Annotated in this window: 208 protein-coding genes, 1 tRNA gene and 5 pseudogenes; 108 read left to right on the forward strand and 106 right to left on the reverse strand. The window is 67.6% G+C overall.

Features of this window, described 5'->3' with window-relative positions:
- Positions 1–290: 290 nt before the first annotated feature.
- From ABDZ89_RS11520 to ABDZ89_RS11555, 8 genes and pseudogenes are all read right to left on the reverse strand, one after another.
- Positions 291–1,196, reverse strand: coding sequence for a class I SAM-dependent methyltransferase (locus ABDZ89_RS11520; RefSeq protein WP_343779184.1), 906 nt, complete (start codon positions 1,194–1,196; stop codon positions 291–293).
- Positions 1,197–1,634: 438 nt separating this feature from the next.
- Complete coding sequence (locus ABDZ89_RS11525) at positions 1,635–3,761, reverse strand: bi-domain-containing oxidoreductase (protein ID WP_343779187.1); 2,127 nt, start codon at positions 3,759–3,761, stop codon at positions 1,635–1,637.
- Positions 3,762–3,845: 84 nt separating this feature from the next.
- Positions 3,846–5,612 (reverse strand): heparinase II/III domain-containing protein, encoded by a 1,767-nt coding sequence (locus tag ABDZ89_RS11530; protein WP_343779189.1) that lies wholly within the window; start codon positions 5,610–5,612, stop codon positions 3,846–3,848.
- Between the two features lie 7 nt (positions 5,613–5,619).
- Positions 5,620–6,882 (reverse strand): nucleotide sugar dehydrogenase, encoded by a 1,263-nt coding sequence (locus tag ABDZ89_RS11535; protein WP_343779190.1) that lies wholly within the window; start codon positions 6,880–6,882, stop codon positions 5,620–5,622.
- Positions 6,879–7,961 carry a non-hydrolyzing UDP-N-acetylglucosamine 2-epimerase gene (gene wecB, locus ABDZ89_RS11540; RefSeq protein WP_343779193.1) on the reverse strand — a complete coding sequence of 361 codons (1,083 nt, stop codon included), beginning with the start codon at positions 7,959–7,961 and terminating at the stop codon, positions 6,879–6,881. The genes ABDZ89_RS11535 and wecB overlap by 4 nt, the downstream gene beginning before the upstream one ends.
- Before the next feature lie 56 nt (positions 7,962–8,017).
- A complete protein-coding gene (locus ABDZ89_RS11545) occupies positions 8,018–9,241 on the reverse strand; it encodes a glycosyltransferase family 4 protein (protein WP_343779196.1) in 1,224 nt (407 codons plus the stop codon).
- Positions 9,242–9,276: 35 nt separating this feature from the next.
- Positions 9,277–9,429: pseudogene (locus tag ABDZ89_RS11550) on the reverse strand (glycosyltransferase family 1 protein); the annotation flags it as partial.
- Between the two features lie 151 nt (positions 9,430–9,580).
- Positions 9,581–9,901, reverse strand: coding sequence for a MarR family transcriptional regulator (locus ABDZ89_RS11555; protein WP_343779198.1), 321 nt, complete (start codon positions 9,899–9,901; stop codon positions 9,581–9,583).
- A 402-nt stretch (positions 9,902–10,303) separates the two neighbouring features.
- Here ABDZ89_RS11555 and ABDZ89_RS11560 point away from each other — a divergent pair, with 402 nt between their 5' ends.
- The 6 genes from ABDZ89_RS11560 (at position 10,304) to ABDZ89_RS11580 (ending at position 15,301) form a co-directional block, all read left to right on the forward strand.
- Positions 10,304–10,621 (forward strand): PadR family transcriptional regulator, encoded by a 318-nt coding sequence (locus ABDZ89_RS11560; protein WP_343779201.1) that lies wholly within the window; start codon positions 10,304–10,306, stop codon positions 10,619–10,621.
- Positions 10,618–11,097 (forward strand): DUF8112 family protein, encoded by a 480-nt coding sequence (locus ABDZ89_RS17175; protein ID WP_464388575.1) that lies wholly within the window; start codon positions 10,618–10,620, stop codon positions 11,095–11,097. The genes ABDZ89_RS11560 and ABDZ89_RS17175 overlap by 4 nt, the downstream gene beginning before the upstream one ends.
- A gap of 44 nt (positions 11,098–11,141) precedes the next feature.
- Positions 11,142–13,997, forward strand: coding sequence for a plasmid replication protein RepH (locus ABDZ89_RS11565; RefSeq protein WP_343779204.1), 2,856 nt, complete (start codon positions 11,142–11,144; stop codon positions 13,995–13,997).
- On the forward strand, positions 13,997–14,254 hold the full coding sequence (locus tag ABDZ89_RS11570) for a hypothetical protein (RefSeq protein WP_343779205.1): 258 nt from the start codon (positions 13,997–13,999) through the stop codon (positions 14,252–14,254). Before ABDZ89_RS11565 ends, ABDZ89_RS11570 begins: the two co-directional genes overlap by 1 nt.
- Positions 14,247–14,897: a restriction endonuclease gene (locus tag ABDZ89_RS11575; RefSeq protein WP_343779208.1), complete on the forward strand. Its 651-nt coding sequence runs from the start codon at positions 14,247–14,249 to the stop codon at positions 14,895–14,897. Before ABDZ89_RS11570 ends, ABDZ89_RS11575 begins: the two co-directional genes overlap by 8 nt.
- A gap of 71 nt (positions 14,898–14,968) precedes the next feature.
- On the forward strand, positions 14,969–15,301 hold the full coding sequence (locus tag ABDZ89_RS11580) for a ribbon-helix-helix domain-containing protein (RefSeq protein ID WP_343779211.1): 333 nt from the start codon (positions 14,969–14,971) through the stop codon (positions 15,299–15,301).
- A 493-nt stretch (positions 15,302–15,794) separates the two neighbouring features.
- Here the strand turns inward: ABDZ89_RS11580 and ABDZ89_RS11585 are convergent, their stop codons facing one another.
- Positions 15,795–16,085: a nucleotidyltransferase family protein gene (locus tag ABDZ89_RS11585; RefSeq protein WP_343779213.1), complete on the reverse strand. Its 291-nt coding sequence runs from the start codon at positions 16,083–16,085 to the stop codon at positions 15,795–15,797.
- A 37-nt stretch (positions 16,086–16,122) separates the two neighbouring features.
- Positions 16,123–17,373, reverse strand: a complete 1,251-nt coding sequence (locus ABDZ89_RS11590) for an RNA-guided endonuclease InsQ/TnpB family protein (RefSeq protein WP_343779215.1) — start codon at positions 17,371–17,373, stop codon at positions 16,123–16,125.
- A gap of 304 nt (positions 17,374–17,677) precedes the next feature.
- Here ABDZ89_RS11590 and ABDZ89_RS11595 point away from each other — a divergent pair, with 304 nt between their 5' ends.
- The 5 genes and pseudogenes from ABDZ89_RS11595 (at position 17,678) to ABDZ89_RS17185 (ending at position 20,715) form a co-directional block, all read left to right on the forward strand.
- Positions 17,678–18,013, forward strand: a complete 336-nt coding sequence (locus ABDZ89_RS11595) for an RNA methyltransferase (RefSeq protein WP_343779217.1) — start codon at positions 17,678–17,680, stop codon at positions 18,011–18,013.
- Positions 18,014–18,084: 71 nt separating this feature from the next.
- Positions 18,085–18,762, forward strand: coding sequence for a nucleotidyltransferase domain-containing protein (locus tag ABDZ89_RS11600; RefSeq protein WP_343779219.1), 678 nt, complete (start codon positions 18,085–18,087; stop codon positions 18,760–18,762).
- A gap of 103 nt (positions 18,763–18,865) precedes the next feature.
- Positions 18,866–19,057 (forward strand): annotated as a pseudogene (locus ABDZ89_RS17180) (DUF8154 family protein); the annotation flags it as partial.
- A gap of 118 nt (positions 19,058–19,175) precedes the next feature.
- The gene (locus ABDZ89_RS11605; protein ID WP_343779220.1) at positions 19,176–20,432 is read left to right on the forward strand and encodes an RNA-guided endonuclease InsQ/TnpB family protein; all 1,257 of its coding nucleotides are present in this window, start codon (positions 19,176–19,178) and stop codon (positions 20,430–20,432) included.
- 16 nt (positions 20,433–20,448) lie between these two features.
- On the forward strand, positions 20,449–20,715 hold the full coding sequence (locus ABDZ89_RS17185; RefSeq protein WP_486293910.1) for a DUF8154 family protein: 267 nt from the start codon (positions 20,449–20,451) through the stop codon (positions 20,713–20,715).
- Between the two features lie 698 nt (positions 20,716–21,413).
- On the opposite strand, the gene ABDZ89_RS11610 is transcribed toward ABDZ89_RS17185, so the two are convergent.
- The gene (locus tag ABDZ89_RS11610) at positions 21,414–21,956 is read right to left on the reverse strand and encodes a winged helix-turn-helix domain-containing protein (RefSeq protein WP_343779221.1); all 543 of its coding nucleotides are present in this window, start codon (positions 21,954–21,956) and stop codon (positions 21,414–21,416) included.
- 629 nt (positions 21,957–22,585) lie between these two features.
- On the opposite strand from ABDZ89_RS11610, the gene ABDZ89_RS11615 reads away from it, so the two are divergent.
- The 4 genes from ABDZ89_RS11615 to ABDZ89_RS11630 are packed head-to-tail and all read left to right on the forward strand — an operon-like array spanning position 22,586 to position 24,092.
- Entirely contained in the window at positions 22,586–22,924 is a 339-nt protein-coding gene (locus ABDZ89_RS11615) for a toxin-antitoxin system TumE family protein (protein ID WP_343779842.1), read from the forward strand.
- A 23-nt stretch (positions 22,925–22,947) separates the two neighbouring features.
- A complete protein-coding gene (locus tag ABDZ89_RS11620; RefSeq protein WP_241686152.1) occupies positions 22,948–23,397 on the forward strand; it encodes an HVO_A0114 family putative DNA-binding protein in 450 nt (149 codons plus the stop codon).
- Entirely contained in the window at positions 23,372–23,662 is a 291-nt protein-coding gene (locus tag ABDZ89_RS11625) for a toxin-antitoxin system TumE family protein (protein WP_128904886.1), read from the forward strand. Before ABDZ89_RS11620 ends, ABDZ89_RS11625 begins: the two co-directional genes overlap by 26 nt.
- Positions 23,643–24,092, forward strand: coding sequence for an HVO_A0114 family putative DNA-binding protein (locus ABDZ89_RS11630; RefSeq protein WP_343779224.1), 450 nt, complete (start codon positions 23,643–23,645; stop codon positions 24,090–24,092). Before ABDZ89_RS11625 ends, ABDZ89_RS11630 begins: the two co-directional genes overlap by 20 nt.
- Positions 24,093–24,196: 104 nt before the next feature.
- Here the strand turns inward: ABDZ89_RS11630 and ABDZ89_RS11635 are convergent, their stop codons facing one another.
- From ABDZ89_RS11635 to ABDZ89_RS11665, 8 genes and pseudogenes are all read right to left on the reverse strand, one after another.
- Complete coding sequence (locus tag ABDZ89_RS11635; RefSeq protein ID WP_343779226.1) at positions 24,197–24,757, reverse strand: hypothetical protein; 561 nt, start codon at positions 24,755–24,757, stop codon at positions 24,197–24,199.
- A gap of 2 nt (positions 24,758–24,759) precedes the next feature.
- Complete coding sequence (locus ABDZ89_RS11640; RefSeq protein WP_343779228.1) at positions 24,760–25,152, reverse strand: hypothetical protein; 393 nt, start codon at positions 25,150–25,152, stop codon at positions 24,760–24,762.
- A gap of 273 nt (positions 25,153–25,425) precedes the next feature.
- Positions 25,426–26,670: an RNA-guided endonuclease InsQ/TnpB family protein gene (locus ABDZ89_RS11645; RefSeq protein ID WP_343779230.1), complete on the reverse strand. Its 1,245-nt coding sequence runs from the start codon at positions 26,668–26,670 to the stop codon at positions 25,426–25,428.
- 130 nt (positions 26,671–26,800) lie between these two features.
- A pseudogene (locus ABDZ89_RS11650) lies at positions 26,801–27,160 on the reverse strand (HVO_A0114 family putative DNA-binding protein); the annotation flags it as partial.
- Positions 27,161–27,193: 33 nt separating this feature from the next.
- Positions 27,194–27,298, reverse strand: a pseudogene (locus ABDZ89_RS17145) (toxin-antitoxin system TumE family protein); the annotation flags it as partial.
- Positions 27,297–27,704, reverse strand: a complete 408-nt coding sequence (locus ABDZ89_RS11655; RefSeq protein ID WP_343779232.1) for a hypothetical protein — start codon at positions 27,702–27,704, stop codon at positions 27,297–27,299. The gene ABDZ89_RS11655 and the pseudogene ABDZ89_RS17145, both read right to left, overlap by 2 nt.
- A gap of 1 nt (position 27,705) precedes the next feature.
- On the reverse strand, positions 27,706–27,966 hold the full coding sequence (locus tag ABDZ89_RS11660; protein ID WP_343779234.1) for an AbrB/MazE/SpoVT family DNA-binding domain-containing protein: 261 nt from the start codon (positions 27,964–27,966) through the stop codon (positions 27,706–27,708).
- Positions 27,967–28,073: 107 nt separating this feature from the next.
- Complete coding sequence (locus ABDZ89_RS11665; protein WP_343779236.1) at positions 28,074–28,862, reverse strand: Fic family protein; 789 nt, start codon at positions 28,860–28,862, stop codon at positions 28,074–28,076.
- A gap of 232 nt (positions 28,863–29,094) precedes the next feature.
- Between ABDZ89_RS11665 and ABDZ89_RS11670 the strand changes: the two genes are divergently transcribed.
- The gene (locus tag ABDZ89_RS11670; RefSeq protein ID WP_343779238.1) at positions 29,095–31,356 is read left to right on the forward strand and encodes a hypothetical protein; all 2,262 of its coding nucleotides are present in this window, start codon (positions 29,095–29,097) and stop codon (positions 31,354–31,356) included.
- 22 nt (positions 31,357–31,378) lie between these two features.
- Positions 31,379–33,370, forward strand: coding sequence for a hypothetical protein (locus tag ABDZ89_RS11675; protein ID WP_343779240.1), 1,992 nt, complete (start codon positions 31,379–31,381; stop codon positions 33,368–33,370).
- Positions 33,371–35,053: 1,683 nt separating this feature from the next.
- Here ABDZ89_RS11675 and ABDZ89_RS11680 read toward each other — a convergent pair.
- From ABDZ89_RS11680 to ABDZ89_RS11690, 3 genes are read right to left on the reverse strand one after another with little or no spacing between them, the layout of a single operon-like run.
- A complete protein-coding gene (locus tag ABDZ89_RS11680) occupies positions 35,054–36,127 on the reverse strand; it encodes a hypothetical protein (RefSeq protein ID WP_343779242.1) in 1,074 nt (357 codons plus the stop codon).
- A gap of 27 nt (positions 36,128–36,154) precedes the next feature.
- Entirely contained in the window at positions 36,155–36,424 is a 270-nt protein-coding gene (locus ABDZ89_RS11685; RefSeq protein WP_343779244.1) for a hypothetical protein, read from the reverse strand.
- A 15-nt stretch (positions 36,425–36,439) separates the two neighbouring features.
- On the reverse strand, positions 36,440–36,691 hold the full coding sequence (locus ABDZ89_RS11690; protein WP_343779245.1) for a hypothetical protein: 252 nt from the start codon (positions 36,689–36,691) through the stop codon (positions 36,440–36,442).
- A 273-nt stretch (positions 36,692–36,964) separates the two neighbouring features.
- On the opposite strand from ABDZ89_RS11690, the gene aglF reads away from it, so the two are divergent.
- Entirely contained in the window at positions 36,965–37,720 is a 756-nt protein-coding gene (gene aglF, locus ABDZ89_RS11695) for a UTP--glucose-1-phosphate uridylyltransferase AglF (RefSeq protein WP_343779247.1), read from the forward strand.
- A 77-nt stretch (positions 37,721–37,797) separates the two neighbouring features.
- Positions 37,798–38,190: pseudogene (locus ABDZ89_RS11700) on the forward strand (UDP binding domain-containing protein); the annotation flags it as partial.
- 134 nt (positions 38,191–38,324) lie between these two features.
- Here the strand turns inward: ABDZ89_RS11700 and ABDZ89_RS11705 are convergent.
- The gene (locus ABDZ89_RS11705) at positions 38,325–39,470 is read right to left on the reverse strand and encodes a PspA/IM30 family protein (RefSeq protein WP_343779249.1); all 1,146 of its coding nucleotides are present in this window, start codon (positions 39,468–39,470) and stop codon (positions 38,325–38,327) included.
- A 254-nt stretch (positions 39,471–39,724) separates the two neighbouring features.
- Positions 39,725–40,168, reverse strand: a complete 444-nt coding sequence (locus tag ABDZ89_RS11710; protein ID WP_343779251.1) for a VanZ family protein — start codon at positions 40,166–40,168, stop codon at positions 39,725–39,727.
- A gap of 128 nt (positions 40,169–40,296) precedes the next feature.
- On the opposite strand from ABDZ89_RS11710, the gene ABDZ89_RS11715 reads away from it, so the two are divergent.
- The 5 genes from ABDZ89_RS11715 to ABDZ89_RS11735 all read left to right on the forward strand — a co-directional run bounded on the left by ABDZ89_RS11715 (position 40,297) and on the right by ABDZ89_RS11735 (position 43,921).
- Positions 40,297–41,403 carry a DUF4330 domain-containing protein gene (locus ABDZ89_RS11715; protein ID WP_343779253.1) on the forward strand — a complete coding sequence of 369 codons (1,107 nt, stop codon included), beginning with the start codon at positions 40,297–40,299 and terminating at the stop codon, positions 41,401–41,403.
- A gap of 61 nt (positions 41,404–41,464) precedes the next feature.
- Positions 41,465–42,085 (forward strand): hypothetical protein, encoded by a 621-nt coding sequence (locus ABDZ89_RS11720; protein WP_343779255.1) that lies wholly within the window; start codon positions 41,465–41,467, stop codon positions 42,083–42,085.
- Between the two features lie 60 nt (positions 42,086–42,145).
- Entirely contained in the window at positions 42,146–42,982 is an 837-nt protein-coding gene (locus ABDZ89_RS11725; protein ID WP_371152690.1) for an undecaprenyl-diphosphate phosphatase, read from the forward strand.
- A 214-nt stretch (positions 42,983–43,196) separates the two neighbouring features.
- A complete protein-coding gene (locus ABDZ89_RS11730) occupies positions 43,197–43,445 on the forward strand; it encodes a UPF0175 family protein (RefSeq protein ID WP_343779259.1) in 249 nt (82 codons plus the stop codon).
- Positions 43,442–43,921, forward strand: a complete 480-nt coding sequence (locus tag ABDZ89_RS11735; protein WP_343779261.1) for a PIN domain-containing protein — start codon at positions 43,442–43,444, stop codon at positions 43,919–43,921. The genes ABDZ89_RS11730 and ABDZ89_RS11735 overlap by 4 nt, the downstream gene beginning before the upstream one ends.
- 98 nt (positions 43,922–44,019) lie before the next feature.
- On the opposite strand, the gene ABDZ89_RS11740 is transcribed toward ABDZ89_RS11735, so the two are convergent.
- The gene (locus ABDZ89_RS11740) at positions 44,020–44,760 is read right to left on the reverse strand and encodes a hypothetical protein (RefSeq protein ID WP_343779263.1); all 741 of its coding nucleotides are present in this window, start codon (positions 44,758–44,760) and stop codon (positions 44,020–44,022) included.
- Positions 44,753–46,339 carry a methyl-accepting chemotaxis protein gene (locus tag ABDZ89_RS11745; RefSeq protein ID WP_343779265.1) on the reverse strand — a complete coding sequence of 529 codons (1,587 nt, stop codon included), beginning with the start codon at positions 46,337–46,339 and terminating at the stop codon, positions 44,753–44,755. The genes ABDZ89_RS11740 and ABDZ89_RS11745 overlap by 8 nt, the downstream gene beginning before the upstream one ends.
- Before the next feature lie 204 nt (positions 46,340–46,543).
- Between ABDZ89_RS11745 and ABDZ89_RS11750 the strand changes: the two genes are divergently transcribed.
- Positions 46,544–46,993, forward strand: coding sequence for an acyl-CoA thioesterase (locus ABDZ89_RS11750; protein ID WP_343779267.1), 450 nt, complete (start codon positions 46,544–46,546; stop codon positions 46,991–46,993).
- Positions 46,994–47,338: 345 nt separating this feature from the next.
- Here the strand turns inward: ABDZ89_RS11750 and ABDZ89_RS11755 are convergent, their stop codons facing one another.
- From ABDZ89_RS11755 to ABDZ89_RS11775, 5 genes are all read right to left on the reverse strand, one after another.
- Entirely contained in the window at positions 47,339–47,686 is a 348-nt protein-coding gene (locus tag ABDZ89_RS11755; RefSeq protein WP_343779269.1) for a DUF7268 family protein, read from the reverse strand.
- On the reverse strand, positions 47,679–48,596 hold the full coding sequence (locus ABDZ89_RS11760) for an ABC transporter permease (RefSeq protein ID WP_343779271.1): 918 nt from the start codon (positions 48,594–48,596) through the stop codon (positions 47,679–47,681). Before ABDZ89_RS11760 ends, ABDZ89_RS11755 begins: the two co-directional genes overlap by 8 nt.
- Entirely contained in the window at positions 48,593–49,606 is a 1,014-nt protein-coding gene (locus tag ABDZ89_RS11765) for an ABC transporter permease (RefSeq protein ID WP_343779273.1), read from the reverse strand. The genes ABDZ89_RS11760 and ABDZ89_RS11765 overlap by 4 nt, the downstream gene beginning before the upstream one ends.
- Before the next feature lie 50 nt (positions 49,607–49,656).
- Entirely contained in the window at positions 49,657–51,369 is a 1,713-nt protein-coding gene (locus tag ABDZ89_RS11770; protein WP_343779275.1) for an ABC transporter substrate-binding protein, read from the reverse strand.
- Between the two features lie 102 nt (positions 51,370–51,471).
- Positions 51,472–54,192: a dipeptide ABC transporter ATP-binding protein gene (locus ABDZ89_RS11775; RefSeq protein WP_343779277.1), complete on the reverse strand. Its 2,721-nt coding sequence runs from the start codon at positions 54,190–54,192 to the stop codon at positions 51,472–51,474.
- Between the two features lie 80 nt (positions 54,193–54,272).
- Here ABDZ89_RS11775 and ABDZ89_RS11780 point away from each other — a divergent pair, with 80 nt between their 5' ends.
- Complete coding sequence (locus tag ABDZ89_RS11780; RefSeq protein WP_371152697.1) at positions 54,273–54,758, forward strand: DUF7529 family protein; 486 nt, start codon at positions 54,273–54,275, stop codon at positions 54,756–54,758.
- Positions 54,759–54,992: 234 nt separating this feature from the next.
- Here the strand turns inward: ABDZ89_RS11780 and ABDZ89_RS11785 are convergent, their stop codons facing one another.
- Both ABDZ89_RS11785 and ABDZ89_RS11790 read right to left on the reverse strand, forming a co-directional pair.
- A complete protein-coding gene (locus ABDZ89_RS11785; protein ID WP_371152699.1) occupies positions 54,993–55,838 on the reverse strand; it encodes an ABC transporter permease in 846 nt (281 codons plus the stop codon).
- Positions 55,835–56,902, reverse strand: a complete 1,068-nt coding sequence (locus ABDZ89_RS11790) for an ABC transporter ATP-binding protein (RefSeq protein ID WP_343779278.1) — start codon at positions 56,900–56,902, stop codon at positions 55,835–55,837. Before ABDZ89_RS11790 ends, ABDZ89_RS11785 begins: the two co-directional genes overlap by 4 nt.
- Positions 56,903–56,957: 55 nt before the next feature.
- Here ABDZ89_RS11790 and ABDZ89_RS11795 point away from each other — a divergent pair, with 55 nt between their 5' ends.
- On the forward strand, positions 56,958–57,416 hold the full coding sequence (locus ABDZ89_RS11795; RefSeq protein ID WP_343779279.1) for a hypothetical protein: 459 nt from the start codon (positions 56,958–56,960) through the stop codon (positions 57,414–57,416).
- 27 nt (positions 57,417–57,443) lie between these two features.
- Here the strand turns inward: ABDZ89_RS11795 and ABDZ89_RS11800 are convergent, their stop codons facing one another.
- From ABDZ89_RS11800 to ABDZ89_RS11830, 7 genes are all read right to left on the reverse strand, one after another.
- On the reverse strand, positions 57,444–57,803 hold the full coding sequence (locus ABDZ89_RS11800; RefSeq protein ID WP_343779282.1) for a type II toxin-antitoxin system PemK/MazF family toxin: 360 nt from the start codon (positions 57,801–57,803) through the stop codon (positions 57,444–57,446).
- 3 nt (positions 57,804–57,806) lie between these two features.
- Positions 57,807–58,073, reverse strand: a complete 267-nt coding sequence (locus ABDZ89_RS11805; RefSeq protein ID WP_343779284.1) for an AbrB/MazE/SpoVT family DNA-binding domain-containing protein — start codon at positions 58,071–58,073, stop codon at positions 57,807–57,809.
- 105 nt (positions 58,074–58,178) lie between these two features.
- Positions 58,179–59,123: an ABC transporter substrate-binding protein gene (locus ABDZ89_RS11810; RefSeq protein WP_343779286.1), complete on the reverse strand. Its 945-nt coding sequence runs from the start codon at positions 59,121–59,123 to the stop codon at positions 58,179–58,181.
- 24 nt (positions 59,124–59,147) lie between these two features.
- Positions 59,148–59,429 carry a DUF8101 family protein gene (locus tag ABDZ89_RS11815; RefSeq protein ID WP_343779288.1) on the reverse strand — a complete coding sequence of 94 codons (282 nt, stop codon included), beginning with the start codon at positions 59,427–59,429 and terminating at the stop codon, positions 59,148–59,150.
- A complete protein-coding gene (locus ABDZ89_RS11820; RefSeq protein WP_343779290.1) occupies positions 59,426–60,073 on the reverse strand; it encodes a class I SAM-dependent methyltransferase in 648 nt (215 codons plus the stop codon). The genes ABDZ89_RS11815 and ABDZ89_RS11820 overlap by 4 nt, the downstream gene beginning before the upstream one ends.
- Before the next feature lie 89 nt (positions 60,074–60,162).
- Positions 60,163–61,983, reverse strand: coding sequence for an L-lactate permease (locus ABDZ89_RS11825; RefSeq protein ID WP_371152705.1), 1,821 nt, complete (start codon positions 61,981–61,983; stop codon positions 60,163–60,165).
- Between the two features lie 226 nt (positions 61,984–62,209).
- On the reverse strand, positions 62,210–65,323 hold the full coding sequence (locus ABDZ89_RS11830; protein ID WP_343779294.1) for an FAD-binding and (Fe-S)-binding domain-containing protein: 3,114 nt from the start codon (positions 65,321–65,323) through the stop codon (positions 62,210–62,212).
- Positions 65,324–65,438: 115 nt separating this feature from the next.
- Here ABDZ89_RS11830 and ABDZ89_RS11835 point away from each other — a divergent pair, with 115 nt between their 5' ends.
- Positions 65,439–65,807, forward strand: coding sequence for a VOC family protein (locus ABDZ89_RS11835; RefSeq protein ID WP_343779297.1), 369 nt, complete (start codon positions 65,439–65,441; stop codon positions 65,805–65,807).
- A gap of 60 nt (positions 65,808–65,867) precedes the next feature.
- Here the strand turns inward: ABDZ89_RS11835 and ABDZ89_RS11840 are convergent, their stop codons facing one another.
- The 7 genes from ABDZ89_RS11840 to ABDZ89_RS11870 all read right to left on the reverse strand — a co-directional run bounded on the left by ABDZ89_RS11840 (position 65,868) and on the right by ABDZ89_RS11870 (position 72,145).
- The gene (locus tag ABDZ89_RS11840) at positions 65,868–66,779 is read right to left on the reverse strand and encodes an HpcH/HpaI aldolase/citrate lyase family protein (RefSeq protein WP_343779299.1); all 912 of its coding nucleotides are present in this window, start codon (positions 66,777–66,779) and stop codon (positions 65,868–65,870) included.
- A gap of 146 nt (positions 66,780–66,925) precedes the next feature.
- Complete coding sequence (locus ABDZ89_RS11845) at positions 66,926–67,204, reverse strand: hypothetical protein (protein ID WP_343779301.1); 279 nt, start codon at positions 67,202–67,204, stop codon at positions 66,926–66,928.
- A 239-nt stretch (positions 67,205–67,443) separates the two neighbouring features.
- Positions 67,444–68,487, reverse strand: a complete 1,044-nt coding sequence (locus ABDZ89_RS11850; RefSeq protein ID WP_343779302.1) for a DUF8127 domain-containing protein — start codon at positions 68,485–68,487, stop codon at positions 67,444–67,446.
- A 118-nt stretch (positions 68,488–68,605) separates the two neighbouring features.
- Positions 68,606–68,797, reverse strand: a complete 192-nt coding sequence (locus ABDZ89_RS11855) for a hypothetical protein (RefSeq protein ID WP_343779303.1) — start codon at positions 68,795–68,797, stop codon at positions 68,606–68,608.
- 59 nt (positions 68,798–68,856) lie between these two features.
- The gene (locus tag ABDZ89_RS11860; protein WP_343779305.1) at positions 68,857–69,909 is read right to left on the reverse strand and encodes a zinc-dependent alcohol dehydrogenase family protein; all 1,053 of its coding nucleotides are present in this window, start codon (positions 69,907–69,909) and stop codon (positions 68,857–68,859) included.
- Between the two features lie 51 nt (positions 69,910–69,960).
- A complete protein-coding gene (locus ABDZ89_RS11865; protein WP_343779848.1) occupies positions 69,961–70,965 on the reverse strand; it encodes an alcohol dehydrogenase in 1,005 nt (334 codons plus the stop codon).
- Positions 70,966–71,059: 94 nt separating this feature from the next.
- Positions 71,060–72,145, reverse strand: a complete 1,086-nt coding sequence (locus ABDZ89_RS11870) for a TSUP family transporter (protein ID WP_343779307.1) — start codon at positions 72,143–72,145, stop codon at positions 71,060–71,062.
- 250 nt (positions 72,146–72,395) lie between these two features.
- Between ABDZ89_RS11870 and ABDZ89_RS11875 the strand changes: the two genes are divergently transcribed.
- The 4 genes from ABDZ89_RS11875 to ABDZ89_RS11890 all read left to right on the forward strand — a co-directional run bounded on the left by ABDZ89_RS11875 (position 72,396) and on the right by ABDZ89_RS11890 (position 78,423).
- Entirely contained in the window at positions 72,396–74,867 is a 2,472-nt protein-coding gene (locus tag ABDZ89_RS11875; RefSeq protein ID WP_343779309.1) for a type II/IV secretion system ATPase subunit, read from the forward strand.
- Positions 74,864–76,921, forward strand: coding sequence for a type II secretion system F family protein (locus tag ABDZ89_RS11880; protein WP_343779310.1), 2,058 nt, complete (start codon positions 74,864–74,866; stop codon positions 76,919–76,921). Before ABDZ89_RS11875 ends, ABDZ89_RS11880 begins: the two co-directional genes overlap by 4 nt.
- Before the next feature lie 94 nt (positions 76,922–77,015).
- Complete coding sequence (locus ABDZ89_RS11885) at positions 77,016–77,672, forward strand: hypothetical protein (protein ID WP_343779313.1); 657 nt, start codon at positions 77,016–77,018, stop codon at positions 77,670–77,672.
- A 79-nt stretch (positions 77,673–77,751) separates the two neighbouring features.
- Complete coding sequence (locus ABDZ89_RS11890) at positions 77,752–78,423, forward strand: CRISPR-associated protein Cas4 (RefSeq protein WP_343779315.1); 672 nt, start codon at positions 77,752–77,754, stop codon at positions 78,421–78,423.
- 30 nt (positions 78,424–78,453) lie between these two features.
- Here the strand turns inward: ABDZ89_RS11890 and ABDZ89_RS11895 are convergent, their stop codons facing one another.
- Positions 78,454–78,942 carry a cupin domain-containing protein gene (locus ABDZ89_RS11895; protein ID WP_343779317.1) on the reverse strand — a complete coding sequence of 163 codons (489 nt, stop codon included), beginning with the start codon at positions 78,940–78,942 and terminating at the stop codon, positions 78,454–78,456.
- Positions 78,943–79,263: 321 nt separating this feature from the next.
- Between ABDZ89_RS11895 and ABDZ89_RS11900 the strand changes: the two genes are divergently transcribed.
- A complete protein-coding gene (locus ABDZ89_RS11900) occupies positions 79,264–80,829 on the forward strand; it encodes an alpha-isopropylmalate synthase regulatory domain-containing protein (protein ID WP_343779319.1) in 1,566 nt (521 codons plus the stop codon).
- A 51-nt stretch (positions 80,830–80,880) separates the two neighbouring features.
- A complete protein-coding gene (locus ABDZ89_RS11905) occupies positions 80,881–81,192 on the forward strand; it encodes a DUF8081 domain-containing protein (protein WP_343779321.1) in 312 nt (103 codons plus the stop codon).
- Positions 81,193–81,201: 9 nt separating this feature from the next.
- Here the strand turns inward: ABDZ89_RS11905 and ABDZ89_RS11910 are convergent, their stop codons facing one another.
- The 3 genes from ABDZ89_RS11910 to ABDZ89_RS11920 all read right to left on the reverse strand — a co-directional run bounded on the left by ABDZ89_RS11910 (position 81,202) and on the right by ABDZ89_RS11920 (position 84,203).
- Positions 81,202–81,576: a group I truncated hemoglobin gene (locus ABDZ89_RS11910; RefSeq protein ID WP_343779322.1), complete on the reverse strand. Its 375-nt coding sequence runs from the start codon at positions 81,574–81,576 to the stop codon at positions 81,202–81,204.
- 69 nt (positions 81,577–81,645) lie between these two features.
- Positions 81,646–83,061 (reverse strand): MATE family efflux transporter, encoded by a 1,416-nt coding sequence (locus ABDZ89_RS11915; RefSeq protein WP_343779323.1) that lies wholly within the window; start codon positions 83,059–83,061, stop codon positions 81,646–81,648.
- 29 nt (positions 83,062–83,090) lie between these two features.
- Positions 83,091–84,203, reverse strand: a complete 1,113-nt coding sequence (locus ABDZ89_RS11920; RefSeq protein ID WP_343779324.1) for an ATP-binding protein — start codon at positions 84,201–84,203, stop codon at positions 83,091–83,093.
- Between the two features lie 162 nt (positions 84,204–84,365).
- Here ABDZ89_RS11920 and ABDZ89_RS11925 point away from each other — a divergent pair, with 162 nt between their 5' ends.
- Together ABDZ89_RS11925 and ilvA are read left to right on the forward strand one after the other, a co-directional pair.
- Positions 84,366–84,773: a gamma-glutamylcyclotransferase family protein gene (locus ABDZ89_RS11925; RefSeq protein ID WP_343779326.1), complete on the forward strand. Its 408-nt coding sequence runs from the start codon at positions 84,366–84,368 to the stop codon at positions 84,771–84,773.
- 204 nt (positions 84,774–84,977) lie between these two features.
- The gene (ilvA, locus tag ABDZ89_RS11930) at positions 84,978–86,189 is read left to right on the forward strand and encodes a threonine ammonia-lyase (protein ID WP_343779327.1); all 1,212 of its coding nucleotides are present in this window, start codon (positions 84,978–84,980) and stop codon (positions 86,187–86,189) included.
- A gap of 451 nt (positions 86,190–86,640) precedes the next feature.
- Here ilvA and ABDZ89_RS11935 read toward each other — a convergent pair whose 3' ends face one another.
- The 3 genes from ABDZ89_RS11935 to folP all read right to left on the reverse strand — a co-directional run bounded on the left by ABDZ89_RS11935 (position 86,641) and on the right by folP (position 92,006).
- Complete coding sequence (locus ABDZ89_RS11935) at positions 86,641–87,711, reverse strand: NAD(P)/FAD-dependent oxidoreductase (RefSeq protein WP_343779329.1); 1,071 nt, start codon at positions 87,709–87,711, stop codon at positions 86,641–86,643.
- Positions 87,712–87,844: 133 nt separating this feature from the next.
- The gene (locus ABDZ89_RS11940; RefSeq protein ID WP_343779331.1) at positions 87,845–89,338 is read right to left on the reverse strand and encodes a DHH family phosphoesterase; all 1,494 of its coding nucleotides are present in this window, start codon (positions 89,336–89,338) and stop codon (positions 87,845–87,847) included.
- A 73-nt stretch (positions 89,339–89,411) separates the two neighbouring features.
- Positions 89,412–92,006 (reverse strand): dihydropteroate synthase, encoded by a 2,595-nt coding sequence (gene folP, locus ABDZ89_RS11945; protein ID WP_343779332.1) that lies wholly within the window; start codon positions 92,004–92,006, stop codon positions 89,412–89,414.
- Positions 92,007–92,504: 498 nt separating this feature from the next.
- On the opposite strand from folP, the gene ABDZ89_RS11950 reads away from it, so the two are divergent.
- The 4 genes from ABDZ89_RS11950 to ABDZ89_RS11965 all read left to right on the forward strand — a co-directional run bounded on the left by ABDZ89_RS11950 (position 92,505) and on the right by ABDZ89_RS11965 (position 95,708).
- Positions 92,505–93,584 (forward strand): ABC transporter ATP-binding protein, encoded by a 1,080-nt coding sequence (locus ABDZ89_RS11950; RefSeq protein ID WP_343779335.1) that lies wholly within the window; start codon positions 92,505–92,507, stop codon positions 93,582–93,584.
- Positions 93,581–94,336, forward strand: a complete 756-nt coding sequence (locus ABDZ89_RS11955) for an ABC transporter permease (RefSeq protein WP_343779336.1) — start codon at positions 93,581–93,583, stop codon at positions 94,334–94,336. Before ABDZ89_RS11950 ends, ABDZ89_RS11955 begins: the two co-directional genes overlap by 4 nt.
- A gap of 120 nt (positions 94,337–94,456) precedes the next feature.
- Positions 94,457–94,600: a DUF7560 family zinc ribbon protein gene (locus tag ABDZ89_RS11960; RefSeq protein ID WP_343779337.1), complete on the forward strand. Its 144-nt coding sequence runs from the start codon at positions 94,457–94,459 to the stop codon at positions 94,598–94,600.
- 94 nt (positions 94,601–94,694) lie between these two features.
- A complete protein-coding gene (locus ABDZ89_RS11965; RefSeq protein WP_343779339.1) occupies positions 94,695–95,708 on the forward strand; it encodes an aldo/keto reductase in 1,014 nt (337 codons plus the stop codon).
- A gap of 22 nt (positions 95,709–95,730) precedes the next feature.
- Here the strand turns inward: ABDZ89_RS11965 and hisH are convergent, their stop codons facing one another.
- Positions 95,731–96,384: an imidazole glycerol phosphate synthase subunit HisH gene (gene hisH, locus ABDZ89_RS11970; protein WP_343779341.1), complete on the reverse strand. Its 654-nt coding sequence runs from the start codon at positions 96,382–96,384 to the stop codon at positions 95,731–95,733.
- Positions 96,385–96,513: 129 nt separating this feature from the next.
- On the opposite strand from hisH, the gene phnD reads away from it, so the two are divergent.
- The 3 genes from phnD to ABDZ89_RS11985 all read left to right on the forward strand — a co-directional run bounded on the left by phnD (position 96,514) and on the right by ABDZ89_RS11985 (position 99,474).
- Complete coding sequence (gene phnD, locus ABDZ89_RS11975; RefSeq protein ID WP_343779342.1) at positions 96,514–97,584, forward strand: phosphate/phosphite/phosphonate ABC transporter substrate-binding protein; 1,071 nt, start codon at positions 96,514–96,516, stop codon at positions 97,582–97,584.
- Positions 97,585–97,654: 70 nt separating this feature from the next.
- Positions 97,655–98,461 (forward strand): phosphonate ABC transporter ATP-binding protein, encoded by an 807-nt coding sequence (phnC, locus tag ABDZ89_RS11980; RefSeq protein ID WP_343779344.1) that lies wholly within the window; start codon positions 97,655–97,657, stop codon positions 98,459–98,461.
- Entirely contained in the window at positions 98,458–99,474 is a 1,017-nt protein-coding gene (locus ABDZ89_RS11985) for a PhnE/PtxC family ABC transporter permease (protein WP_343779346.1), read from the forward strand. The genes phnC and ABDZ89_RS11985 overlap by 4 nt, the downstream gene beginning before the upstream one ends.
- A 6-nt stretch (positions 99,475–99,480) precedes the next feature.
- On the opposite strand, the gene ABDZ89_RS11990 is transcribed toward ABDZ89_RS11985, so the two are convergent.
- Genes ABDZ89_RS11990 through ABDZ89_RS12000 form a run of 3 tightly spaced genes read right to left on the reverse strand, consistent with a single transcriptional unit; the run spans position 99,481 to position 100,915 of the window.
- The gene (locus ABDZ89_RS11990; protein ID WP_343779349.1) at positions 99,481–100,107 is read right to left on the reverse strand and encodes a uracil-DNA glycosylase; all 627 of its coding nucleotides are present in this window, start codon (positions 100,105–100,107) and stop codon (positions 99,481–99,483) included.
- A gap of 49 nt (positions 100,108–100,156) precedes the next feature.
- On the reverse strand, positions 100,157–100,732 hold the full coding sequence (locus ABDZ89_RS11995) for an endonuclease dU (RefSeq protein ID WP_343779351.1): 576 nt from the start codon (positions 100,730–100,732) through the stop codon (positions 100,157–100,159).
- Positions 100,733–100,915 (reverse strand): DUF5786 family protein, encoded by a 183-nt coding sequence (locus ABDZ89_RS12000; RefSeq protein WP_006629442.1) that lies wholly within the window; start codon positions 100,913–100,915, stop codon positions 100,733–100,735.
- Between the two features lie 117 nt (positions 100,916–101,032).
- On the opposite strand from ABDZ89_RS12000, the gene ABDZ89_RS12005 reads away from it, so the two are divergent.
- Positions 101,033–101,674 (forward strand): MBL fold metallo-hydrolase, encoded by a 642-nt coding sequence (locus tag ABDZ89_RS12005; protein WP_343779353.1) that lies wholly within the window; start codon positions 101,033–101,035, stop codon positions 101,672–101,674.
- 86 nt (positions 101,675–101,760) lie between these two features.
- Here ABDZ89_RS12005 and ABDZ89_RS12010 read toward each other — a convergent pair whose 3' ends face one another.
- Together ABDZ89_RS12010 and ABDZ89_RS12015 are read right to left on the reverse strand one after the other, a co-directional pair.
- The gene (locus tag ABDZ89_RS12010; RefSeq protein ID WP_017342016.1) at positions 101,761–101,910 is read right to left on the reverse strand and encodes a 50S ribosomal protein L40e; all 150 of its coding nucleotides are present in this window, start codon (positions 101,908–101,910) and stop codon (positions 101,761–101,763) included.
- Positions 101,911–102,036: 126 nt separating this feature from the next.
- A complete protein-coding gene (locus ABDZ89_RS12015) occupies positions 102,037–102,306 on the reverse strand; it encodes a thioredoxin family protein (RefSeq protein WP_004598787.1) in 270 nt (89 codons plus the stop codon).
- Positions 102,307–102,486: 180 nt separating this feature from the next.
- On the opposite strand from ABDZ89_RS12015, the gene ABDZ89_RS12020 reads away from it, so the two are divergent.
- The 3 genes from ABDZ89_RS12020 to hisE all read left to right on the forward strand — a co-directional run bounded on the left by ABDZ89_RS12020 (position 102,487) and on the right by hisE (position 103,638).
- Positions 102,487–102,648 (forward strand): preprotein translocase subunit Sec61beta, encoded by a 162-nt coding sequence (locus tag ABDZ89_RS12020; RefSeq protein ID WP_004598786.1) that lies wholly within the window; start codon positions 102,487–102,489, stop codon positions 102,646–102,648.
- Positions 102,649–102,724: 76 nt separating this feature from the next.
- Positions 102,725–103,318, forward strand: coding sequence for a pyridoxal 5'-phosphate synthase glutaminase subunit PdxT (pdxT, locus tag ABDZ89_RS12025; RefSeq protein ID WP_343779357.1), 594 nt, complete (start codon positions 102,725–102,727; stop codon positions 103,316–103,318).
- Positions 103,315–103,638: a phosphoribosyl-ATP diphosphatase gene (hisE, locus tag ABDZ89_RS12030; RefSeq protein ID WP_343779358.1), complete on the forward strand. Its 324-nt coding sequence runs from the start codon at positions 103,315–103,317 to the stop codon at positions 103,636–103,638. The genes pdxT and hisE overlap by 4 nt, the downstream gene beginning before the upstream one ends.
- A 28-nt stretch (positions 103,639–103,666) precedes the next feature.
- On the opposite strand, the gene ABDZ89_RS12035 is transcribed toward hisE, so the two are convergent.
- Entirely contained in the window at positions 103,667–104,056 is a 390-nt protein-coding gene (locus ABDZ89_RS12035) for a hypothetical protein (protein WP_343779359.1), read from the reverse strand.
- A gap of 146 nt (positions 104,057–104,202) precedes the next feature.
- On the opposite strand from ABDZ89_RS12035, the gene ABDZ89_RS12040 reads away from it, so the two are divergent.
- The 9 genes from ABDZ89_RS12040 to ABDZ89_RS12080 all read left to right on the forward strand — a co-directional run bounded on the left by ABDZ89_RS12040 (position 104,203) and on the right by ABDZ89_RS12080 (position 122,812).
- Complete coding sequence (locus ABDZ89_RS12040; protein WP_343779362.1) at positions 104,203–106,959, forward strand: PGF-CTERM sorting domain-containing protein; 2,757 nt, start codon at positions 104,203–104,205, stop codon at positions 106,957–106,959.
- A 250-nt stretch (positions 106,960–107,209) separates the two neighbouring features.
- Complete coding sequence (locus tag ABDZ89_RS12045; protein ID WP_343779364.1) at positions 107,210–108,031, forward strand: glycerophosphodiester phosphodiesterase; 822 nt, start codon at positions 107,210–107,212, stop codon at positions 108,029–108,031.
- A 69-nt stretch (positions 108,032–108,100) separates the two neighbouring features.
- A complete protein-coding gene (locus ABDZ89_RS12050; RefSeq protein ID WP_343779366.1) occupies positions 108,101–110,350 on the forward strand; it encodes a hypothetical protein in 2,250 nt (749 codons plus the stop codon).
- A 90-nt stretch (positions 110,351–110,440) separates the two neighbouring features.
- Entirely contained in the window at positions 110,441–113,125 is a 2,685-nt protein-coding gene (gene leuS, locus ABDZ89_RS12055; protein WP_343779369.1) for a leucine--tRNA ligase, read from the forward strand.
- 93 nt (positions 113,126–113,218) lie between these two features.
- Complete coding sequence (gene kynU / locus ABDZ89_RS12060) at positions 113,219–114,628, forward strand: kynureninase (RefSeq protein ID WP_343779371.1); 1,410 nt, start codon at positions 113,219–113,221, stop codon at positions 114,626–114,628.
- Between the two features lie 109 nt (positions 114,629–114,737).
- A complete protein-coding gene (locus ABDZ89_RS12065) occupies positions 114,738–117,758 on the forward strand; it encodes a PAS domain-containing protein (RefSeq protein ID WP_371152732.1) in 3,021 nt (1,006 codons plus the stop codon).
- Positions 117,759–117,879: 121 nt separating this feature from the next.
- Positions 117,880–120,801 (forward strand): DEAD/DEAH box helicase, encoded by a 2,922-nt coding sequence (locus ABDZ89_RS12070; protein WP_343779374.1) that lies wholly within the window; start codon positions 117,880–117,882, stop codon positions 120,799–120,801.
- A 93-nt stretch (positions 120,802–120,894) separates the two neighbouring features.
- On the forward strand, positions 120,895–122,400 hold the full coding sequence (locus tag ABDZ89_RS12075) for a stage II sporulation protein M (RefSeq protein WP_343779377.1): 1,506 nt from the start codon (positions 120,895–120,897) through the stop codon (positions 122,398–122,400).
- Between the two features lie 58 nt (positions 122,401–122,458).
- Positions 122,459–122,812: a hypothetical protein gene (locus ABDZ89_RS12080; RefSeq protein ID WP_343779379.1), complete on the forward strand. Its 354-nt coding sequence runs from the start codon at positions 122,459–122,461 to the stop codon at positions 122,810–122,812.
- Between the two features lie 53 nt (positions 122,813–122,865).
- Here the strand turns inward: ABDZ89_RS12080 and ABDZ89_RS12085 are convergent, their stop codons facing one another.
- The 5 genes from ABDZ89_RS12085 to ABDZ89_RS12105 all read right to left on the reverse strand — a co-directional run bounded on the left by ABDZ89_RS12085 (position 122,866) and on the right by ABDZ89_RS12105 (position 128,240).
- Positions 122,866–123,954, reverse strand: coding sequence for a PAS domain-containing sensor histidine kinase (locus ABDZ89_RS12085; protein ID WP_343779382.1), 1,089 nt, complete (start codon positions 123,952–123,954; stop codon positions 122,866–122,868).
- Positions 123,955–124,010: 56 nt separating this feature from the next.
- The gene (locus ABDZ89_RS12090; protein ID WP_343779384.1) at positions 124,011–124,400 is read right to left on the reverse strand and encodes a DUF6276 family protein; all 390 of its coding nucleotides are present in this window, start codon (positions 124,398–124,400) and stop codon (positions 124,011–124,013) included.
- Positions 124,401–124,518: 118 nt separating this feature from the next.
- Positions 124,519–125,220: a V-type ATP synthase subunit D gene (locus ABDZ89_RS12095; protein ID WP_343779386.1), complete on the reverse strand. Its 702-nt coding sequence runs from the start codon at positions 125,218–125,220 to the stop codon at positions 124,519–124,521.
- A 327-nt stretch (positions 125,221–125,547) separates the two neighbouring features.
- Complete coding sequence (locus ABDZ89_RS12100) at positions 125,548–126,267, reverse strand: DUF7345 domain-containing protein (protein WP_343779387.1); 720 nt, start codon at positions 126,265–126,267, stop codon at positions 125,548–125,550.
- Positions 126,264–128,240 (reverse strand): DUF7096 domain-containing protein, encoded by a 1,977-nt coding sequence (locus tag ABDZ89_RS12105; protein WP_343779388.1) that lies wholly within the window; start codon positions 128,238–128,240, stop codon positions 126,264–126,266. Before ABDZ89_RS12105 ends, ABDZ89_RS12100 begins: the two co-directional genes overlap by 4 nt.
- A 180-nt stretch (positions 128,241–128,420) precedes the next feature.
- On the opposite strand from ABDZ89_RS12105, the gene ABDZ89_RS12110 reads away from it, so the two are divergent.
- On the forward strand, positions 128,421–129,596 hold the full coding sequence (locus ABDZ89_RS12110) for a helix-turn-helix transcriptional regulator (RefSeq protein ID WP_343779390.1): 1,176 nt from the start codon (positions 128,421–128,423) through the stop codon (positions 129,594–129,596).
- A 51-nt stretch (positions 129,597–129,647) separates the two neighbouring features.
- Here ABDZ89_RS12110 and ABDZ89_RS12115 read toward each other — a convergent pair whose 3' ends face one another.
- The 8 genes from ABDZ89_RS12115 to ahaH all read right to left on the reverse strand — a co-directional run bounded on the left by ABDZ89_RS12115 (position 129,648) and on the right by ahaH (position 137,839).
- Positions 129,648–131,069, reverse strand: a complete 1,422-nt coding sequence (locus tag ABDZ89_RS12115; RefSeq protein WP_343779392.1) for a V-type ATP synthase subunit B — start codon at positions 131,067–131,069, stop codon at positions 129,648–129,650.
- Positions 131,070–131,071: 2 nt separating this feature from the next.
- On the reverse strand, positions 131,072–132,847 hold the full coding sequence (locus ABDZ89_RS12120; RefSeq protein WP_343779394.1) for an ATP synthase subunit A: 1,776 nt from the start codon (positions 132,845–132,847) through the stop codon (positions 131,072–131,074).
- A gap of 1 nt (position 132,848) precedes the next feature.
- Positions 132,849–133,178, reverse strand: coding sequence for a V-type ATP synthase subunit F (locus ABDZ89_RS12125; RefSeq protein WP_343779395.1), 330 nt, complete (start codon positions 133,176–133,178; stop codon positions 132,849–132,851).
- Positions 133,175–134,221: a V-type ATP synthase subunit C gene (locus ABDZ89_RS12130; RefSeq protein ID WP_343779397.1), complete on the reverse strand. Its 1,047-nt coding sequence runs from the start codon at positions 134,219–134,221 to the stop codon at positions 133,175–133,177. Before ABDZ89_RS12130 ends, ABDZ89_RS12125 begins: the two co-directional genes overlap by 4 nt.
- The gene (locus tag ABDZ89_RS12135; RefSeq protein WP_343779399.1) at positions 134,218–134,796 is read right to left on the reverse strand and encodes a V-type ATP synthase subunit E; all 579 of its coding nucleotides are present in this window, start codon (positions 134,794–134,796) and stop codon (positions 134,218–134,220) included. The genes ABDZ89_RS12130 and ABDZ89_RS12135 overlap by 4 nt, the downstream gene beginning before the upstream one ends.
- A gap of 22 nt (positions 134,797–134,818) precedes the next feature.
- Complete coding sequence (locus tag ABDZ89_RS12140) at positions 134,819–135,073, reverse strand: hypothetical protein (RefSeq protein ID WP_343779401.1); 255 nt, start codon at positions 135,071–135,073, stop codon at positions 134,819–134,821.
- Positions 135,074–135,264: 191 nt separating this feature from the next.
- Positions 135,265–137,478 (reverse strand): V-type ATP synthase subunit I, encoded by a 2,214-nt coding sequence (locus tag ABDZ89_RS12145; protein ID WP_343779852.1) that lies wholly within the window; start codon positions 137,476–137,478, stop codon positions 135,265–135,267.
- A gap of 4 nt (positions 137,479–137,482) precedes the next feature.
- Positions 137,483–137,839, reverse strand: coding sequence for an ATP synthase archaeal subunit H (ahaH, locus tag ABDZ89_RS12150; RefSeq protein WP_343779403.1), 357 nt, complete (start codon positions 137,837–137,839; stop codon positions 137,483–137,485).
- 166 nt (positions 137,840–138,005) lie between these two features.
- On the opposite strand from ahaH, the gene minD reads away from it, so the two are divergent.
- Positions 138,006–139,670 carry a cell division ATPase MinD gene (gene minD / locus ABDZ89_RS12155; RefSeq protein ID WP_343779405.1) on the forward strand — a complete coding sequence of 555 codons (1,665 nt, stop codon included), beginning with the start codon at positions 138,006–138,008 and terminating at the stop codon, positions 139,668–139,670.
- Between the two features lie 5 nt (positions 139,671–139,675).
- Here minD and ABDZ89_RS12160 read toward each other — a convergent pair whose 3' ends face one another.
- The gene (locus ABDZ89_RS12160; RefSeq protein WP_343779407.1) at positions 139,676–140,647 is read right to left on the reverse strand and encodes a transcriptional regulator; all 972 of its coding nucleotides are present in this window, start codon (positions 140,645–140,647) and stop codon (positions 139,676–139,678) included.
- A gap of 198 nt (positions 140,648–140,845) precedes the next feature.
- On the opposite strand from ABDZ89_RS12160, the gene ABDZ89_RS12165 reads away from it, so the two are divergent.
- Both ABDZ89_RS12165 and ABDZ89_RS12170 read left to right on the forward strand, forming a co-directional pair.
- Positions 140,846–142,246 carry a TiaS agmantine-binding domain-containing protein gene (locus tag ABDZ89_RS12165; RefSeq protein WP_343779410.1) on the forward strand — a complete coding sequence of 467 codons (1,401 nt, stop codon included), beginning with the start codon at positions 140,846–140,848 and terminating at the stop codon, positions 142,244–142,246.
- A 70-nt stretch (positions 142,247–142,316) separates the two neighbouring features.
- Complete coding sequence (locus ABDZ89_RS12170) at positions 142,317–142,670, forward strand: VOC family protein (protein ID WP_343779413.1); 354 nt, start codon at positions 142,317–142,319, stop codon at positions 142,668–142,670.
- An 82-nt stretch (positions 142,671–142,752) separates the two neighbouring features.
- On the opposite strand, the gene ABDZ89_RS12175 is transcribed toward ABDZ89_RS12170, so the two are convergent.
- Positions 142,753–142,983, reverse strand: coding sequence for a DUF7543 family protein (locus tag ABDZ89_RS12175; protein WP_343779415.1), 231 nt, complete (start codon positions 142,981–142,983; stop codon positions 142,753–142,755).
- 76 nt (positions 142,984–143,059) lie between these two features.
- On the reverse strand, positions 143,060–143,236 hold the full coding sequence (locus ABDZ89_RS12180; protein WP_343779418.1) for a hypothetical protein: 177 nt from the start codon (positions 143,234–143,236) through the stop codon (positions 143,060–143,062).
- A gap of 93 nt (positions 143,237–143,329) precedes the next feature.
- On the opposite strand from ABDZ89_RS12180, the gene ABDZ89_RS12185 reads away from it, so the two are divergent.
- From ABDZ89_RS12185 to ABDZ89_RS12195, 3 genes are all read left to right on the forward strand, one after another.
- The gene (locus ABDZ89_RS12185; protein ID WP_343779420.1) at positions 143,330–144,490 is read left to right on the forward strand and encodes an aminopeptidase P family protein; all 1,161 of its coding nucleotides are present in this window, start codon (positions 143,330–143,332) and stop codon (positions 144,488–144,490) included.
- A 243-nt stretch (positions 144,491–144,733) separates the two neighbouring features.
- Positions 144,734–145,024, forward strand: a complete 291-nt coding sequence (locus tag ABDZ89_RS12190; RefSeq protein ID WP_343779422.1) for a DUF5789 family protein — start codon at positions 144,734–144,736, stop codon at positions 145,022–145,024.
- Positions 145,025–145,111: 87 nt separating this feature from the next.
- Positions 145,112–145,564: a DUF302 domain-containing protein gene (locus tag ABDZ89_RS12195; protein WP_343779425.1), complete on the forward strand. Its 453-nt coding sequence runs from the start codon at positions 145,112–145,114 to the stop codon at positions 145,562–145,564.
- A gap of 96 nt (positions 145,565–145,660) precedes the next feature.
- Here ABDZ89_RS12195 and ABDZ89_RS12200 read toward each other — a convergent pair whose 3' ends face one another.
- Positions 145,661–146,896 (reverse strand): cation:proton antiporter, encoded by a 1,236-nt coding sequence (locus ABDZ89_RS12200; RefSeq protein WP_343779428.1) that lies wholly within the window; start codon positions 146,894–146,896, stop codon positions 145,661–145,663.
- Between the two features lie 85 nt (positions 146,897–146,981).
- Positions 146,982–147,464: a cation:proton antiporter regulatory subunit gene (locus tag ABDZ89_RS12205; RefSeq protein ID WP_343779430.1), complete on the reverse strand. Its 483-nt coding sequence runs from the start codon at positions 147,462–147,464 to the stop codon at positions 146,982–146,984.
- Between the two features lie 258 nt (positions 147,465–147,722).
- On the opposite strand from ABDZ89_RS12205, the gene ABDZ89_RS12210 reads away from it, so the two are divergent.
- The 4 genes from ABDZ89_RS12210 (at position 147,723) to ABDZ89_RS12225 (ending at position 150,801) form a co-directional block, all read left to right on the forward strand.
- Positions 147,723–148,109 carry a DUF7562 family protein gene (locus ABDZ89_RS12210; RefSeq protein ID WP_425544615.1) on the forward strand — a complete coding sequence of 129 codons (387 nt, stop codon included), beginning with the start codon at positions 147,723–147,725 and terminating at the stop codon, positions 148,107–148,109.
- Positions 148,110–148,146: 37 nt separating this feature from the next.
- Complete coding sequence (locus ABDZ89_RS12215) at positions 148,147–148,980, forward strand: hypothetical protein (protein WP_343779434.1); 834 nt, start codon at positions 148,147–148,149, stop codon at positions 148,978–148,980.
- Between the two features lie 67 nt (positions 148,981–149,047).
- Positions 149,048–150,349: an RNB domain-containing ribonuclease gene (locus ABDZ89_RS12220; RefSeq protein ID WP_343779436.1), complete on the forward strand. Its 1,302-nt coding sequence runs from the start codon at positions 149,048–149,050 to the stop codon at positions 150,347–150,349.
- Positions 150,350–150,387: 38 nt separating this feature from the next.
- Positions 150,388–150,801, forward strand: a complete 414-nt coding sequence (locus ABDZ89_RS12225; RefSeq protein WP_343779439.1) for a hypothetical protein — start codon at positions 150,388–150,390, stop codon at positions 150,799–150,801.
- Between the two features lie 138 nt (positions 150,802–150,939).
- Here ABDZ89_RS12225 and ABDZ89_RS12230 read toward each other — a convergent pair whose 3' ends face one another.
- Together ABDZ89_RS12230 and ABDZ89_RS12235 are read right to left on the reverse strand one after the other, a co-directional pair.
- A complete protein-coding gene (locus ABDZ89_RS12230; RefSeq protein WP_343779441.1) occupies positions 150,940–151,068 on the reverse strand; it encodes a hypothetical protein in 129 nt (42 codons plus the stop codon).
- A gap of 413 nt (positions 151,069–151,481) precedes the next feature.
- A tRNA-Ala gene (locus tag ABDZ89_RS12235) sits at positions 151,482–151,553 on the reverse strand.
- A gap of 259 nt (positions 151,554–151,812) precedes the next feature.
- On the opposite strand from ABDZ89_RS12235, the gene ABDZ89_RS12240 reads away from it, so the two are divergent.
- From ABDZ89_RS12240 to ABDZ89_RS12250, 3 genes are all read left to right on the forward strand, one after another.
- The gene (locus ABDZ89_RS12240; RefSeq protein ID WP_343779443.1) at positions 151,813–152,571 is read left to right on the forward strand and encodes a DUF120 domain-containing protein; all 759 of its coding nucleotides are present in this window, start codon (positions 151,813–151,815) and stop codon (positions 152,569–152,571) included.
- Positions 152,571–153,296: a 3,4-dihydroxy-2-butanone-4-phosphate synthase gene (ribB, locus tag ABDZ89_RS12245; RefSeq protein ID WP_343779445.1), complete on the forward strand. Its 726-nt coding sequence runs from the start codon at positions 152,571–152,573 to the stop codon at positions 153,294–153,296. The genes ABDZ89_RS12240 and ribB overlap by 1 nt, the downstream gene beginning before the upstream one ends.
- Before the next feature lie 354 nt (positions 153,297–153,650).
- Complete coding sequence (locus ABDZ89_RS12250; RefSeq protein ID WP_343779447.1) at positions 153,651–154,580, forward strand: branched-chain amino acid transaminase; 930 nt, start codon at positions 153,651–153,653, stop codon at positions 154,578–154,580.
- Between the two features lie 19 nt (positions 154,581–154,599).
- Here ABDZ89_RS12250 and ABDZ89_RS12255 read toward each other — a convergent pair whose 3' ends face one another.
- Both ABDZ89_RS12255 and ABDZ89_RS12260 read right to left on the reverse strand, forming a co-directional pair.
- Positions 154,600–155,313 (reverse strand): DUF502 domain-containing protein, encoded by a 714-nt coding sequence (locus ABDZ89_RS12255; protein WP_343779449.1) that lies wholly within the window; start codon positions 155,311–155,313, stop codon positions 154,600–154,602.
- A 92-nt stretch (positions 155,314–155,405) separates the two neighbouring features.
- A complete protein-coding gene (locus ABDZ89_RS12260; protein WP_343779451.1) occupies positions 155,406–156,245 on the reverse strand; it encodes a proline dehydrogenase family protein in 840 nt (279 codons plus the stop codon).
- Positions 156,246–156,384: 139 nt separating this feature from the next.
- Between ABDZ89_RS12260 and ABDZ89_RS12265 the strand changes: the two genes are divergently transcribed.
- The 6 genes from ABDZ89_RS12265 to ABDZ89_RS12290 all read left to right on the forward strand — a co-directional run bounded on the left by ABDZ89_RS12265 (position 156,385) and on the right by ABDZ89_RS12290 (position 162,000).
- Positions 156,385–156,927, forward strand: coding sequence for a CDP-2,3-bis-(O-geranylgeranyl)-sn-glycerol synthase (locus ABDZ89_RS12265; RefSeq protein WP_343779453.1), 543 nt, complete (start codon positions 156,385–156,387; stop codon positions 156,925–156,927).
- 204 nt (positions 156,928–157,131) lie between these two features.
- Complete coding sequence (locus ABDZ89_RS12270; protein ID WP_343779455.1) at positions 157,132–157,314, forward strand: HVO_0416 family zinc finger protein; 183 nt, start codon at positions 157,132–157,134, stop codon at positions 157,312–157,314.
- 87 nt (positions 157,315–157,401) lie between these two features.
- Positions 157,402–157,560, forward strand: a complete 159-nt coding sequence (locus tag ABDZ89_RS12275; RefSeq protein ID WP_343779457.1) for a DUF7563 family protein — start codon at positions 157,402–157,404, stop codon at positions 157,558–157,560.
- A 106-nt stretch (positions 157,561–157,666) separates the two neighbouring features.
- A complete protein-coding gene (locus ABDZ89_RS12280; RefSeq protein WP_343779459.1) occupies positions 157,667–159,511 on the forward strand; it encodes a UvrD-helicase domain-containing protein in 1,845 nt (614 codons plus the stop codon).
- Positions 159,508–160,887, forward strand: coding sequence for a M24 family metallopeptidase (locus ABDZ89_RS12285; RefSeq protein WP_343779462.1), 1,380 nt, complete (start codon positions 159,508–159,510; stop codon positions 160,885–160,887). Before ABDZ89_RS12280 ends, ABDZ89_RS12285 begins: the two co-directional genes overlap by 4 nt.
- Before the next feature lie 72 nt (positions 160,888–160,959).
- The gene (locus ABDZ89_RS12290; RefSeq protein WP_343779465.1) at positions 160,960–162,000 is read left to right on the forward strand and encodes a BGTF surface domain-containing protein; all 1,041 of its coding nucleotides are present in this window, start codon (positions 160,960–160,962) and stop codon (positions 161,998–162,000) included.
- Positions 162,001–162,015: 15 nt separating this feature from the next.
- Here the strand turns inward: ABDZ89_RS12290 and ABDZ89_RS12295 are convergent, their stop codons facing one another.
- The gene (locus ABDZ89_RS12295; RefSeq protein WP_343779468.1) at positions 162,016–162,285 is read right to left on the reverse strand and encodes a DUF7533 family protein; all 270 of its coding nucleotides are present in this window, start codon (positions 162,283–162,285) and stop codon (positions 162,016–162,018) included.
- Positions 162,286–162,404: 119 nt separating this feature from the next.
- Between ABDZ89_RS12295 and ABDZ89_RS12300 the strand changes: the two genes are divergently transcribed.
- Together ABDZ89_RS12300 and ABDZ89_RS12305 are read left to right on the forward strand one after the other, a co-directional pair.
- Positions 162,405–163,010 (forward strand): riboflavin synthase, encoded by a 606-nt coding sequence (locus tag ABDZ89_RS12300; RefSeq protein WP_343779471.1) that lies wholly within the window; start codon positions 162,405–162,407, stop codon positions 163,008–163,010.
- A gap of 144 nt (positions 163,011–163,154) precedes the next feature.
- Positions 163,155–163,346, forward strand: coding sequence for a multidrug transporter (locus ABDZ89_RS12305; RefSeq protein ID WP_343779474.1), 192 nt, complete (start codon positions 163,155–163,157; stop codon positions 163,344–163,346).
- Between the two features lie 44 nt (positions 163,347–163,390).
- Here the strand turns inward: ABDZ89_RS12305 and ABDZ89_RS12310 are convergent, their stop codons facing one another.
- Together ABDZ89_RS12310 and ABDZ89_RS12315 are read right to left on the reverse strand one after the other, a co-directional pair.
- Positions 163,391–164,089: a phosphoglycerol geranylgeranyltransferase gene (locus tag ABDZ89_RS12310; RefSeq protein ID WP_343779477.1), complete on the reverse strand. Its 699-nt coding sequence runs from the start codon at positions 164,087–164,089 to the stop codon at positions 163,391–163,393.
- Between the two features lie 114 nt (positions 164,090–164,203).
- Entirely contained in the window at positions 164,204–165,283 is a 1,080-nt protein-coding gene (locus tag ABDZ89_RS12315; RefSeq protein ID WP_343779480.1) for a tubulin/FtsZ family protein, read from the reverse strand.
- Positions 165,284–165,357: 74 nt separating this feature from the next.
- On the opposite strand from ABDZ89_RS12315, the gene ABDZ89_RS12320 reads away from it, so the two are divergent.
- The 12 genes from ABDZ89_RS12320 (at position 165,358) to ABDZ89_RS12375 (ending at position 178,289) form a co-directional block, all read left to right on the forward strand.
- Positions 165,358–166,059, forward strand: coding sequence for a DUF7310 family coiled-coil domain-containing protein (locus tag ABDZ89_RS12320; RefSeq protein ID WP_343779483.1), 702 nt, complete (start codon positions 165,358–165,360; stop codon positions 166,057–166,059).
- Positions 166,060–166,114: 55 nt separating this feature from the next.
- Positions 166,115–166,579: a DUF7311 family protein gene (locus tag ABDZ89_RS12325; RefSeq protein WP_343779486.1), complete on the forward strand. Its 465-nt coding sequence runs from the start codon at positions 166,115–166,117 to the stop codon at positions 166,577–166,579.
- Between the two features lie 104 nt (positions 166,580–166,683).
- On the forward strand, positions 166,684–168,660 hold the full coding sequence (locus ABDZ89_RS12330) for an ATPase, T2SS/T4P/T4SS family (protein WP_343779489.1): 1,977 nt from the start codon (positions 166,684–166,686) through the stop codon (positions 168,658–168,660).
- The gene (locus ABDZ89_RS12335; RefSeq protein WP_343779492.1) at positions 168,657–170,453 is read left to right on the forward strand and encodes a type II secretion system protein; all 1,797 of its coding nucleotides are present in this window, start codon (positions 168,657–168,659) and stop codon (positions 170,451–170,453) included. The genes ABDZ89_RS12330 and ABDZ89_RS12335 overlap by 4 nt, the downstream gene beginning before the upstream one ends.
- A 91-nt stretch (positions 170,454–170,544) precedes the next feature.
- On the forward strand, positions 170,545–171,045 hold the full coding sequence (locus ABDZ89_RS12340; protein WP_343779494.1) for a DUF7283 family protein: 501 nt from the start codon (positions 170,545–170,547) through the stop codon (positions 171,043–171,045).
- A gap of 6 nt (positions 171,046–171,051) precedes the next feature.
- Positions 171,052–171,516 carry a DUF7285 family protein gene (locus ABDZ89_RS12345; RefSeq protein WP_343779497.1) on the forward strand — a complete coding sequence of 155 codons (465 nt, stop codon included), beginning with the start codon at positions 171,052–171,054 and terminating at the stop codon, positions 171,514–171,516.
- Positions 171,513–172,124 (forward strand): DUF7284 family protein, encoded by a 612-nt coding sequence (locus ABDZ89_RS12350; RefSeq protein ID WP_371152757.1) that lies wholly within the window; start codon positions 171,513–171,515, stop codon positions 172,122–172,124. The genes ABDZ89_RS12345 and ABDZ89_RS12350 overlap by 4 nt, the downstream gene beginning before the upstream one ends.
- Complete coding sequence (locus tag ABDZ89_RS12355; protein WP_343779502.1) at positions 172,118–175,333, forward strand: DUF7286 family protein; 3,216 nt, start codon at positions 172,118–172,120, stop codon at positions 175,331–175,333. The genes ABDZ89_RS12350 and ABDZ89_RS12355 overlap by 7 nt, the downstream gene beginning before the upstream one ends.
- Positions 175,334–175,406: 73 nt before the next feature.
- On the forward strand, positions 175,407–175,859 hold the full coding sequence (locus tag ABDZ89_RS12360; RefSeq protein ID WP_343779505.1) for a DUF5791 family protein: 453 nt from the start codon (positions 175,407–175,409) through the stop codon (positions 175,857–175,859).
- Positions 175,856–176,758, forward strand: a complete 903-nt coding sequence (locus tag ABDZ89_RS12365; RefSeq protein ID WP_343779508.1) for an NAD-dependent epimerase/dehydratase family protein — start codon at positions 175,856–175,858, stop codon at positions 176,756–176,758. Before ABDZ89_RS12360 ends, ABDZ89_RS12365 begins: the two co-directional genes overlap by 4 nt.
- 123 nt (positions 176,759–176,881) lie before the next feature.
- The gene (locus tag ABDZ89_RS12370) at positions 176,882–178,057 is read left to right on the forward strand and encodes a DHH family phosphoesterase (protein WP_343779511.1); all 1,176 of its coding nucleotides are present in this window, start codon (positions 176,882–176,884) and stop codon (positions 178,055–178,057) included.
- Positions 178,058–178,157: 100 nt separating this feature from the next.
- Positions 178,158–178,289, forward strand: a complete 132-nt coding sequence (locus ABDZ89_RS12375; RefSeq protein WP_343779514.1) for a hypothetical protein — start codon at positions 178,158–178,160, stop codon at positions 178,287–178,289.
- A gap of 136 nt (positions 178,290–178,425) precedes the next feature.
- Here ABDZ89_RS12375 and pan1 read toward each other — a convergent pair whose 3' ends face one another.
- Positions 178,426–179,643: a proteasome-activating nucleotidase Pan1 gene (gene pan1, locus ABDZ89_RS12380; protein ID WP_343779517.1), complete on the reverse strand. Its 1,218-nt coding sequence runs from the start codon at positions 179,641–179,643 to the stop codon at positions 178,426–178,428.
- A 195-nt stretch (positions 179,644–179,838) separates the two neighbouring features.
- On the opposite strand from pan1, the gene ABDZ89_RS12385 reads away from it, so the two are divergent.
- The 4 genes from ABDZ89_RS12385 to rad50 all read left to right on the forward strand — a co-directional run bounded on the left by ABDZ89_RS12385 (position 179,839) and on the right by rad50 (position 184,652).
- Positions 179,839–180,102: a helix-turn-helix domain-containing protein gene (locus ABDZ89_RS12385; protein WP_343779520.1), complete on the forward strand. Its 264-nt coding sequence runs from the start codon at positions 179,839–179,841 to the stop codon at positions 180,100–180,102.
- Between the two features lie 67 nt (positions 180,103–180,169).
- The gene (locus tag ABDZ89_RS12390; protein ID WP_343779523.1) at positions 180,170–180,556 is read left to right on the forward strand and encodes a DUF7966 family protein; all 387 of its coding nucleotides are present in this window, start codon (positions 180,170–180,172) and stop codon (positions 180,554–180,556) included.
- Positions 180,553–181,962 carry a DNA double-strand break repair protein Mre11 gene (gene mre11, locus ABDZ89_RS12395; protein ID WP_343779526.1) on the forward strand — a complete coding sequence of 470 codons (1,410 nt, stop codon included), beginning with the start codon at positions 180,553–180,555 and terminating at the stop codon, positions 181,960–181,962. The genes ABDZ89_RS12390 and mre11 overlap by 4 nt, the downstream gene beginning before the upstream one ends.
- A complete protein-coding gene (rad50, locus tag ABDZ89_RS12400) occupies positions 181,959–184,652 on the forward strand; it encodes a DNA double-strand break repair ATPase Rad50 (RefSeq protein WP_343779528.1) in 2,694 nt (897 codons plus the stop codon). Before mre11 ends, rad50 begins: the two co-directional genes overlap by 4 nt.
- 26 nt (positions 184,653–184,678) lie before the next feature.
- On the opposite strand, the gene ABDZ89_RS12405 is transcribed toward rad50, so the two are convergent.
- From ABDZ89_RS12405 to ABDZ89_RS12415, 3 genes are all read right to left on the reverse strand, one after another.
- Entirely contained in the window at positions 184,679–185,125 is a 447-nt protein-coding gene (locus ABDZ89_RS12405) for a DUF7346 family protein (protein WP_343779530.1), read from the reverse strand.
- Between the two features lie 26 nt (positions 185,126–185,151).
- Positions 185,152–185,658 (reverse strand): DUF7322 domain-containing protein, encoded by a 507-nt coding sequence (locus ABDZ89_RS12410; RefSeq protein ID WP_343779533.1) that lies wholly within the window; start codon positions 185,656–185,658, stop codon positions 185,152–185,154.
- A 122-nt stretch (positions 185,659–185,780) separates the two neighbouring features.
- Positions 185,781–185,954: a DUF7331 family protein gene (locus ABDZ89_RS12415; RefSeq protein ID WP_343779536.1), complete on the reverse strand. Its 174-nt coding sequence runs from the start codon at positions 185,952–185,954 to the stop codon at positions 185,781–185,783.
- Positions 185,955–186,056: 102 nt separating this feature from the next.
- On the opposite strand from ABDZ89_RS12415, the gene ABDZ89_RS12420 reads away from it, so the two are divergent.
- From ABDZ89_RS12420 to ABDZ89_RS12445, 6 genes are all read left to right on the forward strand, one after another.
- Positions 186,057–188,888 (forward strand): DNA-directed DNA polymerase, encoded by a 2,832-nt coding sequence (locus tag ABDZ89_RS12420; RefSeq protein WP_343779538.1) that lies wholly within the window; start codon positions 186,057–186,059, stop codon positions 188,886–188,888.
- A 145-nt stretch (positions 188,889–189,033) separates the two neighbouring features.
- The gene (locus tag ABDZ89_RS12425) at positions 189,034–189,957 is read left to right on the forward strand and encodes an ABC transporter ATP-binding protein (RefSeq protein WP_343779541.1); all 924 of its coding nucleotides are present in this window, start codon (positions 189,034–189,036) and stop codon (positions 189,955–189,957) included.
- A 52-nt stretch (positions 189,958–190,009) separates the two neighbouring features.
- Positions 190,010–191,440: a Fe-S cluster assembly protein SufB gene (gene sufB / locus ABDZ89_RS12430; RefSeq protein WP_343779542.1), complete on the forward strand. Its 1,431-nt coding sequence runs from the start codon at positions 190,010–190,012 to the stop codon at positions 191,438–191,440.
- 1 nt (position 191,441) lies between these two features.
- The gene (gene sufD / locus ABDZ89_RS12435; protein ID WP_343779544.1) at positions 191,442–192,674 is read left to right on the forward strand and encodes a Fe-S cluster assembly protein SufD; all 1,233 of its coding nucleotides are present in this window, start codon (positions 191,442–191,444) and stop codon (positions 192,672–192,674) included.
- A 174-nt stretch (positions 192,675–192,848) separates the two neighbouring features.
- Positions 192,849–193,334 carry a ferritin-like domain-containing protein gene (locus tag ABDZ89_RS12440; protein ID WP_343779546.1) on the forward strand — a complete coding sequence of 162 codons (486 nt, stop codon included), beginning with the start codon at positions 192,849–192,851 and terminating at the stop codon, positions 193,332–193,334.
- A gap of 43 nt (positions 193,335–193,377) precedes the next feature.
- Positions 193,378–193,821: a metal-dependent transcriptional regulator gene (locus ABDZ89_RS12445; RefSeq protein ID WP_343779548.1), complete on the forward strand. Its 444-nt coding sequence runs from the start codon at positions 193,378–193,380 to the stop codon at positions 193,819–193,821.
- Positions 193,822–193,883: 62 nt separating this feature from the next.
- On the opposite strand, the gene prf1 is transcribed toward ABDZ89_RS12445, so the two are convergent.
- The 5 genes from prf1 to ABDZ89_RS12470 all read right to left on the reverse strand — a co-directional run bounded on the left by prf1 (position 193,884) and on the right by ABDZ89_RS12470 (position 200,832).
- Entirely contained in the window at positions 193,884–195,134 is a 1,251-nt protein-coding gene (gene prf1 / locus ABDZ89_RS12450; RefSeq protein ID WP_343779550.1) for a peptide chain release factor aRF-1, read from the reverse strand.
- A 427-nt stretch (positions 195,135–195,561) separates the two neighbouring features.
- Complete coding sequence (gene argS / locus ABDZ89_RS12455; protein ID WP_343779552.1) at positions 195,562–197,343, reverse strand: arginine--tRNA ligase; 1,782 nt, start codon at positions 197,341–197,343, stop codon at positions 195,562–195,564.
- 55 nt (positions 197,344–197,398) lie between these two features.
- Complete coding sequence (locus ABDZ89_RS12460) at positions 197,399–198,139, reverse strand: deoxyribodipyrimidine photo-lyase (protein WP_343779555.1); 741 nt, start codon at positions 198,137–198,139, stop codon at positions 197,399–197,401.
- A 56-nt stretch (positions 198,140–198,195) separates the two neighbouring features.
- A complete protein-coding gene (locus tag ABDZ89_RS12465) occupies positions 198,196–199,131 on the reverse strand; it encodes an NAD-dependent epimerase/dehydratase family protein (RefSeq protein ID WP_343779557.1) in 936 nt (311 codons plus the stop codon).
- Positions 199,132–199,221: 90 nt separating this feature from the next.
- Complete coding sequence (locus ABDZ89_RS12470; protein WP_343779560.1) at positions 199,222–200,832, reverse strand: ABC transporter permease; 1,611 nt, start codon at positions 200,830–200,832, stop codon at positions 199,222–199,224.
- A gap of 113 nt (positions 200,833–200,945) precedes the next feature.
- Between ABDZ89_RS12470 and ABDZ89_RS12475 the strand changes: the two genes are divergently transcribed.
- The 3 genes from ABDZ89_RS12475 (at position 200,946) to ABDZ89_RS12485 (ending at position 204,000) form a co-directional block, all read left to right on the forward strand.
- A complete protein-coding gene (locus ABDZ89_RS12475) occupies positions 200,946–201,515 on the forward strand; it encodes a gluconate 2-dehydrogenase subunit 3 family protein (protein WP_343779562.1) in 570 nt (189 codons plus the stop codon).
- Positions 201,512–203,155 (forward strand): GMC family oxidoreductase, encoded by a 1,644-nt coding sequence (locus ABDZ89_RS12480; RefSeq protein WP_343779563.1) that lies wholly within the window; start codon positions 201,512–201,514, stop codon positions 203,153–203,155. Before ABDZ89_RS12475 ends, ABDZ89_RS12480 begins: the two co-directional genes overlap by 4 nt.
- Positions 203,156–203,346: 191 nt before the next feature.
- On the forward strand, positions 203,347–204,000 hold the full coding sequence (locus ABDZ89_RS12485) for a dolichyl-phosphate hexose transferase (RefSeq protein WP_371152828.1): 654 nt from the start codon (positions 203,347–203,349) through the stop codon (positions 203,998–204,000).
- 423 nt (positions 204,001–204,423) lie between these two features.
- Here the strand turns inward: ABDZ89_RS12485 and ABDZ89_RS12490 are convergent, their stop codons facing one another.
- Genes ABDZ89_RS12490 through ABDZ89_RS12505 form a run of 4 tightly spaced genes read right to left on the reverse strand, consistent with a single transcriptional unit; the run spans position 204,424 to position 210,306 of the window.
- On the reverse strand, positions 204,424–206,745 hold the full coding sequence (locus ABDZ89_RS12490; protein ID WP_343779568.1) for a DUF7846 domain-containing protein: 2,322 nt from the start codon (positions 206,743–206,745) through the stop codon (positions 204,424–204,426).
- A 49-nt stretch (positions 206,746–206,794) separates the two neighbouring features.
- On the reverse strand, positions 206,795–207,943 hold the full coding sequence (locus tag ABDZ89_RS12495) for an extracellular solute-binding protein (protein ID WP_343779571.1): 1,149 nt from the start codon (positions 207,941–207,943) through the stop codon (positions 206,795–206,797).
- A gap of 39 nt (positions 207,944–207,982) precedes the next feature.
- On the reverse strand, positions 207,983–209,164 hold the full coding sequence (locus ABDZ89_RS12500; RefSeq protein ID WP_343779574.1) for an alpha-1 4-glucan-protein synthase: 1,182 nt from the start codon (positions 209,162–209,164) through the stop codon (positions 207,983–207,985).
- Positions 209,165–209,196: 32 nt separating this feature from the next.
- Positions 209,197–210,306 carry a lysylphosphatidylglycerol synthase transmembrane domain-containing protein gene (locus ABDZ89_RS12505; protein WP_343779577.1) on the reverse strand — a complete coding sequence of 370 codons (1,110 nt, stop codon included), beginning with the start codon at positions 210,304–210,306 and terminating at the stop codon, positions 209,197–209,199.
- Between the two features lie 119 nt (positions 210,307–210,425).
- Here ABDZ89_RS12505 and ABDZ89_RS12510 point away from each other — a divergent pair, with 119 nt between their 5' ends.
- Both ABDZ89_RS12510 and ABDZ89_RS12515 read left to right on the forward strand, forming a co-directional pair.
- Positions 210,426–210,728, forward strand: coding sequence for a DUF7967 family protein (locus ABDZ89_RS12510; RefSeq protein WP_343779579.1), 303 nt, complete (start codon positions 210,426–210,428; stop codon positions 210,726–210,728).
- A gap of 83 nt (positions 210,729–210,811) precedes the next feature.
- Positions 210,812–211,372 carry a rhomboid family intramembrane serine protease gene (locus tag ABDZ89_RS12515; RefSeq protein ID WP_343779582.1) on the forward strand — a complete coding sequence of 187 codons (561 nt, stop codon included), beginning with the start codon at positions 210,812–210,814 and terminating at the stop codon, positions 211,370–211,372.
- A gap of 70 nt (positions 211,373–211,442) precedes the next feature.
- Here the strand turns inward: ABDZ89_RS12515 and rpsJ are convergent, their stop codons facing one another.
- From rpsJ to ABDZ89_RS12535, 4 genes are all read right to left on the reverse strand, one after another.
- The gene (gene rpsJ, locus ABDZ89_RS12520; RefSeq protein WP_004048854.1) at positions 211,443–211,751 is read right to left on the reverse strand and encodes a 30S ribosomal protein S10; all 309 of its coding nucleotides are present in this window, start codon (positions 211,749–211,751) and stop codon (positions 211,443–211,445) included.
- Positions 211,752–211,754: 3 nt separating this feature from the next.
- Positions 211,755–213,020 (reverse strand): translation elongation factor EF-1 subunit alpha, encoded by a 1,266-nt coding sequence (tuf, locus tag ABDZ89_RS12525; protein ID WP_343779585.1) that lies wholly within the window; start codon positions 213,018–213,020, stop codon positions 211,755–211,757.
- 207 nt (positions 213,021–213,227) lie between these two features.
- Positions 213,228–214,220, reverse strand: a complete 993-nt coding sequence (locus ABDZ89_RS12530) for a homoserine dehydrogenase (RefSeq protein WP_343779587.1) — start codon at positions 214,218–214,220, stop codon at positions 213,228–213,230.
- Entirely contained in the window at positions 214,217–214,825 is a 609-nt protein-coding gene (locus tag ABDZ89_RS12535; protein ID WP_343779588.1) for an amino acid-binding protein, read from the reverse strand. The genes ABDZ89_RS12530 and ABDZ89_RS12535 overlap by 4 nt, the downstream gene beginning before the upstream one ends.
- 389 nt (positions 214,826–215,214) lie before the next feature.
- Between ABDZ89_RS12535 and ABDZ89_RS12540 the strand changes: the two genes are divergently transcribed.
- A complete protein-coding gene (locus ABDZ89_RS12540; protein ID WP_343779590.1) occupies positions 215,215–215,706 on the forward strand; it encodes a DUF3592 domain-containing protein in 492 nt (163 codons plus the stop codon).
- 128 nt (positions 215,707–215,834) lie between these two features.
- Here the strand turns inward: ABDZ89_RS12540 and ABDZ89_RS12545 are convergent, their stop codons facing one another.
- Positions 215,835–218,024, reverse strand: coding sequence for an elongation factor EF-2 (locus ABDZ89_RS12545; RefSeq protein WP_343779593.1), 2,190 nt, complete (start codon positions 218,022–218,024; stop codon positions 215,835–215,837).
- Between the two features lie 203 nt (positions 218,025–218,227).
- Here ABDZ89_RS12545 and ABDZ89_RS12550 point away from each other — a divergent pair, with 203 nt between their 5' ends.
- Positions 218,228–218,872, forward strand: coding sequence for a bifunctional 4-hydroxy-2-oxoglutarate aldolase/2-dehydro-3-deoxy-phosphogluconate aldolase (locus ABDZ89_RS12550; protein WP_343779595.1), 645 nt, complete (start codon positions 218,228–218,230; stop codon positions 218,870–218,872).
- 181 nt (positions 218,873–219,053) lie between these two features.
- Positions 219,054–219,203, forward strand: coding sequence for a hypothetical protein (locus tag ABDZ89_RS12555; protein WP_343779598.1), 150 nt, complete (start codon positions 219,054–219,056; stop codon positions 219,201–219,203).
- A 38-nt stretch (positions 219,204–219,241) separates the two neighbouring features.
- On the opposite strand, the gene polC is transcribed toward ABDZ89_RS12555, so the two are convergent.
- The gene (polC, locus tag ABDZ89_RS12560; protein ID WP_343779601.1) at positions 219,242–224,902 is read right to left on the reverse strand and encodes a DNA polymerase II large subunit; all 5,661 of its coding nucleotides are present in this window, start codon (positions 224,900–224,902) and stop codon (positions 219,242–219,244) included.
- Positions 224,903–224,933: 31 nt separating this feature from the next.
- The gene (locus tag ABDZ89_RS12565; RefSeq protein WP_343779604.1) at positions 224,934–225,353 is read right to left on the reverse strand and encodes a PPC domain-containing DNA-binding protein; all 420 of its coding nucleotides are present in this window, start codon (positions 225,351–225,353) and stop codon (positions 224,934–224,936) included.
- Positions 225,354–225,582: the final 229 nt, after the last annotated feature.

Below are 225,582 nucleotides of genomic sequence, written 5' to 3' on the forward strand. Positions count from 1 at the left end.
TGCCAGTATTACTACATCTGTCACTCGTGTGTTGCCGACTCCTGTGAGTGACAGGACTGAGGCCACCAGGAGGAGAAGAACTAGCATTTCTGGCTTATCAAGTATGGGCCAGTCCAATTTCTTCATTCTGTTTCAGCCCAACCCCTAAAGCTATATGAAGCTATCTTCTCTTATATCGGTAGTGTTCAGATGAGCTGATTACATACGGATTAGTGGCTACCAGACTACTAATTACCAAAGTTTGGAGAGCACGATCTAAATTCAGTTATTGGTAAACTGAGAGGATTCCATCAGGAATCCTCATTCTTATGTGCAGAAAAAATCGCATCTTTGATTTCGTCGTCATTCACATTATCAAGATTATAATTAGCCATATGAGGATAGTATCGAGAAAACTGTTCGATCGATGCTTCTGTTGATTTCCATGTCACGGGTTTTTTTCCAGTGAGAATTTGTTTATCACGAAACGTCGGTCGAATTCGAGTTACAACCTGATATAGGGTGAGTAACATTTTTATGAGATAGCTATCAGTTTGCTCTTGAGCCTTTTTCGGAGTTAATGTTTTTAATTCAATATTAATATTAGTCAGCCCAGTATACTCGGCTATTTGTTCAAGTTCAGAAGGAGTATATTCTTTAATGTGACTCCGAAACTTTCCAATATTCCAATAAATAAATCCAGCACCAACCCCAGTTGAGCGGCCAAACAAAGTTCGAATTCGATTCGTCAAGCGAACTGAATTCGGGGTTGTAACCAAAATTGTACCACCAGTTGCTAGAGAATTAACACAATCATTTAGAAACACTCGTGGTGAGTCAACGTGCTCCAAGACTTCAATCGCAGTGACGAGGTCGTAGTCATCACTCGGTAAACCCTCTCCAGCAGAGGCAACAATTAAATCTATTCCCATCTTATCAGCGAATTCACGTATCCGGGTTTGATTATTACCGATAAGATGCCACTGGTCATTCAAGTCATCAACGGCCGTAACATCATACCCTAACTGGGACAATACAGCTTCAATATCGCACGGTCCACACCCTACAGATAAAATAGAATCGCCAATTGATGTGTGTGAATCAATTTGTTTGATTATAGTGTGAATCCATTCTCGTTTTCCGGCGACATACTGTCTTCCAAATGGAAACTCTTCGATTACGGTGTCCAAGGCCGATTCAATATCACTTCTATCCATAAGTGTGTCGTACTCAGTCTTTGCGTGTTATTTCTTCGGAATTTCAAGAGGGATGTATCTAGTACATATCAAACTCAGTGTCTCACTAATTCTATTAGTTAGAACGTCTGCTCCCTGGTGTACACAAAATCCAACAAGCTAACAGTAAATGATACGTTCCCTGCGAACATAAGCCCCTCCCACCTGTAGACAGATTTTGAGTCGGGGCAGCCTAAACGAGGACCCAACACAATTCCTTGCCGAGAGATCGTCGAACTACCTTCTAAGCAGTGGTCTGTACAGACCTTCCAGGTCCTACAACCGAGACGAAGACGACAGACAGACTCTATCATTCTGAAGCATAGCATAGAACTACCTACGGCTATACCACACACTAGTACGAATTATATGTCAACTGTGATTAAATAATGACTTAAAGTGAGTATAGATCTAAACAATTTACAATACGTCATCAATTCTTATGCGTTCGTTGGCCGAGAGCGAATCTCGGATCGCAAACGTCGAGAGCGAGGTCTCGACGATATCTCGCATCGAAATTGGTGCCGACGTACCGTTCTGAATCGTCTCGACAAACTCTCGAAATTCGGTTTCGAACCCTTTCGATTTCCTCATTCCGAGCCGTCCAGTCTTGAAATCATTTATCCGGTACACACGATCGCCATAGAATACTTCAAGTGATTCTTTGCTTTGGGAATCATCGCCCAACGTCGTATACGTTATCGTTCCCGTTGAATTGTCCTCAAACTGGATGACTGCCTGAATATTTTGTTGTGTCGGAGACTTCTCTGGGATTTTCGGTCCGATCGTGTACACTTCTTGTGGAGAAGATTCTGAAAAGAATTGAAGCAGATCTACAAAGTGACAGACCTCGCCGACGATTCGTCCCCCACCCTCTTCTGGGTCGATCGTCCAGTGATCTGAGGGAACCGTCCCGGCGTTGATCCGGTACTGTGCCATAAAGGGAGAGTTTCGCCCGGATAATTCATTCTTGATCGTCCTCGCTGGTTCAGAGAACCGACGGTTGTATCCGATCATTAACCTACTGTCGGATGCTTGCTCGGCGTCGACAACAGCCTGTAACTCCTCTCGATCGAGCGCAAGTGGCTTTTCAACGTGTACATCCTTCCCGGCTTCAAGAGCCTTCACAGCGATCTCTGCGTGGAGATTGTGTCGCGTTGCCACAACTACAAGGTCAAGCGCCTCATCCTCCAGTATCTCCTCGTAGTCCGTGGTGACATACTCGGCATCATACTTTTCTCCAACCGTTTTGCTACTTACCCCTGTCGCCGAAGCGATAGCCGTGATAGCCAACTCATCGATCCCCGAGATCGTCGGTAACAGTGTGCTAGTCGCGAAGTTTCCGGCCCCGACCATTCCGACGGAGAGTTGGCCATTAACGGATCGTTTCGAACCGGATTCGAGTTCGATCCGCCGCGTTCGATCTGTCTCGTTGGAATCGTATTCTAACACAATTCCGGTGTAATCTCCACCCTCAAGGATCAGGTCGTACGCTTCGAGCGCGTCATCGAACGGGAACATATGCGAGATCAGATCGTCGAGATTGAGTTCTCCTGTGTCGAGTAATCTGAGGAACTCACCCATATTCCGATTTTCTGTCCAGCGGACGTACCCGATGGGGTACTCGTTTCCTTTTTCCTCGTACGCCCGATCGTACCGGCCAGGACCGTACGATCTAGAAAGACGGAAGTCGAGTTCTTTCTCGTAGTACTGTTCCCGGGGAATATCCATACCGACATCGCCGACAACGGACACGCGCCCCTGCTCGCGTGTGATGTTCCCAGCCATTTCGACCGGCTGATCAGAATCCGTAGCGGCGGTGATAATCACACCATCGACTCCCGGCCCGCCACTGAATGATTCAGCTATGTGCTCAATGTTATCATCTCCGATTACGGCTCCCACTGAGATCTCTGTTGCGTCCCCAACCTTGGACGGGTCAATATCGATCCCTAATACTGGATAACCGTACGCGGACAGGAGCTTCGTCGTAAGTCGACCAACCAAACCGAGACCGATCACTGCGATTCGTTCCCCAGGTGTTGGATCGAGTCGTCGGATCCCCTGTAATGCGATCGAACCAACCGTCGTGAAAGCGGCATCGCGCGAGTCTACCGAGTCAGGAATCGGGACGCAAAGGTTCTCTGGAACGTGGTTTACCTCGGCATGTGTCGCATACTCAGCACCCCCACAAGCGACACGATCCCCGACTGAGATGTTGGTGACGTCCTCACCTACCTCGAGCACTTCTCCAGAACAGCTGTATCCCAGAGGAAGGGGCTTATCGAGGCGAGACTTTACCGAACGATACGTGGCTTGGATCCCATCATTTCTTGTCTTTTCGATGACCTGTTTCACGAGGTCTGGTCGTTCCTTGGCTTTCCCCAATAGGCTCTTTTTTGCTAGATCGATCAGCGCTTGTTCGGTTCCAGCACTAACGAGAGAATGGCGTGTATCGACGAGAACTCCGTTCGAAGAAGTGCGTGGTTCCGGAACGTCGACGAGTTCCAGTTCCCCACTATCGAAGTTTTGTTGAAGCTGCCGCATTATGGACTCACTTTCGTCTTCTCTGGTTTTTGTGTTATCATTCTGGTATCGATTAGAGGTCTCAATGAGTACTTTTCGCGATCGTCAGTTGAGTTCACGAAGGATCACTCCAAGCATTCCCGAATCTTCTCGATGGAGGGTAACCACAGCCCTGGATTGTTCTTTACCGTATTCTGGATGATATGGCGCCGTTCCAAGGGTCATTTTGTTACCCTCAAGCGCTTCTAACTCTGCGGTTGGTATTCCTTCATTATCTTCGATCGTCACGTATTGGTCGGTGCTGTTGAGGGTAGCGCTATATTCGGGATGAACATGAAAACGGCTCAGAGCAGATTCGTTCTTACACTCCACCTGATCCGTGATTTGCCATCCATCGGAGACTCGTTCGACCGTTCTTTCGTGTGTATATGTTGGATGTCCGATCCCGTTCACATCGTAAGCCATTCGAAGAGGGGAACCTTCGCTAAATTCGACTTCTGGATCAAGCGTTCCCCACATCCAAAACGAGGAGGCCAAACGAACCGGTTCAAGAGTACCGACTTGGACAGTGTTGTGGCTCTGAATGCTTCGATCACGCTGGCGAGTTGTCCCGGCAGAGTATTCGAATACACCGGTGTCAGTCAATATCCGTTTTCCGCCGATCCACAAACAGACCTGCCCCGGATGTACGTGTGCGTGTGCTGGAAGATGAGGGACCGTTATTTCGTGTGCTGTGATGAGAAGCTGGCTATCGTCGGTTCCAAGCCAGAAAAATCCCGACTCAGGCAGTGATCTATAAGGATCCGGCTCGGAATGTAGATTCGTCTCAATACCGATAGATTGCGCGTATTCGAGACAGGATGTTAGTGGTAGTGCTTCTCCAAAGACAGAGTCATTTAGAAGTGGAATCTGATCGTCCGGTGGCCGGAGACGTTCGATAAAGTGAACTCCATCAGTTGCGGTCTCTCGAAGGGATTTGGACCCCTCGCTGATGGATTCTAACAGATCAACTGCTGTGAGGAAGCGCTGACAGACGATCAGGTGATACATCGGGCTTCGTTCGATATGACCTCCATCTTCGAAGAATTGTTCCTCACCCGCCTGTTCGAAGATCTGCTGTCCCTGGCGTAACCACGCCGGTTCGTTAGCATAGATCCCTGCTACGACGAGTGCAACCGCGTTCTCAATAAGGTGATTACCGCCCACACCGTGTTCAACATTGTCGGAGAGGAACACTGCGTTCTTGTAGACAAATCGTCGGATATTCCTTCGAAACGTCTCATCGAGCTGCGACGCAAATAGAGAATCGTACCGTGCCCAATTCAGGATCCGAAGACAGACCGAATGTGGCATCCAGTATCGTCTCAAGTACTGGCTATCGGTTGCAATCGGATGATCTTCTATCCAGTCATCGAGCCAAGAACGATGGATCGCGATTTCCTTGTCCGAAATCTCTGAAGGCTCGTGAGCCGTGAGCCAGATAGGTTTAAGATGTTCGAATCCCCAGCACTTCAGTTTCCAGTGAAGCGACTGTTCTATCACTCTCGGCACATCCACAGAGATGGACTCTCCATCTTCAAAGGATACAGTTTCGTTTAGGAAGCTGAGGTTTCCGTTGAGGACGGCTGTTACGTCTCGCTCGTATATCTCTCGTTTGTTGAGAGTGCTCTTTTGAAGACGAATCGTGTTATCGCGTATCGGCTTAATACGCGGAGTGAATTCCTCTGGGACCTGCCGCTCGTATCGTCTATCAATATCGATCGGTAGTCGTGGTAAGACCGATGACTTGAGTGTGCGAGTCGCGATTCCGAAAAGCTGTCTCGGTTGTTTATTGAGTGCGGTTCCAGCAAGGGTCAAATAATCCGTCATCATTCACCAACTACACTTGATACATATTGATCCCAGCTGTTTCCCAGCGATCTTCATCCAACATAGCCCGCGTGTCGATGATCACGTTACCTCGCATACGATCGACGAAGGTTTTCGGGGAGAGTGCGCCGTATTCAGGGTGGTCCGTCACCAGTACAGCAGCATCAACATCGTTGAGGCTCTCCTCAAGCGACGAGAGCTCATAGTCGATGTCATCGCTTTCCACATACGGGTCCGTCAATCGAAGTTCGTCGACACCTCTCTCCAACAACTCCTCAGCGATCACAAGCGACGGAGTTTCTCGAACGTCGGACACTCCACCCTTGTAGGCGACGCCAAGTAGCGCTACCCTCGATCCCTCTAAGTCACTAAGCGCCGCCGAGAGCAACTTTATCACGAACTCCGGCATCCCGTCATTGACTCGGCGAGCCGTCTCGATCAGCATTGGGATATCGTTTCCGTGGTTCAAGAACAGCGGATCGATCGGGATACAGTGGCCACCGACGCCCGGACCCGGACGAAGTATCTCTACCCGCGGATGTTCGTTTGCCATTGCGATAGCCTCCCGTGAGTCGATCTCAAACTCGTGAGCCAGCTTCGCGATCTCGTTTGCGAACGCAATGTTCGTGTCCCGGTACGCATTCTGGATCAGTTTCACGAACTCCGCCGTTGTGGCATCCGCTGTCCTAACGTCGCCGGAGACGAACGAGTCGTACAGCGCGACGATCCGGTCGGTCGGACCTCCTGCCACCGTGCCGATGATCCGGTCGTTCTCCCGCAGCTCCGTGAGAGTGTTTCCGGGAAGCACTGTCTCCGGACTGTATCCGAGAGTGATGTCCTCGCTCGCGGAGAGTCCCGATTCCTCCAACACCTCCCGCAATCGACCCGCGGTCGTCCCGGGAGGAACCGTCGACGAAAGGATTACCGTATCGCCCTCACGAAGCTGCTCGGCGACCGTCTTGCCTGCCGCCTCGACGTAGGAGAGGTCCGTCCGGTCGAGGTCTTTATCGTACGGCGTTGGGACACAAATGATATGAAACTCTGCCTCCTGCGGTTGAGAGACGATAGTTAAGCCGTCTTCGAGTGCTCGCCTCACGAACCGATCTAAATCCGGCTCTTCGAGGTCGAAGGACCCCTCCGTAAGGTCGGACCGGTGTGCTGGGTCGACATCAAATCCGTACACTTCGTAGCCGGAGTTCGCGAGGACTGCGGCCATCGGGAGGCCGACGTATCCGAGCCCGTGAACACAGATGCGTGGTTCTGTCTCAGTCATTCGTATCCCAAGGTATCGAGGATCTGGTCAGCCGCCGTGCCGTCCCCAAACGGATTCTCCCAGTTTCGGTCTCTCGTGAGCATCTTGCGAACGCCCTCGCTAACATCATCGGGAGCCACGCCCACGACCAGATTCGCTCCGACATCGACTGTCTCGGGACGCTCCGTATTGTCGCGCAGCGTTACACAGGGAGTCCGAAGGATACAACTCTCCTCTTGAACGCCCCCTGAGTCGGTAAACACGATCGTCGCCTCATCTTCTAACACGAGGAAATCGAGGAAGTCCTGCGGCTCCACTAACTGTATGGTATCCGGGACATTGATCCCGAACTCAGAGATTCGCTTTTCTGCCCGCGGATGGATCGGATACACGACCGAGAGATCGTGTTCATCTGTTGCCTTCGCCACGCTGTCGAGCAATCTCTCAAATCGCTCTCTGTCGTCGACGTTCTCCGCCCGGTGAGCCGTCAGTAGCGCAAATCGCTCATCGAGATTCATATCCGACAGGACGCTACTACGTTCGTGAGCTATCTCGACGTTCTGGTGAACCGCGTCGACGACCGTGTTTCCGGTGACGGTGATCCATTCGTCAGAGAGTCCCTCCTGCCGCAACTGATCCCCTGAGGTATTGGTCGGCGCAAACAGGTAATCGGCAGCGTGATCTGATACTCGCCGATTGATCTCTTCTGGCATATCCCGATCGAAGCTCCGGAGCCCTGCCTCCACATGCCCGACCTCGATATCGGCCATCTTCGTCGCCGCAATGGTTCCTGCAAGGACCGAGTTAGTGTCGCCTTGGACGATTACGACCTCAGGACGTTCAGATTCCAGAACGGATTCGATCTCGGCGATCATCTTTCCGGTCTGTTCCCCGTGGCTACTCGATCCAACTGCGAGATTGTAATCTGGCGTCGGAAGATCGAGTTGCTCGAAGAACACCGAGTCAAGATCTTCCGAGTAATGCTGACCTGTATGAACGATTGAGAACGGCACGTCTCGTCGCTGGCAAGCGCGGATGACTGGAGAGAGCTTGATTATCTCCGGTCGTGTTCCCAAGACGAAACTGAGCGTAGAGGACATCGTGTGGGTTTGTTGTATTGAAGAATCCGAAGGTCGGAGTTAAAAGCTCGTATTCGTTATTCGTTGGAATGATCGTCGCGTTCAGTGATCGTCGCGAGATACTCCTCGCTGATCGAGTCCCAGTCGAAGTGAGCGTTGACGTACTTCTGCCCCGATACCGCGAAGGCTTGCCGCTCCTCTGAGTTATCACGGAGCCGTCTAGTTGCCGAAACCAGTTCGTCGCGTTGACTAGGTTCAATAGGGATTCCGGCGCCAGCATCTGTTAGAATCCGTTTCGCTTCACCTCGAACGCCGAGAATCACCGGAAGACCAGCCGCCATCGACTCAAGGAGTTTTGAGGGGATCACGGTCTCGAATATCTCGCGGGGCTTCAGATGGACAAGGGCAACATCCGACTCGCGAAGGATGTACGGAACCTCCTCTTTCGGCCGCCGACCGGTGAACGTCACGTTGTCCAGATCGGCTGCTTGAGTCTCCAATGCTTCACGTTCTGCTCCGTCACCGACGATCACGAACTGAACGTCGTCGAGTTCTGGAGCTGCCTCCAACACGACCGACAGACCATGTGCTCGCCCGATCGTCCCGACGTACGAGATCGTTAACTCGTCACTGAGGTCGTTCAAGACTGGCGAGTTATCTCCTTCAACATCGTAAAACGCCAGATCAATTCCGTTCGGATGGAACGCAATCTTCGATCGATCGACACCACAGTCCACGATAGGCTCAATGAACGCCTTCGAGACGACGATGAGATGGTCTGAGCGTCGATAGAGGAATGTTACAGTCGCTTCAAGCAGCCAGATCACGAGCCTGTTGTCAAAGTCACTAACCGCCAAGATGGATTCGGGCCATAGGTCACGAACCTCGAACACGAACGTCGCCCGCTTGACCCGAGCGATGACCCAAGCGGAGACTCCGGTGAGCGGTTGCGGCGACGTCGCAACCACGACCGACGGAGAAACGTACAGTAGCCCGACAACTATTGAGATGAGCATAAACCAAACGAACTTCAGACTACGGCGGGCAAGATTCCCACTTGGCGACGTAATCGTTTTCGTATAGAAGACATCCACGTCATCCCGTTTCTCGTGTCGCAACCATTGATTATCGTACCCATCGTAGACCTCACCCTCCGGATAGTCCGGCGCAGAGGTCAACACGGTCACAGAAGCGTCGTCTGACCACCGCTTGGACAGCTCATCCCATCTCGTCTGGGAGGCTCCCGTCTCAGGCGGGAAGTACTGCGTTACGACAAGGATCGACTCAGATTCGCCCGTCATTTTCTCACATCACCGCTGTTTCGATCCTGTATCGACTTGATCTGCGGCAGCGACTCGTCTTCCCGCGTCGTGAGCACGGTCACGTCGTGGCCCATCACGGCCTGGTCTCGTGACATCGCGTGGACGTGGGAATCCCCGCCCCCCTTCGTGTCGGGATAGATCAACGGCGCGACACGGAGAATTCGCATTACCGGCTCGTACCCGACGCCCGCGTACAAACGTACCGGTTCGGGTTAGTCACACATCTTGTTTAACCAACAGACGCTCTCAGATTGCCCGATGTTGGGTAAATAATAGCTGTGATGATGAGAAACACACGCCGATTCAGAAAATCACCGTTCAGTTGTCAGTAACAGCATCTTCAGTCGAATCATTGTTGGTGTTTTCACTTACTTCCTCCTCAATATACTGCCAATCTTCGGTGTCCAAACGCCCCTCGAGGTATAACTCGCCGTCTTCAGTAATCACATACACACCATTTCCAAGGTGATCAACTAATCCCTTTTCGGCTAATTTCTTACATCTCCGATCCACCTGTTGGCGTGAATATCGGATCGGGCCTTCTCGCTTCATTTTGGTGGGAGAACCGGATTTATGTTCAGATAGATACTCAAGGATACGGTCATCTGCCGCAGTCATCCAACTACCCGCATATCTCATAGGGCACTCTGTTGTTCCAAGGTCTATATTACGGTCGGATCGCACCCTCAATATCTTGTAGCTATTCAGTTAGTCACCGTAATATTAATAAGACAAGCGCGTATGTGTCTAGTCACGGAACCCGAGTGACGAACCCTCGGCTCGCGAGAAATGTAGAAACCCCGGCCGCGGTGTTGGAGCACCCGACCGGGACGGGTTCTGTGCCCGAACACAGAACCATGCTAATGCTGGCAACTATGGGGCTTAAGCCCTGCGAGACGACTGACGAATCGAACAGTAACAACTCCGGCTGTAGTTTGTGTCCCAACCCAGCCGACGGCTACGACACTACCTTCGACGGCCAACTCTGTAGCACGTGCGCTACGACACGCAGCGTCGACGAGGACACCGTGGAGGGGCACAATGTCTAGTCCCATCGAGACCGACGCCCCCTCACTTGCCGATCTCTCAGCCACCCACCGCGATCTGCTCTGGGTACTCTCTCAGACTGGCCCCAGCGAGGGCGGCCGACTCCACCACGCGCTCAACGACTACTACACCGACGGTATCGACCAAGCCCAAGTCTGTGATACACTCAAGGAGCTCATCGAACGCGACCTCGTTACCAAACAAACCCACGACACGCCCGAGTATCGACTCACCGAGTCGGCCCGCCGCGCTCTCTCCGCGCGGCAAGCGTGGCAAGCTGGCACTCACAACGCTGAGGGAGGACAGGAATGACGCGACCTTCCAGCGACCCACAAGCCGCAGATCTCGCCCAACTCACACGCATCTCGCTCGACACCAACCACCCGATCTGCCAAGTCTGCGGCCAACCCCTCCACGAAGGCGACGACATCACTACCTACGCCTACCGCGCGGCCGGCGAACCCGCGTACGCGATCGGCTACATCATGTGTGGAGCAGATACTCACGAACACCCGACCGTCTTCACCCGCGGTGTTCGCGAGTACGTCCTCACGGGCCACATCGGGACGTGTTCAGACACCCGAACGCAATCCACAACGTTCGTCCTCCTTGATCCGACTGTAGTCGTCACGAGTCCCACGACGACTACAAATCTACACGTCCACCCGGACGCCCCAACACCACGGAGCCCAACCCACCCGACACCACAGGAGCCCACGCCGCTTCTTACTGCGGTTCGCGAATACGCCCGCTCTGATGGTGGCTCCCCACCGGAGGGGACAGAATGATCCCGGCTGTCGTGACCCACCAACTCACCCACCGGTGATCGCTCGTGGGACCACGCCAGCCTGCGGCCCGCGAGCGAGGGATCCGACTCATCAGCCACGAGACCGCCCTCTCCACAGAAGGGATCGTCTGTACTGCGGTCTCACCGCGAGTAACTGAGTGGATTCCAGACCTCCTCGCCGAACTCAAGCCGCACACCGAACGGGCTATCCGCAATTGTACCGCTACAGATCCGTGGCGCGCTAGCACACAGCTCCTCGCAGAAACCCTGCCTGAGTGGCAGACCATAGACAAAAAATGGACCGACGATGTCGCTGAAGCCGTCGCGTACACCCGCGCTATCACGACCCTTGCGCTGACCTATACAGACACCGACGTCGACGCACTCAGTACGTACCACCAACAGCGACACGTCAACCTAACCGATACGGTCACCACCATCGGCACGGGGCGCGGCCCAGTCAACGGAGACCTCGGCGCACTCGCGAACGGCCCGGTCGCGCTCCATCGAGAACTCGAGGACCAACCCGAAGTCCTCACACTCCTGTTGGACGGCGACGCGTGGACCTCGCTCACGGATCGGCGGACGGGCGTCCGCGCACTCGCGGCGATCACCGTCCTCGCCGACGGGTTCGATGTGCGGATCGTCGCGTCCCCGGCGGTCCACCGACACCTCTCAAAGCGGTATCCCAACTGGACCGAGTGTCACCTTGATCTTACTGCCAGCCGGGATCGGTCCCCCCACAACCATTCCACGCACACCGTCGACGCCGCGTGGGAGGCCATTCGTGACCTCGACACCGAGCCAGGAAAGCGACGCTTGCTCGGACACCTCAACGCCGACGATGCCCGACGCTACCGCGATCTCAGTACCGATCCCACGATCGATATCGCCGACGGCACCGTCAGCCGCTACGTCCTCGATCTTGAAACGCGCGAGTTAGTCACGATTGGTCGTCGTGGCCAACACAACACGGTCCAACTCACCGATCTGGGCCAGTTCGCCGTCCAACGGTGTCTCGACGACGATTATAATCTCGTCCACCCGGACCAGCGCCGACTCGATGAGCGTCTTACTGGGGCCCCTCAAGAATCCACAAGTACAGTGTCGCCCCGCCGGGCAGGCAGGGAAACACCCACCCTCGACGAGCGAGTGGCGACAACTGGGAACCCAGACGCAGACGACGACTACGTCCAGTGGCTCACGGACCCTACAAACAGCCCAGACCAGCTCCACGAGCGATTCAGCACCGTCGCCCATGACGACGCCATCACACTCGTCGACGACCAGCCAGACTCGTTCGAAGACGGCCGAGTCGCCTACCTCAGTCACACCAACGACGAAACCCTCGTCGTGCTCCAGTGGGGCGGCCCCCTCGCCACGTTGGGACGTCTCGCGGGCGCCTTACTCAGCAAGAAAGCACTCTCCAACATCCTCACCCCCGAACGACTTGGCCAGGAGTTCGAAGCGATCGATGACGGCACCCAGGCGTATCCCGTCGACCGTATCCTCCGTCGTGGCCACCAAGTCGGCTGGTACAGCGACGCCGAAACCACCTACGGAGCGTGGCGCGAGCGAACCACAACGGTTCGAGACCGCCTCCTCGCGCAGGTTGCCGAACTCACAACCAGCGACGACACGGCGGCCCGCAGTGAACTATTCGAAGATCTCCACGGGCTGATCGCCTCAGCCACCCAGCTGTATCACGCAGCCGGTATCGATCTCACGACCACCCTTAGAGTGCCCGATACCGACGCACTCGTACGCAACACTACCCACCTCCAGGACCTCTGTGAGTTCCTCGCCAAAACAGCTCCCAAACAGTCCGTCTACGGGATTCACTCGGGCTACCGCATGCTGTTCGAAGACCGGCCCGCAAAGCTGTGCCGGCGACTTCCCGCCGAAACGGACCACGACGCGAGGATGGATCTCACGATGTCGTGGGTGGTTGCCGGCCCGACGATCACGGAACTCCACGACGAGATCACCGATACCCTCTCGAGGGAACTCACGACGGTCCGGGAAGCGATCGCCGACGGCACTGAACGCGCACCGACACTCGAAATTCCGGTCGTCGACGGGACGACTTACCCCGCCATCCGGCAGGTGATCGACGAGATCGCGATGACCCACGACGCCCAGTGGACACCCCGCGAGCGCCAGCGGCTCGTGCGGTTCTGTCTACGCTCGTTCGGCCCGGCGGACACCAAACAGGCGTGTCCGTACGACGTCGTGGTGAGCCTCCTACGGGCGCTGAACGAGTCTCGAACGCCGACGCTGGCCGCGGTCGAGCGCGCAGCGGCTACGCTCCCACCGGAGCGTTTCCGCCCCGATCTCACACCGACAGCGACGAAGCTGTACGCCACCCTGCTGCGAGCCGACGGTCCACTCGGCCGCTCGGAGCTAATCGAGCAAGCAGACATCTCCGCGAGCAGTTATGACCGACGGCTCAGCGATGTCCGCGATCTCGATCGCGTCACGCCCGTCCAGCAGGGAGGCCACCGCCGGTGGACCACGACGACGCCGACGCCACACCCGAAGACACCGCCAGTGACGGCGTGGCTCCCGGCGACCAGCGATCAGCCCGTGCCGCCGCTGGTGACGCATCGACAGTCAACCACACCCACCGGGCCGAACAGTCCTCCCCCAGACCGCACCGGGAGAGACGATCGCGGTGGGTGGGACAGACAGCCACCGATCTCGATCCCCACCCCCAGCGGCGACGCCGATTACACCATACGTCCAATGACGACCACCAGCACAAGCCGACAGCCGAACAGCCACGCTCACCAGATCACAGACACCCGAGACCACCCACACGACACCATGACTCCGACACCACACCCCACGACAGCAGTCGCGACCCCACAAACACGGCTCTCGAACGGGGGTGAGCAGTAATGAGCGACCAAACACTCGACCTAGAGACCGTCATCAGACGCGATCGCCCGACAGCGACGGACGGAAGTATTCAGGTCAGCACCGACAGCACCGACGTCACTGAGGGGTCGCGTGTCCTCCTCGGCTTCGGCGATGACCGCGAGGTCACCTTCGCCGTCCTCACGCCGACAGAAGCCCAAACGATCGCGACAGCCCTCGAACAGGCAGCCCAGCAGGCAGCCGCCGCAGACACGCTCGAGGACCCGACCGATGAGTGACGACAGTACCGATTTCACGGCCGAAATTGACACCGTGGGCACCCCCGACGGCGAGGATCCGGACCACGATCCAACCAACGGTCGCTGGCTCGAGACTCGGGTCGCCGAGACACTCGAGCAGTGGGGATACAGGACAGCCCGCAACGAGTACTGCTTCGGGCTCGAAACCGACGTGATCGCCCGCCGAGACGATCTCCGTGGTGACCCTGATGATTTTCTCGTCGTCGAGTGTAAAGACTGGCACCAAGTGCCGGTCCAGCGGGACGCCGTCGAAGCAGTCGCGCTGCGGGCCGCGCTCATGCGGGCAATGCCCGTCCTCGCTGTCGCGCGCCGCGTAACTGAGAGCGCGTGGCGGTTAGCCCAACTACTCGACGTTCGGATTATGACCGAACAGGATCTCGACAAAGGCCAACTCCCGCCGCTGACCGAACGCCGGCCTCCGAGTGGAACGCTCCACGTACGGCGGGAACCGTTCATCCACGACTTGCGTGACCGGCTCCCGCTTCTAGTCCACCGTCGAAGCGGTCTCGATATCGAAGCCCCTGTCTTCCACATCGCGGATCACGGTCCGTGTTACGTGCCGGACCGAACGGGCAACGACGAGTACGTCAAGGCCGCCGACAGCGACTACGACTTCGGGTAAGAGCGGACGCTGGGGAGGTCACACCCCATCGGTGCCATAGACTTATTTAATTGTAATACCATCGTACTACTATGAAGTACGCAAGTGTCAGTGTCAAATTCCCGGTTGAGCTGGACACTGAGATTGAGCGGTTCCTTGATGAGACGGGTATTTACACCAATAAAAGCGAGTTCATCAAGGAAGCCTGCCGGTCGCATCTTCGCGAACTTAATGACGACGCAGCAATCACCGCGCTTCGGCTAGAGCAACTACTCGCACAGGCTGAGCAGAGCCACCAATCAGATACCGAGATCGACGCCGATCTCACAGCACTCGGCGAGAAAGTCGATGCAGACGACGTTGAACGGGCCGTCGAAGAGGCCCGTGAGGAAACGGCCACACAAGTGTACGGATCTGATTCGTGAAGATCCTTGACACGAATCTGTGGGTATTCGGGACACTACGAACCAACGAACGGGCAACCGAATTGCTCACAGCAATCGATCGCGGTGAGACAACATCGGCGATCAGCGCGTACATGCTCCAAGAGGCGTTAGCCGCATTTGATCGCACCAAGGGCCTCTCTGCGACAGAACAAGACACCGTCAAAACCAATTTTGTGACACGACTCACCCGGATGACGGGCCTCATCGAAGCGCCATCAAGTCGTGATGCGAGTGATGCGCTCCTTCGAGAACAACGGTCGGCGCCCACAGTACGAACACTGGCTCGCGTCTGTGGGGTCCAGCCGAAAGACGTTCCAATCCTTGTGTTAGCGTTTGAGCATCGTGACCGCCAACCAACTATTTTGACGAACGACGAGTCCTTCGCAGAATTTGAGCCGGCAGCACACTCGCTTCCCGAGATCACGATCACGCACGTTTCCTAACGGTCGGATCACATAGTCCAAAACCGCGGTCATACGGTGACGAGATCGTCGCGGACACGAGTCTCAATCCGTGGCTTCAACGAGTTTTTCGTCACGAGGTCGGCTTCAATACCAAGCTTCTCCGTCAGTTCGTTTTCCAATCGAACGAGATCGAACAACGTTACTGGCTTGTCGAACGCGACGAGTACGTCGAGATCACTATCGGATTCTTGTTCACCACGCGCATACGATCCGAAGATACCCAACTCGCTGATCGGATACTCCTGCTCAAGTTTCGGCTTGAGCTGCGCGAGTCGAGTTGAGATGTCTTCGGTTGCCATAGGGTGTCTACGACTGCGCTGGGTGAACTACCCCACCCTACTCAGCGGCTGACGCCGCTTCGTTGAGGGTGGGGCTTCCTGTTTCGATGACGCGCTTTGCAGACACCTGAGTGGTGTCCGTAGCGAGTGCAGTCTCCACAGGCGTAGATTCGGGCCATCCCAGCCCTAGTTCAGAAAAACCGCGTTGCAGTACGTTCATCGCCGCGTTCGCATCACGGTCACACTCGAACCCACAACTCGGACAGGAGTGTTCACGTACCCAGATGGGTTTCGCTGTCTCCACACCGCACGAGGCGCACTCTTTGGTCGTTCCTGCCGCGTCAATCTGTACGACGTGAGTGCCGTACAACTCTGCTTTATATTCGAGTAGGGTGATGAACTGTCGCCACGCCGCATCTTGCTTGTTGCGAGCGTTGTGCGACTGCTCTAACATCCCCTTCACGTCCAAGTCTTCCACGAATACTGCGTCGTACTCACGGACGAGCCACGTCGTGATTTTGTGCTGGTAGTCCAGTACTTTCCGCCGAATGTGGCGCTTGACCTTCGCCACTTCCCGGCGTTGCTTCTCGTAGTTGTTTGACCCGTGTACTTTCCGTGAGAGTTTGCGTTGTTCACGGCACAGACGCTCGTATTCGTCTTCAAGATCGATCCAGTCCACGGTCGTGCCGTCCGACGTGTGGATGTAGTTCAGAATGCCGAGGTCAATCCCGATACTGTTGCTCGTATCGAGCGTCTCCACGTCGGGTTTCTCAGGCAGATCTGCCGTGTCAGTTTCGAGGCCGAAGGAGACGAACCACTCGCTGGTCGTTTCCTGTTTCACCGTGACTTCTTTGATGATTGCCTCGTCGGGGATCTCGCGATGGTGGCGGATCTCGATATCTCCGATTTTGGAGAGCCAGAGTGTCGCGGTGCGGCCACTCGTGTTTTTGAGCTCGAAGCCGGACTGCGAGTACGTCATGCTCTGGTAGTCTCTGGGTGATTTCCACGTGAGTTTCCCGACCGTGTTCCCATTTTGCTTCTGTTCGGAGAGTCCGGTGAGGTTCTGATAGAACCGCGTGACGGTTCGTTGGAGAGCCTTCGAATTGACGTCCGAGAAGATGGGAAACTCGTCTTTCCAGTCGGGAAGTCGAGAGTGGTGCTTGTACGCAGAGCCGATGTCGTCGGCGTCCACGTTCTCGTACTCGTAGAGGGTATAGTTGTACGCTTGGCGATGAACATCGATGTGGTAGTCAAGCCGCTCCGCTACCTCTTGTGTTGGGTAGGCGTGGTAGCGGTGACTGTACTCCATCGCTGTCTCTTGATTAGAGATATGTCGATTTAATGGTTTGTACTGGTGTGCGGCGATTCATCCCCTCCCTACTCGCTCGCGGTACTCGCTCGTGGAGGAAGGAGCATTCTCGCCTCAATTTTGGTAATTATGTTTTGGCAACAAGTGACTCTTTAAACTCGAAGCCGACGTGATCGCCCGCCGGGAATAGCTCCATGGCGAACCAACCGACCTTCTCATCGCCGAGTGGAAAGACTGGCACCAAGTCCCGGTCCAGCGGGACGCCGTCGAAGCAGTCGCGCTGCGGGCCGCGCTCATGCGGGCAATGCCCGTACTCGCTGTCGCGCGCCGTGTCAGTGCGAGTGCGTGGCAGTTAGCACAGTTGCTCGACGTGCGGATCGTCACCGAACAGGATCTCGACAAAGGCCAACTCCCGCCGCTGACCGAACGCCGGCCGCCGAGTGGAACGCTCCACGTACGGCGGGAACCGTTCATCCACGACTTGCGTGACCGATTACCACTACTAGTCCACCGTCGAAGCATCCTCGATATCGAAGCCCCTGTCTTCCACATAGCGGATCACGGTCCGTGTTACGTGCCGGACCGAAAGGGCAACGACGAGTACGTTAAGGCCGCCGACAGCGACTACGAGTTCGGGTAAGAACGGGGGGGAGAGCTGGGTAGCAAGACAAGACACCAAGACTTTTCCATAATTGAACCGTCTAACAAATCATGAATTCTGAAACAGTTCAATCAGAGGGGACATATGTTCGGCTCCCTGTTCCCCTTGGAGACCCCGACGCATTCCGATACGGAGCAACGGCTGATATCGTACACCTCCTTGTTGATAATCCAGATCGAGAGTTCACAAACCGTGAACTTCACCGAGTAACAGACCGAGGACTGAGTGGTGTGAATGCTGCTGTTGATGTTCTTGAGTCACTTGGAATAATCCGTGTCGACCGATCTGGCCGAGCAAATGGAGTTCAAATCGATCCGGCAATGCTCGTCAAAGCAGACGATCCGATAACAACGATCCCACAAGCAGAGTATCACGCACCAGTCAGAACAATTGCTACGGAACTCAACGAACAGCTTAGTCAAGATATCGGTATCGTTCTGTTTGGGAGCGTGGCGCGAGGCACCGCTGATCGGACAAGTGACATTGACTTGTTCGTTGTTGTCGATGAAAATCGAAGACAGGCCCAGCGTGAGGCTCACCGCATTGAACGTGAGATTGCCAACACGTCGATTGATGGCGATCGGTATGAGGCACACATCATTGTCGAACCCAGCACGTCAGCAGGGAGCCACGATCGAATCGGAGAGATACTCACTGAAGGACTGACGCTTCGCGGCTCACCAGCACTCCGTACAGTGAAACAGGAAGTGTTCCACAATGGGTCTTAACGAGGTCGTCAACACGCTTGAACGCGTTGAACGGCTCGTGGAAGACGGTGAAACAGGGCCGGCACAGGATTCGCTTTCTTGACAACGAGGTAGTGACGATGCTGACATCCAGCTTGGGAAGGCATGTGCGATGCTAGGGACGTGTCGGCAGCTTCGAGAGGGAACGAACAACTACGTTAGTATCGTCGAACTCTCATTCAACGCGATAGAGCGGTCATTTCAGTTCTACCTCGTCGATATGACGGCCGCAGAATCGACGGATTATAGAGAGCAAGGAGAATACCCGCGCCTTTAGGCGCAGGATGAATCCGACATTTTGACCGACAATCCACCGGCGACATTCCAGTCGGATATTCCACGCGGTCGTTAGTCTTAATCAGGACTCTTTCATAATGTATTATGAAGTCAGTTCGATGCTGGAGACAACCCGCACCTACGTCGCCCGAATCACGAACCACTCACAGGTTCGTGACGACCTTGACCAGTGCGGGTTCTCTGCATCCAAACTGTGGAACGTCGGCCGCTACTACATCCAACAACGGTGGGAAGATGACGGTGAGATACCCGACGAAGCCGAGCTGAAGTCGGAGTTGAAAGACCACGAACGCTACAGTGACCTGCATTCTCAGTCAAGTCAGCGAGTTCTCGAAGAACTTGCTGAGGCGTTCACGGGCTGGTACAACTCTGACGACAGCAACAACCCACCGGGCTACCGGAAACGTGGCGACGACCATCCACGCTCGACCGCCACATGGAAGAAACGAGCCATCAAGCACGACGACAAACACGACCAACTTCGGCTCTCAAAAGGTTTCAACCTGAAAGAGAGTCGGTCTGACTTCATCCTCGCCGAGTACGAAACCCGCCCTGACGTAGAAGTTGAGAACATCCAGCAGGTGCGTGCCGTCTACAACGGCGACCGCTGGGAACTCCACCTCGTCTGTAAGAAAGAGATCCCCGTCGAGGACGTCCCCGGTGACAAGACAGCGGGTATCGACCTCGGAATCAGCAACTATCTCGCCATCGACTACGAAGACGGCGCGGGTGAGTTGTATCCGGGGAACACGCTGAAAGAGGACAAACACTACTTCACTCGTGAGGAGTACCAGACTGAAGGTGAGAATGGCCCGTCAAAGCGAGCGCGGAAGGCTCGGAAGAAACTCTCTCGACGCAAAGACCACTTCCTCCACACCCTCAGCAAACACATCGTTCAGCGGTGTGTCGAAGAGGGCGTGGAGAAGATAGCGGTTGGCGATCTTAGTGACATCCGCGAGGATGAGGACGGTGACTCGCGGAGCTGGGGTGCGTCGGGGAACAAGAAGTTACACGGCTGGGAGTTCGACCGATTCGCCCGCCTCCTTGAATACAAGGCCGAGGAACACGGTATCCTCGTTGATCGTGTAGACGAGGAGAACACCTCGAAGATGTGTTCGTATTGCGGGCAGATTCGAGATAGCAACCGTGTGGAGCGTGGTCTATACGTCTGTGAGTCGTGCGAGACGACAATGAACGCGGACGTGAATGGTGCGGTGAACATCCGGCGAAAGATAACTCAGAGTCCCCCGACGGGGGATATGAGTAACGGCTGGTTGGCACAGCCCGGAGTCTTCCTGTTCGACCGCGAGAGCGGACGGTTCACACCGAGAGAGCAGGGAGACTGCAAACCCTAATATCCCAACGCTCGGGATTCCTCCGCCTTCAGGCGGAGGAAAATGTCAACAAAATCATGCGGAAGTGTTCGATGACATCGCCGCACAAAATATCTTCTCTGATGAGGGAATTGCGAGTCGGATCGACGCGTTCCGCTCCGAGCACCGCTCACGATTCTACTACGATATTGATCGACCTGGCCGAGACTTCGCAATGGCGATGTATGAGTTAGCAGAGAATATCCACCAATATCTCGTAGAGTTCGCTGACGCACACTCTCGGTGTAGCTGCGAGACGTACTGATTTGAGGTGCCGGTGTTCTTTGCTAGTGGCCAAGGGCCGTGTTACGTGCCAGATCGAGCGGGGAACGACGAGTACGTCAACGCTCGCGACACCGACTACGAGTTCGGCTAGGAACGGGTGCTGGAGGGATCACGAACCATCCCGCATAGTGAGGCGAGTAGCGAGGGCGTCCAACATCTCCCACAGAAGTCCAGACACCGAACCTGCGTCGAATGAGGCTGGTTCGTACGTGTATGGCTCATTCACGTCTTCTCGTTCCTGAAAGTGAAGCAGGCCGTCGATGTGGGGATTCGGTTCACAGTGGAAGCCACAATCGAAGCCGGATGATTCGCTGTAATGAAGTGTATAGTATGCCTGAATCGGCGTTCGCATCCACGTGTCACTCGTGCGATCAGCGTCCTCTGGCCCGGGTGACGGGTCTGGAAGCCACGTGAGTCGGAGGGAGGCAGTCGATCCCGAACGACCGAACCAAGACGGATCAAGCGCAGCCTGTAGTTCTCGGTATTCACTCGGTGGCTCACCTGTAACCGACAGCACGGCGGGATGTCGCGCCAACTCGCCACGCAACTCGCGAAGGATACGATGTCGGTCCCGTCCTGACGTGGTTCCGCCATCGAAACGGACACCGTCTACCTGGGACTGAGAATCAGCAGATTGGTGACGTGGAGACTGGATGTCCGGCGCATCCGACTCATCGGTCATACGGTGAGCGACGACTGGTCAGCGGACCACGTATCGTAGTTTGTGATCGCATCTTGGACGAGAGAGAGGTGATACCGGGCGAGTTCCCAGTCGCTTGCGACCTGCGTGAGTTCATGTGCGTGCTCGGCAGAGACAGTCTCTGCAGCCGCTCGTTCCCGGAGTATATCCGGCGTGTCAGCATCGTATTCTGTTTTCCAAACCGCGATATCGTCTTTTAATGCTGCGGCCTGCTCCGAGAGTTCTTGTTTCGTCGTCCCTTCAAGTAATTCACGAATATCGCGGAGTCGAGTGTACAGTGGATCCGGATAGTAGTGCCGGGCCCCACTATCGTCGCTTTCCGCCACGACACCGAGGTCAACGAGTCGGCGGAGGTGATCCCGTGCCGTATTCGGGGACACGGCTGCTTGCTCTGCGATCCACGGTGCGGATCGGGGCTCCGAGAGCGTCATCGTCACCGACTTGACTCGATCAAACGCCGATGCGTGTTCTTTCCAGGTCTCCATCCAATCAGCGTTATCAGGAGGTTCTGAAGGTGACATACGTGGTTGTACCGCCTCGACAGTAATAATTCTACTCCCACGCAAATTATTGCGCTATATTTGTGACCGCAAGAGTACTGATGGTGTGGGTCGAGCACAATAGTGACAAGCCAACCGATTTCCCGTCGTCAAGTGTAAGGACTGGCACCAAGTCCCGGTTCAGCGGGACGCCGTCGAAGCAGTCGCGCTGCGGGCCGCGCTCACGCGAGCAATGCCCGTACTCGCTGTCGCGCGCCGTGTCAGTGCGAGTGCGTGGCAGTTGGCACAGCTCCTCGACGTGCGGATTATAACTGAACAGGATCTCTACAAAGGCCAACTCTCACCGCTGACTGAACGCCGGCCGCCGAGTGGAACGCTCCACGTACGGCGGGAACCGTTCATCCACGACTTGCGTGACCGATTACCACTACTAGTCCACCGTCGAAGCGGTCTCGATATCGAAGCCCCTGTCTTCCACATAGCGGATCACGGTCCGTGTTACGTGCCGGACCGAACGGGTAACGACGCGTACGTTAAGGCCGCCGACAGCGACTACGAGTTCGGGTAGGCGCTGAACATCGCCGCGACGATTACTATTGTTCTTCTAACCAATAGTATAATACTATTGGCCTGAGTACCAATAGATGAGGATGGCCTCACTGACCGGCGACGACCTTGATGGCGTGAGCGAGGGGCGAAAGTACCCCGACGGGACTGTCGTCCGTGTGTTCTGTATGCGGACGGACCGTGACGCATACCCGTCTGGATGGGCCTACAAGCTTCACTACGGCGCAACAGAGCCGAACCCGCCCCACACGCTTGACGATGGGACGATTCGTCGGTACGACAACTCGCATGAGGACACGAAAGGGCACGAACGACACGTCGCACCGGGCCCCGACCCAGATAGTATCACGTTCCCCGGGATGGTTGAACTCTGGGAACGGTTCTGGAGCGAGATCCCAAAATCCGCCTTCGAGGTCAAGTGAGGCCATCATACCACAGTGATACCATGACCGATACCACGCCGCCGCTACACCCGATGGAGCGCGAACAGCTTCGGACCGAATCAACCCTCGTCGTGACCGTGAAGTCGTCCAGTGAGTTCCACGACGACATCACTGACGGGATCAAGACGCTCGAACAGACAGACACAGTAGATTCCACGCCGACGCTCTCGTTCACCAGCTATGATGATCTGATGGAAACGTTGACGCCGCGAGCCCTCGAGCTAATTGAAGCTATCCGTCGGGAGGAGCCAGCCAGCATCAACGAGACCGCACGGGTCGTTGACCGGGACGTGAAGAACGTTCACGAGGAACTCAGTCGGCTCGCCCAGCTGGGCATCATCTTCTTCGAGGAAGATGGACAGCGTAAGCGCCCGATCGTCTGGTTCGACGAACTCGTCATTACTCTCCCATTCGATCCAGAAACTGGTGACACGGCCACTGCCGCGCCGTGAACTACCCCACTCTACTCTCTTGTCATCACGAGACGTCCCTACAAGCGAAGAGTTCCCGGAGGGGCTGAAGTACAGCTTTCAGTACCTTGGTCCGGCCGACGAAGAGATCCTCCGGTACGACAACGCGAACGACGGCCACGACGTTGGGCGACACCACCGCCATACCCGCGACGAGGTCGAAGGTATCGAGTTCGAGGGCCTTCGGTCACACATCCAGAAATTCCTCGAGGAGGTCGAAACCATCCATGAGCAAGAATTCGCCTAACCACGCCCACGAGCCGCCAGAGGACGTCGACTACCCTTCGACGCTTCACATCACGTCGAAGCCGTTCGAAGAACACAAGGAGAGCGTCCTCGACCGTGCGGACCGCTGGGAGCACGGTGAAGAGGTGCCACACGTCGTCAACTTTCAGGACGCCACCCGCCTCCAGCGACTCCTCACCCCTCGACGCCTGGAGCTGGTACGGAGCCTGATGGACGCGCCAGCGGAGAGCATGCGTGACCTCGCCGAGCGGCTCGACCGGGACGTTCGCCAGGTCCACGACGATCTCCAGATTCTGAACGAGTATCGAATCGTCCACTTCCGTGAAGAAGACGGTGCGAAGAAACCGTTCGTTCCCTACAACACAGTCAGCATCGAGGTCGAGTTGGGCCTATCGGGGGGCGAGGAGCCAGAGTCGGCCGCTTCAGTCTGACGGATTGCGGTGTCGAGCGCGTCGATGTCCCTTGTCGGACGCAGCGCGCTAGAATCCATCTCCCACCGGGCACCACTCGCTCGCGCCCTAGTGCGGGGAGGAAATCAACCGTGGAGATACTTTTGGCGCAATTGCGCCACATATTGTGTATCCCAGCCTTTGGTTTCAACGTAGTAGCTGAGCACAGCGTCGACGTATTCTATGGGCAGAATCTTGTGAGTTGCGAGGATACAGAGCAGATGTGGTGTCGTGAATAGTGTGTTCCGGTCGTCAAGAGCGAGATTAATGAAAAGGTAGTTGGTAGTGTTGAATTCGTCCGTGATGAAGAGCTCTGCCTCCAACTCGTTGGCCAGCCAGACACCTTCGGCCTCTCCTTGATCAAGCCCATAGTCGATCGGCTCGTCGGCTCGGTTGTCGACATCGTGTGTTGTTATATGATGGGCAGCTTGGAGGGTGAGATCCGCGGCGGCAGCTAGGAGGTCATCATCCCCCGTGGCATCGGTGACCTCGCCGAGAACACTCGCTGGTACGTGGACGTCGTACCCGGTGAGGAGTGTTTTGAGTGGGTCCCCGCCAGAGGGAGCCTTCGGCCGCCCGTCAACGACCGGCGTAGCGAGATTCAACAGCACATTCGTATCAACGACGGCAACGGCGTGCTCCGACATTATCAGGCACGCGACTCGTCATCAGAATCAGCTGAATTTGAGTCCGTCCATTCGGAAATCTCGCCGTCGTAGAAGGTATCGTCACTCGGGAGCCCATCCTCGAGTGTGGGTATAGCGGGCGTCCGATCGATCGACTCTCGGAGGAGTTTCAATCGCATTGCCTCCTCACGGCCCAGAATTGCTTCGACGGTGTCGTAATCGACCCGGCCGTCGTAGTAGGCGTCGCTCAGCCGTCGCTGGAACTCCTCGTCGTTTACAAGCTCTTCGAGTTCGTCCTCAAGTGCGTCGATGATGAGACGGGTACGAGAGATATCGAGGATTTCAATCGCGCTATCGGCGCGCTCGACGAGGGACTTGGGGGCGTTAAAATCGACGCGTGTTTTTTCCTCAGCCATCACACTATGTGTAGAATCTACACACACATAGTTTCTTTGCCGTTCAAGCGAGTGGATCATAATGGCTGAGTCAGTCGAGACACCCATCGGTACCGTAACGACGCTTCTTGGCCGACCGATCATCGCGACGTGCTGTCGCTCGTCCTCGACAAGATCGAAGGGCGGATCGCGACCCCCTGGAACGACTAGGGAGGCTCCCGCTACGCACTCATGGAGGCGCTATCGGCGTCGCCGAAGTCGATAAGCGGGTAGTCAATGTAAGCTAACCCACGGCTAAAGCCGTGGGCTTTCAGCGTGGACTCCCGCTCTGGCCGACATTTCGGCAGGAGGGTCATACTCTCCATTCGCGTTCAGCGTCCCGCTGTTCAAGCGCACGCCTACGGGTGCGCCTCCACCGGAGCCAGTTTGGTTCCGGCGGAGATACCGCAAGCCGATGTTCTTGGCGGCGTTGTAGTCGGCGTGGTTCTCGTACCCGCATTTCAGGCACTCGAACTCCTCGCCGTTACGGTTGTCGGGGTGCGTGAACCCACACGTCGAACACCGCCGTGACGTGTTCTCCGGGTCAATCTGCTCCACGTCGATGCCGTACTCGGCTGCTTTGTACTCGACGTACTCGAACAGGCGGTTGAATGCCCACTTGTGGCCCCACGACGCACCAGTGCGCTCACGGATGTCGGTCAAGTCCTCGAACGCTATCACCGAACAGCCGTACTCGCGGGCTTCAGCTACCAACTCGTTCGAGATGCGGTGGAGCGTGATTTTGAACCGACGTTCCTCTTTCCGACCGACCGATTGGATGTTCTCATGCGCCCACCGCGTGCCGTGTTCCTGTAAGTCACCATGCCGTTGCTCGTATTCGCGCCGCCAGTGGTCGAACTCGTCACCCGTCCAGAACGTGCCAGTCGAGGCAACTGCAAGACTGTTCACGCCGAGGTCAACCCCGAGAACCGTTCCGTTCTCGGTGGCTGTCTGCTCCGACGTGTCAGACTCCACTTCCTTCTTGCAGTGGATATGAAGCATCCAGTTGCCGTCCCGGTAGTGCAACTCCGCCCCTGTCGTCTCGTACTCATCTGAGAAGAGGTATTCCGCGTGGGGCGTGTCTTGTTCGTCGTCAGGAAGCACGTAGTCGGCTTCAATCCGTCCGTCTGTGGTGGCGAGACTGACGTACTCGTCGTGGAAGGTGGCGGTGCGGTGGTCGTAGACGACGTGTGGACTGGTGAAGTGCGGCATCGACCCCTTCTTCCCCTGTTTCCACTTCTCGACCACGCTCTTGCAGGCGTCAGCGGCCTTGTTCCGGGCGGCTTGGACGTGGTTGCTGTGTAACGCCGTCTCGTCGCGCACGTCTTCGTAGGTGTCGTCGTGGAGCGTGGTTTTGCTCGTGGTGACGTATTCGCCTTCGAAGGCGTGGCGAGTCACGTAGTTAGCGGCCCACAAGAACTCGTCGACGGTGTCTTCGAGGAGTGCGGCGTCGTCACTATCCACGGCGAGTTTCACCGGAACAGTGCGCCGCTTCTCCATACATCATATGTATTGCCGATAATTCAAAACTATTGGGGAGTCGGCCCCTGTCGTAGTCGGTGGATTGTTGCACGGAGCGTGCGCGCTTCCTCCCACCCCTGAAGGGGTGGGTTTCCGCGCTGTTTCCGCTATGAACCTCAATCCGATCGAACGGGACGACGGGTTGGATCGCGCCGCTGGGGCCGCCTTCGTCGAGAGTGAGGATACCCAGGACGTCGAGCTGCTTCAAATCCGAGTGGACATCCGAGACGTCGCGATCAACGAGGCGAGCTGCCTCGCGCATGCTCTCGGGGGTTTCTTTTGCGATCGCCCGGATGAGTTCGAGACGAAGTGGGGTGAAGCTGTCGACGAAGTCGTCGTAGGTTCCGAACTGGAGCGTCGCGTTTCCATCCTCGCTGTCAAGCTCATCTGCGTCAGCATCTTGGACAAACTGGAGCGTGTCTTGCCGGAGCTGTTCTCGGTCGCCGACGGTGATGTGGAGCGTGGTCATGGTCAGGGTATCGGTGAGTCGGGTGGTGGTGGGTCAGTGTGGTCGAGGCGGGTCGCCGCCGACAGCCTCCCAGTACTCGTCCGCGCTCGCCCAAAACTCAACAAGCCGGTCTTCCATTCCCGGAAACTCGATGTCATCAGTCCCAGATCGTCTTGTAACCGGCGTCACCGATAACACCGTCAGTCGTGAGGATCGCATCAGTCTCCTGTGCCCGGTGACTAGCGACGATCAGGCCGTCGTGGATGCTGAACTCACCAAGCAGTTGGGCGTATTCTGCCAGCTCCGCATCACCGACGGGCGCGACCGAGATCGGCCCGTTTCCAACCAGCGCCTGACGGGCGTCCTCTGGCGTCCCCGTGAGGGAGACCCCCCGAACGTCCTTGTCGCGGGAGACCGAGTACAGCACTTCAGCGATCGCCGTACTCGGTGTCTCGATGACCGTTTCCCCAGCTTCAGCTTCGGCGAACACCTGGTCAGCCTCTCGCGGGAGCGCGTCGACGAGATAGACCAGCAGCGAGACAGCGTCAGCAGTGTATGCTGCCATCTCAGGCTTCCTCGTAGTTCCGATCGCGGCGATCTCGGACGCGCTGTCCCAACTCCTCGGCGATCTCCTCACGCTTCGCATCCGAGGTGTCGTCAGGAACGAGCATCCCGCGTCCGCCGGTACGAGTACGTTTTTTCACCACGATCCCCTCATCGGTGTCCATCCAGACGACCTCGTCACCGGGCTTTAGGTCGTACTTCTCGCGGAGTTCGTGGGGGATCGTCGCCTGGCCCTTCTCTGTGACACGAGTAGACTTACTCATACGTAGTAATACTTTCCGTAATACCTTAGTCTTGCGGAGGGTGATCGATTCACAGGTGGACGAGCCGGATGCCCCGACCCTTGAGGTTGGGGAGGAAGCCAACGACTTCAGTCGTGGGTCACTGCCCCAGAAGTAGGGGCTTGCGAGGAGAGCGTGACATCGTCCTCCGAGACAGCATTCACCAAGCCGACAAAGTGGGCCCATGCCCACCCGAACAGAGACACCACGCCTGCGCGGAGGCTGGAGTCGCTCACAGCAGCAAGCTGGGGGTCGACAGACAGTCCGCTAACGACGAGGCTCACTCCAAGCAACCCGAACACGACCCCACCGATTCCGAAAAGAGAAGCAGCAGTCTGCTGTGCGGACGTGAGATTCGCGTAAGCCGCCGTAAACAACGTCAGGACCCGCTGATAATTTTTGACTGGATCATCCGGTTCGGCGTGATCAGTCTCGTGGATCGCTGTCGGACCATCGAGTTCCGACTGTTGTAAATCGGCACCAGAATCTTCGACAGCGACATCAGTCGTCGTCGCGGTGACCCAAGAGTCGGCGATACTGTACCAGTACGGTCGTCCAGTCGTATCGGCATCAAGATAGCCGTACTCAGCGAGTGTATCCAAGTCCCTACGCAGCGTGTCTTCTGTCACAGCAAACGCCTCGCAGTCGGCCAACTCCTGAACACAGACTGTTCGTGCCTGCTGGTCGGTCAGCTCCCGACGACAGTCGTCTCCCGGCGAATAAATGATCTCAACAATCTCTTTCGCCCGGGATTTCACCCGAGAAACCGGTTGCTGATCAGATCCAATCCGGTCGTCACGACTGATAGCAGCTTGTATCGCTTCGACAGAGGAGGGACAGTCCTCTCGCTCGCGTCCCGTCTCTGAGACGGCACCCATCGCGAGTGTGTTCCCACTGATGGTAATAAGATACCCTCGGTGAAGATATCAATTCTGAGAACTAGCTGCCTAATTCAATATACATCTTTCGGAGATTCGACTTTCGAATTCGAGAAATCGATTTTCATAATCCCCCCGTCAGTGCCCAGCGCAGGATGTACGAACCACCAACCTGTCGTGGACACACCACGGCACGACGAACCAACTCACCGTCACAGTGGAGGTGGCCCGTATGAGCCAGCAAACACTCTCGACGGGTACCGTTGAACAGTTATTCAATCGGCATGAAACGCGCCCGGAACTGTGGATCGGCGAACTCCAAAGCGGGCGCGTGAGACAGAATACGGTTCACGTGACACCGCCGGTCGATCCCGAGTACAGAGACAAGCTCGTACACGAGACGGGTGATGAAATCGCGGAGGCAATCACAGAACTCATCGAAAAGATAGACGCGCCGATTGAAGTACTAACGTACCCGCGGCCGGTATCGCGTACAGATGTGGATACTGCGGCGGTGCTGTGTCATGCGTTCCATATCAGTCCGCATTTCGTCGATGGCCGCGCGATCCAAGCTGACATCACTGACTTCAACGAGCGGGTGCTGCAAAACGTCCTCGACGTCGCCCACGAGAAAATCGCCGATAGCTTCCCCGACGTGTACAATGTCGAGGTGGGCGATCTCGATCTTGACCCGATCGCGACCGGTGGACCGACCGCCACGTGCCGGCTTGTCAACGAGGACGCCGAAGAACTCGCTGGCGTTGGCAAAGTCAATGCGGAGATGATGGAGCAGACCTACGACGCACTCACGCACGCGCGTGAGCCGTTCGTTCACCAGCTCATCGCTGAACCCGATGACGGGAAAAACTACATCACGTCTCGGCTCGCAGCACTATCGTCCGACCACACATACCAAGGGGATCGTGGACTCGCCCGACTCGTCAAAGAGGGGGCATCCGAGGACTTCGGTCGGCTGTTTAAATCGATCGGCCTCACGTCGAATTACAACATCGACATCGAAGACTACCTTCATATCAAATACGACCAGCAGGTCAATGGACAGACCGCCCACACGGTCACTATCAGAGATGCGATGCGAAAACGGTACGATACGAAATTCCAACACCGGCGCAAAATCGAGAAGTTAAAAGAAGTTGTACTGGGCCATCCTGATTTCCGACGACTGCTCAACGGCTCAACAGGCTGGAAACAAGCGGCAGAAGATCACGGGTACTACGGCCGATTCTGGATCCCGCCGGCGGCAATTAGCTACTTCACGAAACGGTACGCGCACTACTACGACATCGATCCGTGGACGTATTCGCCGGTCCGAGAAGCGCCGGAGTTCACGCCGCGTTCGGTACGCGATATCGACATCCAAACAGACTGGGAGACGCCGGGACCGACCGTCGACGCTGAACAGCGACATCAGACCGACGGAACTGACGCCCACCTAAAACTCGGCGACAGGTTCATCACATTCGCGCGTGCTCGCGGCGACGAGATCAGTCGTGTCGAACAAGATGGGGATTCGCTGCCGGATCAGGAGCTCACCCCAGACGAGGGCTACATCAATACCCTCGAAAAGCAGGTCGACAGCGACGTGGTTAACGTTGAACCGGAGTACAAAAACGAGTCCAAGCCGGCGAACATTCTCACGAACGTCGAACGCGCGATCGCTGCGGACCGGCACGTCGTCCTCGTCTGTAAAAGCGAATCGGCCGCTGACCGCGTCTACGATATCGTCTATGCGACGTATAACGAGCAAACTGAACACGGCGTCCAAACGTATCAGGGAGGCGCACTCCCCGAAATCGACGGGCAAATGCTCGTCACAGCCGAATCGGAGTCAACGTGGTGTCTCACACCCGATGGGATGCTCGTCTACGTCATCGACGGCGAGATCGTCACCCGGTGTCCGGCTGACGCGGATCTCACCGAGGTCGACCACGGCTGTGCGACGGCGCAGAAAGAAGACGGTAAATACATCGTCACCACCCGTGACGGTGAGACGCTGACCTACGAGAGCAGAACTGCGTTCAAACGAGAGTGGAGCCGGGTCACAACGCCTCACGTCCCGATCGACATCAGCTATCTCCAGTACGTGACGATCATGTACGAGACGGGTGCGGAAAGCGAAGACAGCGATGACTTCGTGGAATATAATGCCACACCCGAGTGGGAACGCGCCGGGGGCAAGATGGACCGGTACAAGGAGTTCGGAAGCGAGGTCAAAGACACGTTCCTCACCGAGACTCCTGACACCGAGCTCACCACCGATAAGTGTCACTCGACAATGATGGGAGTCTACCAGTGGTGTACTAGCAAAGACGCCCCAGACACGGCCAGATTCGGTGGAGGATTACCCGACATCGACCGGGACGACACGTCCGGAGGAAAGAAAATGCTCGTTGGCTATAAGTGGGTGTTCCCCCGCGGGCTCGTCTCGCCGCATCTCGCTGGTGTCGACGCCGACGCTGACCTCTCGCTGTAACCGCTGGCACCGATTTTTAAGCATGTCGTTAGAACGAACCTTCCTGCGACTTCGCTGGCCGGGTGTTGATATTGCCGATGAGCGACGCACGACACCACTGCGTGATGACCTCGCCCGGGCGGTGTACACCGCGACCCGCCAACCGGATGATCTCGTCGAGGTGACCATCCACACCGGCGCACAATCACAAGAGCTGCTGCTGGCGGCAGGGGACCGAACACTCGAAGCGAACTATCCGGTCATCCGGGCCGCCCAAGATGAGCTCCCACAAGAGATTGGGTTTGAGATCGTTGATACAACCAAACTGGGAGTCGCTCCCGCACTAACGGCGTGTCTCCTCGGCCCGGACACGACAGACACAGAAACGACTCGCTCCACCCGCAACCCGGAGCTATCCCCGCCACGAACGGCGCTCCAGGGGTATCTTGAGACGCTCATCGACACCGAGCTCGCACACGTGATTCGGATTCTCGTCCGGAACGCGGGCTCCAAACGAGAAGTAACACTCCGGGCAGCAGTATACGACCCCGACCGCCAGTGGGTGAGCGGCAGCGACTACGCCGCCACGCTCGATGACGGCACCATCGATCCGGCGACGTATTTCACCGACGACGCGATCACGTCGTCATGGCGCCTGCCGATTGACGGAACGTGGAGTATATCGGCAGACGCGCCCGTGCTCGGCGAGACCCATGAGACGCCGCGGCTGTATGTCGACACCGACAAACTCCGTGGACTCGGGCGTGACGAGACCCGCCGGCCGGACAGCCGCCGCCGACTCGCCCGCAGTTCCGAGGCGTTCGATGTCTTGCGGGACCGAACGCCAAGCCCGTCCCGACAGCGCGCATACAGCTCCCTCAACGTCGATCCATGGCTGACAGTCGATGCCGAGACGCTGCCAGCGTTTCTCGCGCACGTACCCGCCTACTACGACCGGGATCGATGGCCACGACGCGCTGGCTGGGAGCCGTTCACCTACAGTATTGAATCCGTGCTCCGCGAGGCACCGGGGACGGTCCCCGGAGCAACGGCGGATCGAACGACACCGACACCCGACCCACTCGATTCGCTCGATATCGACGCCACCGACGACCACACTAAAACCGCAGTCACGTGGTTACACACACGGGGAAAGCTTCAAGATCCGCGCTGGTTCCCTGCTGCCACGGTCGAACTTGTCCGCCCGGGCCTCGCACGGCCAGTCAGTATCGTCACCGACGAGACACTCGCTGCCGGGGATCTCATTGCGCTTGTCAGTGCCGCCGCCTGTAAGGAGACGACCGCGTACATCGTTACCGACACCGACAAGACGGCCGCCCGCGTCGCCAGACTGTTGGCCCAGCCGGTTCGTGAGACAAGGCCGGAGCGAGCGCGGCTGTATACGACCGCAGAGCCGCTCAAAGCCGATGGAACAATGGCAATGTTCCCTCGGTCAGCTGGCCCGCCGACGTGGTGGCTCCGGCCTGACGGCGCGCTCGAGTTGTACAGCGGTAAAGAGCGGCTCAGAGAGTGGACCCAGCCGTGGACAGCCGAGACGCTCGTCGCCTCGCTCCCGACCAGTCGCCGTGGTGACGATACGTACGTCGTCCGTGATGCCGACGGCGACCATCGCACGGAGTTTCAAACAGCAGACGACCTCGCAGCCTCGTGGGCGCCACTTCCAGCGCCCGTTGCGCCGGCGTTTCTCGCAACCGGGCTGTATCATGGAACGATCTTGACGCCAACGACCCGTGGATTCAAAGAGTATCGTCACCACCCAACGTGGGTGACAGAACATAATCCCCGGTATCGGTCGCCGTCATTTACCGAGGCAGTCGTCGACCGATTTCTCGACGAGTACACCGTCACAACGGACGCTGATCCGCTTGGGATCGACCAGGTGTTTCCGCGGCTCTGTACCTGGGTGCGAACAATTGATCCCTACGGGCTCGAGTTCGATCTTGATCGCGAGCACGTCGACTACCACATCAACGATCGTCGCCAGTGGCGGTATCCGCCCTCCGGGTCAGAGTAACCATCACCCCCACCGGCGAGTGTATGACTGACGGGGGCGCCGCCCCCAAAATGTCTGTTTCCTGTTACAAGATCAGAACTGAAACACAGAGCCAGCAGGGCCCGTGTGCGACCAGCAGCAACCCCGAACGAGCGGCCCCACCCTAGACCGGTTCCGTCGGGGTCTTGAGGGGCAGTGAACAATACATAATAACCCCCCACAGAGCCGCCAGTAGTCGGACCGCACCACCAGCAGCAGCACTCTGTTCGGCAGTACTTGCTACCGCACCAGCAGCACCACAAATCGCACGCAGGCGGCGACACAGCAGCAGCAGATTCCGACTAATATAGTAGATGTGGTTCCCAAATACAGCGGTCAGAACGCACTGCGTATGACTACCAACTCAGGGAGGGACCCAAGAATCAGTAACCGACTGGCGGCCGCTGTGGAAAGAGAGCTATCGATGGTGAGACGCGGCCGCATACTGGGCTCCAACCGGGATGGTAGAGTGGATGCTCAATAGGCCGCATCCCAACCAGATATACCTATTTTCTGATATAATCTTGGGATGGAAGAGTAAGCAGTGTGGCCGCTCGGACGCCGTCGCGAGACAACGGTGGTAGCGTCGATACTGGGATCGAGTCCCGACCGACAGCCGGGGGGCCAGGATAACTAGTAGGGTCGTGTCGCACCGCACTCGTCAGAGACCGATAGTTGCGGCACCATCGGTCCCCGTCGTGTCGATCCAGTTCGCATCATGGATGGAGACTGGTGAGGATCTTCGCAGAACAGGTGCGTCTGCGTGGGACCCTCAGTCCAGATGAGCGCATGACAACTTCGGCCCCGGACTACCGAGTCTCAGGACAAGCCAGTCGGCTTGACCCGCAGTCGGGGACGGATTTCGAGTTCGTAGTGAACAGTAGTGTCCGTTCAGTGTGCGTGACTCCGGTTACGGGTTTGTGAGTCTGACTGTATTCAGTATCCCGTCAACAGGTGTCGTCGTCGAGTCATGGTGATGGGGGTGGACTGCTGGTGGCCGTCGGCAGTCCGGATCCAATCTGAAACGAGGGGTGTTCAGTGCGCTTCAGCCGCCGGTGGCTGTGTCCCTTCGTCCCGGGCGGGCAATTCGTTTCGATTCGGACGTTCGTTGGGTCCCTCCTGTCTTTCTCACAGCCCCCGGCGCACTTACTATGCTGACGACAACTACTATCTCAGTCGGTAACTGGTGCTGCTGTAACCACCCCGTCCGGGGATTTAGCAGGAAACTGCCGCTGGTGACTCGAGGTAGAGCGATGTGCTGCTGCCGATGCTGCGGTAGGTAGCTGTCGCCAACAGAGGTGGGATTCCCCCTGGAACATCGCTCCTTGTATTCAGATAGTCGATCAGAATGTTCGAACCGAGGACTACGATTACCATTCGAACGTCCTCTGTGAATTTTGGACCATCCCTACGGACGGCCGTGAGTTTGGACCCCGTTACAACCCATCGGGGCCTGTAGGTTTTCATCTTCGAATGTGCCGCAGCACTATCGGACGATCTCAACAGAAAGATCCTAGTCTCGGTAACGGTTCAGAACAGCGTGTCGCCGACCTCAATGGACAAAACCCCCTAGGAGAGACAAATATATCCGGCGTGTCTAACACAAGAAGTTGGACATCTACAGGCCGTTCAAGGTGAATTCCTCAGGGCTTAGTCCGTAGCAGCTCACGAGAGATGTTGCCAAATCGTTATCGGGTCGGCGTCGTTTAGCTCGGCGTTTGTCTCCATCTTTCGAAGTTCTGTGACGCACCGCTTGGCGACAAGCGGATAGACGTCCGCAGGCGCGAACTCGAACTCAAGCCGCATGATCTCTTGCCAGTGTTCGGCCCAGATATCTTCGACGACGCGGGGATACAGATCTTCCACAAGGTGAACTCCGAACTCGTGACACTCTTCGATAACCAGCGAGCGAACCGTCTTACGGATCCGGGCAGACGTACAGTACATCGCGACAAGCTGTTCAGCACCCGTCTCTGCGTCATCCGGGTCTTGACCGAACTGTTCGCGATTCAACTCCTCGAACGCGTCGCGGACCACTTTCACGCGGCGGGCTTGGCTGTCGCTACGGACGACGACGCCTTCCGCACGGACATCACTGGCGAGCGATGACTGTGGAACGGTGTAGGTCTCTGGATCAAACTCGGTCGGCTTGGCGATGATCGTTGCGGGAACGAACGCGCGATCAGGCGACACGTTCTCGAATCGGATCCGGTCGAAGACGCCCCAAGCCGCCTCAGTCGAGAGAAATCCCCCGAAAGTCTCTGCGTACGGACTGCCCGGTGGCGTCATCGAGTCAATAGCCGCATACGGAAGGACATCAAAGCCGACGAGAGCGGGAAGGTCGCGTTCGGTGTATCCGTAGTCTAGCGTCGAGTACACGAAATTCTCTGCGTACACGATGAGCGGGCCACTATGTTCATTGTGGGCTCGACGGAGGGCGTCCACGTCGATTCCGTCGCGGAGACACCGGACGGCGCGGTGGAGCGCCCCGTCAATGTCCTCGAGATCGTCACGATGAGATCCCATGATGGAACGCCGTGTTCCGAAGACGAGACTTCCATCTCCGTCAGCGGCGTTTATCACAGGATCTGGATAAGACGACGCGTGGCGCTCGTCATAGAGTGTGAATCGGAACGAGCCCCCGTCAAACTTCTCAAGGACCACCAAATCCTCAGCATCGAAGAACGACTCGGGGACGACGGGGTGATCGTATCGTGGGATCTTTGGATAGACTTTCATCGGTTAGTAGCAGAATGGTGTGAAGGGTCAGGTATCACCGTTCGGTGGCCACTCAACGCCCTCCCACGTTCGAACGGCGTCGCCGACGACCGTCCGAAACTCATCGACCGGCGTGGTACGGACACTGGAGGGCATCGGACCATAGTCGTCCCACTCCGCAGTGTAGCGGACGACTCGCGATCGAAGACGACCGTCCCCCGAGTCCGGATCGTACGTTTCGAAGACGTGGTGGACACCGACCACGAGTACTTCTCCGAGTTCGTCGTGCTGGTAAATTGTGTTTTCAGTGAGGTTCATACGCGTTCAACGTGCTCATTCGAGCTCCGCATCCGGCCGGTCGATACCGTCTTCCAAGTCGGTGAGATCGCGTTCGAGTCGATCGATGTGCGTTTCAAGGTCTTCGACGCTCATCAGAGCGAGACGAAGGAACGCGTCGTCCCGCTCCGGCATCAACGGAAGCTGACTCGTCGATGCTGGCAGGTCATCCGACTGTCGTGCGCGTTTGCGGACAAGTTCTTCACGAGCGCTGCGCAGTTCTCGACGGATGAGTTCATCGTTGTCCATGGGTTGGCACACACCGGAGTACAGCCCACTACGGCCCCGGAAGGGCGGTCGCACGGACCGTCTCACCGAGTGTGTGGCTTTCTGACCACCGTTCGGAGATTCATGATAGCGTGTGCCGAGACCTATAATAAATACTTTCTGTAGAGTACATAAGTTCCAGTACAGCATCAACTCCATCGGCGCCAGTCACCCACTACAAGTCGTGTGGACAGTACGATCAGCCGACTCGGAAAGGCAGAATCCTTATGATTGCCTGACCAGAATTCTCGAATCATGCAAGCAGTCGTACTCGCGGCCGGCAAGGGCACGCGCCTCCGCCCGCTCACCGACGACAAGCCGAAGGGGATGGTCGAGGTCGACGGCAAACCCCTTATCACCCACTGCTTTGACCAACTCATCGAGCTCGGCGCGGACGAACTCATCGTCGTCGTCGGGTACATGAAAGAGCAGATCATCGACCACTACGGCGACGCCTACGAGGGCGTCCCGATCACCTACACCCACCAGCGCGAGCAGAACGGGCTCGCGCACGCGCTCCTCACGGTCGAGGAACACGTCGACGACGACTTTATGCTCATCCTCGGCGACAACGTCTTCCAGGCGAACCTCAAGGACGTCGTCCGGCGCCAGCGCGAGGAGCGCGCGGACGCGGCCTTCCTCGTCGAGGAGGTCCCCTGGGAAGAGGCCTCCCGCTACGGCGTCTGTGACACCAACCAGTACGGCGAGATCACCGACGTCGTCGAGAAGCCCGAGGACCCGCCGAGCAACCTCGTGATGACCGGCTTCTACACCTTCTCGCCAGCGATCTTCCATGCCTGTCACCTCGTTCAGCCGTCGAACCGCGACGAGTACGAGATCAGCGACGCGATCGATCTGCTCATCCAGTCCGGCCGCACCATCGACGCCATCGGCCTCGACGGGTGGCGCATCGACGTCGGTTACCCCGAGGACCGCGACGAAGCAGAGCGTCGACTCCAGGGGGACGACGCCGACGAGGATACCGGGACAGTCGTCGAGTCTGACGCCTAGGACGACGACAACGGGCGCTACCGTGGCGGCGTTTGCGGGGTCGTTCTGCCGTCCGCGGGAAAATCTCACGCACAGAGCCGGAGCAGCTGCTCACGCTTATACACGACCACGTCGACGTGCGCGGCGAGCGCGTCGCCGTCCTCGGACTCTCGTTTAACCCGGGCACCGACGACATCCGGAACTCTCGGGTGATTCCCGTCGTCGACGGGCTTCAGGCACGCGGCGCGACCGTGGTCGCGTACGATCCGGTGGCCACGGAGAACATGCGCGCGCACTTCCCGGACGTCGAGTACGCCGACTCGGCGGCGGCCGCGCTCGACGGTGCGAGCGCGTGCGTCGTCTGTACCGACTGGGACGAGTTCGCCGCGCTCGACGCCGAGTTCGACGCGATGGCGAATCCGGTCATCGTCGACGGGCGCCGCGTCATCGAGCGGCGCGACGGCCTCACCTACGAGGGACTCACCTGGTAGCGGTCACCCGGATCGACGATGCTACGAACCGCGACGACACGGCCGCCGCGGTCTCCGAGATACGTCGTCTTGGCGGCGAAGAGTGGCGATCCCCGAGAGGTCGCGGCGCTCCGATCAGTACCACCCAATAGCGGTCAGACCGTCTCGTCGTACCCGGACGTAGCTTGATCGAGACGGTGTTCGACATCGCTTCGGGCCGCGAATGAAATCGGCTCTGTCCGCTGCCAAGAGAGGGCCAAAAGAACCGGGACGTCGGCCCGATCGATCGCCGCCGACTCGGAGAGGTCCCCAACAGTCGGCGTTGGCTCGGAGCCAGCAGTGTCGACGGCCGTGGGACCTGCCGCTCGGCCTTGGAGATCGGCGACGGTGGCGATTTCGTCGTCGAAAAGGGCCTCGATGCTGGCGGTCGACAACCGCGAGAATTCCGCAAGCGGTCCGGAGACGGCGAGGGTGTCAGCGTCAGGCGAGATGCGGATCGGCTTCGCGAAGACAGAGAGATCGCCGTCGATCAGCTCAAGTGCGTCCTCAAACCCATCACGAGCCTGCCGGTACCGGATCTTGGCGACGGTCTGTTCCCCGTTTGCGTGTGCTCGCACGGCCGTTTGGAAGCTGTTCTCGGCGGCTGTGAGACGGGTTTTAACCGTTTCGCGGCGTTCTTGTAGCTCCGAGAGCTGTTGTCGAGCAGCCTGAATATCAGTTAGTGCCTCTTCGATTGCGTCGCGGCGGTCATCACCGGTCGAGAGTCGCTCGAGGACCGTTCGGTACCCAGTGATCGCGGTCTCATACTGGTCGCTCGCCTCGTCAAGCGATCCCTCGCTGCGGGCACTCGCGGCAGCTTCGACGACGTCCTCACAGTTCTGGATGGCGTGGTCGATATCAGTCGGGTGGGTTGGGTCAGTGAGTTCTGGGTCCGGAACCCCGGCAACTGCTGTCTGGACGGTATCGGTGAACTCTCCGTCCGGATCGTGTAGTTCGTACGTGAACGAGTCGTCGACAGTTTCGAGTGAAATCTCCCGACGGCGCTCACCCGGGAGATCGACGCGATCGACTTCAATCGACGTAACGGTCGTCAGCGGCACGGACACCAGGGTGGCATCGATCAGCTTAGACACGACGACAAAGAGGTTGTCAGAGGTGACAGCCAGCCACACGGTTTGCGTCAGTCCACCGGTCGTTGTTTTGACGGCGGCGCGGAACGTCTCGGCCTCGCTAAGCGCATCGACGACATACCCTCGGATGGCGTCCGGAAGCTCGTTTTGCTGTGTACAGTACTCAGTCATATAGATGACATGCTCGTTGGTGGTAAACTTGGATTTACCGGCGAGATACCACCAAACACACACGAAGACTACTGTTCGCGAGATGCGATATCGGCGAGTATCCCGAGCGGACCCGCGACGCAACGTTCTCCCACGGTTGACGCCGTGGGCCCTCTTTTTGATCAGGTGTAGCGGACACTAGTGTTAGAAGTCCAATAGTCGAGGCGAGGGACAGGGCACTGTCGAAGAATCCTCTACTGTCTGTACTGTCGATATCAAAGTGGCATCTCGACGTCTTCCACCTGCCGCACTCGGTAGAACCGGACCCACCGCGTCAGCACGCGCCAACACACGGCGGCGACGGCGGCCCCGACCGCGTTCACGAGCAGGTCGCCGAAGTCGGCGGTCCGCGCGTCCAGCGTCGACTGGAGCAGTTCGATGCTGCCACCGTACCCGACCGCAATGAGGAACACGACGGCCAACACAGTCCGGTCGCGCCACGCCGAGTCTTGAAGCGCGTACGCGAGCGTCACCGCGAGCCCGGCGTACGCCAGCCCGTGGAGCCACGTGCTGTACGGGAGGACGCCGAGCGGCCCGGTCTGAATCACTCCACTGCCTGGTGGCGTGAACACCGAGAAGTAGAGAATCGTCGCCGCGACCGCGAGAACCCCTGCCAGTCGGAGCGAGCGCGGAACGAGTGGCAGCCGCAAGCGACTCATTGTGTCCGCACTCCCACAGGATCGACAAAAGCCTGCGGGTTCGGACCACGATCCCGAGCCGCCAAACGGGTACGCTTTTTACCCGCGCGCCGGTCGTCGCTGATAATGCTGCGCTCGGAGGGACCTCCATGGAGTTGATCGACGACGAGGGGCGGCTGTTCGGCCGCGTCAACGTCATCGACGCGCTGGTCGTGTTGCTGATCGCTGCCGTCGTCGTCGCAGGCGCCGCGTTCGTCTTCGCAGACGATCCGGAGCCGGCGCCGGCGCCGGAAACGGACACCGCCTACGCGACGCTCGACGTCGGCACCGTCTCGCCGTACATCGTCGACGCGATCGAGGAAGGCGACACCCACAGCCCCGACGGTTCATCTGATCTCCGCATCACGGACGTTCACCTCACGCCACAGGGCGATCAGACGCGCGTCGTCCTCCGCGTGGCGCTCGAAGGCGAGCTCAACGACCAAGACAGCCTCATCTACGGGGGCGCCCCGCCGCGGCTCGGCCGGACGCTCGACATCACCACCGACCGCTACCAGATCGGTGGCCAGATTCGTGCCGTAGGCGACAGCGACGCGCTGACCACCGAACAACAGCGCGTGCTGCTCTCGAGTCAGGTCGACGCGGGCACCGCCACAGATGTAACCCCCGGCGACGAGATTCGGCTCAGCGACCGCACGGTCGCTCGCATTAACAACGTCACCACCTACACGACCGACCGACCCACCCAACGCCAACTCCTCGTCGAGGCGACGCTCACCGGGCACCGCCAGCAGGACCGGCTCCGGTTCGGCGGCACACCGGTTAGACGCGGTCAGACGGTAACGCTACCCACGAGCGACTACACGCTCGACGCGCAAATCGAGCAGGTCGGCGGCGACATCAGCCTCGGTGCGACCACGACCCGTACGGTCACCCTCCGGATGGAGGAGGTCCGCGAGGACTTCGCGGACGCCATCGAGCCGGGGATGGTCGAACGCGCCGGCGACACCACGGTCGCCCGGGTCACCGGCGTCGAGACGGAACCCTCGCTCATCATCGCGACCGGTGATGACGGCAGCGTCAACGTCGTCGACCACCCGGTGGACCGCGAGGTGACGATCACCGCGGACCTCCAACTGCGAGAGACACCGGCCGGGCTCGCGTTCAAGGGCGACCAGATTCGCCAAGGGTCGACAGTCACCCTGGATCTGGGCACGGCCACCGTGGAGGCGACGGTCGTCTCTGTGGGCCGGTGACCGGATCGCCGGCCTGCCCCAGTCACAACACACATGAGCGCTCACCCGGAAATCTATGTAGATGAGTGACGAGACGGAGGCGGGCACGCCAACCGGAAGCGTTGTGCGGCGGGCAGCCCGCGAGTCGCGTCTCGGCCGCCTGTGGAGGCGGACGGCGGGAGTTGTGCGCAGTTCTTTCCTGTACCGGTGGCTCACCGCGGAGCCGGATCCGGAGGTGATCGTGATCGACCTCCGGGAGACGTGGACGGTCGGTCCGTTCATCCGACTGCTGGATGCGGTCTTGGATCGCCTCATTCCCGCACTCGAGGACTCGCGGATCGCCACGGCGGCCCGCGCAGGTGCTTCGTACACACTTGCGGCGCCAGCAGTCGTGGCTGGCCTCGCCGTCCTCGCAGTCGGGCTCCTCCTCGCGCTCGGGAGCGTCGCGGCCGGAACCCTCGGCACGACACGGCTCGGCCTCGCGGTCGGGCTCGTTATCGCAGGCGTGATCGCAACCCGTGAACGCCGGAGTTGGGCGGAGCTCCGCGAAACCCGACCGGTCGAACTCCTGGTTGCCGCACTGGAGCCCCCAGAGCCGCCAGCGGAGTCGGAGCCAGAAGGAGAGCAAACTGAAGACACGCACAACACTCTCTCAGGCGATCCCGACGACCCCGATTCCGACCCAACTGAGAAGCAGCACTGACGGGCAGACACCCGATCGCGAGCCCGCAACCGGGGCCTTTTAGCTTCCGTCCGCCATCCGATGTCGGTAGTGACCACCACGGAGCTGCTCGTTGCGATACTCGCCGGGATCGTTCAGGGGGTCGTCGAGTGGCTCCCCGTCTCGAGTCAGGGGAACCTCTCGCTCGTGCTCACGCTCGTCGGCACGGATCCCGCCGTCGCGGTCCAGCTCGCCTTGTTCCTCCAGTTGGGCACGACGCTGTCGGCCGCGACCTACTACCGCGCGGAGATCGCGACCATCCTCAGAACACTTCCCGGATGGCGTCCCGCGAACGCGTACGACGCCGACCACGCGATCGCGACGTACGTCGTCGTGGCGTCGCTGTTCACCGGGCTCGTCGGGATTCCATTGTATATCCTCGCCGTGGATCTCGTCAGCGACCTCACGGGCGGCGTCTTCATCGCCGCCATCGGGGTCCTCCTCGTGATCACCGGTCTCCTCCAGCGGGCGTCGGACAGCGTCAGCATGGGCGGCCGCGAGACGCCGTCACTCGTCGACTCGATCCTCGTCGGCAGCGCCCAGGGGTTCGCCATCCTCCCCGGCATCTCTCGGTCGGGCGTGACCGCGAGCACGCTGTTGTTCCGCAGCTACGACCCGCCGACTGCGTTTCGACTCTCCTTTCTGCTGTCAATTCCCGCATCGGTTGGCGCGGCCGCGCTCACCCTCGCCAGCGCGGGCGGGCTTCCCGGCATCGCACCAGTGCCCGCGGCGGTCGCACTCGGCGTGAGCGCCGTCGTCGGCTACCTGACGATCGACGCGCTCATGCGCGTCGTCGAGCGGGTGCCGTTCGCGACGGTGTGTTACGCCCTCGGCGGGATCGCGATCGCCGGCGGACTCGTCCTCACGCTCGTCGTGTGATCTGGCGGTCCTGTCTGCGCCCCACTCGGTCAACACTGTGTTTCAATACACCAGGTACTCAGTGCGAGAAAACGACGAGTCGCGGTCTCGAATCCACTGTGCGACTTCCTGCTGGAAGCGCTCGAACCAGTGGAGATCTTCGTATCGCACCCCGAGCTTGCGGTCGACCCCCTTGGGCGGCGATATTAAGTCCCGCGGCGTCGAACAAAGGGATATGAGCAGCATCGATCTGCCGGCCGGGGTGTTAGATGCGATCGCGGCACCGCCGGACGATCGCGAGCCCATCGTCAGGCAGGAGCTCGCCGTCTCGCTGTACCGAGAGGAGTATCTCTCCTTCGGGAAGGCACGAGAGCTGGCCGGCCTCTCGAAGGCGGAGTTCCATCAGCTGCTTGGCGAGCGGGAGGTCGAGCGTCACTACACCGCGGAGGACCTCGCGCTCGACGTCGAGTACGCTCGGGAATGACAGTCGTCTCGAACACGTCGCCGCTGTTGAACCTGGCACTCATCGAGCGGCTCCAGCTGGTCGAAGCCCAGTTCAGTGAGGTCGTCGTTCCGACGGCGGTCTGGAACGAACTCACGGCCGGGTTCGACGGCCGCGACCGCATCGAGGCGTTCCGCGATCGAGGCGGGATGCGGGTGGTCTCGCCGGAGCCGACGGAGTTGCGAACCGAGTTCGAACGCGAACTCGATCGCGGCGAGGCCGCGGCTATCGCGCACGCCATCGATATCGACGCGGACCGAGTACTCATTGACGAGCGAGAAGGCCGTGCGACTGCCACGCGTCACGACGTGCCGGTGACCGGGGTCGTGGGAATTCTCCTCCGGGCGTCGAGTCAGGGAGAGATCGATCTCGAAGCGGAACTCAACGCGCTTCGTGAGGCTGGCTTTTGGATCTCAGATGCGCTGTACGAACGCGCTCTTGAGATGGACGCGGAATAAGCCTCAGTAACCACGGCGTTCGGGCAGTCGTTTCATCGGGTTTCGTGGCAGCAAGTCACGAGATGATTGGATCCGTGAGAAGAGCCGACTGCGCCGACTCAGTCCCCACTCGACGCCGACACCGTCGCGCTTGCGCCCGGCCCCGCATCACCGACCTCCTCACCGATTCCAGACTCCGCCTCCGCCGCCAGCGTCTCCACGTTCGCGAAGACGAAGCCCGCGAACCCGACCCGGAGCAGGATGTCGAGGTACTCCAGCGTGACCGTGCCCGTGAAGGTGTCCAGCAGCCCGGCGATCTGGAACATCGCCCACGCGATCAGGACGCCGAACGCGAACAGCGCGAGGTTCCGCGTCTTCTTGTAGAACAGCTCGCGGGCGGGCGACTGCCGCGCCGCCGCCGTCGCGAGCGGCCCGAAGAACAGCGCGAGCAGGACCACGTAGCCGACGAGGATGCTCCCGGTGCCCGCCAGCGCGAGCGGCCCCTCGAACACGGCGGCGAAGTCGTAGCCCAGCCGCATCGCGACCGTGATCGCGACCACGCCGCCGACGTACCGCCGGCTCGCCCCGGCGACGAACGCCGCGAACCCGAACAGGAACGGGTAGCCGGTGTAGTCGATGATCAGCTGCCCGCCCTCCAGCGTGCCGTTCGCGACCGAGAACGCCCCGATGCCGGCGCCCCAGAGGCCGACGCCGAGCCCCGCGAGCGCGACGACGGCCACGAACGGGTAACAGTAGCGCCGGAGGCTCGCGGGCTTGCGGCTCGCGAGCGCGAGCAACACCACGGCGGAGACCGCGTAGATCCCCGCGGAGGTGAAGCGCACCACCGACGGCTCAATCATCGGCGCTCACCCCCGCGTCGCCGGCGGTCGGACTCGCGGCGACCCCGGTCGCACCGTCGACCGCACCGTCGCCCTCGCTCCGCGTCTCGAACTGGTCGAGTCGCTCGGTGAGCGAGGCGGTCCGGTCCGAGAGCGCCGTCGCCGTTGCCGCGAGGTCGCCGACCGTCTCGGCGGTGTCGTCCGCGGTCTCCGCGAGCGCCCGGGCGCGGTCCGCGGCGTCGGTGGCGGAGCCGTGGACCGCCTCGACGCGCGCCGCGACCGACTCGATCCCCTCGGCGCCCTCGTCGGTCGCCCGCGCGATGTCGCCCATCGCCACGTCGACGTCCTCGACGGTGCCGGTGAGCTCCTCGATCGCGTCGCCGGCCGCGCGCACGGCCGCGGTCGTCTCGTCTAACTCCGTCATCGTGCGGTCCATCTCGCCGGCGACCGCCGACACGTCCTCGGTCACCTCGCCGATGGTCGCTTCGATCTCCGTCGTCGACTCGCGCGTCTCCTCGGCGAGCCCCTTCACCTCGTCCGCGACGACGGCGAACCCGTCGCCGTCGCCGCCCGCCCGCGACGCCTCGATCGAGGCGTTCAGCGCGAGGATGTTGGTCTGCTCGGCGATGTCCGCGATCACGTCGGTCGTCTCCGCGACCCCGTCCATCCGGTCGTCGAGCCCGGCGACCAGGTCGTCGAGCTCGTCGAGGAGGTCGCCGATGGCGACGATCGCCTCGATCGCCTCGGTCGCCCGCCGTTCGCCCTCGGTGCCGAGCTCGGCCGCGGCGGACGCGTCGCCCGCCACCTCGTCGGTCGTCGACGCGATCTCCTCGACGGTCGCCGAGAAGTCGTCCGTGTCGGCGGCCGTCTCGCGCAGCCGGTCGGTCTGTTCATCCAACTCGTCGGCCAGCCCCCGCATCTCGGCGGCCACCTCCTGGTTCATCGCCGCCACGTCGTCGGCCTCGGCCGCCATCTCCTCGCTCGTCGCCTCCACGTCGCCCGCGAACGACTGGATGTCCTCGACGGTGGTCGAGAGCCCGCCCGTCATCTCGTTGTACGCGGCCGTGATGCGCTCTATCGCGTCGACGTCGCTCTCCTCGTCGAGCCGGTGAGTGAGGTCGCCGTCGGCGGCGTCCTCCATGGCGCCGCCGATCTCGTCGGCGCGCGCTAACAGCGTCTCCGACATGGACTCCGCCTCCTCGCGGGCCGCCTCCGCCTCGCTTTGCGCGCGCTCGGACTCGGCGACCGCGTCCCGGAGCGACCGCCGCGTCTCGTCGAAGGCCTCGAAGAGCCGGCCGATCTCGTCCGGCCGGTCGGAGGTCGCGCTCGCGTCGAACTCCCCGCGACCGACCGCCTCGGCCGTCTCCGTCAGCCGGCGGAGTTCGACCGCGACGTTCCCGACCAGGACGATGCCCAACAGTCCGAGGTTCAGCGTGACGACGACGCCGACCGAGACCAGCGCCGCCGTCGCGGCCGCCGCCGTCCCGGCCGTCGCCACGTGTCCCGCGAAGAGGGCGACGAACCCGAGCGTCACGGCGAGCGTCAGGATGACGGAGGCGCCGACCCGGCGACCGTACCGCGTGGTGATCGCGTCCAACATACGTGTTATCTGAGAGGAACGAGACGCCCTACTTAGGAGTACAGACCGAATTATACGAGACGATAATTTGATCGGTCCGAGAGCGTCCCCGACCGGCTCCGAGAACACCGAACGCGACCGTCCGTGGCGTTCGATCGCTCCCGAGCCGCGACGGGGAGTCGAACCGGGGATCGGGCTTTTCCCCCGGCCGCGCTACCCACGACCATGCCGAGTGTCAGCGACACGTACATCGAGAACCGCCAGCGCGTCCAGCCGACCCACACGAACAACTACGCGTCCGCACACGGGGGGAACGTCGTCAAGTGGATGGACGAGATCGGCGCGATGTCCGCGATGCGCGCCGCCGGCGAGACCTGCGTCACGGCCAAGATCAACGGGCTCGACTTCAAGCGACCGGTCCCGCAGGGCGACACCTGCGTCATCGAGTCGTACGTGTACGCGGTCGGGCGCACGAGCCTCCGGACGCGGATCCGCGCGTACCGCGAGTCGCCGCGCACGGGCGAGCGCGAACTCACCACGGAGTCGTACTTCGTGTTCGTCGCCGTAGACGCCGACGGGAGCCCGACGCCGGTCCCTGAACTCGAGGTCACGGGCGAGCGCTGCCGAGAACTCCGCGACGAGGCGCTCGCCGCGGAGCCGGACGAGGACCGGTGACGGTCCGCGAGAAGCGATGGGGCGGAACTCGGGCGAACCGGGCGGGACGGGTTCGGTGTGTCCAGCCGCCGCGTCGGGCGTCACCGCTTCGATGCTCTCGATCGGGTGCGGCGAAGGCTCGGCGCCTCCTCGCGGTCGGGACGGACGACGTCGGCGAGGCCGCCGCGCCGACCGAGCGCCGGAGCGCGGTGAGACGGCCAGGCGACAGGTCGGGCCGGCGCAGACTCCGGGGTCGCGAGGACGGGAACGTAGTGAAGCCGGTCGAGCCGCTGTGACCCGATGGTTCGTGCCCTCTCGCGACGGCGGAGCGGTCCCGCCGAGACGGGGTGCCGGAGTGCGCCCCGTTCACAGGCCGACGAGCAGTATCGACGCCGCAACCGCGGTCCCCGCCCAGCCCGCGCCGACCCAAGTCAACACGGCGAACGCCTGTCGCGCGCCCTCGCGGCTCCACGCGGACTCGCCACCGAGATGGCGCTGAACCGCCGACATCGAGTCGCCGAACCCGACCGAGCCGCCCCACGTCGCGACGCCGAAGCCGAACAGCAGCACGCCGAGCGCGAACGAGGTGTCGGTCGCTCGCCGCGCCCCGGCGAACGGGAAGAGCGCGCCCGCGACGACGACCCCGAGGAGGCTGCCGATGCCGACCCACCGCGCGACCGTCCGTCCGGACGGCCGTCCGTCGCGGTCAGTCAACGGTCTCTCGCATCCGGGGGTCGAGCGCGTCGCGCATCCCGTCACCGAGGAGGTTGAACCCGAGCACCGTCAGCGCGAGCAGCAGACCGGGGAAGAAGGACCACCACCACGCCCCGGAGAACAGCCCGAACTCGACGCCGTTCGAGAGCATCATGCCCCACGTCGGCTCCCCCGGGCTGGCGCCGAACCCGAGGAACGACAGCGCGGCGATGTCGATGATCGCGAGCCCGTAGTTGAGCGTCGACTGGACCGTTATCGGCGCGAGGCAGTTCGGGAGGACGTGGCGAACGAGCAGCCGCGGGTCCGTCGCGCCGAGCGCTTTCGTGGCGTCGGTGTACTCGTCTTCGAGCACCTTCAGCGCGGCTCCGCGGACGACGCGGGCGAACCGAGGGGTGTAGACCAGCGTCAGCGCCCCGACGGCACGCCACAGCCCCAGCTCTTCGGGGAAGATGGTGACGAGCGCGAGCGCTAACAGTAGGGACGGGAACGACAGCAGGACGTCCATCGTCCGCATGATGACGTTGTCGGTCAGATCGCCGTAGTACGCCGCGACGATTCCGAGACTCACCCCGAGGAACGTCGAGGCGACGACGGTGACCGTGCCGTAGAGGACCGCGTACCAAGCCCCGTACATCACGCGCGGGAAGATGTCGCGGGCCTGCCCGTCCGTTCCGAAGAGGTACTCCGAGCTGGGCGGCGACTCAGCCGGATTCGTCCCGAACTGGGTCGCCATGAGTTCGCTGAGGTCGTAGGTGAACCGCGCGTAGACCGCGACGAGAACGACGGCCACGATGATGACGATCCCGGTGATCGCGAGTCGGTTCGAGAGGAGCTGCGAGAGGAACGGGCTCGCGCGCAGCCGCTCGGCGATGCTTCGGTCGACGGTTCCGGTCTGTGTCTCCGTGCTCATTGTTCGATGCGTGGATCGAGGACCGAGTAGGTGAGGTCGACGCCCAAGTTGACCAGCGTGTACAACACGGCGAAGACGAGGACGGTTCCCTGGACGACGGGGTAGTCGCTACGGTTGATCGCGTCGACGAGGAGCGTTCCGATGCCGTTGATCTCGAAGACGGTTTCGGTGAGCACCGCACCGCCGAGCAGCGATCCGAACTGGATGCCGATCACGGTGATGACGGGGATGAAGGCGTTGCGAAGCCCGTGTTTCATGACGGTGATCTTCGATCCCTGCCCCTTCGCCCGAGCGGTCCGCATGTAGTCTTGACGGAGCACTTCGACCATCGACGAGCGCATCATCCGCGAGAGCAGCGCCATCTGATAGATGCCGAGCACCACCACGGGCAAGAGCAGATGGACGGCCGCGGACTGGAACGCCGCGATGTTCCCCGCTAACAGCGTGTCGACGAGGATGAGTCCCGTGACCGGTTCGACGAAGTACTCGGAGCCGATTCGACCGCTGGTCGGGAGGAGACCGAGGAACTGCGCGAAAAGCAGGATGAGCAGCGGGCCGCTCCAGTAGATCGGGACGCTGATTCCGCTCAGCGCGCCGATTCGGGTGAGGTGATCGGTCCACGTGTCCTGCTTGACCGCGCTGAGGATCCCCAGCGGGAGCCCGAACAGGAGACCGGCGAACTGCCCGAGCAGCGCGAGTTCGATCGTGATCGGAAGCCGGTCCGTGAGGATCTGGCTCACCGGCGTGCCTCGGTTCACCTGGTAGGACTGACCGAAGTCGAAGGTCACGACCTCACCGAGGAAGCGGACGTACTGCTGCCAGAGGGGGTCGTCGAGCCCCAGGTCGGATCGCACCTGGTCAACGAACTCCTGGCTGGCTCGCTCGCCGGCGATGACCACGGCGGGATCGCCCGGGGAGAGGTGGAGAATGGCAAAGACCACCGTCGCGACCCCGAACAGCACGGGGATAAGCATGAGCAGCCGTTTGAAAACGAAGCGTTTCGAGACCATTCAGGGGAACGGGTGCGCGGGACGGTCAAAAAGTCTGTGTTCGGTGCGAGCTACTCGAGTTCGACCGCTTCGAGGAACGGTCCGCCGATCGCCGCGACGGTGTAGTTGCTCACGCGGTTGGACACGCCGCGGACCTCGTCGGCGTAGTCGATGAACACCCACGGCGCCTCGTCGTGTGCGATCTGAGCGGCCTCCCGGTACAGCTCGGCCCGATCCTCTTGGTTCGTGGTCCGTTGAGCCTCTTCGACGACGCTCATGTACTCGCTGTTGGCCCACGCGGCGTTGTTCGAGGTGTTGAACCCCTCGGTGTCCCAAGAGACCCAATCCTGTCCCTCCGGCACGTCGGTCTGCGGGTGCAAGAGGACGTAACAGAAGTTGTCGGGGTCGGCGTTGTCGGTGTACCAGCCGGCGAGCGTCGCGTCGTGACTGCCCTGACTGGTGTACGTGAGGTAGTCGGAGAACTGTCGGTCGTCGATCGACACCTCGATGCCGACCTCGGCGAGGTTCGACCGGATCGTTTCCGCGGTCGGCAGCGGCGCCGGGTTGTAGCCGCGGGGGTTCTGGAACGTCGTCAGCGAGAAGGAGAACCCGTCGCCGTAACCGGCCTCTTCGAGGAGGCTCTGGGCCTGTTCGGGGTCGTACTCGTAGGGGCTGATGTCGTCGTTGTGGCCGAACAGCGCGGGCGGGATCGGCTGGTCGGCCTGCGTGGCGATCCCCGAGTAGATGTTCTCGACGATGGCCTGCGTGTCGATGGCGTAGCTGATCGCGCGGCGGACCCGGCGGTCGCGGAACGCCTCGACGCGCGAGAGGTTGAACGCCATGTAGCCGATGTTGATCCCCGTCGCCGTCCGGCTCTCCGCGGTGTCGGACCCGTCGATGATCTGCATGCTGTCGGGGTCGAGCCCGTCGATGATGTCGAGCTCCTCCTCGACGAGCGCCTGGGCACGCGTGGAGTTCTGACCGCGGGTGAGGAACAACACCTCGTCGACGTTCGGGGTCTCGCCCCAGTAGTCGTCGAAGGTGGTGAGCCGGATGCGGTTGTTGGCGTCGTCGAGGGTGTCGAGCTGGAACGGGCCGGTGCCGACCATCTCCTCCCCGAGGTTCGTGTCGCCCTCGATCGCGTCCTGAGAGATGACGACGGCCGCGAACATCGCGAGGTTGCGCAGGAACGGCGCGTACGTCTGGGTGAGCGTGATCGAGAGCTCGTAGTCGCTCGGCGCCTCGATGCTGTCGATCCAGTTACCGAGCGTGAACGGCCCGTACACGGAGGCGTCCTCGAAGTTGTACTCGTAGTCGTCGTCGACGAACCGCCGGTACGTGGCGATGAAGTCGTCGGCCGTGAACTCCGACCCGTCGTGGAAGCTCACGCCCTCTCGCAGCGTGAGCGTCACCGAATCCCCCTCGAGCGACCAGTCGGTGGCGAGCGACTCGACGAGCGACGCCTCGCCCGGCTGGAAGGCGATCAGGCCTTCGTACGCCTGATTGGTGACCTTCGCGACCTCACCGCTGGTCGTGTTCTGCGGGTCGAGGGTACTGGAGTGAGCCCCGCGGCCGTAGCGGAGAGACGCCGCGCCGTCACCGCCGTCGTCACCGTCCATCCCGTCGTCGCCGTCGCCACCGTCACCGCCGTCGCCGCCGTCACCACCGTCGCCGCCGTCGCCGCCGCATCCGGCGAGAGAGGCGACCGATGCCGTCGCTACCGTCGCGCCGCCCGCTCGTTGTAAGAAGCTGCGTCGTGACGTTCCTGTGGTATCAGGACACATACACCGGCATATATGAGCTACCTAAATAATTCTGGTGGAGAGACAGGACACAATCGCGTCATAAGACCCGGCCGAGTGGTCCTGTAATCACTCGCCGGTAGGTCACTCGTCGTACAGGTGGCACGCGGCGGGGTGGCCGCTCTCGCCGAGTTCGGGGTTGTCTCGTTCACAGACGCTCTCGAACGTCTCGCGGAGCGTGGCCTCTGCCTCCGCCCACCGGTCGTGTTTGATGTGTTCGAAGGACTCGGCCACGACCGCTCGCGCCTCCCCCGAGAGCGGACCGTCGAAGAAGTACTCGAAGAGCGTCGGATGTTCGCCGCCGTCGGCGACGGCGGTCCGCGCCGACTCGTCTTCGATGCGGACCTCCGACTCGATGGCGTCGAGGTCGACGTCTCTCGCCTCTAACCGCTGTCGGTAGAACATCACCTCGCGATAGCGCTCCTGGTCGATGTCGAGGTTGTCCGGCGGAATGATCGAGGGACAGCGGGTGCGGAACCGGCAGCCGGAGGGCGGGTTGATCGGTGACGGGACATCCCCCTTGAGGATCGTTCGATCGTCCGTGTTGGCGAGGGGGTCGGGCTCCGGGATCGCGGACAGGAGCGCTCTGGTGTACGGGTGTTTCGGCGTCTCGAACAGCTCGCCCGTCTCGGCGACCTCGACTATCTCGCCGAGGTACATCACCGCCACCCGGTCGGAGATGTGGCGGACGACGCTCAGGTCGTGGGCGATGAACAGGAAGGTGAGCCCGAACTCCTCTTGGAGGTCCTCCAGCAGGTTGATGATCTGCGCCTGAACGGAGACGTCGAGCGCCGACACCGGCTCGTCGGCGACGATGAAGTCGGGGTCCACCGCAAGGGCCCGCGCGATGCCGACCCGCTGACGCTGACCGCCGGAGAGCTCGTGCGGGTATCGGCCGAACTGGCCGCGCTCTAACCCGACCGCGTCCATCAGCTCGAAGACGCGCTCGCGGCGGCGTCCCTCGGCGAGGTCGTGAATCTTCAGCGGTTCCATGATCGTCTGGCCGGCCGTCATCCGCGGGTCGAGGCTCGACATCGGGTCCTGGAACACCATCTGCATGTCTTTCCGGCGCTTGCGGAGGTCCGACTTCGAGAGCGAGCCGAGGTCCTCACCGGCGAACACGACCTTCCCGTCGGTCGGCGGGTCCAGGTGGAGGATCGCCCGTCCCGCCGTGGACTTCCCGCAGCCGGACTCGCCGACGAGCCCCAGCGTCTCCCGCTCGTGGACGTCGAGATCGATCCCGTCGACGGCCCTGACGCTCGGGTCGCCGCCGCCGAACACGCGGTCGAGCGCGCCGGCCTCCTGTTGGTAGTACTTCCGCATCTCGCGGACCTCGACGAGCGGGTCGCCGATGGCGGACCTGGCACCAGCGGCGGGCGCGTCGGTCCCGTACATGTCCTTGTCGAACTCGTCGTGGACGCATTTCGACCGGTGGTCGACGTCGTCCGGGCCGTGCTGGAGGAACGGGATCTCCCCCTCGCGGCACTGGGGTTCGGCCCAGGGACAGCGCGGCGCGAAGTGGCACCCGTCGGGCATGTCGATCAGGTCGGGGACGTTCCCCTCGATCGGGGTCAGCCGCTCTTTTTTCTCGGTGGGGATCGATTCGAGCAGCGTGTAGGTGTAGGGGTGGCTGGGGTTGGAGAAGATCTCTTCGACTGGGCCTTCCTCGACGATCTCGCCGGCGTACATCACGGCCACGCGGTCACAGGTCTCGGCCACGACGCCGAGGTCGTGAGTGATCATCAGGACTGACATCCCGAACTCCTCTTGGAGGTCGTCGATCAGATCGAGGATCTGCGCCTGAATCGTCACGTCGAGCGCGGTCGTCGGTTCGTCGGCGATGAGGAGGTTCGGCCGGCAGGCGAGCGCGATGGCGACGAGCACGCGCTGGCGCATCCCCCCCGAGAACTCGTGTGGGTAGTCGTCCAGGCGCTGTTTCGCTTCCGGAATGCCGACCGCCTGAAGCATTCTGACGACTTCGTCCATCACCTCCTCGTCACCGTCTCGACCCCCGACTTTCGGGAGGATCTCGCGGACCCCGTTGAACCACGAGTCGTGCTTTTGACCGCCGTACCGGTGGAGCCGCAGGGACTCGGCGATCTGCTCGCCGACGGTGACCGCCGGGTTGAGCGAGGTCATCGGGTCCTGGAAGATCATCCCCATCTCGCCGCCGCGGACCCGGCGGACGGCCGCCTCGGGAGCTGCCGTCACGTCGATGATCCCCTCGTCGACGTCGACGTCGCTCGGCGCCGCGCCGGCGCGGATCCGCTCGCGGGCGTCGGCGTCGAGGAAGACGAAGCCGTCGACGGCGTCGGCGAGTGCGGCCTCGAGGTCGTCGCCGACGGTCTTCGGGTCGGCGTCGGCTTCGAGGCGATCTGCGGCGGCCCTGAGGTCGCTGGCGAGGTCTTCCGGGTCCGCTTCGGCGGCGAGGTCGTCGACCATTCCGCGGAGCTCGGCCGGGGTGTCGGGAACGCGCCGTCCGGCGCGGAGGCCGCTGCTCACGGCCGCGATCGCGTCGATCAGTCCGGACGGGTACGGAACGTACGCGTCGTCGAACTCGTCGAGGAGGGCGGTGGCGAGCGCCGGATCCGCGAGGGTGATCCGGCCACCGACGACGTCGCCGGGGTCGTCGACGAGGTCCATCGCAGAGAGGGCGGTGACGCTCTTTCCGGAACCCGACTCACCCACGAGGCCGACGGTCTCGCCGTGCTCGATCGAGAGGTCGATACCGTCGACGGCCTTGACCGCGCCCCGTTCGGTTCTGAACTGAGTCCGGAGCGCCGAAAGCGAGAGCAGATCGGTCACTGTCGGCGGTAGCGCGCCTTACGGAAATATATCTTGGGGACAGTGGAACCATTTATACGACTACCCGAGCGTCTGCTGGTATGAGCGAACCCGCAGGCGACGACGTGCCCACGAACGTACGGGCGGGAGACGGGTGGTCCGCCGTCATCGAGGACATGGAAGCGACCGCGGCGGAGTACCGAGAGCGCGGGTGGACGACGCTCGAACTCCATCCCGGCGATTCGGTCCTGGTCGACTCGGACCGTCGGACCGGCCTCGACGTCGTCCTCCCCGGCCCGGAGTTCGAGGAGCTAGAGTCGCTCGTCGACGACCGACGGTTTCGAGACGTCGAGGTGTTCCGGGCGGAGGGAGACGAACTGCTCTACGTGCTGGTCGTCGAGGTCGCGCCCGAGAGCGAAACGGCCGTCTTCGTCCCCGCGTACTACGATCCGAGCCAGGCGGCGGAGACGATCGAATCGATCAGAGAGGCGGGGACCGTGCGCCTCTTCTGCCGTCGGTTGAACGACGACACCGTGCGGTTCGTCCACGACGATCCGGCGCCGTTCCTCCCGGAACCGGTCGAGTGATCGGAGTCCCGCGGGCTCGGAGTGATCGTGCGGCGGTGAGTTTAGAGGGGCGAGCGCGGGCAGGGCGTGCGAGCGGTCCGTGCTCGAACGCCGATCGCCTCGTCGTTCGAGGCGGCGCCTCTCGCAGTCGCGAGCGTCCCCCGCTGCGTCAGTCGGAGAGTGAGGCACGTCGAGCGTGCCGGCGCGATCGCGCTCGTTCGTGAAGATGCCGCCCCGCGGGGCGGGAAGTGTGAGTCAGTAGTCGCCGAGCACGCCGAGCCGCCGCGCCCGCGCCGTCGCGTACTCGAACACGAGGTAGCCGCCGATCAGGTAGCCGACGGCGACCGCGACGAGCAGCGCCAGATCGACGAGCGGGAACTCCCAGAGCCGGACGCCGTCGACCATCACGCGCTGGAGCATCGCGCTGCCGTGCGCCAGCGGGAGCACCCGCGTCCACGGCAGGTCGAAGACCGGCGCCGAGATCAGCGCGACGAACCCGAACTGGAGGAGGTTGAGCCAGTTGCCGATCTGCTTGTAGAGGACCGTCACGCCGCCGGCGGCGAAGCCGAGCCCGAGGACGGAGGTGATCGACAGTCCGGCGACGACGACCACCGTCAGCGGCGCGAGGCTGAGCTGCGTCCCCGTGATGACGAGCATGAGCGCGAGGATGACGGCGCTCGTGAGGAACGTCCGCACCACCTTCGCGATCCCCTTCAACAGCGCGACCGGCGCGAAGCCGAACGGGGTGGTGATGTGGCGCTCTAAGGTGCCCCACTGGACTTCGCTGCCGATGTCGTTGGAGACCGACGAGTACGCGCCGACCGACAGCGTCCACAGGAAGTAGCCGACGACGATCCCCTCGATCGAGTCCGTCAGCGCCTGCCCCGCGAGCAGCTGCCCGCCGAGGAACAGCGCGGCGAAGAAGAACAGCGAGACCACGATCCCCCCGATCGCGTTGGCCGGATAGCGCACGAAGATGAGGTACTCCCGGTACAACACGGCTCGCGCCAGGTGGTAGTAGGTGGCCGGACGCGGCTCCTCATCGACGGCCGCGTGGCCGTTACCGGTCGGTCCGTCCGAGCGCGACGCGTCCGCGCTCACCGCGACGCACCCCCGAGTCCGCCGTCGCCCGCGACGCCCGTGCGTTCGAGGAACACGTCCTCGAGGTCGGGCTGGACGGTCCGGAGGTCGGAGACGGTGACGCCCGCGGCCCGTAGCGCGTCCATCAGGTCGTACAGCCGGTCACCGCCGGCGACGACCGTCACCGCGGGCGGGCGCGACTCGCGGTCGACCGCCCGCACGTCGAACGACTCGCGGAGCCCCGCGACCGTCTCCGCGTCGAGGTCCGGGCTCGCCACGCGGACGACGTCGCGGTCCGTCCCGCCGAGCAGCGCCTCGACGGTGTCGTCGGCGACGATTCGGCCGTTCGACAGCATGACGACGCGGTCGCACACCGCCTCGATCGTCGTCATGTCGTGGCTGCTGACGACGATGGTGAGCCCCTCCTCGACCGCGAGGCGGCGCAGCTCCGCCCGGAGCGTCCGCGCGCTCTCCACGTCGAGCCCGAGCGTCGGCTCGTCTAAGAAGACCAGCTCCGCGCCGCCCGCCAGCACGCTCGCCAGCGACACCTTCTGTTTCATGCCCCGCGAGAGCTCCCGGACCGGCGTGTCCGCCTTGTCTGCGAGGTCGAGCCGGTCGAGCAGGCGGTCGTGACGCGCCGCCACGGAGTCGGGGTCGACCCCGCTTATCGTCGCGAAGTAGCGCAGGTTCTCTCTGACCGTGAGCCGCCAGTAGTCGTTGCGCGCGCCCTCCAACATCGCGTCCACGTCGGCGTAGGCCGCCCGCCGGCCGTCGCGCACGTCGTTGCCGAACACCCGCACCGAGCCCGCGTCGGGGATGACGATGCCGAGCGCGCACTTGATCAGCGTCGTCTTCCCCGCGCCGTTGGGACCGAGCAGGCCGACGACCGACCCGCGCTCGACGGTGAGGCTCACGTCGTCGACCGCGGTCACCGCGTCGTCGCCCTCGCCGAACCGCTTCGTGAGCCGCTCAACCGAGAGGGCGGGCGGGCCGGTCGGCTCGCCGAGGGACGCGTCGTCGTCCGCGCTCCGGGTCTCGTCGCGCTCGCGGGGACCACCGCTCGCGCTCGCCGCGCTCCGTGCCATTGCCATGGGTACGAGCCGAGCGGGGATATATCCGCGCTCGCCCCCCAGCGCGGACATGGACCTCGACCGGTTCGCGGCGGACGCGCCCGCCGACGACGCGCCCGGCGGCGCCCGAGTCTGCGTCGTCGCGACCCGGCCGGACACCTTCGAGCGCTGTCGCGAGGGGTTTTACCCCGCGCCGCGCTCGTACGACCGCACCCGCGCCGACTTCGAGTACATGGCCTTCTACCGGACCGCGCCGGTGTCGGCGATCACTCATTACGCCCGCGTCACCGCTCGCACCGAGCAGGCGCGCGGCGAGCCCGGCCCGATGGACGAGGAAGATTGGGAGGCGCTCATCGACCCGTTCTCGGAGGAGCGCGTCGTGGTCGTCTTCGAGTTCGACGAGCTGGTCCCTCTAGATAGTCCCGTCGAGAACGATCTGAACGGCGTGCGCGGCGCGTGGTACTGTACGGTCGACGACCTCCGCGAGGCGGCGACGCTGTCGGGGCTGCGCGAGCGGTCGGAGACCTGACGGGTCGGTAGAGACGGCCGCCTCCGTTCAGATCATCGTGAGTCCGAGGCTGTATTCGAGGGCGGTGTCGACCTCGTCCAGCCGCTCTTGCGGAATCGGTCCGAGATTCTCCGTGACCCGATGCTCGATGGATACGGTCCGAATCTGGCTACAGAGCGCGACCGAGTCGTCCCGAAGCGCGCTCTCCTCGGCCGGGACGAACACCTCGAACGGATACAGTTGTTCGCCGAACGAAGTGGTAAACGGCACGACGATCGTCGTTGGCGCGTTCGCGTTCCCGACGTCGTTCTGGACGACGAGACACGGCCGCGTTCCCCGCTGTTCGGACCCTTGTGTCGGGTCGAGTTCGACGATGACGACGTCGCCTCGACGGACGGACACGGCCATCCGCTACCACTCCGGAGGATCGCCGAGGCGGTCGTTCGCCTCCGCCGAGACGGTCTCCAGTTCGTCGGCGAGGTCGGCGTCCCGTTGGGCTCGCTGACGGTATCCCTCGGCCAACTCTTCTCGGGTGACCGATCGCCCGATAACGATTTTTCCCGCCTCTTCGCGGATCACGACTTCTTCTCCGCTCTCGATTCCGAACCGTTCTCGGAGTTCCTTGGGGATCGTCACCTGCCCTCGCTCCCCGATCTTTCGGCGTTCGCCGTTACTCATACATATTCATATCATATTCATATTGGTAAACGCTTCGGCGGGGGTGAACAGTACGTATCGACCCCGGAGATCGCCACCAGGGGCAAGTCACCGGGGAGATCGGCCTCACCCGCCGTCGGCGCGCACCGAAGGCGTCACGGCCGCGTCGACGCGGGCGATCCGGTCGTGCCCGGCCGGCGGCGTCGCGGCGTGGTCGGGATGGAGACAGGCGAACAGCGCCTCCAGCGAGTCGACGAGGCGGTGGCTCGGCCGGTTGAACAGACCGTTGCCGTCGACCGCGTAGACGCGACCGTTCGCGACCGCCGCGAGGTCGTCGAACCCGGGTCGTTCCGCGAGGTCGTCGACCGCCCGCTCGGCGCGCTGGCGGTCGAACCCGCAGGGCGCGACGACGAGCGCCTCGGGGTCGCGCGCGCACACGTCCTCCCACGCGACCGGCTCGGAGGGGCCGTCGGGCTGGAAGGACGGGTCGCCGCCGGCGAGTTCGACCATGTCGCGCACCCAGTGGCCCGCCCGGATCGGCGGGTCCGTCCAGTCGAGGACCGCGGTCCGGGGGCGCCCCTCGTCGGCGACCGCGCGCTCGGCCCGCTCGCGGACCGCGTCGACGCGCTCGCTGAGGCCGGCCCGGAGCTCGCTCGCGGCGGCCTCCTCGCCGACCGCCTCGCCGATCCGCACGACGTCGTCGAGCGCGTCGGCGAACGAGTGGGGGTCACAGGCGAGCACGTCGGGTTCCGGGTCGAGGCGGTCGGCGGCCGCGCGGACCTCGCTCGCGTCGACCGCGCAGACGTCGCAGGTCGCCTGCGTGACGAGGAGGTCGGGCTCTACGGCGGCGAGTCGGTCCTCGTCGAGGTCGTAGACCGCACCGTCGACCGAACGCATCTGGGCGTCGATGTCGGCCGCCGACCGGTCCTCGTGGTCGACGACGGTGCTCGTCAGCCTCGGCAGCTCGCGGGCGGCCGGCGGGTGGTCACAGCTGTGGGAGACGCCGACCGGCTCGACGCCGAGCGCGAACAGCGTTTCCGTGGCGGAGGGGAGCAGGGAGGCGACGCGCATGCTCGACTCGAAGCGCTCGGCCGACTAAAGTTGGGGGTCCGAGGCCCCGACGACGCTCGCGGTCGCCGTCGCGTACGCGGCCGCGAGGTCGCCGTTCGGGAGCGCGTCGGCCGCCGCCGCACAGCCCCACCGGACGCGGTCGCGGCGCTCGCCGGCCGGGAGCTTGTTCGTCGCGACCGTCTCGGCGGTGTCGAGCGCCGCCCGCGCGGTCTCGTCGTCGCCGTCGGCGGCCGCCGATTCCGCCGCCGCGAGGAGCTGTTCGAGGCTCGCGCGCACGTCGTGGGGTACCTCGTCCGAGCGGGTCACGGCCGGCTTTGCGGGTCGTCGGTTCGGTCGCCGCCCAGCGTCGCGAAGACGAACTCCGTGCTGCTGCCCAGCGGATCGATCGCGGTCGTCGTCTCGACGTCCGTGAACCCGGCCGCGCGGAGCTGATCGAGCGTCCGGTCGCCCCCCGGGGCGGAGAAGAACATCCGGCCGCCCATCCAGCCGCGCCGCACCGTCTCGAAGCGGCCGCCCGGGAGCGTCATCAGGAGTCGGCCGCCCGGCCGGAGGACGCGAGCGAACTCCGCGTACGCCTCGGGGTGGCGCTCGCGCTCGACGTGAAACACCGCGTGGTACGCCGTGACCGCGTCGAAGCGGTCGTCGCCGAACGGGAGCGCCGTCAGCTCGCCGTGAACGAGCCGGGCGGCAGAGACGGTCTCGCGGGCGAGGTCCAGCCCGCGCCGAGAGACGTCCAGCCCGACGCTGCCGGGCGGGAGGTTCGCGAGGGTGCGGGCGCCGTCGCCGCAGCCCACGTCGAGGACACGCGGGTCGCCGTCGACGGCGGGGTCGCCCGCCAGCGAGGCGAGCAGGTCGTCGATCAGCGCCGCGTCCGAGCCGTCGGGGTCGCGCCGGGCGGCGTACGTCTCGGCCACCTCGTCCCACGCGCGGCGCACCTCGTTTCGGTCCATACGGGTAGCAGGGGCGCGAGCGGCATGATTCCTCGGGCGGACGGCGGCCGCGGAAAGCGCCGCGAGCGAGGGAGACGGGTCCGCGGCCCTCAGAAGGTCGCGGGGACCACCACGTACGCGAGGAGCAGGGTGATGATGCCGGTGGCGACGCCGTAGTACAGCACCGGTATCAGTTCTAGCCGGATGACGCGCCCCTCCTCGCCGATGAGGCCGACGACCGTGAGCGCGGCGACGACGTTGTGGATGGCGATGAGGTTCCCGATCGCGCCGCCGACCGCCTGCGCGGCGACGACGATCTGGGTCGGCGCACCGATCTGCTGGGCCGCCTCGAACTGGAAGAGGCCGAACAGGATGTCGCTGACCGTGTTCGAGCCGGCGATGAACGCGCCGAACGCGCCGATGAAGCCCGAGAAGAACGGGAACGCCGCTCCGGTGAGGGACGCCGTTTCGGCGGACAGCAGCTGCAGCATCCCCATGTCGACGGTTTCGACGCTGTTGACCACGATGTCGGCGCCGGTCTTTTGCATGATCATCACCGTCGCGACGGCGAACCACAGCGCGATGACCGCCGGGATGATGTTCGAGACGGCTTCTCCCCACGAGTCTTTGATCCCCTCCGCGTCCATGCCGTGGAGCCCGTACGTCACGACCGCGACCAGCACGAACAGCGACCCCGGGAGGTAGAGCATCTCGACTCCCTCGGAGAACGGCGTTCCGAGGATGTTGTTCCACGTGATGACGCCGGTCGACGACAGGAAGCTCTGTACGGGACCGACGACCCGCGTCACGATCAGCAGGGCGGCGACGAGGATGTAGGGAGCCCACGCCATGCCGAGCGACATGTCCTGGCCGTGCATCTCCTCGAAGCGGCTCGTGCCGCCGTCGGCCGCTATCTTCTGGTCGGAGTCGACGTTACCCATGCCCGCTCCTGGCTCGATCTTGCCGATCCAGTGGTCGGGCCACTGCTCTTGCGGCCCGAAGTCCCACTCCTCGTCCGGGAGGAAGTAGCCCGCGCGCAGCGTCGAACCGACGACGAGCAGGCCGACCATCGCGCCCAGCAGCCCCGGGAACGTCGGCCCGAGGAAGTACGCCGTCAGGAGGTACGGAACCACGAAGGAGGCCCACGCGAACAGCGTGAGCGGGAGCACTTCGATGGCGGGCTTGAGCGAGCGCTCCTCGCCGAAGAAGCGGGTCATCATCGCGACCCCGATGAACGGGATCGCGACGCCTACGACGGCGTGGATGACGGCCGCCCACAGCCCGATCTGGGCGACGTAGGCGCCGACGCTCTCGAAGCCGCCGTTCTGGACGACCTGGTACGCCGCCGTGCCGGCCTCCATCGGGTCCTGCCCGAAGACGACGTCCTCGAACCCGATGATGAGCGGCGTCCCGACCGCGCCGAAGGTGATCGCGAGGATGTTCCCGGTCAGGGCGACCACCACCGCGGCCAGCGGCGGGAAGCCGAGTCCGACCAGCAGCGGGCCGACGATGGCTGCCGGCGTCCCGAACCCGGCCGCGCCCTCGATGAACGACCCCATGAGGAACACGAGCAGGACGACCTGCACGCGCCTGTCGTCGCTGATCGAGGAGAAGCCCGCGTTGATGACCTCGAACGCGCCCGACTGCTTGAGCGTGTACAGGAGCAGTATCGCGCCGAAGACGATGACGAGGATCCGCGTCGCCGTCAGCGCCCCCCGGATGGAGGCCGCCACGATCAACGTCGGCGTCATCTCCCAGCCGACGTACGCGGCCCCGGCCGCGATGGCCCACGCGATGGGCATCGTGATCGTCGCCGGCTGGTAGAGCGCGACCATGATGATCGCGATCGCCGCGAGCGGCAACAGCGCCAGCAGAATGAGCAGCGGGTCAGCCACGGACACCACCTCCGACACGGACGCCGCAGTCGTCATCCCGACTCGCGATACCCCAAGGGCTCACCCGCCTGTGAACCCGTGCCTTGAGCCTGCCACGAAGTGGCATATCTGGGGCGTCTCAATCTCATCAATTAAATCTGCTGGAAACAATGATTATGGTCACCTCACGATCATCCGCGGAGACAGCGCAGTCGGAGGGTTCGGATCCGACCGTGACAGATCCCGAAGGTAGAGACGGCCGAAGACGGGCGGCGATCCCGCCTCAGTCGTCCGCAGGCGACGGCGTCGTCGCGTCGACATCGCCCGCGCCGGCGTCGGTCGGGTCGGCGCCGGCGTCGGGCGCGGGCCCTGTCGCCGCGGCCGCGACCTTCTCGATTGGGTGCGGCGGGTTCGTCGCGCCATCGCGGTCGCCCAGCTGCGACCGACAGGAGCCACCGGGCGCGGTCACCACGTCGCCGTCGCTGTCTTCGACCTGGTCGAAGAGGATCCGGCCGATCGCCTGCGAGAGGTCGTAGTGCTCGGACTCGTAGCCGAACGAACCCGCCATCCCGCAACACGAGGAGTCGAGCGGGTCCACGTCGTAGCCCGCGCGGCGCAGGACCCCGACCGCGTGGTGGTCCTTGTTCGTCGCCTTCTGGTTACAGTGGCCGTGGTAGGTGAGCGTCTCGGCGGGCGCGTCGAACGCCAGCCGCTCGTCGACGCGGCCGGCGTCGAGGTACTCCAGGACGCCGAACGCGGCCGCGGAGACGGCCTCGACGTCGGGCCCGTCGAGGAGGTCGAGGTACTCGTCCTGGAACATCACGGCGTCGGAGGGCTCGACGAAGACGACGGAGTGGCCGTCGCGGACGCGGGGCGCCAGCCGCTCGACGTTGGTCGCGGCGCGCTCGCGGGCGTCGTCGAGGAAGCCGGTGGAGAACGCCGCGCGGCCGGAGGGCGCGAGGTCGTCGGGCACCTCGACGCGGACGTTCGCGGCCTCCAGGACGCGCACCGCGGCCTTCCCGGCGGCCGGGTAGCTGTAGTTGGTGTACGTGTCGGGGAACAGCGCGACGGTGTCGACCGCCTCGTCTGGCGCGACCGCCGGGCCGCCCCGCGCGTCGAACCACGCCTCGAAGCTCGTCGACCGGAACGGCGGCAGCTCCCGGTCGGGCGCGATCCCCGCGACCGTGTCCATCACCCGCCGGGCGCCCGGGATCTTCGAGGCCGCGTTCGACACCGGCGCGAGCGCGCTGCCGAGCGCCGACAGCCGGTCGATGTCCCGGAAGAGCCGCTCGCGGAGCCCGGCGCCCTCCTCCTCGTGGTGCTCGTGTTTCACCTCGGCCTTCAGCTTCGCGAGGTCGACGCCGGTCGGGCAGTCGCTTTTACACCCCTTACAGCCGACGCAGAGCCCGAGCACCTCCTCTTGGAACCGGTCGGAGTGGATCTCGTCGTCGTCCAGCTCGCCGCTGATCGCGGCCCGCAGCATGTTCGCCCGGCCGCGGGTCGCCTGGATCTCCTCCTCGGAGGCGCGGTAGGTGGGGCACATCACGCCGGAGTCGGTCTCCCGGCAGGTGCCGCAGCCGTTACACAGCTCGACCAGGTGCGAGAAGCCGCCCTCCTCCGAGAAGTCCAGCTCTGTCTGCGGCTCGATCGACTGGTACTCCGGCCCGTACCGGAGGTTCTCGCGCATGTCAGTGTCGGCCGCGGTGTCGGGGTAGCCGCGCTCGGCGGCGGTGTCGCCGTCGACGTAGACGACCTTGCCGGGGTTCATCCGCCAGTCGGGGTCGAACGTCGATTTGAGCTCCTGGAACGCCGACCAGAGGTCTTCTCCGTACATCTTCGGGTTGAACTCGGTGCGCGCGAGCCCGTCGCCGTGCTCGCCGGAGAACGCGCCGTGGTGCTCCAAGACGAGGTCGGTGACGTCGTCGGCGATCGAGTGCATCTTCTCGACGCCCCCCTCCTCCTTCAGCGAGAGGATCGGGCGGATGTGGAGCGTGCCGGACCCGGCGTGCGCGAAGTAGGCGGCCGAGGTGTCGTGGTCGTCGAGGACCGCCTCGAACTGGCCGACGTACTCCGCGAGCTCCTCGGGCGGCACCGTCGCGTCCTCGATGAACGGGTACGGCTTCGCGTCCCCCTCCATGCTCATCAGGAGGGGGATGGCCGCCTTTCGCAGCTTCCAGAGGTCGTCCTGGGCGGCGGGCGTGTACGCCGCTAACACGTCGAAGGCGTCGCCGGCATCGACGAAGTGCGCCGTCGTGTCCGCGATCGCCGCCTCGAAGTCGTCGACGAGCTCGGAGTCCCACTCCAGCATGAGCGCCGCGGCCGCCCGCTCCGGGATCGGCTCGGCGTACTGCGCGAACTCCTGTGAGCCGGCCGCGAGCGCGAACACCTCGTCGTCCATCAGCTCGACCGCGCTCACGGGGAACTCAAGCGCCTCGGGCACCGCCCGCATCGCGTCGCCGAGCGAGTCGAAGGTGTACAGCGCCAGCGCCGTCTCCTCGGGGCGGGTGACGAGCGACACCTCGGCCTCGACGATCGTCCCGAGCGTGCCCTCCGCGCCGACGAACAGCTTCGTGAGGTTGATCACGCGCTCGCCGTCGTCGTTCTCGTAGATGGCCTTGTGGAGGTTGTAACCGGACACCGATCGCTTGAGGTTCGGGTACTTCTCGTCGATCGCGGCCTCGTTCTCCTCGACGAGCCGCCGGGCCGCCTCGTACAGCGCCGCCTCCCGGTCGTCGCCCTCGACTATCGCCTCGTACTCCGGCGAGTCGAGGACGACCTCCCGGGTCTCGATCAGCGACCCGTCCGCGAGCACGACTTTCAGCCGCTCCGTGTACGCGTCGGTGATCCCGTACCGCACGGAGTGGGCGCCCGTGGAGTTGTTGCCGATCCCGCCGACGACCGTGGCCCGCGCCGAGGAGGCGGGGTCGGGCGCGAACTTCAGCCCGTCCTCGGCCAGCCGGTCGTCGAGGTGGTCTTGGACGACGCCCGGCTGGACCACGGCGCGCCGGTCGTCGGGACGCACCTCGAGGATCTCGTCCATGTGCTTCGAGAAGTCGAGGACGACGCAGCCGGGGCCGACGGTCTGACCGGCCAACGACGACCCCGCGCCCCGCGGGATCACGGGGACGCCGTGGTCGGCCGCGACCCGCATCGCCGCTCGTACGTCGGCGACCGAGCGCGGGGTGACGACGCCCGCCGGCCGCGCCTGGTAGACGCTGCCGTCGGTGGCGTACAACACCTGGGCGTACTCGTCGAACTGGACCTCACCGGCGACGCGCTCGCGGAGGTCGGCCGCGAGCGATCGGTAGGCGGGGACGTCCGGCCGGTCGTGGCCGAGTGCGGCCGACTGGGTCCCCTGGACGGGCACGTCACTCCCTGCCGTGGGCTCGCTTGCCATACCGTATCACCGTGGCGAAGCGAGAATAAAACCTTTGTTCATGAAGGTTTTGCGAGCGGCCGTGCGCCTCGAGCCGGCAGTCGGGATTTATTACGCCGCCGGCACACGCCGGGACATGGAGATACTCCACACCTGTCTGAACGTCGCCGACGCGGACCGGACCGCCGACTGGTACGTCGAGGAGCTGGGGTTCGAGCGGTCGTGGGAGTTCGCGACCGCGGACGGCGACACGCGGAACGTGTACGTCGCCGACGACGCGGGCGTCGAGTTCCAGCTGTCGGACACCGACGGCGAGACGCCGAGCGCTGACGGGGACCGCTACGACCACGTCGCCGTCGGCGTCGAGGACGTGGACGCGGCGTTCGCCCAGATCGACCACCACGGGGCCGTGAAGGAGCCGGGCGACCAGCCCGAGGCCGGCGCGCGCACCGCGTTCGTGAAGGACCCGGACGGGCACGTGGTGGAGCTGATCGAGCCGCTCTGAGCGGTCGGACGCTGGAAAGAAAACGGGTGACCGAAGCCGGACGAGACGATCCGTGACCGCCTACAGGATGCCGGCGGCCTCGGCCGTCTCGACGATGTCTTGGGCCATCTTGTTGGTCGCCTCGTCGACCATCTGGCCGTCGACGCTGACCGCGCCTTTGCCCTCCTCCATCGCCTCGGCGTAGGCGTCGACGATGCGCTTGGCGCGCTCGGCGGTCTCCGGGTCCGGCGCGAACACCTCGTTGCCGATCTCGATCTGCGAGGGGTGGATCGCCCACTTGCCGTCGCAGCCGATCATATTGGCGTTCTCGGCGGACTCGCGGAACCCGTCTGCGTCCTCGATGTCGGCGTACGGACCGTCGAGACACGGCAGCCCCGCCGACTTCGCCGCGGAGTTACACTCCGAGAGCGCGTGGTGCCAGTAGTGGCCGGGGTACTCCGGGAACTGGCCGATGTCGAGGCCGGGGGTCCCCATCGCGGCGGAGTAGTCGCCGGGCCCGAAGATGATCGACGACAGCCGGTCGGACGCGTGCGCGATCTTGTGGACGTTGTGGATCCCCTCGCCGTCCTCGATCTGCGGCTCGATGCCGATCCGACCGACCTCCAGGTCGTTGTTCGCCTCGACCTGTTCGAGCAGGTTCTCGACGGTGTGAACGTCGCTCGCGGACTTCACTTTCGGAACGATCACGTCGTCGATGTGCTCGCCGGCCTCGCCGACGACGGTGATCAGGTCGTCGTACCACCACTTGGTGTCGATGCCGTTCATTCGGAAGCTCAACACCTTGTCACTCCAGTCCTCCTCGCGGGCCGCGGCGATCAGCGGCTCGCGGGCGTCGGGCTTCGCGTTCGGGGCGACGGAGTCTTCGAGGTCCAAGAACACCTCGTCGGCGTCGCTGTCGGCCGCCGAGCGCATCATCTTCTCGTCGCTCGCCGGCGTCGCGAGCTGCGTGCGGCGAAGTGTCACGTCGGTCATGTAGCGAGTCTATCACGCTTTTCTATGAAAATAAAGATACCTCACGCGGGGGTATTTTCACTAACTTGAATACGAGTAAATAGCAGGGCTGCGTCGTCGCGGCGGTGGGTCGTGCCGACCGCGACCAACCCGCCCGAGCCGGACGGTTAGCGGTCGGCGCGTCGGACCGCGGCGACGACGAGGAGCGCCACCGCGATCGCGACGCCGACCGCGCCGAGCGTCCGGAGCGATATCAGCCCCGGCTCGCCGATCGAGACATCGCCGCCGGTCGGTCGATCGTTCGAGACGACCTCACCGTCCTCGTCGACGAAGACCTCCCCGCCGTCGTCTTGAATCGCCGCGGTCCCTGCGAAGCCGACGCCGACCGCGAGTATCGACGCCACGAACACGGCGATCGCTGCCGTCTGGACCGCCCGTCGCCTCATCGGTCGATCACCGTCGTGCGCTGGTTGCCGGGTCGTGTGGTAGTCGGTCGCGTGGACATGTGAACCGCTCCGTGCCGGAGGTGTCGGAGTGCGTACCCCGACCGACTTCGTATTTCACCGGCTGAACGAGTTCGGGATCCCCCTGAACGGTCCCGAATGAGAGTTCAGGACATGCCAGAACCTCGGGCCATGACGGCGGCTCAACGGTCGAGCGTCAGGGAGAGTCAGCGCCGACCCCGCTAGCCGGTCGTCGGTCCCGGTCCGGTCCGCGCGAACCAGTAGCCGTACCCGAACGGGACGAGCCCGGTCACGAAGCCGAGGATCGCGGCGAGCGGCCCGAAGACGAGGCCGGTCGGACCGATGGCGGCCGTGATCGCGGCCGTCGCGAGCAGCCCGACCCCGACCGTCACGCCAGCGAGCGAGCGCCACCGACTCTGGGCGACGCACACGCCGGCGACGACGCCCGACGCGACGACCGCAGCGGTCGCGGGGCCGGTCACGAAGCGGGAAAGCGATCCGGTCTCGAAGAGGGCGGTGGCGACGAGCGCGACCGGAAGCGCGAGCGCGGCGACCGCGACGGCCCGGCGAACGGTGAGGAGTCGGTCGCGGGTCGGCTCCCGATACCGGTACGCGAGCAGTCCGAGTCCGACTGCGGCGTACCCCCGGCCGACCGGCGTGAGCGCGAACCCCGCGATGGCGCCCGCGAACTGGGCGAAGACGGCGGCCTCGCTTTCGGGCGCGACGGCGTAGTACGCCCCGTCAAGGCGGTACAGCCCCGACCGGACGCCCGATTCGTTCGCGGTCCCCTCGTCGATCGCCGTCCGAACGCCCGACGGTGCCGCGGACGCCGGACGGGCGACGGCCGCGAACACCGACTCGGGGTCGGTCGGTCGCATCTCGATCGTCGCGTTCGTCGTCTCGCCGCGCGTCGAGAACGTCCACTCGTAGTAGCGCTCGTCGTACCGCACGTACGGCGTCTCGACGTCGTCGAGCGCGATGTGGAGTTCCGGTGAGAGCGTGCCGTCGAAGGATCCGGTCGCGGCGGCGGTGCGAATCGGTTCTCGGTACTGGTCGGGCGTGTCCGAGAGTCGCTCGTCGAGGTCGGTGACGTTGGACGCCGCGCGTGCGACCAAGCCCGAGTCCTCGCCGGGTTCGACGGCCGTCGCCTCGTAGGTGAGTTCCGCGTCGCCGGCCGTCGCGTGGAAGGCGAAGCTGAGCGCGACGCCGACGAGAATCAGGGACGCGATCGCGACAGTTCGGAGGGGAGGGAGGGCGGAAGACACGGACGGACGTTCGCGAATTCCGATTGAAAATATTTCGTTCGGGGGCGCCGCGGCCGCGGCTCCGCGGTGGACGCGCGATAGAAAATCGGGGTTCGAGACGGGGTCGTGCCCGACCGCGTCAGTCGTCGGCCGGGGCGCGGGGCTCCGCCGGGGGCTCGGACTCCTCCGCGTCGCCCGCCGGCTCGTCGACCGCGTCGGCGTCGGGGATCTCGTCGACTGGTTCGTCCGTCTCGTCTGCCCGGTGGCGCGCCTGAACCTCCTCCCAGGTCATCGCCTCGTCGTAATGGTGGCACATGACAACTACCCACATGGACTGGACGCTTCTAAAAGTTACGCCGTATCGACCGAAATCGCGGTGTACGACGCCTCCTACGCGTCGTCGTGCGGTTTGACCAGCACCTTGATCGCCTCGCGTTCGTCCATCATGCGGTACCCCTCGTCGACCGCGTCGAGACCGATGGTCTCGGAGAAGATCGGCGCGGGATCGAGGGTGCCCTGAAGCACGTCGGCCATCAGTTCCTCGGCGTACGCGCGGACGGGCGCGACGCCCCCGGCGAGCGTGACGTTGTCGCCGAACATGCCGAACACGTCGAGCCCCTCGTCCTCGACGCCGTAGGGGACGCCGACGTACCCGATCGTCCCCCCCGGGCGGACGACGTCGACCGCGGTGTTCATCGCGCTCGCGGCGCCGACGCACTCCATCACGTGGTTCGGCCCGCCGTAGGTGAGCGCTTGAATGCGCTCGACCGCTTCCTCACCGCGTTCGGAGACGGTCTCGGTGGCGCCGAACTCCTCGGCGAGTTCGAGGCGGTCCTCGTGATGGCCCACCGCGATGATCCGCTCGGCGCCGAGCCGCCGGGCCGCGAGGACGCCGCAGAGCCCGACCGCCCCGTCGCCGATGACGGCCACGGTCGAGCCCGCCTCGACGCCCGCGCTGACGGCCGCGTGGTGGCCGGTCCCCATCACGTCGGTCAGGGGTAAAAGCGAGCGGAGGGTGTCCTCGTCGTCGGCGTGGCGGTCCGGCACGCGGACGAGGGTGCCGTCGGCGTGGGTCGACCGGACGTACTCGCCCTGGCCGCCGCCGTTGTCGCCGCCCCACGAGTCGCCGTTCTCACAGGAGGTGTGGAGCCCCTTCCGGCAGAACTCGCACTCGCCACAGGAGATGGCGAAGGGGGCGAGGACGCGGTCGCCGGGGTCGACCGAGGTCACGTCGTCGCCGACCTCCTCGACGATCCCCATCGGCTCGTGGCCGACCGGCGATCCCGGGTCGCGGTCGCTGTCGCCGCGGTAGAACCAGAGATCCGAGCCGCAGATAGCGGTGTGGGTGACGCGGACGATCGCGTCCGTCGGGGCCTCGATCTCGGGCCGGGGTCGCTCTTCGACGCCGATCTCGCCGGGTCCGTTGAAGACGGCTGCGCGCATGCGATCGGCTACTGGCGGCCGGAACAAAAGGCCGCGGGTCCCGGCGGCGGGTTACGGCTCCAGCACGACGCGGAACCGCGCCTCGTTGGCGGCCATGCGCTCGTAGGCAGCCTCGACGTCGGCGAGGTCGAACGTCTCTATCTCGGGCGTGATGTCGCGCAGGGCGCTGAACTCCAGGGTGTCCTGCGAGTCGCGGGCGTGGCCCGACCCCCACCCCTCGACGGCGCCGCGGGTGCCGACCAGCTGCTGAGCGTCGACCGACACCGGCTCGCCCGGAATGCCCGCGACGATCACCGAGCCGTCGGTCCCGAGTCCGCCGACGACCGACTCGATCGCGTCGCTCGCGGGGGCGGTCGTGAGGACGACGCTCGCGCCGCCGAGTTCTCGGAGCCGCTCGGCCGGGTCCGCCTCCGCGGCGTTGACGAAGTGGTCGGCGCCGAGGTCGCGCGCGAGCGACTCCTTGTCCGGGCTCCTCGAGATCGCGACCGTCTCGTAGCCGGCCGCGTGGGCGTACTGGACGCCGAGGTGACCGAGGCCGCCGACGCCGACCACGGCGACGAGGTCGCCGGCGCGCGCGTCGGAGTTTCGCAGCGCGTTGTAGGTGGTGATCCCCGCACACAGCAGCGGCGCGGCGTCGACCGCGTCGAGGTTGTCCGGGATCGCCGCCAGCGCCTCGGCGGGGACCGTCGCGAACTCGGCGTACCCGCCGTCGAACGTGAGCCCGGTGATCTCGGCGTTCTCGCACTGGAGGAACTGCCCGCGGCGACACGGCTCACAGGTGAAACAGTGGCCGCCGTGCCAGCCGGCGCCGACGCGCTCGCCCGATTCCCACGCCTCGACGTCCTCGCCGACCGCGTCGACGGTGCCGGCGATCTCGTGGCCGGGGACGCGGGGGTAGTTCACGCCCGGGTAGCCGCCCTCGACGACGAACTCGTCGCTGCGGCAGATCCCGCAGGCCTCGACCGCGACCCGGACCTCCTCGGGACCGGGCTCGGGCACGTCGCGCTCCACGATCTCGAAGTCGGCTCCCGGCTCCGGAACGACCGCGGCTCGCATGGTGTCGGACATACATGAGTTCTCGGAGCGAACCGTGTAAGAAACGCACGGTTCCGGGGATCCGCACGGCGCCTCGCTGCCGCGGGCGGCCTCGTCAGACGGCGCCGCTGGCCATCGCGAACAGCGCGACGGAGATGATCGCGAACAGGCCGCCGACGCCGGCCTTGATCGTGTCCGTGTTCAGCGCCGTCGAGACGTACGGCGCGATCTGGCCGCCGAGCGTCGTCGCCGGGACGGTCCAGACGACCATGTTCCACGGCGTCGTCGCCAGGTCGATGGAGTGGCCGCCGACCAGTCCGCCGCCGAACACGTGGACGACGGAGGCCAGGACGGCGGTCGTGGCGACGACGATGTGGTTCGTGCCGATCGCCACGCGGACCGGGACCTGCGTGCGGAGCATCGAGATGATCCCGAGTTCGCCGATCCCGAACCCGGCGAGTCCCTGGAACACCCCGCCGATGCTGTAGTTCGCGAACCGTTCGAGGTAGCCGCCGCGCGAGTAGACGTAGTCGTCGCCGTCGCGGTCGACCCGGGTGACCGTGCCGGAGTCGTCCGTCTCGACGCCGGCGGGCCCGAGCTTGTTCGCGTCGTCAGGGAGGTCGCCGGACGAACCGCCGTCCGTCGCGGCCTCCTCGCCGTCCCCGTCCGACGTCGGGTCGTCGTGCCCCAAGTTAGCGTTAAACAGCAGGTACGATGCCGCGAGCAGCGCGATCCCCAACAGCGCGTGGAACAGCGGTTCGGGGATGACAAAGGAGAGGAGGGCTCCGCCGACGACGAAGGGGACGCCGCCCAACACGAGCGACAGGGAGAGGCGGCGGTCGACGAGCCCGTACTGAATGAACGCGAGCGACGAGCTCGACAGCCCGAACGACTCGCTGATGAGCCCGATCTTCACCAGCGTCGTCGGTTCCAGCGGGTACGCGACGAGCGGGAAGACGAAGATGAGGAACGGGACGAAAAGCGCCGAGCCGCTGATCCCGACGGTGTTGACGATGACGGCGCCGGTCACGAAGGCGATGAACAGCCACCAGTATTCGGTCCAGTATTCCACGCCGGCGTCGGTCGGCGTCGGCGCGAAGCCGTACACCCCGGCGACGAAGGCGATCGGAGCGAGGAAGACCAGAACGTGCTGGTACCGGAGGAAGATCCGCTGTGCGCCGTCGGACAGTGAATTGCTCATTGAGTCGTGGACTGCCGGTTACGGAGAGCCGCATAAATTAGTTGTCATCGCTGATAACTCGCATGGATTATCATCGACAATTCGGCCACGATGACGGCCGGTGTCCGGGTTCGTTCATGGACGCTGAAACATTACTCCGATGATAGAAAAGAACGCTTAAATCGGCTCATCGGTCACCCGCCGATCGAACGATGACGCGGAGACGGGACGGGAGCGCCACGACGTGCCGAGCGACGCGAGGGCGAGGTCGATGAGCGAGGGAGCGACCCTCCGGATCGTCGACGAGCCGGACGGCGACCCGGGCGAGGCGGTCCCCGCGCCGGTGCCGCCGGACGACCCGGAGGCGTGGTACGCGCCGGACGTGCGCGCCCAGTACGAGGTCTCGCCCGGCGTGGTCGCGACGATCCGCGAGCGCGACGGCGGCCGGTTCGGCTACGACGTGCGCGAACCGCCGCTGTCGCCCGCCGACGAGCGGGGCCTCGACCGCGTCCGCGACCACTTCTCGGCGGTTCGGCACCGCCGCCCGCTGACGCGAGTCGGGGTCGTCGAGCGCGCGGAACGCGGGTTCGGACCGAAGTACGCGGAGGCGCTCTCCCGACTGGTCGACGCGAGCGCGGCGGCGCGGCGGCGGATCGACTACCACGCGCTGCGGGAGTTCCGCCTGCTCGGCGACCTCACTCCGATCGCCTTGGACGACCGGATCGACGTCGCCGACGTGGGCGACGACCGCGAACTGGTCGTCCACACGGAGACGTTCGCGCCGCTGGAGACCGGAATCGACGCGGACGCCGACTACGTCGAGCGCGTGGCCGCCGAGCGGCTCGCGCAGTACGACGTGGCGTTCGCCGGGCTCTCCGTCGACGTGGTGATCTACCGCGAGCGACTGCTCGGCTCCGACGCGTTCGAGACGAAGTACGCCGTGTTAGAGCCGGACCTGCTCCCCGGCGACGAGGCGCTCATCGAGGAGTGTAAATCGCGGATCTGGGAGACGACGGTGAGCGACGTGGTCGGCGACCGCGAGTCGTTCGTCGCCGCCCGCGCCCGGCGGTTCCTCTCCCGGCGGCTCACCGCGCGGAACACCCGGGCGTGGCTCGACGCCGCGGCCCACCGGGCGAAGACCGCGCTCGCCGAGCGGGGACTCGTCGCGCCGCCGGTCGACTCGCGGTACGCCAGCGACCGGCTCGACGACCTCGCGTACTACGTGTTGCGCGACTTCGTCGGCGAGGGCATCCTCACGGTCCCGATCCGGGACCCGCACCTCGAGGACGTGGAGGCGAACCGCGTCGGCGAGCGCGTGAAGGTCGTCCCCCGTGCGTCGGTGCTTTCCGGGGCGGACGGCGGAGGCGGAGCGGGCGGGCGCGACGACGAGGCCGGCCGCAGCGGCGAGACCGGACGCGACGGCGACGCCCCCGTAGCCGGCGCCCGCGTTCCGACGAACCTCGCGTTCGAGGACGAGACGACGTTCGTCGACGTGGTCACGGGGATCGCCGCCCGCGACGGGACGGAACTCAACGCCTCGACGCCCGCCGCGAAGGTGAACCTCGAACTCGACGGCGTGCCGCAGACGATCCGGTGTGCGGTGGCGCTACCGGTGATCTCCGAGGGCGGCCCGCACGTCTCGATCCGGAAGCAGCGCGCGAACGCGTTGACACCGGTCGACCTGATCGAGCGCGGGACGCTGTCGGTCGAACTGGTCACGCTCCTGTGGCTGCTGTACGAACACCGCGGCGTCGTCCTCTTCGCCGGGCCGACCGGCGTGGGCAAGACGACGCTGCTCAACGCCCACGCCCCCTTCATCCCGTTCGACGCCCGCCCGGTCTCGGTCGACGAGGGGTCTCGCGAGGTGCGGCTCCCCCACGAGACGGGCGTCTCGCTCACCACCCGCGACCACGAAGACGCCTACAAGTCGGTGGGCATGGCGGAGCTGATGACCGAAGCGAACTACCTGAACCCCGACGTGGAGGTGATAGCCGAGATCAACACCCCCGAGAGCTTCGAGACGTTCGCCGAGAGCCTCAACACCGGCCACGGGGTGATCGGCACAACCCACGCCGAAGACGTCGAGGCGCTGTCGAACCGCCTGCGCGAACGGGGCCTGCCGGCGCGGCTGCTGCGGGAGGTGGACCTCGTCGTCTTCCCCCGGCAGGTCGACGGCGAGCGCTACGTCTCCCGGGCGATCGAACCGCTCTCCGAGGCCGCCTACGACGGCCTCGACCCGGCGGCGAAGCGGAGCCCGACCGGCGACCCGAAACGCGGCGGGGCGGGGCTCGTCGAGGCCGACGAGGAGTCGGTCCGCTACAACACGGTCGCCTGGCGCGACGGCGACGGAACGTTCCGGTTCCCCGGCGTTCCGGGCGGCGATGCCGGCGACGATACGGACGGCAGCACCACTGACGGAGGGGGAACGGTGGCGGCCGGCGGGTCCGGCAACGGGGCGCGCTTCCGCGTCTTCGACCGGATCGCGAGTCGGACCGATCGGGACCCCGAAGCGGTCGCGGCCGAGTTCGCCTCGAAGCGACGGTACGTGGAGTACCTCGTGCGCGACGGGGTCGACGACCCCGACGCCCTCTTCGAGTTCCTCGCCGACCTGCGCACGGACGAGGCGGCGACCGTCGAGCGCGCCGCCCGGACGATGGACCGTGACGCCGGCGGTGCCGCCGAGACCGACGGCGGAGAGGGCCGCGACGAACGCGGCGAACGCGCGGGACGGGGGCGGTCGTGAGCCGGCGCCGAGCGACGGCGGCGAGCGAAACGGACGCGACCGCGGCCGATTCCGGTGAGGTCGACGCGACCGGAGCTACCGCGACCGCGGCCGACGCGACCGGAGCTACCGCGACCGATCGACCGTCCGTCGAGCGCCGGTTCGCGGTCGTCGACCGCGTCTGCTACGCGCTGTTCGCGCGGCACGCGAGCGACCGCCGCCACGACGCCGACCGGAAGCGGTATCGCGGGAGCGCGCTCGACACCGGCTTCGAGACGTACCTCTCGCGGGCGTACGGGCTCTCGTGGATCGTCGCGGCCGTCGCCTTCCTCCCGGCGTTAGTCCTCGCGACCGGCGCCGCTCCCGCGGTCGCGGCCGCGGTGGAGGCGCGGTTCGGCGCGGCGCTGCTCTCCGCGGGGTCGACGACGGTCCCTGCGCCGACGCCGGAGTCGGTCGGCCCGCTGCGCACGGACCGGGCCGCGCTAGTCGTCGCCGTCGCGGTCGCGCTCCTCGCGAAGCGGGCGACCGTGGCGGCCGCGGGGCTCCACCTCCGGTGGGTGGTCGCGACGCGCCGGACCGACATCGAGCGCACCCTCCCCGGCGCGGTGCGGTACCTCGAACTGCTTGCCGCTGGGAGCGACGACCCGCGGTCTATGCTCCGGAAGGCGGCCGACGGCGACGCGTACGGCGCCACCGCGACCTCGCTGCGAAAGGCGCTCAACGCCGCCCGGCTCGCCGGCAGCCTCGACGAGGGGCTTCGGCGGGTCGCGCGGGACACGCCCTCGCGGGAACTGCTCGCGCCGTTCCTCCTGAAGTTCCGCAAGCACGCCGCGACCGGCGACGAGGCGCTCTCCGAGTTCCTCGCGACCGAGCGCCGGATGCTCGCTCACCGGCAGGACCGGGCCCGGAAGCGGGCGCGCCGGTTCCTCGAACTGCTCACGGAGCTGTTCGTCGCCGTGCTGGTGTTGCCGGCGCTCGTCGTCATCGGCGCGACCGCGCTGTCGGTCGTGATCCCCGAGCTTCTCCCGCCGGTGGCGACGCCGGTCGGCGTGGTCCCGACGCGGGCGGTCGTCCTCTACGGCGCCGTCGCGTTCCTCGTCGCGTTCGGACTCGCGGCCGCGGTCGCGGTCGGGACGCTCCGCCCGCCGAGCCAGCGGGCGAGCTACGACGTCCCCGCGAGTCCGCGGGCGATCCTCGCGACCGCCGGGCGAAACCCGGCCGGCACGGCGGTCGTCTGTGCGCCGCCGGCCGCCGCGCTGGCGGGCTGGCTCGCGCTCGCCGGGTACACGCTCGTCAACGTCGTCCTCCTCGGGTACGCCGCGTTCGCGGTGCCGGTGGGGCTGGTCGCGGCGCGGCGCAGGCGGATCGACGACGCGAAGGACCGCGAGCTCGCCGACTTCGTTCACGCCGTCTCGGGTCACGTCGCGCAGGGGCGACCGCTCCCCGACGCGGTGGACGCGGTCGCTCGCGAGGTCGAACTCGGCGTTCTCGACGACGACGTGGCCGACCTCGCGTTCGCGCTGCGGTCGACGACGGCGACCGGGGGGACGGACTCGGGAGCCGACGAGAGCGAGGGGCCAGTCCACGTCCGCGCAGCCGCCATCGAGCGGTTCGTCGACCGCGTGGGGACCCCGCTCGCGGCCGGCACGCTCGGGCTCGTCACGGGCGCGTTGAACGCCGGCAGCGACGCCGACGCCGTCTTCGAGACGCTCCGCATCGAGGTCGGGCGGCTCTACAGCGAGCAGCGCGCGCTCCGCTCGTCGATGCAGCCGTACATCGCGGTCGGCTGGGCCGCGGCGGTCCTCGTCGCCGCGGTGGTCGCGGTCGTGAACACGCAGGTGGTCGACGCCGCGCGGCTCGCCGAGATCGCCGCCGCGAGCGAGGCGGTCACGGAGCCGGAGGCGGTCCACCCCGAACTGGAGCGGTTCCGGCTGTACGTCGTGACGCAGGCGACGATGCTCGCGTCCGGGTGGTTCGCCGGCACGGCGGCCCGCGGGCGGTACGCCGCGCTCCTCCACTCGGGGACGCTGGTGGCGTGCTGTTACGTCGTGTTCACCGTCGGGGGCCTGGTGTGAGGAGGGCCGGAACGCCCGGTCGGCCCGGTTCCGGAGGGCCGCGCCGTCGACCCGACACGAGGCTTTTGTACCGTGCCCGCGTATCCACGCGCGTATGGACGAGAAAACCGCCGAGCTCCGCGATCTGTTCGTCGACGCCACCGGGTCCGAGTCGGTCACCGAGCGGCAGGACGCGGCGCGGGGGACCCTCTCGGACCCCGACGACGACGCCGTGGACGCGCGGTGTCGCGAGGTCGTCGCCGCGATGCGCGAGCGGTACGGCTTCTCGACGGACCTCGACGACGACGCGTACGTCCTCGTCGCCCGCGGCCGGTTCGAGGAGGCGGACGATGAGACGATCGCCGCGGCGCTCCGCGACGCGCTGGAGGCGCGAGACGACCCCGCCGTCGAGCCCGACACGGTCGACGGCGAGACCGTTCGCAGGGCGCGGCTCGACCTCCACCTCGTGCGAGAGTCCGACCGCGAAGTCGACGACGACGCGTTCGCCTACGCGGAGCTGAAGCGACTCACCGGCGCGGGGAACTCGATCGTCGAGTGCGCGGAGGCGCTCGACGCGAGCCCCGACCAGATCGCCCGCTACGCCGCGGTCGCGCGCGTCGACCTCACCTCCACGCAGGCGAACGACCGCTTCCGCGACGCGTTCCGCGACCTCCTCACCGACGCCGACATCGAGGGGTCGCTCGCGAGCGACGCCCGCGAGGACGGGCTCCGCGACGCGACCGAGGACATCGAGACCGACGTGTCTCTCTGAGACGCCCGAACGCCGCCGGACGCTTATCACCGGAGCCCCCACCCGACGCTTATCACCGAAACCGCGGCCAGGAGGTCACGTGACACTCGTCCCGTTCAGCGACGTCGCCCGCGCCGCGTACTGTCCCCGACAGCTCTACTACCGCCGACGCGACGAGGAGCGGAGCGTGCCGCCGAAGGCCCGCGAGCGGATCGGGCTGGCGTTCCGCTACGACGAACTGGCCGACGCGCCGGACCGGGCGCTGCGACAGCTACCGCTCCACCGGTCGCCGGCCGCGTACCGTCGGAACCTCACGCGGCTTCGCGAGCGCGACGACTACGACGCCCTCGTCGACCCCGTCAGCGAACGCGGGTTCCTCTCGGGGAAGGACTGTCACGGCACCGTTCACAAGGTGCTGGAACCGAGCGACGCGGACGCGTCGGCGCCAATTCCGACGCTCGTCTCGTCGGGGGAGCCACCGGAGAACGGCGTGTGGGAGCCGCAGGCGGTCCGGGCGGTCGCGCTCGCCAAGGCGCTGGCGTGGGAGCGCGAGCGGGAGGTGCGGCGGGCGCTCGTCGAGTATCCCGCGGTCGGCGCGGTCCGCGAGGTCCGGCTCACGACGCGGAAGAAGGCGGCCTACCGGCGGGCGCTCCGGGCGGCGCAGTCGATCGACGGCCCGCCGCCGCGGGTCGACGACGGCCGCTGTGAGAGCTGCGACTACCAGACGGGCTGTGGCACCGAGCGCCGAAGCCTCCGGTCGCTTTTGGGGTGAATCGCGCCGCTCGGTTCCCGGATCCGGCCGCTACGGCGAGAACGACGTTCCGCAGTCGGTACAGGAGAACCGGAACCGCCCCTCGTCGGTGAGTTCGGTGTCGTGGACTCGTTCTTCGCCGCAGTCGCGACACTCGACGATCGACTCGATCCGGTCCCAGTCGTGGCCGGCGCCCGGCGCGCCGACCGCCCACGCGACCGCCCCCTCGTCGGCGTCCTCGGGCACGAACCCGGACTGGAACTCGCCGGGCGCGAAGCGGATCAGTTCGCCCGCGCCGACCTCGACCCGCTCGCGCTCGCGACCGACCTCGAAGGTGGCGGTGCCCGAGAGCACGTAGAATATCTCCTCCTGGTCGCCGTGGGTGTGAAGCCCGCCGGAGAACGCGTCGCCGGGCGCGAGTTCGAAGTAGTTCATCGCGACGTGGTCGGTGCCGAGGGCGCGCGAGACCGGCTTCCGGAGGTCGTGAACGCCCATGGGGTTCGTGACGACGTCGACGTCGTCGATCGCGACTCGCTCCATACCGGCCGGTCGGAAGGTGGCTCCCTAACGCTGTCGGCGGTTCCGTCGGGACTCGGCCGAGACGCCGTCGAGAGATCGTCACTTCGACCCGGGGGCTGGCGACGATCGGTCGGTCATTCCTGACGCGACCCGGCAGTTTATCCGTGTGACCGTCGTTCGCATGGGTACGAATGACGCGAGACACTCGCGATCGTTCGGAGGATAGAGGAAGTCGCCTCACGGCGGCTGGCCGCGAAATTCTCCGACGATAACGACACCGGGGCACGACCGCCCCGCGGCGGCACCGACCCCCAGACCACCGACGAGCCGACGGATTCCCTTTTGACCCGAACACCACTCACCGACCTCGACGAGGTACAGCTACTCGATACCACCCTGCGCGACGGCGAACAGATGCCGGGCGTCTCGCTGTCGCCCGGCGAGAAGGTCGAGGTCGCCCGTGAGCTCGACGCCGCCGGCGTCCACCTGATCGAGGCCGGGTCGGCGTGTACCTCCGCGGGCGAGCGCGAGGCGATCCGCCGGGTCGCCGCGGAGGGGCTCTCGGCGACCGTGACGAGCTTCGCCCGCGGCGTGAAAGCCGACGTGGACCACGCGCTCGACTGCGGCGTCGACGGCGTCAACCTCGTCGTCCCGGCCTCCGACAAACACGTCGAGACGAAGGTGGGGTCGACCCGCGACGAGGTCGTCGGGACGACCGTCGAACTCGTCGAGTACGCCAAGGAGCACGGGCTGTGGGTCGAGGTGCTCGGCGAGGACGGCTCGCGGGCCGACCTCGACTACCTCGAACGCCTGCTCGGCGCCGGCCTCGACGCGGGAGCGGACCGGATCTGCTACTGCGACACGGTCGGCGCGGCCGACCCCGAGCGCACCGCCGAAGTAGTTTCGCGGCTCGCCGACCTCGGGCCGACGAGCCTCCACACGCACGACGACCTCGGGTTCGGCGTGGCGAACGTCCACGCCGGGCTGAAGGCGGGCGCCGACACCGTCCACGGCACCGTCCTCGGGGTCGGCGAGCGCGCCGGCAACGTCGCGCTCGAAGAGGTCGCGGTCGCGCTCGCCCGGTCGTACGACGTCGACACCGTCGAGCTCGAACGGCTCTACCGGCTCTGCCGGACCGTCTCGGAGGCGACCGGGGTCGCGCTCCCGCCGAACAAGGCCGTCTGCGGGGCCAACGCCTTCGCCCACGAGTCCGGCATCCACACCGACGGCACCCTCAAGGACGGGACGATGTACGAGCCGTACCCGCCGGAGACGGTCGGGCGGGAGCGCCGGCTCGTCCTCGGCAAGCACGCGGGCCGCGCCGGGGTGAAGGCGGCGCTCGCCGAACACGACGTGGCGGTCGACGAGGACGAGCTCCGCGACGTCGTCGCCCGCGTCAAGGAGCTCGGCGAGCGCGGCAAGCGCGTCACCGACGCGGACCTGCTCGCCATCGCCGACGACGTTCGCGGCCGCGAGCGCGAGCGCCACGTCGAACTCGTCGACCTCTCGGCGACCTCCGGCGGGAACCTGCCGACCGCCTCGGTCCGGCTCCGCGTCGGCGACGACGAGCGGGTCGCCTCCGGCACCGGCGCGGGCCCGGTCGACGCGGGACTGGAGGCGGTCCGCACGGCGCTTTCGGGCGACGGCGGGAGCGGAGACGACTCGACCGCCGACGGCGTCGCCTTCGAGCTCGACTCCTACCACGTCGACGCGATCACGGGCGGCACCGACGCGGTCGTCACCGTCGAGGTGGACCTCTCGCGCGGCGACCGCTCCGTGAGCGTCTCCGCGTCGGACGCGGACATCACCCGCGCGAGCGTGGTCGGGATGGTCGACGGGCTCGACCGACTGCTCGCCGCCGAGGCCGACGCCGACGGCGCGGAGCCGGGCGCCGTCGCGGACGACTGAACGCGCCGGCGTCTGACGAGGTTTTTACCTGACGGCGCCCGATCACCGGGCGTGAGCGTCGTCGTCGCGATCAAACCGTCCGCACGCAAGCGGAACGCGAAGGTGGGCAAACTCGTCTTCGAGGACGGGACCCTCCACGCGTTCGAGAGCCGGGCGGCCGCCGAGCGGTGGGCCGACGACCTCTCGGCCGGCGACGGCCACGTCTGGGTGGCGAGCGCGCACCCGAGCGACGGCGGCGACGCCGACTGTTACCTCGTCTCGCGGGCCACGAACGCGAAACTGGAGGCCGCCTACGACAAGCGCCGCCGCCGGCTCAGGGGCGACCGAGCGCCCGAGCAGGAGTCGCTCGGCGGCGAGCCGTAGCATCCGGTGTCACTCGTCGGCCGGCCCGTCCACGACGTCGCCTTCGAACCCGGCGATCGCCTCCATGACGGCCTCCCGGTCGGCGTCGTCGACGTCGAAGACGCGCAGCGCCTCGTCGAGGTGCGTCGCGACCGCCTCGTACTCCTCGGGCGTGATCGCCAGCTCCTCGTGAGCGGTCTTCATGTCGTCGCCCTCGTACTGCATCGGCCCCCCGGTGACCGCGCTCAGGAACTTGGTCTGGTGTGAGCGCTGATCGGACATGTCGACGTCGTCGAACTGGTGAGCCACGCGCTCGTCGTCGAGCACGCGCTCGTAGAACTCGTCGACGATCGCACCGATCGCCGGCTCGCCCCCGAGCCGGTCGTACAGCGCCTCGTTGGGCATGCGTCGAAAACGACCCCCTGCCGTATCACTGTTCGCCTCGCGCTCGCGTCGAGAATGCCGACGAACCGCTCACGACGCCCCCTCGTCCGGGTCTGGATCGGCGTCCGGCCCGGAGCCGCGCGCGTCCATCATGTCGGCGGCGCGGGTCGCCCAGTCCGAGTACCGGAAGCCCGCGGCGACGACGAGCGCCATCCAGACGTAGGCGGCGAAGACGCCGACGTACGCGCCGGTGGGGCCGAGCCCCGCGGTGCGGCCGAGCAGCCACGACAGCCCCAAGAAGAGCCCGAACATCGCCGAGACGCGGGCGACGAGGGGGATCCGCGTCTCGCTCGCGCCCTGGAGCGACCCGGACAGGGCGGAGAAGCAGGCGAGCGCCCCGGCGGCGACCCCGTACACCCGCGCGAAGTCGACCGCGTAGGCCACCGTCTCCGGGTCGTCGGTGAAGATCGGAACGATCCGCGGCGCGGCGACCACGAGCGCGAGCCCGATCGTGCCGACCGTGAGGACGCCGAGCGCGGCGACCGCCCACCCGTCGAACCGCGCGGCCTCCGGGTCGCCCTCGCCGAGCGACTGGCCGACCAGCACGGACGCCGCGACGTTGTAGCCGCGGGAGAGCGGCCCGGTCACCTGCTGGTAGACGCGGCGGCCGATCTGGAAGCCGGCGTTGACGGGCTCGCCGAAGCCCAAGAGGAGGGCGTTGAACGGGAACTCGGCGATCTCGGAGCCGAACCCCTCCACCACCCGCGGGGCGCTCACGGTCAGGAGCTGCTTCGCGATCGTGAGGTCGCGCGGCAGCGCGAAGTCCGCGTCCGTCCACGAGCCCCAGATCGCGAAACAGAGCAGGCCGGCGGTGAGCACGTTCGCGCCCGCGGTCGCGAGCCCGACGCCCGTGACTTCGAGCCGCGGGAAGCCGAAGAGTCCCAGTCCGAGGACGACCGAGCCGGCGATGTTGACGGAGTTGGCGGCGATGTTGACGTACATCGGCGTCCGGGTGTCGCCCGTCCCCTGAAGCGCGCGGGCGCCGACTAAGGCGACGTGACGGAAGGGGGCGGTCGCGAACACGATCGCGAGGTACGTCGACCCGAGGTCGACGACCGCCGGCGAGGTCGGCTCGCCGACGAACCGACCGAACACGTCGATCGCGAACTCTCCGAAGAGGAACCCGAAGAGGACGAACGGGATCCCGGCGAGCGCGCCGATCAGGATCGCCTGCGTCACGGCCTCGTCGCGGTTGTCCGCGACGCCCGCACCGGTGTCCTGCGAGGAGAGCGCGATGGCGCCGCCGCCGAGACCGAGTCCGATCCGCAGCGGGAACCGCGCGTACAGGTCGGCGAGCCCGATCGCGACGACCGCGGCGGGCGAGAACAGCGCGGTGACGAGGATGTCCGTCGTCCGCATCGCGGTGCGGAACGTCTGCTCGGACATGACGGGCCACGCGAGCGAGAACACGCGCCGCCAGACGCGCCGCAGCCGCGGGAAGTCCATGTACCGCCGCCGACGGCCGCCCGCGGTTTTTACGTATCGGAGCCGGCCGACTCGACCGGTGCGTGCGGGAGCGTCACCGCGAACCGCGCGCCCCCGTGCTCCGACTCGCCGACGTCGAGCGAGCCGTCGTACGCCTCGGTGAGCGCCGCGACCAGGTCGAGACCGCTGACCGTCCCGTCCGGCGAGTCGCCGAGTACCCCCTCGCCCGACCCGACGGCCGCCTCGTCGCGCCGTTCGTCGGGGGCGGACAGTCGGTCGCGGGCCGCGGGCGGGAGCCCCGGCCCGTCGTCCGCGACGACCAGCGCGACGCCGTCGTCGGTGAGTCGGACCGCGACGCGGACGGTGACGTCCGGCCCGCCGTGCTCGGCCGCGTTCTCGACGAGGTTGTGGACGATCGCTCGCACGCCGTCGTTGGCCGCGACGGGCGCCGTCTCGGGGAGGTCGGTCTCGACGGTCACCGAGCGGTCGCCGTCGACCCCCGACAGCACGTTCCGGACCGTCGCCACCAGGTCGGTGCGGCCGCGGTCGGCGTCGCCGAGGAGCGCGTCGGCGACGGCGCTCGCCGCCTCGATGCGTTCGAGCCCCTCGTCGGCCTTCGAGGCCACGACCGCCGCGTGGTCCGAGCCGTCGTCGGCCGCGAGCAGGTCGGCGTACCCGTGGATCGTCGAGAGGTCGTTGCGGAGGTCGTGACGCAGGAGGTGGTTCACGAGCGAGACGGTCCGGACCGCGTCCCGGGCGCGGCGGGCGTCGGCGGCCTGTCGGACCGCGTAGTACCCCGCGACCGCGCCGCCGAGTCCCCCGACGCCCGCGGCGACGAGCATCGGGAAGACCGGCTCGACGAGCGGGCGCCCTTCGAGGACGCGGACCCCGACCGTCGCGCTGAACGCGGCGACGGTGAAGGCCGTCCCGAAGCCGGTCCACCGCGCGACGCGCCACTCCTCGGTCGGCGAGAGCCCGCGGTCGGCGATCCGGCGGCCGGCCGCGATGAGCCCGACCGCGACCCCGCCGTCGAGCGCGAACGCCAGCAGCGGCCCGGTCGCGGTCCTGACCCGCTCGACCTCGTCGAGGTGGTGGAGCGCCGCGGCCGCGAGGAGACCGACACCGAGCAGTGAGACGGCGTGGCGGCCGCGCAACGTCGGCATTGTCCGTGTAACCGTCGTTACGACCAAAGTCGTTGTGATCGGTCGAAGGCGGGGCGACGGGTCGGAGGGATCGGGGCTAACGGGACGACTCCGAGGGCCGTCGGAGCGGCTTGCGCGCCTGACCGCCAGAACGTTGAAACCCGCGAGCGTCCGACGGCTCCCATGGACGTCTTCGTGTACGGGACGCTGACCGAACCCGACGCCGTCGCCGACGTGGCGGACTCGTTCGTCTTCGTCGGCCCCGCGACGCTCACCGGCCTCCGGCTCGTGGAGGGGCGGTATCCGACGCTCGCGCCGGGCGGCGAGACCGCCGGACGGCTGCTCCGGACCGAGGAGATCGGGGCGCTCGACGCGTACGAGGACGTGGACGGCGGGCTGTACGTCAGAGAGACCGTCCCGCTCGACGCGCCGGCGGACTACCCCGAGACGGCCGCGGTGTACGTCGGGGACCCCGGCCGGCTCGACGCGGACGCGACCTGGCCGGGCGACGGCCCGTTCGCCGACCGGGTGCGAGCGGTGCTCGGCGAGCGTGAGGTACGGGTGCGTCTGACACCCCGAGATCGCGTCTGACGGGCGGATGACGGCTCCGCAGTCGTGCGGTTTCACTTTCGCTTTGGTAGCCTCACCTTTTTGTATTCCCACCGCCTCGTTCCACTCGCACGTCACACGCGTGCATTCCCCCTTTCACGAACCGCGAGCCGCCGGCTCGCGGATTCGACCCGTCGACCGCTACCGACCGGAACCGATTAGCGGGCGGCGCGGCGACGGGACCTCATGCTCAGTCTCTCCGACATCCGTGAGGCGCGCGAGCGGGTCGCGGGCGTCGCCCGCCACACGCCCTTAGAGCGGTCGCGGTCCTTCTCCGAGATGAGCGGCGCCGACCTCCACCTCAAGCTGGAGAACTTCCAGCGGACCGGCGCGTTCAAGATCCGCGGCGCGATGAACCGGATCCAGACGCTCTCTGAGGCGGAACGCGAGGCCGGCGTCGTCACCGCGAGCGCCGGCAACCACGCGCAGGGCGTGGCGCTGGCCGCCAGCCGCGCGGGCGTCGACGCCACCGTCGTGATGCCGAAGTTCGCGCCCGTCTCGAAGGTGAAAGCGACCCGCGGATACGGCGCGAGCGTCCGGCTGGAGGGCGTCGACTACGACGAGGCGCAGGCGTACGCGCACCAACTGGAACGCGAGGAGGGCCGAACGTACGTCCACGCGTTCGACGACCCGGTCGTGATGGCCGGACAGGGGACGCTCGGCTTAGAGATCGTCGACGACTGCCCCGAGTTGGACACCGTCGTCGTCCCGATCGGCGGGGGCGGGCTGATCTCGGGCGTCGCCGTCGCGATCAAAGAGCAGCTGCCCGACGTGCGTGTCGTCGGCGTTCAGGCCGAGGGGGCCGCCTCGGCGGCGCAGTCGCTCGAAGCCGGCGAGGTCACGGAGATCGACAGCGTCGACACGATCGCCGACGGGATCGCGACGCGCTCGGTCGGCGAGCGGACCCTCGAAGTCATGGCCGAGTACGTCGACGAGGTCGTCACGGTCGACGACCGCGAGATCGCCTTGGCGCTCACGCTCCTCTTGGAGCGCTCGAAGACGCTCGTCGAGGGCGCCGGGGCGGTCGCGCTCGCCGCGGTCCTCTCGGAGGCGTTCGAGTACGAGGACGACGAGACGATCGTGGCCGCGCTGTGCGGGGGCAACATCGACCTCAACCGCCTCGGCACCGTGGTCCGCCGTGGACTCGTCCAGATGGGACGGTACCTCAAGATCACGATCGACCTGAAGGACCGGCCGGGAGAGCTAGAGCGCGTCTCCAGCATCGTCGCGCGCACCGGCGCGAACGTGTACGCGGTCCACCACGACCGCACCTCCCGCGACGTGGCGGTCAACGCGGCCGAGCTCGAACTCGAATTGGAGACCGACGACGCCGAACACGCCGCCGACATCGTCGACGCGCTCGAAGCCGAGGGGTACGAGGTCGAGATCCAGTCGTGAAGCGCGCAGTGACTATTTATAAATGAAACTGCGGTGGCGCGTGCCTCCGAGTGGCCGCCGGAGGCGGCCGCGAGTAGTGAGAGACCTTCGGTCTCTCTGACAGCCGGCGGCGGAGCCGCCGACGAGAGCACGCGCGAGGTCGTCGGGCGAAGCCCGACTGCCAGAGGGACCTTTGGTCACTCGCTGGAGTCAGTCGCCTCCGCTTCGCTCCGGCGACTGACGAGGCTGGGGAGGCGTGAGGTGCTGTGCGGGGCGGGGTGGGAATCAAAGGGGCAGCCGGGAGGACGAAGCCCGACGACGCAAGCACCGCAGCGAGCGGACCGAGCAAGGCGCGCAGCGAGGCGCGCGAGTCCTCCCGGCTGGGGCTTTGGAGGTGTTCTCCGCCGATCCACAGTCAACTGTTTATAAGCGATCGGCTGGGGCTTTTTATGAACGCTACAGCGAACGAGTATCAGTCGTCCGCGGCCGCGGCGTCGACCTCGGCCTCGTACAGTTCGCCGGCGCGCTCGCGCTCGGAGAGGTACTCGTCGACGTCGAGCGCGGCCATCACGCCCATGCCGCCGGCGGTGGCCGCCTGCTGGTAGTGGAAGTCGACGACGTCGCCGGCGCCGAACAGCCCCGGAACGCCGGTCGCGGTCTGGTTGCCGCCGCGGCCGCCCTCGGTGATCAGGTAGCCGTCGTCGTCGGTCTCGATCCCGGTGCCCTCCAAGAAGTCGGTGTTGGGCGTGTGGCCGATGGCGTAGAAGACCGCGCCCACGTCGAAGTCGTACTCGTCGACCTCGTCGGCGGTCGCCGAGTCGGCCAGCTTCTCCGTCGGGTGGCCGTCCGGGTGCTCGACGAGCGTCACGTGGTCGATACCGTCCTCGGGCGTCCCGTGGATCTCGGTGAGCTCGGTGTTGAGGAGCAGTTCGATCTCGCCGTCCTCGACCTTCTCCATCGTGCGTTCGATCCAGACGTCCTCCGCGCGGAACTCCTCGCGGCGGTGGGCGATGTAGACGGTGTCCGCGAACTTCGTCAGGAAGTTCGCCTCCTCCATCGCGGCGTCGCCGCCGCCGACGACGAGCATGTCCTCGTCGCGGAAGAACGCGCCGTCACAGGTCGCACACGTCGAGAGGCCGTATCCCATCAGCTCGTCCTCGCCGGGGACGCCGAGGGTGCGGGCGGAGGCGCCGGAGGCGACGACGAGGGCGTCGGCGGTGTAAACGTCGCCGTCGGTGAGCGCGACGCGGAAGTGTCCCGCCGGCTCCTTCCGTACGTCCTCGATGACGCCGTTGCGGGACTCGGCGCCGAATTTCGTCGCCTGTTCTTTCATGTCGTTGATCAGCTGGGGTCCGGAGATCCCCTCGGGGAAGCCGGGGTAGTTCTCCACGTCGGTCGTCAGCGTGAGCTGGCCGCCCGGCTCGTCGCCCTCGATGAGGAGGGGGTCGTTGTTCGACCGCGCGGCGTAGATGGCGGCCGAGAGCCCCGAGATACCGGTGCCGGCGATAATCAGTCGACGGTGTTCGACAACGTCGTCGGTCATGTTCCGTAATTTGCCGGCGCGTCGTATGTACGTTGCGACCGTTGCGCGTTTCCCGCACGACCGCCTGACCGTGCCGTCCCCGCCGGTGACGGATGCGTCGCGCCGCCGCGAGGCGGGTTCGCCCGGCCTCGCCTCAGTCCGTCGGGAACTCGGGCGAGAGCCCGGTCGGCTGCGCGGGCGCGTCGGCGAGCGCCTCGAAGAACCGGCCGGCGACGAACGCCTCGACGACGTCCGGCAGCGACTCCGACTCGGAGACCTCGCTCAGGATGCCGAGCGGGACCTGCGCGCCGGCCATCGAGGCGTGGCCGCCGGCCGAGCCCACGGGGTCGAGCGCGTCGCGAAGGAGTTCGCCCGCGTCGAGGTCGGCGCCGCGGGCGCGGGCGGAGCCGTAGATCACGCCGTCCATGTAGCCGTAGACGAACGTCACCGTCACGTCTTCCAGGTCGAGGAGCCGTTCCGCCGCCTGCGCGAGCGCGTCGCGGTCGGCTATCTCGCCGACGCAGGAGGCGGCCACCGACCCGCGGACGTCCCGGTTCTCGATGGCGGCCGCGAGGACGCGCAGCGTCTCCGGGCTCACGCTCGGGCTCTCGACCCGTTCGAGCGTCGACTCGTCGGCGTGCGCGAGCAGCGCGGCCGCCGCCTCGAAGTCGTCGATGGCGGTCGCGCGCGTGAAGTTCTTCGTGTCGATCCGGATGCCGTAGAGGAGCGCCGTGGCGAGGTCCCGCTCCGGCGCGATCCCGTACCGCGAGAGGTACTCTGCGATTAGCGTGCTCGTCGAGCCGACCGCGGGGCGGATGTCGACGAACGACCCCGCGACCGGCCCCCGCGGCGGGTGGTGGTCGACGACGACGTCGACCGGGTGGCCCTCGGGGAGGCTGTCGTTGATCCCCGCGCGGGAGTGGTCGACCAAGGCGACGCCGCCGTACGCCTCCAGGTCGATCTCGTCGAACGGCCGCAGCCCGATTCCGAGGAGGTTCACCAGCGCGCGGTTCTCCTGATGGGCGATCTCGCCGCCGTAACAGGCGTCCGCCTCGACGCCGATCGACTCCGCGATCCGCGCCAGTCCGAGGGCGCTCGCGATGGCGTCCGGGTCGGGGTTGTCGTGCGCGACGACGAGGAGCGGCCCGGAGAGCCGGCGGAGCGTCGCGAGCAGGCGAGCCGGCTTCTCGCCGTCGTCGTCGATGTGGGGGAACTCCCCGTCGCCGTCGGCGCCGCGGTCGCCGTCGAGCCCGACGGCCTCGAAGACGCGGTCGGCGACCGCCTCGATCGGGTCGACCACGCGGTCGGCGACCGCTTCGACCGCCGCCCGCTGTGCGTCGGTCGGCGACGGTCCGAGGTGCGCGATAATCATCGCGTCCGGGTACCGCTCCCGGGCCGCGCGGGCGGCGGCGACGTTGCGCTCTGCGTCGTCGCTCGCGATCAGCACGACCGCGGCGCTGTCGGGGTAGGTCCCGGGGTCGGTCGGGTCGGCCTCGACGGTGGCGACGTTGCGGTCGCGCAGCGTCGACACCCAGCCGGTGTCGTCGGTGATCGCCACCAGGTCGTCGCGTCCGCCGCGCTCGTCGCGGGCGTACTCGACGAGCGCGTTCCCGACCGCGCTACAGCCGAGCAGCAGGCGCCGGGTCATACGGACGCGAGGGGGTCGCGAGGCAAAACGCTGCCGTCGGCGCCCGCGACCCGGCGCGGAACGCTCGACCGCGTCACTCCCCGTCCCCCGCGGCGTCGCCCTCGTCGCGGAGCGCCCCGCCGACCGCGGCGGCGACGTCGACCGCCGCGCGGTTCTCGGCGACGTCGTGGACGCGGACGATGTCCGCGCCGCGGTCGGCGGCGAGGGCGGTGCCGGCGACGGTCGCGTGCTCGCGGTCGTCGGCGTCGCGCCCGACCGCGCCGTACAGCGACTTGTGCGAGTGGCCGACGAGGACGGGGCAGCCGAGCGCCGCGAACTCCCCGCAGCGCGCGAGCAGCTCGAAGTCCTCCGCCGGCGACTTCCCGAAGCCGAGCCCGGGGTCGACGATGACGCGGTCGCGGTCGATGCCGGCCGTGTCGGCCAGCGCCAGCCGCTCGCGCAGCGCGTCGACGACCTCGCCGACCACGTCGTCGTACTCGGGGTCGGCGTCGGGGTCGACCGGCGCGTCGAGGCTGTGCATCACGATCACCGGGCAGTCGGCGTCGGCGACGACCGAGCGCATCTCGGGGTCCTCCAGCCCGGTCACGTCGTTGATCACGTCGGCGCCGGCGTCGAGCGCCGCCGACGCGACCGCCGGCTTCCGCGTGTCGACCGAGACCAGAACGTCGCCCGATCCCACGGCCGGCACCGACTGAATCGCCTCGATCGTCGGGACGACGCGGTCGATCTCGTCGTCGACCGGGACCGGCTCCGCGCCCGGTCGGGTCGACTCGCCGCCGACGTCGACGATGTCGACCCCGGCCTCGACCATCCGCTCGACGCCCGCGACCGCGTCGTCGAGGTCGGCGTGGCGCCCGCCGTCGTGGAAGGAGTCCGGCGTGACGTTGAGCACGCCCATCACGGCGGTGCGGTCGGTCCACGGGAAGTCGGGGTCCTCGTCGGCGGCGTTGGTGGCGGCGGCGTCACCGCCCCCGGTGTCGGCCTCGTTCGAGAGTGCGCCCGCGAGGTCGGCCGCCACGCCGTCGAGCCCGCCCCCGTCGGCCGCGACGAGGCGGTCGACGAGCGCGCGGAGTTCGGCGACCGTTCCGGCGACGGTGAGCGGCACCTGCTCGTCGCCGGCACCGCGACGCTCGTCGGCGCCGAGCCCGACGAGGTCCGCGTCGCCGCCGACCGCGCGGGCCTCGGCCGCGAGCCGCTCGGCGCGGTCGCCGCGGAGGCGCAGCGTGAGGGCGCGGTGGTCGACGCCGTCGCGGTGCGCAGCGACGCCCGCGGGGGGAACGCCGGCCGGGTCGAGCGCGTGTGCGGCGTCGTCCGCGTCGCGGACCGTGCGCTCGCGGACCGTACGGGTCCGGGCCGCACGGGCCTCCGCGACCGCGAACAGCGACCCGACGAGCAGCACGCAGTCGTCGGGGTCGGCGCGGTCGACCGCGGTCGCGAGCGCGTCGGTCACGTCGTCGCCCGCCGTCACGCGGTCGATCCCCGCCGACCGGAGCGCGACCGCGAGCACTTCCGGGTCCTCGGCGCGGTCGAGCGCGGGCCGGCAGGTGACCGCCGACGCCGCGTCGGGCAGGGCGGTGGCCGTCTCCGCGTGGTCTTTGTCGTGCATGGCGCCGTACACGAGGTGGAGGTCGTCGTAGTCGTACTCGGCGAGCGTCGCGGCGAGCGTGCGGGCGGCGGCGGGGTTGTGCGCGCCGTCGAGGACGGTCAGCGGCGCCGTCTCAAGCACCTCGAACCGGCCGGGCCACGTCGCCCGCGCGAGCCCGTCGCGGACCGAGCGGTCGGCGAGGTCGGTCTCCAGCGCCGCCGCCGTCCGGTCCGCGACCGCGACGGCGACCGCCGCGTTCGCCGCCTGGTGGCGGCCGACGAGCGGGATCCGGTACGTCCCCTCGCGCTCGCCGGCGAGCGAGACCTCGGCGTCGGTGGCGCTGACTCGGCCCTCGTAGGTCGCCGCGAACGCCGGCCGGTCGTCGGCCTCGTCGGATTCGGAGCTCCCGGGGCCCCCGTCGCCGGTCACTCGCGTCACCGGGGCGCCGGCGTCGGCCGCGACCTCGCGGACCACGTCGAGCGCCTCGCCGTCGCAGGCGGTCACGAAGGGGGCGTCGGGGCGGGCGATACGGGCCTTGGTGCGGGCGATCTCGGCGACCGTGTCGCCGAGGACCGCGGTGTGTTCGAGGGAGACGTTCGTCACGGCGGTGGCGACGGGGTCGACCGCGCTGGTCGCGTCGTACTCGCCGCCGAGGCCGACCTCCAGCACCGCGACGTCGACCTCGCGGCGCGCGAACTCGTGGACCGCCATCGCCGTGACGACCTCGAAGAACGTGAGCGGCTCGCCGGCGGCCGCCCGGTCGATCAGCCACGGGCGGACCTCCTCGACGAAGTCGGCGATCGCGGCCTCGGTCATCTGCCGGCCGTCGACGCGGACGCGCTCCGCGAGCGCTGAGAGGTGCGGCGAGGTGTACAGCCCCACCGACAGCCCCGCCTCGCGCAGGACCGACTCGGTCATCCGCGCCGCGCTGCCCTTCCCGTTCGACCCCGCGATCTGGACGAACGGCACCCCGTCTTGCGGATCGTCGAGGTGCGCGAGCAGCGCCTCGACCCGCTCCGTGCCGGGCTTGACCGAGAAGCGGCGGAGGTCGAAGAGGAACGCCGCCGCCTCGTGGTAGTACATACGCCGTAGGTCGGGAGCGCCTCGCTTAGGGGTAACGGACCGGGACGAGGTGGTCGATTGCGTGGGGAGCGGGTGAGACTCGGCCGGTGTCGAGAGCGCAACCGTCGACGCACCGCCCGCGCGGCCGGACCAGATCGGCCCCGGAACCACGACGACCGCCGAAGTCCCAGTCGCCCAGGTATAAATGGGTGATCACGGATCGGCGGTGAACACCGCCAAAGCCCCTGCCGCGAGGACTCGCGACTGCCCCTTCGAGTCCCGCCCCGCACGGCACCGCACGGCGCCGCACGCCTCCCCAGCCTCGTCGCTCACGTTTAAACGCGCTCGCGACTCGCTCGCGCTCGGTCGCCGGGCTACGTCCGGCTGCCAGAGGGACCGAAGGTCCCTCGCTGTTCGCGCCGCGTTGCGGTGCTCACCGGGGCGCGCTGAACGGCGGTTGATCGGGGTGTGTCGCCGCCGAAGAGCAACCCTTACGCGCGCCGCGGCCGCAGTCGGGTTATGGACGAGACAGCGACCGACGCCGCGGTCGACGCCCCCGCCGACGGGGCGACTCCGGGCGGCCCCGCGGCCGACCCCGTCGTCGTCGGCGAGGGCATTCGCAAGTCGTACGGCGGCGTCGACGCGCTCGACGGGGTCGACCTCGACGTTGCCGCCGGCGAGGTGTTCGGGCTCATCGGCCCGAACGGCGCCGGGAAGACGACGCTCGTGCGCGCGCTCACTGGGACGACCGAGGCCGAGGGCGACCTACGCGTCTTCGGCGCGCCGCCGCGAGACGTCGACCCGGCCCGGATCGGGCTGCTCCCGCAGTCGTTCGACCCGCCCGCGCGGCTCACGGCCCGCGAACTGGTCGACTACTACGGCGGGCTCTACGACGCGGCCCGGGACACCGAGTCGGTCCTCGAAGACGTGGGGATGGCCGACGACGCGGACGCGTGGTACGAGACGCTCTCGGGGGGACAGAAGCGCCGCACCTGCGTCGCGACCGCGGTCGTCAACGACCCGGACCTCCTCTTCCTCGACGAGCCGACGACCGGGATCGACCCCGCCGGGCGACGGGCGATCCATCGGCTGATCGAGCGGCTGGCGGCGGGCGGCACCACCGTCTTCCTCACGAGCCACGCGATGGACGAGGTCGAGCGGCTCACCGACCGGGTCGCGCTGCTCCGCGACGGGCGGGTCATCGCGGTCGGCGCGCCGGACCGACTGGTGAGCGAACACGGCGGCGCGCCCCGGTTGGACGCGACGCTCGCCGACCCGACGACGGACGCGACCGTCGAGGCCGTCGCGTCGGGCGTCCGGGAGCGACTCGGCGGCGAGCCGACGGTCGAGGCGACCGACGACGGCCTCCGGGTGCGCGGCGTGCGACCCGAGGACATCGGCGACGCCGTCGCCGCGCTCGACGCGGCCGGGGTCGCGTTCGACTCCCTCTCGTGGTCCGAGCCGTCGCTGGAGGACGTGTACCTCCGGCTCACCGGCGAGGAGTACGCGCGCCGGGGAGACGGCGGACTACCGGACGAGGGGGTCGGTCGGGGGCGCCGCGCAGCCGACGGCGCGACGCCGGACGGGGGCGACCGATGAGCCGGTTCGGGCGGATATCGACGGAGGCGGTCGCGGCGGCGCGCTCGTTCACCCGTCGCCGGACGGCGGTGTTCTTCACCTTCTTTTTCCCGGTAATCCTAGTCGTCATCTTCGGCGCGCTGGTGCGGACCCAGCCGACCGGCGGCGGCCTGTTCGCCGAGCCGGCGGGCTACTACATCCCGGGCTACCTCGCGGTCGTGGTCCTGTTCACGCCGCTGTCGCGGGTCGGCTCGGAGATCGCGCGCCACCGCGACGGCGGGCGGTTCGAGAAGCTGGCGACGACCCCGCTCTCGCGGGCCGAGTGGCTCCTCGCGCACACGCTGGTCAACGTCGGTATCATCGGCGCCGCGAGCCTGCTCATCCTCGGCCTCGTGCTCGCGGTGACCGACGCGACGCTTATCGTCTCGCCGGCGCTCGCCGCGTTACCCGTCTTCGTCGCGGTCGCGGTCGCGCTCTTCTGCGGGCTCGGGGCCGTCCTCGGCGCGCTCGCCGACTCGCAGGACGGCGTGATCGCCGCGAGCAACACGGTCGCACTCCCGCTCCTGTTCCTCTCGGAGACGTTCGTCACCCCGTCGCTCCTGCCGGAGTGGTTCCTCCCGGCGGTCGCGGCCTCGCCGCTGACGTACTTCGCCCGCGGCACCCGCGCGATCACCTTCGACGGCGGCGCGTGGGCCGGCGACCTCCTCGTGTTGACCGCGCTGGCCGCCGTCTTCCTCGCCGTCGGGGCGTACGCGGTGCCCCGGACGGAGTGAGGCGGCCGCCGTCGCGGCGCCGCGACGGCGTGACTCCTTCGGCGCCCGAGGGCCGCGGTCGTCGCGGAACCGTTCATTTATGTCCGCAGCCCGCGTTCCGCTGACACGAGAGGCCCAGCGTTGACCACCGTTCACTTCACCTGTTCGGACTGCGCACAGACCATCGAGGTCAACGACGCGATGCGCGAGACGATACTCGACGCCGGCTGCCCGGTGTGTACCGCGGCCGCGACGAAGGAGGACTTCGTCGCGACCTGCGAGTGACGGGGCCGGGCGTGCGACCGCCTGATCGGGGCGCGTTCACACACCCCGTCCGGTTGCTGTAGGTTTTTGCGTCGACCGGGACAACGACCGACCGATGACGCCCGAACTCGACGAGATCGATCTCGGAACCGTCCCGCTCGGCCGAACCGGCCTGCGGACGAGCGAACTCCAGTTCGGCACGTGGCGGTTCGGCCGCGTGACCGAGGCGGGGAACGTCGAAATCGACGAGGAGCGCGCCCACGAACTGCTCGACGCCTACGAGACCGCCGGCGGGCGGTACATCGACACCGCCGACGTGTACGGGGGCGGCGACTGCGAACGCTGGATCGGCGACTGGCTCGCCGACCGCGACCGCGAGCGCTACACGATCGCCTCGAAGGTGTACTGGCAGATCCGCGACGGCGACCCGAACAGCCGCGGGACGAACCGCAAGAACGTCCGTCACCGCGTCGACGCGCTCTTAGACCGGCTCGACACCGACTACATCGACGTCCTCTACATCCACCGCTGGGACGACGAGACGCCGGCTCGCGAGCTGATGAAGACGCTGAACGGGCTCGTCGAGTCCGGGAAGGTCCACTACCTCGGCGCGTCGACGCTCCGGCCGAACGCGTGGAAGGTCGCCCGCGCCAACGAGATCGCGCGCAACGAGGGGTGGGAGCCGTTCAAAGTGCTCCAGCCGCGGTACAACCTCGTCGACCGCGAGATCGAGGGAGACTACCTCGAGTTCGCCCGGCAGCAGAACCTCGCCGTCTCGCCGTGGAGCCCCCTCGGGCAGGGGTTCCTGACCGGGAAGTACGACCGCGACGAGGACCTCCCCGAGGAGTCGAAGGCCGCCGAGTCCAGCCGGTTCCAGGAGGCGTATCTCACCGAGCAGAACTTCGACGTCCACGACGAGCTCGACGCCGTCGCCGAGGCGGTCGACGCCACTCCCGCACAGACCGCGCTCGCGTGGCTCGCGCACCGCGACGGCGTCACCGCGCCCATCGTCGGCGCGCGGACGGTCGAGCAGCTTCGCGAGAACCTCGCGGCCGCGGCAATCGACCTGTCCGACGAGCAGGTCGAACGGCTGACCGCCGCCAAGCCCGGTCCGTACGGCGGGCTCTGAGAGAAGCGGTCGCAGTCGCCGGCTACTGCTCGGCGCAGTAGTCGACGAAGTTCCGCAGGATCTTCAGCCCCGTCTCGCCGCTCTTCTCGGGGTGGAACTGCGTGCCGAACACGTTGCCGGCCTCGTTGGCGACGACCGCCGGGAAGTCGACGCCGTAGTCGGCGGTGGCGACGACCGCGTCGGCGTCGTCCGGCTCGGCGTAGTAGGAGTGGACGAAGTAGGCGTACTGCCCGTCGACCCCGTCGACGATCGGGTGGTCCCGCTCGATTTCGAGCTCGTTCCAGCCCATGTGCGGCACCTTCCGGTCGACCTCGAAGCGCACGTTGGTGCCGGGGACCAGATCGAGGCCGGTCACTTCGCCCTCGCCCTCGTGGTCGGCCTCCTCGCTCGTGGTGAGGAGCATCTGCATCCCGAGGCAGATCCCGAAGAGGGGGCGGCCCGCCTCGGCGTGGTCGGTGAGCGCCTCGCGCAGCGGGCCGGCGTTCTCCATCCCTTCCCGAAACGCGCCGACGCCGGGGAGGACGACGCCGTCGGCGGCCGCGAACGCCTCGGGGTCGTCGGTTATCTCGACGGAGGCGCCCGCGCGCTCCAGCCCGCGGGTCGCGGACCGGAGGTTTCCGAGGCCGTAGTCCACGAGGGCGACGGACACCTCTCGATCCGTTGGTGATTCGTCCATGTTACCGATACATCACCTGCGTGGAAGTCAGTTTCCATCGGGGATCCATTACAGAGCAGTATATACTTGTCCGTATATTTGAACAGCAACACTTTTGATAGATCAGTAAAACGCCAATACGTACTCCTCATGGAGCGACGACGCCAATTCCTCAAGGTCGCGGGCGCAGCAAGTATCGTTGGACTCGCAGGCTGTAGCGGCGGCGGTGACGGCTCCGACGGCTCCGACGGTTCGGACGGATCCGATGGGTCCGACGGTTCGGACGGATCCGATGGGTCCGACGGTTCGGACGGATCCGACGGCGGCGACTCACAGATGACGTTCGGCGGCGACGGCAAGGTCGACTTCGGCATCTCGCCGTCGGTCCCGCAGGAGGACCTCGAAGTCCAGTACTCCCCGCTCCTCGACCACGTCGGGAGCTACCTCCAAGAGAACTACGAGGTGCCCGACGGGCTCTCGGTCGAGGGGAACGTCGGTAGCAACTACAGCGCGATCATCCAGTCGCTCGGACAGGGGACGACCGATATCGCGGAGACCGGCCCGTTCGCGGCCGCGCTCGGCGTGAAGACCGGTAACGCGGAGGTCATCCTCCAGCGCTACGGCTACGGCGGGTGGACGTACAAGAGCATCATCGCGACGCCGAACGACAGCGACATCACCGAGCTGTCCGACCTCTCCGGCAAGACGGTCGCGTTCTCCGACCGGCTCTCGACCAGCGGCGCGCTGTACCCGCTGTACAGCATGTCGAGTCAGGGTGACCTCGACGTCGGCGAGCTCCCCGAAGGCAACGGCTCGCAGGCCGAGTTCGACGCGCGCTTCGCCGGCGGCCACGTCGGCTCGTACACCCTGCTCGAGCAGGGCCAGGTCGACGCGGCCGCGATGGGCGGGTTCGTCCGCGACACGAAGACCGGCCCCACGCCCGAGGCGTGGCAGGAAGTCGCGACGACCCTCCACGAGGACGAGGGCCTCCCGCGCGCACCGATGGTCGTCTCGCCCGAGCTGGGCGACGACGTGAAGTCCGCCATCCGAGAGGCGTTCCTGGAGGGCCCGGACAGCATCTACGACGGTGCCGACGGCGAGGACGGCACCGAAGACGACCTCTGGTTCAGCCGCGTCCGCGAGGCGAGTCAGGAGGACTACCAGTCCGTCATCGACGTCGCCGACGAGCTCGGCGTCGGAGCGGACATCTTCAGCCAGTAAGACCCCGCTCGGTCCCCACTTCGGATCGTTTTTCACACGATCGGTCCGTTCTCGGACAAAGTCACACCACATGCCAACGATCGAATTCGAAAACGTCAGCAAGATCTACGACGAGGACACCGTCGCCCTCGACGACGTGTCGTTCACCATCGAAGAAGGCGAGTTCGTCATCCTCCTCGGTCCCTCCGGCGCCGGCAAGTCGACGATGCTGCGAGTGCTAAACGGGCTCACCCAGCCCACCGACGGCTCCGTCCGCATCGGCGGCGAGGAGCTTCAGGGGAACCGCAGCGGGGTCGGAATGGTGTTCCAAGAGCACTACCTCATCGAGAGCAAGACGGCGTTCGGCAACGCGCTGTCTGGCGCGCTCTCGCGGAACGGGCTCGTTCGGAGCGCCCTCGGGATGCACGACGACGCGGACAAGCGGACCGCCCTCGAGGCCCTCCAGACGGTCGGGCTCTTAGACGAGGCCGGCCAGCGCGCCGAGTCGATGAGCGGGGGACAGAAGCAGCGCGTCGGGATCGCCCGCGCGCTGGTCCAGAACCCCGAGATCGTCCTCGCCGACGAGCCGGTCGCCAGCCTCGACCCGAAGGCGGCGCGGGACGTGATGCGCTACCTCAAGAAGGCCGCGACCGAGAAGGACCTCACTACGATCACCAGCCTCCACCAGGTGAACATCGCGCGCGAGTTCGGGGACCGGTTCCTCGGCATCCGCGACGGCGAGGTGATCTTCGACGGCGACGCCGACGACCTCACGATGGACGAGATGGACCGGATCTACTACGGGAGCGCGCAGGACGGCAACACCGTCCCGACCGGCACGACGAGCGAGGAACTGGGCGAGGCCGACGCCGCCGCCGACGGGGGTGAGCGGGCGTGAGCTCGCCGTCCGACTCGGCGATCGACGACCAGTTCCGCGCGCTCGAACGGCTCCGCCGGCTCAAGTACGTCCTGTGGGGCGTGCTGCTCGTCGCGGTCCTCGGCGTCACCTACTGGGGGCTCGGCTTCATCGGCTTCCAGCCGAACGTCGTCGCGGGGCGGCTCCCCGGGATGTACGAGTTCATCTCGACCGGGTTCTTCCCGCCGGACTTCCAGAACTTCACGATCTACACCAAAGACCAGGGGATCACCGGGCTGCGGGCGATCCCCGCGAGCTTCGGCGACGGCGGTGCCCACATCATCGAGAGCTTCCAGTCGTCGCGGCAGTCGCTGGTGAAGGCGAGCCTCGTGACGCTCCTCTTGGGCTTCATGGGGACCGTGTTCGCCTTCCCGTTCGCGCTGATCCTCGGCGTGCTGGGCAGCGAGCGCGTCACGCCGTTCCCCTTCAACTTCATCTTCCGCGGCACCCTCAGCGGCATCCGCGCCATCCCCGCCATCGTCTGGATCTTCCTGTACATCCCCGTCGGCCCGCCGGGACAGGTGACGGCGGTGCTCGCGATCGCGACCGACAGCATCGGGAACCTCGGCCGCCTCTTCACCGACGACCTCGAAGAGATCGAGGAGGGACCGATCGAGGCGATCCGGTCGACGGGCGCGTCGGGCACCCAGACCGTGAGCTTCGGCATGCTGAGTCAGGTGTCCCGCTCGTTCATCGCGTGGACGCTGTACATCCTGGAGATCAACACCCGGATCGCCATCTCGCTCGGCGTCGTCGGCGCCGGCGGGCTCGGGCTGATGATCCGGAACAGCCAGGACCTCTTCGAGTTCCAACAGACCGCGGCCGGGCTGGTGATGGTGTTCATCGTTGTGCTCGGCATCGAGCTCATCTCCTCGCGCATCCGCGCCCGACTCCGCCCGGGCGAACACCAGGGGAAGGGATTCGTCGAGGCCGTCCGCGACCTGTTCAACCCGAAGAAGTGGCTCGGCGTCGGTGACGGTCCCAAGCGGGACTGACCGCGCTCAGAACTCTCCGAGCCGGGACTGGCCGTCCCCGCCGTTCTCGCCCCGTTCTCCGACCCCGCTCAGCTCGGCCGCCCGGGCGATCGTTTCGAAGAAGCCGTCGCGCTGACTCCGGTCGTACAGCGTCGCCGCCGGATGAACGGAGAGGAGCACGCGCCGCGATTCGCCCGCGAGCCGTGCGTCGGCCACGTCGCCCGACTCCGCGGTGATCCCGACGGAGCGGTCGAGGAGGTGCTCGCTCGGCACCTTGCCGAGCGTCACGATCAGCTCGGGGTCGAGTCGCTCGATTTCGCCTTCGAGGTGGCCGCGGCAGTTCCCCAGCTCCTCGCTCGTCGGGTCCCGGTTGTCGGGCGGGCGACAGCGGACGCAGTTCGTGATCCGCACGTCGGCCCGGGCGAGCCCCGCGTCCCGCAGCGCCTCGTCGAGCACGTCGCCCGAGCGCCCCACGAACGGCTCGCCCTCCTCGTCTTCCGTCGCGCCCGGCCCCTCGCCGACGAACAGCAGGTCGGCGTCGGTCGGGCCCACGCCGTCGACGATCCGGCTCCGCGACTCGACTAACGCGGGGCAGCGCTCGCAGGCGGGCACCCGGAGGTCCGCGTCGAGCCCGCCGTCGCCGTGTTCGCTCATGGCGATCGATCCGGCCGGCGTCGTCTAAGTTGCGTCGGTCTCGGCGGCCTCACTCGCCGGCGACCGCCTCGCGGTGGGCGCTCGCCGCGAGCGACGCGACGCGGAGGGGTTCACAGCGTCGGAAGCCGTCGCGCGTGAGCCCGCGGACGGCCGCGGCGGCGCGACCGGGGTCGATCCCGACGGCGCGAACGAACCTGGAGTCGCCGGTCGGCCCGTCGTCCGACGGATCGACCGGAATTCGGGGCGGTAGCGAGCGGTAGGCGTCCAAGCGGGCGGCGAGCGCGTCGCCGTCGAACGCGTCCCGGAGGGCCGGTTCGAGCCCGGGGCTGTCCTCGTAGCTCACGGCGTAGACGGGGCGGTCGAGCGTCTCGGAGAGGCGGTCGAGGTCGAGGACGTTGAACCAGGCCGGCGCGACGCCGGCGCAGGCGACGTGGCGGACGTCCTCGCGGTCGAGGGCGCGCCAGCAGTCGACGGCCGCGTCGGTGGCGTCCGTCCCGCCGACGGTACAGCGCGCGAACGCGACGCCGTCCGGGGTCCCGTCGGCGCGGACGACGACGCCGGCCGCGTAGCTGGCGTCACGAGCGTCGGAGAAGGCGATGCCGAGCGTGCGGCTCGGCGGACCCACTCACGTCTCCTCGGATTTGATCTCTTGGAGCCGGTCGAGGAGTTCGTCGTTCGAGGCGCCGGGCTCGTAGTCGACGGACCCCTCGTGGGTCTCTTGGGCAGCCTGGACACCGTCTTCGTCGTCGAAGTCCGCGTCCAGGTCTTGGTTCTCCTGTTCGGACTCGTCGTAGCTGCCAAAGCCCATTTGTAATGAAAGCTAACGGCGGGTAGCAGATAAATCCACGGTCGGATCGACCGAGCGGGCGGTCCGCCGTTTCGCCCCCGACTGTACGCTTTTGTCGCTCCGCGAGGGAGTGGAGGCATGGAGCCGATCACCGTCACCGCGGACGCGGAGGAGTTCACCTGTAACGCGTACCTCGTCGCCGGGGAGGCGACGACGCTCGTCGACGCGGGCACGATGCCGGGCGTCGACGACGTGATCGCCGACGCGGTAGACGACGCCGGCGCCGAGGGGCTCGACCACGTCGTCCTCACTCACCAGCACCACGACCACGTGGGCGAACTCGACGCGGTCGTCGACCGGTTCGATCCGAAGGTCCTCGCGTACGCCGACCACCCGCTCCGGGACGTGGCGATCGGAGACGGCGACGAGGTCCTCGTCGGCGACGAGCCCTGTGAGGTCGTCTACACGCCGGGCCACGCGGACGATCACGTCTCGCTCGTCGGCGAGGAGCGACTGTACTCGGGCGACGTGGTGGTGTACGACGACGGCGCGTTCTCGGACGGGTCCTTCGGCCGCACCGACATGGCCGGGCAGTCACGGGAGCGCCTGATCGAGAGCCTGCGGGAGATCCTCTCCCGACTGCCGGACACGGTCGGGGGGATGTTCCCCGGCCACGGCGGCGTCTACCGCGCCGCGGACGGGACGGACACCGTCCGCGAGGTGATCGAGCGCGCGACCGAGCGGGCCGAGCGCCGGGAGCCGAAGTACCCGGACGAGTAGGGAGAGAAACTGCGGGCGGGAGACGCGCGGCTCGCGATCGAATGGTCCGTTCGGGAGAAGATCGAAGCCGGTCCGAGGGCGGCCGATTACGCGGCGCGGCGTTCGGTCGCCTTCGGGCGGAGGTTGGTGTAGCCGCACTTGCGGCAGCGCTCGGCCTCGGAGGCGTTGCGGGCGTTACAGCGCATACAGATCTGTCGGTCGAGCATGCGACGTTCGGCGGCGTCGAAACTGGCCATACGTCTACTGGACGGCCGGTGCTGTAAAAGGTTGCGAGACGACGCGCGAAGTACGGACCGCACAGCGGCGCGGGAACGCGGAAGGCGAAGCCGGCTCGAAGCCGGCAGACCGAACGGGCGCGGCGCTCAGGCGCCCGCTTCCGTGAGGGCGGCCTCGATGTCCTCGCGCTGGGTGACGCCGACGAAGCGGTCGACGACCCCGTCGTCGTTCTCGACGATGAGCGTCGGCAGCGAGCGGACCTGGTACTGGTTCGCCACGTCCTGCTCCTCGTCGACGTCGACCTTCTGGAGCTCGAACGCGTCGCCGAGGTCCTCCTGAATCTCCTCTAGGATGGGGTCTTGGGTCTTACACGGGCCGCACCACTCGGCGTGGAAATCCAGCAATCGAACGGTCATAGTCGGCATCAACTATCGCGGGGCCGCGCATAAGGGTTTCCCACTCGTGTACGCGCCGGGGCCGGCCGCCCCGTAGGCGGCGATTGGGAGGGAGAGCGTAGGCGGTGATTTGGAAGGAGGCGTCGCCGGCGTTCGGCCGCGAGCGAAACGTTTAGGACGCGGCGACGACGAGTGTTCGCTATGAGTGGTTCCAACTCCGGCGGGCTGATGTCCAGTGCGGGACTGGTCCGCTACTTCGAGAACGAGGACCGGAACGCCATCGCGATCGACCCCAAGACGGTCGTCGCGTTCTGCGTCCTCTTCGGCGTGTTCGTCCAGATCCTCTCGCTGACGGTCGCGTAGGACCGCCCGATCCGCGGACGAACCGAGACCGCCGCGTAGCGCGCCCTTTTTCCACGCCGCTCCCCGATCAGTTCGTATGAAAGCAGGCGTCATCGCCGTCCAAGGCGACGTGGCCGAACACGCCGCCGCCGTCCGCAACGCCGCGGCCGCCCACGACGAGTCCGCGGAGGTCGTCGAGGTGCGCGACGCGGGTATCGTGCCCGACTGCGACGTGCTCTTGATGCCCGGCGGGGAGTCGACGACCATCTCGCGGCTGATCCACCGCGAGGGGATCGCCCCCGAGATCCGCGACCACGTCGCGGCCGGAAAACCCGTTCTCGCCACCTGTGCCGGCCTCATCGTCTGCTCGCGCGACGCGAAAGACGACCGGGTCGACGCCTTGGGGCTCGTCGACGTCTCCGTCGACCGCAACGCGTTCGGCCGCCAGAAGGACTCCTTCGAGGCGAGGGTACCGATCGCCGGGCTCGACGACCCCTTCCACGCGGTGTTCATCCGCGCGCCGGCGATCGACGAGGTCGGCGACGGGGTCGAGACCCTCGCGACCGTCGACGGGCGGCCGATCGCGGTCCGGAACGGTCCCGTCGTCGCCACCGCGTTCCACCCGGAGCTCACCGACGACTCGCGGATCCACGACCTCGCGTTCTTCCCCGACCGGGAGGTGGTCGCGTGAGCGACCCCGACGCGGACCGAGGCGCCGACGCGCCGCCAGAACCGGTGCTCGACGACCTGTTCGCCACCATCGAGTCGCGGAAGGCGGAGCTGCCGGAGGGGTCGTACACGGCGTCGCTTTTCACCCACGAGAAAGGCGAAAACGCCGTCTTAGAGAAGGTCGGCGAGGAGTCGACGGAGGCGATCCTCGCGGCGAAAGACGACGACCGCGAGGAGCTGACGGCCGAGAGCGCCGACCTCGTCTACCACCTGCTCGTCCTGCTCGCGATGAAGGACCTCGACGTCGACGACCTCCGCGGAGAGCTCCGCGACCGGTTCTGACTCCGACGAGCGAGAGCGACGCGGGGTCCTATCGCTCCCGTTCGAGTTCGCGGTCGATCTCGTCGATATCCTCCGTCTCCAACTCCTCACCGATCCGCCGTTCGAACTCCGCCTCGCTGATCTGTCCCTCGACGTACTGCTGACGGAGGCGGTCCTGCCGGCTCGTCGCGGCGTCGACCGACGACGATCCCGAGCCGACCGAGTCGACGCCGAGCGAGTCCCCGTCGTCGCCCAGCAGCCACGACCCGGCCTTGTACGCGACGTAGACGATCCCCGCCAGCACGGCGAGCTGGACCGCGGACGTGACCGCCCAAACGGTGATTCCGAGCAGCGCGGAAACGACGGTTCCGACGACCGAGATCCCGATCAACACCGCGATCGCGATCGCCGCGTAGTAGAGGGCTTTTTTTCCGTCCATACCGCGGCGTCGGGCGGCCGGGCGCAAATACCTTCTCCCGCGAGTTCGTGAAAACCGACTTCCGGAGGTGCCACGGCCCGGAACAACGGTACGTATGAGTAGTATATCGAACGCGGACGCGTCAGTTCCTATGCTGATTGACAGCTGTGAGTAGCAGACGCTTACCGCAGGTTCAACGGCTAACTGCCACCGAAGGTACAGTTATACTTGTTCGTTCAAATAAGATTCATATCAGTATGAGCGAGCGTGTCATCGACATCTCGTCGGATTCGGTATCGGCTCGGTCCAGACGCGGGTTTCTGACGGCGCTAACGTCTTCGGCCGGCCTGCTCGCACTCTCCGCCGGGTCCGGGGCGGCGTCGAAGAATCCGAGGACCGGCGCGACGCTGCGGGATACGTCCGAGCAGGCGGAGACCGAGATTCCGCCGTACCCGGACGACCCGTTCATCCAACCGGCGTTCGGCATCCAGTACCTGCTGGGATGGGAGAACTTCGGCTGGGAAGCGGCCAGTAACGGGGATATACAGGAGACGGTGCTCGGTCTACACCCAGACGTGCTCGCTTTCGACCAGTTGCTCAAGTACGAGTACGGTCGAATCGACGACTCGTTTCGGGGGTACCGCCGGCAGTTCACCCTCGCGGAGAATTTGAACCTCCCCGCGACGTCGGGGATGAACGTTCACATCGAAACGGACGAAGAGAAGGCCCAGTCTCGGTACGGACCCGTCGCGGAGGAGTCAGGGTGGGAGTTCCCGGACGGCACCCCGGTGGAGTCGCCGTTGGACATCCTCGGTGAGACGTTCGACGGCGAGCCACATCAGACCGAGTTCGAGTTCGAGACGCTGGGAACCCCTTCAGTATTCGCACCGGGCAGCCTGGAGTTGCTGCTCAACGCTACTGTCACTCAGTTCGAAAGTGGGTACTCGGGCTTCTTCGTCGACGGTGTCGGCGTGTTCCGGTTACACGGGCTGGACTTCTCGCGGTGGGCCCGGTCCGCGTTCCGGTCTCACCTCGGGTCGCTCTCCGGGGACAAGCTGTCGACGTTCGGCGTCGACGACCCCCAGTCGTTCGACGTTCACGAGTATCTGAGGGAGAACGGGCTCGCGCCGGAGGATGACGCCGACCCACGGGAGGACCCCGTCTTCCGGGAATACCTGCTCCACCAGCACGAGGGGATCGACGGCTGGTTTGAAGACTACCGGAGTCACATTGAAGAGGAGTTCCCCGAGCGGACCGAGAACGGTGACATCGCGCTGTACGCGAACCAGTTCACGGGGAATCTACGCAATCCGCAGGCGCCGAACATTTATGTCAGCGATTCGATGGACATGATATACACGGAGCTGTTCCCGACTGGCGATCCGGCGTCCGACGTGAACTACAAGATCATGCGGTCGGTCGGGAACTTCTCGAAGCCGGTTATCGCGAAAGGAACCCTCTCTGCCCGTAGTCGATCCCTCCCGGAGGAAATGGACCCGCGTGCCGCGAACGACACGTTCCAGCGGTTCCAACTGGCAGAGGCTTACTCGACCGGGGCCCGTTTCCAACTCCCGTTGACGAACAGGCAGGGATACTCCGAGGAGGAGTCGGTGACGAACTGGGTGAACGGCGACGGCGTCGTCCCCGAAGAACTGTCCTCATTCGTCGATTTCCTGTGGGCCCACAAGCGGTTCCTCACCGGTCTCGAACCGGCCGGGGACGTGGCGCTAGTCTGGTCGCTTCCCACTCACGTCTGGCGCCAAGATCGGTCCTGGGATTTCGGCGGCGACGACGAGAGGGGTCCGGTCGACGCGTTCACGGGGGCCGCGAACGCCCTACGAGAAGCGGGCTTCACGTACGACGTCCTCACGTTCGGCCACCCGCGCCTCTGGGACGACGCCGACCAGTTAAGCCGGCTCTCGGAGTACGATTCCGTGGTACTAGCCGGCGTGGAGTGCCTATCAGACGAGCAGGTCGCCGCGCTTCGGACGTATCTCGACGCCGGCGGGACGATCCTCTGTACGGACGCCGTGCCCGACCGAGACTCGATGTACAGACCCCGGAGCGACGTCAAGCCGCTCTTCGAGAGAGACGGCGCGGCAGTGGTAACGGGACCCTTTGACCGCCAGCGAGAGTCGGAGGACGAGTCTGAGAGTCCGCTACCGGGCGCGTTGGAGGAGCGCGGCGTCGAGCCCGCTCGGCGGACGGACGACGCCGATATCGCGGTTCACGCGCACAGCCAGTCCGACCCGGACCGGACCGTGATTCCGTTGGTCAACTACGATTACGATCCGGAGAGCGACTCGGTCTCGACGAAGTCTGAGGTCCGCGTGCGACTTCCAGAGACGGCGGACACGGAGGCCGCAGTTCGGTACTACTCTCCTGGCGAGACCACCGACTTGGAGGTCGCTGAGCGGGAGGGATCGCGACGCGTGACCGTGCCGAAGTTGGTCGAGTGGGGAATAATCGTGGCGGCAGAAGCCCCGGAGGATCTCGCGCCGGAGACCTCGGAGGGGTCCGCTCTCGACGCTATCGAAGCCGCGCGTGCGTCGATTAAACAGGCGGACGAACGGGACGAGGTAACTCGCGCAGACCTCGTGGTCGGAAACTCGAAGGCACAGGCCGCGGAGACGGCGATGTCGTTCGAAGCGTACGGGCAGGCCAAGGCGGCCGCGGCCGAGGCAATCGACGCAGTAGGCGGCAGGGTTGACGAGGGCGGTGCCGAAGCGGCGGAGGCCGAAGGGGAGAACAACGACGACGAGAACGTGTCTGACGAAGAGAATGCCACGGGCGGTAACAGAAGTGAGACGGATGACGACACTCCGGGGTTCGGGATCGGAACGGCGGTGACGGCGCTTGGAGGCGCCGCGTATCTGTTGAAGAGTCAACTGTTCGGTGGCGGAGGCGACAAGAAATCCTCGTGACTTCGCTGTACCGACCCGAACCGGCTCCGGATGACTCGCTCCACGCGAAATTCGGCAGGGCTCCGCTCATGGGTGAGGCTCCGGGCTAATCGGGGCCTCGCGACGGCGGACTTTTCTCCGGCACGGTCGAACTACGAGCGGAGACACTGTCGTGAACGACACCGACTCGTCTGAGTCCGAAACGGGAAACGGGCCGACCCGCAGGGCTGTACTCCGGCGGATCGGACCGCTGGCAGTCGGTGCGGTCGCGATGACTCCCGGTTGTATCGACCGCAGGAGAAACGACGCGAGCGAGGGGAGCGTCGACTGCGACCCCGGTCCGCCCCTCATCGCGCACCGCGGCTTCGCGGCCGAACACCCGGAGAACACGGTGGCGGCCGTCGAGGCCGCGACCGCCGTCGTCGACCGGATCGAACTCGACGTCCGGCGCTGTGGCACCGGCGAGCTCGTCGCCTTCCACGACGCGACCCTCGGCCGGGTGACGGACGCGGCCGGCCGCGTCGACGAGACGCCGCGCGAGCGACTCGCGGGCCTCTCGGTCGAGGGGTCGGGCGAGCCGGTACCGACGCTCGCGGCCGCGCTCGACGCCGTCCCCGCGGACGCGTGGGTCCTGCTCGACGTGAAGGAGCGGGGGATCGCGGCGGACGCGCTCGCGGTCGCCGCGGGTCGCGACCACGGCCTCGCCGTCACCGCCGACGATCCCGCCGTGATCGAGGCCGTTCGCGCGGCCGACCCGGCGGTCGAGACCGTCTACGGCGTCCGCGAGTCCGTGCCGGCGCGGTTCCTCCGGCCGCTGATTCCGGGCGGGTCCGCGGGCGCGGGGCTCCCGGAGTGGGCGTACCCGCCACAGGACGTGCGGGCGATGGTCGAAACGGCGACGAGACTGGGCTGTGCGGCGGTGTCGCCGCGGTACGAGCTCTGTCTCCGGACCGACATCGTCTCGCACGCGAGAGACGCCGGACTGCGGGTGCTACCGTGGACGGTCGACTCGGTCCGGGAGTACGAGGCGGTCGCGGCCGCCGGCGTCGACGCCGTCGTCTCGGACGTCTCTCGCGGACCGCGCGAGACGTGACAACGGAGTGGTGAGAGCGGCGTAGAGCCGCCAGAAAGGTTATTCGTGCGGCTCACATGCTCCCACGAGATGAATCGGCACTCCGACGCCAGCGACGGCGCAGGCGGGGCCGACGGGAGAGAATCGCCCGACCGGACGCCGGCGAACGGCGTCGACCGACGGACGGTCCTCGGCGCGCTCGCGGGCGCCGGGAGCGCCGCGGTCGCCGGCTGCTCCGGCTCGCGGCCGGACGACGCCGCGACGACCGACCTCGACTCGGACCGGCTCGACGAGCTCGCGGCGCGGTTCGCGCCGACGGTGTACTTCGATTCCGCGGAGCCGTGGTTCCCGACTGACCCGCGCCCGTACGCCGCCGAGGAGGACGGCGAGACCGTCGTCGACGGGTTCGCGGCGTTCGACGGCTACCACGAGCGGTACGACGAGGCGGGCGAGCCGCCGGACCCCACGGTGTTCTACAACGGGATGCGGTACGAGGACTCGCCGCTCGCGGTCGTCCAGTTCTGGTTCTACTCCGCGTTCGACCAGTTCACGGCGAACTTCCACTGGCACGACTGGGAGGTGCTCCACGTCTTCGTCGACCTCGACGCGGGCGACCCCCAGCTGTACGTCGCCAGCTCGCACTCCCGGAGCGTCCCGAACAACGAGTTCCTCGACCCGGACCCGGGCGTCGTTCCGCGGATCCTCTCCGAGCTCGGCTCGCACTCCAGCACGCTCTCGGTCAACGAGGACGCCGACAGCTTCCAGCGCGTCGGCGAGGAGGGCCTGCTCGCGGACATCACGAACACGACGATCGACACCGTGGAGGACCTCCTCGGGATCCCGATCGCGTACGGGCTCCCCCGCGACGAGGGGGCGCGGCTCCCCTTCGTCGTCCCCGAGTACGAGGGGGAACCGATCTACGAGCACCCGGACCTCCCCTCCGTCAGCGAGGAGTCGCTGGTCGACGGCGCCCTGGCGGTCCGCTCGCTCGACGCGCTGCGCTCGCCGCCGACCGACCTCCCGCTCCGGGAGACGGGGACGGCCTTCCGCCACGCCGACCGGGAGGACCCGGTCGCGGACGAGACCGCGGACGAGGTCGTCGAGTACGAGCTCGTGGAGAGCGCCGAGCTGGAGGAGATCGCGGCGTTCACCGGCCCGCAGCTCAGCTTCGAGTTCGCGGTCCCCCAAGCCGTCGAGGACGCCGTCGCGAGCCACATCACGACCACCGGCGTGCCGTGGGAGCAGCCCCGCTACGAGAACCCCGCGCTCGACGTCACCGCGGGGAACCACCGGTCGGAGATGGCGGCTCGGTACGACGCGATCGCCGACGACCCGTCGTTCGGCGACGACGCGGCCGAGGCGCTCGACGCCGTCGTCGCGCGCGTCACGCAGGCGACCGAGAGCGACGACGCGCCCGACGGCGAGGGGCTGACGACGACCGAGACGAACGTCGAGTCGTTCGTCCTGATCGAGAGCGACCCCGAGGCGGTCCCGACGTTCGCCGGCGGCGTCGCGGTCGCGAACGGCGTCCCCGAAGGCGGCCATCGCTTCACGGTCAACGGCGCCGGTCGGGCGCCTCACAGCGAGGCCCTGACCGTCTCCGCGGACGAGCCCGTGACGACCGCGGGCGTCGACGGCGAGATACCGCTCGTCGCCCGCGAGGACGCGCGGAAGGTCGAAGTCGACGACGCGGAGAGCGACGTCGACCTGACCCGGACCGCGATCGAGGACGACTTCGCCGGGCGGATCTACGACTCCGCGGTCGACGGCAGCGACGCGGCCTACGTTCACGCCGGCGGCGCGTACACGACCGAGGTCCGCGACGCCGACGACGAGATCGGCGCGTACCGCGTCAATCCGGACTCGGCGGGGTCGGAAAGTGACGACGGCGACGACTCGGGCGGGGATGAGGGACGAGACCCGATCCGGATCGACCGCCCGGAGACGGGCGCGGCCCCGCTCGCCGGCTACGTCGCCGACGTGGCCGAGGAGACGCGCGCCGCGGTCGCGGCCGCGGCGGCGGAGAGCGACGACGGTGACGACTCCGGCGGCGGAAGCGACGGCGGCTCGGGCGGTCCGTCGAACGCGGTCAACGGGCTCGAAAAGGCCCTCGCGGCCGCGGTCGAGGCGGCGGAGCGGGCAGAGGAGCGCGCCCGCGAGGGCGACCGCGAGGGGACAAACCGCCAGCTGGGGAACGTCACCGAACGGATCGCACGGATCGAAGAGCGGCTCGCGGCCGCGCGAGAGGGGCTCCCGCCCGGGCTGGCGAACGCGACCGGAAAGCGGATCGAGCAGGCGACCAAGCGCGTCGAGCAGGCGCAGAACTCGGAGAAGCTGTAGGACGACCCGCGCCCGGCGCCCGTCCGTGCCACCGCTCACCAACGGATGGAAAGCTATAGGGCGCCGAATCGACCACGCGTATATAAGCAGATGTCTCAGGAGGGATACGACCACGCGACGGTGGAGGAACGCTGGCAGGAGGCGTGGGACGACGCCGCCGTCTACCACGTCCCGGACGACGCCGAAGACCCGACGTACGTCCTCGGGATGTACCCGTACCCGTCGGGGAAGCTCCACATGGGCCACGTCCGCAACTACACCATCACGGACGCGTACGCCCGCTACCGTCGCATGCGCGGCGACGACGTGCTCCACCCGATGGGGTGGGACGCGTTCGGGCTGCCGGCCGAGAACGCCGCCAAGGAGCGCGACACCAACCCCCGAGACTGGACGTTCGACTGCATCGACACGATGAAAGGGCAGATGAAGTCGATGGGGTTCGGCTACGACTGGGAGCGCGAGGTCACCACCTGTACCCCCGAGTACTACCGGTGGAACCAGTGGCTGTTCGGCCGGTTCCACGACGCGGGGCTCGTCGAGCGCCGCGACGCCGAGGTGAACTGGTGCCCCTCCTGTGAGACCGTCCTCGCCGACGAGCAGGTCGAGGGCGACGCGGAGCTGTGCTGGCGCTGTGACACCCCCGTCGAGACCCGCGAGCTGGACCAGTGGTTCCTGAAGATAACCGAGTACGCCGACGAGCTGTTGGAGGCCATCGACGGGCTGGAAGGCTGGCCCGACTCCGTGCGCCAGATGCAGCGCAACTGGATCGGTCGGCAGTACGGGAGCGAGGTCGATTTCGAAGTTGAAGGCCACGGCAGCGTCACCGCGTTCACGACCCGGATCGACACGATCCACGGCGCGACGTTCTTCGCCATCGCGCCCGACCACCCGATCGCGCAGGACCTGGCGGAAGAAGACGACGCGGTCCACGAGTTCGTCCACCACGAGGCCGACCCGGACGGCGACGAGCCGAACGGCGTCGAGACCGGCCTCACCGCGACGAACCCCGTCACGGGCGAGGAGATCCCCGTGTTCGTCGCGGACTTCGTCCTCTCGGACGTGGGGACGGGCGCGCTGATGGCGGTGCCCGGCCACGACGAGCGCGACCACGCGTTCGCGGAGAAGATGGGCGTCGAGATCCGCCCCGTGATCGCCCCCGAGCCGGACGACTGGGACGGCGAGACGGTCCCGGACGCGCCGGACGTGAGCGACGAGGCGTTCACCGACGACGGGGTCGTGATCGACTCCGGCGAGTACACCGGCCTCGACAGCGAGACCGCGCGGGAGCGGATCACGGCCGACACCGAGGGCGCGGCGGAGACGACCCAGTACCGCCTGCGCGACTGGGGCATCTCCCGGCAGCGCTACTGGGGGACGCCGATCCCGATCGTCAACTGCGACGACTGCGGCGCGGTGCCGGTCCCAGAGGGGGACCTGCCGGTCGAGCTGCCCGAGTTCATCAACACGACCGGGAACCCGCTGGACGCCGCCGACGAGTGGCAGGAGACGACCTGTCCCGACTGCGGCGCGCCCGCGACCCGCGAGACCGACACGATGGACACGTTCGTCGACTCCTCGTGGTACTTCCTGCGGTACGTCTCGCCGGGGCTGGCGGACGCGCCCTTCGACCTCGACCGCGCGAACGACTGGATGCCCGTCGACCAGTACGTCGGCGGCATCGAGCACGCCGTGATGCACCTGCTGTACTCGCGCTTCTTCACGAAGGTGCTGGCCGACGAGGAGGGGCTGGAACACCGCGAGCCGTTCACGAACCTGCTCGCGCAGGGGATGGTCCAGCTGGACGGCGAGAAGATGTCGAAGTCGGTCGGCAACACGGTCTCGCCCCAGCGCATCGTCGACGAGTACGGGGCCGACACCGCGCGGCTGTTCATGATGGAGGCCGCCCAGCCCGAGCGCGACTTCGACTGGTCCGAGGAGGGCGTCAAGTCCACGCACCGCTTTTTGACCCGGCTGAACGACCTCGTCGCCGAGTACGCCGCGGGCGACGTGGCGCTCGCCGGCGACGGCGACGCCGCGGCCGCCGACCGCGATGAGATCGACGCGTACGTCGCCGACGAGACCGACGCCGCGGTCGCCATCGCCGGCGCGGAGTACGACGACCTGACGTTCAACGTCGCGCTCCGCGAGGCGCAGGACCTCGTCCGCACGCTCCGGAGCTACCGCGAGTACGCCGACCCGCACCCCGCCGTCTTCGAGCGCGGGGTCGACGTCGCGGTCCGCCTGCTCGCGCCGGTCGCGCCCCACCTCGCCGAGGAGCTGTGGGAGACGCTGGGCCGCGACGGGTTCGTCGCCGAGGCCGACTGGCCGGCGGCGAGCGTCGACCGCGACACCGTCGAGCGCCGGCGCCGGCTGGTCGAGAACACCCGCGAGGACGTGCGCGACATCGTCGAGGTCGCCGGCATCGAGGACCCCGAGCGGATCGACGTCGTCGTCGCGCCGGACTGGAAGTACGACGCGCTTTCGATCGCGATCGACAGCGACGCCGACAACCTCATCTCGGAGCTGATGGCCGAGAGCCACATCCGCGAACGGGGCGACGCGGCCGCCTCCTACGGACAGGACCTCCAGGCGAACCGCGAGGCGCTCCGGGAGACGCTCGACGGCGACGCCGAGTACGACGCCCTGCGCGCGGCCGCGTGGCTGATCGAGCGCGAGTTCGACGCGCCGGTCAGCGTCGAGCGCGCGGCCGACGCCCCCGACGACGTGGTCCGGAAGGCGGAGCCCGGTCGCCCCGCCATCGACATCGTGGAGTGACGGAGCGGCGACCCCCGGGGTCGGTTCGGCGGTCCGGGCGGACGGCCCGGCCGGGCCCGGAAGCGATTAGTCGCCGGAGCGGCCCCCACGTGTATGGACGACCCGTACGCCCCCGCGCGCGACGCGCTCGCAGGCGACGAGCTGGCGGGCGACGCGGCCGACGCCGATCCCGCGGTGCTCGCCGCGCGGCTCGACGACGCAGACCCCCTCTCTTCGTTCGCCGACCGGTATCACGTGCCAGACGGCACGCTGTACATGGACGGCAACTCGCTCGGCCCCGCGAGCGACGCCGCCCTCGCGAGCCTCGACCGCGTCGTCGACGAGTGGCGCGAACGGCTGATCTCCGGGTGGACCGACGCCGACCCGCCGTGGTTCGACGCGGGGGAGCGGCTCGGCGAAGCGCTCGCCCCGCTCGTCGGCGCCGAGCCCGACGAGGTGGTCGTCGGCAACTCGATCACGGTGAACATCCACACGCTCGTCGGCACCTTCCTCGACGAGCTGTTGGCCGGCAACGGGCCGGAGCGCGAGGGCGTCGCGGCCGCGGACGGGACGTGGGCGCCGGACGGCCACCCCGACGCCGACCCCGCGGTCCTCGTCAACGACCTCGATTTCCCCTCCGACCACTACGCGATCCGGGCGCAGCTCCGCCAGCGCGGGATCGACCCGGACGAGAAGCTCCGTGTCGTTCCGAGCCGCGACGGGAGGACCATCGATCCCCGAGACGTCGAGGCCGCCCTCGAAGCGCACGAAGACGTCGGGATCGTCTGGATGCCGACCGCGCTGTACCGGTCGGGGCAGCTGTTCGACGTGGAGCGGATCACGGAGGCTGCCCACGAGGCGGGCGCGTACGCCGGCTTCGACGCGGCCCACTCCGCGGGGGCCGTGCCCCACGAGTTCGACGAGGCGGGCGTCGACTTCGCGGTCTGGTGTACGTACAAGTACCTCAACGCCGGGCCGGGGTCGATCGGCGCGCTGTACGTCGCGGAGCGCCACCACGGGCTCGCGCCCGCGCTGGCGGGGTGGTGGGGCCACGAGAAGGCGACGCAGTTCGAGATGAACATGACCTACACCCCCGCCGACTCCGCGGGCGCGTGGCAGATCGGGACGCCGCCGCTGCTGTCGGCCGCGCCGCTCGAAGGGTCGGTCGAACTCCTGCGCGAGGCGGGGATCGAACGACTGCGCAAGAAGTCGCTCGCCCTGACGGACCTCCTCATCGCCCTCGTCGACGACCGGCTCCCCGAGGTTTCGGTCGGTACCCCCCGCGACCGAGAGGCCCGCGGCGGCCACGTCGCCTTAGAACACCCCGAGGCCGAGCGGCTGAGCGCTGCGCTCAACGACCGGGGCGTCGTCGTCGACTTCCGCCCGCCGAACGTCGTGCGCGTCTGTCCGGCCGCGCCGTACACCGCTTTCGCCGACGTGCTGGAAGTGGTCGACGGGATCGAGGCGATCCTCGATTCGGACGCACACGAGGCGTACGCGACGAACGAGGGCGGGGTGACCTAGCGGGCGCGGAACGTGGGAGTCCGCGGCCGGGGTCGACTGACGGGGCGGTTCTGCCGTTGACATCCGCAGAATTATCAGTCGACATGGCGTAGATGTAATAAGAGAAACAATGGGAAAAGAGTCACAGGCAACCGACAGTGCGGGTCGGTCCGGGACGGACGATGACCGAGTGACCAACGCCTACGAGGCGATGTTCCGAGAGGCGGACGACGCGATATTTCTCGTTGATGTGGCGCGGACGGACGGCGAGTGCGAGTTCACGTTCAAGCAGAACAACACCGCGTACCAGCAACAGACCGGGCTGACCGAGGACGCGATGTTCGGGCAGACGCCGAAGGAGGTCCTCGGGGACGAACAGGGGGCCGCGGTCGAAGCGAACTACCGCCGGTGCGTCGAGCAGGGGACGACGATCGAGTACGAGGAGCGACTCGACTTCCCGGCCGGGACGACGGACTGGCAGACGAAGCTGACTCCGGTCACGGAGGACGGAACGGTGACGCAGATCGTCGGCGTCGCTCGCGACATCACGGAGCAGAAGGAACGCGAGCGGGAACACCGGCGGACGTACCGGCGGTTCCAGACCGTGTTGGAGACGATGTCCGCGGCGGTGTTCCTGAAAGACACCGACGGGCGGTACCTCCTCATGAACCAAGCGTGTCGCGACGTGTTCGACATCGACGCGGACCCCGTCGGAATGACCGACGAGGACCTCTTCCCGGAGCCCGTCGCGGCGCAGGCCCGGGCGGACGACCGCAGAGTGATCGAGGGCGGCGAGCAGATCGAGATCGAGGAGACGGTTCCGACGCCCGCCGGAGAGAGCGTTCGGCTGACGCGGAAGTCGCCCGTACACGACGAGGAGGGATCGATCCGCGGAGTGTGCGGCGTCTCGACCGACATCACCGAACAGAAGACGCGGGAGCGAACTCTCCAGCAGATCAAAGACCGGCTCGAACTCGCGGTCGAGGGCGCGCAGCTCGGCGTCTGGGACTGGGACATGACCACCGACGAGGTCGAGTTCAACGACCAGTGGGCGGCGATGCTCGGCCACTCGCTCGACGATATCGAGGCGCACCTCGACGCGTGGGAGCGCCGCGTCCACCCCGACGACCTCGCGGCGGTCGAGGACGCCCTGTCCGCCCACATGGACGGGGTGACGGAGTACTACGACGCGGACCACCGGATGCGGACCGCGTCGGGCGAATGGAAGTGGATCCGCGACATCGGAAAGGTCGTCGAGCGGAACGAGGACGGAGAGCCCCTCCGGGCGGTCGGCATCCACCTCGATATCGACGATCAGAAGCGCCGAGAGACGGAGTTGGAGCGCACGCGAACCCTCATCGAGCGCACCCAAGAGAGCGCGTCGATCGGCTGGTGGGAGGTCGATCTGGTCGACGAGTCGCTCACGTGGAGCGACGAGGTGTTCCGGATCCACGAGGTGCCGACGACCGAGTCGGTCGATCTGGAGGAGGCGTTAGACTTCTATCACCCCGACGACCGCAACACCATCGAGCGGGCGTTCACCCGGCTGGCGGCGGAGGGCGAGTCGTACGACCTCGAACTGCGGATCCTCACGACGTCCGGCGGGACTCGGTGGGTCAGGACCGTCGGTGACCCGCAGTGCGACGAGGACGGCGAGATAGTCGGCGTGTTGGGGCTGTTCCAAGACATCACCGACCGAAAGGAGCGGGAGCAGGCGCTCGAAGAGACGGAACAGCGCCTGACGATCGCGCTCGACGGCACGAGGACCGGGGTCTGGGAGTGGGACCTCGCGACCGACGAGGTGGTCTGGACCGAGTCGATGGAGCGCCTGTTCGGGCTCGAACCGGGGACGTTCGAGGGCACCTACGAGGCGTTCGCCGGGTACGTCCACCCCGACGACCTCCCGGCGTTAGAGCGGGCGATCGAGCGGGCGAAGGCGGGCGACGAGCCGCTCAAGACGGAGTACCGGATCCGAACCGCGGACGGCGAGCAGCTGTGGGGCGAGGTGCGTGCCGAACTCGTCGAGTCCGAGGACGGCTCGCGCCGGCTGGTGGGGGTGCTCTCGGAGATCACGTCGCGGAAGGAGTACGAGTTGGCCCTCGAGGCGACGCGCGAGGAGCTCCGGAAGATTATCGACCTCGTGCCGGACCTAATCTTCGTGAAGGACCGCGAGGGCGAGTACCTCCTGGCCAACGAGGCGACCGCGTCGGCGTACGGCCGGACGCCGGACGGGGTCGAGGGTAAGACCGAGAGAGAGATCATTCCGGACGCCGGCGACTCTGAGGCGTTCCGACAGGACGACTTGGCGGTTTTCGAGTCGGGCGGGCCGAAGACGATAGACGAGGAGCCGCTGACCACGGCGGACGGTGAGACCCGAATCTTCCAGACGACGAAGATTCCGTATAAAGTGGCGGAGACGGACGAAGACGCCGTCTTGGGCTACGCCCGCGACATCACCGATCTCAAGGAGTACGAGCGGACGGTCGAAGAGCAGCGGGACAACCTCAAGCTGCTGAACCAGGTCGTGCGCCACGACATCAAAAACCAGCTGATGGTGGTCGAGTCCTACACCGAGCTGCTCGAAGGCTCGCTCCCGGACGACCGGAGCCGGACGTACGCGCAGACGGTCATCGAGGCGGCGAAGGAGGCGGCGGACATCACGGAGACCGCCAGAGACGTCACCGACGTGTTGTTACAGGTCGGCTCCGACCGGACGCCGGTCGGCCTCCGCGCCGAGCTCAGCGCGCAGATCGAACAGGTTCGGTCGGAGAAAGACCGCGCGACGGTCTCCGTCGACGGGCCGATCCCGGACGTGACGGTGTTGGCGGACGACCTGTTGGAGGCGGTGTTCCGGAACCTGCTGACGAACGCGGTCGTCCACAACGACAAGGAGGTGGCCGAAATCGCGGTCTCGACCGCCGTTTCGGACGGTTCGGTACGCGTCTCGATCGCCGACAACGGTCCCGGCATCCCCGACGACCACAAAGAGCAGATCTTTCAGGAGGGCGAGAAGGGGCTGGAAAGCGGGGGAACGGGGATCGGCCTGTACCTCGTCGAGACGCTCGTCGACAAGTACGGCGGGGACGTGCGGGTCGGAGATAACGACCCGAGGGGGAGCGTGTTTACCCTCGAACTGCCGCTCGCCGAGTGACCGGTGTGCGGACCTTCCGGCGGCGACGAGTCCGGCGCGTCGCTCGCGCCGCGCACTGCGTCCGGATCTCGGGTGGCGACGGGCTTAATCGCCCGAGCGTCCAACAGAGAGCGATCACACAATGGCGGAACCGTCGGGGATGGACGCGTTCGCGCACCTCGGGAGCGAGGTCCGCGCGGCGCTGTCGGATCAGGGCTTCTCGACGCCGACGGAGCCCCAGCGCGAGGCGATCCCGCCGCTCGCGGCCGGGAAGAACGCGCTCGTCTTAGCCCCCACGGGCACCGGCAAGACGGAGACCGCGATGCTCCCCGTCTTCGACGCGCTCGTCGAGGCCCGAAACTCGCCCGGCGACCCGCCGCGCGAGGGCATCTCCGCGCTGTACATCACGCCCCTCCGCGCGCTCAACCGCGACATGATGGACCGGCTGGAGTGGTGGGGCGAGCGGCTCGGCGTGGAGGTCGCGGTGCGCCACGGCGACACCACGCAGTACGAGCGGTCGAAGCAGGCCGACGACCCGCCCGACGTGTTGATCACGACGCCGGAGAGCCTTCAGGCGATCCTGACGGGCTCGAAGATGCGGGTGGCGCTCGAATCGGTCGCCCACGTCGTGATAGACGAGGTCCACGAGCTGGCGGCCGCGAAGCGCGGCGCACAGCTCACGGTCGGGCTCGAACGCCTCCGGCGCGTCGCGGGGCCGTTCCAGCGGGTCGGGCTCTCCGCGACGGTGGGCGACCCCGAGGAAGTCGGACGGTTCCTCGTCGGCACCGGGAAACGGGACCCCGACCGCCCCGGCGACCGGTCGTTCGAGACGGTCGAGGTCGCCGCCGGGACGCGGACCGACGTGCGCGTCCTCGACCCGGCGATCACGGACGCCGACACCCGTCTCGCAGGCGAACTCGCGGTCGACGAGGCGACCGCGAGCCACGTCCGGACGATCCGCGGGATCGTCGCCGACAAGGAGTCGACGCTGATCTTTGTCAACACGCGACAGACCGCCGAGGCGCTCGGCTCCCGGTTCAAGACGCTCGCGGAGAACGAGCGCGACTCCGGGACCGACCCCGACGAGGTCACCGAGATCGAGCTCCACCACGGCTCGCTGTCGAAGGACGTGCGGATCGACGTGGAAGACCGGTTCAAGTCGGGCGATCTCGACGGGCTCGTCTGTACGTCCTCGATGGAACTCGGCATCGACGTGGGGCGCGTCGACCACGTGGTCCAGTACGGGAGCCCCCGCGAGGTCGCTCGCCTCCTCCAGCGCGTCGGGCGGGCAGGCCACCGCCGCGACCTGGTCTCGGAGGGGACCGTCGTGACGCAGGGCGGCGACGACACCCTCGAGGCGATGGCCATCGCGCGGCGGGCCGGCGACGAGCTCGTCGAGCCCGCGAACATCCACCACGGGAGCCTCGACACGGTCGCGAACCAGATCGTCGGGATCGTGATGGACGAGGGCGAGGTCCACGCCCGCGAAGCGTACCGGACCGTCACGAACGCCTACCCCTTCGACGACCTCTCCGAGCCGGAGTTCCAGGAGGTCGTCCGCGAACTCGACGGGAACCGACTGCTGTGGCTCGACGAGGAGACTGACACGCTCGAGAAGAGCGGCGGGACCTGGCAGTACTTCTACGCGAACCTCTCGATGATCCCCGACGAGTCCACCTACGAGGTGTACGACATGTCCTCGCGGCGCCAGATCGGGACCTTAGACGAGCAGTTCGTCGTCAACTTCGCCGGCCCGGGCGAGACGTTCGTCCAGCGCGGCGAGATGTGGCGCATCACGGAGATAGACGAGGAGGAGGAGCGCGTGAACGTGACGCCGATTCCGGACCCCACCGGCGAGGTCCCGTCGTGGGTCGGACGGGAGATCCCCGTCCCGAAGCCCGTCGCCGAGGAGGTGGGGAAGATCCGCGGCGAGGCCGCGGCCGCCCTCGACGCGGGGTCGACGCCCGAGGCGGTCGCCGCCGACCTCACCGAGCGGTATCCGACCGACGCGGAGACGGCCGCGGACGCGTTGAGCGCCGTCGTCGACCACGTCGAGGCCGGCCACCCGGTACCCACGGACGACCGGATCGTGATCGAGGGGAGCGCGCGCACCGTCGCGGTCAACGCCGCCTTCGGCCACGAGGTGAACGAGACGCTCGCGCGCCTGCTCGCGGCGCTCGTCGGCCAGCGCGCGGGGTCGTCGGTCGGGATGGACGTGGACCCGTACCGGATCGAGTTCGAGGTGCCACACGACGTCGACCCCGGGACCTTCCGCGAGGTGTTGGAGACGACCGACCCCGACCGGCTGGCGGCGTACCTCGAACTGGCCGTCAAGAAGTCGGACGCGCTGAAGTTCACGCTCGCGCAGGTCGCCGCGAAGTTCGGCGCGGTCAAGCGGTACAAGGAGGGACGCGGCCGGTTCGGCGGCGACCGACTGCTCGCGGCCTTAGAGGACACGCCCGTCTACGACGAGGCGCTCCGCGAGGTGTTCCACGCGGACCTCGCGGTGCCGGAGACCGCGGAACTGCTCGAAGCGGTTCGGGACGGCTCGCTCGCGGTCGAGGTGGCCCGCGAGCGCACCGCGCTCGGCACCGCGGGGCGCTCCGCCGGCACGGAGTTCCTCGTCCCCGACAACGCCGACGCGGACGTGATCGACACCGTCAGAGAGCGGATTCGGGACGACCGGGTGATCTGCTTCTGTCTCCACTGCACGGACTGGCGGCACACGACGAAGGTGCGGCGCGTCCGCGACCAGCCCGAGTGTCCGGAGTGCGGGTCGACCCGGATCGCGGCGCTCAACCCGTGGGACGACGAGACGGTCGCCGCGGTGCGCGCGGCCGAGAAGGACGACGAGCAGGAGCGCCGCACCGAGCGCGCCCACCGCGCCGCGAGCCTCGTCCAGACGCACGGCAAGCGGGCGGTGATCGCCCTCGCGGCGCGCGGCGTCGGCCCCCACAACGCCGCGCGGATCATCAACAAGCTCCGCGAGGACGAAGACGAGTTCTACCGCGACGTGCTCCGGCAGGAGCGCGAGTACGCGCGGACCCAGTCGTTCTGGGACTAGTCGGAAACTCGCGAGGGAACGAGTCGAAACCCCGCGGGGGCCCGTTCGGAGGACACGCCCGTTTTTAAGTACCGGACGACCGAACCGAGCGGTATGGACCTCTCCGCTGCCGTAACGGCCACGATAGCGACCCTCCGTCGCCGTCCCGCCGATCTGCTCCCCTTTTACCTCCTCGGCACCGCGGTTCCCGTGATCGCCCGTCTCGGCACGTTCGTCGCGCTCGCCGGGATCTACCTCCACCTCGAACTCACCGGGCGACTGGCGGCCGCCCGCGACGCGCTGGCCGGACTCGAGCCGCCGCCGGAGACGCAGGACCCGGCGGCGCTCGAGGCGTGGGCAGAGGGGGTGACCCCCGCGTTCGAACCCCTCCTGACGCCGACCGTCGGGATCCTGTTCGTCGGCGGCGTCCTCGTCACGGCCGCCCTCGGGCTGTTCGCGTACACCGTCATCTCGGCCGGACAGCTCTCGGCCGTCGTCGCGACCCTGCGCCGCGAGCGGGCACTCGTCGGCGGGATCGCCGGCGCGCGGTCGCGGTGGCCGACGTTCCTCGGGCTGTACGTCGCCGAACTCCTCCTCTGGGTCGGGGTGATAGCGCTGGGCGCTCTCGCGGTCGGCGCGGCGTTCCTCGCGAACCCGTTCCTCGGGGCTGCCGTCGCGATCGCCGCCCTCCTCGTCGGCTTCGTCGCCGTGATGCTCGTCCGGGTCCTGTTCGCGTTCGCGCCGGTGGCCGTCGTCGTCGACGACGCCGGCGTCGTCGAGGCGGTCGAGGGCGCCGGCGGCTTCGTGCGGTCGAACCCGACCGACGCCGCCGCGTACCTCGTGGTCGCCGTCGGGGCGCTGATCGCCGTCTCGTCGGCCGCGTCCGGGGTGGCGTTCCTCGGCGGCGGCGCCGTCGTCGCGCTCGCGAGCGCGGTCGTCGTCGCGCCCGCGCTCGACCTGTTGAAGACCGTCCTCTACGGCGACTACCGCGGCACGGTCGACCCCCTCGACCCGCCCGAGGCCGGCGTTCGGACCCAACTCGTCGGCGGGCTCCGGCGCGGCTGGCGGGAGCTGGTCGGGTTCGTCCGGGCGACGCCGGGCCACCACGCGCTCGCGGTCGCGACCGCGGTCGGGTTCGGCGCCGTCGGCTGGGTGGCGGTCGGCTCCTTCGGCGGAACGGTCACGACCTCGATCGAGGGGCGGTTGGTCGGACACGTCCCGCCGGTGGCGGCGCTCGCCTTCTTCGGCAACAACTGGGGGGTCGCGATCGCGACCGCCTTCTCTGGCGTCGGGTTCGTCGTCCCCGCGCTCTCCTCGCTCGCGTTCAACGGCGTCGCCTTAGGCGCCACCGCCGCCTTGGAGGAGAACCTCCCGGCGCTCGTCGCGTTCGTGGTCCCGCACGGGATCTTCGAGATCCCCGCCCTCGTCGTCTCCGGAGCGCTCGGGATCCACCTCGGCGCCGTCTCGTGGCGGACGTTCCGCGGCGACGAGCGCCGCGAACGGCTCGCCGACGCGTTAGAGACCGGCTTCTGGGTGACCGTCGGGCTCGGACTCCTGCTCGGCCTCGCCGCCGTCATCGAGGGGTTCGTCAGCCCGTACTACTGGCGCCCGTTCCTGTGAGCGCCGCCGGAGTCGCCGTCCGCCCGCAACCTTATTGCCGCGCGGTCGAAGCGTCGGTATGGAGCCGTTCGTCGCCGTCATCCTCGTCGGTGTCCCGCTCGCGTGGCTCGTCGGCTTCGCCGGGTACGCGTACGTCGACGCGCCGAACCACGGGATGGACCGTCGCAAGTGGGCGCTAATCTCCTTCGTCGTCCCGCTGTTCGGGTTCCTCGCGTACGTCTTCGAGCGCGACGAGCAGGACTACGACCCCGAGACAGACCCGTACGCCGGCGGGAGCGAGGAGCGGAGCGGCGGGTTCGCGGTCCACGAGTCACGGCAGGGCGAGAAGCGACTCGGTCCGGCGGGAACCGAAGCGGACGAGGGCGACGACGGAGACGACGAGTGGAACGATCCCGACGGGATCGACCTCTGAGTTCGGACCAGTCGGTCGGCCGGGTTGATGGCTCACTCGACCGGATCGGTCGCTCACTCGACGAAGGCGACGCCGGTGAACTCGAACCGAGCCCCGCCCGCCTTTCCCTCCCTGAGCGTCACGTTCCACCCGTGAGCGTCCGCGATCCGTTTGACGATCGCCAGTCCGAACCCCGTGCCCGACTCCGTCGACGTGTGTCCGGGTTCGAAGACGGCCTCGCGCTCTGCCGGCGGAATCCCCCGCCCGTCGTCTTCCACGTAGAACCCGTCGCCGTCGTCGGCGGCGCGGGTCGTCGTGTAGAAGGCGTCGATCCGGCCGACGGTGACCGTGACGTGTCCGTCCCCGTCGGTGCCGTGATCGAGGGCGTTTCGAAACAGGTTCTCGAACACGTTTCGGAGGCGGCTCGCGTCGCAGTACAGCGTGGCCTCGTCGACGACCTCCAGCGTGGCCGAGTCGGTCGCGACGGACTCCCAGCTCTTCCGCGCGACTGTCGCCAGCTCGGCCGGCTCCGGCTCGCCGACGGGCTGTCCCTCCCTCGCGAGGGTCAGGGTGTCGTCGATGATGTCGTCCATGCGGTCGAGCGACCGACGGACTACGTCGACGTTCGTCCGCAGGTCGGCGTCGGCCGCGACGCGTTCGGCGAGCATCGCCGCGTGCCCCTGTGCGACGTTGAGCGGGTTCCGGAGGTCGTGTGAGACGACGTTCGCGAACTCGTTGAGGCGGTCGTTCTGCCGCTGGAGCCGCTGGCGCTGGGCCACCCGCTCGGTGATATCGTGACAGCTCACGAGGACGCCGTCGCCGCCGGTGCCACCCGGATGCCCCCGGACCGTCGACGCGAACCACGACCACGACTCGTCGCTCGAGCGGAACCGAACCTCGACCGTGGTCGGTTCGTCGGGGCGCTCGAAGGCCGCGTCGAGCGCGTCGGCCACCGCTTCCCAGTCGTCGGGATGGACGTACTCCGGCAGTCGTTCGTCGACGAGCGTTTCCGGGTCGTATCCGAGCGTGTCGCTTACCGCCGGGCTCGCGTATCGGACCGTTCGGTCGCGGTCGAGGAGCAGGAACACCTCCGTCGCGTGGCCGACGAGTCGCCGATAGAACTCGTCGTCTTCGCCCCCGTCCGCTCGAACGGGATCGGTCATTCGTTATGAGTATCGAGGGGACGCATATAGATGTACGTCCGAAGACGACGGGGGACTCATAAGAAGTCGATCAGCGCCGCCCGCCGCCGGTCGAGGTCGAACGCGGCGTCGGCCGCGTCGAGCCGACCCAAGAACGCGAAGACGTCGGCGCCCGCCCGCTCGGCGTGGTCGATGAGGGCCTCGATGGATTCGCGGTTCAAGGCGAACGAATCCAGCTTGCCACAACAGAGCGCCAGCGCGATGCCGGCCTCGCCGGACGGAAACGCGGGGTCGACCGCGGAGAGGTCGGGGTCCGCGGAGACGTCACCCGCGAGGCCAGCCTCGTCAGCCGGCACAACGCGCAGACAACGGGTACAGATCGCGGCCGCGTCGGCCGGCGCGTGATCGCGGAGCGCTGACGGCACCGCGAATCCGACGACCTCGGCGTCACAGTGAGGACAGGACATAGAGAGGGGTAGGCGCTGCGCGCAAATTAAAACACGCGTCGGGACGGCGGGGTGCCAAGGAGCGGGTCCGACGGCCGAAGGCGGCGGCCGATGGCGAGTCGGTGAGGACCGCGACCTGTCAGTCGGCGGGCTCGGGATCCTCGGTTTCCGCGGCCGCGGCCTCGGCGGCGGCCTCGGCCTCCTCTTCGGCCTCCTCTTCTTCCTTTTTGTCCTTGATCTTCTTCAGCCGGAACGTCTCCTCGCGCTCCTGCTCTTCGAGCTTCTGTTCGATGTACTCCTGGTTGTCGTAGAGACGGGGGAGGAGCGTGAACTCCAAGGCGTTCACGCGGCGCTTCGTCGTCTCGATCTCCGTGAGCATCTTCTTCATCGCGGTCTCGACCTCCGCGGCGAGGATGATCGATTCGAGCAGCTCCTCGTAGGCGTCGGCGGCCTCGTCGATCCGCGCGGAGGAGCCGAGCAGGCCGTACCCGCGTTCGTCGAGGCTCTTTCGCACCTTCGAGGACTCGATCTGCGGGACCACGACGCCCATGATGTTCTTCGACTGGGTCGTGATCTCCGGGTGCTCTTTCAGCGCCGCGGCCGCGCCCCGGACGGCGACGTCGCCCTCCATCGCCCGGGCCATGTCGATCTTGCGCTGGGCCGTCTCGTAGTTCTCGGACACCTCGGACCGGACGTCTTGCGCCTGGTCGAGAATGTCCATGAACTCCATGATGAGCCCGTCGCGCTTCTGCTCGAGCGTGTCGTGACCGCGCTCGGAGAGCTCGATGCGGTCCTCGATCGCCATCAGGTTCTTGCGCGTCGGTTTGACATCCTTGGCCATCTTGGGGATAGCTTCCGCTCCGAGGCGGTTAATTCTTTTCAGACGCGGCGTGTCGCGGGACGGATCGGTGTCCGCACGACGGCGGAGCCGTCGGCTGCGTCCGAAAGAAAAAGCGGAAGATGGGACGGATCGCGTGCCTCTGACAGCGGCGGGCGATCGCTCCTGACGACCGAGGTCGGGACGGCGATCCCCGTTCGGGTCCGGTGGGGTCGGCGGCGGGGACATGACCCGTCGGGACCCGTGATGGTCCGGCGTGCCGATCGGTTCGGTCCGGTTCGGTCCGTGCGGTTCGGCGCCGATCGCGACAGTTCGTGCGGCTCGCTCCGCCTACGTCCGTCGCCAGCCGGCGTAGGTGAGGAGTCCGACCGCGAGGAGCGCCAGCGTCGGCGCCAGCGGGGTCGGCAGCGAGCCGTCGGTAACGCCTCCGGCCTCCGGGGGCGCGAGCGTGGCCGAGAACCCGGACAGATCCGTGCCGGGATCCCACTCAGCGCTCGCGGCGCCGCCCTCGTCCGCCGAGGTCGTCGCGTCCGCCTCGACAGTCGCGTCGGCCAGCGCGTACCCGTCGGGCGCGACGAGCACGAAGGGTCGGTCCGGTCGGAACGCGCTCTCGAACGGCTCGCTCACGACCAGCCGGTCGCCGTCGACCGCGGCGAGGTTCGTCCACGTCACCGAGAGGCGGACGACGCCGGTCCCGTTCGTCGACTCGACCTCGACCCGCGCGTCGGAGACGCCCATCTCTCGTCCCGTCTGGGTCGCGGTCCGCTCGGCGATCCGCGTCATGCGGTCGTCGAACCGGGCCGTGACGTTCTCTGGCTGTTCGCGCAGCTCCTCGAACGCCGCCTCGTCGGCGTCGTCAGCGAGGTCGTACGCCAACACGAGCGCGACCGTCGCGTCGCCGTCCGCGTCGGGCGCGACGACGAACGAAGATCCCTCCTCGAGCGCCGGCTTCGCCCCGGGACCGTCGATCGCCGCGACCCCCGGAGCGAGGAGCACGGCGATCACCGCGAGCGCCGCGACGGCGGCGGTCAGACCGCGGGAACGGATCACTCGTCCTCCTCCTCGTCGTCGTCACCGTCCTCAGTCTCGTCGTCGTCATCATCTTCACCGCTTTCATTCTCTGCCTCGTCGCTCTCGTCATCGTTCGCTCCGAACTCGATCTCGAGTTCGCCGCCGCGGTCCCCGTCTTCGACCTCGATTTCGACCTCGTCATCGTCGGGCAGCGTCACTTCGATCCGACCGTCCGCGTCGGTCGTTCCGGCGGACTCGCCTCCGACCTCGACGGTCGCGCCCTCGACGGGCTCGCCGGCGGCGTCGGTCACTTCGACCGTCACCGCGGCACCGGGAGCGGGCTCACCGGAGGCGACGGCGACAGAGAGGTCGTCCTCGTCTCGGTCGTCGTCCCCGTCGTCGCCACCCTCCGCGTCGTCGGCGTCGTCATCGCTTTCGTCGTCGCGTTCCCCGACGTGGACGTCTCCGGCCCCGAGCGTACCGTCCGAACCGACCTCGAACTCGATCTCGGCCTCGAACGCGCCCTTCACGAGCTCCGCCTCGAAGTCGTCGGCGGCGGGCGCGTCGAACGAGAGCGTCCCGTCCGGGCCGGTCGTTCCGACCCGGTCGCCGTCGACGGAGACGGAGACGCCGTCGACGCCCTCGCCGTCGTAGGTCACCGAGAGGTCGACGGTTCCGTTCTCGACGGAGCCGCCGACGGAGAACCGCTCGGCGAAGTCGTCGTCGCGGTCCTCATCGGTCTCCGACCGGAGCGTGATCTCCAGTTCGCCGTCGCGGTCACCGTCCTCGACCTCGATCTCGACCTCGTCGTCGTCGGGCAGCGTCACTTCGATCCGGCCGTCCGCGTCGGTCGTCCCGACGGTTCGGTCGCCCAGCTCGACGGTCGCACCCTCGACGGGCTCGCCGGCGGCGGTCACACGGAGCGTCACCGTGGCACCCGCCTCGGCCGTGCCGTCGACGATGGCGATCGACAGCGGCGTCTCGTCGTCACCGTCGTCTCGCTCCCGCGGCTCGATCTCCTCTTCGAACTCGAAGATCTCGCCGGTCTGGCCGTCGACGCTGACCTCGGCCTCGCCGGTCGTCTCCGGACCGAAGAGGGCGAACTCGAACTCGTAGTAGCCGTCGTCCTCGTCGCGATCGACGGACCGAAGCGTCCACTCGCCGTCGGCGTCTGTCGACAGCTGCGCGGTGGCGGCGGTGAGCGCCTCGCTCTGGGTCACCTCGAAGGTGCCGTTACCGGGCTGTTCGCGCTCGATCTCGCGGGAGCGCTCGCCATCGTCGCTCTCGACCTCGATGGAGACGCCGCCGTCGACCTCCAAGGAGAACTCGCCCGCGCTCTCGGCGGTGTACTGCGCGAGCAGTGCGCTCGCGCCGGTGCCCGTCACGCGGGTGAGCCGCTCTCTGGCGTCCGCGTTCGCGGGCCGGTCGTATCCGGCGGCCCGAAGCTCGATCCCGGAGACGCCGTCCGCGCCGTCCGCGACCCGTTCGAAGCCGCGGTCGACCGTCCGCGCCTGTCCGGCGAGGACCGCGATCCGCTGCGCGAACTCGCCGCGGGCCAACTCGCCGTCTTCGTAGGCGACGCGGGCGTCGCGCTGGTCGGCGACGATCTCGTCGGCGCGCTCGCGGAGCGACGCGGATCGCTCCGCGAGAATCGTCGCGCGTTCGGACTCGTTTGCCTCCTCGAGCGCCGCGTCGAGCGACGAGGCCTCCACGTCGCTCGACACCTCGTCGTCGGTGACGGCGATGATCGTCGCGAGCTGCTGGCCGACCGTCGCTCGCGAGACCTCGCCGGTCGCGTTTCCGTCGTCGGTACCGCTCGCGTTCCCGTTCGTCGTGTTTCCGTCGGTCTGTGCCGAGACGGCCGACGCGTCGATACCGCTCGGTGCCGCACTGTTCGATCCGATGCCCGTCGCGTCCCCGCCGGTCGTCGCGCTCGCCAGCGCGGCGCCGGGCACGGCGCCCACGACGAGCCCCAGTGCCACGAGAACGGTCAGGATTCGTGTGCCTCGCATGACGATCGCAGCGAGGCTCGCCACCCACATATACCGGGACGACCGTGGCGCTCCGTTCCGCCGAGTTCCGACGGCTTGCGTCCGCGGAACGGACCGTTTCGCCGAGTTTCACCGCGTTTCCCGACGCCGCTGCGAGACGATCTGTGGGTTTAATTCCGGGCGGGGAAGAACTGTCTCTCAATGAAACGACGCGGCCGGACGGCCGGATCGATCGCCGCGCTCCTCCTCGCCGTCTGCTGTGTGGCGGCCCTCGGAGTGGCCGTCCCCGCCGGCGCGCAGTCGGTCGTCGTCCCCCAGACCGACGACCAGCCCGCGCCGGACAACACGATCACTCGGATCGACCTAGCCGCCGACGGGTCGGCGACGTGGGAGATCACCCTCCGGACGCGACTCGAGAACGACTCCGACGTCGCGGAGTACGAGCGGTTCCAAGAGCGATTCCGTTCGAACTCGAGCCGCTACCTCGATCCCTTCTCCGAGCGGATGTCCGGCGTCGTCGCGGCAGCGAACGGTTCGTCGGCCCGCGAGATGCGCGCGACTGACTTCGAGGCCGACACGGCGATACAGGAGGTCCCGCGGCGGTGGGGCGTCGTGCGATTCCGTTTCACGTGGACCGGCTTCGCCGCGGTCGACGGCGATGCGGTGGTGGCCGGAGACGTCTTCGCAGGCGGGTTCTTCATCAGCGCCGACGACGCGTTGGCCGTCTCGGTGCCGGACGGATACGCGGTCGAGTCGGTCTCCCCGGAACCGGACGACGTCGGCGACGGCGTCGTCGAGTGGCGCGGCCGCGAGGACTTCGACGACGGCCGGCCGAGCGTCCGTGCCGTGCCGGCGACGGGAGGCGCTGGCGACGCCGGTGTCAACGGCGCAGACAGGGGTTCGGATTCGGGCGGGATCGAAAGCGCACCTCTCCCCGCCGCGCTCGCTCTCGTCTTCGGGGCGGTCGCGCTCCTGGCCTACGCCGTGCGGACCGGTCGGCTTGGACTCGGCGATGAGCGGACCGACCGCGAGGGAGATCCCGCCGCCACAGACCGCAACGGCGCCGCCGACGATGCCGGCGGTGCCGCTACCGCCGCGGAGACCGACTCGACCGCGGCCGAGCTCGTCACCGACGACGGGTCCGACGGGGTCGATCCGGAACTCCTCACCGACGAGGACCGGGTCAGGCGCGCCCTCCGCGAGCGCGGGGGCCGGATGAAGCAGTCCGACGTGGTCGAGGCGTTCGGCTGGTCGAAGTCGAAGACCTCGCGCGTGCTCTCTCGGATGGCCGACGCCGGCGAGGTGAAGAAGCTGCGAATCGGCCGCGAGAACGTGATCGATCTCGCCGACTGCGACGACCCGACCGACGAGGACTGACCGTCGTGGCCGCTGGTCGGTATCGGTGCGAAAGAGTGGAGAGAAGCCGGATCAGTCGGCGGCTTCGACGGCTTCGCGCTCGGCGTCGTCCTCGCGGTAGTGCTCCTCGATGAACTCCTCGTCGATCCGGTTGAGGGCGTCCTTCGGGAGCATCGAGATCAGGTCCCAGCCGATCTCCAGCGTCTCCTCGATGCTGCGGTTCTCGTCGAAGCCCTGGTCGACGAACTCCGACTCGAACGCGTCGGCGAAGTCGAGGTACTTGTTGTCGAGCTCCGACAGCGCCTCGCGACCGACGATGTTCACGAGGTCGCGGAGGTCCTCGCCCTCCGCGTACGCCGCGAACATCTGGTCTTTCAGGTCGGCGTGGTCGGCGCGGGTGAGCCCCTCGCCGATCCCGTCGTCCATCAGCCGCGACAGGCTGGGGAGGACGTTGATCGGCGGCTCGAGCCCCTGACTGTTGAGGTCGGGGTCGACGTAGATCTGTCCCTCGGTGATGTACCCGGTCAGGTCCGGGATCGGGTGGGTGTCGTCGTCGCCCGGCATCGTGAGGATCGGGATCTGCGTCACCGACCCCTCGCGGCCCTGGATGCGTCCGGCGCGCTCGTACAGCTGCGCCAGGTCGGTGTACATGTACCCGGGGTACCCACGTCGGCCGGGGACCTCCTCGCGGGCCGCACCGATCTCGCGGAGCGCCTCGCAGTAGTTGGTCATGTCCGTCAGGATGACGAGGACGTGATAGTCCTTCTCGAAGGCGAGGTACTCAGCCGTGGTGAGCACCATCCGCGGGGTGACCGTCCGCTCGACTGCGGGGTCGTCCGCGAGGTTCATGAAGACGACCGAGCGTTCGAGCGCGCCGGTGCGCTCGAAGTCCTCCATGAACTCGTTGGCCTCCTCGGCCGTGATCCCCATCGCGCCGAAGATGACGGCGAACTCGGAGCCCTCCTCGTCGTCGCCCTCGTCTTCTTCCGGCACGCTGGCCTGCCGAGCGATCTGCATCGCCAGTTCGCTGTGCGGCTGGCCCGAACTGGAGAATATCGGGAGCTTCTGACCGCGGACGAGCGTGTTCATGCCGTCGATGGCGGAGACGCCCGTCTGGATGAACTCCTCGGGGTACTCCCGGGAGTACGGGTTGATCGCCGCGCCGACGATGTCCTGTCGCTCCTCGGGGACGATCTCGGGACCGTCGTCGATGGGACGACCGGACCCGTCGAGCACCCGACCGAGGAGGTCCTCGGTGACGGGCATCTTCATCGTCTCGCCGAGGAAGCGGACGGACGCGTCTCTGTCGATACCGCTCGTTCCCTCGAAGACCTGGATCGCGACTACGTCCTCCGAGGACTCGAGCACCTGGCCGCGCAGCGTCTCGCCCTGTGCCGTCTCGATCTCGACGATCTCGTCGTACCCGATCGCCTCGTCGACTTCGGCGTACACGAGGGGGCCGCTGATCTCGGTGATGGTTTGATACTCTTTCATGATCAGTAGAGGCTCCGGAGCTCTTCGGTGATCTCCGCTTTGAGATCCTCGATGTACTCGTTGTAGTCCTCTTGGACGCCGATACGGTTAATCCGCGGGGCCGACTCGATGTCGACGATCTCCTCGACCGGGACGCCCGCTTCGAGGGCGTCGAACGCCTCGTCGTTGAACGTCTGGATCGTCGTCAGCATGAGGTACGTCTTCTCCGGGGGACAGAAGGTGTCCACCGGGTGGAACGCGTTCTGCTGAAGGTACGCCTCGCGCAGGTAGCGCGCGATCTCGAGGGTGAGCTGCTGGTCGTCGGGCAGGGCGTCCTTCCCGACGAGCTGAACGATCTCCTGTAGCTCCGTCTCCTCGTCGAGCACGTCGACCGCCCACTGCCGCCGCTCGGCCCAGTCGTCGGCGACCTCGTCTTCGAACCACGGGTCGAGCTGGTCTTTGTACAGCGAGTACGACTCGTTCCAGTTGATCGACGGGAAGTGGCGCCGTTCCGCCAGGTCCGCGTCGAGCGCCCAGAACGTCTTGACGATCCGCAGCGTGTTCTGGGTGACCGGCTCGGAGAAGTCGCCGCCGGGCGGCGACACCGCGCCGATCGCGGAGACGGAGCCCTCCGTCCCGTTGACGTTCTCGAAGTAGCCGGCGCGCTCGTAGAACTGCGCCAGGCGAGCGGCGAGGTACGCGGGGTACCCCTCCTCGCCGGGCATCTCCTCCAGCCGGGAGGAGATCTCGCGCATGGCCTCCGCCCACCGCGAGGTGGAGTCGGCCATCAGCGCCACGTCGTACCCCATGTCGCGGTAGTACTCGGCTATCGTGATCCCCGTGTAGATACAGGACTCACGCGCCGCGACGGGCATGTTCGACGTGTTCGCGATGAGCGAGGTGCGGGCCATCAGCGGGTTGCCGTTGGCCGGGTCCTCCAGCTCGGGGAAGTCCTCGATGACCTCGGTCATCTCGTTGCCGCGCTCGCCGCAGCCGACGTAGATGATGATGTCCGCGTCGGCGTACTTCGCGAGCTGGTGCTGCGTGACCGTCTTCCCGGAGCCGAACGGCCCCGGAATCGCGGCCGTCCCGCCCTTCGCGATGGGGAACAGGCCGTCGAGGATGCGCTGTCCGGACACCAGCGGCGTCCGGGGGGTCTTCTTGTTCTCGGAGGGGCGCGCCTCGCGGACGGGCCACTCCTGGTGCATCGAGACGTCCGTCCCGTTGGCGAGCTCGGCGACGGTCTCGGTGACGTCGAACGAGCCCGCCTCGACGGCGGTGACCTCGGTGGTCTCGTCCTCGTCGAGGGCGTCCGGCGGTACCATGACCTTGTGGTCGATGGTGACCGTCTCCTCGACGACGCCGACCACGTCGCCGCGGCCGACCTCGTCGCCGACCTCGACGGTGGGCTCGAACTCCCACTCCTGCTCGAGGTCGATGCCGGGCGCGTCGACCCCGCGGTCGAGGTACGGACTGCCCATCTTGCCCTCCAGCACGTCCAGGGGACGCTGGACGCCGTCGTAGATGGAGTCCAACATTCCCGGGCCGAGGTCGACCGACAGCGGCTCGCCCGTGTTCTCGACGGGTTCGCCGGGGCCGACGCCGGAGGTTTCCTCGTACACCTGAACGGTCGTGAGGTCGCCCTCGATCTCGATCACTTCCCCCATGAGCCCTTCGTCGCCGACGTAGACGACGTCGTTCATGCGGGCGTCGAGATCGCGGGCGGTCACGACCGGACCGCTCACGCTCTGAATGACGCCGTCGTCAGAGACGGCGTCGGTTGTGTCTGCTTTGCTCATATTAGTCGTCTTCCTCCATCAGGTCGATACCGATGGCGCGTTTGATCTGGTCGCGCAGCCCACCGCTGCCGGCGCCGGAGCCGCCGAGCGTCACGAGGACGGGCTCGATGCTCCCCTCGACCGACTCGCGGGTCCCCCGCGAGAGGTGATCGAGGTCGTCGTCGTGCATCACGATGATGCCGACGCCCTCGTCGTCGAGCGTCCGCTCGACCGCGTCGTCGAGCTTCTCTTCTTTCTCGTCGTCCGGCACGTTCTCGAACGCTCGGACGCCGGCGAGGCGGAATCCGGTCGTGAACTCCGGGCTGCCGACGACCGCTATCTCCTGGCTCATGTTATCACCAGCTCCGATTCGATCTCGTCGGCCGACAGGCCGGCCTCCTTCCCGCGAGCGATCGCTCGGATGTTCTCGGTCTCCCGCTCCTTGGCGAGGATGTACGAGATCACCGGCGTGATCGACACCGGGTGGATCGTGCCGAGCTGGTCGCCGTACGCCAACAGCGCGGCGTCGATCGCGTGTTCGAACGCGATGAGACTGCCGGCCTCTTCGAGTTCGCGCAGCGCCGGACCGAGCTCGTCGCCGTACTGGCTGTCGCCGATGTACTCGACGAGTTCGTCGAGGTTCTGCGCCAGTCGCGCGAGCGACGAGCGGGTGAACAGGTCACCCCCCTCGATGAAGTACGCCGCCGGGTCGATGTCCGCGCCCGACCGGGCGAGCCGGAGGGCGTTCGTCGCGTTCCGGAAGTCGACCTCCGCCTTGAGGAACGTCTCGTACTGTCGGGTCGGCTCGTCGCCGCCGAGATTTGAGAGGAGTCGCTCGTAGAACGCGCGGTCGACCGCGTTTTCCAGCGGCACCAGCACGCCCGTCTCCTCGAATTCGGCGTACGCCTCCCGCAGCGGTGCCCCGTAAATCGTGTCTTCTAAGACCTCGATCACCGCGTCGATCGAGTCCGCTTCCAGCAGTCGGCGGATCCGGCGGTCGTCGAACTCACCGGCGCGGATCAGGTCGACCTCGACGGCCGACTGGTCCGCGTCGGTGTAGACGCCGCGGATGACCGTTTTCACGTTCCACGCGTCGAACTTCCGGAGGTACCGGGCTATCAGGCCGTACAGCGACCCCTCGCTCCAGTCGAGGATGGCGTCGAACTGCTCGGCGAGGTTCCGGTTCAACGCGTACTCGATCAGGTCGACGCCGCCGTGACGGCTCCCGAGCGCGTTGATCTCCGCGCCGTAGCTCGACTCCTCCATGAAGCGGGCGATCTCGGCCGGACTCATCCGGCTGAGCTTGCGGTACTCCTCGTCCCCGTAGAGGCTGCCGCGGCGGGCACGAACCCGCGCGACGACGTACTCGGGGTTCGGGCTCCCGGCGGTGCTCATTGGTCGAACAGTTGCTCCGAGATGTTCTTCAACTCGTCGTCCCAGACGGACTCTAGGACCGAGTCGAACGTGTTGTTCACGCGAACGCGGGAGGTGTCGCTCTCGGCCACGACGCCGCCGAGACAGTCGACTTCGCCGTCGACCTGGGCGTTGCGGTCCGCGACGAGGTCTTCGAGCAGGTCGACGTCTTCGGCGCGGGTGTAGACGGCGACGTCCTCGTCGTCGTCGAACTCGGCGAGGCTCGCGTCGAGCAGGGCCTCGGTGAGTTCGCGGCGGTCGTCGCCGTCGAGGCCGGCGATCGCGGCCTCGACGTCGTCGCGGACGTCTTCGAGGACGTCGCGGCGGGCGCCGAGCCGTTCCTGTTTGGCCTCGAGCTTCGCCGACGAGAGCGTCTGTTCGCGCTCTTGGGCGACCTGGTCGTCGGCCTCGGCGAGCCGCTCCTCGCGGATACGCTCCGCGTCGGCCTCGGCCTCGGCGACGATCTCGTCCGCCTCCTCCTGAGCCGTTTCGCGGATCTCCTCCGCACGCGCGCGGGCTTCGTCTCGAACGTCCTCAACGACGGTTTCCAAACTCATTGGTTGAAAAACGCTGAAAGAGTTACCCGACGATGAAGACGACGACGAGCGCGAGAATGACGATCGTCTCGGGAAGGACCGTCAGGATGAGCCCGTTGACGAACAGATCTTCGTCCTCGGCCATCGCGCCGACGGCGGCCGACCCGATACCGCGCTCCGCGTAGCCGGCGCCGAGCGCCGCGAGTCCGACCGCGAGCGCTGCCGCGGCGTTGGGGTCAGTCAGCGTTCCACCGGTCGACAGTACGAGGTTCCCGAGTGCGTTGGTAGCTTCAAACATTGGTAGTAGTTGCTGTTGCTCGTCTCCGAACGGTTGCTATTTGCCCCTAGAGGAGTCATAAAGCTTCCCAAAACGATCGAAGAGACCACGGGAAAACGGAGGTGAGCCCAGCGGCTAGCGCGGTCTCGAACTCGCTGCGAGACCGGGGTTGCCGAACGAAGGAAGGCGAGACCGAGCGGTCGGGCCGCCGGTCAGTCGTCGCGGGTGTACTTCCGGTCGCGACCGAACGGGAGGTACGACCGGCCGCCGCCCTCGTAGAAGTTCCCGAAGAACTCCACGTACTCGAGGCGGACCGCCTGGATGCCGGCGGACGTGACCCCGAGCAGCAGGACGACGAGGTGACCGACGAGCGCGACGACGATCCCGCCCACGAGGGCGACGACCCCGACGAGGCCGATGGAGGCCGGGTCGAACGCGGTCGTGATCCCCGCGAAGACGAGCTCGTAGTCGGCGGTCTCTTGCACCTTGGCGAGGTAGTCGGCGCTGAAGATGAAATGGAAGCTCCCGTCGCCGCCGTCGTCGATGTACGCGCCGAACGCGAGCAGGTTAACGGCGAGCGCCATCCCGCCCTTCGCGAGCAGGACGGCCATCAGCCGAGCGTACGAGATGACGTTGACGACGGGCGAGAGGAACTCGGCCAGCTCCGGCGGCTCGCCGATCCCGAGCAGGACGAGCCCGAGCGCCGCGGCGGCCGCGCCGGCCCAGCCGACCGCGACCGGGAACCCGCTGAACGAGACGGCGCCGAACGTCAGGATCGAGACGGCCTCGAACAGGAAGTCGGGCTTCGCGTTGGGGAACACCTGGCTGAAGATCCAGATCCACGCGCCGTTGAGGATCAGCAGCCACGAACCGGCCTCGTAGACGGCGTGTTTCGCGTCGTGCTGCTGGAGCGTGCTCACGAACGAGAGGACGTGGCCGACGTTCAGGTGAACGATGCCGAACACCACGCTCACGACGAGGAACGAGAGCCCCCAGTCGAGGTCGGCGGGCGAGAGGCCCTTCCCCTCGACCGGCCAGTGGATCCCGAGCAGCTGGTAGGCGTGGTAGCCGAACAGGTCGATACCGTAGTAGATGCCGAACAGTATCGTGAACCCGCCGGCCCACATCGCGACGGAGCCGAGCTCGCGGAACGCGCCGTCGAACTTCGTGTACATGAAGGCCCCGATGGCGGCGTATAAGACGCCGTACCCGACGTCGCCGATCATGAACCCGAACATCGCCGGGAAGGTGAGGAACACCAAGAGCGTCGGGTCGAACTCGGAGTACTTCGGGCGACCGAACGCCTGAACCAGCAGTTCGAAGGGACCGGCCGCGCCGCCGTTGTTCTGGACGACCGGCGGCTCGTCGGAACCGTGGGTCGCGTGGCCGCCGTCGGTGGCGACCGCGTCTTCCGTCTCGGCGGACGCCCCCGCGCTTCCGTCGTCGGCCGACGCCGCCCCGGCGCCGCCCGCGCCGTCGACCGGCTCGGCGTGGTGGTCGCCGTCGGGGGTGAACGAGGCGCGCTCGAGCTCCTCGACCTCGACGTGGTCGCCGACCGCGTCGACGACCGCCGCCTCGAAGTCGGGGAACGTCTCGGTCGGCACCCAGCCCTCCGCGACGAACGCGTTCTCCGTGGTCGCGAACGAGAGCGGGGCCTCCTTCTTTTCGGCCTCGATGGTGAGCTGCTCTTCGGCGCGCAGCAGGAAGCCGGCCGCCTCCTCTTTCACCGATTCGAGCTTGGACTCGACCGCCGCCAGCTCGTCGCGGAGGTCGGCCTGCTCGGCTTCCAGCTCCGCGACGTACTCGTCGGGGGTCGCGTCCGCGTCCGGCACGTCGAGCAGCGCGATGTCGACGCCGACGAGCGCGTCCTGAACGACGCCCTCCGCGTCGCCGTCGGTCGGTCTCGCGACGATGGCGAGGACGTCGCCGCCGACGAAGACGTCGAAGGCGCCGATCGTGTCGGCGTCTGCGAGTGCCGCCTCGACGTCGTCGGGCTTGGCCTCACCGACGACGACCTCGACGGAGTCGTAGCCGCGCAGGTACTCGAGATCGATGCCGAGCTCCGCGAACGGCTCCATCCGTTCGATCTCCTCCTGCCGGTCGCGGATCGCGGCCTGGAGCTCGTCGCGCTCGTCGTTGAGCTCGTTGACCCGCTCGCGGACGCGTTCGAGTTCGTCGACGAGTTCGTCGTCGTCCAGCGAGCGAGCGACGTCGGCGTCGTCCGCGTCGACGTCGAGGATGCTTTCGAGCGAGCGCACCGTCACGAGCCGCTCGTTGACGGTCTCGGCGCCGTCGAGGGAGGTCCCCGGCTCGAACCCCTCGTACCGCTCGTCGTAGTCGGTGACGTGCAGGGAGTGGTGGGCGTACGCCGCCTCGATGACGTCGTCGATGACGCGCTTCGAGCCCGTCACCGACACCCGGCTCATCTGCTCAGGCCTGAGCATCCACCGCCTCCTCGGCCTGATCGTGAACGGCCGCCTCGAACTGCTCGACGGCGTAGTCGACGGCCGATTCCACCCGGTCGCGGGCCTCGCGTTCGAGCTCGTCGCGGTCGGAACGTCCCGATTCGAGGATCTCCTCGCGCCGCTCCTCGATCTCCGCGCGGGCCGTTTCGAGCCGGTCTTGGGCCTCGGACTCCGCCTCCTCCTCGGCCTCGGCGCGGATCTCGTCCGCGCGCTCTCGAGCTTCGGCGAGGCGCTCTTCGGCGTCCGATTCCGCGTCCGCGATGATCTCGTCCGCCTCCCGTTCGGCCTCCTTGATCGAGTTGAGCACCTCTGGTCTCGCCATGCTACTAATCGCCTGAAACTCTACAAGCGACGTATAAGGTGTTTGCGAAAGTACGCGGGGGTTCGCCCGCTCGCGACCGGGACCCGATCCGGTCGCGGGCCGACCGTGACGGTCGACAGCGGGTATCGCCGCCTACATTTAAGTAGCAGTCGTCGGACTTCACCGTATGGCAACGGTGTATGCGGTCGCGTCGGCGAAAGGTGGCGTCGGAAAGACCACCACGACCGCGGCGCTGGCGACGATTCTGGCGGACTCGGGCGCCGACGTCGTCGCGATCGACGCCGACCTCGGCATGGCGAACCTCGCGGACGCCGTGGGGGTGACGCCCGGCGAGATCACCCTCCACGACGTCTTGGCCGGCGAGGCCGACCCGGAGGCGGCGGTCCGCGAGGGCCCGTCCGGGCTTCGAGTGGTGCCGGGCGCGACCGATCTCGACGCGTACGCGGCCGCGGACCCCTCGGGGCTCCGCCGAGTCGTCGAGGCGTTCGACGACGCCGACTACGTGTTCGTCGACGCGGGCGCGGGGCTGTCGCACGACTCCACGCTGCCGCTCGCGATCGCCGACGAGGCCCTGCTCGTCTCGACGCCGGAGCGGAGCGCGCTCGGCGACACGGAGAAGACGCGCCAACTGACCGAGCGCCTCGGCGGGACGGTCGCCGGCGCCGCGATCACCCGCGTGACGGACGACACCGACGAGGTCGTCACTGCCCTGCTGGACGCACCCGTCCTCGGTCGGATCCCGGACGACGAGGCGGTGGCTCGGGCCGCGGCGGCGAACCGACCCTTGGTGGCCGTCGCGCCCGACGCGCCGGCGACCCGGGCGTACCGTGACCTGGCCCGTGCGCTCACCGGCGTCGACGTCGCCGGGGCGGGACTCGACGGACCGGCGGCCGACGCGACCGGCGACGACGACCTCGAAGACGACGCTGACGCGGCCGATGCCGGTGACGACGACGCGGTGATCGTCGACGACGAGCCGGACGGCGGTGACGACGAGCCGGCGGAAAGCGAGGCGGAGAGCCCGGACGAACCCGAAGCGAGCGACGACGAAGGCGACGAGGAGATCATCGTCGCGGACCCCGACGCGAGCGGCGTGGCCGAGCCGGGCGACGGCGACGACATCATCGTCGCGAGCGAGAGCGAACCACCGGACGGCGACGCGGGCGAAAAGGTAGACGACGACGCGGAGGGAGACGTGGGCGACGATACGAAGGAAGGCGGTGACGACGGTGCGGACGGAGACGTGAACGGCGATACGGACGCAGAAACACGCGACGCCCGCGGCGACCCGGGAGAGCCCGTCGAGAACGACGAGCCGACTCGCGAGGCCGTCGGCGATGCGGCGAGCGACGACGAAGCAGGCGGAACCGACGCCGGTGACGAGTCCATGGCCGGCGGGAGGGCGGCCGCCGAGCTCGAGGCCACCGGCCCCGAGGCCGAGACGGAGGGGGAGCCGGACTCGATCCCCGACGCGGACGAGACGGCGCGCGACGCGACCGCCCAAGGCGGCGAGCGGCGGGACGCCGCGGACGGGCCGGCCGCCGATTCGGGGGCGTCCGGAGACGACGTCGACGCCGAGCTGGCCGGGAGCATCCCGTTCCGCGACGACGACACCGGGACGATGAACACCGTGCTGTCCGAGGGCGACGACGACGGCGGAGCGGCGTCGGATGCGGACGGCGCCGAGGGGTCGTCCGCGGACGCCGGCGACACGGACCGGACCGGGACCGAAGGCGACGAAGCCGCCGGCTCACAGAGCGAGACGAGTGATAGCAAAGACGAGGAAGACGAGAAGGACGGCGGGTTCTTCAGCCGACTGCTCGGCCGATAGCCGAGTCAGGCCTCGGACGGAACGCGGGCGCGGTCGCGGATCAGCTCCCGAATCTCCTCAGGATCGGTAACGTCCGCGAGCTCCGCACAGGAGACGAGAGCGGTGCCGTCGACCGACTCGCGCTTCTCGTCCTCCTCGGTGAAGTAGACCGAACGGGTGCGGGCCACCTCACCGATAGAAGACATGATCCGGGCGCGCTTCTCGGCCGCGGGGGTGAACGCCGAGTGGCCGGTGAGCACGCGCGTCACGGCGCTGTCCTCGTCTTCGGAGACCGCCTTGAACGGTGCGCGGGCCGTGGGGTGGACGGTGAAGCCCGCGCTCGTGAGCACGTGGACGACGTGCTCGTCGTCCGGGTCGGCCGCGGGCGCCGACGGCGTCGGCTCGGAGTCGCGGACGTCGTCCGCGCCCTCGAGCACGTCGACCGGGCTGGAGAACGGCTGGTCGAACAGCTCTTCCAGTTGAATCGCCACTTCGATGGAGGCGTTCATCCCGTCCTCGTACTTCGAGACGGTGCGCCTGGAGACGCCGAGTTCGGTCGCGAGCCGGCCGAGCGACCAGCCGCGCTCCTCGCGCTCGTCGGCGAGGAGGTCGCCGTCGAGGCTGACGTACAGGCCGCCGGGGGCCGCGTAGATGAGCGGCGGCATCCCCTCGACGAACAGGTCGTAGGCGGTGTCGGGGTTGATGACCGGCACGCCGTGTCGGAAGTAGACGACGCCGGGCTTCAGTTCCTCGTCGCGGGTCCGGATGCCGATCACCATCGGCGTTCCGTGGAGGTACTCGCCGAGCCGGCGCATCTCCGCGCCGGTCTCCGCGTCGAGCGCGTCGACGTTACCGAGGATCTTGAGGAGCAGGAGGTCCTCGTCGCGGCGGGCCGCCACGTCGAAGCTCTTGGGCCGGACCGCACACCGGTCGCTGACGAGGAAGCCGGCGTCCTCGAGCATCGCGGTGACGTTCCCGATGATCGCAGTCCGGGACATAGCCGGAGTAAGCGGCTCGCCGTATATATGCGTTGTGTCAGTCCTCTCCGGAAGAAACCGCCGCCCGCGTGCGATTTCCCGCCGTTACGGCGGGAAACCGTTAAATACTCGACCGCCACCGGGTCCCGCACGGCCGGCGCAGAGGGGGGCTCGCCCGGCCTCGAAAGGGGCTTGACCCGGCGTCACGAACGCCCTCGCATGCCGATCGTCGCGGTCGACGACACCGACTCCCGCGAGCGCGGGATGTGCACGACGTACGTGGCGACCCGGATCGCGGAGCGGCTCGCCGACGCCGGCGGTCGGGTCCGGCGTCGCCTCCTCGTTCGCCTGAACCCGGCCGTGAAACACAAGACGCGGGGGAACGCGGCGCTCGCGCTCCACGTCACCGGGATCGACGCGGAGCGGGCCATGAACGTCGCCGTCGAGGCGGTGACGGAGTTCGCCGCCGCGTCGGACCCCCGCACCTCGTCGGGCGTCGTCGTCGCCGACCGCGACGTGGCGGGCGACCCCTTCGATCCGACCGGCTCGCCGATCCCCGACGCGGTCGCCGCGTTCGCCCGGCGCGCGCTCCGAGAGCGCCTCTCCGTCGAGACGGCCGTCGAACTCGCGGACGAACACGGCTTCCGGCACGCCGCGGTCGGGTCGGCGGGCGGCGCGGACGACGACTCGGTCGCGGGCAGAGGACGCATCGGGGCGCTCGCGGCGGTGGGCGCGCCGGCGGCGTTCGACGACTGGACCGTCGAACACATCTCCTATCGCGAACTCGACCGGTGTGGGACCCCCCGAAACGTCGACGTCGAGAGCGTCTTCGCCGCCGCGGAGGCGGGGTACCCGACGGTCTGGGACACGGTCGACCGCGAGACGGGCACTCCCGTCTGTGTCCCGAACGCTCCGGGGCCGATCCTCCACGGGATCCGGGGCGACGACGCCGCGGCGTGCCGGGAGGTCGCGGCCGCCATCGACGGGGAGGTCGTCGACCGCACGGCGACGTTCCTGACGAACCAGGGCACCGACGCCCACCTCGCGCCCGGCCGGATCGGCGACCTCCGCGACGCCGCCGGCTACCGCGTCTCCGGGGTCGTCGCGGGCGCGCCGGAGACGAAACGGGGGGGTCACGTCCGCGTCGATGTCGCCCGCGATACAGACCGGGACGACGGGGACGGCCGCGCGGGGACCTCCAGCGCCGACGGCGGGACGCTCTGTGCCGTCGCGTTCGCCCCCACCGGTCGGTTCCGCGACCGCGTCCGGGCGCTCCGCCCCGGCGACCGGGTGACCCTGTGCGGCGAACACGAGGTGCGACCGGCGGCCGACGAGCCGGATAACACGCTGAAACTAGAGAAGCTGGCAGTACGCGACCTCGTCAGGACCGAGCCCGCCGTCCCGACCTGTCCCGAGTGCGGACGCTCGATGTCGTCTGCGGGGCGGGGACAGGGGTACCGGTGTCGCGACTGCGGGACGAGCGCGCCGGGGAAGGTCGACGCGCCGATCGACCGGGAACTGGAGGAGGGGTGGTACGAGGTCCCGCCGAGCGCGCGGCGACACGTGTCGAAGCCCCTCGTCCGCGGCGGGTTCGACGCGCCGACTCGACCGGAGCGGTGAGGACGGGAGGCCCGGAGCGGCCAGTGAGACGCCCGAAGCGATGAAGTGTCCTGCGCGCGAGCGGAGCGACGTGACCGGAATCGTCTTCCACGCGACTGAGCGGCGTGACGCGGTCGTCGACTTCTACCGCGACCGACTGAACGCGACGGTGCGACTCGAACAGCCCGACTGTACGATCCTCGAGTTCGACGGGTTCCTGTTCGGGTTCTGCGAGCGCGCCGACGCCGACGACTGCGGCATCCTCACGTTCGTCTACCCGGATCGAGACGGCGTCGACGCAGTCCGGGACCGCCTCGGTGACGCGGTCGTAACGGAGCCGGAGCAGAACGAGACGTACGACATCTACCAGTGTTTCGCCGAGGACCCGGAGGGGCGGACCGTCGAGTGCCAGGCGTTCCTCGACCCGGCGGTCGACATCGACTGAGCGGGCGCCGTCCCGAGATTACTCGGCCGGTCGCGAGTGCCGTCCCGAGATCACTCGGCCGGTCGCGAGTGCCGTCCCGAGATCACTCGCCGATGTCGCGGGCCTCGCGCCACGCCGCGGCCCGGTCCTCGGCCTCCTCGCGGTCGTCGAACCGCTCCCGCTCGTAGGCCGACTCGTCTTCCGCCTGCTCCATCACGTCGAGTCGGACGACGAAGCCGCCGGCCCCGCGCTCGCGGAGCCTGACGCTCGCGTACCCGTCCGACCGCTCCCACTCGGTGATCGTCCCGTCGTCGCGCCCTAGCGACCAGCTCATACCCGTACGGACGCGTCCCGCGGCTAAAGCGGTGCGGTTCCGGGACGGGAGCCATGGACCTGCGCCGCGCGACGGGTCAGTCCCCCGCGCTCGGCGGCCCTTCGAGGCTCGGCGACCCCCCCGCGCTCGGGGTGCCGGCGTACCCGCACACCGGACAGACGACGTAGCCGAGCGAGTCGTACGGAACGGACGTCGAGGGCGCGGTCACGTCGCACTCGGGGCAGTCGAACGTCGCGGCGTTCTCGGTCGACATGATATCGCGTAACACTCGATCACCCGTAGTTATGCGTCGCTTGTCGCCCGGTCAACGCGACCCTACTTATATACCGAGACCGAACCCCGTCGCGTGACCGACGACGCACACGCGGGCGGGACGGACGCGGGAGAGCCGGCCCGACCGCACGAGCGGCGACGCGAGCGGGTCGCAGAGCGGCTGGACGAAGTCGGCGCGACGGGGCTGGTCGCGTTCCCGAGCCGTACCCTCGAATACCTCACCGGGTTCGCCGAGGAGCCCGGCGAACGACACTTCTTCCTCGTGGTCCCGGCGGCGAGCGCGACCGACCCGGAGCCGGCGCTGCTCGTGCCCGCGCTGTACGAGACGCAGGTCCGCGAGGCGACGAGCGTCGCGACGGTCCGGACGTGGGCCGACGGCGACGATCCGGTGGCGGCGACGCGAACGCTGCTCGCCGACCGGGGGCTCGGTTCGGGGCGGCTCCTCGTCGACGACACCATGTGGGCGACGTTCACGCAGGACCTCCGCGCGGCGGCGCCGGGCGCCGAGTGGGGGCTCGCGAGCGAGGCCGTCGCCGACCTCCGGGTCCGGAAGGACGAGGCCGAACTGGCGGCGCTCCGCGAGGCGGCCGCGGTGGCGGACGCGGTCGTCGGCGACCTCCGCGATCTTGGCGCGGACGCGGTGGGAATGACCGAGGCCGCCCTCGCCGACTGGATCGCGGAGCGGCTGGCCGACCGCGGGGGACGCGGCGTCAGCTTCGAGACGGTCGTCGCGGCCGGCGAGAACGGCGCGAAGCCGCACCACGGCCACGGGGACCGCGAGATACGCGCGGGCGAGCCCGTCGTCTTGGACTTCGGGACGCGCGTCGACGGCTACCCCTCGGACCAGACGCGGACGCTCGCCTTCGGCGGGGAGCCGCTCGAGGAGTACGCGGCGGTCCACGAGGCGGTTCGCGAGGCGCAGGCGGCCGGCGTGGACGCGGTCGAGCCGGGGGTCCCCGCGTCCGCGGTCGACCGCGCCGCTCGAGAGGTGATCGAAGACGCGGGATACGGGGACGCGTTCGTCCACCGCACCGGCCACGGCGTGGGCTTGGACGTCCACGAGGAACCGTACCTCGTCGGCGGCAACGACCGCCCGTTAGCGCCCGGGATGGTGTGTTCCGTCGAGCCGGGGATCTACCTCGACGGCCGGTTCGGCTGCCGGATCGAGGACCTCGTCGTCGTCACCGAGGACGGCTGTGAACGCCTGAACCGGACCGATCGCGGCTGGCGGTGACCGGTGAAGGCAGAAAGCGGCGGCTCGTCGCTCGACTGCGAAGCGAGAGAACGGAGACCGACGTGTCGACGGTCGACACGCGAACCCGGGAGTCGTGTGCCGTGCCCCCAACCGGAAGTACTCGCCGGATATAATAACAGTATTACCGAATTATTCCGGGTGTATTCTCACAGTCGGACCGCCGGGGCGGCGACCGCGACCCGCATCGAAACCATTAGTGTCACCCGAGCGGAACCGCGACGCATGAGCGACAACGATGCGGACGAGGCGGAGGCGGAGCCGGCCGTCGAACTCGGGACGGGCCCGGACGTGCCCGGCGAGCCGGTCGCCCGCGTCGCGTCGCGGCTCACGTGGCCCGCGACGCGCAGCGACATCTTGGCGCAGGAAGGGGACGCGGAGCTCCGAACGCCCGACGGCGCGCGGGCCCTCGACGACGTGCTCACGGACTCGGAGGTACCGCTGTTCGAGAGCCGGGGCGAGTTCATCGGAGCGGTCGAGGACCTCGTCGGGAGCGGACCGGTCGCGACCGAGTAGGTCGGACCGGCTTCCCGTGCCGGGAGCGCTCCCGGGCGCGCTCTCGCCCGCCGTGGGTCTTTTACTCGGCGGCCGCGGAGTCGACCCATGGTGATCCCGTTCGATCCGAACGAACTCGATCCCGAGGAGTACGGCGAGACCAAGACGACGCTGTCGACCGACCACGAGTCGGCCGTCGAGCGCGTCCGCGAGGTGTGTCTCGACGAGGGGTTCGGTATCCCCGTGGAGTTTTCTCCGTCGGAGATGTTGAACGAGAAGGTCGACGCCGACCGCGACCCGTACTACGTCCTCGGCGCCTGTAACCCGGCCGTGGCGGACCGCGCGCTCGACGCGACCGAGAAACGCATCGGGGGACTGTTCCCGTGTAACATGATCGTCTGGGAGGAGTCGCCCGGCGAGCAGGTCGTCTACCACGTCTCGATCATGAAGATCGCACGGCTGCTCGGGCTCCCGGTCGACGACGAGGAGATGGACGCGATCATCGAGGACACCGGCGAGATGGTCGACGCCGTGTTCGCGGAACTCGACGCCGACGCGTAGGTCGCGACCCGCAGAGACGCCGGTCGCCGGTGCATGATTTTAGCTTGGGCGATGGCGCGCGGCCCGGAATTCGGATCCGATCGCCGCGTCGCCGGCCTATCTCGTCGCTCCGGCGTCGCTACCGTCAGTCGAGTCCAGCCACGAGGTCGCGATCGACTCGAAGGGGGCGGAGTGGCCCATCAGCGTCGTACCCAACACCGCCATCACGAGGACGTAGCCGACCGCGAAGGCGTTGATCGTCCCGGCGAGGGCGGGATCGAAGGTTCCCGATTCTGCGCCGGTGACCGCGACCGTGGCGATGATCAGCGAGAACTCGCCGCGGGTGGTCATCCCGAGGCCGACCCGCGTCGAGCGCCGGGCGTCGAGGTCGAACGCGCGCCCGGCGAGGTAGCCGGTGACGACCTTCGTCGGCGTGGTCACGACCACCGCGAGCGCGACGAGGAGGGCGACGTCAGCGAACAGGGCGGGGTTGGTGACGAGGCCGATCCAGAAGAAAAACACCGCGGCGAAGACGTCCCGGACCGGTTCCAAGAGCGTCTCGATCGTGTGGAGCTGTTCGGTCGCCGAGAACGCCATCCCGATGAAGAAGGCCGCGACCGCCTCGCTGACGCCGAGCGCGAGCGCCGCCCCGGCGACGAACACGACCGCCGCCACCGCCCGCAGCGCGACGAACTCGCGGTTGTCCGTCGCCACGATGCGGTCGAAGACCGGCGTCCCGAACTGGACGACCGCGAGCAGGGCGGTGATGAACGCGAGGGCGATCCCAACGTCGACCGCGGCCGCGGCGACGTCGCCGCCGCCGAGGACGAGCGCCGACGCGACGGAGAGGTACACCGCGATGAACAGGTCCTCGTACACTAACGTTCCCAGCAGGGGTTCGGCCTCGTCGTTGGCGATCCAGCCGAGGTCGATGAGCGACTTCGTGATCACCGCCGACGAGGAGATGTAGACGATGCCCGCGGTGAGAAACGCCGGGACGAACGCGCCGAAGACGAGCCAGCCGAGGACGAGCCCGACCCCGAAGTTCGCGAGGTCGATCGTTCCCGCGGTCCCGATCTGCCGCCGGCGGGCGAGCAGGCGGGCGAGGTTGAACTCCAGCCCGAGGAAAAAGAGGAGGAAGACGATCCCCAGCTCCGCCCCGAGCGCGATGAACTCGGTCTCGGGGACGTAGACGGTCCCGAGGGCGGGCAGGGAGAACCGCCCGAGGACGTGCTCTCCGAGCAGCATGCCGACGAGGATGTACGCGGGGATCACGGACTGGCCGAAGCGGTGCGCGACCGCGCCGGCGACCGCGACCGCGGCGAACATGACGCCGACGTCGAGCAGCGCCACTACCGATCGCCTCCGAGGCCGTCGACGACGAGCGTGGCGGGGTCGACGCCGGAGGTGGACCGGACGAGATCGAGGGACCGCCCGGTCATCCGGTGAGGATCTCCTCGAACGTCGCGCAGTCGTCGGGCGTGCCGACCACGATCAGGGTGTCGCCCTCGCCCAGCGTCGTCTCGGCGCCCGGGCTGTCGATCACCTCGTCGCCGCGCTGGATCGCGACCACCGCGACCCCGGTCCGGTTCCCGATGTCCGCGCTCTCCAGCGTCTCGCCGACGAGCGGCGATCCCGGGGGGAGCTCGTACCACTCCAGGAGGATGCCGCCCGGCAGCGTCGTCTCTTGCGTCTCCGGCTCGACCGGTTGGAAGTGCGCCCCCTCGATGATCGACCCGATGGTCCGCGCGAGGTCGTCGGAGAACTCGAACGCCTTCTCGGAGTCGGCGTTCGGGTCGGTCCGGCGGAACACCTCGCGTTTGCCCGTGTTGTGGATGACGACGATCATCTCCTCGCCGCCGCCTAGCTCGATCTCGAACTTCTTTCCGACTCCGGGGAGGTCGGACTCGGTAATCGTCATACCCTGCCCTGCGGGGCCACCCGTAATATGTCTGTACGTCGCACGCCGAGCGCCGGGCGGGAACTAGGGCGCAGGCGGGGGGAAGCAGGGTGGAGGTGGAGCAGAGGCGGGACAGAGGCCGGGGCGGAGGCGGGACAGAGGCCGGGGCGGAGGCGGGACAGAGGCCGGGGCGGCGACTCTCTGGGCGGGGCGAGGTCTCGTCTAACGGTCGGCTGCCGGGTACCAAACGCTAAGTGAGCCGAGTCCGATGGTCGCGATATGTGGGGATCCCGGGGAGGTGGAGGCCGGCAAACGGTGGTTTGTATCGCGTGTGGCGAGTCGGTGCCGCGGGAGAACGCGCGCGAGTACGACAAGGAGGGCGATCGCTGGAGCCGGCGCGACAAGGAGTTCGAGTACCTCTGTGCCGGCTGCGACGACGACATCTGTCATCAGCCCCGCGACGGGCTCGAATCGCTGGTCCGATCGATCGAGGCCGAGGGGCTCACCAACGAGGAGTTCCTCGACCGCTACGCCGAGGCGGTGACGAGCGACGACGGCGGACGCGACGCGACCGACGGACGGGAGCGGTCGGATCGCGACCCCTCGGACCGGGGACGCTCGGACGAGGGGCGCTCCGACCGCGATCGCACGGACCGCGACCGATAAGCCTACCCGTCACGTCTCGGTACGACGGCCCGTACGCATGGACGCCCTCCACGTCGCGGACGCCCTTCACGTAGTAGCCACAGCCCCGATCGAACGTATCGACCCGGTCCTGACCGCGGTCGGTGCCGGCGCGCTGATCGTCGGCCTCGTGTTCCTCGCGCGCGGCGCGGCCGGCGCCCGCGAGGCGGTTCGCGCGCTCCGAACGACGGCCACCGATCCGGCCGGGCTCGACGGCGCCGAGTCCCGAGTGCGAGTGACCGGGCGGGCCGCCGCGGTCGACGGCGAGACGCTCCCCGCACCGTTCAGCGACGACTCCAGCCTCTGTGTCGAGTACGACGTGTCCGAGTTCCGCAGCCAAGGGGAGGGACAGTCGTGGGTGGAGATCGACGGCGGCGAGGCGGGCGTCCCCTTCCGCGTCGACGACGGGGGAACTGGCGTCCGGGTCGATCCGGCGGCGGCGACGTTCTCCCTCGACGTCGACGAGAAGATCAAGGTCGACGCCGACGAGGAGCCGCCTGAGCGCGTGCGTGGGTTCGTCGACGCGGTCGACGCCGTCGACGCAACGGAGACGGGGTACGAGATCGGTCCGCTCACGATCGGCGACGACCCCCGGCGTCGGTACCGCCAGCGAACGCTCCGACCCGGCGACGAGGTGACGGTCGTCGGCGACAGCGAGGCGTTCCCTGACGCGCCCGTCGGCGAGGTGAAATCACGGTTCGCGGACGGGTCGCCGTTCATCGTCTCCGACGCGAGCGCGCGCCGGACCGCGCTGCGACTGGTCGGCGGGTCCGCGATCCCGGTGGTCATCGGCGCCGTCGCGCTCGTGGTCGCGTGGGTGGGCCTCTCGCCCGCGGTCGCGGCGGTCGTCTGAGCGGGCCGCGAGGGCGCTCTCCTCCCCGCCCGACAGGCCTTTCTAACGGACCCGCGTTGGTGGAGGTATGTCAGACGACGAGCCGAAGCCCGGGTCCGCGGAGGACCAGGGCCCCGTGACGATCACGCCGGAGCTCGCGGACCGACTCGCCGAGAAGCGCGAGGAGCTGTTCGAGGAGTTCGAGATCCGCGACGAGTTCCCGAACGAGGTGCTTCGAGAGGCGGAGGCGCGGACCGATGGCGTCTACGAGGAGATCGAAGCGGAGATCGACGAGCGAGAGGACCTCCGCGACCTGACGACGTGGACGACCGACCCGGTCGACGCGCAGGACTTCGACGACGCCATCTCGATCGAACGCGAGGAGGGCGCCTACCGGCTGTGGGTCCACATCGCCGACGTGACCCACTACGTCACCCCGGACACCGCGATGTGGGAGGAGGCGGTCGAGCGCGCCAACACCGTCTACCTGCCCGACTACACGATTCACATGCTGCCGCCGGTGCTGGCGGAGACCGTCTGCTCGCTCGTCCCCAACGAGGACCGGCTCGCGCACACCGTCGAGATGGAGATCGACGACGAGACGCTCTCCTTCGAGGACATCGACATCTACAAGTCCGTCATCAACTCCGACGAGCGGCTCACCTACAAGGAGTGTGAAAACCGGCTCGAAGACCCCTCGCTCCCGCTCGGCGACGAGAACGCCCTCGCCTTCGAGCTCGCCGACCGGATGCACGAACAGCGCAAGGCGGACGGCTCGCTCGTCTTGAACCCCCGGCGGGACCGCGCGCACACCATTATCGAGGAGTCGATGCTGAAGGCGAACAAGGCGGTGACGCACACCCTGATGTGGGACCGCGGCGTCGAGGCGATGTACCGCGTCCACCCGCAGCCGACCCCGGACCAGTGGAACGAGGCCCTAAAGGAGATCCAAGAGCTCGACGGCGTCTCGATCCCCGGTGAGGCGTGGGGCGACGACCCCCGGAAGGCGGTCAACGCCGCCTTAGAGGAGTCGCCGGAGCGCCAGCTCAACAAGATCCAGCGGGCCGTGCTGAAGGTGATGCCGCGGGCGAAGTACATGAACGACCCGTTCGGGGGTCACCACGCGCTCAACTTCGACATCTACGGCCACTTCACCTCGCCCATCCGCCGGCTCTCGGACACGATCAACCACTGGATCGTCCACGAGAACGACGTGCCGGAGACCCTCGTGGAGCTGTGCGACCACGCTAGCGACAAGCAGAAAGACGGCGAGACGGCCGAGCGGCTCTACAAGCAGTTCCTCCAAGAGCAGGGGCTCGACCCGTACGCCGTCAACAACCGCGGCGTGGAGGTCGTCGAGGACCCCGAGGAAGCGAAACACGGCGCGTGAGGCGGGAGATATAGGCCGATGCGGCCACAACGGTTGGTATGGACGCCCACGAACACGGCGGCGACGCGGACCGAGGCGAACCGGACGCGTTCGAACCCACCGGCGACCCCGAGCGCGACGCGGAGCGCGCGGCGACGGTCGGCGGCTTCACCGGCGCGGTCCTCGGCGCTCGCGGCGGGCCCGTCGGCGCGGGAATCGGCGCCCTCCTCGGCGGGTCGACCGGCTACGCGGTCGGGTACGCCCTGAGCGAACTGGAGTCGAACGCCGACGAACTCGCCGACGAACTCGACGATGAGGCCGGCGGTTTCGAGTCCGAGACGACCGAGACGGACGACGGGCCGATAACGATCGAAGTCGAGTCCGAGGACGACGAGCACCCCGAGAGTGACGACGGAGGCGAGGCCGACGCCGACGAGCACGGCGGAGACACGGACGACGACGGCGGCGCGTAGTCGACCGCCGCGAGACGGTGACGGCGACCGCCGCGAGGCGGAGAGCGTGTCGCCGTGGGAGGCTATCGCGTGGCATACCGCCACCGGCAACGGACGAGATAAGTATGGTTGCGCTCGCGGCCGCGCGCGCCGGATCGGCTACAATGAGGACGTGTACAGCAGCATTCCGACGGCGGCGATCGAGACGAGGAGTATCCACACGATCATGATAACCCCCATCTGGCGGTGCGTGAGGTTCTGACCCTCAAGGAACTGAGAGATGCCCATATTCGGCCAAACTGACTCACGGTACATAAGCGGCGTGGGTCTGGCGAGAACCTCGAAATCCGTGTTCCCGACTGTTCGGAACGGCTACGCAGCGAGGAGGCAAGGGGTCGAGCGGACCGGCGCGATTGGTGGGGTTCGACTCTCGCTCGGTACAGGTTCGCGCCGCTCGCGACGTTGCTCGCGGCGCAGAAACATGGACTCGCGGGGGTCCCGCGAGCGAACGGAGTGAGCAAGTGGGACCACGCGAGGGAACGACTAACCGAACGAAGTGAACGCAGGAGTGGACTCGCGGGGATTTGAACCAGAACCAGACGTGCTCGCTCGCTGCGCTCGCTGTGCGCGACTGGCAGGGTTCAAATCCCAGCTCGTTACGAGTTTGCGCCGCTCGCGACGTTGCTCGCGGCGCAGAAACATGGACTCGCGGGGATTTGAACCCCGGGCCTCTTCCTTGCGAAGGAAGCGATCTGCCGCTGATCTACGAGCCCTCAAAACGAAACAGTTGCCGTTCGTATTTGTACCTTACCTTTCGCCGACCCGCACGGGTGTGGCTCACACCCGTGAACCGAACCGGTTCGGGCGAATCCGCGGACAGCCGCGAAGCCGGCCGGCACCGACGGGATTAGGTACCCGGAGCGGCGATTTTAACACGGACCAGTCGACGAACCCGGTCGCCGATGCCGTAACGTTTCTGAGACGCGTTCCATATTCGTTACCCTTTTGCGTGCGGACGACCGACTACGGAGTATGTCAGATGCGACGGCGACGGACGCAGACACCGACGTGGACCCGGCCGCGCTCGCGGCCCTGAAACACGTCGGAATCGTCGGCGACCTCTCCGAGACGAAGGTGTCGTGCGCGGCGCTCGGCGACCGGCTCGGCGCCTCCACGCAGACCGCTTCCCGACGCCTCCAGACGCTCGAAGCCGCCGGTTACGTCGAGCGCGACGTGGTCAGCGACGGCCAGTGGGTCTCGGTGACGGACGCGGGCGAGGCCGCGCTCCGCGCCGAGTACGCCGACTACCGCCGGCTGTTCGAGTCGGACGTCGAACTCGCCCTCCGCGGCGCGGTCACGGGCGGCATGGGCGAGGGCCGCCACTACATCACCCTGCCCGGATACGCCGAGCAGTTCCGCGAGCGACTCGGCTACGAGCCGTTCCCCGGGACGCTCAACGTGGACCTCACCGAGGAGAGCGTCCGCCGGCGCGGCGAGATGGCGGGCATCGAGGCCGTTCCCATCGACGCGTGGGAGAGCGAAGACCGCACCTACGGCGCGGCGTCCTGCTACGGGGTCACCCTCGTCGCGGGCGACGAGCGCTACGAGACGGTCCACGCCATCGTCCCCGACCGCACCCACCACGACGACGACCAACTGGAGCTCATCGCGCCGGACCGGCTGCGCGACGCGCTCGACCTCGACGACGGCGACGACGTGGAGGTCCGGGTGGAGCCGACGAGCCGCGCGGACGACCCCGAGTCGACAGCGGTCGAGACGGAGGTCGCCTGATGCGCGCCGACATCGACGCCGACGCGGAACCGGGCGCTGGCGCCGCCGAGTCCGCCGACGCCGACGATCCCGTTCAGCGCGCGCTCGACGCCTTCCGGGCCGGCGACCCCGTCTGCGTCCACGACTTCGCGGACCGCGAGGGCGAGACGGACATCGTCTACCCCGCAGGGTCGGTCGACGAGGCCGCCGTCGCGCACATGCGGAACGACGCGGGCGGGCTGATCTGCGTGGCTGTGGACGACGCGGTCGGCGACGCCTTCGACCTGCCGTTCCTCGCGGACGCGCTCGATCACCCCGCGGTCGACGACGACCCCGACTACGACGACCGCTCCTCGTTCTCGCTGCCGGTGAACCACCGCGAGACGTTCACCGGGATCACCGACGCGGACCGCGCGAAGACCATCGTCGAGGTGGCGAAGGCGGCCGGGCGAGTCCGCGAGGACCCGACCGGCTACGGCCCCGGAGACTTCGCCGCGGAGTTCCGCGCGCCCGGCCACGTCCACGTGCTCCGCGGCGACCGCGACGGCCTCGCCGGGCGGACCGGCCACACCGAACTCGGTCTCGCGATGGCCGAGGCCGTGGGCGCCGCGCCCGCCGCCGTGGTCTGTGAGATGCTCGACGACGAGACCGGCGACGCGCTCTCGCCCGCGGACGCCGCGGCCTACGCGGCCCGGCGCGACATCCCCTACGTCGAGGGCGCGGCCCTCGTCGAGGCGCTGAAATAAGCGAGCGGAACACCGGCCGTCGGCGCGCGCCTGCGAGCGGTCGCCCCCGGCGACCGCGAGGAGCGCGTGCGAGGGAGTCGCGACCGAAGGGAGCGACAGGGCGAGAGCGAAGCTCTCGGTTGAAACCGGACGTAGTCCGGTGACGAGGCTGGGGAGGCGCGAGGTGTCGTACAGTCGCCGTCGGGGAGGGCTCAAGGGGACAGCCGCCCGCGGGTGGGGCTTTAGCAGTGTTTCCTCGTCGCCAGTAGCAACCGTTTATAACCGATCGGCCGAGCCGTTGCCGGCGACGCGTCCGTAGCCAACCGCGTTCTCCGCATGTCACAGATTTAAGCCCGACCGCCGCAACCTCGAATTATGAGCTTTGACGAGATGGACGTCGACACGATCTGGAAGAACGGGGAGTTCCTCGACTGGGAGGACGCGACGACCCACGTTCTCACCCACGCGCTCCACTACGGGAGCGGCGTGTTCGAGGGCGTTCGCTGTTACGACACCGAGAAGGGACCGGCGGTCTTCCGGTGGGAGGAACACCTCGACCGGCTGTTCGACTCCGCGAAGATGTACGACATGGACATCGAACACTCCCGCGAGGAGATCACCGAGGCGACCCTCGAACTGCTCGACCGGCAGGATCTGGAGTCCTGTTACATCCGACCGATCGCCTACTACGGGTACGACACGCTGGGCGTCTCGCCGAAGGACTGCCCGACCGACCTCGTCCTCGCCGCGTGGCCGTGGGGCGCGTACCTCGGCGAGGAGGCGCTCGAAGACGGCGTCGACGTGATGGTCTCCTCGTGGCGGAAACACGCCTCCTCGCAGGTTCCGACGAACGTGAAGACGACCGGGCTCTACGTCAACTCCATGCTCGCCGGCGAGGAGGCGCGCCGGAACGGCTACGTCGAGGCCATCGTCCTCAACAAGGAGGGCAACGTCGCGGAGGGCCCCGGCGAGAACATCTTCATGGTGAACGACGGCGAGATATACACGACCGGGCCGGCGCAGTCGATCCTCGAAGGGATCACCCGCGACACCGTCATCACGCTGGCTGAGGAGCGCGGCTACGAGGTCCACGACGAAGCCGTCATCTCGCGCGGCCAGCTGTACACCGCGGACGAGCTGTTCTTCACCGGGTCCGCCGCCGAAGTCACCCCGATCCGCTCGGTCGACGACACCGAGATCGGCGCCGGGACTCGCGGCCCGGTGACCGAGGAGCTCCAGAGCGCCTTCTTCGACCTCGTGGAACGTCGCACCGACGACCACGACGAGTGGTTCACGTACCTGTAAGCCGCGTCTCGCGGATTCGTTACTCGGTCGAACCGCTCCCCTCGGCTGCCGTTCCCTCTCCGTCGCCGGGCGTGCCGTCGGTCCGGACGTGTCCGTAGCTGCCGGGGGAACCGGTGCCGTCGCCGCCGGGAGGCTCTTCCTCGTGGACGGGAACCTGGTGAGCCGACTCGGCGAACCCGGCGGAGAGGACGCGCGTCATTCCTTCCTCGACGGTCTCGCCGGTCTCCTCGACGCGTTCCGGCTCGACCTCGATGACGAAGCCAGTGGTGATGTTCGGTGCGGTCGGCATGAACAGGACAATCTTCCCGTCGCGGGTCTTCTTCCCGGTCCGGAACGCGGTCATGCGAATGCCGGGCCATGTCTCGATGTACACCGGACTCTGGAGTTCGTCGGTGCCGGAGATGGCCGTCTCGATGGCGAGTTTCGAGGCGTTGTACACCACCCGGAGCGCCGGGATCCGGTTGATCGTGTCGTCCACCGCCGCCTCCGCCAAGCGGCCGAGCGTGGTCCGCATGAAGTACCCGACCGCCAGCACGACGGTGGCGAACACCGCGATCGCGATTATCACCCGAGAGACCGGCTCTAACGGCGCCGGGATGATGTTAGGTTGGAGGTCGTCGATCAGCGGGATCGACTCGATGTACTGGTAAAACCAGCGGAGGACTAAGAGTAAAACGAGGAGCGGCGCCAACACGATGAGCCCGCTGGCGAAGTCGCGTTTCCACGTGGACATCTATCGCGTTGGTATGTGTCGGCAATCCTTAAGAGGGCTTCTACGTGACGGGGGGATCGGGAACCCGAAACCGCACCGAGCGGCAGGAGCGGTTACCGTCCCAGCACCGCCCGAGCCGCGAACGTCAGGTTCTCCTTGCGCTCGCGGACGCGCCGGTAGAAGTACGAGATCCACTTGCCGCCGTAGGGGGCGTACTGGGTCACGTCGACCCCCTGTGCGGCGAGGTCGCGCTGAGCGTCCTCGCGGACGCCCATCAGCATCTGGACCTCGTAGTCGGCGCCGTGGTCGCGAGCGAGCCGATCCGCCAGCGAGATCATCTCGGGGTCGTGGCTGCCGACCGCGATGCCGCGGTCTCGCCCCTCGAAGAGGGTCGTCAGGTCGTCGCGGTACGCCTCGTCGACGCGCGCCTTGTCGGTGTACGCGATCGACGAGGGCTCGTCGTACGCCCCCTTCACGAGCCGGATCTTGCCGGGGACGTCGACGAGGCGGTCGAGGTCGTCGGCGGTCCGCTTGAGGTTCGACTGGATACACTGTCCGACGCTCCACGGGTAGTCGGCCGCGATGGACTCGAAGGCGTCGAGGGTGGCGTCGGTCGTGTCGGCGTCCTCCATGTCACACCAGACGAACGCGCCGAGTTCGTGGGCGCGGGCGACGATCTCGCGGTAGTGTTCCTCGAACAGGTCGGTCGAGACGTCCATCCCGATCTGAGAGGGTTTCACCGAGACGCAGGCGTCGAGGCCGCTGTCGGCGATGTCGTCGAGCAGCGCGAGGTAGGCGTCGGTGTCGGCGCGGGCGTCCGCCGGGTCGTCGTAGTGTTCGCCCAGCAGGTTCAGGATGACCGCGATGCCGTCCTCGTTCGCGGCGCGAGCGTGGTCGAGAGCGACGGGGACGCTCTCGCCCGCGACGAACTGCCGGGCGATGGGGGGAATCATGTCGTAATCACGGAACGGCGCGAACTTTACTGTTACCGACCCGGCGGCGGTGACCGCAACGCACCGCTCGCGGAACAGACGACGACCGCCCGGCGACGGATCCGGGGTTTATAACATCCCGCGCACCGCCCGTGGGGACATGATCGGTGCGCTTGTCGCGACGGCGTTCTGGGCGATGCTGCCCGCGTACGTCCCCAACAACGCCGCGGTGTTGGCCGGCGGGGGGCGTCCCATCGACGGTGGGCGCGAGTGGCGCGGCGCCCGACTGCTCGGCGACGGAAAGACGTGGCGCGGCACGGCGGTGGGCACCCTCGCGGGCGTTCTCCTCGCGCTCGCGCTCAACGCGCTCGTCGAGCCCGCGAGCGCCGCGCTCGGGGTCGATTTCCCGACGTTCGCGCTCCCCGCGGCGGTCGCGCTCGCGTTCGGGGCGATGTGCGGCGACATCGGCGCCTCGTTCCTCAAGCGCCGGTCGGGCCGCGAGCGCGGCGCCGCGTTCCCGGGGCTCGACCAGCTCGACTTCGTCGTCGTCGCGCTCGGGTTCGTCTTCCTCGTCGACACCGACTGGGCCGTCTCCGTCTTCACTCCCGGGGTCCTCGCGGTCGTCCTCGTGATGACGCCGATACTCCACGTCGTCACGAACGTCGGGGCTTACGCGCTCGGACTGAAGAACGAGCCGTGGTGACCGCGCGCTGACCGAGGCCGTGAGAGCGCAGGCTAGACGGGGCCGCGGTGATCGGTTCTGAACCACCGGCGGCGACGAGGGAGAGTCGGTTTGAACTTCCGTTCACACACATACACTATCGAAAGTTGATCGTCTGTTCGCCGAATTCTCGACGACGAGAACGGCGGAAAGATATATATGACGATGTGCCATACCATAGCACGCATGTCCAGTAGTGCACCCAGCTCGGACGACGACGTGTTCGATGAGTTCCTGTCCGACCGCGGCCACGAGACGGAGATCGTACGCTGGGAGCGATCGTATAACAAGCTCCAGTGTCCCGACTGTGGTGCGCTTCACGAGGAGGGAACGGCGCGGTGTGACGTCTGCGACTGGCGGCCGAGCTGACGCTCGCGACACCGCAGCCCGCCGCGGCGTTTTCTTTCCGTCATACTCCCCGGTAGTATTATGTGTAATTACTCGATAGTGGAGAACATGCCGACGTGTCAGAACTGCGGTTCGTTCGTTACGACCGACTACGTTCGGGTGTTCACTCCGAACGAGGTCGATCGGCCCCGGGTCTGTCCGGCCTGCGAGGACCTGGTCCGCGACGGTGGAGACGTTCGCGAAGCGCGCGCGACGCGGAGCAACTGACGAGGCGACCGGCGGCGGAGCGGGGGGTCGACGCCGTCGAACGGGAGCCGGTCTCGACGGATGTCGAGCCACGGCGTTTAAGGAGAGTCGGAATCTGGGAGTAACAATGACTGATACCACGGTGACGCGGCTGTTCGGGGGGCCGGGGAGCGGGAAGACGACCGCGCTCTTGGACCGCGTCGAGGAGATTCTCGAAACCGAGGACGCCGAAGTCCGCGACGTGCTCGTCGTCTCGTACACGCGCGCCGCGGCCGCCGAGATCCGCGAGCGGCTCGCCGAGCGGCTCGACATCTCCCCGCGCAGCCTCCAAGGCAACGTGAGTACGATGCACGCGAAGGCGTACGAGCTGCTCGACCTGTCGCGAGGCGACGTGGTCGGTGAGGACGACAAGGAGGCGTTCTGTGAGGACTACGGCATCGAGTTCGAGGACCAGCACGGCGGCGCGGGCCGCCGGACCGCCCGCTCGACGACCATCGGCAACAAGATCATCGCCACCTCGCAGTGGCTCCAGCGCACCGAGCGCGACGTGGCCGACTGGTACGACGTTCCCTTCCAGTGGAACGTCGAGGAGGTCCGACTCCCGCCCGAGGAGGACCCGAACGCCCAGCAGGGGAACAAGTACACCCCGACGTGGCCCTCCGACGACGACCGGATCGACATCCCGGAGACGATCCGCGCGTGGCGCGCGTACAAGGGCGACAACGACCTCGTCGGCTTCGCGGACATGCTCGAACGGGTCGCGCAGCGCTCGCTCGTCCCCAGCGTCGACTACCTGATCATCGACGAGTTCCAGGACATCACCACGCTCCAGTACAACGTCTTCGAGGAGTGGCGCCCGCACATGAACCGGGTGCTGATCGCCGGCGACGACGACCAGGTCGTCTACGCGTGGCAGGGCGCCGACCCCGACCTCCTCTTGGACACCGACGTCGACGAGGACGTGGTCCTGCCGAACTCCTACCGGCTCCCCTCGGAGATCCTCAACGTCGTTAACGCGGAGATCCGGCACATCGACAAGCGGCAGGAAAAAGACCTCCACCCGCGCAAGGAGGGCGGCACCGTCGAAGCGATCGAGTCGCCCTCGATGCTGGAACTGGTGCGGAACGTTCGCTACACCGTCGAAGACGACGAGGGCGACGTGATGTGTCTGTTCCGGGCGCGCTACCAGATGTTCGACTTCATCGACGAGTTCATCGACCACGGCATTCCGTTCTCGATGCTCACCGACGGCCGGATGTGGACCGACCGGGTCCAAGACTACGTGAGCGCCATCGAGAAGGCCGAGGCCGACGAACCGGTCACCGGCCTGGAGGCGCGCCGCCTCGCCGACATGCTACAGGAGTCGGCGTTCGGCACCCACGACCGCGAGGAGTTCTACGACTTCCTCGACGACCGCGAGGAGGCGGCGGACGCCGACGACGTCTCCCTGATCGAGATCGCGGCCGACACCCTCGACGAGTACATCCCCTTCATGCCGGACACCGCGAGCGCCGACGACATGGTCCGGAAGGTGACGAGCTTCCAGCGCAAGTCGATGGGCGCGTACTTCGAGGGCGACTACCGGGGGATGGAGCCGAACCGCGTCCGCGTCGGTACCATCCACTCCGCGAAGGGCCGCGAGGCCGACCACGTGTTCGTGGCGACGGACCTCACCGAGAAGGTGGTCGAGCAGATGGCCGCCTCCATCGACGACCCGACCGATGTCGACGGCGTCGAGGAGTTCACCAAGTCGACGAGCCCCGTCCCGGTGCTCACCGACAACGAGCGCCGCGTCTTCTACGTCGGGATGTCCCGCGCCCGCGAGCGCCTCGTGATAATGGAGAGCCTCATCAGCGGCGCCCCGACGCTGCCGATCAGCGTGTTGCTGTTCAACGAACTCCGCGAGGAGCCGGCACAGGACCTCGTCGAGGAGGTCCAGGCGGAGCTGGCGGTACCCGAACCCGAGCCGTGAGCGGCGACGCCGGGGACACGGACGAGACCGCGGACACGGACAGAACCGAGAGCGACCGCCCGCTCCGGACCGATCTGCGTCCGATCGTCGAGGCCGTCCGGGCGACCGACGCGGACGCGTTCGTCGCGGTCGGGGACCGCTCCGACGACGGCCTACGCTACCTGACCCGCTTCGGCGGGCCTGACCGCCCGTACGCGCTGGTCGTGGTGCCGAACGGCGACGCGGCGGCGGAGAGGGCCGGCCGGGCCGTCCTCTGTGCGCCCGCGCTGTTCCGTGAGCAGGCGGAGCGGGAGTTCGTTGCGGCCGCGAGCGACCCGCTCGCCGATCAGACTGGCAACGACCCCAATTCCGACACTGACACCGACTTCCACGACGGGGTCGTCCGCGAGGTCCGAAGCGAGGCCGTCGGCGATCACGCCGGCGAGCGCGCCGCCGCAGTCGTCGACGAACTCACCGGTCGGCGGACGGACGACGAGACCGACGCCGGCGGTCCGACCGTCCTCACCCCGGCGTCGATACCGCACGACGCCGCGGTGTACCTGGAGCGTGCGGGTATCGAGTTGACGTCGACGGACGCGGTCGCGACCGCCAGAGCGCGCAAGACTCCGGCCGAACTCGACCGAATGCGCCGCGTCCAGCGCGCTGCGGTCGCCGGGATGGCTCGGGCCGAGACGGTGCTCGCCGAGAGCGAGGTCGCCGAGGGCGACGTCGTCGACGGTTCGGGAGACGCGCGGCGACCGCCGCTCCGGTGGGAGGGCGACTCCCTGACGACGGAGCGGCTCCGCCGCGAGGTGAACCGAGCCCTCGCCGCTCGGGGCGTCCGCGACGCGGGCAACACGGTGATCGGCGCCGGGCCGTCCGCGGCCGACCTCCACTACGTCGGCGACGACCCGATCCGCCCCGGAGAGGCGGTGCTGCTCGACGTGTCGCCGCGCGGCCCGGACGGCTACTACGGGGACGTGACCCGGACGTTCGTCGTCGACGGCGACGGCGGATGGGAGCGCCGGGCGTACATCGCGGTAGAGGCCGCCCGGGAGGCCGCGCTCGAAGAGGTCGAACCGGGGGTCCCCGCGAAGACCGTCCACGGCGAGGCGGCCGCCGAGTTGGCCGCCTACGGCTTCGACCCCAACGCCGGCGAGGGCGAGACCGGCTTCACCCACGGCACCGGCCACGGGGTCGGCGTGAGCCTCCACGAGTCGCCGTCGCTGTCGGGCGCGGGCGAACTGCGACCGGGCCACGTCGTGACGGTCGAACCCGGCGTCTACGACCCGGCGGTCGGCGGGGTCAGGCTCGAGGACACGGTCGTCGTCACGGAGGAAGGGTACGAGATACTCGCCGAGTACCCGTTCGGGATCGTTCCGCAGGCGCGCGAGTGAGCGGCCGGTAGCTACGACCGCCCTTTGCGCTATCGGCGCCGCTTTTTTGCTACCGTTCGAAGCCAGACGCGCATGCGATTCGAGCCCTCCGTCGGAACCGGCGAAACCGCCGGGTCCGAGTCGCTCCGGCGTATCGTGACGAAGGGAGTTCCGGCGGCCGTGACGCTCCTCGTGGCCGCGTTGACGCTCGGAAGCGTCGTTATCGCCGGGACCGGCGCCGTCGCCGCCGACGGAACGGCCGAAATCGGCACGGACGTCATCACCGTGAGCGAGGACGGTACCGCCGAGGTCGTCGTCGAGACAGACGGCGTCGACGCGTTCGAGGTCGTCGTCGGAGGCGAGGACGAGGTCGGATACGAACTCCGCGCGACGGTGACGCCGAGCGGCGACGGCGTCACGACGTTGGTCCTCGACCACGCGGAGACCGGCGGTGACGGGACCCCGCTGACCGCCGACGGCGACGCCACGGTCGAGATCGAACGCGAGACGTCCCTCGAGAGCGCGATCGCTCCGGGCGGCTACGACGTGGAACTGCTCGTCGGCGGCGACCCCGCCGATGTCTCCACTCTCGTCGTCGAGGAGGCGGAAGACGGCGGGAGCGACGGAGACGCGAGTGACGGGAGCGACGGAGACGGTGGCGACGCGAGCGACGAGACCGCGGACGGCGGAAGCGACGGAGGCGAAGGATCGACTGAGCCGGCCACCGTCACCGAGGGGGACGTGGAGGCGGCCGACCTCGTCGTCGAGCCGGCGGAGACCGAAGTGAGCGTTCCGGTGGAAGCCGACGACGGTGAGACGGTGAGCGTCCGGATCCGCTCGACCGGAGACGCGAGTCCGGCGTTCATCATGACCAGGGAAGCGACCGTCGAGGGGGGAACGGCGAACGCGACCTTCGACCTGAGCCGGGCGGCCCACGGCGACCGCGCGACGCTGACCGTTCACGGGAACGAGGCGCTCAACGGGTCGAACGCTCGCGAGGTCCTCGTCGTCGACGAATCGATCGGGGTCGAAGGGGACGGCAGTGTCCTCGGCGTCGAGGCGCCCGGGTTCGGGGTCGTCGTCAGCGGGCTCGCAGTTCTCGCCGTCGCCCTCGTGGCTCGGTCGCGGGAGTGAGAGGTTCAGAGCGAGCTATTTTTCGATCGAGTCGCTCTCGGAGGTGACAGCGTCGTCGTCGCCCCGGAGCTGTCGCGGGAGCAGCCCCGAGACCAGCCCGCGGAGGATTCGGCCGGGGTCGAGGAAGTACTGCGGAAGCACGACCATCGCGGCGGCGACGACGAGCAGGCCGGCGCCGAGCGCGAATTCGCCCGCTATCAGCCGGATAACGGCGTAGTTCGCGAGCGGCAGCGCGAACACGAGCGACGCGGCCAGCCCGATCATGTCCATCAGGCCGAGGTTCATTGCGAGCGCGTTGGCGCCCGGCGTTCAAAAGGGACGCGGCGAGGACGCGGGCGCCGCGAGCGGGTCCAACCCCCGACCGAACACCGAACCGATATGTGTCGCCCGCCCCCAGTTCGGGTATGTTCACCGGCATCGTCGAGGGGACCGGCGCGGTCCGTTCGCGGACCGAGACCGACGACGGACTGCGACTGCGGATCGGCGTCGACGGGTTCGACGACCTCCACCACGGACAGTCGATAAGCGTCAGCGGCGTCTGCCTGACCGTCGAGGAGTACGGCGTCGGCGACGACGGCGGCGAGTGGTTCGAGGTGTTCCTCGCGAGCGAGACGGTCGCGAAGACGTACCTCGGCGAGGTGCGCGAGGGCGACCCGGTCAACGTCGAGCGCGCGATGCCCGCCGACGGGCGGTTCGACGGCCACGTGGTTCAGGGCCACGTCGACACCGTCGCCGAGGTGACGGGAATCGAGCGCGTCGGCGAGGACTGGCGGTTCGCGTTCTCGATCCCCGAGGGCCACGGCGACTACCTCGTCGACAAGGGCTCGGTGACGCTCGACGGGATCTCGCTGACCGTCGCGGAGAAGCGCGAGGACGCCTTCGAGGTGGCGATCATCCCGACGACCTACGACCTGACGACGCTCTCCGCGAAGTCGGTCGGTGACCCGGTTCACCTGGAGGTCGACGTGATCGCGAAGTACGTCGAGAACATGCTCGACGGGTACGCCTGACCGGCGCGCCGACGACCGGGTGGGGCCGTTCTCCACGCGAAGCGATCCCCCTCGGAGGGGAACGTGGAGACCGGGGACGCCGGCGCCGCGGAAATGTCAGTGTTACGAATGAATTTTCAGCGAGAAGACCGTAGAGCGACGGCGATGACAGACAGCCCTCCGGACCGATCGGCGTTGATCAACGGTTTCGGCCTCCTCGTCGCCGGCGGCGCGATCGTCGGCACGCGATTCCTCGGCTGGGAGTGGGGATCCGGCGGCTCCGTGCCGACGGGCGTCGGCGTCGCGGTCGCCGTCGTCGCCGTCGCGGTGGTCGCGTCCAGACGGCTCAGCGGGTGAGCTCGACGTGAAACGAAGGAGTCGCGCGGCTGGTCAGCGACGGCTCAGGCGTCCTTCGCGCCCCTCACCGTCTCGCGGACGGCGTCGACGCCCTCGTCGTGGAGCAGGTCGCCGACGACGATCACGTCGCTGTGGGCGGCCATCTCGTTGGCCGACTCGTAGTCGTGGATGCCGCCGCCGTAGAAGAGGGTGGCTTCGTCGAGCGCGTCGTGAGCGGCCGCGACCTTCTCGGTGTCGCCGAACATCCCCGAGTACTCGATGTACACGATCTCCTGGCCGAACATGCGCTCCGCGATCTTCGCGTACGCCTCCACGTCGTCCGCGGCGAGGTCGCAGTTCGCGTCGGTCAGCTCCGCGACCGCGGCGTCCGGGTTCAACACGATGTACGCCTCGGTGTGGGTGCGGCTCCAGTCGAGGTCGTCGATGCGGACCCACTCCTTGTGCGCGCCGGTGATCCAGAAGGGGCCGCCCGCGTTGAACACGGTCGGGATCAGGTAGCCGTCGAGCGCCGGCGAGTCGATGACGACGCCGGGATTCGACGGCTCCTGATACAGGGGCACGTCGTACTCCGCGGCGGCGTCGACGACGCGGGTCATCTTCTCCGCGGTGACGTCGAGGGTCCCGCCGATCTCGATCGCGTCCGTCCCGGTCCGGCAGACGTCCTCGAAGGTCTCGCCCGGGCGCAGGTCCTTGTCGGGATCGACCTTCAGCACGTGGTCCCAGTCGTCCCACGGATTAGTCATCGGGCGAGACTCCACCGGGCGAGAGTAAAAAGGTGCGGAACCTGTCTCGCCGGCGGGAGCGGCGGTCCGCGACGGCCGGAGTCGCGGTACGCGACACGCGTCCCGTCGGCGGTCTCAGAGCAGGTCGTCGAGCTCGTCGTTGTCGAACGCCGCGGCCGGGTCCGGGGTCTCTTCTTTTTCGTCGCGGACCGCCTGCCGGGCGCGTTCCAGGAACGCCTCCACGCGCTGTGAGCGCTCGACGCCCCCGAGGAGGACGAGCGCCGCGATCCGGTCGGAGTCGAGCGGGAAATCGCCGCCGCGGACCTGCATCGACCCGGTCTCGTCCTGGAGCCACTTGCGGGCCTTCTCGGAGCCCTTCCGCGAGATCCGGTCGGGGTTGCCGGCGACCGCGATCAGCGCGGCGTCGGCGTCGGTCGCGCTCGGAAGCGAGAGTCCGGTCATCACCGCGCTGCGGACGGCGCTCATCACCGTGGTGACGTTCTCTTCGGGGTCCTCCGCCGCGGGCGCCGAGGCGAACCCGACCGCGGCCATCCCGCCCGCCCGCAGCGTGTTTATCACCTCGCTCGTGTCCACCACGGACTCGCCGACTCCCTCGACCGCCTCGCCGGCGGCGAGGAGGAGGCCGATCCGTTTCGCCATCGAGGCGTTGATCGCGGCGTAACCGCCCTCGACGGACTCGCCCGACGACCGCCACGCGTCGTTGTCGAGCAGGATCGTCGCGTCCGCCTCGCGCACCAGCGTCTTGAGCGAGCGCCCGGCGTTCACCTGATACATCGTTCCCTCGTCGCGGCCCGGGAGGATGCCGATCGCGTAGACGGGGACGTCGTACACCCGGTTCAGCTCTCGGACGAGGATCGGCGCGCCTCCCGAACCGGTGCCCCCGCCGAGACCGGCGACGACGAAGACGGCCTCGGCCTCCGCGGTGATCTTCGGGGCGAGCGCGTCGAGCACCTCGACCGCGTCCTCGTCCATCACTTCCGCGCCGAGTTCGTTGTCACCGCCGACGCCGTGGCCGTTGACCCGCGACTGTCCGACGAGGACCGTTTCGAGGGGAAGCGGGTCGAGGTCGGCGGACGCGGTGTTGACGGCGAGCGCGTCCAAGACCGCGCCGTAGCCGGCATCGGCGTCGAACTCCGCGAGGGCGGTCGTGAGTTTGCCGCCCGCCTGTCCGACGCCGAGGAGGACTGCCTTCATGTCGCAACGTACCGTTTCCCTCGATAATACTGTTTCCCCGGCGTTTAAGTACGGAAGCGCGGCCAGCCGGTCGCGTGACCGACCACACGGACGCGAGCGACACGACTCCCGCTGAATCGGAGTCGGTCCCCACGCCGACGAACGAGACGGACGACCGGATCGAATCGCGACTCCGCGCCGTCGAGCGCGCGGTCACGGGGAGCAACGCGCGGCCGGCGGACGTGGCCGCCGGCGCGGAGGCGACGGCCGAGCGCGAGCGGCTCGAGTCCCGGATCGATGACCTCGAAGAGCGCGTCGCCGAGTTGGAGGCGGCGACGCAGGCCGTCCGCGGCTACGTGGGGTCGGTCAGGGCCGTCAACCGCGAGGTCGAACGCAGGGCGGACCTCGCGCTGGCCCGAGCGACGACCGCGAACCGGGAGGCGGACGCCGCCGGCGCGAGCGGTGAGGGCGCCGGCGCGAGCGGTGAGGGCGCCGACGTTGCGGCCGGCGACGACCGCATGACGCGAGCGCGAGACGCGACGGGGGGCGCGCAGGCGGGCGCCGTCCCGTCGGAGAGCGCCCTCGACGCCGCGCTTCCCGACGACCGTCCGCCGTCGCGAGGACGCGCCGACGGCGGCGAAATAGGAGAGCCCGGCGACGGTGCGGCGGGCTCCGGCGACGCCGGGGCCATCAGCGGCGAACACGGAAGGGGGATCGACAGCGACGAACGCGGGGCCGGCAGCGACGAAGGCGCGTGGGCGACGGAGGCGCTGGACCGGCTTCGGGAGTCGCTGTGACCGGGGTGAGCGTTCCGGCGGACGCGGCGACCGGAGAAGGGGGATCGGAGAGGCCGTGATCCGCGTCGTTCTCACCGTCCTCGTGGCGGTCGCGCTGCTGACGGCGTCGATGCCCGCGGTCGAGACGGCACGGGTCACGACGACTGCGGACCGGCTCGGCGCCGAGGCGAACGAGTTGGAGCGAGCGATCGGAGGCCTCGCTGCCGGATCGACGCCGGTGGACGACCCCGAGATGGCCGCGCGGACGACCGTCCTCGTCCGCGTTCCGTCCGGCTTCACCGCGGCGGCCGTCGAGCGCGTCGCGCTCGTCGAGACGCCGGAGCGCCCGAGCGCCGTTGCCCTCGCGTATCGGGTCGACGGCCGGCCGAAACGCGTGTTGCGAGTCGGAACGGGGCCCGCATCGGTGGAGGTCGACCTCGTCGGCGCGCCGATCGAGCTCCGCCCGAGCGGAGTGAGCCGCGTCCGCGTCCGGTACGTCGACGACGGCGGACCGACGATCCGTATCGACCGAGTCGGATGAGCGCAGTTCGCGGCGAGGCGGCCGCAACAAACGGGAAGCCGGGAGCGGGAGAGATCGGGGGAAGAGAGCGACCGTTTATATGCGATACCGCGGGCACGCCCGCCATGAACTTCGGTCTCACCGATCGGGTCGCCGACGGCGTGGACCAGACGCCGCTCGGTTCGCTCCCGTGGATCGACGAGGAAACAGGCCGTTGTCGGTGCGAGCCGACGTTCCGCGAACCCGTGGGGACGGGCGTCGATGACCGGGTGATACTCGACGTCGACGCCGACGGCTGTCGGGGGCGGGGCGATCTCGCCGCGAGCCCGGACTGTCTCGCGACCGTGATCGGGGCGTTGACCGACCGCGACGCCGACGTGATTCGGACCCGCCACCGCGGCCGAGAGCGGTCGTACGCCGGCCGCGCTGCCGACCTACTAGTCGCGGCAGGGAAGTTCCGCGAACGGATCGGGTTCCACGAGGAACGGCTCGCCGAGCGGGTCGTCCGCGATCCGCTCGGCGCCGCGCGAGAAGCGAGCGGCCGCGCCGGCTCCGCGAAGCGAATCGCGAGCGAGACGGGGCTGTTGTCCACCGTCGAGGCGCTCACCGGAGCGGCGGTCGAAGGGGATGACGACCGCGGCGACCGCGCTCGCGAACTGGAGGAAGTCCTGCGAGCACACGTCGGACCGACGGCCGCGACCGCGCGGGTCGCGGCCGCCCCGCCGCCGGGTGCGGAGCTGGTCGACCGCTGGACGGTCTCCACCGGGGCGACGGTCCGGCTCTACGACGGCGACGGGCCGCTCAAGACGTACCATCTCACGCCGCCGCCGGCCGACTTGGACGCCGACGCCGTGGCGACGCTGGCCGCCGCGAGAGACCGGTTGCTCGACGATCCCAGCGGCGGTGACCGGGCGCCGGGACGCGCGGTGCGAGCGGTGGCCGGCAGCGGCGACCCCGTGGCGGACCTCGCCGAGATCCTGCGGCGGCACACCCACGGCTACGGCGCCTTCGAGCACGTCTTCGCCGACGACGCGGTGAGCGACGCGACGGTGACCGCACCGGTCGCCGACAACCCGCTGCGCGTGGTTCTCGACGGCGAGCGATGTCGGACGAACGTGCGGCTCCCGCCCGAGGGAGCCGCCACGCTCGCGTCGCGGCTCCGACGATCGAGCGGTCGGTCCTTCTCGCGGGCGACCCCGACGATCGACGCGACGATCGAGTCGGAGACCGGTCGAGTCAGGGTCGCCGCCGCGACGTCTCCGGCCAGCGAAGGGCTCTCGTTCACCTTCCGGCGCGGCGACCCGGAGGCGTGGACCCTCGCTCGGCTGGTCTCCGTCGACACCCTCACGCCCGCGGCCGCCGGAGCGCTGTCGGTCGCCGTCGAGCGCGGCGTGTGCGGGCTCGTCGCCGGCGGGCGGGCGGCCGGAAAGACGACCGCGCTCGGGTCGCTGCTGTGGGAACTGCCGGCGAAGACGCGGTCGATCGCTATCGAGGACACGCCGGAGCTGCCCGTGAGTGCGCTCGCCGACGCCGGGCGGGACGCGCAGCGACTCCGCGTCGGCGACGGAGCGGAACTCGCCCCGGCGGACGCGGTCCGGACGGCGCTCCGCATGGGCGGGGGAGCGATCGCCGTCGGGGAGGTGCGCGGCGAAGAGGCGCGGGCGCTGTACGAGGCGATGCGCGTCGGTGCCGCCGGCGAGACGGTCCTCGGAACGATCCACGGCGAGGACCCGGCCGCGGTCGAGGAACGAGTCGTCACCGATCTCGGGGTCGCACGCTCGTCGTTCGCCGCGACGGACCTGATCGCGGTCCTCGACGACCACCGCGTCGAATCGATCGTCGAAGTCGTCGATCACGACGGCGACGTGAGCTTCGAGCCGCTGTTCGAGCGGACCGGTCGAGGCCTCGTCGGCACGGGACGTATCGACCGCGGCGAGAGCCGGCTGATCGAGGAGCTCGGAGGTCCGAGCGAATCGTACGCGTCGGTGCGAAAAGCCGTCGACCGGCGGAGCGATCGGATTCGAGAGGCGGTTCGAGCGGGGCGGATCGCGCCGACGCGGTACCCCGCCGATGGCACGCGCAACGGCGGTGACGGCCGATGAGCGGAGAACGCTCGGTCGGGTCGGAGGAGTCGACCGCATCGGAGGAGCTGCGGCGGGCGGTAGCGTTCCTCGGATGGGACGTGCCCGCGGAACGCGTCGTCGACTCCGGCTACCGGATCGGCGTTGCGGTCGGCGCAATAGTCACGGGCGTCGCCGCGGTCGTTGCCGATGCGGTGACTGCCGCGCCGGTCGGGCTGGCTGCCGGGGTCGGAGCGGTGCACGCGACGCACCGGGCGCCCGTGTGGCTCGCGTCGCTCCGGCGGACGCGAGCGCTCGGTGCGGCACCGGGGCTCGTCGGTCGGCTCGTGTTGCGGATGCGGCTCGATCCCTCGACCGAGCGCGCGGTGGAGTTCGCCGCCCGGACGGGGGACGGACCGCTGGCGAGGGCGCTCTCCCGGCACGAGCGGGGCAGCGCGGACGGTCCGACGAGCGGGCTTCAGGCGTTCGCCCGCGAGTGGCGCCCATGGTTCCCGGCCATCGACCGCGCCGCCGCGCTCGTTCGGACTGCCGCGACGGCGCCGCCGGAACGCCGCGGGCGGTGTCTGGACCGCGCGCTCGACGCCACGCTCTCGGGGACGACGGACCGCCTCGCGTCGTTCGTCGGCGAGGTCCGAGCGCCGGTCTCCGCGCTGTACGCGTTCGGTGTGCTCCTGCCGCTGGCGCTGATCGCGCTGCTGCCCGCGGGCGCCGCCGCCGGCGTCGCGATCGGTTCCGGGCTCGTCGCCGGTCTATACCTCGTCGCGCTCCCCGTCGGGCTGACGGCCGCGTCGGCGTGGCTGCTGTCGCGTCGGCCAGTCGCGTTTCCGCCGCAGCGGATCGGCGGCGACCACCCCGACGTGCCGGAGCGACGCGGCCACGCGCTCGTCGCCGGGTGCGTCCTCGGCAGCGTAGCAGCCGTCGTCGGCGCACGAGCCGTCGCAGCGTGGACGTGGCCGATCGCCGGCGTCGGCGTCGGTGCCGGGGCCGCGCTGTTCGTCTTCGCGCGGCCCCGTCGGGCGGTGTTGTCGGAGGTCCGCGACATCGAGCGCGGACTGCCGGACGCGATGACCGTCATCGGCGGGGACGTGGCCGAGGGGATCGCCGTCGAGACCGCGGTCGCGAACGCCGGCGAGCGACTCGACGGCGCGACCGGCGACGTGTTCGAGCGAGCCGGCCGCCGCAGCGACACGCTGCGGGTCGGCGTCCGCGAGGCGTTTCTCGGACAGGGCGGACCGGCCGCCGCCGTCCCGTCTCCCCGGCTTGGCGGGGCGGTCGCCCTGCTCGCCGTCGCCGCGAGAGAGGGTCGCCCGGCGGGTGACGTGCTCTTAGAACTCGCTGACCAGCTGGAGTCGCTCCGGGACCTCGAACGCGACGCTCGCCGACAGCTGGCGACCGTGACGGGGACGCTCTCGAACACCGCCGCGGTGTTCGCGCCCCTCGTCGGGGGGGCGACCGTCGCGCTCGCGACCGGAATCGACGCGGTCGACGTCGGCGGGCTCGGCGCCGGAGCGGCCGCGGGTGCGGACGCGCTCGGCGGTGGCCTCGGGACGGAAGGCGGAGTGGGGGCCGCCGGTGCCGGTGCGGCCGGAAGTGAGAGCGCGGCTGCCGACGGCGCGACGAGCCTATCGGTTCCGGTACTCGGACGGATCGTCGGGACGTACGTGCTACTCCTCGCCGCGCTCCTCACCGGGCTGGCGACGGGCCTCGAACGCGGGTTCGACCGGACGCTCGTGGCCTATCGGATCGGCATCGCGCTCCCGACGGCGACCGCGACGTTTCTCGTCGCGTTCGGCGGCGCCGGGCTCCTGATCTGAGAGGGAGGCCGACCTCGACGGCGAAGGGACGGCAAAACGGCCGGCGTCGCGACGGCGATCGTTTATATACGAGGCCGCGGCCAGCCGCCCCGTGTTCGAGACCCACTTCGACGCCACCTACGCGTGGCTCGGGCTGGCCGTCGTGAGCGTCGCGACAGCGGGCGTGGCAGCCGCGTTCCCCGCTTCGCCGCCGCCGGACGCCGACGGCGTCGCGCGAACCGTCGACTCGGTGGCGGACGGAGAGTACCCCGCGACCGCCGAACACGGGGTCGCGGCCGACCGCATCAGACTCACCGACGAGTCCGTTTCGCTCGGCGACGAACAGGGAACCGCGCGGGCGGCGCTCGACGCTCCGCGGATCACGCCGGTGATCCGGCCGAGAGCGGGGACGGAATCGAACGCGACGACCGATCCTCGGCTCCGTCGCGTCCTCGACGGAGTCCCCCCACAGGTCGCGTTCGACGATCCGGCGTCGTTCGCCGCGGCGGCCGAGCGCGCTCGGGCGGTCGAGAGCCGGTGGACCCCGGCGCCGGATCGGATCACAGTTCGGCGCGTTCACTACGGCGAGGTCCGAGTCACACTGGTGGGGTGACAGCGGATGGCGCCTCGTTCCACGGAACCGGACGCGGCGGGAACGACGGACGCGGGGTCCGCGTCCTTCTCGACGGCCGACCGCGCCGCCGTCGAACCGCTCGCGGCGCTCGTCGCGGTTTCGGTCGTCGCTCTGGCGCTCGGACTATACGCCGGTGCGCTGGGCGACGCCGGACCCGACGAGTCCCGGGCCGACGCCGAGGCGGCGCTCGACCGCGCCGAGCGGGAGATGTCCGTCGGCGGCGTCGTCGAGCCGAGTCGCATGCGGGAGTTCGAGGCGCCGGGGACCGCGACCGCGGTCGAACTGGAAGCGGACGGCGAGCGGTGGCTGGCCGCGTCGAGTCCGAGGGCCCCGGGACCGCCGGCGGTCAGGTCGTCTGACGCGGTCGTGATCGCCGAAAGGCGGGTGACGGTCCGGGTGGCTCCCGGCCGGAACGTTCGAGGAACCCTCCGGGCGGTGGTGTGGAGATGACCAGCACCGTCCTCGACGTGACCGTGTTGTTGCTCTGCGTCTCCGCGGGCGTCGTCGTGCTCGGCGCGAGCGACGCCGGCGCACCAGACGGTCCGACCGCGACGGACGCCGCGGACCGGCTCGTCACCGAGACGGTGACCGTGACGTACCGCGACGGCGACGCGCCCAACGGAACGCGGCGCGTCCACGCGACCCGTGCCGAGTTGCTCGCGCTGCTCGTCGAGCGAGACGCCAACGGTGCGTTCGACGGCCGGGCCGTCGAAGCCGTCCGGGCGGGACTCGGCCCGCGGACGCGAGCGGACGCGACCGTGCGGGGAGACGACGAGGCCGACGGTGATACCGCCGCCGCTCCGGAACGGATAGCGAGCGCGTCGTCTCCGGTCCCGAGCGCCGGTGGGGCGGTCCCGGCGCGGGTGATCGGCGAACCGGATCGGTCGACCTCCACGACCGAGTCTCGGAAGCGAGTCGCCGTCGGTCCGAAACCGCCGCGGAACGCTGACGTCGCCGTCGCGGTCGTTCGACAGCCGATCCCGGGTCGATCCGTCGACGGGCCCGGCCGAGAGGGCGGGTCGGCGGGCGTCGTTCGGATCGTCGTTCGGAGGTGGTGAGCGTGGGGGATCGACGCCACGGTCGGTCCGGAGACGAACGGCGTACGCCGACGTTCGTCGTCGACGAGCGGGCGCGGGTACCCTTCGCGCTCATCGGCGTGCTGCTGTTGGTGACGAGTTCGGCGTACGCCGCGGGGATCGCCGAGCAGGGGCTCGTGGGCGAGGACCGGCGCGTCGAGCGCGCCGTCGAACGCGTGGAGACCGACGCGACCGCGGCGCTCAGGAGCGCGGCCCGCGAGGCCGCTCACGAGGCGGCGGCGCAGCCGGTAACGCGCGCGCCAAACGGGTCCGGGGCGGGAACCGAAGCGGTCCGCGAGGGGGCCGCCTTCGAGGACGCGTTCCGGATCCGGCTCGCGATCGCCGGTGCGGACGCGCTGGCTGCGGTCGAGAGCGACGTGGGCCGCGTGGAGGCGAACGCCTCGTTGCCGGCGGTCGCGTCGCCGGACGATCTCGTCGCCGCCCGCGAGCGAGTCCACGTCGAACCGGCCGCCAACGGCACCGCGACGCGAGTGACCTTCGAGGGCGTCACGACCACCGCGACCCGCGGCGGCCGAACGATCGTGAACCGGACGCGACCGCGGACCGTCACCGTCGCCGTGCCGACACTGGCCGCTCACGAGCGAACGGAGCGATTCGAAGCGCGACTCAACCGCGGGCCTGTCGAGGGGCCCGGACTCGGTCGGCAGGTCACCGCGAGCCTCTACGCGATGGCGTGGGCCCGCGGCTACGGCCAGTACGCCGGCGCGCCGGTGGAGAACGTCGTCGCGAACCGCCACGTGGAGCTCTCGACGAACGCCGGGATCGTCCGCGTCCAGCGGGACGTCTTCGGGACTAGCGACCCTGACGCGCGCGGCGGCGTCGCTCGCGCGACCGCTCAGACCGGCGTGACGGACCTGCTGTCGCCGACCGGCGTCCACGAGGGCTCCTGGACGGACGCCGTTCTCGGGGCGCCGACGCCGACGGAAAGCGGTGAGACGACGACGGACCGTGAGGCGGCGGCGAGCGAGGACGCGGCCTTCGACCCGTCTCTCGGGGGGGCAGACGAGACGGCGTCGGTCGCGGTCGGCCACGCCGCCGACCGCGCGGCGGTCAGCGTCCACGACAATTTAGAATCGATCGTACGCGAGAGCCACCGCGTCGAGGTGAGCGTACGGACGGCGACGACCCGCGTCGTCGACGGCGGCCCGCTGACGCCGGACCGTCCCCAGTCGGACCTCCCCGAGCCGTGGCGCCGGGTCGACGCCTCCCGGACGGAGCGCTTTCGCGTGGTCGGCGGGAGCGACCTTCGGACGGGAGTCGACGACGGGGTCGTCTCGGCCGGCGAGTCGGTGCCGTTCGGCGGCGCGAGCCGGGAGGTCGTCGTCGAGCGGTCCGCGACCGCGACGTGGGAGCGCCAGATCGTCGAGCGAGGACCGAACGGGACGGTTCGGAACGTCAGCGTCGACCGAGCCGTCACGAGCGACGAGACCACGGACCGGTACCGCGTCCGCGTGTCGCTGACCGGTCGGTACGCGCCGCGGTCGGAGGCGCCGGACAGGCCGACGGCGACGTTCGGTGCTGCGGCGGGCGGCGACGTGGAGGGGCCGAACCTCGCGGACACGCCGGCGGCCGCGAGGGAGAAACTGGGCGTCGAGACCGGCGACGATGTCGACCGACTCGCGCGCGACGCCGTCGAGGGCGGCGACGAAACGCGGTCTGCGGTCGTGTACGGCGCTCGGGCGGGGGCGGACCTCGACCGGGTCGCCGGCGATATTTCGTCGCTATCGGAGCGGGTTCGTGACATCGAGACCGAGGCGTCGATGACCGACGCCGCGGTCGGCGAGGCGAGCCCGTACCGTGACCTCGCGGCGACCGTACGCGACCGACGCACCGCGCTCCGCGACGCCCCGTCGAGGTACGAGAGCGCGGTCGACCGCGGTCGCGTCGCCGCCCGCGTCGCGTACCTCGACGCCGTGATAGCGGAGTTAGAGTCCGCCGCCGCGAAGCGGGAGTCGGCGGCGAACGGCCTGCTCGACAGAGTGAACGGCGCGTTCGACGGACCGCCCGTCGGCGAGGTGATCGCCAGCCGCGAGGCCGCCCGCGACTCGGGGACGTACGTCGTCGGAGAGGGCGGACCGGGCGGTGCGGTCACGTTTGCGCCGGAGGGGTCGCCCGGATACCTCCCGCGGACCGCGGTCGACGGCGAGCGGGTCGACGGCGTCGAGGGCACGACGACGCGGCCGCTCGTGACCCGGAACGTGAACTACGCGACGCTCCCGTACAGCGACGTCTCCGGCGGGATCGCAGACCGCCTCCTCGGAACCGACGACACGGTGCGCGTCGGCGTCGCCGGACGGTCACTGCTCGCGGCCGACGAGGCGCTCGCGGCGGCCGACGACGACGACCTGCGCGCGGACCGTCGCGCGCTCGCGGGACGGGTCGACGCCTCGCTGCGACGCCTCGACGACGCCTTAGCGGAGCGACTCGCCGGTCGAACAGAGCTCTCGCGTGAGCAGCGACGAGCCGCCTTGGAGCGCGCCGCGGCGGGCTACGACTCGCTCGGCGACAGGGCCGTGGCCGTCGGAGCCGGCGAGTACCCCGACCGAGTCGCGAGCGAGGCGGCGCGGGTGGGGTCGCTGTCGACGGCCGAGCGGATCGGGCTCGCGGCGGAGCTCCGCGTCGCGACGCGGAAGTCCGCGGGGCGAGACGCGGTCCGCGTGCCGGCCCGCTTCGTCGACGCGACGACGGCCGCGTCGCGGGCGATCCGCCGCGACGAAGTGGAGTCAGCGATCGAACGCCGGGCGCAGAAGGCGGTCGCGTCGGTCCCCGACGACCGAGTTCCGAAGCCGGTCCGAAGCGTCGGGGCGGGACTCCCGGTCGCGCCGGTCCCCGGATACTGGGTGGCGACGGTCAACGCGTGGAACGTCCAGGTGCGCGGGGAGTACCCGCGGTTCGCGCTCCGCGCGAACGTCGGCACGCCAGACCGCCCGTTCGAGTACGTCAGGTCGCCCGGCGAGGTCCGCGTCGACGCGGGCGGCGAGTCGGTCGTGTTGGGGGCCACGGAGCCGGTGGCGTTCGAGACGCGCACCGTCGTCGTCGTCGCCGTGCCCGCGGGGCCGCCGGGCGTCGGCGACGTCGACGGGACACGCGAGGAGACGTCCGGCGGCTGGCCGTGTCCCGGCCCGCTCACCGCGTCACCGGAGACCGCGGACGAGTGTACGGAGGCGTGAGACGCAGACGGGGGGTATCGACCGGAACGCGGCCGACCGCAGGCGTTTTGAGACGCGGCGACCGAGTGCGGGTATGTTCCACGAGGTCGTCGACGGCGACGGACCCGGACCCGCCGTCGACCCGGACGAGCCGACGGCGGCGAGCCTGCTCGCCGCCTTCGAGGCGATGGTGACGGAGGCAGCGTCGACGGTCGGCACCGATCGGTTGGTCGACGAGGTCGGACTGACCGAGGCGGACGCGGCCGCCGTCCGCGAGGGCGACATCGGCGGAGTGGCGCTCGCGGACGCCGCAGCCGTCCTCGCCGCGGCGGAGCCGGATCGCGGCGCCGACGCGATGGTCGCAGAGGTCCGTGACCACCTGCTGATGGGGATGGCGACCGCCGTCCTCGACGTCGACTCGCTCGCCGCGAAGATCGACGCCGACCTCACCGGACAGGAGGTCCAGCAGGCGCTGGAAGGGCGGACCGCGATGACGCTCGGCCAGCTCGCGGAGATCCTCGCGGTCATCGAGCGCCGGAAGCCATGAGGGTCGTCGTCGTCGGGTGCGGCTACGTCGGACTGGCGCTGGCGGCCCAGCTCGACGCCCGCGGCCACACGGTGACCGGCGTCCGTCGGTCCGACGACGGGCTCGACGCGGTCGACGCCGTCGGGGCGGACGTGGATGCCGTGCGCGCGGACGCGACCGATCCGGCGTCGCTGGAAGGACTGCCCGACGCGGACGCTGTCGTCTTCGCGGCCAGTTCCGGCGGGCGCGGCGCCGACGCGGCGCGAGCGGTGTACGTCGACGGGCTGGCGAACGTCGTCGACGAGTACGGGTCGCGGGCCTACTCGCCGGACCGGTTGGTGTACACCTCTTCGACGGGGGTGTACGGCGACCACGACGGCGACTGGGTCGACGAGGAGACGCCGCTCGACCCCACCACGGAGAAGACGGCGGTCCTCGCGGAGGCCGAACGGATCGCCGTCGAGCGCGCTTCCGAGGCCGGTATCGACGGGACGGTCGTCCGCTTCGCGGGACTGTACGGTCCGGAGCGGTACCGGCTGGAGCGGTACGTGGAGGGACCGGTGACGGCCGGCTACCTCAACATGGTCCACCGCGACGACGCCGCGGGGTCGATCCGACACCTGTTGGAGACGGACCGCGCACGGGACCGCGCCGTCCTCGTCGTCGACGACGAACCGGTCGACAAACACGCGTTCGCCGACTGGCTCGCCGACGCCTGCGGCGTGCCGCGCCCGGAGAAGCTGTCGAAGGACGAGCGGATCGCGGCCGGCGACCTCTCCGAGGCCGCGGAGCGCCGGATCCGGACGAGCAAGCGGTGTTCGAACGCGCTCCTCCGAGAGCTCGGCTACGAGTTCGTTCACCCGACGTTCCGGTCGGGGTACCGCGACGCGGTGCGCGCGTACCGGACCACGACGGAGTAGCGCGTTCCGGCGGGCCGGACGCCGGATCGTCGCCGGGTCACTCGATCGCAGTCGGTTCCGTCGCTTCCAGTCCGTCGGAACGGCAACGAAGCTTCATGTATCGGGAGCGACTGGCCACAACGCATGCGAGCGATGAGCGCGGCCGGCGACCGGTTCTCGCAGGCGGAAGCCATGGCCCGGCAGAACCCGGAGATCGCCGTCGGCGTGGCGCTCGTCCTGCTTATCGTCGTCGGAGTCGCCGTCGTCGTGTTCCGCGTTCGGCGGACGCCGGGCATCAGGTTCCGTCGGCTGTTGGCCGCCGAAGACGAGATCACGGTGCTGATGCATCCGAACCCCGACCCGGACGCGATGTCGGCCGCCGTCGGGGTGGCCTCCCTGGCCGACCAGGTGGACGTCGACGCGACCATCCAGTATCCGGGCCAGATCCGGCACCAGGAGAACCGGGCGTTCCGAACCGTCCTGGACCTTGAACTGGAGCCGATAGAGCACGTGAGCGACCTCGCGGCCGAGTCGGTCGTCTTGGTCGATCACAACGAGCCCCGGGGGTTCGCCGGCGCCGACGGCGTGCTGCCGATGGCCGTCGTCGACCACCATCCCGGAGACGGCGCCGGCGAGGCGTTCACCGACGTGCGGACGGACTACGGGGCGAGCGCCTCGGTCGTCGCGGAGTACTTCCAGGACAACGACGCGGTGCCGGTCCCGCCGGACAAGCACGCGAGCGAGACGGGCAGCGACCTGACGCTGTCGACCGACACGGCGACGGGGCTGCTGTACGGGATCTTGGCCGACACGAAACACCTCACCGTCGGGGCCAGCGAACCGGACTTCGCGGCGGCGGCGTACCTCTACCCCGGCGTCGACCAGGACCGGCTCGACCGGATCGCGAACCCCGCGGTCGACGCGGAGGTGCTGGAGGTGAAGGCCCGAGCGATTGCGGGACGACGCGTCGAGGGGTCGTTCGCGGTCGCGGACGTGGGCGGCGTGAACAACGTCGACGCCATCCCGCAGGCGGCGGACGAGCTGATACAGCTGGAGGGCGTCAGCGCGGTCGTGGTGATCGGCGAGCGGGAGGGAACGGTCCACCTCTCGGGGCGGTCGCGAGACGACCGCGTTCACATGGGCAACGCCATCGGGGCGGTACTGGACGACGTCGACAGCGGGAACGGCGGCGGTCACTCCCGGATGGGCGGCGGGACGATCGAACCGGCGATCGACCCCACCGGAGAAGCGGGGTCGGAGACCGTCGACCGCGACGCCCTCGCCGACGGACTGTTCCGGGCGATGGCCGGCGACGTGTGACCGGATCGGGATCGGCGGCTTCCGGTCCGACCGGCGGTTCGAGGGTGGCCGTCGCGAGCGAGCGGGCGGATTTAACTTCGCGGCTCGCGGTGGGTGTGGTATGAGCATCGACATCGCGGTCGACGACGGCTGGCGGGCGCTGATCGGCGTGGGCGTCGGCTACGGGATCGCGGTCGGGCTGGTGTTCCTGTTGTTCTTCATCGTCCCGTACCTCGCCGTCGCGACGCTGTAGGCGAGCGGCTCGACTGCGAGGCAAAGGCGAGTGACGAGCGCGCTGAAGGGATCGAGAAAGCGAGCGCGCTGAAGGGATCGAGAAAGCGAGCGCGGAGAAACGAGTGACCCGGTGACGGGAGCGGGACCGGCTCCGATCAGGCGAACGCCAGCGAGTCGTCGACGTTGGTCTCGTCGTCCTTCCGGAGCTTCTCGTTGGCTTCGAGGAAGTCGGTGAGCGTGATCTCCGTGCGGTCGTCGCGGATGGCGAACATCCCGGCCTCCGTACACATCGCCTTGATGTCGGCGCCGGAGGCGTCGGGCGTCAGCTCGGCCAGCTCGGTGAAGTCGATCCCGTCTGCGAGGTTCATGTTCCGAGTGTGGATCTGGAAGATGATCTCGCGGCCGTCGGTGTTCGGCTTCGGCACCTCGATGAGGCGGTCGAACCGGCCGGGACGCAAGATCGCGGGGTCGAGCATGTCGAAGCGGTTGGTCGCGGCGATGATCCGGACCTCGCCGCGCTCGTCGAAGCCGTCCATCTCGGAGAGCAGCTGCATCATCGTGCGCTGGACCTCGGCGTCGCCGGAGGTCTTCGAGTCCGTGCGCTTCGAGGCGATCGCGTCGATCTCGTCGATGAAGAGGACCGCGGGCTGGTTCTCGCGGGCGACCTCGAAGAGGTCGCGGACGAGCTTCGCGCCCTCGCCGATGAACTTGTGAACCAGCTCGGAGCCGGCCATCTTGATGAACGTCGCGTCCGTCTCGTTGGCGACCGCCTTCGCCAGCATCGTCTTGCCGGTGCCGGGCGGGCCGTACAGCAGGACGCCGCTCGGGGGCTGGATGCCGACGTCCTCGAACATGTCGGGGTGTTCCAGCGGCATCTCGACGGTCTCGCGGACCTCCTGCATCTGGTCTTCGAGCCCGCCGATGTCGGCGTAGGTGACGTCGGGCGAGTGTTCGACCTGCATCACGCGGGCCCGGACGTCGGTCTCCTTCTCCAGCTTCTTGACCACGGACAGCGAGTTGTTGACCGCGACGCGGTCGTCGGGGTCGAGCTTCTCGCGCATCTCATCGGTGACCTCGGTGAGCGCCTCCTGGTTGTTGCCGTGCTGTTTGATCACGGCGCCGTCGGGCGTTATCTCTTGGACCGTCGCCACGAACAGCGGGGACTGCTTCAGCTTCTTGTTCTCGTGGGTGAGCCGCTCCAGCTTCTGCTGGTACTTGTTGTTCTCCGCGTTGGCGTCGAGGAGTTTGTCGCGCATCTCCTCGTTTTGCGACTCGAGAACGTCGAGACGCTCCTGTAAGGAGTCGATTTTTTCCTGTTTCGACGCCGCACCCTCGTCGTAAGGCATGTCGACGTCGTCGACCGTATCGCTCATTGTGTCTCTTAAAGCGTCTCGCGGATAAGAGGTTTCGGGTGGGGGCACGACGCGGCGTGTTTCGCCGGCATCGGCGCCCGACGGCGGCGGAGCGTTCCCCGACCGGGCGTCGCCGTCGTCCGATAGTTTATTCTTGAGAGTAATGAAAGTGGATAGTAAATATTATCATACAGCATCCCAATGATCGAGACACGCATGAGTACGACCGACGCCGTTACCGCCGAAGACGGGACTGCGGATCGCTGGGCGGCCGTTCGCGACCTTCCCCCGAGCGCGAAGCTCGTCGCGAAAGTGTTAGACTACAACGACACGCTCACGCAGAGCGAACTGGCCGAAGAGACCCTTCTCCCGCCGCGGACCGTACGGTACGCGCTCTCGCGGCTCGAAGACGAGGGCGTCGTCGACTCCCGGTTCTCTTTCACCGACGCTCGCAAGCGCCTGTACTCGCTGGGCGTCTGAGCGGCCGAGCGCCGCGCGACCGGTCCGGCCGGCGACCGTTTTTATCCGATATCGCGCGAGTCGACCCGTGGTCTCGACTACCGCCGTCAAGCGCGCGCTTGCCGCGCTCGCGACGCGCACCGACACCGCGAGACGACCGTACGTCGCCGTGATCGACGAGGCGGACGCCGCGCGCGGCGACCTGCGGCGCGCGGCCGGATTCGCCGACGCGGTCGGACTCGACCGACTTGCGGAGGCGGTCGACGCCGCGGACCGCGCGGGCGACGAGACGACCGCAGAACGGGGATGCGAGGCGCTCACCGCGTACCGCCGGTTCCGACGGGTCGCGGCCGGCGACACCGTCGAGAACGGCGGTGGCGGCGATCCGGGCCCAGACCCTGACGGCGTCGCGGACCACTTCCGCTCCGGCCCCGGAATCCATAAGCCCGACACCGGCCAAGACGCGGACAGATGACACGGGTGATCCACACCGGCGACACCCACATCGGGTACTCGCAGTACCAGTCGCCGGTCAGGCGACAGGACTTCCTCGACGCGTTCGAGGCCGTTGTCGACGACGCGGTCGACGAGGGCGTCGACGCCGTCGTCCACGCGGGCGACCTCTTCCACGACCGCCGGCCCGACCTCCGCGACCTGATGGGAACCATCTCGGTCCTCCGGCGACTCGACGACGCGGGCATCCCGTTCCTCGCGGTCGTCGGCAACCACGAGTCGACCCGAGACGGACAGTGGCTCGACCTCTTCGAGCGACTCGGGCTGGCGACCCGACTCGGCGACGAGCCGGTCGTCGCGGGCGACACGGCCTTCTACGGCCTCGATCACGTCCCGGTGTCGCGCCGCGACGACCTCGACTACGCCTTCGCCGACCACGGCGCCAGGCACGCGGCGCTCGTCGCGCACGGCCTCTTCGAGCCGTTCGGCTACGCCGACTGGGACACGGAGACGGTGCTGGCCGAGAGCGACGTCGACTTCGACGCCATGCTGCTCGGCGACAACCACACGCCGGACACCGCCACGGTCGCCGACACGTGGGTCACGTACCCGGGCTCCACCGAACGCGCGAGCGCGAGCGAACGCGACGGCCGCGGCTACAACGTCGTCGTCTTCGACGCCGACGCGGCGGGCGGCGACGACCGGGTGGAGATCCGGCGCCGCGCGCTCAACACGCGTCCGTTCGTCTTCGTGTCCGTCGAACTGCGCGAGGGCGAAGGCGAGTCGCGGGTTCGCGAGCGCGTACGCGAGTACGACCTCGCGGACGCCGTGGTTCACGTCGAGGTCACCGGCGAGGGCGAGCCGGTGACGCCGGCCGCAGTCGAGGAGTTCGCGACCGACGAGGGGGCGCTCATCGCCCGCGTCGCGGACCGGCGCGAGGTCGAGGCCGACGGCGAGGTGGACGTGAGCTTCGCCGACCCCGAGGACGCGGTCCGCGACCGACTCGACGAGATGTCGCTCTCGACCGCTACGCGCGACGTCGAACGCGCCGTCCGCTCGGAGGCGATCCCCGACACCAACGTCCGCGAGACCGTGAAACGCCGGGTCGAGGAGCGACTCGACGAGGACGAGGACCTCGGCGCGTTCGATCCGGTCAGTCCGGACGCAGCCGACGAAGCCGTCGACGACGGTGACGCCGGGAACGACCTCGACGGTGACGCCGGGAACGACCTCGACGGTGACGCCGGGAACGACCTCGACGGCGGCGAGGTCGACGGCGGTGATGAAAGCGGAGGTGAGGAGGTCAACGCCGACGACGGCGAGGTCGACAGCGGAGGTGAGGACGCCGAGGAGTCGCCCGCCGAGGAGGCCGCGGACGCCGGGTCGGCGTCGACGGACGGGCAGGTTTCCATGGAGGACTACCTGTGAAATTCGACCGCGTGCGGCTCACGAACTTCAAACCGTACGGCGACGCGGACCTGCGACTGACCGAGGGGGTAACTGTCATCCACGGGCTCAACGGCAGCGGGAAGTCGTCGCTGCTCGAGGCCTGTTTCTTCGCGCTGTACGGGTCGAAGGCGCTGGACGGGACCCTCGAAGACGTGATCACGAACGGCGAAGCGGAGACCGAGGTCGAGTTGTGGTTCACCCACGCCGGGACCTCCTACCGCGTCGAGCGACGGCTCAAGTCCTACGACGGACGGATCGACCACAAGTGTACGCTCGAATCGACCGACGGGAGCGACGTGACTCGCGACGGCGCGCGGGCGGTCAGAGAGTTCGTCAGCGAACTCCTGCGGATGGACGCGGAGGCGTTCGTCAACTGCGCGTACGTCCGGCAGGGCGAGGTGAACAAGCTGATCAACGCGACGCCCCGTGAACGACAGGACACGATCGACGACCTGCTCCAACTGGGCAAACTGGAGGAGTACCGCGAGCGCGCCGGCGACGCCAGGCTCGGCGTCGAGGACGTTCTGGAGAACCGGCGGGGTCGGCTCGACCAGCTCGACGAGCAGATCGCCGCGAAGGAGGACCGCGACCTCCACGAGCGACTCAACGAGCTCGAGAGCGAACTCGGCGAGGTCACGGAGGAGATCGACCGGTACGAGACGCAGCGCGAACAGGCGAAGGAGACCCGTGAGGCCGCCGCGGAGACGCTGTCGGCTCACGCCGAGAAGCGCGAGGAGCTGGAGGCGGTGGAGGCGGCGATCGAGGAGATCGAAGCGGCGATCCGGTCGGCCGAACGCGAGCGCGACGACCATCGCGACGCGATCCGCGAGACCCGCGAGCGGATCGCGGAGATCGAGTCAGCGATCGACGAGCGGCTCGACGACGCCGGGCTCGACGCGGCGACCGACGAGGCCGTCGCCGAGCGCCGGTCGGAGCTCGACGACCGCGAGGCCGCGGTCCGCGAGGAGCTCGACGACGAGCGGGTGAACGCCGAGGCGCTCCGCAATCAGGCGACGAACCTCGCCGGGAAGGCCGACGACCGCACCGAGCGCGCCGGAGAGATCGAGGCCGAAGCCGAGGAGGCGGCGACGGCGGCGGAGGCGGCGGCGGAGGAGGTCGCCGAGCGCGAGTCGTCGATCCAGGAGCTCCGCGAGGAGGCGGAGAGCCTGCGCGAGCGGTTCGAGGCCGCCGACGCGGACGTCGACCGCGACGGCGTGGCCGACGAGCGCGACGCGCTGCGCGAGCGGCGCGGCGAGGTCCGCGAACGGATCGCGGAGCTGTCGACGGAGCTGAAGAACGCCCGCGAGCGCGTCGAGGAGGCCGAGGAGCTGCTCGCGGCGGGGAAGTGTCCCGAGTGCGGGCAGCCCGTCGAGGACTCGCCGCACGCGAGCGGGATCGACGAGGACCGCGAGCGTGTCGCCGAGTTGGAGTCGGAGCTGAACGAGACTCGGGAGCGCGAGGCGAGTCTCGACGACGGGATCGACGAACTCGACGACCTCGCGGCCGCCGCGGACCGGCTCGACGAGATCGACGAGACGGTCGAGATGCTCGAAGAGCGGGTCGCGGAGAAGCGGGCCGAGGCGGAGCGCGAGCGGGACGCCGAGGCGGAGAAGCGCGAGCGCGCCGAGGCGCTGCGCGAGGAGGCCGAGGAGACCCGCGAGGTCGCCGCGGAGAAACGCGGACAGGCCGAGACGGCCGCGGAGCGTGTGACGGAACTCGAGGCGGAACTGGCGGCGGTCGACGACGCCCGAGAGGCGGTGACGGCCGTCGAAGAGCGGCAGTCGGCGATCGCCGACGCGGAAGACGAGATCGAGCGGCGGCGGGAGAAACGCGAGAGCCTCGCGGAGGTGAACGACGAGCGGCGCGATCGGCTCGCCGACAAGCGCGACCGCCGCGACGAGCTCGCGGAAGCGGTCGACGAGGAGGCGGTCGAGGACGCGAAGGGACGAAAATCGGACGCCGAGGAGTACCTCGAAAAGGTCGCCGAAGAGCTCGACCGGCTCGAGGAGCGACGGACCGAGCTCCAGAACGCGATCGGCGGCGTGAAAGCCGATCTCGCGGAGCTCGCGGAGCGCCGCGAGGAGCGTGAGGCGCTCGGAGAGCGGGTGGACGCGCTCGAAACGCTCCACGACGAGACGAGCGAACTGGAGTCGATGTACGCCGACCTGCGCGCGGAGCTCCGCCAGCGCAACGTCACCGAGCTCGAACGCACCCTCAACGAGACGTTCGAACTCGTCTACGGTAACGACGCCTACTCGCACATCGAGCTCGACGGCGAGTACGTCCTCACCGTCTACCAGAAGGACGGCGAACCGCTCGACCCGGAGCAGCTATCAGGCGGCGAGCGCGCCCTGTTCAACCTCTCGCTCCGGTGTGCGATCTACCGGCTGCTCTCGGAGGGGATCGAGGGGGCCGCGCCGACGCCGCCGCTCATCCTGGACGAACCGACCGTGTTCCTCGATTCCGGCCACGTCTCGCGGCTGGTGCGCCTCGTCGAGGAGATGCGCGGTTTCGGGGTGCGTCAGATTATCATCGTGAGCCACGACGACGAACTGGTCGGCGCCGCCGACGAACTGGTCACCGTCGAGAAGGACCCCCGCTCGAACCGCTCGACCGTGCGCCGCGAGGACGCGGCGGAGCTCGGCGTCGCGTCGCTCGCCGACGACTGAGCTCGGGTCCACGATCGGCTTCCGCGTCAGTGGTCGGCTCCGGCGCCGGCGTCGCCCCGCAGCGAGCCCATCGCCTCGACCGCGACCGGAGTCGGTTCGTACCCGCGCTGTCCCGCGACCTCGACTTCCTCGACGAGGCCGGCCGCGCGGAACGTCGTGACCGCGCCGTGGAGGTCGGACTCGCACATGTCGGCGGCGTCGAGGAGGTCGATGGCGGCGATCGGTCCCGCGTCGACGATCACGGCGAGGAGGCCGAGCGACCGGTCGTCACGGACCGCACCGAGAGTTCGACGGACCGGTTCCGGGACGCCCGAGGCGGCGGTTTCGAGGGGTGACTCGCCGTCGACGACGGTGAGGTCGCCGTTGTCGACGTACCGCTCAGCGCCGGTGTCGGGGTCGCGTACGCGACTCGACTCGGCGGAGCGTTTCACGAGGAGGTACGTGTCGCCGTCGCCGTCGCGAACCGTCTGCATGAGTGAAAGGCCGCGGCCGTCGGACATTACGCTTCCGGGCGGGTCGAATCCGACTCGGAACCCGTATCGTCGACACCGTCGGGACCGGTCTCGTCGTCAGGGAGCGTCTCACTGTCGGCGGCGGCCGCTCCGTTCGCATCGCTCTCTGCCTCGGATTCGGACTCGTCAGAGCCCGTGTCGGAGTCCGCGCCGTCGTCCCGCGATCGGTTCCACGAGCGGTACGTCTGGTAAGTCCGAACGCCGGCCAGGAGGCCGACGACGAGCAGTGCGGGACCGGTCCGAGACCACCCTTCGAAGTACCACACCATCGGACCGAGCGCGACGAGGAGGACGGCGGCGTTGGCGTAGATGACGGCGGCGACGAACGCGCGGAGGGTGCCCGAATCCACGTCGCTCGCCCCTTCGAAGTCGCCGGCGTCGTCGAACGTCTTCACCGACGGCGCCTTGGGGATGTCGGGCGTCATCTCCCGCTCGGCGTCTGAGCTCTCGCCGACGGAGATCTCGCCCTCGTCGTCCTCGTCGAGGCTGAACACGCGTCGGCGTACGCCGCGCCGGGGCAAAGGGGTTCCGTCCGGGCCCGAACACCGAGGCGGGTCTCGGCGGTGACGCGGCGGCTAGTCGGCGGAGCGGCGTCGGGCGGGCGAAAGACCCGCCGTCAGATCGCGTCGGCGAGCCGTACCGTTCGGCTCGCTTCGACCCACGCGAGCGGGTTCGCGGCGTCGAAAAGCACCACGCTCCCGTCGTCCTCGTACACCTCCACCTCGGCGTCGACCGCGTCGTGACCGGCCGGGCGAGCCGCCTGGGGTTCGGAACGTGGGTCCGAAGACATAGACCTTGGTAAGTCGTAACACATTAAATGCCTTTCTGTGGCGGGAGTCCTCGCCGGACCCGAAAGCCGAGTTTTTTAGCCGGGTAACGCCGAAGGACGGGTATGACTCAGTCGGGGCTGTCGGACTTCTCGTCGGGCGGAGACGCGGGCGACGGAGCCGACGGCGGCACTGAAACCGAACGAGCGGACCTCGCCGCACAGGAGGCGGCCGTCGTCGCCGGCGGCGGACGCGGCCACGTCAGCGACGTCGTCGACGTGGACGAGGCGAAGTTCCCGGAGTCGACCGGGACCGTCGAGCTGATGATCACCCAGATCGACTACGCCGTCGAGGGGTACGGCAGCGACGAGTACCCGGTCGTTCACGTGTTCGGTCGGCGGCCGGCCGAGAACGTCGACGGGGACGCGGAACACGTCGACGGGGACGCCGACCACGACGCCGTCGAACACCTCCGCGTCCTCGGCGTCGAGCCGTACTTCTACGTCCCCACGGCCGACATCGACCGCGACCCCGTCGAGGAGTACGACGTGGTGATCGGGACCCGTGAGGAGGACCCGGACGGCGAACCGTACGAGAGCATCCGCGGCGAGCCGCTCACTCGGATCGTCACCCGCACACCCCGCGACGTGGGGTCCATCCGCGACGACTTCGCGACCAGCTTCGAGGCGGACATCCTCTTCCCGAACCGCTTTCTGATCGACAACGGGCTCAACGGCGGGATCCGCGTCGAGGAGCGTCGCCTCGACGACGAGGACGGGACCATTCAGGTCCACGAGGGGCACCTCGAACCCGCCGAGGTCGACGCCGACATGCGCGTGAACACCTTCGACATCGAAGTCGACGACCGACGCGGCTTCCCGGAGGACGGCGAGGAGCCGATCATCTGTCTCACCAGCCACGACTCCTACGACGACGAGTACGTCGTCTGGCTGTACGACGCTCCCGAAGCGGCGGTGCCGTCTCCCGAGGGCCTCCCGGACTACGAGGGTATCGTGGACGCCGAGGACGGCGGCGACACGCTCGACTTCGAGGTCCGCACCTTCGAGGAGGAGGCCGCGATGCTCGACGCGTTCATCGCGTACCTCGACGAGACCGACCCGGACCTGCTCACCGGGTGGAACTTCGAGGACTTCGACATGCCGTACGTCCTCGACCGAATGGAGGTGCTCGACGACGGCAGCCAGTACGACCTCGACGTCGACCGGCTCTCCCGCATCGGCGAGGTGTGGCGCTCCGGCTGGGGCGGCCCGGACGTGAAGGGACGGGTCGTGTTCGACCTGCTGTACGCCTACAAGCGGACGATGTTCACCGAGTTGGAGTCGTACCGCCTCGACGCGGTCGGGGAACGCGAGCTCGGCGTCGGCAAGGAGCGCTACACCGGCGACATCGGCGACCTCTGGGAGCAGGACCCCGAGCGCCTGCTGGAGTACAGCATCCGCGACGTGGAGCTGTGCGTCGAGATCGACCGGAAACAGGACGTGATCGCCTTCTGGGACGAGGTTCGAACCTTCGTCGGCTGTAAGATCGAGGACGCGCCGACTCCGGGCGACACCGTCGACATGTACGTCCTCCACAAGGCGTTCGGGAAGTTCGCGCTCCCGACGAAGGGCCAACAGGAGTCCGAGGACTTCGAGGGCGGCGCCGTCTTCGACCCGATCACGGGCGTCAAGGAGATGGTGACGGTCCAGGACCTGAAGAGCCTCTACCCGATGTGTATGGTGACGATCAACGCCGGCCCGGAGACGAAGGTCGACCCCGACGAGTACGACGGCGAGACGTACGTCGCGCCCAACGGGACCCACTTCCGGAAGCAGCCGGACGGGATCATGCGCGAGATGGTCGACGAACTGCTCTCCGAGCGCGAGGAGAAAAAGGCCCTCCGGAACGACCACGAGCCCGGCACCGAGCCGTACGAGCAGTACGACCGACAGCAGGCATCTGTCAAGGTTATTATGAATTCTCTGTACGGCGTGACGGGATGGGATCGGTTCCGTCTCTACGACAAAGAGGGCGCAGCGGCCGTCACAGCGACCGGTCGCGAGGTCATCGATTTCACGGAGGAGGCCGCAGAGGAGCTTAATTATCAGGTGGCTTATGGAGATACTGACAGCGTCATGTTATCTTTATCTGACATGTCGAAGGAGGAGGCGATCGAGACCTCCTTCGAGATCGAGGACCACATCAACGAGCGCTACGACGACTTCGCGCGCGACGAGCTGAACGCCGAATTCCATCGCTTCCAGATCGAGTTCGAGAAGCTCTACCGGCGCTTCTTCCAGGCGGGCAAGAAGAAGCGGTACGCGGGCCACATCGTCTGGAAGGAAGGGAAAGACGTCGACGACATCGACATCACCGGCTTCGAGTACAAGCGCTCGGACATCGCCGGTATCACGAAGGAGGTCCAGCAGAACGTCATCGAGACGATCGTCACGGGCGACGACATCGACGCGGACATGGAGGAGGTGAAAGCGTACCTCGTGGACGTCATCGCGCGGGTGCTCGACGGCGACGTCGACGTCGAGGACATCGGGATCCCGGGCGGTATCGGCAAGAAGCTCGACGCCTACGAGACTCCGACCGCGCAGGTCCGCGGGGCGAAGTACGCCAACCTGATGCTCGGGACGAACTTCGGGAGCGGATCGAAGCCGAAGCGGCTCTACTTAGAGAAAGTCCATCCGGACTTCTGGAAGCGGATGGAAGAGGAGGAGGGGCTCGACCCGCAGCGGGATCCCCTCTACGGGGAGTTCAAACGCGATCCGGACGTGATCTGTTTCGAGTACGCGGACCAGGTGCCGGCGGAGTTCGAAATCGACCGGGAGAAGATGCTGGACAAGACGCTGAAAGGACCGATAGAGCGCGTGATAGAGGCGCTCGGCATGTCGTGGGAGGAGGTCAAGACCGGCCAAGAGCAGACCGGTCTCGGGTCGTTCATGTGAGCGGCGGCGAGCGAGAAGCCCGCCTACTGAAAGCAGTTTTCGATCGGTAGAAAATTTCTTATTCGATTTGCGAGTTTTGAGGTGGAGATTCGTAACCGTTAACCCCAGTAACATACACTGTACACACACGAGGCACGAGACTACAATGGCAACTCTCGAAATCAACGACCTTCGGGCACGAGTGGCCGAAGAGGGCGGTGAACGCATCCTCCGCGGCGTCGACCTGACGGTCGAATCCGGGGACATCCACGCGCTGATGGGTCCGAACGGCTCCGGGAAATCGACGCTGGCGAAGGTGATCGCCGGCCATCCGGCCTACGAGGTGACCGACGGGTCGATCACGCTCCACCTCGAAGAGGCGGACGTCGAAGACATCGACGCCGACCTCGACGATGACGACTACAGCTGGGAGCTGCTCGAGCTCGAACCCAACGAGCGCGCCGCGCTCGGCATCTTCCTCGGGTTCCAGTACCCCGCCGAGATCGAGGGGGTTACCATGACGAACTTCCTCCGACAGGCGCTCAACGCGAAGGCGGACGAGCGGGAGGAGCTGTTCGAGGACGAAGACGAGGAGTCGGCCGAGGCCGACGATGACGACGAGGAGGGGTACGAGACCTCTCCGATGGAGGGGCCGGCGGACGACGGCGAAATCGGCGTCGCCGAGTTCCAGGAGATCCTCTCCGAGAAGATGGAGCTGCTCGACATGGACGAGAAGTTCATGCAGCGGTACCTCAACGCCGGCTTCTCCGGCGGCGAGAAGAAGCAGAACGAGGTCCTTCAGGCAGCAATGTTGGAGCCGAGCGTCGCCGTGCTCGACGAGATCGACTCCGGGCTCGACATCGACCGCCTTCAGGACGTCTCGAAGGGGATCAACGCGCTCCGCGACGAGCAGGGCACGGGTATCCTCCAGATCACCCACTACCAGCGCATCCTCGACTACGTCGAACCCGACCACGTCCACGTAATGCTCGACGGCGAAGTCGTCAAGAGCGGCGGCGCGGAACTCGCCGAGAAGCTCGAGGACGAGGGGTACGACTGGGTCCGCGAGGACGCCTTCGAGACGGCGTAACCGAATCCGGGCACGCGACACACGTAAACACGGAAATCCGTAACAACACACTATGAGCTCACAACAGGACGAACTGAAAGAGACAGACACTGAGGCCCGCTTCGAATTCAAGAAGGAGGAGAAGTCCGCCTTCAAAAGCGAAAAGGGCCTCACCGAGGAGACGGTCCGCGTCATCTCGGAGGACAAAGACGAGCCGGAGTGGATGTTGGAGCGCCGACTGCGCGCGCTCGAACAGTTCCAGCAGATGCCGATGCCGACCGACTGGCCCGGCCAGCCGGACCTGAGCGAGGTCGACGTCGACGAGATCATCCCGTACATCCGGCCGGACGTCGACGTCCGCGCCGGCGTCGACGACTGGACCGAACTCCCCGACGAGATCAAAGACACCTTCGACAAACTGGGCATCCCCGAGGCCGAGAAGAACGCGCTCTCCGGCGTCGGCGCCCAGTACGAGTCGGAAGTCGTCTACCAGAACATGCAGGAGCGCTGGGAGGAGAAGGGCGTCATCTTCTGTAACATGGACGAGGCGGTCCAAGAGCACGAGGAACTCGTCCGCGAGCACTTCATGACGAAGTGCGTCCCCCCGAGCGACAACAAGTTCGCGGCGCTTCACGGCGCCATCTGGTCCGGCGGCTCGTTCGTCTACGTCCCCGAAAACACCACCGTCGACATGCCGGTCCAGGCGTACTTCCGGATGAACTCCGAGGGAATGGGCCAGTTCGAGCACACGCTCATCATCGCCGAGGAGGGCTCGGAGGTCCACTACATCGAGGGCTGTTCCGCGCCGAAGTACTCGGCGTTCAACCTCCACTCGGGCGGCGTCGAGGTGTTCGTCGGCGAGGACGCCCACGTCCAGTACTCCACGGTGCAGAACTGGTCGAAGAACACGTACAACCTGAACACCAAGCGCGCCATCGCCGAGAAGGGCGGGCGCATGGAATGGATTTCGGGGTCGATGGGGTCGAAGGCGACGATGCTGTACCCGTCGACGATCCTGAAGGGCCGCGGCGCCTCCGACAACCACATCACCATCGCCTTCGCCGGCGAGGGCCAGGACATCGACACCGGCGCGAAGGTGTACCACAACGCGCCGGAGACGAAGTCCACCGTCGAGTCGAAGTCGATCGCGAAGGACGGCGGCCGCACCAACTACCGCGGCCTCGTCCACATCGCCGACGGCGCCGAGAACTCCTCGACCGCCGTGGAGTGTGACGCGCTGATGTTCGACAACGAGTCGACCTCGGACACGATGCCGTACATGGAGATCAACGAGTCGAAGGTCGACGTCGCCCACGAGGCGACCGTCGGGAAGATCGGCGACGAGGACGTCTTCTACCTCCAGTCGCGCGGCCTCGACGACGACGACGCGAAACAGATGATCGTCTCCGGGTTCATCGAGCCGATCACGGAGGAACTGCCGATCGAGTACGCCGTCGAGCTGAACCGGCTCGTCGAGCTGGAGATGGAAGGTTCGCTCGGATAACATGAGCACGCAAGCAATCGAGAGCCTCTCGGAGGACACGGTACGACGCATCGCCGACGAACGCGACGAGCCCGAGTGGCTCTTGGAGACCCGTCTGAACGCGCTCGCCGCGCTGGAGACCGCCGACCTGCCCGACGTCATCCAGACGCCGGGGCGCCGCTGGACGGACCTGGAGGCGCTGGACTTCGAGTCGCTCGTCGACCCGCTGAACCAGTCGGACGCGACGGAGCGGACGGCGGGCGACGACGAGGCGGTCGTCCTCCCGTTCACCGAGGCGCTCGAAGAGTACGGCGACGTCATCGAGGCCAACTTCGGCTCCGTGCTCGATCCCGAGCACAACTACCTCACGGCGCTGTCGGTCGCGCTGTTCACCACCGGCACGTTCGTCTACGTCCCCGAGGGCGTCGACGTCGAGGACGTGAAGGTGCGCGCGGAGATGAACTCCCGCTCGCTGTTCAGCCAGACGCTCGTCGTCGCCGAGGAGTCGTCGTCGGTGACGATCCTCGAATCGATCGAGTCGGGCGATAGCGAGGCCGCCGCCTCGGAAAGCGTCGACGGCGACCGGTACTTCTCGAACCTCGTCGAGGTCGTCGCGGGCGAGAACTCGAACGTCCAGTTCGGCTCGCTCCAGAACCTCGACTCGGACGCGTACACCTACTCGCTGAAGCGCGGCGTGACGGACACGTACGCGACGATCGACTGGATCGAGAGCAACTTCGGGTCGAAGCTCACCCGCTCCGACGTCGAGACCGAACTCAACGGCGACGGCTCCGAGAGCCAGATCGTCGGGACGTTCTTCGGCACCGACGACCAGCACTTCGACATCAACGCCCGCGTGTGGCACCAGGCCGAGCAGACGACGGCCGACCTCGTCACCCGCGGCGTGCTCGACGACGTGGCTCGCTCCGTCTACGAGGGCGTTCAGGACGTCGGGGAGGACGCGTGGAACACGTCCAGCTACCAGCGCGAGAACACGCTGATGCTGTCGGACGACGCCGAGGCCGACGCGTCGCCGAAGCTGATCATCCACAACCACGACACCGAGGCGTCGCACTCGGCCACGGTCGGCCAGGTCGACGCCGAGGACCTGTTCTACCTCGAGAGTCGGTCGATCGACTCGCTGACGGCCCGGAACATGCTCGTCGAGGGCTTTTTCGTGCCGGTATTAGAGGAGATCGCGGTCGACGAGTTCCGCGACGACGTCAAGGAACTCGTCTTCGAGCGGCTCCAGTAACCGCGCTTTCGGGCGCGGATCTCCGGTATTTTTCGGATAGTTCGTCGAGACGACGACCGAGCCGCGCAGCCCGGGACGCGGCCGCGTCCGGCGGGTGGGCGAGGGAACCGCTTAAGTCACAGAGGCGCTGAACTGTGTACGTATGCGAACGGGCGTATCGAGCCGGGGACGACGATGAGCGTCGGAACGCGCGTGGCGTCCGACGACCAGCTCGCGCGCCTCCTCCAGATCGGGATCGTGCTAGAGGAGGTCGTGGAAGCGCGGGCGCACCACCACTACCAGAGCCTCGACGCCGAACTCGACGAGGAGGTCGAAGCGCTGCTCGCGGACGCCGCCGACGAGTCCGCCGAACACCGCAAGCGATTGGAGGAACTCATCGACGGGCTCGGCGTCGACAGCGTCCCGTTCGACGAGATAGAGTCGCTCGTCGACGCTCGGTACGGTCGGACCCGGCCCGACGACTTCGACGGCGTGTTGTACGATCAACTGTGCAACGAGGAAACGGCGTACAAGTTCTACGACGACCTCATCGAGGCGATCGAGGGGTCCGACGCGGAGTTCTCGATCGACCGCGACGAGCTCGTGGCGACGCTCGAAGCGATCCGGAGCGAGGAGGCCGACGGGGTAAGCGAGGTCACGGCAGTCATGGAGCGACGATGAGTCGAGGGACCGAGTCGAGGACGACCGCCGACGGAGGAGCACCGTGAACACCGCAGACCAGTACCTCAAAACCATATACGTCGTACAGGAGCAGGAGGACGGCCCCGCCTCGACCGGCGCGATCGCCGACGCGCTGGACGTCAGCCCGGCGAGCGCGAACGAGATGATCGGCAAGCTCGAAGAGCGCGGTCTCGCGGAACACGAGAAGTACAAGGGCGTTCGCCTCACCGACGACGGCATCATCAGGGCCCGAGACGCGCTCCAGACCTACTGTATCATCGAGCGCTTCCTCGCGAACGTCCTCGCCGTCGAGGACTTCCGAGCCGAGGCCCGCGAGTTGGAGGCGGTCATCGACGACACGGTCGCGGAGCGGCTCGACACGATCATCGACCGACAGCCGGAGTGTCCGGACTGTTTCGACCCCGAGTCCGACGCCTGCGCGTGCCTGGAGATCGCGTCGACGCCGGTCGAACCGGAACAGCAGTGAGGGCTGTCACGGGAGACGTTTTCTCGCGAGGAAGCCGCTAATTCGAGAGACGGCGGTCCGCCTTAGACGCCGGTGGAGTACCGCAGGATGCCGGCGATCCCGCCGAACGCGTCGAGCAGCTGTTCGCCCTTCTCGAAGTCGGTGGAGATGAACCGGGTCTCGGTGCCGCGCTGTTCCGCGATGGCCATCAGGTGTTCGATGACGTCCTCGCGCTCGTCGACCGCGGCCTCCTCGCCGCACTCGCTACACTCGTGGTCGGGCGTCGAGTGGCGGGCGTCGACCACCTCGTACTCCTCGTGCTCGTTCGGACACTCGTAGACGACGACGTCCGAGCGGAGGTCCTCGGAGATGAGCAGGCGGTCAACGGAGCCCATGATCAGGTTCCGGCGGGTCTGCTCGAAGCCGTAGGTGGCCTCCTGACCGGTGTTGAGCTTCTCGAAGAACTCCTCCATGTCGTTTTTGTCCTGAACGATCTCCTGGTCGGCGAGCGCCTCCTGGCCCGCGTCGACGAGGTCTTTCAGCCCGGACTCGTCGGTGTAGGCGACGTCGAACTTGCCGAGCACCTTGTCTTGGAGCTCGTGGTGGAGGTAGTCGCCGTCGAGGAACTCGTCTTTCGTGGGCGAGGGACCGCCGACGAGGATGCCGTCGAGCTCGTGGCGCTTGTCGACGAACAGGTCGTTGGCCATCCCCGCGACCTCCTGGTAGAAGTTGTCGATGGCCTCTAGGCGCAGACGGGCGAACCGCTGGGCGGACTGGCCGCCCTTCCGCTGTTTGCCGGGGACGAGCGAGGAGGCGGACTTGACGGGCACGACGCGTTTCCCCTTCAGCCAGCCGACGTTCGCCTCGCGGCGGTCCAAGACGATGAGCCCGAACAGGCCGGAGTCTTCGAGCATGTGTTCGAGCGGCTCGGTGAGGAACTCCGAGTCGCAGTGGTACCGGAACGACTCGACCGGCTGGGGGGGCGACTCCAGCGTCCGGGTGACCATGTCGGTCTGGCCGCCGCCCGCGTCGATGGCGCCCGAGAAGATTACGATGCCGTTCTCCGGCGGGAAGGTGTCGTAGTAGCGCAGCCGGTCCTTGATTGACGTCAGCGCGTCTTGGACGGCGGTCCGGGTCTGCTTGGACTTGATGTTGGACGCCTCGCTGTGTTCCTGCGTGACGTGGGCCACCACGTCGGAGATCTGCCTGTCTTCGGGGATGTAGATGGTGACGAGCTGGGTGCCGGAGCCCTCGAAGTCTTTGAGTTCCTCGATGACCTTGCGGAACTCGTACTTCCGGCGGTCCGCGTTCGCCTCCTGTGCGTCGCTACTCATTGTCCGAGATACGGTCGCGTGCGTGTAAGTAATCTTTGACCTCTCGGCCGGCGCGTCGACACGGGCTCAAACGGATCGCTAAACGCGTGGGTATTTATAAACTGACGGCGGTGGCGCGTGCCTGTGAGTGGCCGCCTTCGGCGGCCGCGAGTCAGCACGCGCGAGGGACGCGGCGACCGGAGCGAAGCGGAGGGAGCCGCGAGGCTGGGGAGGCGTGAGGCTGCGGTGCTGTGCGGGGCGGGATTCGAAGGGGCAGCCGCGAGGCGGCCGTAGGCGACGCAAGCACTGGAACGAGGGAGCGAGCAGAGTGAGCGACCGAGTGAAGCGCACAGCGAGCGTACGGCCGCCTCGCGGCTGGGGCTTTAGAGGTGTTCGCCGCCGATCTTCGGTCAGCACCCGAGGAAGGCCGGACTCGACAGCGCCGATCCTACATCGACTCCGGCGCCTCGACGCCCAACACGTCGAGCGCGTTCGCCATGGTGTGTTTCGCGGCCGCGACGACCGCGAGACGCGCGTCGCGGAGGGCGTCGGTCTCGGCCGTGACCACGGGGCATTCGCGGTAGAAGGCGTTGTACGCGTCGGCGAACTCGCGGGTGAACGTCGCGACGGTGTGCGGCTCCAAGTCGTCCGCGGCGGCCTCGATCACCGCGGGGAAGCGCGCGACTTCCCGCAGGAGGTCGCGGGCGGCGTCGGTTTCGAGGACGCTCGCGTCCACGTCGACGGGGTCGTTCGGCTCGGGAACGTCGATCCCGGCGGCCGCGGCCTCACCCAGGATACCGGCACAGCGGGCGTGAACGTACTGGACGAACGGGGCCGACTGCGCCTCGAAGTCGAGCGCGTCCTCCCACTCGAAGGTGATCGCCTTCGCGGGCTGTTTCGAGACGATGTCGTACCGGACCGCACCGATCCCGACCTGATGCGCGATGCGTTCGACGTCCTCGTCGGTGAGGTCGTCGTCGCGGATACGGTCGTCCATCCGGGACTCGACGGCGTCGCGGGCGCGGTCGATGGCCTCGTCGAGCAGGTCGTCGAGCATCACGCCCGTCCCCTTCCGCGTCGACATCTTCCCGTCGGGGAGGTTGACGTACGAGTAGATGACGTGGCCGAGCCGGTCGGCGTCGTTGCCGAGCAGTTCGAGGGTCGCGTCGAGCTGGTCGGCCTGGAGCTTGTGGTCCTCGCCGAGGACGGTGACGGCGCGGTCGTAGGTGTCGAACTTCCACTCGTGGTGCGCCAGGTCGCGGGTGGTGTAGAGGCTCGTGTCGTCGGAACGCAGGAAGACGAGATTCTTGTCGATCCCCCACTCGTCGAGCTCCAGCTGCCAGGCGTCCTCCTCGTAGACCGCCTGCTCCGTCTCCTTGAGCCGCGCGGCGATGTCGTCGGTCGAGCCGTCGCGCATGAACCGCGTCTCCTTGACGAACTCGTCGAACTCGGCGGGGAGGCGGCCGAGACACTCCTTCATCCCGCCGAGAACGGTGTCGACGACCCCGCCGACCCGCTCGTAGGTCTCCTCGTCGCCGGCTTCGAGTCCCTGAAGGATGGACTGGATCTCCGCCTCCGCGGCCTCGACGTCGTCGGCGTCGGCCTCCTCGAGGAAGGAATTCCCCTTGCGGTAGTAGCGCACGAGGTCGTACTCGGCGCGGTCGCGGGCGGGGTCGGCGTCGAGGTCCGACTCGTCGAAGCGCTCGTAGGCCCACGTGAACACCGCCATCTGTCGGCCGGCGTCGTTGACGTAGTAGTGGCGGTCGACGTCGTAGCCGGCGTACTCCAAGAGGTTCGCCACCGCATCGCCGACGATGGGGTTCCGGGCGCGGCCGACGTGGACCGGACCGGTCGGATTCGCGCTCGTGTGCTCGACGACGACCGAGGTGTCCCTGTCGGGGAGCGCGCCGTATCCGGTGTCGCTCGCGGCCGCGTCGAGGGTGTCCGCGAGGTAGCGGTCGTTCGCGTGGAAGTTGACGTACGGGCCGGCGGTGTCGACGCTCGCGACGTAGTCGGCGTCGGCGACCGACACCGCCTCGGCGACCGTCGCCGCGACGTTCGGCGGCGCGTCGCCGACCGCGCCCGCGAGTCGGAAGGCGACGCTGGAGGCGAGCGTCGCGTCCATCTCCTCCGGCGGGCGTTCGATGCCGAGGTCGTCGGTCGGGAGGTCGAGGTCTGAAAGCGCCGCGGAAAGCGCCGACTCGACCTCCGACCGGAACTGCCTGAACATACCGTCCGTTCGACGGGCGGGTTAAAAGGGCCTTCCGAAGCGGCGCGCGAGGGGGTCAGTCGCCCGAAGCGAAGCGAAGGACGGTCGGCGCGGGCGGGGGTTCGAAGATGTTGAGCGAACCGGCACCGCGATACGAATGAGCCGCGGGGCGCAGTCGTTCACCGTATCGCGCTAACTGACGGCGTCTCCGCTCGTCGCACTGACGATAGGTCGTTCCGTTCGACAGGGCTCGTAGTCGGTTTCGAGCGGATTCGGTGCCGAACGTGAGCGGGGCGGAGTCGTACGCGTCCTCACCGAGGTCTTCGAGCCGTGGCACCGCTTCGTTCTCGATACGCAGTGCGTCCGGGGTGGCCAGACGAGCCGCCGGATCCGAAGGGGGCGTGGCGGACGGTGTCAGCTCGGTCGGCCGTCCGCTCGGAACGGACGCGTAGGCGACTCCGGCGCGAGTGAGGGCGCGCCGAACCGCACGGTCGCGCTGGCGGGCCAGTCGCGAGTGGTCCCTGTTCCACACGACCCGTTCAGCGCCGACGCTCTCGGCGATGTGACCGACGACGTCGGTCGGGTCTCCGCGCTGTATCACGAGGTCGCTCCCGCGGTCCCGGTACCAGTCTCGAAGCGCGCGCAGCGAGCCGAGCATGAACGCGACGCCCAACCCATTGGCACGCGACAAGATGGCGTCGTCCAGCACGAACGCCGAAACGACACGGGAGTCCGCTCGCTCGGCAGCGGTGAGGGCGGCCGAAAGCGCCGGATTCGGATGCGGCCGGAGGTTGCGACGGTGCCAATGCAGCTGCATGTATACACACAGGGGCGCTCGCGTAAGAAGGGTTATGGGGCGGTCGACGGAAGCCGCTACTCCACGATCTCGTCGATGAGCTCCCGCGCGCTCCGCCGCACGGCCTCGTCGCTCTCGATCGACGGCTCCCATCCGAGGGCGGACAGCTTCTCTATCGACAGGCGCATCTTGGGCACGTCGCCGGTCCAGCCGCGGTCGCCGCCGGTGTAGCTGTACTCGGGGTCGACGCCCAGCTCCTCGCTCACGATGTCGGCGATGTCGGTGACGGAAGTCGTCGTCCGCGTGCCGAGGTTGTAGACGTTGTACGCGTCGTCCGCGTGCTCGACGACGTGTTGGATGGCGTCGATACACTCCGAGACGTGCATGTACGACTTCTCCTGACGGCCGTCGCCGAGGATCTCCAGTTGCGTCGGGTCGGCGTCGAGCTTCTCGATGAAGTCGGGGATCACGTTCCCGCGCTGGCGCGGCCCGACGATGTTCGCGAACCGGAACACCCACGACTGGACGCCGTAGGAATGCGCGAACGTCGATATCAGCGCCTCGTCGGCGAGCTTCGCGGAGCCGTACACGGAGATCGGCTCCATGGGCGCGTAGTCCTCCGCCGTCGGCCGCGGCGCCTCGCCGTACACCGTCGACGAGGAGGTGAACGCGAACCGGTCGACGCCGACCTCGCGCATCCGCTCTAAGACGTTGTACGTCATCGCGGTGTTGTCCTCGAACAGCGCGCGGTCGTCGTCGTAGTTCGTGTCGGTGTACGCCGCGAAGTGGAAGACCACGTCGAGGTCGCCCGTGACCGCGCGAGCGACGTCGTCGGGGTCGGTCAGGTCCGCCTGAACGAACTCGACGTCGTCGGGCACCCGGTCGCGGGTTCCCTTCGAGAGGTCGTCGGCGACGCGGACGGTCCCGCCGCGGTCGAGCAGGCCGGCGGCGAGGTGGCTCCCGACGAGCCCGGCACCGCCCGTCACGAGGACCCGCGAATCTTCGAGGTTCATACCGGTTCGTCGGCGGTGTCGGATAAGTACGTGTGGGATCGGAACGGGGGATCGACGGCCCGCGAGCGGAGCGCCGCCCGCGGCGTCGCCTCACAGCCCCTCTTCGCCGCCCTCCTGCGCGAGGAGGACGACCATCGAGAGCCCGGAGATGAGGAGGAGGATGAGCGTCGGCACCACGGCGTACTGGTAGAGCGCGGTCGACTGCGCCCGCCAGATCTGCGTGACGATCGTGTCGAACCCGGTGGGTCGGAGCACCAGCGTTACCGGCAGCTCCTTCATGGTCGTGAGGAACACGAGCGCGGCCCCGGCGACGATGCCGGAGCGCGTGAGCGGGAACGTCACGCGCCTGAACGCGCCCGTCGGCGACTCGCCGAGGGTGCGGCCGGCCTCGACGAGCCGCCGGTCGACCTGGAGGATCGACGTCCGGGTCGACCCGACCGCCTGCGGGAGGAAGCGGACGACGTACGCGAAGATCAGCAGCGGCAGGGTCTGGTAGATCCACGGCGCGTACCCCGACCCGAAGTACACCAGCGCGAGCGCCAGCACGATGCCCGGCACCGCGAACCCGACGTACGTCGCCCGCTCGAAGACGACCGCGAGCGGGGAGTCGTGGTTCGCGGCGAAGTAGGCGATCGGGACCGCGGCGAGCGCGGCGACGACCGCCGCGGCCGCCGAGACCGATACCGAGTTCAGCACCTGTATCGGCTCGAACGCGAGCGAGGGCCGGCGGCCGGCCTCCGACCGGACCAGCCACAGTCCGAGGATCCACAGCGGAACGAGCAGCGCGAACGCGGAGACGCCGGCCGGGAGCAGCGTCGCCGGCCACCGAAGCCGCCCGAGCGACACGCGGTCTTCGGTCCGGCCCGCGTCGTCGCCGCTCGTCTCTCGGTCCGATCGCACGGCCCACTCCAACGCGAGCACGAGGACCACGACGACGAGGAGTTGGAGGGAGAGCAGCGCGGCGTAGTCGCTTCCGAACGCGTTGTACTCGACGTAGATCTGGCGGGTGAACACCGGGAGCCGCATGATCGACGGGGTACCGAAATCAGAGACCGCGTACAGCGCGGCGAGCAGCGATCCGGCGGCGATCGCGGGCCGAATGGTCGGGAGCGTCACCCGGCGGAACGCCGCGAGCCGCCCGTGGTTCAGCGTGCGGGCGGCCTCCAGGAGCGTCGTGTCGAACGACAGCAGCGCGGCCCGCGTCGTCAGGTAGACGTACGGGTACGTGTACAGCGTGATAACGAGGATCGACCCGGAGAGCCCGGATATTTCGGGAACGCGCTCGACGCCAAGCGGCGCGAGGACCTCGTGGAACTCCCCCTGCGGGCCGAACGCGGAGACAAACGAGAAGGCGCCGACGTAGCTCGGCACGACGAGGGGGAGGGCGGCCGCGATGGACCAGAAGCGGCGGAAAGGGAGGTCGGTCCGAGCCGTGAGGTACGCGAGGGGGACGCCGATCAGGATGGACGCGGCCGTGACGCCGCCCATCAACAGGAGGCTGTTGAGGAGGACGTCGGCGGTCCCGGCGCTGAAGAGGAGGTCCAGTGCTCGCTCGCGCTCGACGGCGACCGCCTCGATGACGAGCCACACCAGCGGAAACACGAGCGTGGCGGCGATCGCCGCGCAAAGCAGCGTGAGCCCGAGCGGGAGGTCGCCGTCGCCGTCGGTCAGGCGGTCGCGGAGCCGATGTCGCAGAGTCATCGTGGGGGAGAGGCGAGTTGTCGGGGGGAGGGCGCGGCCGGCGTTAGGGGTTCCGATCGCTCGGCGAGCGCGCTCCGACGGATATTTGAATTTAGGGCTACCTAAACTCTTCTATGGAACTGACGCGACGCGACGCGGCGGCCGCGCTGGCCGCGCTCGGTGCGACCGGCGGCGTCGCGCTCGGCGTCCGTCGGGCGGCCGACGAGCGGGGTGACGGGTCGGGAGTCGACGGGGACGGTCCCCCGTGGGGCGGCGGAGAACCGCCCGGCGACGAGGCGGTTCGGACGGCGATGAGCGCGGTCGCGGAGGCGGCGTATCCCGAAGCGGTCTCCGGGGTCGACGCGTTCGTCGGGGCGTTCCTCGACGGCCGCCTCGACGGGTCGCCCCACGCCGAGGGGATCCGCGCGGCGGTCGCCGAGGTCGAGTCGGCGGCGCGGTCGTGGTACGACGCCCCCGTCGCCGACCTCCCGCCCGCGGACCGAGACGAGTTGCTCCGGGAGCTCGGCGCAGACACGGCCGAGGAGAACCCCGACGGAACGGCCGCGGAGCGGGTGCGCTACTACGTCGTGAACGAGCTACTGCTCGCGCTGTACGCCTCTCCGACCGGCGGCGAGCTCGTCGGCATCGAGAACCCGCAGGGGTACGCGGGCGGCGCGGAGAGCTACCAGCGGGGGCCGCCGTGAGCGGCGCCGAGAGCGTCGGCGACGAGCGGTCGGACGCCGACGGGGTCGACAGGACGCCCGTCCCGGACGCGGACGTCTGCGTCATCGGTGCCGGTCCGGCGGGAGCCCTCGCCGCCGACCGGCTGGCGGGAGACCACGAGGTCGTCGTGCTCGACGCGGGACCGCGGTTCGACCCGGCGGACCGCCTCGCCAGACAGGAGCGCGCGATCCGACCGTTCTACGACCGCCCGGACGTGTGGGGCGTGGGCGGCGCGCGCGACGCGCACGAGAACGCCGGCAACCGGTTCTACCCGCTGAACCACGCTCGGGTGAAGGGCGTCGGGGGGTCGACGCTCCACTGGCAGGGGATGGTGATGCGCCTCCACGAGGACGACTTCAACTCCGGGCGCGAGCGCGGCGTCGGCCCCGACTGGCCGATCGACTACGTGGACCTCCGGCCCTACTACGCCGAGGCGGAGCGCGAGTTGGGCGTCGCCGGCGCCTCGGACAACCCCTACGCGCCGCCCCGCGAGGAGCCGCACCCGATGCCGGCGTTCGAGCCGTCCTACAGCGACTCGCTGTTCGCCGAGGCCTGCGAGTCGCTCGGGATCGACATGCACTCGGTCCCGAACGCGCGCAACTCCGAGCCGTACGACGACCGCTCCCCCTGCGTCGGCTACGGCACCTGCCAGCCCGTCTGCCCGAGCGGCGCGAAGTACGACGCGACCGTCCACGTCGAGCGCGCCGAGGAGCGGGGGGCGACGGTGATCGACCGCGCGCCGGTCCAGCGGCTCGACCACGACGGCGACGACCGGGTGACCGCCGCCGTCTACGCGACGCCGGACGGCGAGGAGCACAGACAGGAGGCCGACGCGTTCGTCGTCGCCGCCGGAGGCGTGGAGACGCCGCGGCTCCTCCTCCTGTCCGCGTCCGACCGCTACCCGGACGGGCTCGCGAACGGGAGCGGCCACGTCGGCGAGTTCTTCATGGACCACCTGTTCGCGGGCGCGGGCGGCACGCTCGACGAGCCGACCAGACAGAACCACGTCGGCTTTTACACCAGCGCCTGCGACCAGTTCTACGACGAGGCCGACGAGGCGCAGGCGCCGTTCAAGCTGGAGTTCTTCAACTACGCCGGGCCCTCGCCGGTGGAGATGGCCCTGTCGGGCGACGACTGGGGGGACGCGCTCTTGGAACGCCTCCGCGACGGGTACGGGACCCACGTCGCGATGGGCGGGCTCGTCGAGCAGCTCCCCGACGCCGAGAGCCGCGTGACGCTCGCGGACGACCGCACCGACGACCACGGCAACCCGGTCCCGCGGATCGAGTGGACCGTCGGCGACCGCGCGCTCGACACCATCGAGCGCGCGAACGAGATTCAGGTGTCTATCCTCGAGGAGCTCGGCGCCGACGTCGAGTGGGTCGCCGGCCCGGACGCGACCGGTCCCGCCTACCACCACATGGGCACGACGCGGATGAGCGACGACCCGGACCGGGGCGTCGTCGACGCCGACTGCCGGACCCACGACCTCGACAACTGCTGGATCGCCTCCAGCTCCGTCTTCCCCACGAGCGGGGCGATGAACCCCACGCTCACCATCGCCGCGCTCGCGCTCCGCGTCGGCGACGGCGTGGCGGACTGGCTCGCGGACGAGACCTGACGGCTCGCCGCCACTATTTTAGGCAAACCTAAAAACTCAAGTGCGTCCGAACGGAGTACCGCGTAATGAGCGACTCAGCACACGCGACGAACGGATCCGCGAGCGCCGTAGGCGCGACAGCGCACGCCGAAGGGGAGAGCGAGACCGCGACAGAGGCCGGCGAGTACACCTTCGACGACCTCAGCGTCGTGATGGGGACGTACAACGAGGAGGAGGCCATCGGGACGGTCCTCGAGGACATCGACGAGGTGACCGACGGGAAGGCGGAGGTCGTCTGCGTCGACGGCTCCTCGGACCGGACGCCGGAGATCGCCCGCGAACACGGCGCGCAGGTCATCGAGCAGGAGCCGCAGGGGTACGGCGTCGCCGTCAGCGAGGCGGTCTTGACGCCGGACCGCCCGGTCGTCGTCACGACCGACTGCGACGACACCTATCCGATGGAAGCGCTCCCGGAGTTCCTCGCGGAGATCAACGACGGCGCGGACGTGGTGAGCGGCGACCGGCTCTACCACGGCGCGGAGGCGATGCCGGCGTTCAACCGCTTCGGCAACCACGCGTTCGCCGCGCTCGCGAGCCTGCTGATGGGCGAGCGCGTCCACGACACCACGACGGGGATGCGCGCGTACCGCCGCGACGTGGTCCAAGACATCGGCTGGACCGAGAACACCGGCCTCTCGGCCGAACTCCTCGTCCGCCCGCTGATGCGCGGCTACGACGTTCGCGAGCGCCCGATCCGCTACGCCGAGCGCCTCGGCGAGACGAAGCTCGACCCGATCGGCGGCGGCGCCGCCATCGCGAAGTCGATCGTCACCGTCTGTCTCGAAGAACAACTGCGGCGCTTCTGAGGACGCTTCCCTCCTCGACCCGGCGTCGGACGGCGGTCCGGACGGACACTGTGGGCACAGTGGACCGCCGCCGGCGGCGTTTTCACACTCGTGAGCGACAGCGCCGATTATTTATAAATGAACACGGCGGTCGGCGCGTGCCTGCGAGCGGCCGCCCTCGGCGGCCGCGAGTCAGCACGCGCGAGGGAGTCGGTCGCCGAGCAAAGCGACGGCGACCGACGAGGCTGGGGAGGCGTGAGGCGCGGGGCGGTGCTGTGCGGGGCGGGACTCAAAGGGGCAGCCGCGAGGTCGCAGTAGGCGACGTAAGCACCGCAGCGAGCGGAGCGAGCGAGGAGCGCAACGAGCGTACTGCGACCTCGCGGCTGGGGCTTTGGAGGTGTTCGCCGCCGGTCTGGTGACAATTATTTATAAGAAATCGACGTATTAGTCGCTCGATTCAGCGTCCGTCTCGAAGACGACCCAGTCGGGGTGCGCGTCGGGCTCGTCGGGGAGGTACGTGCCCTCGTTGCCGCACTCCGTGACGAGCCGGCAGGTCGAACGCTCGGGCGGCCAGACGGCCTCGACGGTTCCATCCTGCGTCACCCGGACCGTCACCTCCTGCCGGTAGGTGAACGTCGACCCCGCGGAGTCGACGAGCGTCACGGTCACGGCGACCACGTCGCCCTCCGGATCGAACGGGACGGGTTCGGCCGCGTCGGGGTCGCCCGCGGCCGCCGCGCCGGGCAGCCGGACCCCCTCGGGCGTCACCGCCCAGTCGACCGCGAGCGAGTCGCCGAGGTCGCTCACCGTGTAGGAGGCGTGGTCCGGACCGTCCAGGGCGCCGCGGCGCGGGTCGACGCGGACCTGCGCGCGGGCGACGCGGTCCGGCACGCCGACGGTCGTCTCGGCGTCGATCCGGGAACCAGACCGCCGGTCCAGCGGTTCCAGCTTCGGCGTGACGCGGACGTCCGGGTTCGCGGTCCAGACCCCCTGGTAGCCGTACCGGAACAGCGTCCGGTCGGGGTACGCGTCGAGCACCGCGAAGTTCTCGACGGGATCGCGGTCGAGCGCGTACACGACGTCGCCGTCGAGCCCCGGCCCGTTCCGAAGGTACTGGAACGGGTGGTTCTGCCACTCGCCGTACGGCGCGGGGACGAACACCAGCCCGTTCCCGAACGTCGTCTCGTCGAACGGGGCGTACGCGGCCTCGTGTTTCTCATCGACCGCGGCGTTGCGTTCTATCGGGTCCGCGGCCGCGTCGACGGCGGCGAGTCCGCCGACGACGAGCGCGCCCGCGACGACGAGCGCGAGCGCGACGCGGGCGGCCGGCGCCGAGACGCCGCGCTCGACGAGTCGCGTCCGGGCCGCGGACAGCGCCCGGTGGCCGGCGGCGACGCCGAGGCCGCCGAACACCGACAGCGGGACGAGCAGGTCGAAGTGATAGAACGGACCGAACAGCGACGCGAGCCCGTCGGTGGGGTCCGAGAGCTCGGCGAGCGCGTTGTGTGTCCCCCAGAAGTAGAGGTTGCCGACGACGACCGAGACCGCGACGCCGACGACGAGCAGCGCCGCGGTCCGTCGGAACGCGGCCGAACCGGACGCGTCGCGCGTCTCTGACGGCCCCGCCGCGCCGCCGTCGAGGAGCCCACGGGGGTCGCCGCTCGCGCGCCACCCGCCGACCGCGACCGCGCCGCCGCCGAGCGCCAGCGCCGTCCCGAGCGGGCCGGCAGCGAACCAGCGGGTCGCTATCTCCTGAAGGGCGTACCGGTTCGACTCCAGCGCGAGCCCGAGCGTGTAGTCGACCGAGTGGCCGAGGATGCGCCGCTCGCCGAAGCCGGGCCCGTCCATCGGCGCGAAGACCTGGTAGGGAAACGTGAGCGGCGACCCGGTCATTCGGACGTTGTACGCGAGCGTGACACCGACGAAGAGGGTGCCGAACAGCGCCGTGAGTCCGTGCCGGCGGATCAGACCCGGGAGGCCGCGGGACCCGCCGACTGCGAGCGCGCGGCGGCCGAGGGCCGCGAGCGCGCGCGGTGTCGACGCCCCGGACTCGGCGCCGAAGCGACGGACCGCCGACCCCACCTGCCACAGCGCGTGGCCGATGAACGGGGCGGCGAACAACACCGCCGTGTACGGCCGCGAGAAGAAGGCGATCCCGATCGCGACGCCCGCGACGCCGGCGGCCGCGAGCGACCGGTCTCGGACGCTCCGGAGGTACGCGACCGCGAAGATCAGGTTGAAGAACGTCGTCGGCGCGTACGGGAGGAACGCCGCGGAGGTCGCGACCGCCATCGGCGACGCGGCGAAGAGGACGGCCGCGGCGAGGCCGGCCCGGCGGCCGACCGTCATCGACCCGAGCAGGTACACGAGGGCGGCGTTCCCGGCGGCGACAGCCGCGAGGGTCACCCGCGGCTCGTCGAACAGCGCCATCGAGACGGCGAACGTCGCCGCGGGGACGGGGTTGTACTTCGGGTAGAGCCGCCCCGCGTCTTCGATGAAGAACCACGGGTGGACCGCGTCGGCGAGCGGCCCGGCGTGGAACTCCAGTTGGCCGGCCAGCAGCAACGCGGCCTGCGTGAGGTAGACGCCCTCGTCGTGGTTCGCGGAGTGGTGCGAGAAGACGGTGGCCGCGACCGCGAACGTCAGGACGCCGGCGGCGACGGCGACGAGCGCCGCGGCGAGGCTCACCCGGTCGGCGCGGTCGAGTCGCTCGCGGAGGCGAGCGGCGAGGCGGCGCGGACGGACGGACGGTGGCAGGAGTGACACGAGCGGGAGGCGGTGGTGACGTGAGCGTGGTGTGAAGCGCTGCGTCCGCTCAGAGCTGGACGCCGGCGTCGCGCATGAGGTCGACCGTCGGTTCGAGGTTCGACAGCTCCGAGAGGTCGAGGTCCGGGACGTCGAGCTCGTCGATCGACGGGAGGTCGCCGATCGGCTCGACCTCCGGGATCAGCGGGTACTCGAAGGTGGAGCGCGCGAAGTAGTCCTGCGCCTCCGCCGAGAGCAGGTGGCGGACGAAGTTCGACGCCAGGTCCGCGTCCGAGGCGGTGTCGATGACCGCGGCGCCGGCGACGTTAAACACCGCGCCCGCGTCGCCCTGGGTGAACGAGGTCGCGATCGGGGCCTCCGGGTTGCCGTCGAGCACGCGCTGGATGTAGTAGTGGTTGGTGAACGCGGCGTCGATCTCGCCGTCGGCGATCTCCTGACACGTGCGGAACTCGTCGGGGTACGTCGTGGCGCCGCGCTCGACCATCGCTTCGAGCCACTCGCGGGTTGCCTGCTCGCCTTCGAGCAGCCGCATCGCGGTGATGAACGCCTGCGCGGAGCCGTACGACGGCGCCCACCCGAGGTCGCCCTCGAACTCCTCGGGGTACGCCATGATGTCGTCCGGCAGGTCCTCCTCGGAGTACTCCTCGGTGTTGAACGGGACCGTTCGGGCGCGCCCGGAGGTGCCGACCCACTGTTCGGTGCGGAACTCCTCGCGGACCTTCTCGGTCACGTCGTCGGGGAGCGCCTGCGTGCGCCCCTCGTCCGCGAGCGCGCCGAGCGACCCCGCGTTGACCGAGTAGAACACGTCCGCGGGCGAGCCCTCGCCCTCGTTGATGATCGCGTTCACGTGGTCGGTCGAGTTGTTGTACCGGACGGTCAGGTCGAGGTCGTCGTACAGGTCGTCGATGTAGTCGACGAGCTCGCCGACGAGGAACTCGCCGCGGCCGGAGTAGACGGTCAGCTCGCCTTCGAGCGCCGGCATCTCCGACATCGACGTACCGCCGGGGGCGCCCCGTCCCGCGCGGCCGGAGCCGATCTGCCCGACGAGGTCGCCGCCGTCGTCGTCGCCGTCGCCGTCCTCGCCGCCGGTCCCGTTACAGCCGGCGATCCCCGCGACGCCGACCGCGCCGGCCGTCGCGAGGAACTTCCGTCGTCGAACGTCGCGTCCGTCACGTCCGTTGGATTCGTGGTTCGTCATGTGTTTTAGGCTTGCCTAAATGGGTTTAGTCGTGTCGGTTCAATCGTCCGCGGGCGCCGGCGTTCGACGGATCGCGTCGAGGCAGTCGAGCCAGTCGCGCATATACTCGCCGCAGTGGTTGAGGAACGCGCCGTTGTTCCACTCGTCGAAGTCGCCCTCCGCGAGCGCGTCGGCCATCGCGTCGAAGACCGCCGCGTACGAGTCGGCGTCGTCGCCGACGTCGTCGATCACTTCCCAGACGTGCTCGTTCAGCTCCAGCCCCGCGACCTCGTTCGCGAGGTCGTCGAACGTCGAGCGCGCGGCCTTGTTGTGTTCACAGAGCGGCCCGCCGTTGTAGATTCGCTTGCCGAGCACGTCGCAGGCGCGTTTTACGAAGAGGCCCGACCAGATGTCGTCGAACCGGCCCACGTCCCACTCGTTGTCGTCCATCGGCAGCTGGTAGAACGCCGGGATCACCTCGCGGCGGAACGCGAGGTTCATCGAGCAGACGGTGAGGTAGTTGCCGCGCGCGGCGACGAAGTCCTCGCCGAAGTCGTCGGCGCTCGTCCGCGTCTGCGCCTGCCCCTCTAAGTCGCCGTCCATCAGGATCCGGACCGCGTCGAGGTCGGGGACGTTCGTCCAGAGCCCCTGCGAGGCGACGACCTCGCCCGCCTCGACCGCGACCGAGTCCGTCTCGACCGTCTCGTCCATCGCGGCGTAGGGGTAGCCGCGCGGGTAGAGGCCGTGTTCGTCGGCGTTCTGGTAGAGGACGTTCACCCAGTCCTCGTCGGAGCTGACGCGCTCGATCTCACCGCCGAACGCGAGGTTCTCCATGTGCCGGCCGAAGTAGTCGACGTCGTCGTGCGGGAGCGTGTCGTCGTCGATGAACACGCCGTAGTCGAACGACTCGTCGGCCCACATGTACAGCAGGCCGAAGCTCGTCTCGGCGTGGCTCGCGGCCGGGACGACGTGGCCGTACTCCGCGACCCCGTTGGCCTCGTACCACTCCTCGCGGCGGCTGCCGTCGAACACCTCGCCGGAGACGCCCAACTCGTCCAGCATCGAGCGCATCTCGGCGACCTCACAGAAGTCCTCGGTGACTAAGACGAAGTGGAGCCGCGAGACGTCGAAGCCGTGCTCGCGAGCGTTCTCGACGTACGCGCGGACGCAGTCGTACTCTCGGATCGTCGGAACGATGACGCAGGTGTCCGGACCGTCGCGGCCTGAGGCGGTCGCATCCATACACGGTAGTTTTTAGGCCCACCTAAAAAAAATTAGCGGTCCGGGGTGGCCCGCGTCGCCGAGTCGGACTCAGCGGTCGACTCGTCGGGAGCGCGGGTCACCGAAAGGTCGAGCGCGGCCGCGACGAGGCCGCCGCCGGCGAGCGTGACGGCGTTCTTGAGCGCGTGGTCGAGGGCCGCTGCCGCGAGCGCGGTCTCGGCCGGGATCGGCGTGGTCGCGACGACGATGGCGGTGAACGCCGCCTCGTACAGCCCGATCCCTCCCTGCGAGAGGGGTAACACCTTCGCGAGGTTCCCGGCCGAGACGGCGAGGGTGCCGACGACGAGCAGCGTCGCGGGGGCGACCGCCCCGGAGAACCCGCCGACGAGCGCCGCGAGCACGAAGACGGCGGTCACCACGTCCAGCGCCCACACGACGCCGCTCGCGAGGAACACCCGGACGAGCGCGGTCGCGTCCGCGGCGACGACCCGGACGGCGGCCCCGAACCGGACCGCGGCGTCGACGGCTCGGGAGAGCCGAGGACCGTCGACGCGCTCCCGGAGGGACGGGCCGAACCGTCGGTCGCTGCGGGCGAGCGCGACGACCCCCGCGGAGAACGCCGCGGCCGCGACGGCGATCCCGGCGGCGGCCGCGACCGCCTGCCCCGACCCGTTCGGCGTGACGGCCCGACCGTCGACGAGCAGGACCGCGAGCGCGGTGCCCCCGATCGCGCCGAGCGCGACGAGGTCGAACGCGCGCTCGACCGCCAGCGACGCGACGCCGGTCGGGTACGGCACTCCGCGCCGGTCTTTCAGGAGGTACGCCCGCACTCCGTCGCCGGCCCGCGCGGGGACGATCAGGTTCGCGGTCTGGCTCGCGAACACCGCCGCCGTGAGGAAGCCGGTGCGACAGCGGTGTCCCATCGGCGCGAGGACGTCGCCGTACCGGCGGCCGCGAACCGGCCACGACAGCAGGTACGCCGCAAGCGCCGCGAGGAGGAGCGCCGGGTTCGCGGCCGTCGCCGCCGCGACGACGGCCTCGACGTCGAGCGTTCGCACCGTCACCGCGCCGCCGACCGCGAGCACGAGGAGGGTTCCGGCGACCGTGAGCGACCCCCGAGGGAGGCGTTCGCGGAGTCGAGCGGTGGCGACGCGCGGGTTCATTCAATTGTTTAGGTTGGCCTAAACAGTAAAACGCTGGCGGTTCGTGCCGACGAGACCGGAGCCGTGATCCGGCCCGGCCCGCCGAAACTCGTTTGTTCGGAGAAATGTGATTGGCACACATGGACGCGAACAGCCCGGAGGCCGGTACCGAACGGGACGGCGTGCGGATGTGGCTCGTCGAGCGCACCTACTCCGACGACGAGCAGAACATGGTCATCCTGACGTACGCGACGCCTGACGGCGACCGCTACTTCCGCAAGGAGCGCGCGCTCACCTCCTTCTCGGACATCCGCGACACCACGGCGGCCGTTGACGCGGCGCCGTCGAACGTCGGGACCGTCGACGACCCCGACGACCGCGAGCGGTACGCCGCCGAGGCGGCCCGGATGGCGAACGCGCACGACCCCGACGACGTGATCTGAGCCGCGAGCGAGTCGCGGCCGGAGCGGTCCCGCGCTCGGGCCGCCCACACCGCTTTTGACCGCGCGGCCCGAACGCTCGACCGATGCGAGCCACCCTCGAAACGCTCGGAATCACCCTCCTCGTCGGCGCCGTCCAGTCCGTACTCGGCGTCGTCGGTCTCGCCGGCCTGTTCGCGCTGTCGACGCCCCTGTCGGTCGCTCCGTGGACGCTCGTCACCAGCGTGTACGCGCACGGCTCCGTGAGTCACCTCGTTGCGAACGGCGTCGGGCTGCTGCTCGTCGGTCCGCTCGTCGAGCGCCGGACGACCCGGGCTCGGTTCCACGCGTTCGTGGTCACCACGGGCGCGCTCGCCGGCGTCACGCAGGTGGTACTCAGTGGTATCCTCGGACCCTCGGCCGCCGTGTTGGGGATCAGCGGCGCGCTGTTCGCGCTCGGCGGCTACCTGCTCGCCGGCAACGTCGTGAGCGCGACGCTGTTCGACCGGCTGCGGCTCTCCCCGCGGGTCCAACTGCTCCTATTTGGACTGGTCGCCGTCGTCCTCACGGCGACGACGGCCGCGCCGGGCGTCGCGCTCGTCGCGCACGCGACCGGCGCGTTCTGCGGCCTCGTGGCCGGCCGGGTCAGTCTCCTCGACGCGCGGTGAGGCGTTCGCGGGCCGCGTCGCTACTCGGTGGGAAAAAAACGAAAGGGGTGAAAGAGAAACGCCCTAGCGCTCAGTCTTCCAGAACGATCTCGATGCTGACGTCGTTCGGCACTTGGACGCGCATCAGCTGACGGAGCGCGCGTTCGTCGGCGTCGATGTCGATCAGACGCTTGTGGACGCGCATCTCCCAGTGCTCCCACGTCGCCGTCCCCTCACCGTCCGGGGACTTTCGCGACGGGATCTCGAGCGTCTTCGTCGGCAGCGGGATCGGGCCCGACAGGGCGACTCCCGTCGAGTCCGCGATCTCGCGGACGTCGTCGCAGATGTCGTCGAGGTCCTCGGGGCTCGTGCCGGCGAGGCGGACGCGTGCCTGCTGCATCGATTATCGCTCGTTGACTTCGAGCACCTTGCCGGCCGCGATGGTCTGACCCATGTCGCGGATGGCGAAGCTGCCGAGTTCCGGAATCTCGCCGGACGGCTCGATGCTGAGCGGTTTCTGGGGGCGCACGGTGACGACCGCGGCGTCGCCGGACTTGATGAAGTCCGGGTTCTCCTCGGCGACCTCACCGGACGACGGGTCGATCTTCTGGTCGATCGACTCGATCGTACAGGCGACCTGCGCCGTGTGGGCGTGGAAGACCGGCGTGTAGCCGGCCGTGATGACCGACGGGTGCTGCATGACGACGACCTGCGCCTTGAACGTCTCGGCGACGCTCGGCGGGTCGTCGGCGGGGCCACAGACGTCCCCGCGGCGGATGTCGTCCTTGCCGATGCCGCGGACATTGAATCCGACGTTGTCACCGGGCTCGGCCTTGGGCACCTCTTCGTGGTGCATCTCGACCGTCTTCACCTCGCCGCCCACGTCGGACGGCTGGAAGGAGACGTTGTCGCCGGTGTTGAGGATCCCGGTCTCGACGCGTCCCACGGGGACGGTCCCGATACCGGAGATGGTGTACACGTCCTGAATGGGGAGTCGGAGCGGCGCGTCCGTCGGCGGCTCGGACTCCGGCAGGTCGTTGAGCGACTCCAGCAGGGTCGGGCCGTCGTACCAGTCCGTGTTGTCGGACTTCTCGGCGACGTTATCGCCCTCGAACGCCGAGATCGGCACGAACGTCGTGTCGTCCGTCGCGAAGCGGACCTGGTTGAGCAGGTCCTCGACCTCGCCGATGACCTCCTTGTAGGAGGACTCCTGGTAGTCGACCAGGTCCATCTTGTTGACGCCGATGATGAGCTCGTTGATACCCAGCGTGCGGGCCAGGAACACGTGCTCTCGGGTCTGGGGCGCGACGCCGTCGTCGGCCGCGACGACGAGCACCGCGTTGTCGGCCTGCGAGGCGCCCGTGATCATGTTCTTCACGAAGTCACGGTGGCCCGGGCAGTCGACGATGGTGAAGTAGTAGTTGTCCGTGTCGAACTCCTGGTGGGCGATGTCGATCGTGACGCCGCGCTCGCGCTCCTCGGCGAGGTTGTCCATCACGTAGGCGAACTCGAAGCCGCCCTTGCCCTTCTCTTCGGCTTCCTCGCGGTGCTGCTCGATTACGTGCTCGGGGACGCTCCCCGTCTCGAAGAGGAGGCGACCCACGAGCGTACTCTTGCCGTGGTCGACGTGGCCGATGATGGCCAAGTTCTGATGCGGTTTGTCACTCATGGGGTAATCACGCGCTAAGGCGCTCTGTGAGTAAGTTTCGGTAGATTCCACTAAAACGGTTTCGATACGGCCCACAGACGATCCCGGCGCTGTCCGGCGATTCTCGACAACGCGGGGCACGCCACACCGACGCACGGGCGTCGGCTCGGCGGCGACGCGCTGACGCCGAACTGCGTCGACAGGGCGAAAACGATCGACCGGGGAGCGCTACTCGAGTCGTCCCACGTCGCCGAGGACCGCGCTCGCCGTCTCCGGGCCGCCCGCGCCGCGACCGGAGATGTTGAGCCGCCCGGCGTGAGAGGTCTCGATCTGGACGATGTTCTGCGTGCCGGAGACCGCGAGCGTCCCGTTCTCGGGGACGAGCCGCGGGGCGACCCGGACGGTCTCGCCGGTCGCCTCGCCGATCAGCCGCACCGTCCGTCCGTCCTCGGCCGCGAGGCGGAGCGCGGAGCCGGGCACGTCGCGGATTCCGGAGACGTCGGCGTCGTCGAGCGTGAACTCCCGAGCGTCGGCGGGGGCGTCGGCCGCACCGAACGAGAGGACGTTCGCGAGGATGACGCACTTCAGCGCCGCGTCGGTCCCGTCGACGTCGAAGGAGGGGTCGGCCTCGGCGACGCCGAGGTCCTGCGCCTCCGCGAGCACGTGGTCGTAGTCGAGCCCCTCGGCGGCCATCCGCGTCAGGATGAAATTCGCCGTCCCGTTGAGGACGCCTCGGACCGCGGTGACGTGGCCGGGCTCGATGTCCTCGACGGTCGAGACCGCCGGGATCGCGCCGCCCACGGTCGCCTCGAACCGGATCTCGCCGTCGCTGTCGTCGACGGCGGCCCGCAGGTCGCCGAACCGCTCCGCGACCGGACCCTTGTTCGCGAGGACGGCGTGGCGGTCGCGCTCCAAGGCGGTCGTCACGTGCGAGAAGCCGGGTTCGGCGTCGCCGAGCGTCGTGGGCGTCGCCTCGACGAGGGCGTCGTAGTCGGCGGCGAGCGCGTCGGCCGGGTCGTCGTCGCCGACGATCCCCCGCTCGCTTTTGCGAGCCACGACGGCCTCGGGATCGACGCCGGCGTGACCGTCCGGACCGCCGGTCCCGTCGGCGACGACCGCCGAAGAGGAGTCCGCGACCGCGACGACCTCGTGACCGTACTCGCCGGCCAGTTCGACGACGGAGCGCCCGACGGCGCCCGCGCCGATCACGGCGAGTCTCACGCGTCCACCCCCGTGAGCGGCTCGACGACGCGGAGTTCCTTCTCCGCGGCGAGGTCGCGGACCGCCGCGAGCGCCGCGTCCGTCTCGCCCGCGCGGGCCTCTAGGCGGAGCCGCGCGCTCGACGCCTCCTCGGTCCCCTGCGGCGCCGCGAGCGACACGTCGGCGACCGACGCCGACTCGCAGGCCTCGATCCGCGAGAGCGTGTCGGAGAGGTCCGTGTCGATGAGGTGGCCGAAGAGGAGGATCGTCACCTCCTCGGCGTAGCGCTCGGTTCCGGCCTGCATCACGTTCACGCCCTCGCTGCGGAGGGCCTCGACGATCTCCTCGAAGTGGTCCGGCGTCGCCTCGAAGTCGACCTCGACCGGGATCCGCCCCCGCGGCGTCTTGTTCCCCCGCTCGTGGTAGATCGAGAGGAGGTTGCCGCCGTTGTCCGCGATCGGGTGGAGCGCGGCGAGCAGCTGTCCGGGCTCGTCGACGAGCTCCAGCCGCACCGTGTGCGTCGATGGGGTCGCGGCCGCGTGACCGCCGTCCGGAGACGCTCCGGAGGTCGTCGGGTCCGGCTCGTCGGACGCGGCCTCTGGCGCCCCGTCGCGACGGTCGCTCACGCCGCCACCTCCGGCGCGTCACGGCTGCGGGGGCACGCCCGAGGTCGGCGCGTTCCTGTTCCCGACGTGGAGCGGTCGCTCGGTGGCTCCGTCGCGATGCGCCGGGGGGGAGTCGTGCCCGTCTGCATACCCGAACGGAGTCGGACGATCCGCTATAAGCCTTCGGCGATGGCAGGCGTTGCCTCGCCTCCGCGTCTGCCAACGCGCCCCACGGGTCGAATCGGGGCGTCGATCGCGGGGAAACCGATCGACGACGGGGGTGTCGACGGGAGAATTATGTGTCACCGACCCGTCTCGCGGGTGTGAACTCCCTCCACCCCGCCGGTCGGCGGCCACGACGCGAACGTCCCCGTAGAATCGTCCGCCGCCGCCCCGAGGTGTCGTAGCGAATGGGCGACGGACTCACGATCAACGGGCCGAGCACGGTCGCCGGTGCGGTGGTGATGCTGGTCATCGGCCTCGCCGCGGCCGGCTACGGCGCGTACGACTACACCCAGCAGTCGAACGCCGTGGAAGGCGCCGTCGAGGTCGACGCCACGGTCACCGAACTCGGCGTCGAACCGGTCACGACCGGAAGCAGCACGGGCGCGAGCTACCGGCCGACGGTCCGGTTCACCTACGAGTACGACGGGCGCGACCACGAGAGCACGAACGTGTTCCCGTCCGCGATCGAACCGAACTACGACACCGAGTCGGCGGCGCGAGCGGTCCTCGACGGGTACGCGGTCGACGAGACCGCCACGGCGTACGTCGATCCGTCGGACCCGGACGGGGCGTTCCTCCGGTCCCAGACGTCGAACGCGCCGCTGCTCGCGGTCGCGGTCGGCGTGGGTTTCGTCCTCGTCGGCGGACGGTCGGCGGTCAAGCGAGTCCGCGGCTGACGGGGGCGGCGCGAGACCGGTTCCGCCGCTGACGACGGGAGCCGGTCAGCGAGAAGCGTCACGAGCGGGCGGTCGAACGGAGAGTCGTGCGAAGAGCGGCCGCAGAAACCGCGAACCGCGTCGTCGACTTAGAAGTAGTCGATCGACTGCGGCAGTTCGAGCTTCATTCCTTTGCGCTCGCGGATCTCCATGATCTGTTCGCGCTGGAGGTTGTCGACGAGCACGCGGAAGCCCGCGTTCTCGGTGTTCCACGAGGCGCGGCCCTCGGTGGCCGAGCGGATGTCGGAGGAGAACCCGATCATCTCCTCGACGGGCGCGATGCCCTCGACGACCATGAGGTCGCCCTCCTGGTACATGTCGTCGACGCGGCCGCGACGGCCCTGAATCTCGCCGGACGCCGCGCCCATGTGTTCCGAGGGCACGTCGATCCGGACGTCCTGGATCGGCTCGAGCAGGCGGACCTCACCGTCGATCAGCGCGCGGTGGACCGCGTCGCGGACCGCGGGGATGACCTGCGCGGGGCCGCGGTGGATGGTGTCCTCGTGGAGCTTCGCGTCGTGGAGGCGGAACAGCGACCCCTGGACCGGTTCGGCGGCCAGCGGGCCGTCGTCGAGCGCTTCCTGAAGCCCCTCCAAGACCAGCTCCATCGTCTCGTTGAGGTGCTGGATACCCTTCGTGTCGTCGATGAGGATGTTCGTCCGGTGGATGTCCTCGACGTTCTGGGAGGTGTCCTTGTCCATGCCGGCCTCCTGCAGCGCCTCGCGGCGCTCCAGTTCGGGCATGTCCATCGAGACCTCGCCGAGCTGGATGGCGTCGACGATGTCCTGGTCCATCGGCTCGACGGTGATGTAGAACTTGTTGTGCCGGTTCGGCGACTGCCCCTCGACCTCGCGGGAGGACTCCTGAGGCTGCTCGCGGAACACGACGATCGGTTCGCCGGTGATGACCGGGATGCCCTGGTTGTCGCGGATCCGCTGGGTGATCACTTCGAGGTGGAGCTCGCCCTGCCCGCTGATGAGGTGCTCGCCCGTGTCCTCGTTGATCTCGATCTGGATCGTCGGGTCCTCCTTGGCGACCTGCTGGAGCGTCTCGATGAGCTTCGGCAGGTCGTCCATGTTCTGGGCCTCGACGGACTTCGTGATGACCGGCTCGGAGATGTGTTCGATCGACTCGAACGGCGTCATCTCCACGGAGGAGACGGTGGAGCCGGCGATGGCGTCACGCAGCCCCGTGACCGAGGCGATGTTCCCCGCCGGGACGCGGTCCACCTCCTCGCGTTCGGACCCCATGAAGAGCCCGACGCTCTGGATGCGGTTCTTCCCCGCTGTGCCGGAGACGTACAGCTCTTGGCCCTTCTCCAGCGTCCCGGAGAAGACGCGGCCCGTCGCGATCTCGCCCGCGTGCGGGTCCATCGAGATGTCGGTGACCATGAAGACGACCTCGCCGTCCTCGTTGACCATCCGCATCGTGTCGGCCAGCTCGCTCTCCGCGTCGCCGCGCCAGATGCGCGGGACACGACGGGGCTGAGCGTCGACCGGATTCGGGAAGTGCTCACAGACCATGTCGAGCACGACGTTCGAGAGCGGCGTCCGCTCGTGGAGCTCCTCGCGCTTGTCGTTCTGTTCGAGCTCCATGATGTCGCCGAAGTCCATGCCGGTCCGCTGCATGGAGGGCATCGAGACGCCCCACTTGTACAGCGCGGAGCCGAACCCGACCGTGCCGTCCTCGACGGAGACGGTCCAGTCCTCGGGGATGTCGTCCATGTTCTCGGCCATCCCGCGGATGAGCTCGTTGACGTCGGCGATGACCGACATCAGCCGCTCTTGCATCTCCTGGGGCCCCTCCTGGAGCTCCGAGATGAGTCGGTCGACCTTGTTGATGAAAAGCGCCGGCTTCACGCCCTCGCGGAGCGCCTGCCGGAGCACCGTCTCCGTCTGGGGCATCGCGCCCTCGACGGCGTCGACGACCACCAGCGCGCCGTCGACCGCGCGCATCGCGCGGGTGACGTCGCCCCCGAAGTCGACGTGGCCGGGCGTGTCGATGAGGTTGATGAGGTGGTTGGTGTCCTCGTACTCGTGGGTCATCGAGACGTTCGCCGCGTCGATGGTGATGCCGCGCTCCTGTTCGTCCTCCTTCGTGTCCATCGCGAGCTGCTCGCCCGCGGTGTCCTGAGAGATCATCCCGGCACCCGCCAGCAGGTTGTCGGAGAGCGTCGTCTTGCCGTGGTCGACGTGGGCGGCGATGGCGATGTTCCGGATGTTCTCCGGGGTGTCCATCAGCCGCTCGCACTCTTGAACGATCTTCTTGCGTCGGCCCATTATACCGAGTGTTACCGAAAGCAGGGTCAAAAGGGTAGTGTTTCGTCGCGGCCGTTTCGCCGGGGATCACCCGGGAACCCCGCCGATTTCGTGTCGACGGGTGTCACGGAGCGGTCGCCGTCGGGCCCCCTCCCGAGCCGCGTTCCGTGACACCGTCTACCGTCATCGGCGCGGTTTTAAGACCGACTCGGGAAACGGGAGGTATGAACGAGACGCTCTCACGGCTCGTCGACAGCGGCGTTGTCGCAGTGTTGCGCGGAGTGCCCGCCGATCAGCTCATCGGAATCGCCGAAGCGCTGCGCGAGGGCGGCGTCACCGCCGTGGAGATAACCGCCGACACGCCGAACGTCGCCGGACTCATCGACGAGGTCTCCGGCTCCTTCGGCGACGAGGTCGTCGTGGGCACCGGAACGGTCCTCGACAGCGAGACCGCCCGGACGACGCTGATGGCGGGCGCGGAGTTCGTCGTCTCGCCGAGCCTCCACGAGGACGTCATCGAGACGTGCAACCGCTACGGCGCCGTCAGCGCGCCGGGCGTGATGACGCCGACGGAGGCGGTCCGCGGCTACGAGGCCGGCGCCGACTTCGTGAAGGTGTTCCCGGCCAAGACCGTCGGGCCGGACCACCTCGGCGCGATGAAGGGGCCGCTCGGACAGATTCCGATGATGCCGACCGGCGGCGTGAGCCCCGACAACGCCGCCGACTACGTCGACGCGGGCGCGTTCGCGGTCGGCGCGGGCGGCGCGCTCGTCGACTACGACGCCGCCGAGCGCGGCGACTACGAGGTCATCACCGAGACCGCCCGCGAGTTCACGCGAGTGGTCGAGGAGGCGCGCGGGGACGAGTAAGCGGGGGAACCGCGCCGCGCGCCGGCCGTCGGCTCAGCGGCGCCTGCGGCGACGACGCCGTGCCGACCGGCGTCGAGCGCTCCGGCGATCATCCGGACCTGACAGCCGAACCCGGATACCCGCTTATTGCGTCAGCGAGCGTGAGAGACGCTATGAGCGATTCTCGATGACGACCATCCCGATGCCCACGGACGCCGACCGCTGCGTCCGCTGCGGCGCGTCGACCGGCCGCGGTCGGCTCGTCGTCGCGAACTCGGCCGACGATCCGCTACAGGTGTACGAGTGCGGCGCCTGCGGCGCCGTCGTCCGGGTCGGCGGCCACGAGTGGTGACCCCGGAGGGGCGGCCGCGAGCGGCCCGACGGACCGCCTCACATGAAGTCCGCGATGCCCGACTGCTTGTTGGTGTCGTCCTCGAAGATCGATTCGAGCGACTGGTCTAACACCTTCAGCCGCTGTTTCGTGTAGGGCCGGCAGCCGAACCGCTCGGCCACCTCGATGGCGGTGTCGACGTACTTGCTCACCGACCCCTCGTGGACGGTGAGGTTCACCCGACCCCCGCACTCGCGGCACTCGCCGGTCAGCGGCATCCGGCGGTACTTCTCGCCGCAGTCGAGACAGCGCGTCTCCTGTCGCGAGAACGCGCGCAAGTTCCCGATGATGTCCGGCAGGAAGTGGTACTCGATGACGCGCTCGGCCACGTCGGTCTCGTCGACCGCGCGCAGCTTCCGGGCCAGCTCAAGTTGCGCGTCCATCTTCTCCATCATGTCGCCGAGCGTCTTGTACGCCGACAGGTCCGGCCCCATCGCGATGTCCGTCGTGTCGTGGGTGTGGTCGAACCCGTGGTACTCGTCGTCCGTGCCGAGGGTGTCCTCGCCGATCTGGATCAGATCCTCGACCGCCTCGGGGTCGGCCATCTCCCGCGAGGCCTCGTACAGCTCCTTGGGGTACTCGCGCACGATGTCGACGTTGTGCGCCTCGTCGTCGATCTCCGAGGGGTCGATCCGCGAGGACATGACGAGCGGCGCGTCCATGGAGTTGTGAGCGTACAGCCAGTTGGCCGTGAACACCGGGTCACCGCCGACCTGTAAGTCGTAGAGGTGACCGTCGTAATCGATGCGATCTACATCGGTAACCCGGAGATACGCGAGGTCACCGTCAACGAGCGGACGGATCGTCTCGAGCATCTCGCGTGCAACGGTTGGGAGGTCGCGCTCGTCGAGCGTCTCGACGATCGACTCCAGCTGTTCGAGGCTGATGTTTTCACGTCGCTTGAGGTATTTCGGGATGAGCTCGGTGATTCCCGAGATGTCCATGCGTCTGATTTCGAGGAGTTCCTCAGGAACGCCGACTGTGAGACTCTTCGGTTGATATGGATCCTCGCCGTCAAGAACGCGTCGAAGCGGGTTGTCTGAGGCCCCGCCGGAGACGGTAACCGTGTAGATCCGTTGTCGAGGCGTCTCTCTGTCGCGCGTCGAGACGTTGGCAACGATGCCGAGTCGGTGGAGCAGGAAGACGATCCCGTCTTTGAGGTCTTCACTCGTCGTATGGAATCTGATCGACGTGTGATTTTCGTCGGTCGGTTCGCTCCCGTCTCCAGTGATGAATCCACGCAAGAACGACCGTACCACCGATCGGTCGCCGCGGCGGATCGGTTCGGGAACGACCTTCTCGCTCGAATCGTACGACTCCTCGTCACGGAAGCCGAGTTCGAACAAGACATCCTCGAACACAGCCGGGAACCCGATTTCGTACGCCTTGTTCGACCACCGTACTGACGGTTCGACGCCGAGCGTATCCGTGATGATGCGCTCGGCCCGTCGGACGACCTCCTCGTCGGCGTTGGTGATAGTCGGTCGAACAGACGAGGTCGATCCCTCAGCGGCGAACAGTCCGAGAAGCCACGAGAAGTCCTCGTTCATCGGGATATACCGCGAGACACCTTTTGAGGATCCCTTGCGACCGATCTGCAGGTTCCACTCAGCGCGCCAGTTTCGTGATACCCCTTCGATATCACGGAGGGTTCGCAAGGCGATCTTCTTTTTCGAGAGTCGATACGAGAGTCCGCCGTCGAAGGCAGCGCGAGCGTCACTTCCCCACGGCGTCTCGTCCCACACCTCTCGGAGATAGGATTCAACCGATTCGTCGATGAACACGTAGGGATCGTCGACGCACTCCGCGACGTCGACGACGTTGCCGGCCTGCGGCTCGACGTCGAACTGCTGTGGCGCGACGACGAGGTCGCCGACTTCGAGGTCATCGCCGGCGACTTCTTCGATACCGTCATCGTACCGAAACAGACTGTGATTCGGCGTGATATCGAGCGATCGTCCGAACTGCGTCTCGACCCTAAGCAGGGTCTCGTCCTCGTCGGCGCGGTATCGGATCGCCTTCTCGATCGGTTGGAGACTCGACTCATGACTCCCGTCGAACGTGTACGTCTGCCAGCCTTCGTGTACGCACGTTCGTTTCTTGAACTTCCCATCGACTTCGACGGGCGATTCGAGCTCGTTCCAGAACTCCTGGAATGTGAGGTATCGGATCCGTCCATGTGGATCGCGAGCGACGAGTCGGGAGTCCTCGGCGACACTGCCGCCACGCTGATCGGGGAGGTATTCTTTCGAGAAGTTGAGCAGTCCGTCCATGAGGAGCATGACGCAGTCCTCGTCGCCGTCACATTGAGCGACTGACAAGTCGTTCGCCGCGAGCGTGTGCGTCTCGGCGACGGTAAGATTGTACGTGTATTCGACGTCGCTTTCGAGGAACGAAACCGACGCAACTTCGTCAGTCTCGATTCCTCCGTCCGTCGCCATGCCGGTGGCGGCGTTCGGCGATACGTTCTGCTGTGAAGGACTCGACGGAACGGAATCACCGACCTCCAGTTCGTTCGCGGCCACTTTTTCAACTTCCCCGTCGACGACTCGCAGCATCGTGTGGTCGGGCGTCACGCGAATCGAACGCCCTCGACGCGTTTCGATCCGGACGAGGTGATCCTGACTCGGATGTTTTGAGACGGCAGTCACCGGCTGTGTCACCTCGTTTCCGCGTTCGTCGATCGAAGGCACCTCGATCGCACCGTCGAGTTCCTCAACGAGCGTTCCGAAGTCGTCGGTCCGCGGATCGTCCAGCCGGTCCTCGACGAACGTCTCGATCGTTTCGCGGTGCCGACCCGCGTTGTCTCGATACTCGATCTCCGTCTCCGGATGGAAGCAGTTCCGCCGTTTCGCGGCGTGAAAGTACGGATGCGCGTATCCGACCGCGGCCGATGTGAAACCGACCACTCTCCCGACGGTCGCGGCGCTCGTGTGCGGCGCCATCCCGAAGACGAGCTCGCCGACGAGGTCGTCGCGCTCGTTCACCTCGTAGAAGCGGTCGAGCCCGTAGAACTGTTCGAGGAGGTCGTCGACGAAGTCCGCGGTCTTCAGCATGTGCTCCGCGGCGCCGTCCGAGAGGACGATGTCCTGGACTCGCAGTTCGACGACCTGGTCGTCGTGTCGCAGCGGCTCGCCGTCGACATCGGTCTCGTAGCCCAGCTCGCGGAAGTGGTCCGCGGTGACGTCGAGTTCCTCCGGGCGGACCGCGGTGACGGGGAGGTCCGTCATGTCGTAGCGGACCGTCCCGTCCTTGAACGACGTGACGCCGTTCTTCGCGCGGAGGACCCCCTTTTCGATCGGCTCCGGCGTCTTGTTCCGCGAGGTCAACCCCTGAACGCCTTTCAGGATCTCGAAGGCGGACTCGCGCTCGCCGACCGTCTCCAGCGCGGAGCGGTACGCGTCGTTGACGTCGACCTCCTGGTAGCTCGCGGCCGTCACCTCCCACTCGCAGTTCGGGCACTCGACGCGGCCGGCCTCGTCCGGCTCGCAGACGGTGCCGCAGTCGCCGCACTCGTAGTGCGGCTCCGTGTGCGCCCCGCAGTCCGGACACCGAGCGGCGTAGGCGTGGTCGCCGCAGTCGGGGCAGACGCGGTCGGAGACCTCCAGGTCGTGGCGGCCGCGGCGGCCGCGGTCGTCCATCACGTTCGCCGCCTCCGCGACGTCGCGCTGGGGCCCCCCCGCCTCGTTGATCGGGAAGAGGGTGTGGACCGCCGGCGAGAGGTCGCGGCTCTCCGACTTCTCCGGTCTCCCCATCCGGTTGCCGATCCGGGTCGGGGCGCGCTCGCGCACTTCGAACGGGGCGACCTCGTTGACCGCGCGGACCGCGTTCTCCCCGTCTGCGTACCCGCGGGCGGCCCGCGAGAGGTCGTCCGCGTCCCACTCCTTGCGGAGTCCGTCGTCGATTCCGAGCGACCGCGCGAGGGGTCGCCACGTCGGGATTCGGAGGGCGTCGGGGGTCGCCGCGTGCTCGATCAGCAGCGACTCCAAGGCGTCTCGCACCCGGTCGGTGTGCTCGATCGCGAGCACGCCCTCGACGACATCGCCCGCGGCGACCGCGTCGGCGAGGGTCTCGAAGGCGTCGACCGACACGTCGTGCCAGAGGTAGGTGTACTCGGGGTGGAGCGGGCAGTCGTACTCGTCCGCCCACGCGAGCGCGGCGTCGACGGCGGGGTGTTCGAGGTCGACGTGCGGATCGTCCCGCATCGCGCGGACGTCGGCGCCGGCGTCCTCGAACTCCTGGACCCACCACTCGGGGACGTACGAGGCCGGCGCGAGCGGGTGGTTGTTCTCGACGAACTCGCCGTAGTTGACGAGGTACTCCCCCAGATCGAGCACCTTCTCGATCCCGTTCCGGATCTCCTTCGCCTCCTCGGGGTCGTCGATCTGCCGGACCTCGCCGTTCGCGAGTCGAACGGTCGGCCCCTCGATGGAGTCGACGGGCACGACGCCGTGCGCCTTCCCCGGCCGCTCCGTCTTGATCTGGGTCCCGGCCGCGAGGAAGTCGTCGACGATGTGCATCGTCGCGGGGTGGACGCCGCCGGTCGCGAAGCCGTGGTTCCGCGCCCGGCCGTAACGGAGCCGGAACCCGCCGGCCTCGCTCGGGTGGGTGAAGACGGGGCGGCCCGCGATGAGGTCACGGAGGAACTTCTGCGAGGGCTCGGCTCGCGGCGGGCCGTCGGCCTCGGCTTCGACGTCGGACTCCGCGTCGTCCGGTTCGCCGTCGGCCGCCTCGTCGCCGCCCGCCGCGTCGTCCGCCTCGTCCGCCTCGTCCGCCCCGTCCGCAGATTCGGGGTCGTCGCCGTCGCCGGCCCCGTCCTTCCCGATCGTGCCGTCGATGAGGTCCTGGAGCCACGGCCAGTCGACCTCCTCCAGATCGCGGGTGTACCGCTGGATCTTCGGGGCCTTCAGCGCGATCCCCTCGGCCGCGACGAGGCACATCCCGCCGCGGGCGGAGTTGGTGTCGATCCGTTCGAGGTCGCGGAACCCGGACACCTCCTCGTCGCTCGTCGCCTCGCCGTCGAGCATGACGGGGATGTGCTTCGCGATGAACTTCGACTCCTTGTCCTTCGGCGTGTACTGGAGCCCGGTCTCCTTGTCGTATAAGGCGATCTCCTCGGCGTACCGCTCGACCTCCTGGTCGCGGGCCTTGTACTCGTCGACATCGAGCAGCGAGCGGGCGTAGTCGGCGACGAGCACCGACAGCGCCTGTGCGGTCCCGCCCGCCGACCGGATCGGTCCCGCGTAGTAGACGTTGACGAACTCGGTGCCGTCGTCGTTCTCTAACAGCTCCACGCGGTCGATCCCCTCGATCGGCGCGGCCACGACGCCTTCGGTGAGCAGCGCGACGGCGGTCCGGACCGCCCCCTCGATTTTCCCCTCGCGGGAGTCGTAGTCGCCGACGGTCCCCTCGACGAAGTCCGTGACGAGTTCGAGCGCCGCCTCCTCCCGGGACATCTCTCCCTCCAGGTCGCGGACGCGCTCCGCGACGCCGTCGATCCCGAGGATGTTCTCGACGCGGTCGGCCATGTCGCGCGCGACCGGGATCTCGATCTCCGGCTCCGGGTCACGTCCCTGCTTTTTGGCCGCTTCCGCGACGTCCCACGCCTCGTCGAGACGGTCTTCGATCCGCGCGAAGTAGCGCTCGTCGTCCGGTCTCATCGCCGGGACTCGTCGCCTCGCGTTCGTCGGCTCACAGCCACAGGTCGAGGTCGGTGGCCTCGTCGTGCGAGCGCTCCAGCGGCTCGGCGAACGCGCGGAGGTGACACTCCCCGGCCCACACGGTCGCCGAGTCGAGGTGGCCCGCGAGCGCCTGCCCGCTCGGCCGCGAGAGGACGGCGTGCGTGTGCGCGAAGGTCTCGCCTTCGAGGAGCGAGACGTTACCCACGCAGGCGGCCACCTCCAGCGGCTCGTCGAACGTGACCGACCGGTACTCGGTGTCTTCCTGGTCGTAGAACCAGACGTCCGCGTCCTGGACCGCGCCGAGCGCCGTGAACCAGCCGGCCTCGACGTCTTCCTCGCGGGCGAGCGACTCGATCTCCTCGCGCCAGTCGGCGCCCGTCTCGAACCGCGCGACGTACTCCGCCGTGGGTTCGACCTTGCGATGGTACATAGAGTCTCCCCACGACTGCCGGGATGAAAAAGGCTTCAGTCGGAGCGACGGGGATGTCGTACCGAATTCTATATAGCGTCATGAGGTTTATTTTCGCGTCGGCACGGGCGGACGGTGGCGCATCTCAGACTACAGAATCAGGCGATAGAGACGATTCTTCCGGCAAAACGGCCGATTTCGATGGCAGTGGCTCGTCGAACCGAGAATATAGAAGAACGGAGCGGCGTCG

The sequence above is a fragment of the Halorubrum ejinorense genome, assembly GCF_039522565.1.
GTDB classification, from domain to species: Archaea; Halobacteriota; Halobacteria; order Halobacteriales; family Haloferacaceae; genus Halorubrum; species Halorubrum ejinorense.

Bases quoted from the DNA above. Each gene is read 5' to 3' on its own strand.
- ABDZ89_RS11655 (WP_343779232.1), bottom strand. From the start codon at position 27,704: ATGGCAGCATACACTGCTGACGCTGTCTCGCTGCTGGTCTATCTCGTC.
- ABDZ89_RS12545 (WP_343779593.1), bottom strand. From the start codon at position 218,024: ATGGGCCGACGCAAGAAGATCGTTCAAGAGTGCGAGCGGCTGATGGAC.
- ABDZ89_RS11805 (WP_343779284.1), bottom strand. From the start codon at position 58,073: ATGAGTAACGGCGAACGCCGAAAGATCGGGGAGCGAGGGCAGGTGACG.
- polC (WP_343779601.1), bottom strand. From the start codon at position 224,902: ATGAGACCGGACGACGAGCGCTACTTCGCGCGGATCGAAGACCGTCTC.
- ABDZ89_RS12065 (WP_371152732.1), top strand. From the start codon at position 114,738: ATGGGAAAAGAGTCACAGGCAACCGACAGTGCGGGTCGGTCCGGGACG.
- ABDZ89_RS11855 (WP_343779303.1), bottom strand. From the start codon at position 68,797: ATGTGGGTAGTTGTCATGTGCCACCATTACGACGAGGCGATGACCTGG.
- ABDZ89_RS12095 (WP_343779386.1), bottom strand. From the start codon at position 125,220: ATGGCCAAGGATGTCAAACCGACGCGCAAGAACCTGATGGCGATCGAG.
- ABDZ89_RS11630 (WP_343779224.1), top strand. From the start codon at position 23,643: ATGAGCAAGAATTCGCCTAACCACGCCCACGAGCCGCCAGAGGACGTC.
- ABDZ89_RS12485 (WP_371152828.1), top strand. From the start codon at position 203,347: ATGGGGACGTACAACGAGGAGGAGGCCATCGGGACGGTCCTCGAGGAC.
- ABDZ89_RS11870 (WP_343779307.1), bottom strand. From the start codon at position 72,145: ATGAGCAATTCACTGTCCGACGGCGCACAGCGGATCTTCCTCCGGTAC.
- ABDZ89_RS12330 (WP_343779489.1), top strand. From the start codon at position 166,684: ATGAACTTCGGTCTCACCGATCGGGTCGCCGACGGCGTGGACCAGACG.
- ABDZ89_RS11535 (WP_343779190.1), bottom strand. From the start codon at position 6,882: ATGACTGAGACAGAACCACGCATCTGTGTTCACGGGCTCGGATACGTC.
- ABDZ89_RS12505 (WP_343779577.1), bottom strand. From the start codon at position 210,306: ATGAACCCGCGCGTCGCCACCGCTCGACTCCGCGAACGCCTCCCTCGG.
- ABDZ89_RS11825 (WP_371152705.1), bottom strand. From the start codon at position 61,983: ATGACGACTGCGGCGTCCGTGTCGGAGGTGGTGTCCGTGGCTGACCCG.
- ABDZ89_RS12020 (WP_004598786.1), top strand. From the start codon at position 102,487: ATGAGTGGTTCCAACTCCGGCGGGCTGATGTCCAGTGCGGGACTGGTC.
- ABDZ89_RS11705 (WP_343779249.1), bottom strand. From the start codon at position 39,470: ATGACTGAGTACTGTACACAGCAAAACGAGCTTCCGGACGCCATCCGA.
- ABDZ89_RS11670 (WP_343779238.1), top strand. From the start codon at position 29,095: ATGAGCCAGCAAACACTCTCGACGGGTACCGTTGAACAGTTATTCAAT.
- ABDZ89_RS12415 (WP_343779536.1), bottom strand. From the start codon at position 185,954: ATGTCTTCGGACCCACGTTCCGAACCCCAGGCGGCTCGCCCGGCCGGT.
- ABDZ89_RS11620 (WP_241686152.1), top strand. From the start codon at position 22,948: ATGACCGATACCACGCCGCCGCTACACCCGATGGAGCGCGAACAGCTT.
- ABDZ89_RS11640 (WP_343779228.1), bottom strand. From the start codon at position 25,152: ATGGCTGAGGAAAAAACACGCGTCGATTTTAACGCCCCCAAGTCCCTC.
- ABDZ89_RS11725 (WP_371152690.1), top strand. From the start codon at position 42,146: ATGTCGGTAGTGACCACCACGGAGCTGCTCGTTGCGATACTCGCCGGG.
- ABDZ89_RS12195 (WP_343779425.1), top strand. From the start codon at position 145,112: ATGGTGATCCCGTTCGATCCGAACGAACTCGATCCCGAGGAGTACGGC.
- phnD (WP_343779342.1), top strand. From the start codon at position 96,514: ATGGAGCGACGACGCCAATTCCTCAAGGTCGCGGGCGCAGCAAGTATC.
- ABDZ89_RS12045 (WP_343779364.1), top strand. From the start codon at position 107,210: ATGACTCCCGGTTGTATCGACCGCAGGAGAAACGACGCGAGCGAGGGG.
- ABDZ89_RS12120 (WP_343779394.1), bottom strand. From the start codon at position 132,847: ATGAGCAAAGCAGACACAACCGACGCCGTCTCTGACGACGGCGTCATT.
- ABDZ89_RS12080 (WP_343779379.1), top strand. From the start codon at position 122,459: ATGGAGCCGTTCGTCGCCGTCATCCTCGTCGGTGTCCCGCTCGCGTGG.
- ABDZ89_RS12135 (WP_343779399.1), bottom strand. From the start codon at position 134,796: ATGAGTTTGGAAACCGTCGTTGAGGACGTTCGAGACGAAGCCCGCGCG.
- ABDZ89_RS12500 (WP_343779574.1), bottom strand. From the start codon at position 209,164: ATGGATGCGACCGCCTCAGGCCGCGACGGTCCGGACACCTGCGTCATC.
- ABDZ89_RS11790 (WP_343779278.1), bottom strand. From the start codon at position 56,902: ATGGCACGGAGCGCGGCGAGCGCGAGCGGTGGTCCCCGCGAGCGCGAC.
- ABDZ89_RS12460 (WP_343779555.1), bottom strand. From the start codon at position 198,139: ATGCAGCTGCATTGGCACCGTCGCAACCTCCGGCCGCATCCGAATCCG.
- ABDZ89_RS12290 (WP_343779465.1), top strand. From the start codon at position 160,960: ATGCGATTCGAGCCCTCCGTCGGAACCGGCGAAACCGCCGGGTCCGAG.
- ABDZ89_RS12090 (WP_343779384.1), bottom strand. From the start codon at position 124,400: ATGTCCTGTCCTCACTGTGACGCCGAGGTCGTCGGATTCGCGGTGCCG.
- ABDZ89_RS11690 (WP_343779245.1), bottom strand. From the start codon at position 36,691: ATGGACAACGATGAACTCATCCGTCGAGAACTGCGCAGCGCTCGTGAA.
- ABDZ89_RS11895 (WP_343779317.1), bottom strand. From the start codon at position 78,942: ATGGAGCGAGTCGCGATCGACGACGTCGACGTCGTCACGAACCCCATG.
- ABDZ89_RS12075 (WP_343779377.1), top strand. From the start codon at position 120,895: ATGGACCTCTCCGCTGCCGTAACGGCCACGATAGCGACCCTCCGTCGC.
- ABDZ89_RS11575 (WP_343779208.1), top strand. From the start codon at position 14,247: ATGAGTGACGACAGTACCGATTTCACGGCCGAAATTGACACCGTGGGC.
- minD (WP_343779405.1), top strand. From the start codon at position 138,006: ATGGCAACGGTGTATGCGGTCGCGTCGGCGAAAGGTGGCGTCGGAAAG.
- ABDZ89_RS11940 (WP_343779331.1), bottom strand. From the start codon at position 89,338: ATGACCCGGCGCCTGCTGCTCGGCTGTAGCGCGGTCGGGAACGCGCTC.
- ABDZ89_RS12070 (WP_343779374.1), top strand. From the start codon at position 117,880: ATGGCGGAACCGTCGGGGATGGACGCGTTCGCGCACCTCGGGAGCGAG.
- ABDZ89_RS11750 (WP_343779267.1), top strand. From the start codon at position 46,544: ATGCCGAGTGTCAGCGACACGTACATCGAGAACCGCCAGCGCGTCCAG.
- ABDZ89_RS12085 (WP_343779382.1), bottom strand. From the start codon at position 123,954: ATGACCGATCCCGTTCGAGCGGACGGGGGCGAAGACGACGAGTTCTAT.
- ABDZ89_RS12260 (WP_343779451.1), bottom strand. From the start codon at position 156,245: ATGATTCCCCCCATCGCCCGGCAGTTCGTCGCGGGCGAGAGCGTCCCC.
- ABDZ89_RS12115 (WP_343779392.1), bottom strand. From the start codon at position 131,069: ATGAAAGAGTATCAAACCATCACCGAGATCAGCGGCCCCCTCGTGTAC.
- ABDZ89_RS11520 (WP_343779184.1), bottom strand. From the start codon at position 1,196: ATGGATAGAAGTGATATTGAATCGGCCTTGGACACCGTAATCGAAGAG.
- ilvA (WP_343779327.1), top strand. From the start codon at position 84,978: ATGCTCAGTCTCTCCGACATCCGTGAGGCGCGCGAGCGGGTCGCGGGC.
- ABDZ89_RS12205 (WP_343779430.1), bottom strand. From the start codon at position 147,464: ATGACGATTACCGAGTCCGACCTCCCCGGAGTCGGAAAGAAGTTCGAG.
- ABDZ89_RS12215 (WP_343779434.1), top strand. From the start codon at position 148,147: ATGGACGCCCTCCACGTCGCGGACGCCCTTCACGTAGTAGCCACAGCC.
- hisH (WP_343779341.1), bottom strand. From the start codon at position 96,384: ATGGACGAATCACCAACGGATCGAGAGGTGTCCGTCGCCCTCGTGGAC.
- ABDZ89_RS12385 (WP_343779520.1), top strand. From the start codon at position 179,839: ATGAGTACGACCGACGCCGTTACCGCCGAAGACGGGACTGCGGATCGC.
- ABDZ89_RS12110 (WP_343779390.1), top strand. From the start codon at position 128,421: ATGAAACGACGCGGCCGGACGGCCGGATCGATCGCCGCGCTCCTCCTC.
- ABDZ89_RS12240 (WP_343779443.1), top strand. From the start codon at position 151,813: ATGTCAGATGCGACGGCGACGGACGCAGACACCGACGTGGACCCGGCC.
- ABDZ89_RS12465 (WP_343779557.1), bottom strand. From the start codon at position 199,131: ATGAACCTCGAAGATTCGCGGGTCCTCGTGACGGGCGGTGCCGGGCTC.
- wecB (WP_343779193.1), bottom strand. From the start codon at position 7,961: ATGTCCTCTACGCTCAGTTTCGTCTTGGGAACACGACCGGAGATAATC.
- ABDZ89_RS12405 (WP_343779530.1), bottom strand. From the start codon at position 185,125: ATGCAGACGGTTCGCGACGGCGACGGCGACACGTACCTCCTCGTGAAA.
- ABDZ89_RS12335 (WP_343779492.1), top strand. From the start codon at position 168,657: ATGAGCGGAGAACGCTCGGTCGGGTCGGAGGAGTCGACCGCATCGGAG.
- ABDZ89_RS11685 (WP_343779244.1), bottom strand. From the start codon at position 36,424: ATGAACCTCACTGAAAACACAATTTACCAGCACGACGAACTCGGAGAA.
- ABDZ89_RS11765 (WP_343779273.1), bottom strand. From the start codon at position 49,606: ATGGTCTCGAAACGCTTCGTTTTCAAACGGCTGCTCATGCTTATCCCC.
- ABDZ89_RS11910 (WP_343779322.1), bottom strand. From the start codon at position 81,576: ATGCCCAACGAGGCGCTGTACGACCGGCTCGGGGGCGAGCCGGCGATC.
- ABDZ89_RS11810 (WP_343779286.1), bottom strand. From the start codon at position 59,123: ATGCGCGTCGCCTCCCTGCTCCCCTCCGCCACGGAAACGCTGTTCGCG.
- ABDZ89_RS11800 (WP_343779282.1), bottom strand. From the start codon at position 57,803: ATGGCCGTGTCCGTCCGTCGAGGCGACGTCGTCATCGTCGAACTCGAC.
- pan1 (WP_343779517.1), bottom strand. From the start codon at position 179,643: ATGAGCGATACGGTCGACGACGTCGACATGCCTTACGACGAGGGTGCG.
- ABDZ89_RS11675 (WP_343779240.1), top strand. From the start codon at position 31,379: ATGTCGTTAGAACGAACCTTCCTGCGACTTCGCTGGCCGGGTGTTGAT.
- ABDZ89_RS11920 (WP_343779324.1), bottom strand. From the start codon at position 84,203: ATGCCGACGTTGCGCGGCCGCCACGCCGTCTCACTGCTCGGTGTCGGT.
- ABDZ89_RS11780 (WP_371152697.1), top strand. From the start codon at position 54,273: ATGAGCGAACCCGCAGGCGACGACGTGCCCACGAACGTACGGGCGGGA.
- phnC (WP_343779344.1), top strand. From the start codon at position 97,655: ATGCCAACGATCGAATTCGAAAACGTCAGCAAGATCTACGACGAGGAC.
- ABDZ89_RS12470 (WP_343779560.1), bottom strand. From the start codon at position 200,832: ATGACTCTGCGACATCGGCTCCGCGACCGCCTGACCGACGGCGACGGC.
- ABDZ89_RS12515 (WP_343779582.1), top strand. From the start codon at position 210,812: ATGCGAGCCACCCTCGAAACGCTCGGAATCACCCTCCTCGTCGGCGCC.
- ribB (WP_343779445.1), top strand. From the start codon at position 152,571: ATGCGCGCCGACATCGACGCCGACGCGGAACCGGGCGCTGGCGCCGCC.
- ABDZ89_RS11590 (WP_343779215.1), bottom strand. From the start codon at position 17,373: ATGGAGTACAGTCACCGCTACCACGCCTACCCAACACAAGAGGTAGCG.
- ABDZ89_RS12565 (WP_343779604.1), bottom strand. From the start codon at position 225,353: ATGTACCATCGCAAGGTCGAACCCACGGCGGAGTACGTCGCGCGGTTC.
- ABDZ89_RS12350 (WP_371152757.1), top strand. From the start codon at position 171,513: ATGACCAGCACCGTCCTCGACGTGACCGTGTTGTTGCTCTGCGTCTCC.
- folP (WP_343779332.1), bottom strand. From the start codon at position 92,006: ATGTACTACCACGAGGCGGCGGCGTTCCTCTTCGACCTCCGCCGCTTC.
- ABDZ89_RS12175 (WP_343779415.1), bottom strand. From the start codon at position 142,983: ATGAGCTGGTCGCTAGGGCGCGACGACGGGACGATCACCGAGTGGGAG.
- ABDZ89_RS12420 (WP_343779538.1), top strand. From the start codon at position 186,057: ATGACTCAGTCGGGGCTGTCGGACTTCTCGTCGGGCGGAGACGCGGGC.
- tuf (WP_343779585.1), bottom strand. From the start codon at position 213,020: ATGAGTGACAAACCGCATCAGAACTTGGCCATCATCGGCCACGTCGAC.
- ABDZ89_RS11735 (WP_343779261.1), top strand. From the start codon at position 43,442: ATGACAGTCGTCTCGAACACGTCGCCGCTGTTGAACCTGGCACTCATC.
- ABDZ89_RS12130 (WP_343779397.1), bottom strand. From the start codon at position 134,221: ATGAGCACCGCCGGGAGCCCGAACCCCGAGTACGTCGTCGCGCGGGTT.
- ABDZ89_RS12265 (WP_343779453.1), top strand. From the start codon at position 156,385: ATGATCGGTGCGCTTGTCGCGACGGCGTTCTGGGCGATGCTGCCCGCG.
- ABDZ89_RS11645 (WP_343779230.1), bottom strand. From the start codon at position 26,670: ATGGAGAAGCGGCGCACTGTTCCGGTGAAACTCGCCGTGGATAGTGAC.
- ABDZ89_RS12005 (WP_343779353.1), top strand. From the start codon at position 101,033: ATGGAGCCGATCACCGTCACCGCGGACGCGGAGGAGTTCACCTGTAAC.
- ABDZ89_RS11965 (WP_343779339.1), top strand. From the start codon at position 94,695: ATGACGCCCGAACTCGACGAGATCGATCTCGGAACCGTCCCGCTCGGC.
- ABDZ89_RS12270 (WP_343779455.1), top strand. From the start codon at position 157,132: ATGTCCAGTAGTGCACCCAGCTCGGACGACGACGTGTTCGATGAGTTC.
- leuS (WP_343779369.1), top strand. From the start codon at position 110,441: ATGTCTCAGGAGGGATACGACCACGCGACGGTGGAGGAACGCTGGCAG.
- ABDZ89_RS12220 (WP_343779436.1), top strand. From the start codon at position 149,048: ATGTCAGACGACGAGCCGAAGCCCGGGTCCGCGGAGGACCAGGGCCCC.
- ABDZ89_RS17175 (WP_464388575.1), top strand. From the start codon at position 10,618: ATGACGCGACCTTCCAGCGACCCACAAGCCGCAGATCTCGCCCAACTC.
- ABDZ89_RS11665 (WP_343779236.1), bottom strand. From the start codon at position 28,862: ATGGGTGCCGTCTCAGAGACGGGACGCGAGCGAGAGGACTGTCCCTCC.
- ABDZ89_RS12495 (WP_343779571.1), bottom strand. From the start codon at position 207,943: ATGACGAACCACGAATCCAACGGACGTGACGGACGCGACGTTCGACGA.
- argS (WP_343779552.1), bottom strand. From the start codon at position 197,343: ATGTTCAGGCAGTTCCGGTCGGAGGTCGAGTCGGCGCTTTCCGCGGCG.
- ABDZ89_RS12105 (WP_343779388.1), bottom strand. From the start codon at position 128,240: ATGCGAGGCACACGAATCCTGACCGTTCTCGTGGCACTGGGGCTCGTC.
- ABDZ89_RS12145 (WP_343779852.1), bottom strand. From the start codon at position 137,478: ATGAGCCGGGTGTCGGTGACGGGCTCGAAGCGCGTCATCGACGACGTC.
- ABDZ89_RS12360 (WP_343779505.1), top strand. From the start codon at position 175,407: ATGTTCCACGAGGTCGTCGACGGCGACGGACCCGGACCCGCCGTCGAC.
- ABDZ89_RS12160 (WP_343779407.1), bottom strand. From the start codon at position 140,647: ATGTCCCGGACTGCGATCATCGGGAACGTCACCGCGATGCTCGAGGAC.
- ABDZ89_RS12250 (WP_343779447.1), top strand. From the start codon at position 153,651: ATGAGCTTTGACGAGATGGACGTCGACACGATCTGGAAGAACGGGGAG.
- prf1 (WP_343779550.1), bottom strand. From the start codon at position 195,134: ATGAGTAGCGACGCACAGGAGGCGAACGCGGACCGCCGGAAGTACGAG.
- ABDZ89_RS11860 (WP_343779305.1), bottom strand. From the start codon at position 69,909: ATGCGCGCAGCCGTCTTCAACGGACCCGGCGAGATCGGCGTCGAAGAG.
- ABDZ89_RS12275 (WP_343779457.1), top strand. From the start codon at position 157,402: ATGCCGACGTGTCAGAACTGCGGTTCGTTCGTTACGACCGACTACGTT.
- ABDZ89_RS11580 (WP_343779211.1), top strand. From the start codon at position 14,969: ATGAAGTACGCAAGTGTCAGTGTCAAATTCCCGGTTGAGCTGGACACT.
- ABDZ89_RS12375 (WP_343779514.1), top strand. From the start codon at position 178,158: ATGAGCATCGACATCGCGGTCGACGACGGCTGGCGGGCGCTGATCGGC.
- ABDZ89_RS12035 (WP_343779359.1), bottom strand. From the start codon at position 104,056: ATGGACGGAAAAAAAGCCCTCTACTACGCGGCGATCGCGATCGCGGTG.
- ABDZ89_RS11720 (WP_343779255.1), top strand. From the start codon at position 41,465: ATGAGTGACGAGACGGAGGCGGGCACGCCAACCGGAAGCGTTGTGCGG.
- ABDZ89_RS12305 (WP_343779474.1), top strand. From the start codon at position 163,155: ATGACAGACAGCCCTCCGGACCGATCGGCGTTGATCAACGGTTTCGGC.
- ABDZ89_RS11885 (WP_343779313.1), top strand. From the start codon at position 77,016: ATGGACGAGAAAACCGCCGAGCTCCGCGATCTGTTCGTCGACGCCACC.
- ABDZ89_RS11570 (WP_343779205.1), top strand. From the start codon at position 13,997: ATGAGCGACCAAACACTCGACCTAGAGACCGTCATCAGACGCGATCGC.
- ABDZ89_RS12165 (WP_343779410.1), top strand. From the start codon at position 140,846: ATGCCGATCGTCGCGGTCGACGACACCGACTCCCGCGAGCGCGGGATG.
- ABDZ89_RS11610 (WP_343779221.1), bottom strand. From the start codon at position 21,956: ATGTCACCTTCAGAACCTCCTGATAACGCTGATTGGATGGAGACCTGG.
- ABDZ89_RS12475 (WP_343779562.1), top strand. From the start codon at position 200,946: ATGGAACTGACGCGACGCGACGCGGCGGCCGCGCTGGCCGCGCTCGGT.
- ABDZ89_RS12050 (WP_343779366.1), top strand. From the start codon at position 108,101: ATGAATCGGCACTCCGACGCCAGCGACGGCGCAGGCGGGGCCGACGGG.
- ABDZ89_RS12010 (WP_017342016.1), bottom strand. From the start codon at position 101,910: ATGGCCAGTTTCGACGCCGCCGAACGTCGCATGCTCGACCGACAGATC.
- ABDZ89_RS11615 (WP_343779842.1), top strand. From the start codon at position 22,586: ATGGCCTCACTGACCGGCGACGACCTTGATGGCGTGAGCGAGGGGCGA.
- ABDZ89_RS12000 (WP_006629442.1), bottom strand. From the start codon at position 100,915: ATGGGCTTTGGCAGCTACGACGAGTCCGAACAGGAGAACCAAGACCTG.
- ABDZ89_RS11730 (WP_343779259.1), top strand. From the start codon at position 43,197: ATGAGCAGCATCGATCTGCCGGCCGGGGTGTTAGATGCGATCGCGGCA.
- ABDZ89_RS11710 (WP_343779251.1), bottom strand. From the start codon at position 40,168: ATGAGTCGCTTGCGGCTGCCACTCGTTCCGCGCTCGCTCCGACTGGCA.
- ABDZ89_RS11820 (WP_343779290.1), bottom strand. From the start codon at position 60,073: ATGGACCGAAACGAGGTGCGCCGCGCGTGGGACGAGGTGGCCGAGACG.
- ABDZ89_RS12370 (WP_343779511.1), top strand. From the start codon at position 176,882: ATGCGAGCGATGAGCGCGGCCGGCGACCGGTTCTCGCAGGCGGAAGCC.
- ABDZ89_RS12345 (WP_343779497.1), top strand. From the start codon at position 171,052: ATGGCGCCTCGTTCCACGGAACCGGACGCGGCGGGAACGACGGACGCG.
- ABDZ89_RS12255 (WP_343779449.1), bottom strand. From the start codon at position 155,313: ATGTCCACGTGGAAACGCGACTTCGCCAGCGGGCTCATCGTGTTGGCG.
- rpsJ (WP_004048854.1), bottom strand. From the start codon at position 211,751: ATGCAGCAGGCACGCGTCCGCCTCGCCGGCACGAGCCCCGAGGACCTC.
- ABDZ89_RS12425 (WP_343779541.1), top strand. From the start codon at position 189,034: ATGGCAACTCTCGAAATCAACGACCTTCGGGCACGAGTGGCCGAAGAG.
- ABDZ89_RS12280 (WP_343779459.1), top strand. From the start codon at position 157,667: ATGACTGATACCACGGTGACGCGGCTGTTCGGGGGGCCGGGGAGCGGG.
- ABDZ89_RS11530 (WP_343779189.1), bottom strand. From the start codon at position 5,612: ATGATGACGGATTATTTGACCCTTGCTGGAACCGCACTCAATAAACAA.
- sufD (WP_343779544.1), top strand. From the start codon at position 191,442: ATGAGCACGCAAGCAATCGAGAGCCTCTCGGAGGACACGGTACGACGC.
- kynU (WP_343779371.1), top strand. From the start codon at position 113,219: ATGGACGACCCGTACGCCCCCGCGCGCGACGCGCTCGCAGGCGACGAG.
- ABDZ89_RS11555 (WP_343779198.1), bottom strand. From the start codon at position 9,901: ATGAGATATGCGGGTAGTTGGATGACTGCGGCAGATGACCGTATCCTT.
- ABDZ89_RS11760 (WP_343779271.1), bottom strand. From the start codon at position 48,596: ATGAGCACGGAGACACAGACCGGAACCGTCGACCGAAGCATCGCCGAG.
- ABDZ89_RS11770 (WP_343779275.1), bottom strand. From the start codon at position 51,369: ATGTGTCCTGATACCACAGGAACGTCACGACGCAGCTTCTTACAACGA.
- ABDZ89_RS12365 (WP_343779508.1), top strand. From the start codon at position 175,856: ATGAGGGTCGTCGTCGTCGGGTGCGGCTACGTCGGACTGGCGCTGGCG.
- ABDZ89_RS11635 (WP_343779226.1), bottom strand. From the start codon at position 24,757: ATGTCGGAGCACGCCGTTGCCGTCGTTGATACGAATGTGCTGTTGAAT.
- sufB (WP_343779542.1), top strand. From the start codon at position 190,010: ATGAGCTCACAACAGGACGAACTGAAAGAGACAGACACTGAGGCCCGC.
- ABDZ89_RS11680 (WP_343779242.1), bottom strand. From the start codon at position 36,127: ATGAAAGTCTATCCAAAGATCCCACGATACGATCACCCCGTCGTCCCC.
- ABDZ89_RS11795 (WP_343779279.1), top strand. From the start codon at position 56,958: ATGGACCTCGACCGGTTCGCGGCGGACGCGCCCGCCGACGACGCGCCC.
- ABDZ89_RS11955 (WP_343779336.1), top strand. From the start codon at position 93,581: ATGAGCCGGTTCGGGCGGATATCGACGGAGGCGGTCGCGGCGGCGCGC.
- ABDZ89_RS12295 (WP_343779468.1), bottom strand. From the start codon at position 162,285: ATGAACCTCGGCCTGATGGACATGATCGGGCTGGCCGCGTCGCTCGTG.
- ABDZ89_RS11600 (WP_343779219.1), top strand. From the start codon at position 18,085: ATGAATTCTGAAACAGTTCAATCAGAGGGGACATATGTTCGGCTCCCT.
- ABDZ89_RS12140 (WP_343779401.1), bottom strand. From the start codon at position 135,073: ATGTTTGAAGCTACCAACGCACTCGGGAACCTCGTACTGTCGACCGGT.
- ABDZ89_RS11745 (WP_343779265.1), bottom strand. From the start codon at position 46,339: ATGTTGGACGCGATCACCACGCGGTACGGTCGCCGGGTCGGCGCCTCC.
- ABDZ89_RS12550 (WP_343779595.1), top strand. From the start codon at position 218,228: ATGAACGAGACGCTCTCACGGCTCGTCGACAGCGGCGTTGTCGCAGTG.
- ABDZ89_RS12300 (WP_343779471.1), top strand. From the start codon at position 162,405: ATGTTCACCGGCATCGTCGAGGGGACCGGCGCGGTCCGTTCGCGGACC.
- ABDZ89_RS12440 (WP_343779546.1), top strand. From the start codon at position 192,849: ATGAGCGTCGGAACGCGCGTGGCGTCCGACGACCAGCTCGCGCGCCTC.
- ABDZ89_RS11545 (WP_343779196.1), bottom strand. From the start codon at position 9,241: ATGACGGGCGAATCTGAGTCGATCCTTGTCGTAACGCAGTACTTCCCG.
- ABDZ89_RS11715 (WP_343779253.1), top strand. From the start codon at position 40,297: ATGGAGTTGATCGACGACGAGGGGCGGCTGTTCGGCCGCGTCAACGTC.
- ABDZ89_RS12555 (WP_343779598.1), top strand. From the start codon at position 219,054: ATGCCCACGGACGCCGACCGCTGCGTCCGCTGCGGCGCGTCGACCGGC.
- ABDZ89_RS11935 (WP_343779329.1), bottom strand. From the start codon at position 87,711: ATGACCGACGACGTTGTCGAACACCGTCGACTGATTATCGCCGGCACC.
- aglF (WP_343779247.1), top strand. From the start codon at position 36,965: ATGCAAGCAGTCGTACTCGCGGCCGGCAAGGGCACGCGCCTCCGCCCG.
- ABDZ89_RS11875 (WP_343779309.1), top strand. From the start codon at position 72,396: ATGAGCGAGGGAGCGACCCTCCGGATCGTCGACGAGCCGGACGGCGAC.
- ABDZ89_RS11660 (WP_343779234.1), bottom strand. From the start codon at position 27,966: ATGAGTAAGTCTACTCGTGTCACAGAGAAGGGCCAGGCGACGATCCCC.
- ABDZ89_RS11990 (WP_343779349.1), bottom strand. From the start codon at position 100,107: ATGAGCGAACACGGCGACGGCGGGCTCGACGCGGACCTCCGGGTGCCC.
- ABDZ89_RS11925 (WP_343779326.1), top strand. From the start codon at position 84,366: ATGGACGTCTTCGTGTACGGGACGCTGACCGAACCCGACGCCGTCGCC.
- ABDZ89_RS11915 (WP_343779323.1), bottom strand. From the start codon at position 83,061: ATGGACTTCCCGCGGCTGCGGCGCGTCTGGCGGCGCGTGTTCTCGCTC.
- ABDZ89_RS12540 (WP_343779590.1), top strand. From the start codon at position 215,215: ATGGGCGACGGACTCACGATCAACGGGCCGAGCACGGTCGCCGGTGCG.
- ABDZ89_RS11740 (WP_343779263.1), bottom strand. From the start codon at position 44,760: ATGATTGAGCCGTCGGTGGTGCGCTTCACCTCCGCGGGGATCTACGCG.
- ahaH (WP_343779403.1), bottom strand. From the start codon at position 137,839: ATGGCGAGACCAGAGGTGCTCAACTCGATCAAGGAGGCCGAACGGGAG.
- ABDZ89_RS11560 (WP_343779201.1), top strand. From the start codon at position 10,304: ATGTCTAGTCCCATCGAGACCGACGCCCCCTCACTTGCCGATCTCTCA.
- ABDZ89_RS11835 (WP_343779297.1), top strand. From the start codon at position 65,439: ATGGAGATACTCCACACCTGTCTGAACGTCGCCGACGCGGACCGGACC.
- ABDZ89_RS11525 (WP_343779187.1), bottom strand. From the start codon at position 3,761: ATGCGGCAGCTTCAACAAAACTTCGATAGTGGGGAACTGGAACTCGTC.
- ABDZ89_RS11585 (WP_343779213.1), bottom strand. From the start codon at position 16,085: ATGGCAACCGAAGACATCTCAACTCGACTCGCGCAGCTCAAGCCGAAA.
- ABDZ89_RS11845 (WP_343779301.1), bottom strand. From the start codon at position 67,204: ATGAGGCGACGGGCGGTCCAGACGGCAGCGATCGCCGTGTTCGTGGCG.
- ABDZ89_RS12210 (WP_425544615.1), top strand. From the start codon at position 147,723: ATGTGGGGATCCCGGGGAGGTGGAGGCCGGCAAACGGTGGTTTGTATC.
- ABDZ89_RS12190 (WP_343779422.1), top strand. From the start codon at position 144,734: ATGAGCGACAACGATGCGGACGAGGCGGAGGCGGAGCCGGCCGTCGAA.
- ABDZ89_RS11840 (WP_343779299.1), bottom strand. From the start codon at position 66,779: ATGACCGACGTGACACTTCGCCGCACGCAGCTCGCGACGCCGGCGAGC.
- ABDZ89_RS12230 (WP_343779441.1), bottom strand. From the start codon at position 151,068: ATGGGCATCTCTCAGTTCCTTGAGGGTCAGAACCTCACGCACCGCCAG.
- ABDZ89_RS12125 (WP_343779395.1), bottom strand. From the start codon at position 133,178: ATGAGCCAGGAGATAGCGGTCGTCGGCAGCCCGGAGTTCACGACCGGA.
- ABDZ89_RS12310 (WP_343779477.1), bottom strand. From the start codon at position 164,089: ATGACTAATCCGTGGGACGACTGGGACCACGTGCTGAAGGTCGATCCC.
- ABDZ89_RS11950 (WP_343779335.1), top strand. From the start codon at position 92,505: ATGGACGAGACAGCGACCGACGCCGCGGTCGACGCCCCCGCCGACGGG.
- ABDZ89_RS11865 (WP_343779848.1), bottom strand. From the start codon at position 70,965: ATGCGAGCCGCGGTCGTTCCGGAGCCGGGAGCCGACTTCGAGATCGTG.
- pdxT (WP_343779357.1), top strand. From the start codon at position 102,725: ATGAAAGCAGGCGTCATCGCCGTCCAAGGCGACGTGGCCGAACACGCC.
- ABDZ89_RS12180 (WP_343779418.1), bottom strand. From the start codon at position 143,236: ATGTCGACCGAGAACGCCGCGACGTTCGACTGCCCCGAGTGCGACGTG.
- ABDZ89_RS12015 (WP_004598787.1), bottom strand. From the start codon at position 102,306: ATGACCGTTCGATTGCTGGATTTCCACGCCGAGTGGTGCGGCCCGTGT.
- mre11 (WP_343779526.1), top strand. From the start codon at position 180,553: ATGACACGGGTGATCCACACCGGCGACACCCACATCGGGTACTCGCAG.
- ABDZ89_RS12510 (WP_343779579.1), top strand. From the start codon at position 210,426: ATGGACGCGAACAGCCCGGAGGCCGGTACCGAACGGGACGGCGTGCGG.
- ABDZ89_RS11605 (WP_343779220.1), top strand. From the start codon at position 19,176: ATGCTGGAGACAACCCGCACCTACGTCGCCCGAATCACGAACCACTCA.
- ABDZ89_RS12315 (WP_343779480.1), bottom strand. From the start codon at position 165,283: ATGAAGGCAGTCCTCCTCGGCGTCGGACAGGCGGGCGGCAAACTCACG.
- ABDZ89_RS11830 (WP_343779294.1), bottom strand. From the start codon at position 65,323: ATGGCAAGCGAGCCCACGGCAGGGAGTGACGTGCCCGTCCAGGGGACC.
- ABDZ89_RS11595 (WP_343779217.1), top strand. From the start codon at position 17,678: ATGCCCGTACTCGCTGTCGCGCGCCGTGTCAGTGCGAGTGCGTGGCAG.
- ABDZ89_RS12225 (WP_343779439.1), top strand. From the start codon at position 150,388: ATGGACGCCCACGAACACGGCGGCGACGCGGACCGAGGCGAACCGGAC.